A 218,999-nucleotide genomic window follows, 5' to 3' on the forward strand; every position below is an offset into this window, starting at 1 on the left:
CCTCGAGCAGGTAGTTCTCGGTGCGCTTCTCGGTCGGTGCGATGCCCGGCTCGCCCACCTGCGTGCGCGGCGTGGCCAGGTTCGACAGGAACGAGATGCCTTCGCCCTCGCCCTTCAGGTAGTCATAGCCCCATTTCCATTGCATGCCGGTGACCTTGATGGTCAGGTCCGGGTTGGAAGTGTCCTTCATCTGCACGACGGCGTGCGTGGCCGGCAGGGCCATGCCGATGACGATCAGGAACGGTATGACGGTCCAGGCGATCTCGACCGTGGTGGATTCGTGGAAGGTGGCCGGTTTGTGGCCGAGGGACTTGCGGTGCTTGAACACCGAATAGAACATGACGCCGAACACGCCGATGAAGATGACCAGGCAGACCACCATCATCCAGTTATGCAGGCTGTAGATATAGGCCGCAATGCCCGTCACGGGCGCCTGCATGTTGAGCTGATGTTCCACTGGACGACCGGTAATGACGGGCTCGGTAGCCGCCATCGCCGGGATGCTGGCCGCTACTGCGAGACCGAGCATCAACGCTTTGAATCGTTTTGCATATGTCATGTTGTCCCCAACCACCTTTAGAAGAGAAATTTCTAGAACGGAAGCGGCCCTCCTCTGGCTCGCCATGGAGGAACCACGGAAGACAACTTCCGTTCTGAAATCCTTTTTAAACTAAACGCAACCACTTCCCGTCGCGCCGGCGGGCGCTTCGGGACTCGACACCGTCCAGCCGGGAACCGTCTGGAACCCTCGTTGAACGATGCCTTCAAACCTTGCTTGCGGGGGATACCCGATACGCTGCCTTGTATCCCCGGGTGATGCTCCAACCCTCGACTTCACGCCTTTATGCTTAATTTTTTAGCGCTTTTTTGATCCAGTCGAAAAAAGTGTGTTTGATTATACTGAAAGCGGTAATTTTTATTCAAGGAAAATTACCGCGATCGTATACAGGATGCATGGGTCTTACCGCGGCTTGGGCGGCTGGAAGCGGACGATCGCCTCGCCCGCGGCCGTCGTCTTCGGTGCCGGCCGGAAAGCGTGGCCGTAGATGACCTCGAACGTCAGGCCCAGCTTGCCGTCCGCACGGCGGCCCGCTTCCAGCGCGTCGCGCATGCGCTGCCACGCCGCCCGGCCGACGAGGCCGCGGCGGCGCGTTGCCAGCGGGTTGCCGCCGAACGCGCGCACGTCGGCCAGCAGCTTGTCGGCCGAGTCGTACGTCACCGTGATCTGTTCCATGTCCATGACGGGCGTCGTGAACCCCGCTTCCACGAGCTGGTCGCCGAAGTCGTGCATGTCGACGAACGGCAGCGTGTGCGGGGTCTCGTCCATCGCCGCGAACGCGGCACGCAGTTCGCGGAACGTGTCCGGACCGAAATTCGAAAACATCAGCAAGCCATCCACGCGCAGCACGCGACGCCACTCGGCGAACACGCGGTCGGGCTGAGGATGCCAGTGCAATGCCAGGTTCGACCAGACCAGGTCGAGCGAGTTCGGGCCGAACGGCAGGTTGCCGAAGTCCGCGCAAACGAGATCGATGCCGGCTTTGGCGGGGAGCAAACGGCTCAACAGGGACCGGGGCGCCGACGTGGCGGCTCCGGCGGCCGCCAGCATGGCCGGCACGGCGTCCAGGCCGAGCACCTGCGCGGCCGGGTAGCGCTTCTGCAGCTCGGCGATGTCGACACCGGTGCCGCAGCCGGCGTCGAGCACCTGGCGCGGCGCGGTCTTGACGAGCGTCAGGCGGTCGAACATGCGGCTGGCGATCTCGCGCCGCAGGAAATCGGATGGCGCGACCCGGGCGGGGTCGGCGAACAGCTGGCGCACGCGGACCGGATCGATCGGGGCGCTCATCCTGGAGGGGGCTTGGGGTGAAACCATGATGGGGCTGCGGTGAATGGGATAATGGCGGGAGTGTACATGATGGGTGGAACTTACGATGACGGCCCGTTATTTGTCCCTGCGGCATTGGCTGCGCGTGCTGGTGCCGTCGATGTGCGCCCTGTGCGGGGGCGGGTGCGATGATGTCGTGTGCGCGGCGTGCCGGGAGGCATATGCGGGGGCGCGGCGGATGCGGTGCGGCCAATGCGCAAACCCGCTAGCCGAGATACCGTCGCTCCCGCGCAGGCGGGAGCCCAAGTTGGAGTTGCCGGGAACGCAAGCAAACTTGGATCCCCGCCTGCGCGGGGACGACGTCAGTGGCATTTGCGGCACCTGCCTGCGCGACCCACCCGCCTTCGACGCGACGGTCGCCGCCGTCGATTACGCGATTCCCCTCGACCAGCTCGTGCTTCAATTAAAATTCGGCGCCCGCCTCGCGCTCGCGCCGTGGTGCGCGCGCCAGATCCGCGATGCCGTGCTGGCCCGGCCCGGCCTGCCGCTGCCCGATCTGCTGTGCCCCGTCCCGCTGGGTCCGGGCCGGCTCGTCGAACGCGGCTTCAACCAGGCGCTGGAAATCGCGCGGCCCCTGGCGGCGGCGCTCGGGGTAGCATGTCATCCGGCGCTGGCGCTGCGCACGCTCGACACGCCGGCGCAGTCGGGCGTGGCCCCGAGCGTGCGGGCGCAAAACGTGCGCGGCGCGTTCGCCGTGGAGGCCCCGGACCTCGTGGAAGGCCGCCACGTCGGCCTCGTCGACGACGTCATGACGAGCGGCCACACGCTGGGCGAACTGGCCGCCACTTTTAAACGGTTCGGCGCGGTGCGCGTGACGAATTTTGTGTTCGCGCGCACGCCGCCCCACCCGTAACCCAAGGAGATTGATTTTGTTTCACGTCGTACTGGTCGAACCCGAAATCCCGCCCAACACGGGCAACATCATCCGCCTGTGCGCGAACACGGGGGCGCAACTGCACCTGGTCGAGCCGCTCGGCTTCCCGCTGGACGATGCCAAGATGCGCCGCGCCGGTCTCGACTACCACGATTACGCCACGATGAAGGTCCACAAGAACTGGGACGCCTTCCTGGCCGACACGCAGCCGGACCCCACCCGGATGTTCGCCATGACGACGCACGGCTCGTCGCCGTTCGCGGATGCCGCGTTCCGCCCAGGCGACGTGTTCGTATTCGGCGCCGAGTCGCGCGGCCTGGATCCGGCCTTGCGCGAATCGTTCCCGCCGGCCCAACGCATCCGCCTGCCGATGATGCCGGGCAACCGCAGCCTGAACCTGTCGAATACGGTGGCCGTCGTCGTCTACGAGGCGTGGCGCCAGAACGGGTACGCGGGCGGGGGCTGAGGCGGCTGACCCGTCTTTACCCCACACTCTCCCACACGCGTGATTTATGGTGTTCCCGAGGTTAAGGCGGAAGAGATAAGGCTTGCACCGTAGGACGTTCTGTGGCCGTGAAAGGCAACCGGAACCCCGCCGATCAACACGGACGGGTCACCCTCGATGATCACGCATATTGAATGCCCGGGGATGGGACAGACACATGCGTCACCTTGCCGTGCAACGGCAAGGCCATTGACCGAAGAGGTGGCGGAAGCGATGACAACCTTGCCACCGTGGCTCGTCAGATCGCCCAATCGAATCACGCCTTTCATGGACGTTCTCCTGTGCCGTTTCGTAGGTCTTGGTCGTAGATACCTTTACATCTGATTCTCGTCCCATTGCCAGAATGTAACGCCGTAATCCGTGCCGAAAGCTGGCATGATTTCACCGTCCTTGAAGTAACGACGCGATCCTGCTTTCGCTGGCCACTTCATCTGCGCGATAGATTGTGCAGCTGGTCGCAACAACCCAGCGCATCCGCCTGCAGATGATGCCCATCAGTGACACATCTGCTGCATCATTTGCAGATGCCGTTCGCGCGATTCCCTAGACATGTCCGGCATCGCCTGCTCCATGATCGCCTGGCGTGCTTCTGGCGTGCGCGCACTCATCATTTGCTGATGCAGCCGGCACATATCGTCTTGGCCGTGCATGCCCATGTGCTCCACCCCCGCGCCGCGGCGAGGCGGCGGCTGTTCCGGCGCGTGCGCCTGCCACGACTGGCAAGCGGTCAATAGCGTTGCTACGAGCACGAGCCTGGATTTCATGAGTATCTCCTGTCGGAATACTCATCGTTCGACCAGGCCGCGGACCGGCAGTTCCCGATCAGCCGAACTGCCGGATCTTCGCAACGAGCTTCGTCGTCGAGCGGTCGTGCGCGAAATCGATCGCGACGGCCTTGCCGCCATAGGCAATCACTTCCTTCCCTTCCGGGATGGCGCTCATGACGTAGTCGCCGCCCTTGGCATAGATGTCGGGGCGGGCTTCCTGGACGACTTCCAGCGCGGTGTCCTCGTCGAATTCCACGACGAGGCTGACGGATTCCAGCGCGGCCAGCACGGCCATGCGGTCGGCCAGCGTGTTCAGCGGGCGGTCGTCGCCCTTGCCCAGGCGTTTCACGGACGCGTCCGTGTTGACGGCGACGACGAGCGACGCGCCCAGTTCGCGGGCCTGGGCAAGATACGTCACGTGGCCGCGGTGCAGGATGTCGAACACGCCGTTCGTCAGCACGACGGGTTTCGGCAGGTCGGCGATGCGTTGCGGCAAGGTGGCGCGGGTGCAGAGTTTTTGTTCGAAGGTAGCCATGGCGTGCATTTTAACTTGCGGCCGGCGGTTCCTCTTCCGGCTCGTCGATCAGCATCGACAGCTCGGCCGGCTTCGTGGCGCCGCCGCCCTCGCCCGGCGCTTTTCTCTCGCCCGACAGCTTGATCTGCAGGCGCAGGCCGTTCGCGGAATCGGCGTTGCGGATCGCTTCGTCGTAACTGATGTAGCCCTTGTTGTAGAGCTCGAACAACGCCTGGTCGAACGTGCACATGCCCAGCTCGCGCGACTTGTGCATGATCTCCTTGATGCTCTGGAAGCTGCCTTTCAGGATCATCTCGCCGATCGTCGGCGTGTTCAGCAGGATCTCGATGGCCGCCTTGCGCCCCTTGCCGTCTTCCGTGCGGACGAGGCGCTGCGAAACGATGGCACGCAGGTTCGACGACAAGTCCATCAGCAATTGATTCCTCCGCTCTTCCGGGAAGAAGTTGATGATGCGGTCCATCGTCTGGTTCGCATTGTTCGCGTGCAGCGTGCCGAGGCACAAATGACCTGTTTCGGCGAACGCAATCGCGTGTTCCATCGTTTCCGTGTCGCGGATCTCACCGATCAGGATCACGTCCGGCGCCTGGCGCAACGTGTTCTTCAGCGCGTTGTGCCACGACAGCGTGTCGACGCCCACCTCGCGGTGCGTGATCAGGCAGCTCTTGTTCTTGTGAACGTATTCGACGGGATCCTCGACCGTGATGATGTGGCCGGCCGAGTTGCTGTTGCGGTAATCGATCATCGCCGCCAGCGTCGTCGACTTGCCGGAACCCGTGCCGCCGACGACGAGGACGAGGCCCCGCTTCGTCATCACGACATCTTTCAAGACCTCGGGCAGGTCGAGTTTTTCGAAGTTCGGGATTTCCGATGCAATGGTCCGCACGACCATGCCTACGCTCTGCTGCTGCACGAACACGTTCACGCGGAACCGGCATACGCCGGGCAGGGAAATCGCGAAGTTGCACTCCATCTCGGCTTCGAACTCGGTCCGCTGCCGCTCGTTCATGAGGGAGAGGGACAGCGCGCGCGTGATTTCGCCCGTCAGGCGCTGCTGGCTCAGGGGTTTCATCGCGCCCTGGTGCTTCATGCTGGGCGGGAAGTCCGCCGAGATGAACAGGTCGGAGCCGCCCTGCTGGTGCATGACCGTGAGCAGCTTGTGCATATAGGCCTGGGCTTCCGCCGGGCCGAAGGTCGAGGACATGGATGTGTTCCTATTAACGCAAGGCAACATCGCCTGCCCGGCCATTATATCCATGGCTTTACCGGTAAAATAGTGACAGACTGCTTAAAAGGCAGGCAAACGTGTCTTCGAGAACACGGCCGTTCAATACACTCCGATCCCATGACACTGACCGAACTGAAATACATCGTCGCCGTCGCACGCGCCCGCCATTTCGGACATGCGGCCGAAGCCTGCTTCGTCGCCCAGCCCACGCTGTCCGTCGCCATCAAGAAACTCGAGGACGAACTCGGCGTCACGCTGTTCGAACGGGGCGGCTCGGAAGTGTCCGTGACGCCGCTGGGCGCGCAGATCGTCGCCCAGGCCGAGCGCGTGCTCGAGCAGACGGCCGCCATCAAGGAATTGGCCAAGCAGAACAAGGACCCGCTGTCCGGCCCGTTGCGCCTCGGTGTGATCTACACCATCGGCCCGTACCTGCTGCCGCCGCTCGTGAAAAATCTGATCGCGAACGTGCCGCAAATGCCGCTCGTGCTGCAGGAGAATTTCACGGTGAAACTGCTCGACCTGCTGCGCCAGGGCGAGCTGGACGCCGCGATCATGGCCCTGCCGCTGCCGGAACACGGCATGGCCGTGCAGGCGCTGTACGACGAACCGTTCGTCGTCGCGATGCCGAAGAACCACCCGTGGTCGACGCGCACCGAGATCGCGGCCGAGGACCTCAAGAGCGAGACGATGCTGCTGCTGGGCGCCGGCCACTGCTTCCGCGACCAGGTGCTCGAAGTCTGCCCGGAGATGGCGCGCTTCTCTTCGTCGCCGGGCAACGGCATGCAGCGCACCTTCGAGGGCTCGTCGCTGGAGACGATCCGGCACATGGTCGCGAGCGGCATCGGCCTGACCGTGCTGCCGCGCGCCTCCGTGCCGGACATGAAGGATCCGAACGGCATGCTGACCTTCGTCCGGTTCCAGGATCCGGTCCCGTCGCGCCGCGTCGTGATCGTATGGCGCAAGAGTTTTACGCGCCGCGCCGCCATCGATGCCGTCGTCAAGGCCGTGGCCGACTGCGGGCTGCCCGGCGTCGAGATGGTCACGCTCCAGGCCGCGGCCTGACGCGCGCGGGCAGGACCGGCGCGGCCGCAGTGGGTGCCGCGTCCGCATCGTCCGTCCGGATGCCGATACCGCCGCAAGGTCCCGCCTGCTTTCCGGACAGCGCGCCGACCAGTTCCGTGCCCCGCTGCGGCACCGACACCAGCGGCGCGCATCGCACCGCGTCCCACGTGCTGCCTTCCTGTTTGAATTCGACGGCGCGCACGGCATAGACGCGGCCGCCCTGCTCCAGCGCGACCAGCGCCGTGCCGCCGTTCACGACCCCGAGCACGAAGCGGCGCCGCGGCATGCTGTCGTCGCTGGCGTCGGTCTCGCTGAAATCGCCGCCCCGGTCGGCGATACCCGCGAGTCCGAGTCCCACGCCCAGCAGCGCCTGGATGCCGGCAGGGAGCTCGCGCAGCGACCGCGCCTCCGTCCACGCGCCCTGCTCCTGCCCGCCGGCCTGCGCGAGCAGGCAGCTTCCAAGTCCGATTCCGGCCACCACCATGGTTACGAACCGCATATGCATTCTCCTTGATCCGAAGCCGGCATCGTAGAGCGCGCGCGTACGCCATGCCTTGTGCATCGTCGACGTGCGCATGATCGCCGCGTATCGTCCTGCGCCGTACAGCCGGGCGCGCCCCGACAGGCTACAATCCTGACCTTGCAGATTTTCAATTCGAACGCACAATGAACAAGCTGGCGCTTTATTTCCGCCTGGTCCGGGGCCACAAGCCCATCGGCATCCTGCTGCTGCTGTGGCCCACGCTGTGGGCCTTGTGGATGGCATCGAACGGCCATCCCGATCCGATGATCCTCGCCATCTTCATCGTCGGCACGGCGCTGATGCGATCAGCCGGCTGCGCGATCAACGACTACGCCGACCGCGACTTCGACCGCCACGTCAAGCGTACGGTCGACCGCCCGCTGACGAGCGGCCGCATCAAGGGTTGGGAAGCGCTGATGGTGGCGGCGGTGCTCGCGATCGTCTCGTTCCTGCTGATCCTGCCGCTGAACACGCTGACGAAGCAGCTCTCTGTCGTGGCCGTGATCGTCGCGGGCAGCTATCCGTATTTCAAGCGTTTCTTCGCGCTGCCGCAGGCCTACCTTGGCATCGCGTTCGGCTTCGGCATCCCGATGGCGTTCGCGGCCGTGCAGGACCACGTCCCGGCCGTCGCGTGGTGGCTGCTGGTCGCCAACGTGTTCTGGTCGCTGGCCTACGACACCGAGTATGCGATGGTCGACCGCGACGACGACCTGATCATCGGTATCCGCACGTCCGCCATCACGTTCGGCCGCTACGACGTCGCCGCGATCATGCTGTGCTACGCGGCGACGCTGGGCATCGACCTCGTGTGCGGCTGGTCGCTGGGCCTGCGCTGGTGGTTCGTGGCGGGCATCGCCGTCGCGGCCGGGATGGCCGTCTACCACTACACCCTGATCCGCGGCCGCGACCGCACGAAATGTTTTGCCGCGTTCAACCACAACAATTGGTTGGGTGCGGCCGTGTTTGCTGGCGTCGCGCTAGACTATGCATTAGGATAATATTGTCCGCAACGCAATCCATAACGAGAGGTTCCCCCATGATGGAAAAAATCCCGACCCAGTCCGGCGCCCGCGACCAGCTGCTGTCCGACCTGAAGACCGTCATCCAGGACGCGGAAGCGTGGCTGCGCCACAGCGGCCACCTGACCGGCGAAGAATTCAAGGCCGCCAAGGTCAAGTTCGAGCGCACCCTGGTCAAGGCCAAGGAAGACATCGTCCGCCTGGAAGAAGCCGCGGTCGAAAAAGCCAAGGTCGCCGCCAAGGCCACCGACGAATACGTCAAGGAGAATCCGTGGAAGGCCGTCGGCCTGGGCACCGCCGTCGGTGTCGTGATCGGCATGCTGATCGCGCGTAAGTAATGGGAGTCGTCGCGACGGCAGGCCGGATCGGTGCGACGCTCGTCGCGATGGCGGGCACGCGGCTGGAGCTGGCCGCGGTCGAATTCCAGGAAGACGCACGCCGCCTGCTGGGCCACCTCGCGTGGACCCTGCTGGCCGTGTTCCTCGCGGCCGGCGCCCTCCTGCTGGCCGCGCTGTTCGTCATCGCCATCTTCTGGGACACGTACCGCCTGCAGGCCGTCGGCGGCATGGCCGTCCTGTTCGGCGTGCTGGCCGGCATCATCCTCATGAAAGTCCGCGCCAGCATGACCGCGGAAGCGCCGCTGCTCTCGGCCACGCTGGCCGAACTGCGCAACGACGTCGACTACCTGCGCCATGGCCTGGCCCAACATCATGCGGAGGCAACCGATGAACAAGCCTGATCTCGCCACCCGCCGCGCGGCCCTGATCGAACAATGCGCCGAACAGCGCGTGGGCCTCGCCTACGAGCTGAAGGCGCTGCGTCCGTCGAATGCACTGGCCGGGCATCCGGTCATGGGCTACGTCGCCGCCAACCGCAAGCTGGTGCTGGGTGCGGCCGGCGCCGCACTGGGGCTCGTCCTCATGCGCCGCAAGCGCCTGGCCGGGCTCGTCACATCGGCCCTGTCGGCGGTGAAGATGGCGCGCGGCGCGCTGGGCATCCTCGCGCAGCTGCGCCGCTAGTCGTTGAGGCCGAGCGCTTCCCAGCCATTCGGCGTCAGCTTGACGTACAGTTTTTCCTTCTGGGAGCGCTCGCCGTCGACGTTCCGTCCGACTTCGGGGAACGCTTCCTTGACCTGCGGCTTGCGGGCCCAGTCGGCCACGTTCGACAGCTGATAGGTGTAGATCACGCTGCTCTCCTCGTGGTCCCCCACCTTGGCCGGGTCCGCCCAGCGGAGCACCTTGCTCAGCGACTTGCGCCCCCAGCAGATGCGCGGCTGCTTCCCGGCGTTCGCGTGCAGGTAAGGCTTCGCGGCATCGGCCATCGTGTAGCGCTTGACCTTCACCCCGCTCGGCTTGCCATTGACGACGGCGCCGGGTAATTCCACGTCCTCGCTCCTGGCAAGGCCGACGGATTCCAGCGCCGACATCTGGCCGGCCACGCCGTCCGGGTACATCTTCTGCTGGCGGATGTCGGTTTCATACACGTCGACCGGCCATTTGATGGGATCCAGGCACAGGTCGCCCTTCTTGTCGAAATACTGGGAGACGGTGAGGCCGAAGTTCTTTTCGTTGGCCGACGTCTTGCTGCTGCAGGCGGACAGCGATGCGACCAGCGTCGCGCCCAGCATGAGGGAGATGGCAGTCTTGTTCATGGTGATGTGATTGTACCAAGGCTGGGCGCGGGTGGAATCTCTTCCATGGCCGCGTACACGCGCTTGCCCAGCTTCCGCGCCGTCGCCACCATCAGGTCGGCCCCTTCCGACGCGCCGCCGATGCGCAGGACGGCATCGCACCGCTCCAGCAGGCGCTGCGCATGCGGGTGGAACACGGCGTCGAACACCGCGTCCCCCGGCGCCTGCGATCCGGCCAGGCGCACCGTCGGCAACGCCAGCCATTCGCCCAGCACGGGTAGATGTCCGGCCTCGTACAGCGGCATCACGCACGCTTCCATGGCCGCGACGTTGGCCGCGACACGGTCCGGGTCCCCGTCCGTGCCGGACCGGTACGGGCCCGCGACCAGGATCATCATCCCGCGCGGCGCGAACAGGTGCAAGCGCGCGTACTGCAGCAGCATGATCGTCTTGCCGTCGACGATGCCCGTGCCGATCATGGCCAGCGCCGCGTCGATGTCCAGTTCCAGCACGTCCAGCCGCTCGCCCTCCGCCGCCACGCCGCCGCCGGGTTCCACGCGGTCGCGCGCCTCGTACTCGGCCACGAAGAAGTGCAGGCGCTCCGTCACGCTGCCGGGGCTCATGAACGCATCCCACAGGCGGGTGACCTTGCCGACGCGGTAGCCCGTCTCCTCTTCGACCTCGGCACGGATGCGTTCTTCCGGACTGGCGCCGTCGAGCAGGCCCGCCGCGGCCTCGACGAGGAAGCCGTCGTGGCCGTTCACATAGGCCGGCAGGCGGAACTGGCGCGTCAGCACGACGGTGCGGCGCGCGCGATTGGCCAGCAGCAGCGTCGCACCATTGCCGCGGTCATAGGTTTCCCGGGTCTGCACATCCCAGCCGCCTTCGGCCGTGCGCAGCGCGAACGTCGTCTTGTTCAGGATGCCCCAGTCGTCCGAGAGCAGCTCGACCTGCCTGATTTCCACATGATCCTGCACGATATTCTCCAGTCATTGAAGTTCGTGTAAACTATCGTGCAGTATCGTGCAATGTCAAGCACGACGAAAGGACGGCATGCTGACGAGCCAGCGAAAGCAGTATCTGATGGACGTGTTGCGGCGCGACGGCCAGATCGTCGCCACGAAGATGAGCGCGGAACTGGGCGTGTCGGAAGACACCGTCCGGCGCGACCTGCGCGAGCTCGCGAAGGAAGGCTTGCTGCAGCGGGTGCACGGCGGCGCCCTGCCCGCCAGCCCGGCGCTGGCGGACTTCGCGACGCGCCACGCTATCGCCACCGACGACAAGGCCGCCATCGGCCGCGCCGCCGCCGCGCTCGTGCAGCCGGGCCAGGTCGTGTTCGTCGACGGCGGCACGACGTGCGCGCAACTCGTGCGCGCGCTGCCGCGGCGCCTGGGAGCGACGGTCGTCACGCACAGCCCGTCCATCGCGATGGAGCTGATGGACCATCCGGACATCGACGTGATCATGCTCGGCGGCCGCCTGTTCCGCCACTCGGCCGTCGGCGTGGGCGCGGCGACCCTGGAAGCCATCGCCCGGATCCGCGCCGACACGTATTTCATGGGCGTGACGAGCGTGCATCCCGAGAGCGGGCTGTCGACCGGCGATTACGAGGAAGCGTGCATCAAGCGGGCGCTGTGCCATGCGGCGGCCGAGACCATCGTGCTGGCGTCGTCGGAAAAGCTGGCCACCGCATCCCCGTACCGGATCGTCGGGCTGGCCGAGATCAGCGGGATGGTGGTGCCGGCGGCGACCGGCGAGGAAGTGTTGCGGCCGTATCGGGAGATGGGGATTGCGCTGACGCTGGCGGCGCACTAGCGGCAGGTCGCACAAGCCGAATGCTCGGCTTGTGGCAGGCCTTAGTGAGGCGACCCAGCGTATCCGAGCCGGCTCAGAAAGGCGATTTCCTCAGCGGTCGAAGTACGGCCGAGTATGCTGTTGCGAAACGGGAATCGGCCGAACCGGGCAATGACATCGCGATACTTTCGCACCCATCCGAGCACTTCGTCAAAACCCGGGCAGTCGTCCGCCAGTGTCGTGAACAGCGCGACTGAAATGTCTTGCATGGCCAAGTCCTCTGCGTGCTCGAACGGCATATATGCGAACCAGCGCTCAAGCGGCCTCAGATATAGATGAGCACCACTGGTCCGCAGCTGCTGAGCCGCCTCGAGAGCAAGACCGTCCCCACTGAACGATTTCGCGTTGCCACGGAAAACGTTGCGCGTGAATTGGTCGAGAACGATGATGCGGGCAAGTGTTCCGGAGGGCCCGTTGGTATCCCAGTGGCGCAGCCCTCCCGCGAGAGCCTGGTCGATCGTCTCGCCAAAGCGGGTAGCGATCACCGTATCGAAATCGGGATCGGCGCTGAACCACGCGTCGCGCGGGGCGCCATAGCCCTGGCTTGACGGGGTACCGTACCAAAAATCGAGAACGTCTTGATAGTCCATGTCTGCTTTCCTTGTATAACCATGATGGATTCAGGGTACTGACGCGCGAACTCCGGCCAGCCGATGAATTCGGCTGACCGATGAGATCGCGGATCGAGGAAATCAGACAGTTACCATAGCGCGATTCTAGCGACTATTTTCGCCCAGCGCATTGCGCGCCACGCGCCGGGCAATCCATTTACCTCCGGCAGCTCAACCGCACCGACTCATTCTCGCGCGCAACGACGCGGACGGCCTCGCTGTCACCGCACCGGTACACGATGCGCAACCGCTTCGGCTCCCCGCGCGCCGGATCGCCGCACAGCTGGTTGTCGGCACGGACGGTGCCGCGATTGCGTTCGACCTGATAACGCACGGCGCGGCGTGCGTCGCAGGAAGCGAAGTGCGTGCCGTATTCCGCGTCTTCGACGAAGATGCGCGAGCCGCGGCCTTCACCGCGACCGCCGCCGGCTTCGCGCAGGCCGGCGGCATAGCCGTCGTCATAGCCGCGGCGGTATTCGGCGCTCTGCGCGAACGCGGACGTGGTGGCGGCGCTCAAGGCCAGGATCGCGGCGATGCGCAGGAGGGGGCGATTATTGAGTGTCATTTTGTTCTCCCGATTGAAGTGGATGACTTCATCGTAGCGCGCGCGCTCGAAACGCTCTGTGCGGTCGGTGTAAGAGACGTTTCAGTCTGTAAGGAAGCGGGCGCCCCGCCCCGCGCGGCCGTGCCAGAATAAGGCCATGACACCCGCAGCCGTCTGCACCATCGGGCATTCGAACCGTACGATCGAGGAGTTCATCGGGCTGCTCTGGCAGAACGGCATCGCCTGCCTGCTCGATATCCGGACCGTCCCCAAATCGCGCCACAATCCGCAATTCGGGCAGGATGAACTCGCGGCCTCGCTGCTTGATGCCGGCATCGAATACCGGTACATCAAAGGCCTCGGCGGCCTGCGCCGCCCGCTCAAGGATTCACCGAATGCCGCCTGGCGCAACACGTCGTTCCGCGGCTACGCGGACTACATGCAGACCGACGAATTCGCGGCCAACGTCGACGCGGTCATCGAACTCGCGCAGACCCGGCCCTGCGCGCTGATGTGCGCGGAAGCCGTGCCGTGGCGCTGCCACCGCTCGCTCGTCGCCGATGCGCTGCTGGTGCGCGGCGTGCCCGTCGACGACATCATCGATGCGCGCCAGCGCAAGCCGCACAAGCTGACGCCCTTCGCCCACGTCGAAGGCCTGCGCATCACGTATCCGCCGGAGCAATCGGAACTGGACCTGGGACCGCCGGGCTGAGCAACCGCCGCAACTGCGCCCGCTGGTAGGCGCCGAAGCCCTCGCTGAACAGGCAGCGGATCAGCGGATCCTCGACCACGTCGGCCTGCGCCACGTCGCGCTCCGTGTCCGCGTCGAACACCGCATCGTTGATGCGCATGTACAGCGACGTCAGCGACTCGCCCAGTTCCAGCGCCGCGTACAGTTTCACGGCGGGGATCCCGGTGGTCCAGCCCAGTGGCCCATCATCGTCGACCAGGTCCGCGCTGCCCGGCGACAGCCGGTAGCGGAAGCGCGTCACCTCGCCCGCATGATCGTGGATCGACAACTGCCAGAGGCGCGGGCTGTCGAAATATTCGCTTTCGTCATCCAGCGCGGCGTAGCGGTCCGCCAGGCCGGTGCGGCAAAAGTCAAGCACGCGCGTCCACTGGTCCGCCGTCAGCGCGGGGAAATGGCGGGCGATGTCGGCCGTGGGCGGCGCGTCGGCATTGCCCTCATAGATGTAGTCGACGTCCTGCGCGCCGACGGGAATGATCCAGTCCAGCGGCGGCGCCGGATGCAACCCGTCCGCATCGAGCTGCATCGAGACCGACGGATCCATGCGCACGACGCGCGCGTGCGGCAGCACCGCCTGCACCTCGTCGGTGAAGCGGGCATACGAGATCGGAAAGAACGCCCGGTTGTACCACGACCAGGGTTCGAGCCGGAACTGGCAGGAGCTCGGCACGACGAAGCGCGGGTCCAGGGCCTGCAACTGCTCCAGCCATTCCTCCGGCAGCGCCGGCGGCGCGGGTTCGGCGCGCGTCGGGGCCAGCACCTCGATCTCGCGCATCGTCTGGAACGGAAACAGCACGAGGTCCCACGGTTTCTCGGCGACGAGACGCGCGAGCGCCGCATCGTCGATCCACGAGTCGACCACGTTCAGGACGTTCAGCCCCGCGGCACGGACCTGGAACATCGAGTCGACCTCGGCATCCATCGCTTCGCGCGGCACGACCTGGAACGGGCCGACGTCCACGGGCACGTCCAGCTGCAGCGCGTGGACGCGCGTAAAACCCAGCGCGCGCACCATGTCGAACAGCTCATCGAAAAGGCAGTAGATGTACAGCGGCGTCGCGCGGTCCAGCAGGTCCAGGCTCTCGAGCGAGCAGTGGTCGTCGTGGAAGTGGGAGATGAAGACGGCATCGAAGCGCTGGCGCCGGATCAGCGCTTCGTCGAAACGCACGTCCGGGAACGCGTGGCAGTTGCGGCTGAACGGGTTTTCGAAGATGGTGTCGAAGGCGATGCGCGTACCCTCGCATGTGAACACGTAGCCCGCATGCAGGATCCGCGCGACCGTCAACGCGGCCATCAGTCCAACCGCTTCAAGCGCTGGCCCAGGATGCCCCAGCGGCAATCGACGCCGTCCAGCTGCGCGCACAGTGCCCAGCCGGTGCCGATCTTCTCGACCGTGACGGGCGTCTCGATTTCTTTGGCCAGCTTCTCGGCCCAGCCGCGCGCGGCGCCCTGGCCCTTGAACAGCTCCTTGCCTTCGTAGATGACGGTGGCGTCGAATACGGGCATGGCGAATATGGTCATGGCTTCCTCTGGATGGTGCGTAAAGCGCTATCCTATCATTCCACGGATTGGACACCACATGGACAACGACCACACGCCCGCGCGGCGCATCGACAAGGGGGAGCTCTACTGGGTAGCGCCGGACGGCACGCGCGGCTCGGTGCCCGGCTATCCCCATCCGCACCTCGTCGTGCAGGACGACCTGTTCAACCATTCGCGCATCGACACCGTGATCGTCTGCGCCCTGACGACGAACCTCAGGCGGGCAAGCGAGCCCGGTTGCGTGCCGCTGGAACCCGGCGAGGGCGGACTCGAGAAACGCAGCGTCGTCCTCCCTTCGCAGATCAGTGCGATCCCGAAAGCACGGCTGGGAGCACGCATCGGCCGGCTGTCCGGCGAACGCGTGGACCAGGTGCTCGCGGGCCTGCGCTTCCTGCAGGCATCGCACTTCCGCGGACGCTGAACGACGCTTCTATTCGCCCTGCTGCTGCATCGCCTTCGTCAGCCCGCTCGGTCCGGCCGGTTTCTTCGGCTTCCATACCCACATCAGGCCGCGCACGTAGCCGTCGCCTTTCACGGCCGTGTGATCGAGCCCTTCCATCGTCCACGTCTGCAGCGCCAGGCCCTGGTAGTTGCGGTTGCCCAGCTGCTTCTGGAACGCCACGATGGGCTGCTGGAATGCGGGATATTCGATGCTGCCGTGCGAGATGAACATGCGCGCGGGCAGCGCCTTGTGGTCGCGGGCGTAGGCGGCATCGAGCTTGCCGAGCGCGCCGTGGTCCCAGCCGGCCGCGGGGCTGATCGCGATGTGGCCCGCGAAGAAGCCGGGCGCCTTGTACGCGGCCGCGATGGCGAACAGGCCGCCCAGCGAGCTGCCGGAGATCACGCGGTCCGTCTTCTCGGCGCGGAAGCGGCTTTCGATCAGCGGCGCGACCTCCTTCGTGATGAAGCCGAGGAAGGCGTCGGCCCTGCCCGAATCCGCGTCCGTCGCGGTGATGGTGTAGTCGCGGCGGCGCTCGACGTCGTAGTTGGCGCCGGATGGATACGACAGGCCCACCATGATGAATTCGGGGACCTGGTTATCATAGATCAGGTTGCCATAGGTGGCGGTGAGGAGCGGCGTGTCCCAGTACGCGTCGAGGTAGTACAGGACGGGGTAGCGCTTTTCCGGATGCGCCGCGTAGCTGGACGGCAGCACGACGACCAGCTCGTGCGCCCTGCCCGTGGACTGCGACTGCACGGGGATGATCTGCGTGTTCTCCAGCACGAAATGGCGTTCGCCCGCCGGGGCGGCGGCCTGCTGCGCCGAGGCGGGGATGACGACGCCGAGCGCGACGGCGCATGCTGCCAACAGTGTCTTCATGAGGTCTCCTTTATTGTGATCACACGATGATAGCGCTATCTCGGCGCGCCGGGGTACGTACGCGGCCGTTGCGATATCGTTTTCGTTATCGATATCGTAAAAATTAGTATTATCGCCGAACAAATTATTCTGCTAACGTCCCGCGTTAATCCCAGCCATCCATCGACCAGGAATGTCATGAAACCACATACCGCGCTGCCGACGCTCACGCTGCTCGCAACTCTCGCCGCGAGCGCGCACGCGGCGCCGCTCGCCGGCCTCGACGCCAACGGCCACCTGCTGCCGGTCGCCGCCGCGACGGCGTCCTTCTCGTACGCGCCCATCGCGCACGGCGTGCAGGTCCGCGTCGGCGGCGTGACCAAGAACGTGATCTTCTACGGCCCGGCGACGGTGCGCGTGAACACGACGCTCGGCGAAAACTTCTGGCGCCATCCGAGCATCGTCGTGACGCACGCGCCCGCGGCCGTCGCCTTCACGACGCGCGACGGCGCCGACTCCCTCACGCTCGAGAGCAAGCTGCTGCGCATCGTCATCGACAAGTCGACCGGCGCCATCACGTTCCAGGATGCGCAGGGCAAGGTCTATACGCAGGAAAAACGCAGCGCACCGCAGACGCTGAAGAAAATCGAGCTGGCCGGCGCGCCGACCTATGAAGCGCGCAACACGTTCACCCTGAAGCCCGGCGAGGGCATCTACGGGTTCGGGTTCGTGGGCGAAGGCGACATCAACCGCCGCAACAAGGACCTGCTGCTGGTGCAGACGAATATCGGCATCATCATCCCCGTCATGATGTCGACGGAACGCTACGGCATCCTGTGGGACACGTATTCGAAGATGCGCTTCACGGATAACGCCGAGGGCGCGTCGCTGTGGGCGGAAAGCGCGCCGGGCGGCGTCGATTACTATTTCATGGCCGGCGCCACGCTGGACGACGTCGTCGCCGGCTACCGCGACCTCACCGGCGCGGCGCCGATGGTGCCGAAGCAGGCGTTCGGCCTGTTCATGAGCAAGGAGCGCTACCAGACGCAGGACCGCCTCGTCGAGGTGGCACGCACCTTCCGCAAGGAGCAGTTCCCGCTCGACTACATCGTGCAGGACTGGCAGTACTGGGGCAGCGACAAGGACGGCACCTGGAGCGGCATGACGTGGAACCGCGAGCGCTTCCCCGATCCGAAGGGCATGACGAAGGCCATCCACGACATGCACATGAAGCTGATGGTGTCGATCTGGCCCTCGATCGGCAACGACACCGCGCTGGCGCATGAACTCGACCAGCACAAGCTGCGCTTCGAACCGCTGCACTGGATTTCGAAGAAGGCGCGCATCTACGACGCGTACAGCCCCGAAGGCCGCAAGATCTACTTCAAGCATGTCAAGCAGGGCCTGCTCGACGTGGGCGTGGACGCGCTGTGGATGGACGGCACCGAAGTCGAAGTCGGCACGGCCGCGCACAACGCCGCCGACAACGAGCGCGACATCAAGGGACTCGGCAACAACGCCATGGGCGACTTCGCCCGCTACCTCAATCCGTACTCGCTGATGACGACGCTCGGCACGTACGAGGGACAACGCGCCACCAGCAACCAGCGCGTGTTCACCCTGACACGCTCGGCCTGGGCCGGCGCGCAACGGACGGCGGCGGCCTCGTGGTCGGGCGACACGCGGGCGAGCTGGAAAACCCTGCTCGAGCAGATCAACGGCGGCGTCAACGTCACCATCACCGGCAACCCGTACTGGACGCAGGACACCGCCGGCTTCTTCATCGGGGGTGGATTCCCGGGCGGCGAAAAGAATGCGTCGTACCGCGAACTGTACGCCCGCTGGCTGCAATACGCCGCCTTCAATCCGCTGATGCGCATCCACGGCACCGACATCGAGCGCGAGCCCTACCTCTTCAAGCAGTCGGATCCCGAGATGTACAAGGCGCTGTACGACGCCGTCCGCCTGCGCTACCGCCTGCTGCCTTATACCTACAGCCTGGCCGGCAAGGTCACCCGCGACGGCTATACGCTGATGCGCGCCCTGCCGATGGATTTCCCGGACGACCCGCGCGTGCGCGACATCAACGACGCGTTCCAGTTCGGCCCGTCCTTCCTCGTCCATCCGGTCACGCGCCAGATGTACCGCTTCCAGCCGCCGCCGCCCGCCACCATCCCGGCGACCGCGCTGCGCACGCCCGACGGCAGGCCCGGACTGGCTGGCCAGTACTTCGCGGGCACCAATTTCGAGACGCCGCACGGCAAGACCGTCGACGCCACCATCGACTTCCAGTGGCCCGGCCCGCCGCTGGCCGACATGCCTGCCGGCCTGGCGAGCCTCGACAACTTCTCCGCGCGCTGGACGGGCGCCGTCGTGGCGCCGGAAGACGGCGAATACGAGCTGGGCGCGGAAGGCGACGACGGCTACCGCCTGATCGTCGACGGCAAGCCCGCCGTCGAGGACTGGAAAAACGGCGGCAAGCGCTACGCCGGCACCAAGGTCGTCCTGAAAAAGGGCCAGAGCCTCCCCATCACCCTCGAGTATTACAACGCCACGTCGGAGCGGAGCCTGCGCCTGGCATGGCGCACGCCGTCGCAACTGGCCGCGCAGGCGCAAACGTCGGGCAAGCCGGACACGACGATGCAGACCTACCTGCCCGCCGGCACCGACTGGTACGACTTCTGGACGCACGAGCGCTTCAAAGGCGGCACCACGGTCGCCAGGGACGTGCCGCTCGACGTCTTCCCGCTGTACGTGCGCGCCGGCGCGATCGTGCCGATGGGCCCCGTCGTCCAGTACGCGACCGAGCGGCCGGATGCGCCGTACGAGATCCGCGTCTATCCGGGCGCCGACGGCAAGTTCACGGTCTATGAAGACGACAACGAAACGTACGACTACGAAAAGGGCAAGTACGCCACGTACGACCTGGCGTGGAACGACGCCGCGCGCACGCTGACCATCGGCGCCCGCAAGGGCACGTTCAAGGGCCTGGTCGGGACGCGCAAGCTGAATGTCGTCGTCGTCGGCCGGGACAACGCGACCGCCATCGAACCGGCGGGCGCGACGAAGTCGGTCACGTATGCCGGCAAACCGCTGTCGATCAAGTTCTGAGTCCAGGGAGACCCCATGAAATCGTTCCTCGCCACCCTGGCCCTGGTGCTGCCGCTGGCGGCCAGCGCGGCCGACGTCGCACCGAAACCGGTGTTCCGCGACCCCGTGTACGACGGCGCGGCGGATGTGTCGATCGTGTACGACCGCGCCGCCAAACTGTGGAAGATGTTTTATACCAATCGCCGGGCGACGATGAAGCTGCCCGACCCGAAGGACGTCGAATGGGTGCACGGCACGGCCATCGGCATCGCGACGTCCCCGGACGGCATGCACTGGCGCTACCAGGGCACGGCCGAGTTTCCCAAGGCGTGCACGGACGTGACGCTGTGGGCGCCCGAGATCTACTATGAAAACGGCACGTACCACATGTGGCTCACGATCGTGCCTGGCATCTTCCACCGGTGGGGCGGCCCCGGCGCGGATGGCCGCATCGAGCACCTGACCAGCACCGACCTGTCCACATGGAAGTGCGAAGGGACCGTGAAGCTGGACACGGGCCGCATGATCGACCCGACCGTCATCAAGCTCGGACAGGGTTACCGGATGTGGTACAAGGACGAGCGCGCCGGCAGCAAGATCCTGGCCGCCGACAGCCAGGACCTGCGCACGTGGAAGAAGGTGAGCGACGAGCCGGTCAATCCGACCACGGGCGAGGGACCGAAGGTGTTCCGCTTCAAGGGGTATTACTGGATGGTCGTCGACGTGTGGAAGGGCCTGATGGTGCTGCGGTCCGACGATGCGCGTACCTGGACGGAACAGAAAGGCTACATCCTCGGCGAACCGGGCCGCAAGGCCACCGACCGGGCCAAGGGACAGCACGCGGACGTCGTCGTCGATGGCGACCGCGCGTTCATCTACTACTTCGTCCACCAGGTGAACGAGGCGGAAGCGGCCACGGACGCGCGCTGGCACCAGCGTACGGTCATCCAGGTGGCGGAGCTGGTGTTCAAGGACGGCCGGCTCGAGGTCGACCGCGACCGGGATGTCTCGTTCCGGTTGAAGGCGCCATCGCCCTGACGTGACTTTGTGCGTATCTATGCGAGGTAAAACCGGCATACACTATGCCGGTTCATCAACGGGAACCTCATGGACATCCACACTCGCATTACCGCTGCACTTCACATCGTCATCGGCGTACTGGGCGCAGGCATGATGCTGATCTTCGCGCTCGGCACCAACTGGATCGGCCACTTCATCGCCGACTCGGCCGGCGGCGACGGCGCCGTGGCGAACTTCTTCTTCGGCTTCGGCGCGGTGGTGGCCGGATTCTTCGCGCTGCTGCTGGCAGCGGAAGCCATCGCCGGGATCGCGCTGCTGAAAGGATCACCGACGGGGCGCGTGTTCACGATCATATTCAGCGTGCTCGGGCTGCTCAACTTCCCGTTCGGTACCGCGATCGGCGTCTATTCGCTCTGGGCCCTGCTGGGCAACCGGCCGGCATCGGCCGGGGCGCCAGGCCGTTAGCCGGCGTCGCTCGCCTCGCAATACTGGGGCTGACCGAGCATCGCCGACACCGTGTGCGGGCCGCCGCTGGCGCGCGGGTGCGCCACGTCGCAACGGAGACGCACCGCGACGGATTCATTCTGCATCACGAACAGCACGGCCCCGATCAGCACACCCTTCGCGGGATGGCGGATGCACAGGGCCGTGAGCGCGCCGCTCACCGAAGGCGGATCGAGCAGCGATGTCGTGCTCCGGCGTTCGTCGGCCGCCGTCCATGAAAAACGGCCATCGGACGCCACGGGGATGACTTCGCCCACGTCGGTGCAGGGATGATTCTTGCCGGGGAATTTGGCCAGGAAGAGCTCGACGCCGGCAGCCGGTTTCCCCTCATCGAGGACGATCCCGTCGACGGCCGGCCGCAGATGGGCCACGTGCGGGACCGGCGTGCACGCCGCCAGGCCCGCGGCAAGCATCGACATGACGGACAGGCGCACGGTGGCGGACAGCATGTCAGGCGTCCTTGCCCAGTTCCGCGCCGAGCTCCCGCCCGCGCGCCGCCGCCGCCTTCATCGCGTCGACGATCGCCTGCTTCACGCCGGCCGCTTCCATGCTCGTGATGGCCGCATGCGTGGTGCCGCCCTTCGAGGTCACGCGCTGGCGCAGCACGTCGACGGGTTCCTCCGACTGCGCCGCCAGCTGGGCCGCGCCGGTGAACGTGGCCAGCGCGAGCGCCTTGCCCTGCTCCGCCGACAGGCCCATTTCCGCGGCCGCCTGCTGCATCGCTTCGAGGAAGTAGAACACGTACGCCGGGCCGCTGCCCGACACCGCCGTCACCGGATCGATCAGGCTTTCTTCATCCAGCCAGACGGTCTGGCCGACGGCGCGCATGATGGTGTCGGCGGCATCCTTTTGCGCGGCGCTGACGCCGGCCATCGCCACCATGCCCGTGATGCCCTGCCCGATCAGCGCGGGCGTGTTCGGCATCGTGCGCACGATGGCGCCGTAGCCGCCGAGCCAGCGCGACAGGTCCGCGCCGCGGATGCCCGCCGCGATCGACAGCAGCAGGGGCTTGTTCGCGAACTGCGATTGCAGGTGCACGGTCACGTCGCGCATCTGCTGCGGCTTCACCGCGAGCACGATGACGTCGCTGGCGGCGACGGCCGCGCCGATGTCGGGCGACGTCGTCACGCCGTATTGCGTGCGCAGGCGCTCGAGCGCGTCCCCGTTCGGGTCGACGACGTGGATGTCCGCCGCCTGCGCGACCTTGCCGGCCAGGCCGGCGATGAGGGCGGTGGCCATGTTGCCGCCGCCGATGAAACTGATTTTCATGAGAATCCCGGGGTTAGGCGCGCGTGATGCGCGCTTTTTCATTCACTCGTAATGGCGCGCGCCGAAGATGGCGCTGCCGATGCGTACGATGGTCGCGCCTTCCAGCACGGCCGATTGCAGGTCGCCGGACATGCCCATCGACAGCGTGTCGAGGTGGATGCCGGCTTTGATGAGGTCTTGCGCGAGTGCGCGCAGGCGTGCGAACGGCGCGCGTTGCAGGGCCGGGTCGGCCTGCGGTTCCGGGATCGCCATCAGCCCGCGCAGGCGCAGGTTCGGCAGCTGGACGACGGCCTTGGCCAGGCCTTCCAGCTCCTCCGGCTTGACGCCACTTTTGGTGGCCTCGCCGCTGATGTTCACTTGCAGGCAGATATCCAGCGGGCCCAGTTCGGCCGGGCGCTGTTCGGACAGGCGCTGCGCGATTTTCAATCGTTCGACCGTGTGCACCCATTGGAAGCTGGTTGCGATGGGCCGCGTCTTGTTGCTCTGGATCGGGCCGATGAAATGCCATTCGAGCATCAGGTCAGGTCGCGCTTTTGCCACAGCGGCGATCTTGTCGACGCCTTCCTGCACATAGTTTTCGCCGAACGCGCGCTGGCCCGCTTCGATCGCTTCCAGCACGGCTTCTGCCGGAAACGTCTTCGAAACGGCCAGCAACCGGACCGTGGAACGGGGCCGGTTCGCGGCCTCGCAAGCAGCCTGGATTGTCGCTTCGACAGCTTGCAAGTTGGCTGCGATTGTGGACATAATGGTTTTCTTCAGGAAATATTTTTCTAGCCTGGCGGTGCAATATCTCATCGTCATCCCCGCGCAGGCGGGGATCCAAGCTCAGCCTGCATGCCCGCAGCAATTGGGTTCCCGCCAAGGCGACCGGCCAGGTCGGGAACGACGGTTTTCTATCTCCGCGTCAAAGGATCATTATAAATGGACATCTCCGAACTGCTCGCTTTCTCGGTCAAGAACAAGGCCTCCGACCTGCACCTGTCGGCCGGCCTGCCGCCGATGATCCGCGTGCATGGCGACGTACGCCGCATCAACCTGCCGCCGCTGGAGCACAAGGACGTGCACGGCATGATCTATGACATCATGAACGACGGCCAGCGCAAGCAGTACGAAGAGATGCTGGAGTGCGACTTCTCGTTCGCGATTCCCGGCCTCGCGCGCTTCCGCGTCAACGCGTACAACCAGGAACGCGGTGCGTCCGCCGTGATGCGGACGATTCCGTCGAAGATCCTGTCGCTGGAAGAACTGAACGCGCCGAAGATCTTCGCCGACCTCGCGCTCAAGCCCCGCGGCCTCGTGCTCGTGACGGGTCCGACGGGCTCCGGCAAGTCGACGACCCTGGCCGCGATGGTCAACCACCTGAACGAGAACGAGTACGGCCACATCCTCACCATCGAGGATCCGATCGAGTTCGTGCACGACTCGAAGAAGTGCCTGATCAACCAGCGCGAAGTCGGTCCGCACACGCTGTCGTTCAACAACGCGCTGCGCTCGGCGCTGCGCGAAGACCCGGACGCGATCCTCGTCGGCGAGCTGCGCGACCTGGAGACGATCCGCCTCGCGCTGTCCGCCGCCGAGACGGGCCACCTCGTGTTCGGCACCCTGCACACGTCGTCGGCCGCGAAGACCATCGACCGTATCGTCGACGTGTTCCCGGCCGAGGAAAAGGAGATGGTGCGCGCGATGCTGTCGGAATCGCTGCAGGCCGTGATCTCGCAGACCCTGCTGAAAACGAAGGACGGCGCCGGCCGCGTGGCCGCGCACGAGATCATGATCGGCACGCCGGCCATCCGCAACCTGATCCGCGAAGCGAAGATCGCGCAGATGTATTCCGCGATCCAGACCGGCTCCAACGTCGGCATGCAGACTCTGGACCAGAACCTGACGGACCTCGTGCGCCGCAACGTGATCTCGTCCGCGGCCGCGCGCGCCGCCGCCAAGATTCCCGAAAACTTCCCGGGCTAAAGAAGGAACACGACGATGGAACGCGACCAGGCCTCCAAATTCATGTTCGACCTGCTGCGCCTGATGGTCAGCAAGGGCGGTTCCGACCTGTTCATCACGTCCGGCTTCCCGCCCGCGATGAAGATCGACGGCCGCATGACGCCCGTGTCCAGCCAGGCCCTCACGGCCTCGCACACGGCCGACCTGGCGCGCGCCATCATGAACGACAAGCAGGCCGCCGGCTTCGAGCTCTCGAAGGAAGCCAACTTCGCCATCAGCCCCGGCGACCTGGGACGCTTCCGCGTCTCCGCCTTCATGCAGATGGGCGCCGTGGGCATGGTGCTGCGCGTGATCACGACGACGATCCCGAAGTTCGAGGACCTCGACCTGCCTGAGGTGCTGAAGGACGTGATCATGACCAAGCGCGGCCTCGTGATCATGGTCGGCGCCACGGGCTCCGGTAAATCGACGACGCTGGCGACGATGGTCGGCTACCGCAACGAGAACAGCTACGGCCACATCATCACGATCGAGGATCCCGTCGAATTCGTCCACCCGCACAAGAACTGCGTGATCACGCAGCGCGAGGTCGGCGTCGACACGGACAGCTTCGAGGCCGCGCTGAAGAACTCCCTGCGCCAGGCGCCGGACGTGATCCAGATCGGAGAAATTCGCGACCGCGAGACGATGGAACACGCGATCGCGTTCGCCGAGACGGGCCACCTGTGCCTGGCCACCCTGCACGCGAACAGCTCGAACCAGGCGCTGGACCGCATCATCAACTTCTTCCCCGAAGAGCGCCGCCAGCAGCTGCTGATGGACCTGTCGCTGAACATGAAGGGCCTGATCTCGCAGCGCCTGATTCCGAAGAAGGAAGCGAAGGGACGCGTGGTCGCGATGGAGATCATGCTGAATTCGCCGCTGATCTCGGACCTGATCTTCAAGGGCGAGGTCCACGAGATCAAGGAGATCATGAAGAAGTCGCGCGAACTGGGCATGCAGACGTTCGACCAGGCCCTGTTCGACCTGTACGAGGCGGACAAGATCACCTACGAGGATGCGCTGCGCAACGCGGACTCCGTGAACGACCTGCGCCTGAACATCAAGCTCAACAGCAAGCACGCGAAGAACCGCGATTTCTCCGCGGGCACCGAGACGCTCGGTCTCCTCTGATCCGCGTCGGCTACAGCGCCGCCCAGCGCTGCACGAGGCCGACGAGGTGCACCACCCCGTAGCCGAAGCAGATCACCGAACTCCACACGACGAACGGCGTGATCGCGCCGCCCCTGGCGCGAACGAGCGGCGCGAACGCCACGCCACGCACGAGATAGACGGCCGTGATGGCGACCAGCGCCGCCTTCAGGAACGGCAGAGGGCCAATGACACCGGCGCCCGCCAGCGCATACGCGGACCAGGTGAACAGCACGGCGGCAATCCCCAGCGTGACGAGGGTCGGATACCAGCGCCCTTGCGCGGCCGCGCGCGCGAACCGTTCGCCCGCGCCGAAGAAGCGGTACCACGCGGGACCGCCCGCGACGATGCCCACGTGGAGCAGCGCGGCGACGGCGCTGAGCAGCGCGCCGGCGGCCAGGGGAATGTTCACGGTGGACTGCATCGATGTCTCCTTTGCCTTACACTGTTGCCTTCGAATCAATCAAGCTTACAGGAGCCCACGATGAACGTGTTCGACTTCCAGGCCACCTCCCTCGACGGCAAGCCGGTCGACCTGGCCCAGTACCGCGGCAAGGTCCTCCTCATCGTCAACACCGCCAGCAAATGCGGCTTCACGCCGCAATACCAGGGCCTCGAGACCGTGTACCGCGAACTGCACGCGCGCGGCCTGGAAGTGCTGGGCTTCCCCTGCAACCAGTTCGGCAGCCAGGAGCCGGGCACGGAATCCGAGATCGGCGCGTTCTGCGAAAAGAACTACGGCGTGTCGTTCCCGATGTTCGCCAAGGTCGACGTCAACGGCGACAGCGCCCACCCGCTGTGGAAATACCTGAAGAACGCGGCGCCGGGCGTGCTGGGCACCGAGGGCATCAAATGGAACTTCACCAAGTTCCTCGTCGGCCGCGACGGCACCGTGCTGCATCGCTACGCGCCGCAGACCAAGCCGGAAGAGATCGCGGGCGATATCGAGAAGGCGCTGCAGCCGTAAGCGCCAACGCTCAACGGCGGTCGAACCACGCCATGATGGCGTCGTATTCCTTCTGCACGTCCGCCATCGAGCCCCCTTCCGCCATCAGGTTGTGGCCGGCGCGCGGCAGGCGCCGGAACGTGACGTCGCGTCCGAGCGCGCGCAGGCGCGCGTACGCGACCTCGGTCGACAGGACCGGCACGCTGTCGTCGCGCATGCCGCTGGCCAGCCAGACCCGCGCCTTCGACTGGACCAGGTTCTCGCCGGGCGCCTGCGCGAAGAAGGAACTCCAGCGCAGATAGGTGTGGCCCCACGCGAATTTCACGCTGCTGCGCGGGTCCGCGTTGATCGCGTCGACGGTCGCGTCGATGTCGCGCAGGCGCGCGAGCGTGTCGTCGTCGCCGCTTCCCGCGCGATCTCCCGCTCGATAGGCGTTGGCAAAGAAGTCGAACAGCTGGCTCGTGCCGGTGCCGCCGATCAGCGCCACGTGCGTCACCTCGGGCAGCGCGCGCGCCAGGCCCGCGGCCATCACGGCGCCTTCCGACACGCCGAACACCAGCACGCGGCTGCCGTCGACCCACGGCAAGGCCAGCGCATGGCGCAGCGCGCCGCGCAGCGTGTCCAGCCAGGTGTCGTAGGAAAAGTTGGCGTTGAACGCGGCCGGACATCCCGTCGCCACGCCCGGCGGCGCTTGAGGCGGGGCGTCCGGCTGGTACGGCTTGTCGACCACCATCACGGCGTAGTCGCCCCGCTGCGCCAGCGGCACGAAATTGAAGACGGTGGAATAACGGTTCGGCGTGCCCAGGCCGACGAAGGGCGGCGTGCAACCCGACCCCTGCACGAACAGCACGAGCGGCGCCTTGTGCGCGGGTTGCGAGATGACGTAGCGGATGTCGGGCGCGCCGTCGCGCTGCAACGTGAAGCGCGTGGCGGCGGCCTTGCCGAGTTCCAGCGGTTCCTGCTGTGCGGCGGGCGCGGCGTGGACCGCCGAGGCGGCGAGCAGGATGCCGCCGACGAATGCAAGTAAGCGTTTGTTCATGGGCGCGATCATCCCACGAACGGCGCCCGCGAAGGCTATCGAAAAATCACCGCTTCGGCACGATCCGCACCGCCAGCCCGCCGCCCGGCGCCAGCCGCACGTCGAGTACGTCCTTCGCCGTCACGGTCTTCGTCTCCGTCACGAGATCGAACCGGTGCTCGTTGCGGTAATCGGCCTGCTCGCCGTCGCGGTAGATCTCGGCCACGTACTGCCTGCCCGGGTCGAGGAAGGCCAGCGGCACGGCCACCGTGCGCGCCGTGCCGTCGGTGACGGCGCCCACGTACCAGGCGTCCGAACGGCGGTCCTTGCGCGCGATGGTCGCGTACTCGCCGACGGCGCCGTTCAGCACGCGCGTGTCGGCCCAGTCGGTCGGCACGTCGCGGATGAACTTGAAGGCGGCCGGATACTTCGCGTAGTTCTCCGGCAGGTCGGCCGCCATCGCGAGCGGCGAATAGATCACGACGTAGTCGGCGAGCTGCTTGGCCTGCGTCGAATTGAACGTCTTGCCGCCCGCGCCGACGAGGCTGGGCACGCCCGGCGTGTAGTCCATCGGGCCGCTCAGCATGCGCGTGAACACGAGCTTCGCTTCGTGGTCGGCGGCGTTCGGCGGCTCGCCCCACGCGTTGTACTCGACGCCCCGTGCGCCCTCGCGCGCGAGCCAGTTCGGGTACGTCCTGCGCAGGCCCGTGTCCTTCACGGGTTCGTGCGTGTCGACGGCGATGCGGTAGCGCGCCGCCGCCGTCACAGCATTCACGAAGTGGCGCACGCCTTCCTGCGAATCGTAGTTCCCGTAGTGGACCTTGCCGTCCGGGCCGGGGAACTGCATCGTGCCCGCTTCGTGCACATAGCCCGACTTGACGCTGTCCACGCCCAGCTTCGCATACAGCTTATAGGCCGCATCCATCTGCTTTTCGTAGGCCGCGACGTTGCCGCCCGTCTCGTGGTGGCCGATCAGGCGCACGCCCTTCTGTTGCGCGTACGCGGCGAGCGCGGGCAGGTCGAAGTCGGGGTAAGGCTGCGTAAAACTGAAGTCCGCGCCGCCGTGGCCCCAGTCGCTTTCCCAGCCGCGGTTCCAGCCTTCCACCAGCACGCCGCGGAAGCCGTTGGCGGCCGCGAAGTCGATGTAGCGCTTGACGTTGGCCGTGTTCGCGGCATGCTTCGGCCCTGCGTTCCACGTCCCTTTGTTCAAGTGCATTTCCCACCACACGCCGACGAATTTCGACGGGTGGACCCACGACACGTCGCCCAGTTTATTCGGCTCGTTCAGGTTCAGCTCGAGGTCCGACATGTACAGGCCAGGCGCATCGTCCGCGATGCGCAGGGTGCGCCACGGGGTCGTGAACGCGCCATGGCGCACGACGGCCGCCCCGGTCGTCGACGGCGCCAGCTGCGCGCGCAGCTTCTGGCCCGCGACCTTGCGCACCCACATCGTCGCGTAGTCGACCAGTGCCGCTTCGTGGAGGGCGATGTGCGTACCGTCGTCCAGGCGCAGCGTCAGCGGCGTGTTGGCCGTGCCGATCTCGGCCAGCGGCGCCTTCTCGACGATCTGCTCCAGCCCGGACAACTCGCCGGCCGGGATCCACCACGCCGTCGCAGGCCGGGCGACGACGAATTCCGTCAGCTCGTCCGTGATGGCGACGTCGCGCAGCTGCGGCTGGTCGGGGAATTCGTAGCGGAAGCCGATGCCGTCGTCGTAGATGCGGAAGACGATGGCGAGCCGGCGGTTCGAGCGGTGCGTCTGCTCGACGTCGACGCGCAGCTCGCGGTAATGGTTGCGCACGTAGCGGCGCTCGCCCCACGGCTGTTCCCACGTGTCGTCATGCTCGCTGACGCGCTTGTCCTTCACCGTGAAACCGTCGTCCATCTTGGGCGCGTTGGCGAGGTTGAAGCCGAGATGCGACGGGGCGATGATCTCCTTGCCCTTGCGCTTGATGTCATAGGCCAGCTTGCCCATGCCGTCGAGCTGGACGTCGACCGTCAGCACGCCGCCCGGCGAGCTGGCCGTGGCCACGACGGTTTGGGCCCAGACGGCCGGCGCCGCCATGTAGCTTGTAAACATCGCGGCAAGCGCGAGGGGACGGAGACGCATCTTTACACTCCCGAAGGCCGGACGGCGCAGCGACCCGGCTGGATGATGGAGATGTAATATTACTACACGAACGCCGCCACGATGTCTGCAAGTTGTTGCCTGACCCAGACATGGGCGGGATCGCCGTGGCAGCGCTCATGCCAGATCATGGCCGGAGAGAAGGGGGCGACCTCCAGCGGCACATCCAGGAGCGCAATCGGGAGCTTGTCCGCCAGCCGGCGCGCGAGGCGGCCCGGCAGCGTGAGGATCATGTCGCTGTCCGCCACCAGCAGCGCAGCGGCGATGAAATGGGGGACGCGCAGTGCGACGCGGCGCGTGAGGCCCAGTGCCGAGAGCGCGGCGTCGACCGCGCTTTCACCCAGGCCGGAAATGGTCACGGTCACGTGGCGCAGCGCCACATACTGTTCCAGACCGAGTCCCCGCGCCGCGCCGGGGTGGCCGGACCGCACTACGCATACGAAGCGGTCGGTGTACAGCCCGCGTCGATAAAGACTGCCCGGCAGGCTCTCGAACGTGCCCAGGGCCAGATCCGCCATCCCCTGCTCGACGAGCCGCACATTGTCCCCGGCAGGTTGTGCGATATGCAGACTCAATCCGGGCGCCTGTCGTTCAAAACGGGCGATCAATTCACCCAGGACCACCAGGCTCAGGTGATCGTGCGCGGCAATCGTGATCCGCCCCGTCGCTGCGGCCGGATCGAAGACGGCAGGCGCGACGATGCCACGGGCGTCGTCCAGCAATCGGGTCACCCGGCCTGCCAGGGCCTCGCCGCGCGGCGTCAATTCGAGCCCGGACGCGCCGCGGACGACGAGGCGATCGCCCAGCATCGTGCGCAATCGTCCCAGTGCGCGGCTGGCGGCCGGTTGGCTCAGGCCCAGCCGGAGACCCGCCCGGGTGACGCTGCGCTCCCGGACGAGTGCTTCGAACAGTTTCAACAGGTTGAGGTCGGCCCCGGTCAAATCCACTTGGCGCATTTTCACTATGCCTTTCATGTCATTGATGCATGTCCCGCAATCATGCACGCTTCCGGTTCAACTTCACAGGAGATTTCCATGACTGCTGCCCCCTCTCTTCCTTACGCCGTGTCCGGCGTGACCGGCCGCACCGGTGCCGCCGCGGCCGATGCGTTGTTGCGCGCCGGCCAGTTTGTTCGCGTCGTCGTGCGCGACCCGGCCCAGGGTCGCCACTGGGCCGAACGTGGTGCGGAAGTCGCGATCGCCGACCTGACGGATCTGGTCTCGCTGACCAGGGCGCTCAGTGGCGTCCGCAGCGCCTACGTCGTCAGTCCTCAACAATACGGCCGCGACGACCTGTTCGAGCACGCCGACCTGATTGCCGCCACCACGGCGCGCGCGGCGGCGGCGGCGCGCGTGCCCAGGCTCGTGGCCCTGTCCTCGGTGGGCGCCGACCGCGAGAACGGCACGGGCTGGATCGGCATGAACCGGATGTTCGAGCAGCGCCTGGGCGAATCCGGCGTGCCGGCCGCCTTCCTGCGCGCGGCCTATTTCATGGAAAACTGGATGCCCATGGTGGGCCAGGCCGTGCGCAGCGGCACCCTGCCGACGTTCCTGGCACCGCCGCAGCGCGCCATCCCGATGGTGGCCACCGCGGACGTCGGCAACGCCGCGGCCGCCTTGCTGCAGGAAGCATGGACGGGGCACCGCATCGTCACGCTCGCGGGGCCCGCGGACTACGCCCCGAACGACGTCGCCGCCAGCGTTGCGGCCACGCTCGGGAAGCCGGTCGACGTGGTGGTCCTGCCGGACGCTCGGTGGCCCGACGCGCTGGCCGATGCGGGCTTTTCACCGGCAGCGCTCGCCGGTTTCACGGAAATGACGCGGGGCCTCAATGGCCCGCACATCGACATCGGGAGCGATCCCGCCGCCGTCGAATGGGCGGGGACCACGCCGCTGCAGCACGTCATCGCCGGACTGGCAACGCGCTAGAATAAGGCATGGACCAGCCCTACATCCCGATCAATTGCGAGCGCCATGACGAACTCCTGGCGCTGGCCACCTTGCGCCGCCCGTGCACGCTGGACGTGGAGCGTCCCGATGGCACGCTCGACAACCTGGCGGGCGTGATCGAGGATGTCTACGCCGACACCGGCGTCGAATACCTGCGGCTGCGTGGCGGCCCGACCTTGCGGCTCGACTGGATTCGTACACTGAACGGCCGCCCCTTTCCATGATCAGGGACTATCCCTCCGCAGCAAGCGATCTATTTTCGAGATGGCGCGCCAGCAGTCCGGATTTTCAGGACCACTTCGTCGAGGACGGTATCATCGATCCAGCCCGGTGGGTCCAGGCCGGCACGAAGATTCTTTTCGTACTCCGAGAAACCAACGGCTACCGCGGCAACATCGCAGCGCTGATTCATAAAGCGTGCACGACACATCCATCCAGCAAGCTATGGGATCGCCCCACCTTCCACAATGTCGGGCGTTGGGCACATGGACTTCTCCACGCCGGGGACGCGAATTTTCCAACCTTCGAGGACGCGCACAAGAGCAGGAAGACTGCACTGCTCGCATGCGCCTTCATCAACCTGAAAAAGACAACGGGAGGTGCCAGGGCGACCAACGCCGTGGAGCACGCCGCTGCACGCGACGCCATCTTCCTGCGCGAACAGATCGAATTGGTTGATCCCCGGATCGTGGTGTGCGGTGGGACCTATCGAGCGATCAAACAACACGTTTATCCTGCAATCCGACGCGTTGGCCCACGCGTGCACGAAGCAGGCGGACGGATCTTCATCAACGCCAATCATCCGTCGTACTTGAAGAAGACTGCGGAAATGTATGATGATGTGGCGGGAAACTACCACCGATATCAGGCTAGATCGAAGGCGATGATAGACTGAATGACGTACCGGTCGTCCTGGCTAAGCCACGTTCAACCCCAACCCCCGTACCAGCTCCGCCGCCTGCCGCGTCGAAATCGTCGCGCCGGCAAACTGCTTCGCATTCGACAGCTTCAGGCCGCCGAGATCCGCCTCGCGCAGGTCGGCCGCATCGAAGCGCGTGTCCTTGATGTGGGCCTCGCGCAGGCTGCAGCCTTCTTCGAACACGGCCTCGCGGAAGTCGCAGCCCGACAGGTCCGCATCGGCGAAATCCAGCCCGCGCAGCACCGCCTTGCGGAACGACATCCGGCGCAGGTCGGCGCCGACGAGCAGGCAGTCTTCGAACGAGAGCCCCAGCTGGCTCACCTCTTCGAAGCGCGCGCCCGTCAGCTTGCAGCCGCGGAACGCGACGGAGGCGAGCTTCGTGCGGCGCCAGCCCGCGTTGTTCAGGTCGCAGGCGTCGAACCGGGCATCGACCAGGTCGGCCGATTCGAAATCCGCATGGCCGCCGCGGCAGCGCTGCCAGCGCGTGCGCGCCAGGTTCGCGGCATAGAACGACGTCTCGGATACGGCACAGCGGATGAATGCGCAGTCCTGCAAGTTCAGGCGCGACAGGTCCGCGCCGGCGAGGTCGCAGTCTTCGAGGACGAGCAGCGTGTCTTCCGCCAGCAGCGCGTCGATGCGTGCGCGGTCGACTTGCTCGCCGCTCAGGGTAACGGTGGTCCGGGACATGGAATCAGCGCGTCTCGACACGCGCCGACGCGTGGATCGTGCAGCCGCGGTGCACGTTTTCCAGGAAGCGCAGCGCGTCCTCCTGGCGGCACGAGGACGGCAGCATGCGGCCCAGCGATTCGTCGGCGGCGATGCGGTCGATGCCGTACGCGATCGCGCGCGAGATGTCGCGGGCCTCGCGGCCGTCGCTGTTGTACAGGGCGTCGTACACGCCGACCTCTTCCCACAGCGGCACGTAGCCGGGACTGATGCTGTCCTGGAAGGCGACGGACGGCGCCGCATCCTCGTCCTGGGATATCAGCCGAAACACGAAACTCACCGGGTCCTCCATCGATCGCTGAAACAGGGCGCCGATGCTACCACGGCCCGCGTTTTTCAGCCGGCCGCCGTCCCGGTCGCGTGGAGAAACGCGTCGGCCAGCGTCGCTTTCGTGACGACGCCGGCGAGGTCCACGCCGAGATGCACGATGGTCTGGGCGATCTGCGGCCGGATGCCGCTGAGGATGCAGTCGGCGCCCATCAGGCGGGCCGCCGCGATGGTCTTCATCAGGTGTTGCGCGACCATCGTGTCCACGGTGGGGACGCCCGTGATGTCGATGATGGCCGTATGGACGTGGGTCGCGGCGATCCGGTCGAGCAGGCTTTCCATCACGACTTGCGCGCGGACGCTGTCGAGCGTGCCGATCAGGGGCAGGGCCAGCACGCCTTCCCACAGGCTGATGACCGGCGTCGACAGCTCCAGCAATTCCCGTTGCTGGCGCGCGATGATCTGTTCGCGGCTGCGCTGGAAGGCGTCGAGCGCATACATGCCCATCTGGTCCACCCACGTGTCGACGGCCCGCAGCGCCGCGGGCGCGGCGGCGTGGTGCGTGCGCAGCAGGTCGGCCAGCGGCTGCTTGACCGCGAACACGAAGGCCACGGTCGCAGCCGCCGTCGAGCCGCGGCCGGCCCGGGCCGTGGTGATGTCGTCGAGCGTGTCGCGCATGGCGCGCCAGGCGCGGCCTTCGATGTTGCCGGCCTGCGGATCGTCGGCCGCCTCGGCGAAGGCCTGCAGGACGCGTTCGCAGTGCGCAGGGACGGACGGCGCGCCGGCGCGTTCCAGCCATGCGGCGCACAACGCCGCATGGTGGTCGCGCACGAACTGGCCGAGCGGGACGGCATGGGATGGGGGAATCATCGGTGGCTCCTGGTCGGGTCGGGCTATGAAAGTCTTGCGCCGACCGAGAGGCATCGGAGGTTAACTGCGTGGTCGATGGACTATACCACCGATTGCGCTAGCCCAGGTTGGCCACGCGGGCGACGGCCGCGCCCAGCTCCGCGAGCTGGAACGGCTTGCGCAGCACGGCGTCGCTGCCGATCGCGTGTTCGATCGCACCCATGTCCGCGTACCCCGTCGCCACCAGCACGGGCAGGCTCGGGAACAGCGCGCGGGCGCGCACCGCCAGGTCGACGCCCGTCATGTCCGGCATCAGGTAGTCCGTCAGCAGCAGGCCGGGCCGGTCTCCCTCCAGTGCCGCCAACCCTTCCCCGCCGTCGCCCGCCTGCGACACGTGGCAGCCGAGGGCCAGCAGGGCATCGACGATCCCCGCGCGTACGGATTCGTCGTCCTCGACGACGAGCACGCGCAGGCCGGCCAGCTTGCGGCGATCGACCGCGGCGGGCCGTTCCGACGCCGTGGCGTCATGCGCGGCGGGCATCCAGATCTCGATCGTCGCGCCCTCGCCCGGGACGCTGTGCACGAACGCCGCGCCGCCCGATTGCTGGGCCATGCCATACACCTGGCTGAGGCCCAGGCCCGTGCCCTTGCCCACGGCCTTGGTCGTGAAGAACGGCTCGAAGACTTTCGCCGCCACTTCGGACGACATGCCGGGACCGGTGTCGGTCACCGCGAGGCGGACATAGTCGCCGCCCGCCAGCGTCCCGGCGGGCGGCTGGGCGCGCGATGCCTGCAGGTGGATGTGCCCGCGCCCGCTCATCGCATCGCGCGCGTTGATCATCAGGTTGAGCAAGGCCATCTCGACCTGGCTGGCGTCGGCGAGCACGCTGTCCACGTCGGCGTCGATCGACAGCACGAGCTCGACGCCCGCGCCCAGCACCGGCCGCGCGAGCTCCTCGACGCTCTCGAACAGGGTCCGCACCGGCAACGGGCGCAGGTCGAGCGACTGGTCGCGCGCGAACGTCAGCAGCTGGCCCGTGAGCTTGGCGCCGCGCCGGCACGCGGCCTGCGCCTTGTCCACGCGGCCCTGCGTCGATTCCTCGCGCGTGAACATGCCGATGAGTTCCAGGTTGCCCTGGATGACGTTCAGCAGGTTGTTGAAGTCGTGCGCCACGCCGCCCGTGAAGCGCCCGAGGAATTCGAGTTTCTGCGCCTGCGCCACCGCCTGCTGCGCGCGTTCGCGTTCCATCACTTCGGCCGTGAGCCGGTCGTTGGCCTGCGCCAGTGCCCGCGTGCGCTCCTCGACGCGCGCCTCGAGGTTCGCATTCAGCGCCGCGAGCTGCGCCAGCACCTCGCGCGCCTCGTACTGGCGCCGGCGCGCGCGCAGCGCGGACCCTGCCGCCGTGGCCAGCGTGTCCGCGCTCAACGGCCGTTCGAGGAGGAGGACGTTGCCGAGGGCGGCGAACGTCGCCTTCAGTTGCGCCGGCGCGGCGCCGTAGCGCTTGGCCAGCAGGACGACGAACGGGAAATCCGACCACGGTTCCTGGTCCGCCAGCCACGCCGCGATGCGCGCCAGGGTAAGCGCCGACAGCGCCTCTTCCGCCACGATGGCCGCCGCCGCGCCCTGCCCGATCGCCTCGATGAGCGCGTCGGCACCGGCGACGACTTCGCACCCGACGCCGTCGCGCGTCACGACGCCGGCGATCACGTCGGCGTCGCGCCCGTGCGGAGCGAGCACCAGGACGCGCTCTTCCCGCTGGTCAGGCATCGGCATCGGATTCGATCATCATGGGCGTCGATCCGCGGTAGGTCGGCAAGCCCGTCAACACGCCTTCGAAGCCTTCGAGCGCGGCGCCCACTTCGACACCGCCGGCACCGAGCTGGAGCTCGTGGATCGTCAGCGCATGGTGCGCCGTCCGGCTCTTGGACACGGTGATCGCGCGGCGCAGCTTGCCGCCGGACTCGAAGTAACGCAGCAGCATCGTCGAATCGCTCAGGTAGCTGAGGTCGACGTCCCGGACGGCCTCGCCGACAACCCCGTGCTCGCCGAGGATCAGCGCCGTCGTGATGCCCTTCTGGTTGAGGTAGGCGAGCAGCTCGTGCATCTGCAGCAGCAGGAATTGTTCACCGGGCATTGCTTGCAGATAGGCATTGAGGCTGTCGATGGCGACGAAGACGGCGCCGTCGGTTTCCACGGCGTCGCGCAGCATCTGGGCGAACTGGCCGGGCGCCAGTTCGGCCGGGTCGATATGGCGCACCGTCAGCAGTCCGGACTCCAGGTGCGGCGACAGGTCCAGCCCGAGGGCGGCGGCGCGTGCGAAAAACGTCCCCATGCCTTCGTCGAACAGGTAATACGACGACCTCTCGCCCCGTTCCAGCGCCGCCAGCATGCAGCGCACCACGACGGTCGTCTTGCCGACGCCGGAAGGCCCGACGAACAGCGTATTGGTCCCGGCGACGAGGCCGCCGCCGAGCAGCATATCGAGTCCGTCGGATCCCGTGGAGCGCGTCACCGGGATGAACTTCGTGAGGTGTTCCGCCGCGACGAGCCGGGGGAAGATCCGGATGCCCCCGGTGTCGAGGATGTAGTCGTGGTAACCGCCCCGAAACTTGATGCCGCGCATCTTCATGATATTGACGCGGCGGCGCTCCTTGCCGAATTCCTTGGCGAGCTGTTCGAGGCTGATGACGCCGTGCGCGATGCTGTGCAGATGCTGGTCCGACTGGTTGGTCTTGTCGTCCAGCATCAGCACCGTGCAGGCGCGCGATGCAAAAAATTGTTTGAGTGCAAGGATCTGGCGGCGGTAGCGCAGCGGATTCTGGGCCAGCAGCCGCATTTCCGACAGGCTGTCGAAGACGACACGCGCCGGATTGATGCGGTCGACCTCTTCCATCACGCCCCGCGCCGTCTCGCCCAGCTCGATCTCGGCCGGATGCAGGATCGACTGCTGCGCCTCCGGATCGAGCGCCTCGTCGCTGGCCAGCTCGAAGATGGCCAGCCCGTCGAGCGACCAGCCATGGCTCTCCGCGACGGCATCGAGCTCATCGGCAGTTTCCGACAGGGTGATGTACAACCCGGTTTCCCCCTTGGCCACGCCGTCGAGCAGGAATTGCATGCCGAGGGTCGTCTTGCCCGTGCCGGGCGTTCCCTCGACGAGGTACACCCGCTCCGCGGTCAGGCCACCGCCGAGGATGTCGTCCAGCCCGGGTACCCCGGTCGAGATGCGATACGCGGGTTTGCGTGAAGTGCGGCGGGAGGCAAGCGGTTCGGCCATGCGGGAAACGTCCTGTAAAGATGGGCGCCATGCGCTGTGGGTGAACGCGACGGCAAGACCATTATAGGACGAATCAGCCGCTCGTCAGCGCGCGGTCGACGAGCTCGATCCAGTGCGTCACCGGCGTCGCCGTCCCCGACTGCAGGTGCGACATGCAGCCGACGTTGGCCGAGACGTATTCCTGCGCCCCCGTCGCTTCCAGGTTGGCCAGCTTGCGGTCGCGCAGCGCGTGCGCGAGCTCGGGATGCAGCACGGAATACGTGCCGGCCGAGCCGCAGCACAGATGGCTTTCCGCGCACAGCACGACGTCGACGCCGGCCGCGCGCAGCACGCCCTCGACCTTGCCGCGGATCTGCTGGCCGTGCTGCAGGGTGCACGGCGGGTGGAACGCGACGCGCTCATGGATACGGCCCGACAGGAGACGGGCAATCTCGCCCTCGAAGTCGCACATGATCTCGGACAGGTCCTTCGTCAGCGCGGCGATGCGCGCCGCCCTCGACGCATACGCCGCGTCGTGGGCGAGCAGGTGGCCGTAGTCCTTGACCGTCACGCCGCAGCCGGATGCCGTCATCACGATGGCGTCGACGCCGTCCTGCTCCACGTACGGCCACCACGCGTCGACGTTGCGGCGCATGTCGGCCAGGCCGCCGTCCTGGTCGTTCAGGTGGAAGCGCACGGCGCCGCAGCAGCCGGCTTGCGGCGCTTCGATGAGCTGGATGCCGAGCACGTCGAGCACGCGCGCCGTCGCGGCATTGACGTTCGGCGCCATCGCCGGCTGCACGCAGCCCGCCAGCACGAGCATCTTGCGCGCGTGGCCGCGCACGGGCCAGCGGCCGGGCGCGCGCGCCGGCTGCAGCTTGTCCTGCAACGCGGACGGCAAGAGCGGGCGCACCATCTGCCCCGCCCTGAACGCGGGCTTGAACAGGTTCGAACGCGGCAGGAATTCCTTCAAGGTCGTGCGTTTGACCCTGTCCGCGAACGGACGCGGCACGCGTTCCTCGACCACCTTGCGGCCGATGTCGACGAGGCGCCCGTACTTCACGCCGGACGGGCACGTGGTCTCGCAGTTGCGGCACGTGAGGCAGCGATCGAGGTGCAGCTGCGTCTTGCGCGTGGGCGTCTCACCTTCCAGCACCTGCTTGATCAGGTAGATGCGGCCGCGCGGGCCATCCAGCTCGTCGCCCAGCAGCTGATAGGTCGGACACGTGGCGGTGCAGAAGCCGCAGTGCACGCACGCGCGCAGGATCGCGTCGGCCTCGATGCCCTCGGGCGTGTCCTTGATGAAATCGGCGAGATTCGTTTGCATGGTCCCTCAATACATCCGGCCGGGATTGAAGATGCCGGCCGGGTCGAACCCGGCTTTCAGGCGTTCGTGGATGCGGGCGATGGCCGGCGCCAACGGCTGGAACACGCCGACGCTCTTGTCGCCGCCGCGGAACAGGGTCGCGTGGCCGCCGCACGCTGCCACGACCGCACGGATGCGTTCCGCCGTCGCCGCGTCACCCGGCGCACGCAGCCAGCGCTGCGCCCCGCCCCACTCGATCAGTTGCGGGCTGCCCGGCACGATTGCGCCGACCGTCGGCGGCACGGACAGGCGCCACAGCGGCATGCCCCCTGCGAAGAACGGATGCTGCTGTTCGCGCACGCTGGCCCAGAAGCGGGCGCAGTCCGGCATCACGTCGCCGCCGAGCGTGCGGATCGCGTTGTCGACGGCTGCATTCGCGCCGGACAGCCGCAGCGCCAGCACGCCGTCGTGCCAGCAGCTGGCGGAGACGGGCAGCGGCTGGCCGCCCCATTCGTTCAGGTTGCGGATCGCATCGACCTCGTTCACGCCCTCGAACACGAGCGTCGCTTCGCGCGGCGCACGCGGCAACACTTTTATCGAGACTTCCAGCAGCAGGCCCAGGGTGCCGAGCGAACCCGCCAGCAGGCGCGACACGTCGTAGCCGGCCACGTTCTTCATCACCTGGCCGCCGAACGACAGCACGTCGCCCTTGCCGTCCAGGAGCCTGCAGCCGAGGACGAAGTCGCGCACGGCGCCCGCGTTTGCACGACGTGGTCCGGACAGGCCGGAGGCGATGGCGCCACCGAGCGTCGCGCCGGGTCCGACATGCGGCGGCTCGAACGCCAGCATCTGCCCCTGCTGCGCGAGCGCCGCTTCGATGTCGGCCAGCGGCGTGCCGCAGCGCGCCGTGATCACGAGTTCCGTGGGCTCGTAATCGACGATGCCCGTGTAGTCGCGCGTATCGAGGATGTCGCCTTCGAGCCGCTGCCCGTACCAGTCCTTGGTGCCGCCGCCGCGGATGCGCAAGGGGCGCCCGTTGCGCACAAGTTCCTGGAAGTGGTCGACGAGATTCTGCATGGTCAGAAGCGCGGCAGATGAGAAAACGGCAGCACGCCGCCGCTGACGCGCATGCGGCCCAGTTCCGCGCAACGCCGGAGTGTCGGAATGGCCTTGTTGGGATTGAGGAGCATGCCAGGATCGAAAGCGCGCTTTACCGTGAAGAACGCGTCGAGCTCCCTGGCGCCGAACTGCACGCACATCGAATCGATCTTCTCGACGCCGACACCGTGTTCGCCCGTGATGGTGCCGCCCACTTCCACGCACAGCGCGAGGATCGCGGCGCCGAAGGCTTCCGCGCGATCCAGTTCGCCCGGCTGGTTGGCGTCGAACAGGATCAGCGGGTGCATGTTGCCGTCGCCCGCATGAAAGACGTTCGCGCAGCGCAGGCCGAACGTCGTCTCCATCTCCTCGATGCGCGCCAGCACGCGCGCGAGCTGCTTGCGCGGGATCGTCCCGTCCATGCAATAGTAGTCGGGCGAGATGCGGCCGGCGGCCGGGAACGCGTTCTTGCGGCCGGACCAGAAGCGCAGGCGTTCGGCCTCGGTCTGCGACACCGTGATCGCGCTGGCGCCGGCCTCGCGCAAGACCTCCGTCATGCGCGCGATCTCTTCCGCCACTTCGAGCGCCGTGCCATCCGCCTCGCACAGCAGGATGGCGGCCGCGTCGAGGTCGTAGCCCGCCTTCACGAACGGTTCGACCATGCGCGAGGACGTCCGGTCCATCATCTCCAGGCCGGCCGGGATGATGCCGGCGGCGATCACGCTGGCGACCGCGTTGCCGCCCGTCGCCACGTCGTCGAACGAGGCCATGATCACCTGCGCCTGCGCCGGCTTCGGCACGAGTTTCACGGTCACTTCCGTGACGATGCCCAGCATGCCTTCCGAACCGATGAACACGGCCAGCAGGTCGAGGCCGGGCGCATCCAGCGATTCGCCACCGAGCTCGATGACGTCGCCTTCGATCGTACAGACGCGCACGCGCAGCACGTTGTGCACGGTGAGGCCGTATTTGAGGCAGTGCACGCCGCCCGAGTTCTCGGCCACGTTGCCGCCGATGGTGCAGGCGATCTGCGACGACGGGTCGGGCGCGTAATACAGGTTGAACGGCGCGGCCGCTTCCGAGATGGCGAGATTGCGCACGCCCGGCTGCACGACGGCCGTGCGCGCATACGGTTCCACGCGCAGGATGCGGTTGAGCCGCGCCGTCGAGATCACGACGCCGTCCGCCAGCGGCTGCGCGCCGCCGGACAGGCCCGTGCCCGCGCCGCGCGGCACGATGGGCACGTCCAGGTCGCGGCAGACTTTCAATATCGCGAGCACCTGCGCCTCGTCGTCCGGCAGGGTCACGACCATCGGCAGCTGGCGGTAGGCGGCCAGGCCATCGCATTCGTATGGACGGGTGTCTTCGGGATCGGCGAGGACGGCGCGCGCGGGAAGGACGGCGCGCAGGGCGGCGGCCACCTGCCGCCTGCGCTCGGGGTCGACTGGAATCGAGGGAATCGAGGGAATCATGGAACGATTGTAAGCACAATCCCAAGGATTTGGCGTATGCTCCGGCTATCTTTTTTCGTGGGCAGGATATAAGCATGGGCAATCGACTTTCGAAGATCGCGACCCGCACGGGCGACGACGGCAGCACCGGCCTCGGCGACGGCAGCCGCACCGGTAAAGACAGCGCGCGCATCGCGGCGCTGGGCGACGTCGACGAGCTGAATTCCTTCGTCGGCCTGCTGCTGTGCGAAGACATGCCCGGCGACCTGCGCGAGGAGCTCGTCACGATCCAGCACGACCTGTTCGACCTGGGCGGCGAGCTGTGCATCCCCGGCTACCAGTTGATCAAGGACGAGCAGGTGGCGCGCCTGGACGCGCTGCTGGAGAAGTACAACGCCGACCTGCCGGTGCTGAAGGAATTCATCCTGCCGGCCGGCTCGCGCGCCGCGTCGCTCGCGCACGTGTGCCGCACCGTGTGCCGCCGCGCCGAGCGCGCCATCGTGACGCTGTCGAAGCTCGAAACGATCAACGCGCAGCCGCGCCAGTACGTGAACCGCCTGTCGGACCTGATGTTCGTGCTGGCGCGCGTGCTGAACCGCCATGCGGGCGGCAGCGACGTACTGTGGCAGCACGAACGCAAGCGCACCTGACGGAGTGCGGATGACGGCAACCTTCGACGTCCGCTTCCACGCCGGCCGCGCCAACTGGCCGGCCAATCCGTTCCACTTCCAGGGCAAGGGCCAGGTCGTCGTCGAACCCGACTTCGTCGTCGTGCGCGGCAGCACCCACCGCTCGTTCCGTTTTCCGGCGCGCGCGGAACACCGGCTGCGCATGGTCGACATCGTCAACGCATACAGCGAAGGCGAGGACGTGTATTTCCACGTGCTGGGCGTGCGCGAGAACCTGGCCGTCGGCTTTTCCGCGCCGGACGCGGCGACGGCGCAACGGCTCCTCGCGCTGCTGCCCGCGCGCCAGACCGAAGCCTTCGCGGTGGCCCACGCGGAACGCAACGCCTTCCACGACCGGATCGATTACTGGAGCCCGTCGACGCCCGTGATCTGGACCCTGCTGGCTCTGAACATCGGCATCTACTTCCTCATGTGGCTCGTACGCCGCAGCCTGCCCGGCGGTGCGATGGGATCGATGCTGGGCTGGGGCTGGAACTCTGCCTACGACGCGATGCTGCGCTCGGCGCAACTCGTCATCTGGGGGTCGAACGTGGGCGACCGGACGCTGCACGGGGAATGGTGGCGTCTCTTCACGTCGCTGTTCCTGCACGGGAGCCTGCTGCACCTGGCATTCAACATGATCGCGCTGTGGCAGGTGGGCCAGCTGGTCGAGCGCCTGTTCGGCAGCCTGCGCTTCAGCGCGCTGTACCTGGTCGCCGGCCTGTGCGGCGGCATCGCCAGCGTGACGTGGAATCCGCACGTGAACAGCGTGGGCGCGTCCGGCGCCATCTTCGGCATCGTCGGCGGCCTGTTCGCGTTCATGCGGCGCGAGAACAGCGGCATCCCGCCCACCGTCGTCAACGACCTGCGCGGCACGCTGCTGCCGTTCCTGGCGTTCAACCTGGCGGCGGGCTTTTTGTATCCGCACACGGACAACGCGGCCCACATCGGGGGCCTCATCGGCGGCTGGCTGGCCGGCCACCTGCTGGCGCGCTCGCTGCACGTGCCGGCGGAGAGGACGACATGAGCGACGATTTCATCGGCATCTACGACGGCGCCCTCACGCCCGAGCAATGCGCCCACATCCTCGAACGCTTCGAGGCCAGCGACAAGCACCAGCGCGGCCGCACGGGCATGGGCGTGGACGTGGCGAAGAAGGACAGCTGGGACATCACCATCAGCCAGCACAAGGAATGGCACGACGTGTGCAACCTGATGGCGACGGCCGTGCGGCGCCACCTGGCCGAGTACATGGACCGCTACCGCGCCCTGCTGCTGGGCGCCCTCGCGCCCACGGTGGCGCATCCGGCGACGGGCCAGCCGGTGGCGCTCTCGCTGGACAACTTCGACGAATGCGGCCGCCCGCACCTCGATGCGCTGGTCCAGGCGCTGTACCGTCTCGGCGCCATCAACCTGCAGAAGTACCTGCGCGGCAGCGGCGGCTACCACCACTGGCATTCCGAGATCTATCCGCAGAACGCGAGCTGCGAGACCCTGCACCGCGTGCTGCTGTTCCAGTTCTACCTGAACGACGTGGCGGACGGCGGCGCGACGGAATTCCTGTACCAGGGCCGCAAGGTCGAGGCGCGCCAGGGCCGGCTGGTCATCGCCCCGGCCGGCTTTACCCACACGCACAAGGGCCACGTCGCGACGAGCGGCGACAAGTACGTGGCCACGTCGTGGATCCTGTACCGCCGCGCCGAGGACCTGTTCAAGTAGTGCGGGACGCGCCAGCCAGCGCGTCCCGCAGCGTATCGAGATCGATCGGCTTGACGAGGTGCCTGTCGAAGCCTGCCTCCGCGGCGAGCCGGCGGTCGCTGTCCTGGCCGTAGCCCGTGATGGCGACAAGGAACGCGTGCGCGGTGGAAGGTTGCGCGCGCAGGCGCCGCGCCAGTTCGTAGCCGTCCATGCCCGGCAGGCCGATGTCGAGCAGGCACACCTGCGGCGCCTCCGTGCGCGACCGCTCCAGCGCGCGCAGCGGATCGTGCTCGACGCTCACGCGGTGCCCGGACGCTTCCAGCAGCAGGCCCAGCGTCTCCGCCGCGTCGACGTTGTCGTCCACCACCATGATCGACATGCTGCTTTCCTGCGCCGCCGCATGCGCGCCGTCGCGCCGTCCGGCCGGCTCGGCGCCTGCCGCGATGAGCGGCAGGGTCACGGTGAAACGGCTGCCCCGGCCCGGCCCCGCACTCTCGCACGCGACGGTGCCGCCGTGCAGCTCGACGAGGCTCCTCACGAGCGCCAGGCCCAGTCCCAGTCCGCCGGAGGCGCGGTCCGACGTGCGCTCGGCCTGGGCGAACAGGTCGAATGCGCGCGCCACCAGTTCCGGCGCCATGCCGATGCCGTTGTCGACGACATCGACAGCCACCTCGTTGCCCCGCACCCTGGCCGCGAGCCGCAGCCGGCCGCCTTCCTGCGTGTACTTGGCGGCGTTGTTGAGCAGGTTGGCGAGGACCTGCACGAGGCGCTTCGCGTCGCCCATCACGGGCATGGGTTGCGCAGGGACGTCCACGTCCAGCTGCTGGTGCCGGGCACGGACGAGCGGCATGACCTGCTCCACCGCGTCGGCCACGATGGCGTGCATGTCCAGCGCCGCCTCGTCCAGCTCGACCTGCCCGCGGGTGACGCGCGAGACGTCCAGCAGGTCGTCGATGAGCTCCGTCATGTGGGCGACCTGGCGGCCGATGATCTCGCTCGTCTTGCGCACGAGGCCTTCGTCCAGCCGCGCGCGCTGCAGCAGCGCGGCCGCCGCGCCGATGGGCGCCAGCGGGTTCCTGAGCTCGTGCGCCAGCATCGCGAGGAACTCGTCCTTGCGGCGGTCGGATTCCCTCAGCTTTTCCTCGGCCAGCTTGCGTTCCGTGATGTCGCTGGCGGCGCCGATCCATTCCTCGATCTCGCCGCGCGCGTCGAGCATCGGCACGGCGCGCGAATAGGTCCAGCCCACGCTGCCGTCCAGGCGGCGCACGCGGTGTTCCAGCTGGAACGTCGACTTGGCGTGGATCGCCGCCGCAATCGCACGGTGGATGAGGGCCTGGTCTTCCACCGGGATGTAGTCGTCGATCCAGTAGCGGCTCGCGTCGGCCGTGTCCTTCAGATAGCCGCGCCCGTCGAGCTGGCGCAGCTGGCTCCAGTCGGGGCTCATGCGGTACAGGACGTCCGCCGTCGCATTCGCCAGGGCGCGGTAGCGCGACTCGCTCTCGGCCATCGCGGCGGTGGAACGCACCTGGTCGGTCACGTCGCTGGTCGTATGCGAGATGCACAGGAGGGTACCGTCGGCACCGAAGATCGGCGTGTTGACGGCGCTCCAGAACCGCTCCTCGAAGCCCGTCTCGCCGTTCGGCAGGACGACGGCAATCGGATAGCGCTGGGCCACCAGCCGATCCGGCCGGCCCGTCGCGATGACGCGCGCGAGGGAGCGGCGCAGGACCGTTTCACCCGTATCGGCGGGGTCGTCGGGGTTGCGCGGGAACGCCGCGAACAGGCTGACACCCACCAGCTCCTCGCGCGTGCGCCCCGACGCTTGCAGGAACGCGTCGTTGACGGCGAGGATGGTGGCTTCCGGCGTGGGCGACAAGAGGTAATGCCCGCTCGGGGAGCGAGTGAAGACGGCTTCGAACAGGGCGGGGGAAAGCATGAACGGTGCTTTCGATAGTCGATGAGCGGCATTATAGGGCTGTCGCGACAGACGCGTCGGCCGATTCGCCATAGCAAAAAACGCCACCGCCGGACGGGCCGGGATGGCGTTCTTCAAAGGGGCAAACTGCGCAGGGTCAGGTGTTGTTGACCACCAGGCGCGGTTCGCCGATGCCGAAGCGTTCGCGGATGGACTTCCCGATACCGTGCGCATCCAGGCCGACGGACGCCAGCAGCAGCGCCGGGTCGCCGTGGTCGATGAAACGGTCGGGCAGGCCCAGGATCAGCAGCGGTTTGGCGATGCCCGCCTCCGCCAGCGCCTCGGCCACGGCGGAACCGGCGCCGCCCATCGTGCAGCCCTCTTCCACCGTCACCAGGTAGTCGTGGTTCTGCGCCAGCTGTTTCACCAGTTCCACGTCCAGCGGCTTCACGAAGCGCATGTCGGCGACGGTCGCGTTCAGGCCGTCGGCCGCTTTGATGCTCGGCGCCACCATCGAACCGAAGGCCAGGATCGCGACGCCCTTGCCTTCGCGCCGCACGACGCCCTTGCCGATCTCGATGACGTCCAGCGCCGGCTCGATGGCCGCGCCCACGCCCGCGCCGCGCGGGTAGCGCACGGCGGCGGGGCCGTCGAAACGGTAGGCCGTCGTCAGCATCTTGCGGCACTCGTTCTCGTCCGACGGCGCCATCACGACCATGTTCGGGATGCAGCGCAGGTAGGCGATGTCGTAGTTGCCCGCGTGCGTGGCGCCGTCCGCGCCGACGAGGCCCGCGCGGTCCAGCGCGAACGTCACGTCCAGGTTCTGCAGCGCCACGTCGTGGATCAGCTGGTCGTAGGCGCGCTGCAGGAACGTCGAGTAGATCGCGACGACGGGCTTCATGCCTTCCGTTGCCAGGCCGCCCGCGAACGTCACCGAATGCTGCTCGGCGATGCCGACGTCGAAGTAGCGGTCCGGGTATTCCTGGTTGAAGCGGACCATGCCCGAGCCTTCGCGCATCGCCGGCGTGATGCCGACCAGGCGCTTGTCGACATGCGCCATGTCGCACAGCCAGTTGCCGAACACCTCGGTGTACGTGATCTTGGTCGCCTTGGCGGGCTTGATGCCTTCGCTCGGATTGAATTTACCCGTGCCGTGGTACAGGATCGGCTCGGCCTCGGCCAGCTTGTAGCCCTGCCCCTTCTTCGTCACGACGTGCAGGAATTGCGGGCCTTTGAGCTTCTTGATGTTTTCCAGCGTCGGGATCAGGGAATCGAGGTCATGGCCGTCGATCGGGCCGATGTAATTGAAACCGAATTCCTCGAACATCGTGGCCGGGACGACCATGCCCTTCGCGTGTTCTTCCAGCTTCTTCGCCAGTTCCAGCATCGGCGCGGGCAGCATCGTCTTGCCGACGTTTTTCGCGGCCGCGTAGAACTGGCCCGACATCAGGCGCGCCAGGTAGCGGTTCAATGCGCCGACCGGCGGCGAGATCGACATGTCGTTGTCGTTCAGGACGACGAGCAGGTCGACGTCGTCCTCGACGCCCGCGTTGTTCAGCGCCTCGAACGCCATGCCGGCGGTCATGGAGCCGTCGCCGATGACGGCGATCGCCTTGCGTTTCTCGCCCTTGATCTTCGCGGCCGTCGCCATGCCCAGGGCCGCCGAGATCGACGTCGACGAGTGCGCGGTGCCGAACGTGTCGTACTCGCTTTCGTCGCGCTTGGGGAAGCCGGACAGGCCGTTCAGCTGGCGCAGGCTCGGCATGCGCTCGCGCCGGCCCGTGAGGATCTTGTGCGAATAGGTCTGGTGGCCGACGTCCCACACGATGCGGTCTTCCGGCGTGTTGAACACGTAGTGCAGCGCGATCGTCAGCTCGACGGTGCCGAGGTTGGACGACAGGTGGCCGCCCGTCTTCGACACGGAATCGAGCAGGAACTGGCGCAGTTCATGGGCCAGCGGCGTGAGCTGGGTGCGCGGCAGCTTGCGCAGGTCGGCCGGGTCGTTGATGGTATCTAGCAGTTTCATTTATGCCTTCCGCTGCACGATCAGGTCCGCGATCTCGCGCAGCCGCAGTGCTTGTTCTCCGAACGGCGCGAGCGCGTCGTGCGCCTGCTGCCGCAATTGTTCCGCCAGCGCCTTCGACGGCTCCAGCCCAAGGATCGACACATAGGTCGGCTTGTTGTCGGCGGCGTCCTTGCCGGCCGTCTTGCCCAGCGTGGCCGAGTCGGCGGTCGCGTCGAGGATGTCGTCCACGACCTGGAACGCGAGGCCGATGGCGCGCGAGTACGCGCCCAGGGCTTCCTGCTCGTGCGATGCGAGGTCGCGGCCGGCCAGCGCGCCCAGCAGCACGGACACGCGCAGCATGGCACCGGTCTTGAGCTGGTGCATGCGTTCCAGCTGTTCGAGCGTGAGGCTGATGCCGACGCTGTCCAGGTCGATCGCCTGGCCGCCGCACATGCCCTTGCTGCCGGCCGCTTCGGCCAGCAGGCGCAGCATCGTGACGGTGCGCGCGGCCGGGACGGTCGTCGTACCGGCCAGCACCTCGAAGGCTTGCGCCTGCAGCGCATCGCCCACGAGCAGCGCCGTCGCTTCGTCGTACGCCACGTGCACCGTCGGCTTGCCGCGGCGCAGGGCGTCGTCGTCCATGCACGGCATGTCGTCGTGCACGAGGGAATACACATGGATCATCTCGACGGCGCTGGCGGCGCGCGCGAGCGCATCCGCATCCGCGCCGAACAGGGCGCCGCTCGCATGCACGAGCAGCGGTCGCACGCGCTTGCCGCCGCCCAGCGCCGTGTAGCGCATCGCTTCGTGCAGCCTGGCCGGCGCCTGGCTCCCAGCCGGCAGGAAGCGGTCGAGGGCAGACTCCGCGTCGGCCTGCACGGCCTTCATCCAGGCCGGGAACGCCTGCGGCGCGCTCATACGTCGTCCTCGCCGTCGGCGCTGAACGGCCTGAGCATCTCGCCTTCCAGGACTTTCACCTGGGACTCGACTTTTTCCAGCTGGGCCGCGCAATAGCGCACGAGCTCGGAACCGCGTGCATACGCGGCGACCGAGGCTTCCAGGGGCAATTGCCCACTTTCCATTTGCGTCACGAGTTGGGCCAGTTCGGCCATCGCCTGCTCGAAGGATTCGGGCGGTGCGGACGCCGCTGCGCTCGCGGCGGCCGGTGGTGCGGCGCTCTCCGCGTTTGTTTTATTTGGCATAATGAGTTTGATCGATTCGGGGCCGGGCGACGCCACGCGCAACCCGTGCGCGGCATGCCAGTCTAATCGCTTATTCTAAACAATCCTGTTTCGACATGAACGGTGCGCCTGTCGCCGCCAACTTGCAAGCAAGGATACATTTTATCGCAAAGCGCCCCGGGATTCATGAAAACGATGCTGTTTAGGCAATTTTTGAACACCCGCGTACCACAATCCCGTGCGGGTCCGGGACTGGAGGGGCTGTTACAGGCTATAATCTCCGGTTCTGTCTCCGAAATACCGTATTCCGCTCTTTAAAGGAGCGAGAACTCCAAATAAGCGGCAGCATTGTATTGGTCGGGATGCCACGCCTCGGCGTGGCATCCCGACCGGGCTTTGCTGCGCGCCGGATGTCTCGATGCTCCCCTAAAAATACTGGTTCTCGGATTCTTTCTCTTCTTTTGGCTGAAATTCTGTAAAGGGGGGTTGGGATGTCCGATCTGGCTACCCACGCCAAGCTGGCGCGTTCGCTCGCCCAGCTTCCGGTAAATGTCTACTTCGACGACGCGCTGTTGCAGCGTGAATTGCAGCAATTGTTTCTCAAGGGCCCCCGCTACGTCGGGCACGAGTTGATGGTTCCCGAGAAGGGCGATTTCGCGACCCTGAAATCGGAGAACGAGGGTCGCATGCTGGTGCGCAACGCACAGGGCATCGAGTTGATGTCGAACGTTTGCCGCCACCGCCAGGCGCTGATGTTCAATGGCCGGGGGAACGCCAAGAACATCGTCTGCCCGCTGCACCGCTGGACCTATGACCTCAAGGGCGAGCTGATCGGCGCACCGCATTTCGCGGACACGCCCTGCCTGAACCTGTCCAGGACGCCGCTGCAGAACTGGAACGGCCTGCTGTTCGAACAGAACGGCTACGACGTGATGGACAAGCTGAAGCACATGTCCGTCACGAAGGACCTGGATTTCTCGGGCTATATGTTCGACCACGTCGAGGTGCACGACTGCGACTACAACTGGAAGACCTTCATCGAGGTCTACCTGGAGGATTACCACGTCGAGCCCTTCCACCCTGGCCTGGGCAACTTCGTCAGCTGCGACGACCTGCGCTGGGAATTCGGTCCGGACTACAGCGTCCAGACCGTGGGCGTGCATCGCGGCCTGCAGAAGTCCGGCTCGCCGGCCTACAAGGCATGGCAGGAACAGGTCCTGAAGTTCAACAACGGCCAGGCACCGAAATACGGCGCGATCTGGCTGACCCTGTATCCGAACATCATGGTCGAGTGGTATCCGAACGTGCTGGTCGTGTCGACCCTGTGGCCGCTGGGTCCGCAGAGGACGCGCAACGTCGTCGAGTTCTACTACCCGGAAGAATTCGTCCTGTTCGAGCGCGGCTTCGTCGACGCGGAACGCGCCGCCTACATGGAGACGTGCGTCGAGGACGACGAGATCGCCCTGCGCATGGACGCCGGCCGCAAGGCGCTGATGGCGCGCGGCGTGACCGAGGCGGGGCCGTACCAGTCGCCGATGGAAGACGGCATGCAGCACTTCCACGAGTGGTATCGCGGCAAACTCGACGATATTCCTCCGGGGATGTGATGGTTAGTCGCTGATGGCCCCACTCTGGATGTTGTTCGCCAGCTTCCTGTTCGCCGCCATGGGCGCGGCAGTGAAGCTGGCTTCCTCGCTCTACTCGACCTCGGAAATCGTGATGTACCGGGGTGTCATCGGCGCCCTGCTGTTGCTCCCGATGATCCGCCTGCAGGGCGGCTCCTTCAAGACCCCCTTCCCGAAAGAACACCTGTGGCGCAGCGTCGTCGGCGTGGTCTCGCTGTGGATGTGGTTCTACGCGATCGCCAAACTGCCGCTGGCGACCGCCGTGACCCTCAACTACATGGCGCCGATCTGGCTCGCCGCCTACATGTTCGTCACCGGCTGGTGGCGCGGCAAGGGCTTGCCCGAATGGCCGCTGGCCCTCGCCATCGCCATGAGCTTCGTCGGCGTGACGCTCGTGCTGCGGCCGGCCGTCGAGACGCATGAATGGGTCGGCGGCCTCGTCGCCATCGGCTCGTCCGTGATCGCCGCGATGGCCTATATGCAGGTGCGCCGCCTGGGCCAGATGGGCGAGCCGGAATACCGCGTCGTGTTCTATTTTTCCGTCACGATGGGCCTGGCGGGCCTCGTCGGCTCGCTGCTCGGCAACGGCATGAATACGTTCCGCCCGCAATCGTGGCACGGCATGGGCCTGCTGCTGGCGATCGCCGCCAGCGGCCTGGGCGCCCAGATCGCGATGACGCGCGCCTACCGCATCGGCAAGGTGCTCGTCGTCGCCAACCTGCAGTACACGGGCATCGTCTTTTCCAGTCTGTGGGGCATGATGCTGTGGGGCGACGTGTTCGACTGGCACGTCTGGCTGGGCATGGGCGTGATCCTGGCCTCCGGGATCGCCGCGACGTTCTACAATACGACGCGCACGGCGCGCGGCGCCGTCGTCAAGGAAACCGATCCCATCGCCAGCGAATAAAGGAGTGCCATGTCCAGCTTCACGACCCTGATCGAACCCGCCGCACTGGCCGCACACGTGAACGACCCCAAATGGCTCGTCGTCGACTGCCGCCACGACTTGATGAACCTCGCCGCCGGCCGGGACGCCTATGCGGCCGGCCACATCCCGGGCGCCGTCTTCGCCGACATGGAGACGGAACTGTCGGGCGCCAAGCGCGACGCCGCGGGCAACTTCCGCGGCCGCCATCCGCTGCCGGAGCAGGACGCGTTCATCGAGCTGCTGCGCGGCTGGGGCGTGGACGACGACACGCAAATCGTCGCCTATGATGCGCACGGCGGCATGTACGCCGCGCGCCTGTGGTGGATGCTGCGCTGGGTCGGCCACGGCGCCGTCGCCGTGCTGGATGGCGGCCTGCCCGCCTGGCAGGCGGCGGGCCAGCCCGTCGTCACCGATACGCCGGCCCCGCGCGCACGCGGCACCATCGCTTCGCACCCGGCCCTCGTGACGACGGTCGACGTAAACGCGATCCTGCACAACGTGGAACACGGCGGCAAGACCATCGTCGACGCGCGCGCGCCGGACCGCTTCCGCGGCGAGAACGAGACGATCGACCCGGTCGGCGGCCACATCCCGGGCGCGAAGAACCGCTTCTTCAAGGATAACCTGCAGGCCGACGGCCGCTTCAAGGCGCCGGATCAACTGAAGGCGGAACTGGGGGTGGCGGTGGGCGATCCGCAGGACGCCATCATGCAATGCGGTTCCGGCGTGACCGCGTGCCACAACCTGCTGGCGCTGGAAGTGGCCGGGATGCCGGGTGCGGCGCTGTATCCGGGATCGTGGAGCGAGTGGACGGCGGATCCGCAGCGGGCGGTGGCGACGGGGACGGCCTGAATGTTCAGCTAAGCCGTCGTTCCCGCGGAGGCGCACTGCTGTCCGGAATAATTTTTACCGTCGAAAATAGGCCCGCCATAGGGAAAAACCGTCGTTCCCGCGAAAGCGGGAACCCATGCTGACTGCTCGAAGTCGACTCTTTGTAGCCAACGAGGTGGAAATGAAGAACGTAGTTAGCATACTCAGTATGGATTCCCGCTTGCGCGGGAATGACGATGCTATTTCTGACGGTTTTTGAAAACAATATTCCGGACACTAGTGCGCGAAGGCGGGAACCCAAGTTTCACGCGCAGTGGCAGCGCTTGCAAAATCGGGCCCCTGCCTTCGCAGGGGCGACGTTCATGGGCCGCGTCGATTAATGACTGAAGTCGTACGGCGCCGGCAAAAAGTCCGCCAGCGTGAACAACACGACCGACAGCACGAGGGCCACGACCACGTAGGCGAAGCGCGACGGCTTGTCGCGCAATGCTGCAATCCATTCACTCAAGAGCTTCGCCATGCCGGCCTCCGTTCAGCTAACGGCCCAGCATAGGTCGCGAGGAATCGCCCTGTCAACCGCAGGGCGCAGCGTTTAGTATCTTAATGGCCGTGCGTCAGGACCAGCACGATGACGACGCCCAGGCCGATCAGCAGGACCTGCGGAATCGATTCGCGCACGGTGGCCCGGCGCTGCATCTGCGGCATCAGGTCGCTCACGGCGATGTAGATGAAGCCGGACGACGCGAACACCAGCACATAGGGAATCAGGTCGCTGGCGCGGTCTAGGGTCGCATACCCGAGTATCCCGCCCAGCACGGCCAGCAGGCTGCACAACAGGTTGAACACGTAGGCGCGCACGCGCGAGAAGCCGGCGTTCAGCAGCACGATGAAGTCGCCGATCTCCTGCGGGATCTCGTGGGCGATGATCGCCACGCCGGTGACGATGCCCAGTTGCGGATTGGCGAGGAAGGCGGCCGCGATCAGGATGCCGTCCGTGAAGTTGTGCATGCCGTCGCCGATCAGGATCATCCAGCCGGCGCGCCCGGCCTGGCGCGCGTCGTGGCCGTGCGCGTGATGGTGCCCGTCGCCCTCGTGATGGTGCGAATGGCGCAGCAGAGCCACCTTCTCCAGCAGGAAGAACGCGAGCAGGCCGCCCAGCAGGGTGGCGAACAGCGCATGCGTGTCGGCCTTCGACTCGAACGCTTCCGGCAACGCATGCAGCAGCGACGTCGACAGCATGATGCCGACCGACAGGCTGACCATGCGTTCGACGACCTTCGACAGCAGCGTAAAGGAAAACACCGCGGCGGCCGTGATGCTGACCACGCCCGCCAGGCCGGTGGCCAGCAGGATGGAGATGAGAATCGGGTCGATCTGGAAGCCTCTTCTTTTTCTGGGGGCGTGCGGATGCACACGCCCCGGGCGCAAACCGTTGATTGTAACCCGACGGGCGTGCTGCCGTCAGCCGGCGCCGTGTTCGCGGAACCAGGCCAGCGCGCGCGCGAAGCCGTCGCGGGCATCCTTCGCGTTGTAACTCGGGCGGTAGTCGGCGTAGAACGCGTGGCCGGCGTCGGGGTAGACGACGATCGCGGAATCGCTGGTCCCCTGGCCCAGCGCGGCCGTCATCCGTTCGACCGTGGCGACCGGGATGCCGGTGTCCTTCGCGCCGTACAGGCCGAGCACGGGCACGGTGAGCGTGGACGCGACGTGGATCGGGTGCGCCGGCTGGCCCGGCGGATTCGGATCGGCCACCAGCTTGCCGTACCACGCCACGGCCGCCGTCACGCGCGGGTTGTGCGCCGCGTACAGCCACGTGATGCGGCCGCCCCAGCAAAAGCCGTTGACGCCGAGCCGGTCGATATCGCCGCCGTTCTCGCCGGCCCAGGCCACGCAGGCGTCGATGTCGCCCATCACCTGGGCGTCCGGCGCCTTGCGGACGATCTGCGCCATCAGCGTCGGGATGTCGGGGATCGTGGACGGGTCGCCCTGGCGGATGAAGAAATCGGGGGCCAGCGCGAGGTAGCCCTGTCTGGCGAAGCGGCGCGCCACGTCGGCGATGTGTTCGTGCAGGCCGAAGATCTCGGACACGACGATCATCACCGGGAGCTGGTCCTGCCCCGCCGGGCGGGCGACATACACTGGCACTTCCTGGCCGTCGATGGCCAGGCGGATGGTGCCGGCGGCCAGGCCGTCGGACTCGGTGTGGATCACGGACTGCGCCGCGATGGGTAGCGCGGCCGCCGCGAAGCCGCTTGCGTTGTCGTTCATCGCCTTCCTTCGTTGGGTCTTGAAAGGCTTGCTATCTTAGCAGCGAGGCATAGATCCCGTGTGACGCCACGCTTTTAGATATGTTTGACAACATAATATGGCTGAGTATTCTGCATGGCACTCACCCACTTGCGAGGACCATCATGACTACTTCCATCACCGTCAACGGCATGCAGATCCACGTCGAAGAACACGGCACCGGCAAGCCGCTCGTGCTGCTGCACGGCGGGATCATGGCCAGCGAAGCGTTCGGCCCGAACATCGCCACGCTGGCGGAACACCGCCGCGTGATCGCCATCCACCTGCAAGGCCACGGCCACACGCCGGACGTGGACCGCCCGCTGCGCTTCGAAACGCTGGCGGACGATGTCGCGGGCGTGATCCGGGAACTCGGCCTGGGCAAGGCCGACCTGCTGGGGTATTCGTTCGGCGGCGGCGTCGCGCTGCAGACGGCGATCCGGCATCCGGACGTCGTCGACCGGCTGATCGTCGTGTCGGCGGCGGCCAGCTGGAACGGTTGTTATCCGGAAGTGCGCACGGCCTTCGACCACATGGACACGCAGGCCGCGCAGATCGGCGCGCACGTCGCGCAGTCGCCGCTGGGCAAGCTGTATCCGGCCGTGAACTGGGAAACGGCTTTCCGCAAGATGGGAGAATTACAGAGCCGCGACTACGACTGGATGCCGCAGGTGAGTGGCATCCAGGCGCCGACGATGCTGGTGTTCGCGGATGCGGATGCGATCACGCTGGACCACATCGCCGGGTTCTACAAGGCGCTCGGGGGCGGCCAGCGCGACGCGGGGCTGGATGGGTCATTGCGCGCCGCCGCCCGGCTGGCCATCGTGCCGGGGACGACGCATTACAACTTGCTGGCGACGACGGAAGTCGCGCGCTTGGCGGGGGCGTTTTTACAGGCTCAGTGAGCCTCCTCCCAGTTCGTTCCAACACCGGTTTCGGCCACCAGCGGCACCTTCAGCGTGGCCACGCCGCCCATCAGTTCCGGCAGCTTCTGCTTGACGAGTTCCAGTTCGTCCTGCGGCACTTCCAGCACCAGTTCGTCGTGCACCTGCATCACCATGCGGGTGCGCAGGGCATCCTTCTCGATCCAGTCCTGCACGGCGATCATCGCCAGCTTGATCAGGTCCGCCGCGGTGCCCTGCATCGGCGCATTGATCGCGGCCCGTTCGGCGCCGGCGCGGCGCGGGCCGTTCGGCGAGTTGATCTCCGGGAGCCACAGGCGGCGGCCGAATACCGTTTCGACATAGCCGCGCTCCTTCGCGAGCAAACGGGTCTCGTCCATGTAGCGCTTGACGCCCGCGAAGCGCTGGAAATAGCGCTCGATGTAGTTGCTCGCGGCGCCCCGTTCGATGCCCAGGTTCTGCGCGAGGCCGAACGCGCTCATGCCGTAGATGAGGCCGAAGTTGATGACCTTCGCGTAGCGCCGCTGCTCGCTCTGCACTTCTTCCGGCGGCAGGCCGAAGATCTCGGCGGCGGTGGCGCGGTGGATGTCCTCGCCGGCCGCGAACGCGCGCAGCATCGCCTCGTCTTCCGAGATATGGGCCATGATGCGCAGCTCGATCTGCGAATAGTCGGCCGACACGATCACGCTGCCCGCCGGCGCCACGAACGCTTCGCGGATGCGCCGGCCTTCGCTCGTGCGCACGGGGATGTTCTGCAGGTTCGGATCGTTCGACGCCAGGCGGCCCGTGATGGCGACGGCCTGCGCGTAGTTCGTGTGCACGCGGCCCGTCTTCGGGTTCACCATCTTCGGCAGCTTGTCGGTGTACGTCGACTTCAGCTTGGAGAGGCCGCGGTGCTCCAGCAGGATCTTCGGCAGCGGATAGTCTTCCGCCAGCTTTTGCAGGACCTCTTCATCGGTGGACGGCGCGCCGGTCGCCGTCTTCTTGATGACGGGGAGCTGCAGCTTGCCGAAGAAGATCTCGCCGATCTGCTTGGGCGAGCCGAGGTTGAACGGGCCGCCGGCCAGTTCATACGCCTGCTGCTCAAGTTCCATGATGCGCGCGGCCAGCTCGTTCGACTGCGCCGCCAGCTTGTCCGCGTCGACCAGCACGCCGTTGCGCTCGATCTTCTGCAGCACGACGGACGTCGGCAGCTCGATGCTGCGGTAGATATAGTCCAGGCCCTTGTCGCTTTCCACGTGGCCGATCATCGCGTGGTGCAGGCGCAGGGTGATGTCGGAGTCCTCGGCCGCGTACTCGGTCGCGCGGCCCAGTTCCACCTGGTCGAAGCAGATCTGGTTCACGCCCTTGCCGCACACGTCGACGAAGGGAATGGTCGTATAGCCCAGGTGGCGCAGCGCCATCGTGTCCATGTCGTGCGGCTTGTGCGATTCGAACACGTACGACTGCAGCAGGGTGTCGTGCACGATGCCGCGCAATTTCACCCCGTGGTTTTCGAAGATGTGGCTGTCGTATTTCAGGTTCTGGCCCAACTTCGGCTTGTCCGGATTTTCCAGCCACGGCTTCATGCGCGCGAGGACGTCCTCGCGGTTCAGCTGCTCCGGCACGCCGGCGTAGCGGTGCGCGAGCGGGATGTACGCGCCCTTGCCCGCCTCCACCGACAGCGAGATACCGACCATTTCCGCCGTCATCGGGTCGAGCGACGTCGTCTCCGTGTCGACGGAAGTCAGTGCCGCCTGGTCGATCAGCGCGAGCCAGCGCTCCAATTGCTCCTGCGTGGTGACGGTCTCGTACTCGCCCTTGATGATCGGCATGCCCGGTTGCGTACCCGCCGCGCCTTCCGGCGAATTCAGCGCCGGCGCACCGGGCGCGCCAGGCATGCCGTACTTGCCCGCGTTGCCGGGGCCGATCTCGCGCAGCATCGTTTTAAAGCCGTAGCGCTGGAAGAAATCGCGCAGCGCGTCCTTGTCCTCGGGGCGCCCGATGAGCGTCTCCTCGATCGACACGACGTGGCCCACGAGGTCGCAGTCCGTCTTCACGGTGATCAGTTCGCGGCCCTTCGGCAACCATTCCAGCGCGGCGCGCAGGTTCTCGCCGACGGCGCCCGTGATGCTGTGGGCGTTCTCGATCACGCCGTCCAGCGAGCCGTGCAGGGTCAGCCACTTGAGGGCCGTCTTCGGGCCGCACTTGGTGACGCCGGGGACGTTGTCGACGGTGTCGCCGATGAGGGTCAGGTAGTCGATGATGCGGTTCGGCGGCACGCCGAACTTGGCCAGCACGCCCGCTTCGTCGAGCTTTTCGTTGCTCATCGTGTTGATCAGCATGACCTTGTCGTTCACGAGCTGGGCGAGGTCCTTGTCGCCCGTCGAGACGACCGTGTTCAGGCCGCGCGCCGTCGCCTGCGCCGCGAGCGTGCCGATGACGTCGTCCGCTTCGACGCCCTCCACCATCAGGACCGGCCAGCCCATGTGGCGCACGACTTCGTGGATCGGCTCGATCTGCCTGGCCAGGTCTTCCGGCATCGAGGCGCGCGTCGCCTTGTATTCGGGATACAGGTCGTCGCGGAAGGTCTTGCCCTTCGCGTCGAACACGCAGGCGATGTACGCGGCCGGGAAGTCCGCGCGCAGGCGGCGCAGCATGTTGACCATGCCGTGCATCGCGCCGGTCGGGTAGCCGTCCGGGCTGCGCAGGTCGGGCAGCGCATGGAAAGCGCGGTAGAGATAGCTGGAACCGTCGACGAGAAGCAGGGTGTTGTCCATAGGGCAGAGTAAAAAGTGGGCCGCGGCGGCACGGCAAAACGTGCGCCATTATCGCAGAATCGGAAATGGAGAAAAGCTGGGCAGGCGATGTCATCCAGATGGGGACGAAGCCACACTTTTCACAGAGAAGTGGCGCCCTTTGTTACAATGGACTAAACGACAAAGGTGATCATCATGCCGCGTACCCCTATCCGCCTCGCCACTTTCGCGCTGTTCCTGACTTGCCAGGCAGGATTGGCCGCGGCCCAGCAGCAGACCACGCAGCCGACCCCGAGCCCGGCACCGCCGAAACTCGAGCGTATCGAGCCGGGCAGCGACGTTCCCGCGACCACGATTCCGCCGAAGCGCGGCACCCAGATCAAGGAAACGCGCGACGGCGGCCAGGTCACCGAAGTCGAAGTCACCACGCCCGGTGGCAGCCATTACTACATGAAACCGAACACCCAGCCCGGCAACGCGCAGACGAATTCGATCCGCGCGCCGCAGTGGAAGGTGGGTGAGTTCGATCTGTCGGGCAAGCGGAAAGCCACGAGCGAATCCGGCACCAACGCCCCGACGACGGCCGACGTGCCGCCTCCTCCTCCCATGCCGGCTACCGCCGAGCCAGAGAAGAAGTAACAAGCCCGGTCGCCCGAGGCGACCGCTACCGCGACTTTTCTTTCCTATACAATGGCAGTCTTCACCCCGGTCACGCTGGATGACCTCTCCCAGTGGATCAAGCAATTTCCTCTTGGCAAAGCACTCGCGCTCAAGGGCATCGCGAGCGGTATCGAAAACAGTAATTTCTTTCTGACGACGGAACGCGGCGAGTACGTCCTCACCATCTTCGAAAACCTCAGCTTCGAGCAACTGCCCTTCTACGTGCAGCTGATGCGCCACCTGGCCGAGCGCGGCATTCCCGTGCCGGCGCCGGTGGCGAACGACGCCGGCGAGCTCGTCGTGGCATTGCACGGCAAGCCGGCCGCCATCGTCAGCAAGCTCGACGGCAGTTCGCAGATGGATCCGCAACCGGTCCACTGCGCCGAAGTAGGCACGATCCTCGCGAAGATGCACCTGGCCGGGCGCGACTTCCCGCTGCAGCAGCCGAATCTGCGCGGGCTGGACTGGTGGGTCGAGACGGTGCCGAAGGTCTTGCCGTTCCTCGATGCCGAGACGGCCGCGCTGCTGCAATCCGAACTGGCATTCCAGCGCGAGTTCGCGGCCGGTCCGACGTACGCCGAACTGGAACGCGGCCCCGTCCACGCCGACCTGTTCCGCAACAACGTGATGTTCGTCGGCGAACGCCTGTCCGGCTGCTTCGACTTTTATTTTGCCGGCTGGGACACGTGGCTGTTCGACCTGGCCGTCACCGTCAACGACTGGTGCATCGACCTGGACACCGGCCGCCTCGACGAGGCACGCGTCGTGGCGCTGACGCGCGCCTACCACGCGGTGCGTCAGTTTACGGCGGCCGACCAGGCGGCATGGCTGCCCATGCTGCGCGCAGCGGCGCTGCGCTTCTGGCTGTCGCGCCTGTATGATTATCACCGTCCGCGCGAAGCCGAAATGCTCACGCCGCACGATCCGACTCACTTCGAAAGAGTCCTGCGCGAGCGCATCGCACGGGGCGCCCCCAACTTGACAGCATGAACGATTTACCCGCACGTACCGGATGGGAGTGGCTGAAACAAGGCATGGGCCTGTTCCGCAAACAGCCTGCCGCCCTGACGACGCTCCTCTTCGCCAATATCCTGTTCAGCATCGGCCTGTCGGCCGTGCCGATCCTGGGTTCGGTACTTGCGGTCGTATTGATTCCGTCGTTCACGATGGCCTTCATGCAGGCGTGCCTGATGATCGAGAACGGCGACCGGGTCACCCCGGCCGTGCTGCTGACGGGCTTCCGCCAGCCGGCGCTGGTCGCGCTGTGCAAGCTGGGACTCGTCTACCTGGCCGTGTCGCTGCTGATGATGGTGATCACCCGGCTGGCGATTCCGCCCGAGGTGATCATGCAGATGATGCCGCGGCCGGACGCCAAGACGCCGCCCAACGTGCAGACGTCGCACATGCTGGCCCTGTTCGGCGTCTTCCTGCTGGACGTGGCCGTGCTGGTGACGCTGTGCTTCGCCGCCCCGCTCACCTACTGGAAGCACATGGGACCGGGCAAGGCCACGTTCTACAGCTTCTTCGCCGTCATCCGCACGGCGCGCCCGTTCCTCGTGCTGCTGGCGGCGTGGTTCGGCATCTTCTTCGGCGTATGCATCGTGGCCGCACTGGTGTTCGGCGACGCGGCGCTGGGCCGCGTCGTGCTGATGTGGCTGATCTTCCTGTTCATGCTGCTGCTGCAGTGCGCGATGTATGCGGGGTACCGCACCATCTTCGGCAAGCCGATGGAGAAGGCAGCGCAGCCGGTATGACGTCGGCGTCATGGTGGGCACAGGGCCCCACCATGACGCGTACATGCTCAGCGGCCGATCCGCTCCAGCTTGGCCACCGACAGGTCGAGCACCTTCATGCCCGCCGCGCCAAAATTGATCTGCGCGCGCGCGTTGCTGCCGCCGCCTTCGATGTTGACGATCACGCCCTCGCCGAAGCGCGCGTGACTCACCGATTCCCCGATGCGCCAGCCGGTGCCGTTGCCGCTGGTCGACTTTTGCGCGATCTGCTTGGCGATGTGGTTGTCGGTGCCGCCTTCGCGGAACGTAGCGTCGTCCCATGCCGTCGTCGACTTGCGGCCCGCGAACCAGTTCGTCTGCACGCGCGGCGTCAGCCATTTCAGCGCGTGCTCCGGCAGCTCGTCGAAGAAGCGCGACTTCATGTTGAAGCGCGTCTGGCCGTGCAGCATGCGCTGTTGCGTAAAGCTCATGTACAGGCGCCGGCGCGCGCGCGTGATCGCCACGTACATCAGGCGGCGTTCCTCGTCCACGCCGTCCATCTCGCGCGCGCTGCTCTCGTGCGGGAACAGGCCCTCTTCCAGGCCCGTGATGAACACGGCGTCGAATTCCAGGCCCTTCGCAGAGTGCACGGTCATCAACTGGATCGCTTCCTGGCCGGCCTGCGCCTGGGCGTCGCCCGCTTCCAGCGATGCGTGCGCGAGGAAGGCGGACAGCGGCGACATCACGGCCGCCAGCGGCGCGTCGCCATCGAGCACCTCGACGCCGTCGCCGTCGACGATCGCCGTGCCGCTCGCCGCGGCCGCCTGCGGGCCGAGGTGGGCCGGAGCATGCGTACCAAAACCTTCTTCCTGCACGAACTGGGTGGCCGCACCGACCATCTGCTGCAAGTTCTCGATGCGTTCCTGGCCCTCTTTCTCGTTGCCGTAGTGCGCGAGCAGCGTGCTGCGCTCGAGCACGACGCGCACCATTTCCGGCAGCGGCAATTGCTGGGTCTCGAAGCGCGCGCTCTCGATCAGTTTCACGAAGTTGCCCAGCGCCGTGCCCGCCTTGCCCGTCATGTAGGGCACGGCCGCGTACAGCGACACGCGGTACGACTCCGCCGCCATCTGCAGCTGCTCGATCGAGCGGGCGCCGATGCCGCGCGTCGGGAAATTCACGACGCGCAGGAATGCCGAGTCGTTGTGCGGGTTGTCCATCAACTGCAGGTAGGCGATGGCGTGCTTGACCTCGGCGCGCTGGAAGTAGCGCAGGCCGCCGTACACGGTGTACGGCAGGCCGGCCGCGAACAGCGCGTGCTCGATCACGCGGCTCTGCGCGTTGGAGCGGTACAGCACGGCGATCTCGCTTTTCGACACGCCTTCGGCCATCAGGCTCTTCGCTTCGTCGATGATCCACTGCGCCTCTTCCAGGTCGGACGACGCTTCGTAGATGCGCACCGGCTCGCCCAGCCCCGCGTCCGTGCGCAGGTTCTTGCCGAGGCGTTTCGCGTTGTTCGAGATGAGGTGGTTGGCGCTGTCGAGGATATTGCCGTGCGAGCGGTAGTTCTGCTCCAGCTTGATCAGGTTCTTCACCTCGAAGTCGCGTTCGAACGCCTGCATATTGCCCACGTTCGCACCGCGGAACGCGTAGATGCTCTGGTCGTCGTCGCCGACGGCGAACAGGGCGCCGCCGCGCTGCTCGCCGTGGCCCGCCAGCAGCTTCAGCAGGTTGTATTGCAGGTCGTTGGTGTCCTGGAACTCGTCGACGAGGATGTGGCGGAAGCGCATCTGGTAATGCTGGCGCAGCGGGTGATTACGCTGCAGCAGTTCGTAGGCGCGCAGCAGCAGCTCGGCGAAGTCGACGACGCCTTCGCGCTGGCATTGCTGGTCGTACAGGTCGTACAGCTCGGCCATGCGTTTCTGCACGTGGTCGTACGCCTCGACCTCGTGCGCGCGCTGGCCCCGGTCCTTGGCATTGTTGATGAAGTACATCAGGTCCTTGGCCGGGTACTTCTCGTCGTCCACGTTCAGCGCTTTCAGCATGCGCTTGATCATCGACAGCTGGTCTTGCGAATCGAGGATCTGGAACGTCTGCGGCAGCGCGGCGTCGCGGTGGTGCGTGCGCAGCAGGCGGTTGCACAGGCCGTGGAACGTGCCGATCCACATGCCGCGGGTATTCACCGGCAGCATCGCCGAGAGGCGCGTGAGCATCTCCTTCGCGGCCTTGTTCGTAAACGTCACGGCCATGATGCCGGCCGGGGACACCTGCCCGGTCTGGATCAGCCAGGCGATGCGGGTGGTCAGCACCCGCGTCTTGCCGGACCCGGCGCCCGCGAGAATGAGGGCGCTCTGGGACGGCAGCGTGACGGCCGCCAGTTGTTCGGGGTTCAGATTGTCGAGGAGATTCATGAGGGCATTATAAAACGTCGGGGCGCCCTCGGCATCGCCGCGGCAGGATTTTTACTGATGATATATACAGTATCACAACATTCGGACACGCCTTTGCAAATGTTTCCGCAAGGCTCGCGGGCGCCGGGTTGATCGCTTTTGACGTACTTTTGACGACAGATGCGGTCCAGCTCCTGATGCGGGCATGGACCGGTTTTGTGTAACGCAAGCGAACGCAATAGCATAAGGAGGTAACAAATGCTGAACCGTGTAGTGACGGTCGCCGCGCTGGCCGTGGGCGGCATGATGCTGTCCAAAAAACTCAAAGGCAATAAATCGGGCATGGACTCGTCGATCATCGAAACCATCGAGGTCAACGTCCCCGTGCGTACCGCCTATAACCAGTGGACCCAGTTCGAGGACTTCCCGCAGTTCATGGGCAGCGTCCATGAAATCCGCCAGCTGGACGACAAGCACCTGCACTGGAAGGCCAACGTGGCCGGCGAAGAGAAGGAATGGGATGCCGAGATCACGGAACAGATCCCGGACAAGCGCATCGCCTGGCGCAGCACGAGCGGCGTGCCGAACGGCGGCGTGGTGTCCTTCCACAAGATCTCGGACGACGTCACCCGCATCACCCTGCAGATGGATTACCAGCCGGAAGGTGCGATCGAGAAGATCGGCGACGCCCTCGGCGCCGTCCGCCTGGAAGCCCGCGGTAACCTGCAGAAGTTCAAGGACCTGCTCGAGAAGCGCGGCAAGGAAACGGGCGCATGGCGCGGCAGCATCTCGCAGCACTGAGCACGACGCCTCTCATGAGCGCCGCCCGCCGGGCGGCGTTTTTTTTTTGGCAGGCGGACGTTGCGGACACGACCGACGGTGCGTTACCTAACACGGTACATGGGCGACCGGGGAGTAGGATGAAACCCTGACGGCATATCGGAATATGCCGGGCAACCGTTGAGGAGAAACCCATGGCAACGACAGACGACTCCGTACGGTCGAGGACGCAGGACGCGTTCCCCGTCGACAATCCCGTCCAGGCCCTACAGCGCGACCACGACCTGGTGCGCAAGCTCGCCGACGCGTACCGGAACACGCAAAGCGCCGACGTCCGGAAGCAGGCGGCGACCCAGCTGATCCAGGCGATCCACATGCACTCGCGCCTCGAGGAAGGCGTGTTCTATCCCGGCGTGCGCCGGGTGGACCCGAACCTGATCGCCCGCTTCGAGGAAGACCACCTCGCCGTCGACGACCTGCTGGCCACGCTGCAAGGCATGTCGCTGGACGAAGCCCGCACCGAGCCGCTGGTACGCGAACTCATCGATGCCGTCCTGAGCCATATCCGCCAGGAAGAAGAACAGCTATTCCCCGAACTCAAGCAGGCGGCGCTCGACCTGACGTCGATCGGGATGGAGATGCAGGCCTTCGAGGCCAATCTCGTGCATATGCAGGCGCAGCTGAGCGATCAGGCCACGCGGCGCTGAACGCGCCCTCTATTCACCGTCGTTCCCGCGCAGGCGGGAACCCATGCTGAGCATCCCCTGTCAGCTCAGTGTGGATCCCCGCTTCCGCGGGGATGACGGTCAAAATACCGTTACCATACGCGACACCGCTTTTCCTTCACCATCGACTGCCCCGCCTTGCACTGGAACGCCTGCTGGAACTGCGGCATATTGACCATCAGTCCATTGACGCGATAACGCCCCGGCGAGTGCGGGTCCGTCATCGCGCTCACGCGCAGGTTTTCCGGACGATTGTTTTCGCACGCCCATTGCGCGTAGCCGACAAAGAACCGCTGCTCCGGCGTGAGGCCGTCGCGCAACGGCTGCGGTTGCGCCTTCTGCGGCATCGCCGCCATCTCCGTTTGCCACGCCATCCAGCCAAGGATCAGCCCGCCCAGGTCGGCGACATCCTCGCCCAGCGTGAGCTTGCTGTTGATCTTGATATCGTCGACGACCGTGTACTGCGCGTACTGGTCGACGATGCACTGGGCCCGCTCCTCGAACGCCTTGGCATCCTTCTTCGTCCACCAATCCTTCAGGTTGCCGTCGGCGTCGAACTGGCGGCCTTCGTCGTCGAAGGCGTGCGTCAGTTCATGGCCGATGGTGCCGCCCGTGTTGCCGTAGTTCGGCGCGTCGTCCATCTTCGGATCGAACAGCGGCGGCTGCAGCACGCCCGCCGGAAAATTGATGTCGTTCATCTGCGGATCGAAGTACGCATTCACCGTCGGCGGCGTCATGCCCCACTCGGTGCGGTCGAGCGGCTGGCCGATCTTGGCCAGCTGGCGCCGTGCCTCGAACCGGTTGCCGCGTTCGACGTTGCCGGCGAAATCGCCCGCCTTCACGACGTAGGCGCTGTAGTCGCGCCACTTGTCCGGGTAGCCGATCTTGTTGACGATGGCGGCCAGCTTCGTTTGGGCCTGCTGCTTCGTCTCCGCGCTCATCCAGTCGAGTTCGTCGATGTCCTTCTTCATCGCGTCTTCGATCTGGCGCGTCATGTGCAGCGCCTTGTCCTTCAACTCGGGCGAGAATGCGCGGCCGACGAATTCCTGGCCCAGCGCTTCGCCGAGTTGATGGTCGACGAGCGCCACGCAGCGCTTCCAGCGCGGTTGCTGCTGCTGCACGCCGCGCAGCGTCTTGCTGAAGAAATCGAAGTGCTCGTTGTCGAAGTTCGACGCCAGCACCGGCGACATATTGCGCGCCACGTGCCAGCGCAGGTACGTGCGCGTGGCATCGAGGCCGTTCGTCGTCCACATCTTGCCGAGCGCCTTGAAGAACGCGGGTTCGGTGACGTTGAACGTGCCCAGGCCGCCCTCGCCCAGCTCGTCGAGGTAGGCGTGCCAGTCGAAGCCCGGCGTCAATGCCTGCAGGCCTTGCGCGTCGACCTTGTGGAACAGTTTATGCGGGTCGCGCTTGTCGACGGCCGACAGCGATGCCTTCGCCAGCGTCGTCTCTATCTGCATCACGCGTGCCGCGTTGCGCTGCGCGACCGCGGGCGTATCGCCCAGCAGCTTGAACGTGTTCGCAATGTGGGCGACGTATTTGGCGCGGATTTCCTTCGACCTGGCGTCGGTCTTGAGGTAAGCGTCGCGGTCCGGCAGGCCCAGGCCGCCCGCGACGGCGAACGCGATCACGCGCGAGGAATCCGCGAAATCCTGGCTCGACGAGAAGCCGAAGAACAGGCCCGGATCCGCGAGCGCCAGTTGCAGGCGCGCGAGCACGCGCGGCAGGTCGCGGTTCGAATGGATGGTTGCGATCTCGTCGAAGTACGGCGTCAGCGGCGCGGCGCCGCGCGCTTCGATGGCCTTTTCGTCCATGCAGGCGCCGAAGTAATCGCCGATCTTTTGCTGGTTCGCGTTGCGCCCGTCCTGGCGCTGCGCCAGGTCTTCGAGGATGCCCCACAGGTAGCGGCGGTTGTCCAACGCCAGCTTGCCGTACACGGACCAGCGCGCCTGGTCGGCGGGGATCGGATTGTTCTTGATCCAGCCGCCGCACGCGTACTGGTAAAAATCGACGCAGGGATCGGCGCTGCGGTCCATCGAGTTCACGTCCAGGCCCGGAGTGTACGGGAACGATGTGGCGGGACGCTCGGCCGGGGCCTGGGCGGTGGCGATGGAGGCGCATCCCGCCAGGACGGCGGAGACGGCAAGACGAAGAGACAATCGCATGAATATTCCTGGTAAGAATGGCAGAAAACGGGCCGCGTCGTGCGCGGCCCGTCATGCTGCCATGCTGTGGTCATTCATGCAATGCGATATCGCGGATCGCGTAACCCTCCGGCAAGGCGAACGTGGACGCCGGCACGTCGCCGAACTTGAGGTTGTCGACATGCGAGACGATGTCGCCGAACTCCGGCATGTTCAACTGGAGGTACACGACGGTCGCCAGATCGGTCGAAAACCACGTTTCCACCTTGTGCACGAGGGGCTTCTCGTTGCCCTGGGCGCCGGCGGGCACTGTGAATTCCGAACGGCTGCCGTTCGCCTTGACGCCGGCGATCACCTTCTCGCCCAGGTCGGTCGTCGCGCCCTGCGCGACGGGCGGCTGTACGGGCATCGGTTCGTCCAGCGCGGCGCCCTTCAGGCGCAGGACTTCCTTGCGCTCCGGGCAGACGAGGTAGACCGCATGTTGCGTCGGATCGGCGATGACGATGCGCTCCAGCCCGGACGACGACGACACCGTACGCGCGCGGCCGTCCTTATCGTAAGCATACGACACCTTCGTTTGCGACTTGACCGCGTTCCCGCCGGCGAGCGCGATGCTCGTGTCCGTCACGAAATCGTAGGTGTACGCCAGCGGCTTGTGGGCGCCGGTAAGCTGGTTGAGCCTGGCGACGGCAGCGTTGTACTCGACGCGAAGGCGTTGGGGGCTGAATTGATCGGCATGATGCGCCTGCATGATGCCCGTGATGTCGGGCCGCGTCATGTCTCCGGTCTGGGCGGCGGCGGGCAGGATCTGGCACGCGACCAGCAGGCTGAACAGGATTGCGGAAACTTTCATGGTCTTCCCTTTCATTCGTAAGCAATCAGCGGCGCACGATTTCGCGCACCGTATAGTCGGCAGGCACGGCAAACAGGGCCGTCGGCGGTTCGAGTCGGGAGAGGTTCCGCAGGTGCATCACGCTGTCCCCCATGAACGGGTTGGACATCCTCATCTCGAGGGGAATCCACAGGTCGCGCGCCATCCACATTTCAGTCGTGCTGATCATCGGCTTGACGTTGCCGGCCGCTCCCGCCGGCACGGTCACGGTCGTGTGCGTGCCGCTGGCCGTCAACCCCTCGATCTGCTTCGTGCCGAGCGAACGCGACTGGGCTACGGTGCCCGCAGCGTCGACGTTCAGCGCCGGCGCCAGTTGCTCGGCCACCTTCGCGGTGCCAGGCGCGGATGGCGCCGGACCGGTGGGCGCCGCGATGGCCATCCGGTAGCCCGTCTTCGTGTCCGGATACAGGCGATAGCTCATGCCCCCGACCGGATCCTGGATCTGCACGAGCGCCTTGCCATTCCATTCCGATTCCACCCGGGTGCGTCCATCGCTGTCGCGGTACAGCTTTTCCGTGTTGCGCTGGACGATGCGGTTGCCGTCGGCCAGCACCTTGACCGTTTCCGTCACGCGCTCGGCGGAATACGGCAGGCTGCGCACCGTGCAATCGTCGGTGCAGCGGGTCGACGCGCTGGTCCGTAACAGCATCACTTCCAGCGCTTCATTCGCCGCCCCGCCCTGCTGTGCATGGGCCAGCGGCGCCAGCGCAAGCAAAGCGAGGCCGGCGGACAGGAAAGTCCGTTTCATCACTCCTCCTTGGAAAAAACTTCAGTTCACGGCCAGCCGTATCGCCAGCGGTTCGCCCGTCCCCGCCACCAGCAGTTCGGCGTGGACCAGTTCGTGCGGTGCGTCCGCCACGATCGGAATCCCCATCTGCACAAGAGCCGCGCGCGGCAGGTTCGCCTGCTTCAATTGCGGATTCGGCGCGGCCGCCATGCGCTCCGGCGGCACGAGCGGCACGAACCCGACGTCGGCCGCCGCCAGCACGCGCACCACGCGGGGCGATGGCGCTGCCGTGGGCAGCAAACTCATGCCGGCAATGGCCAGCGCACACGCCGCCGCGCCGATGCCGGCCCAGGACGCGACCGCATCGGCGCTCCAACGGCGATACCACGGCCGCGGCGCGCGGCGTTGCCTGAAAGCGCGCAGCAAGGCCTCTTCCACGCGGTCCGGCGGCGCCGCCTGCACGAGCGTGCGGCGCGCGGCCTGCCATTCCGGCGAGGGGGCGTCGTCTTCGAATTCAAACCTGTTCATGCGATGTCCTTTGCGATGCTCCGGTACGGCGCGAGCGCCTGCGCCAGGGCGGTGCGGCCACGCGCCAGGCGCGACCGTACGGTGCCGATCTCCAGCTGGCAGATCTGGGCAATTTCCTGATACGACTTTTCGTGCAGCTCGAACAAGATCACCACGTCGCGGTAATGCGGCGCCAGCACAGCCAGCCCGCGGCGCAGATGCTCGACCGCTTCGTCATCGAGCAGCCGGGCCAGCGGCCCCGCCGCCGGATCGGCCGCTTCCCAGCCATCCTCGTCGTCGTCGCCCGCCGCCTGCACCCAGCGGCTGTTCTGGCGCGCATGGCTCAGGACGAGATTGCGGGCCACGCCGTACAGGAAATTGGCGAGCATGCCTTTCAACGGATCGAAGCCATAACTGTCGTTCAGCAAGCCCATGAACACGTCCTGGACGACGTCCGCCGCCACGTCCGGCGCGCCGCTGTGCAGCAGTGCGAAGCTGTACAAGCCGCTGCGGTGGCGCCGGTACAGGGTCTGGAATGCGGCCTCGTCGCCCTGTCGGATCGCGCGCAGCAGTTGTAAGTCGTCGGTCTCGTTCACGTCGGGTTCGTTCGTTCTTTACTTTTATTTGAACAGGATCGCCGAAAAGTTCCCGAATATTTACAAAAGATGAAAATGTAGTATTGCTACTGTTTACCTTGCGATAATTTTGTAGTTCAATAACAAAAACAACACCAAGGAAGCCCATGCACATCGCCCGTGACGCCGACCCCGCCCTGCTCCCTGCTCTCGCCGCCGGCGGCGTGCGCTTCGTCTTCGATGGCCCGGCAAACTTGCGCACCGTCGCGCTGGCCGGCACCTTCAACAGCTGGGTGGGCGACGCCTGCATGCTCGAACGCGTGACGCCGACCCGCTGGACCTGCACCCTGCCGCTGCCGCCCGGCCGCCACCTGTACAAATTCGTCCTCGACGACACGCACTGGATCGCCGATCCCGCCAACCCGTGGATGTCGGAAGATGGCCAGGGCAATTCCTGTGTCACCGTCTGCCTGGACGGCACCGTGTTCCTGCGCCGGCGCGGCCTGCGTGCGGAAGCGCCGGGCGTGCTGTACCGGAATCATCAAGCGTTGACGAGCCCCGCGTGGCTGCCCGACGCCGTGGTCTACCAGCTGTCGGTACGCGCGTTCGGCGGCGACTTCGACGGCGTGCGTGCGCGCCTCGGCCACCTTGCCGACCTGGGCGTGAACACGATCTGGATGATGCCGATCCACCCGATCGGCGTGGCCGGCCGGCGCGGCAGCCTGGGCGACCCGTATGCGGTGCGCGACTTCGAGGCCATCGACCCGGCGCTCGGCGACGAAGACGGCCTGCGGCGGCTGGTGGACGCGATCCACGCGCGCGGCATGCGCATCGTGTTCGACTGGACGCTGAACCGCAGCAGCGTCGACCATCCGCTGACGGTGACGAACCCCGACTGGTTCCAGCGCGACCGCGCAGGCAACGTGATGTACGCCGTGCCGCGCCGCGCGTATTTCGCCGGCTTCGATTTCAGCAATCCCGATCTGCGCCGCTACCTGGTCGATACGATGTGCCACTGGGTCGAACGCTTCGGCCTGGACGGCATGCGCTTCGACGATTCCGACATCACGCCGACGGATTTCCTGGACGAGATCCGCGCGGCGCTGGCCGCGGTGCGGCCCGACATCGCGCTGATCTCGCAGGCCTACGACGAATTCCACCATGTCGCGGCCTGCGACCTCACCTACGAAGGCGGCACGCGCGAGATGCTGCGCCGCGTGGCGCACGGGGAAGCGGCCGCGCGCGAGTTCGCGCAATACTGGAACGAATCGATCTACAGCTTCCCGCGCGGCGCGCTGCGCCTGCGCTGGCTGGAAGAGAAGGAACAGCCGCGCGCCGACGCGGTGTTCGGCCACGACGCGCACCTGGCCGCGGCAAGCGTGCTGCTGACGATGGACGGCGTGCCGCACATCCTGATGGGCCAGGAATTCGGCGAGTCCGGCTGGCGCGACTGGACGGTGTTGTTCGACGACTGGCGCCTCGACTGGTCGAAGTTCGACCACGCCGCATTCGCCCACTTCAGCGCCCTGGTCAATCTGCGCCGGCGCCACCCTGCCCTGCGCCGCGGCGCAACCGTCTTCATCGACGGCTTGCCGGACGGCGTCATCGGCATGGTGCGCAGCCTGGACGGCGAGCGCATTGGAGTCTATGCGAACCTGGCGTCGACGACGGCCGCCCTGCCGGATGGCATGGGCGTGCCGCTGTACGCCCGCGGCTGGGACCAGGACGCCGGCAGCCTGGATGCCCACGGCTGCCTCATCGCGCCGCTGCGCTGACGTTTCAAACCTGCGGCGCCGGCTGCGCCAGGCCCTTGTCCACAGCTTCGCGGATCAGGGCGCGCACGGTCTTGTCGGCCGTGCGGCTTTCCGCATCCATGCGCTTGCCGAGGGCGTCCATCTGCTTGCCCAGCGCATCCATCGGCTTGCCGGCATCGTTCATGCGGCGCTCGAGCGCGTGCATCTTCGCCTCGTCCGGCTTCGTACCTGCGGCAGCGCGTTCCATGTCCTTGCCGAGGGCGTCCATCACCTTGCCGTGCTTGTCCATTTCGCGGCCGCGGACGTCCATCTCCTTGCCGAGCTTGTCGACGGGTTCCCACGCCTTGCGTGCCCGCGCCAGCACGCCGGCATCCTGCACGATGTAAGGCTTGCCGCCGTCGCGGAACCATAAAAAGTCGCCGCTGATCCGCTTGCGCAGGGTCTTGATGGTCGACCAGTCGGCGCTGTCGCCCGTCATGCTGGTGCCGCGCTCGCCGTCGCGCACGAGTGCATAGGGCTCGCCGCGGTCGGCGGCGTGGGTGGGGATGACGGTCGCCAGGGCCAGCCCGGCGACAACGACGACATGCTTGATACGAGACATGGTTTTCCTCCGTGTGGACGCGCGTTGCGATGACAGCACGATAGCGGTGCGCGCGCTGTACCGCGACGCGCGTGCGACAGGCCGCAGGAAACGCGGAACAGACGGAGGAAATACGAGAAGGCGGCGCGGCCGGCGCCGCCGGGCCGGTCAAAACACCACGACCGAACGGATCGACTCGCCCTTCTTCATCAGGTCGAAGCCGTCGTTGATCTGGTCGAGCGTCAGATGGTGGGTGATGAGATCATCGATATTGATCTTGTTTTCCATGTACCAGTCGACGATCTTCGGCACGTCCGTACGGCCGCGCGCGCCGCCGAACGCGGAACCCTTCCACACGCGGCCCGTGACGAGCTGGAACGGACGCGTCGCGATTTCCTTGCCCGCTTCCGCCACGCCGATGATAATCGACTGGCCCCAGCCCTTGTGGCAGCACTCCAGCGCCTGGCGCATCGTCGTGACGTTGCCGATGCATTCGAACGAGTAATCCGCGCCGCCGTCCGTCAGCTGGACGATGGTGTCGACGACGTTCTCGACTTCCTTCGGATTGACGAAGTGCGTCATGCCGAACTTGCGCGCCATCTCTTCGCGGCCGGGGTTGAGGTCCACGCCGATGATTTTATCGGCGCCGACCATCCTGGCCGCCTGGATCACGTTCAGGCCGATGCCGCCCAGGCCGAACACGACGACGTTCGCGCCCGCCTCGACCTTCGCCGTGAAGATCACGGCGCCGATGCCCGTCGTGACGCCGCAGCCGATGTAGCAGATCTTGTCGAACGGCGCGTCCGAACGGACTTTCGCCAGCGCGATTTCCGGCACCACGATGTAGTTCGAGAAGGTGGACGTGCCCATGTAGTGGTAGATCGGCTTGCCGTCCAGCGAGAAGCGCGACGTCGCATCCGGCATCAGGCCGCGGCCCTGCGTCGAACGGATGGCCTGGCACAGGTTCGTCTTTTGCGACAGGCAGAATTTGCACTGGCGGCATTCCGGCGTGTACAGCGGGATGACGTGGTCGTCTTTACGGAGGCTCGTCACGCCCGGGCCGACGTCGACGACGACGCCGGCGCCCTCATGGCCCAGGATGGCCGGGAAGATGCCTTCCGGGTCGGCGCCGGACAGCGTGTAGTAGTCGGTATGGCAGATGCCCGTCGCCTTGACTTCGACGAGCACCTCGCCCGCCTTCGGGCCCTCGAGCTCGACCTCTTCGATCGTCAGCGGTTTCCCTGCCTGCCATGCAATCGCGGCCCTGGTTTTCATGTTGTCGGTCCCTGGAAGATGATGAAAGAAAGTTCGGCATGATACCAAGCCGGCGCAAAACCTACTTTGCCTTCAACCGTCCCGCGAACGCCCCGTGCAGGCTGTTGAGCAGTTCTTCCGCCGCCACGAGCTGCTCGGCCACTTCGTTGACCTTGCGCCGGCTCGAGCGCGCATGGTCGCGCAGCACCTCGAAGGCCGTGTTGCGGTCCGTCTGGTAGCGCGCCATCAGCAGCCCCACGGCCAGGCTCGTCTCGCGGCCCGCCGCCAGCGCCGCGTTCAGGTTCGCTTCGGTGCGGCGCAAGCGGCGGATCTCGTCGGCGCGGGCGAGCGCGGATTCGAACGCGGGCAACAGCCGCGCGGCGTCGACCGGCTTGACGACGAAGCCGACGGCGCCGTGGCTGGCGGCCTGGCGCGCCGTCTCGGCATCGTCGACCGACGACAGGAACATGAATGCGACCGACGTGTGCTCCTTGAGGCGGCGCGCCAGGTCGAGGCCGGACATGCCGGGCATGCTGATGTCGAGCAGGGCCAGCGCGATGTCGGCTTCGCGCTCGGCCACGCGCTGCAGCGCTTCGGCGGCGGATTCGGCCGTCATCGTCTCGTAACCGGAATGGTCCAGTACGGTTTTCAGGTAATCGAGCAGGAGGGGATCGTCGTCGACCAGCAGGATCAGCCGGCGGGGAGGCAGGTACGCGCTCATTGTGATGGTTCTCGCAGCGAAAGGTTGCACGCGACCGTTGCGGCGCGCAGTCGCATGGGCGCCTGCGGCGCGCCAAAAATATAACACGCTGACAAGCCGTCTCGTCAAAGAAATTCACAACCTCTGCGCTTACGCAACAACTGTTGCGCACGATTGAAATGCGATTGCATATGTATAACTTCTCAAAATAAACTGATTTCCGCTGCCCAAAGCGGGTAGCGAAGATGTATCGGTAGTTAGAGGAGTACGACCAATAAGCGGCGGCCCATAAGGCCAGCTGCGATAACGATATTTTCTTAGACGGAGAAAACACCGATGAATCAGAAATACACTCGCGCATCGAAGATAGTCCCGGCCCTCGGGCTGTGCGTGGCGGCCCTGGCCGTCGCGTTCTCGGGCAGTGTGTCGGCCGCGCCCGACACGACCCGCGTGATCGTCGCCTTCAAACCCGGCTCGGCTGCCAACATCAAGTCTGCCGTCGCGGCCGCCCGGGGCGCGGTCAAGCAGGAAATCTTCAACATGAACGCGATGGCCATCGAAGTGCCGACGGCCGCGCTGCAGGGCCTGCAGCACAATCCGAACGTCGAGTACGTCGAGGAAGACGTGATCCGCAAACCGTTCGCGCTGACGACGCCGTCGACCGGCGTACCGTACACGGCCGGCCAGCTGGTCCCGTACGGCATCAAGCAGGTGCAGGCCGACCAGTTGTCCGATGCGAACACGAGCAACCGCAAGATCTGCATCATCGACTCGGGCGTCGATTTCAGCCATGAAGACCTGAAGGACAACGGCGCCAACGTCACCGGCGAATACGATGCCGGCACCGGCTGGTGGTACACCGACGAAACCCACCACGGCACCCACGTGTTCGGCACCATCGCGGGCGTGAACAACGGCCTGGGTGTCGTCGGCGTGAACCCGAACAAGCAGCTCAAGCTGCACATCGTGAAAGTGTTCGGCAAGGACGGCGCGTGGACCTACTCGTCGACCCTGGCCAACGCCGCCAACAAGTGCGGCGCGGCGGGCGCGAACGTCATCACGATGTCGCTGGGCGGCGGCGCCAAGAGCATGACCGAACAGCGCGCGTTCGACAGCCTGCAGACCAAGGGCGTCCTCTCGATCGCGGCGGCGGGCAACGACGGCAATTCGACGACGTCGTACCCGGCCGGCTACGCCAGCGTGATGTCGGTGGCGGCCGTGGACGAAAACAAGGTCGTCGCCTCGTTCTCACAATACAACAAGGACGTCGAGATCGCCGGTCCGGGCGTGGCCGTGCTGTCGACCGTCCCGATGGGCACCGGCGTCGACACCGCCCTGACGGTCGGCTCGACGAACTACGCCTCGTCGGCGATGGAAGGCTCGCCCGTCAAGACCGCGACGGCGCCGCTGGCCGACTTCGGCATCGGCGACACCGTCAACTCGTCCGTTTCCGGCAAGGTCTGCCTGATCCAGCGCGGCACCGTCGACTTCGCGACCAAGGTCGCCAACTGCCAGAACAGCGGCGGCGTCGGCGCGATCGTCTACAACAACGTGGCGGGCGCATTCGGCGGTACGCTGGGCACGACCGTCACGACGATCCCGTCACTGACCGCCTCCGACACGGACGGCGCCGCGATGAAGGCGCAGCTGGGCCAGAGCGCGACGGTGGCCGTGAAGGCATCGAACTACGCCTACTTCGACGGCACCTCGATGGCCACGCCGCACGTGTCGGCCGTCGCCGCACTGGTGTGGAGCTACTTCCCGACCTGCACGGGCGCCCAGATCCGCACGTCGCTGGACAACAGCGCGCTCGACCTGGGCACGGCCGGCCGCGACACCAAGTACGGCTACGGTCTGGTGCAGGCCAAGGCGGCGTACGATCGCATCAAGTCGCTGGGCTGCGGTAAATAATCCGTCGTTTTGCGGCACGAGGAAGGGGCGCCACGAGCGCCCCTTTTCATTTACAGCCGCGTAAAGCATCTATAATGGTCGTTTTCGCATTTTCAGCCCATACAGCCTATACAGCCACATCATGGAATTAGCCAAGTCTTTCGAGCCAGTCGACATCGAACAATTCTGGCGCACGGAATGGGAACAGCGCGGTTACTTCGCCGCGTCGATGGACGACGGCAAGCCGTCGTTCAGCATCCAGCTGCCGCCGCCGAACGTGACGGGCACCCTGCACATGGGCCACGCCTTCAACCAGACCGTCATGGATGGCCTGACCCGCTACTACCGCATGCGTGGCTTCAACACGGCATGGATCCCGGGCACCGACCACGCCGGCATCGCCACCCAGATCGTCGTGGAGCGCCAGCTTGACGCGCAAAAGATCTCGCGCCATGACCTGGGCCGCGAAGCCTTCGTCGAGAAGGTCTGGGAGTGGAAGGAAAAGTCGGGCAGCACGATCACGGGCCAGATGCGCCGCCTGGGCGCCTCGGCCGACTGGAACCGCGAATACTTCACGATGGACGAGCCGCGCTCGAAGACCGTCACCGAAGTGTTCGTGCGCCTGTTCGAACAGGGCCTGATCTACCGCGGCAAGCGCCTCGTCAACTGGGACCCGGTGCTGGGCACTGCGGTCTCCGACCTCGAAGTGGTATCGGAAGAAGAAGACGGCTCGATGTGGTACATCCAGTACCCGCTGGCGGACGGCAGCGGCCACCTGACGGTCGCGACGACGCGTCCGGAGACGATGCTGGGCGACGTCGCCGTCGCCGTCGACCCGACCGACGAACGCTACACGCACCTGCACGGCAAAATGCTCAAGCTGCCGCTCGTCGGCCGCGAGATCCCCGTCATCGCCGACAGCTACGTGGATAAAGCGTTCGGCACCGGCTGCGTGAAGATCACGCCGGCGCACGACTTCAACGACTACGCGGTCGGCCAGCGCCATAACCTGCCGATGCCGTCGATCATGACGCTCATTGCTACGATCACGGACGACGCGCCGGAAGCCTACCGCGGCCTGGACCGCTTCGAAGCGCGCAAGAAGATCGTCGCCGACCTCGAAGCGCAAGGCCTGCTGGAACAGGTCAAGCCGCACAAGCTGCAGGTGCCGCGCGGCGACCGCACGGGCGTCGTCATCGAGCCGATGCTGACGGACCAGTGGTTCGTCGCGATGAGCAAGCCGGCGCCGGAAGGCACGCACAATCCGGGCAAGTCGATCACCGACGTGGCGCTGGAAAAGGTCGCGAGCGGCGAGATCAGGTTCGTCCCGGAGAACTGGACGACCACGTACAACCAGTGGCTGAACAACATCCAGGACTGGTGCATCTCGCGCCAGCTGTGGTGGGGCCACCGCATCCCGGCCTGGTACGGTCCGAACGGCGAAGTCGTCGTCGCCCGCAACGAGGAAGAAGCGCAGCAGAAGGCGGCGGCGGCCGGCGTCCAGGGTGAACTGAAACGCGACGACGACGTGCTGGACACGTGGTTCTCGTCCGCGCTCGTCCCGTTCTCGACGGTCGGCTGGCCGGAGCAGACGAAGGACATGGAGATGTTCCTGCCCTCCTCCGTGCTCGTCACCGGCTTCGACATCATCTTCTTCTGGGTCGCGCGCATGGTCATGATGACGGCGCACTTCACCGGCAAGGTCCCGTTCAAGACCGTGTACGTGCACGGCCTCGTGCGCGATTCGTCGGGCCAGAAGATGTCGAAATCGAAGGGCAACACGCTCGACCCGATCGACCTGATCGACGGCATCGACGTGGAATCGCTCGTCGCCAAGCGCACGACGGGCCTGATGAATCCGAAAGCCGCCGAGAAGATCGCCAAGGCGACGCGCAAGGAATTCCCGGACGGGATCCCTGCATTCGGCACGGACGCCGTGCGCTTCACGATGGCGAGCTACGCGTCCCTCGGCCGCAACATCAACTTCGACCTGGGCCGCTGCGAAGGCTACCGCAACTTCTGCAACAAGCTGTGGAACGCCACCCGCTTCGTGCTGATGAACACCGAGGGTAAAGACTGCGGCAAGCCGGACGCCGCCGACTACTCGCAGGCCGACCGCTGGATCATCTCGCGCCTGAACCGCGTCGAGCTGGACGTGGCGAAGGGCTTCGAGGATTACCGCTTCGACAACATCGCCAATTCGATTTACAGCTTCGTCTGGGACGAGTACTGCGACTGGTACCTGGAGCTGGCCAAGGTGCAGGTCCAGCAGGGCACGGAAGCGCAGCAGCGCGCCACCCGCCACACCCTGCTGCGCGTGCTGGAAGTCGTGCTGCGCCTCGCGCATCCGATCATCCCGTTCGTCACCGAAGCGCTGTGGCAGGCCGTCGCGCCGCTGGCCGGCAAAACCGGCGACACGATCATGCTGCAGCCGTACCCGATCGCCGACGAGTCGTTGATCGACGCGGATGCGGAAAGCTGGATGGACCAGTTCAAGAAGGTCACCGACGCGACCCGCAACCTGCGCGGCGAAATGAAGCTGTCGCCGTCCGTGCGCGTGCCGCTGATCGTCGAGCCGGCGAACGATGCCGACCGCGCGGCCGCACAAGGCTTCGCGCCTTACGTCGCGCTGCTGGCCAAGCTGTCGGAAGTGCAGATCGTCGATGCGCTGCCGGATTCGCCGGCCGCCGTCGCCATCGTCGGCACGACCAAGCTGATGCTGAAGGTGGAGATCGACGTCGCCGCCGAACGCGAGCGCCTGAAAAAGGAGATCGTGCGCATCGAAGGCGAGATCGCCAAGGCGAATGGCAAGCTGTCCAGCGAAAGCTTCGTCGCCCGCGCACCGGCGGCCGTCGTCGCGCAGGAACGCGAGCGCCTGGACAACTTCAGCGCCACGCTGGCCAAGCTGAACGAGCAGTTCGCCAAGCTGCCGCCGGCCTGATGCCGTAGACGCCCCAATGAACGACGCGCCGGCTCGACACCGGCGCGTTTTTTTATCGGATCACGCCCATGACGACTGCCCACTTCGCACAACTGGCCGCCTACAACGAATGGATGAACCGGAAGCTGTACGGCGCGGCCGCCGCGCTGCCGGCGGAGCGCCTGCATGAAGACCGGGGCGCGTTCTTCGGGTCGGTCTTCGGCACGCTGAACCACCTCGTGATCGCGGACCTCATCTGGTTCAAGCGCATCGCGGCCGGCGTGCCGGGCCTGGCATCGCTGCAGTGCCTGGACGAGCTGCCCCGTCCCACCTCGCTGGACCACCGGCTGTGCGCGACGCTGCCCGAGCTGGACGCGCTGCGCGTGCAGCTGGACGCGGCCATCAGCGCCTTCTGCGCGGAGGTGCGGGACGCGCGCCTGGACGGCGCGCTCACGTGGACCTCCATGAAAGGGATCGCCAGCACCAAGCGCCTGGGCGACTTGCTGCTGCACGTGTTCAACCACCAGACGCATCACCGGGGCCAGGCCACGACGCTGTTCTCGCAGATGGGCGTCGACGTCGGTCCGACGGACATCCTCCTGCTGTTGCCGGACGTGGCTTGACGCGGATGGCCCTTACGCGGCGGCCTATCGATGCTCGCCGCATGACCCGCGCTGGCCTACGCCATCAAAACGTTTCCCACGCCTCGTCCTCCACCGCGGTTGTCCGCTTCGCGGCGGATGGCGCACCCGCGCTCGCCGCGCCGGTCGCTCGCCGCGCGGGCGCGGACAGTGCGCGCACCGGGGCGTCCGGCTTCGTTCCCGGGCTCGTGACGGACGCACGATGACGTTGACGCTGGCCCGGCACCTCGTCCAGCACGAACACGTCCACGACGCCGCTCAGCGCACCGACCTGGTCCAGCAGCGACGTGGCGGCGGCAGTGGCTTCCTCGACCAGGGCCACGTTCTGCTGCGTGATCGAATCCATCTGTCCGATCGCCTCGTTGATCTGGTCGAGCCCGGAAGTCTGTTCCTGGCTCGCCTGGGTGATTTCGCCCATGATGTCCGTCACGCGCTGGATGCCGCTGACGATCTCTTTCATCGTGACACCGGCCTCGTCGACCAGGCGCGCGCCGCTGTCGACCTTGCTCACGGAATCGCCGATCAGTTGTTTGATTTCCTTCGCGGCGCCGGCCGAGCGCTGGGCCAGGTTGCGCACCTCGGACGCGACGACCGCGAAGCCACGGCCCTGCTCGCCGGCCCGGGCCGCCTCCACCGCCGCGTTCAGCGCGAGGATATTGGTCTGGAACGCGATCCCGTCGATGACGCCGATGATGTCCACGATCTTGCGCGAGGACTCGTTGATCGAACCCATCGTGTCCACCACTTGCGCCACGAGGCCGCCGCCGCGCACCGCCACCTCCGACGCCGATACCGCCAACTGATTGGCCTGGCGCGCGTTGTCGGCGTTCTGGCGTACCGTGCCGGTCAGCTCTTCCATCGACGCGGCGGTCTGTTCCAGCGAACTGGCCTGGCCGCAAGTACGTTCCGACAGGTCCATGTTGCCGGCCGCGATCTGGGTGGAGGCGCTGGAAATGGTGTGGGTACTGGTGCGCACTTCCGCCACGATACCGGCCAGGTTGGCTTTCATTTGGGACAGGGCCGCCAGCAGGGTGCCGATTTCGTTGTTGCCACGCGCCTCGATCCGTCCGGTCAGGTCGCCCGCGGCAACGCGGGACGCGATGGCGGTTGCTTCGCCAAGCGGCGCCGAGATCCCACGGATCATCGCCGCGCCCACGGCGACGCCGACCAGCGCGGCCAGCAACAGCACGCCGCCCGCCAGATACGCGGTGTGGCGCAGGCTGTCGGCGACGTCCGCCTCGTTGGTGGCCGCGCGCGCCTCGGACGCGTGCGTGAGCGCCGCCATGGCTTCGTCACCGATCCGGTACGACGGATTGATCTTCTTGATCAGGATTGTTTCCGCACCGTCCCAGTCACCCGCCCGGATCGCGTCGGACGCCGCCTTGATATGCGCCACGCCCAGATTATCGCTCTTGGCGAACCATTCCTCGGCCAGGCGCTTTTCCTCGCCATTGCGGATTGACCCACTGTACTTCGTCCACTTGTCGGTCGTGGCGTTCGCCAGGGCATCGATCTGGGTGAAATGCACGGTCAGCGGGTGGTCATGCAGCTGCGACCAGGACAGCGTCGGGTTATGCTGCAAGGCCTGGAGGATCTGGCTGCGCGCCAGCTCCATGTCGAGGCGGATCGACTTTTGGTCGTAAGCGCTTTTCTGGTCCGCCAGGATCACGTGGCGGATCAGGCCGACCGACCGGTCCGCGCCGTACAAGCCCATGACGCCAATCACCAGCATCAGCGCGACGAGCAAGCTCAATGCCGTCACGACGAGCGTCTTAATCTTCATATTATTTAACATTTTCATTCCTCGGCGTTCTCAATCGTTTAGCGCGCGGCACGATACGCCATCGAAGCGGCGGCTGTTGAAAAACTGGTGGATGGACGAGCGCAGCTCCTCCACCTCGTCAAATTCGACGTACGTCACGTCGACCAGGTCCTCGAGTTCGCGGATCAGGGTCGTCTTGATCGGTGCGCCTTTCCACACAAGGAACAGCACCGGGGTGCGCCGTCCCTTGAAGATGTGGTAACTCAGTTCGAAGGCACTGCTTTCGCTCATGCCGACGCGGATGTTGATCATCACGTCTGCGTGGTCCAGCAATCCCAGGCGGTGGTTGCGGAAGTTCCGGGGCGTGAACGGCATGTGCTGCTCGCGTTCGAAGGAGTGCTTGAACGTGAGGGCGCTTTCGGCCTGCGTGCCGGTCAGGTAATCGAACGCATACGGTGCCCCGTTGGCGCTGTCGATCAGGTGCATGATGTCGCTGATCATGCGCTGCTGCCGCGCGTCCGATTCGGTGAACGGCTGGCGGATGAACACCTTCAGCGGCTCGGCACCCGTCACGCGCTTGCGCTCGTGCCGGCGGCGCTCGGGAATCGTGGCCGCCGCGGCCGCCAGGTCGGCCTCGGTCGGCGCCGGGCGGCCGCGCGCGGACGGCGTCGCGGGGGTCTCGCCGTGCAGCGTATGCAAGGAATACAGGCCATAGTTGTCGATGTGGCGGATTCCCTCCAGCGCCGCTTCGGCGCCGGCGATGGTCGTATAGCACGGTGCACCGCATGCCAGCGCGGCCACGCGCAGCGCGCTCGACGCGTAGATGGCGGCGCGCTTCTCGTCCACGGTCAACACGACCAGCGCGATCTCGCGGGCGTGCATCAGATCGATCGCCTCGGCGTCGTCCACGGTCACGACTGGAATGTCGGCCGCCGCGATCACGGTCGCGGTGACGTGGCTGGCGCACAGCGTGAAACCGGCCGCGTGCAACTGACGGGCCAGCGCCGCGGCGCGCGCCTGGTCGCCGCGCTTGACGCGCATGAAGACGCGGCCTGCGCGCGGCAGGCGTACGTTGGCCGCCAGTTGCGCCTTGTAGAACGCTTCGCCGAACGTGGCGCCCACGCCCATCACTTCGCCGGTCGATTTCATTTCCGGGCCGAGGATGGTATCGACGCCGGGGAATTTCGCGAACGGGAACACGGATTCCTTGACGCAGAAGCGGGACGGGACGGCTTCCGCCGTCACGCCCTGGCTCGCCAGCGACTGCCCCGCCATGCAGCGCGCGGCGATCTTGGCCAGCTGCAGTCCCGTCGCCTTCGACACGAACGGCACCGTGCGCGAGGCGCGCGGGTTGACTTCCAGGACGTAGACATGGTCGCGCAGCCTGCCGTCCACCTTGACCTGCTGGATCGCGAACTGCACGTTCATCAAGCCGACGACGTTCAGGCCGCGCGCCATGCGGGAGGTCTGGCGCTTGAGTTCCGCGATCGTCTCCGGCGCCAGCGAATACGGCGGCAGCGAACAGGCCGAGTCGCCGGAATGGATGCCCGCCTGCTCGATATGTTCCATCACGCCGCCGATCACGACGTCAGTGCCGTCCGCGACGCAGTCGACGTCGCACTCGATGGCGTCGTTCAGGAAGCGGTCCAGCAACACCGGCGAATCATGCGACACCTTGACGGCTTCGCGCATGTAGCGTTCGAGGTCGGCCTGCTCATGCACGATCTCCATCGCCCGCCCGCCCAACACGTACGATGGGCGCACCACCAGCGGATAGCCGATTTCCTCCGCCATGCGCACGGCCTCGAGCTCGGTACGCGCGGTCCGGTTCAGCGGCTGGCGCAGCTCCAGCCTGTTCAGCAGCTGCTGGAAGCGCTCGCGGTCTTCGGCCGCGTCGATCATGTCGGGCGACGTGCCGATGATCGGCACGCCGTTGGCCTCCAGCGCCAGTGCCAGCTTCAGCGGCGTCTGCCCGCCGTACTGGACGATCACGCCTTCCGGCTTTTCCAGGGCAACGATTTCCAGCACGTCTTCCAGGGTAAGCGATTCGAAGTACAGGCGATCCGACGTATCGTAGTCGGTCGAGACGGTCTCCGGATTGCAGTTGACCATGATGGTCTCGTAACCGTCTTCGCGCAGCGCCATGGCGGCATGGACGCAGCAGTAGTCGAATTCGATACCCTGGCCGATGCGGTTCGGGCCGCCGCCCAGCACCACGATCTTGCGCTTGTCGCTGGGTTCCGCTTCGCACTCGTCGTCGTAGGTCGAATACAGGTACGCGGTGCGGGTGGCGAATTCGGCGGCGCAGGTATCGACGCGCTTGTACACGGGGCGCACGCCCAACTGGTGGCGGCGCGCCCGGACCTCGTCCTCGTGGGTCTTCAGCAGCGCCGCCAGGCGGCGATCCGAGAAACCCTGTTGCTTCAGCCTGCGCAGGATGGGTTCGTCCAGGGCGCCGAGACGCCGGGTCTCCAGCCACAGTTCGACCTCGACCAGGTCCTGGATCTGCGCCAGGAACCACGGATCGATGCGCGACAGACGATGCACGTCGTCCAGCGAATACCCCTGGGCGAACGCGTCGCCCACGAACCAGATTCGCTCCGGACCGGGCGCCGCGAGTTCCGCCTCGATCACCTCGGGGTACGATCGCCTGCGCCGCAGCCCATCGACGCCGATATCCAGGCCGCGCAACGCCTTCTGGAACGACTCCTGGAAGGTACGGCCCATCGCCATCACTTCGCCCACGGATTTCATCTGTGTGGTCAGGCTTGTGTCGGCACCGGGGAATTTTTCGAAAGCGAAGCGCGGAATCTTGGTGACGACGTAATCGATTGCCGGCTCGAACGAGGCCGGGGTCGCGCCGCCGGTGATCTCGTTGCGCAGTTCATCGAGCGTGAAGCCGACGGCCAGCTTGGCCGCCACGCGGGCGATCGGAAAGCCGGTGGCCTTGGAAGCGAGCGCCGACGAACGCGACACGCGCGGATTCATCTCGATGACGATCATGCGGCCATCGGCCGGGTTGACCGCGAACTGCACGTTCGAGCCGCCCGTGTCGACGCCGATCTCGCGCAGCACGGCGAGCGACGCGTTGCGCATGATCTGGTATTCCTTGTCCGTCAAGGTCTGCGCCGGCGCGACGGTGATCGAGTCGCCCGTGTGCACGCCCATCGGGTCCAGGTTCTCGATCGAGCAGACGATGATGCAGTTGTCCTTCTTGTCGCGGACGACCTCCATCTCGTATTCCTTCCAGCCGACGAGCGATTCCTCGATCAGCAGTTCGGAGGTGGGCGACAGTTCCAGGCCGCGCGCGCAGATAGCGTTGAATTCGCGCGCGTCGTGCGCGATGCCGCCGCCGCTTCCTCCCATCGTGAACGACGGGCGAATGATGACGGGGAAGCCCAGCTTGGTCTGCTCGGCCCAGGCCTCGGCCATGTCGTGGGCCACGCCCGAACGGGCCGAGCCCAGGCCGATCTTCGTCATCGCCTCCTTGAACCGGGAGCGATCCTCGGCCTTGTCGATGGCGTCCGGCGTCGCGCCGATCAGTTCCACGCCGTGCTCGGCCAGCACGCCGTGGCGATGCAGGTCGAGCGCGCAGTTGAGCGCCGTCTGGCCGCCCATCGTGGGCAGGACGGCATCCGGTCTTTCGGTGGCGATGATGCGCGCCACGACTTCCCACTGGATCGGCTCGATGTACGTGACGTCGGCCATGTCCGGGTCGGTCATGATCGTGGCGGGATTGCTGTTGACCAGGATGACCTTGTAGCCCTCCTCGCGCAAGGCCTTGCAGGCCTGGGCGCCCGAGTAGTCGAATTCGCACGCCTGGCCGATCACGATCGGACCGGCGCCGATGATCAGGATGCTTTTGATATCGGTGCGCTTAGGCATGGGATGCCTCCATCAGCGAGATGAAACGATCGAAAAGGGTGCCCAGGTCGTGCGGACCGGGCGAGGCCTCGGGGTGGCCCTGGAAACAGAAGGCCGGCCTGTCGGTACGCTCGAAGCCCTGCAGCGAACCGTCGAACAGCGACACGTGGGTCACGCGGCAATTGGCCGGCAAGGTCGCCGCGTCGACCGCAAAACCGTGGTTCTGCGACGTGATCATGACCCGGCCGCTGGCCAGGTCCTGCACGGGGTGATTGGCGCCGTGGTGGCCGAACTTCATCTTGACGGTCTGCGCGCCCGAAGCGAGCGCCATGATCTGGTGGCCGAGGCAGATGCCGAAGGTCGGCACGCCCCGCTCGATGATGTCGCGCGACGCGGCGATCGCATAGTCACACGGGGCCGGATCGCCGGGGCCGTTCGACAGGAACACGCCGTCCGGAGCGAGCGCCAATACCTCCGCGGCACCGGTTTGCGCCGGCACCACCGTCACGCGGCAGCCGCGTTGGGCCAGCATGCGCAGGATGTTGGCCTTGATGCCGAAGTCGTACGCGACCACGTGGAAACGCGGCGCATCCTGGACACCATGACCCGCGCCAAGGCGCCATTCCGTGGCGCGCCACTCGTAGCGCTCACGGACACTGGCGACCTTGGCCAGGTCCATGCCACCCAGGCCTTCGAAGCCGCGAGCCAGCGCGACCGTGTCCTCGGCGGACAAGCCGACGGCGATGGCGCCGTTCTGCGCTCCCTTGCTGCGCAGGATGCGCGTGAGCTTGCGGGTATCGATGCCGGCGATGGCGACCACGCCCTGGGCCTTCAGGTAATCCGAGAGTGCCTGGGTTGCGCGAAAATTCGATGCCAGCAGCGGCAGATCCTTGATGACCAGGCCCGCGGCATGAACCCGCGCCGCGGGACCATTGGACGATTCACCGTCTTCCGGATTGACGCCGGTGTTGCCGATGTGCGGATAGGTCAGCGTGACGATCTGGCGCATGTAGCTGGGATCGGTCAAGATTTCCTGGTAGCCAGTCATCGCGGTGTTGAAGACGACCTCGCCAGTGGTGTGACCGGTTGCGCCGATGCCATATCCGGGAAAGATGCTGCCGTCCGCGAGGGCGAGTATCGCCCGGGTTTCCGTACCCGGCGCTCGGTCGAGAGGGTGTTTCATGGAGACTCCTCGCAATACGATGTAGTGAAGCGCGCGATGGAAAACCCGCGGCGCATGTGTAGCCTGATGCCAGTTTCCTGCTTTGCAGAAACGACGAGAATCGGAACATTAGCGCACTTTTTTTAGTGCCGCACGGAAATTTTTTTGTTAAACGAAAAAAACGACACTTCGCCTATCGATTTACAAGTGTCATTACGGAACCGTCCGTGCCCGATGTGACAATGTGAGTCAATGCAGCGCACGCGCTTCGCTATACTCGTCCGGACTTCGTCCATCGAGAGGTCCCATGAAACGCCTGATTCCGCTGTTGTTCGCCTTTGCATGGCATGTGTCCGCCCATGCGGCCGATCCCCTGCCAGCCCACGTCGCCGGCAGCTGGGGCTCCGCGCAAACCCTCATGTACCTGCAGGCCGACGGCGATGGCCTGATGGCTGGCGCCGCACCGCCGGCCACGGGGGCAGACAACGCGCGCCCCATCATTGGCTTCCCGGTTCGCGCGGCGCTGGACGGCGACACGCTGCGGCTGCGGCCCTACCTGCCGAAAGGCGCGCCGGCGACGGACGTCGCGATGACCTGCCGCTACGACGCGTCCGCGCCCTCCTTCACGTGCACGGGCCCGGACAAGACGCCATTCGTCCTGCACCGCCTCGGCGCGACACTGCCGCCCGAAGCCACCTCGACGATCGCCGGCCTGAAAGCCCGGCAAAACGGCTCCTGAGGCCAGGCTGTCGTTTACCGAACGACCGTGCAGTTTGTTACACTGGCAGAGCACGCAACCAATATTCCAACAGGAGACACAATGCGCCCTCTCGCCCACGCCGCCATCCTTACGTTTGCCGCCGCTCTTGCCGCCCCGCTCGCCTGGGCCCAGGACGCCTCGCCCGTCGGGCTGTGGAAGACCATCGACGATGCCTCCGGCAAGCCGACCGCCCTGATCCGCATCACGGAAACCCAGGGCGAACTGCAGGGCAAGATCGAAAAGCTGTTCCGCACGCCGGAAGAGGACCAGAACCCGAAATGCACGCTGTGCCAGGGCGCGCGCAAGGACCAGCCGATCGTCGGCATGACCATCGTGTCGGGCCTGCGCAAGAACGGCGACGAGTACACGGGCGGCGAGATCCTCGACCCGAAGAACGGCAAGGTCTACAAGAGCAAGCTGAGCATCCACGAAGGCGGCAAGAAGCTCGAAGTGCGGGGCTATGTGGGCGTGCCGATGTTCGGGCGGTCGCAGGTCTGGCTGCGCCAGGAATAACGACATTTGTATTTACAACGGTGCGTGTTCTGCGCGCCACGGCCGATGCCGGTATGCTAATCTGGTGAATGTTTCGTTCAACCAATTGGCATTCACATGATCTTCCTGCGGCTCCTGTCGTTCCTGATCGGCATTGTCATCCCCATGGCGCTGCCGCTCGTGCTCTCCGATGTCGGCACCCGCGGCATGCCCGGCTGGCCCGTGCTGGGCGGCCTGTTCGGCATGAGCCTCGTCTCCGGCAGCTTCCTGTACATCGCCCTGCTGGGGTCGCGCATGCGCCGGTCCATCATCCTGCGCATCCTGGGCGGCCTGCTGCTGCTGCTGCCGATGGCCGCCAGCGTTGCCGTCCTGCTGACGCGTACCCAGGAACAGATGCTGGTGGCCGGCGGCGCGCTGCTCGCGGCCTCCGTGCTGATGTTCATCAGCTTCGTCTTTCCGGGCTTCCCGGAAAGCCAGCGTCCCATGCGCAAGCGCGACCGCCAGGAGCCGGCGCTGCCTTGACGTGAACTAGGCAGGCGGGAGGTTGTCCCACAGGTCGCCGGTCGGGCTGATGCGCGGCGCGGCGACGCCGAAATGCCGGTAGGCCAGCGGCGTGGCGATGCGCCCGCGCGGTGTGCGCTGCAGATAACCCTGCTGGATCAGGAACGGTTCCAGCACGTCCTCGATGGTATCCGCCGCTTCGCCGATGGCGGCCGCCAGGTTGCCGATGCCCACCGGGCCGCCGGCGAACTTGAACAGCACCGCTTCCAGCAGCTTCCGGTCCATCACGTCGAAGCCGACCGTGTCCACGTCAAGCATGCGCAGCGCGCGGTCGGCCATCTCGCGCGTGATCTCGCCATTACCCTTCACTTCCGCATAATCGCGCACGCGGCGCAGCAGGCGGTTGGCGATACGGGGCGTGCCGCGGGCGCGCTTGGCGACTTCGCGCGCGCCCTCCTCGTCGGTCGGCGCTTCCAGCAGCGCGGCGCTGCGGGCGACGATCTTCGTCAATTCCTCGACGTTGTAGAACTCCAGCCGGGCGACGATGCCGAAACGGTCGCGCAGCGGATTCGTCAGCATGCCCGCGCGCGTCGTGGCGCCGACGAGCGTGAACGGCTGCAGGTCGAGCTTCACGGAACGCGCGGCCGGGCCTTCGCCGATCATGATGTCGATCTGGTAGTCTTCCAGCGCCGGGTACAGGATCTCCTCGACCACGGGCGACAGGCGGTGGATCTCGTCGATGAACAGGACGTCGTTCGCTTCCAGGTTCGTCAGCAGCGCGGCCAGGTCGCCGGGGCGCTCCAGCACGGGGCCGGACGTCTGGCGCAGGTTGACGCCCATCTCGCGCGCGATGATGTGCGCCAGCGTCGTCTTGCCGAGGCCCGGCGGGCCGAACAGCAGCGTGTGGTCGAGCGCCTCGCGGCGCTTGCGGGCCGCGTGGATGAAGATTTCAAGCTGGTCGCGGATCTTTTCCTGGCCGACATATTCGTCCAGATGCTTGGGGCGCAACGCGCGCTCGATCGCCTCCTCGTTGGGCGAGGCCGGCGCCGCGTCGATGATGCGCTGCTCGGTGAAATTGTCGGTCTGGATGCTCATCGTTGACTTCTAAAATTACGCCTTGGACAACGCCTTCAGCGCCAGCTTGATGCCGTCGGAGACGCTGGTCCCGGCCGGCATGTTCTTGATGGCGATGAGGGCTTCCTTGTCAGAATACCCCAAAGCCAGCAGCGCATTGAGCACGTCTGCCTGCGCATCGTCGTGCGGCGTGCCGGCCGCGACGCCGATGTCGGCGCCCAGCTTGCCCTTCAGTTCCAGCAGCAGGCGCTCGGCCGTCTTCTTGCCGATGCCCGGCACCTTGACCAGGCGCCCCGCTTCCTGCAACGTCACGGCCTGGGCGAGATCGTTCACAGTCATGCCGGACAGGATGGACAGTGCCGTGCGCGCGCCGACGCCGGTGATCTTGATCAGCTGGCGGAACACGGCGCGCTCGTTCGCCGACCCGAAGCCGAACAGCAGGTGCGCATCCTCGCGCACGACGTAGTGCGTGAACAGCGTGACCTTCTCGCCCGTGTGCGGCAGGTTGTAGAACGTGCTCATCGGTACGTCGACTTCATAACCGACGCCCTGGCAATCGACGAGCACTTGCGGCGGGTTCTTTTCCAGCAGGACTCCGGAGAGACGACCGATCATGGTGACCTTTCAATAATTAGACGAGGCGGCCGCGCTTCATGTGCAGCGTCGGCTTTTTCGGATTGGCCGGCGCAAGCGTGCCGATCAATGCCAGCGCATCCTGGCTGTTGGCATGGCAGATGGCGATGCCGAGCGCGTCGGCCGCATCCGTGCCCGGCAGCCCCGGCAGCTTGAGCAGGCGCGCGACCATGTCCTGCACCTGCGCCTTGACGGCCTTGCCGGTCCCGACAACAGCTTGCTTGACCTGCGTGGGCGTGTACTCCGCCACGTCGAGGTCGGCGCCGACGAGGGCCGTGATCGCGGCGCCACGCGCCTGGCCGAGCAGCAGGGTCGACTGCGGATTGACGTTGACGAAGACTTTTTCGATGGCCGCGCAGGCCGGCTGGTAGGTGGCGACGATTTCGCTGACGCCCGTCAGGATGACTTTCAGCCGCGGCGGCAGCGCGCCTTCGGAGCCCGTCTTGATGGTGCCGGACGCGATGTAGCGCAACCGGCTGCCTTGCTTTTCAATGACGCCGAACCCTGTCGTACGCAGGCCCGGGTCGATGCCGAGAATAATCATTATCGAATGTTATACCGGCGCGGGTGTTTCGTGGGAAAAATACTGTGCAAAAACACAGGTCGAGGCAACAAGGTCGCCTCGACCATTCGCCAATTAATGGCGGAAGTGACGCGTACCAGTATAGAGCATGACCACGCCGCGTTCATCCGCCGCGTCGATCACTTCCTGGTCGCGCATCGAGCCGCCCGGGTGGATCACGCAGGTCGCGCCCGCATCGACGACGACGTCCAGGCCGTCGCGGAACGGGAAGAACGCATCCGACGCCACGGCCGAGCCCACCAGCGACAGGCCGGCGTTCTGCGCCTTGATCGAGGCGATGCGTGCGGAGTCGATGCGGCTCATCTGGCCGGCGCCCACGCCGAGGGTCATGCCGCCGGCGCAGAACACGATCGCATTCGATTTCACGTACTTGGCCACGCGCCAGGCGAACATCAGGTCCTGCATCTGTTGCGGGGTCGGCTGCTTTTTCGACACGACGCGCAGGTCGCCCATGCCGACGTTCTTCGCGTCCGGCGACTGCACGAGCAGGCCGCCGCCCACGCGCTTGACGTCGTACACGTTCTGGCCGTCACCGAGGGCGATTTCCAGCAGGCGCACATTCTGCTTCGCGGACATGATCTGCAGCGCTTCCGCGGTGAATGCCGGGGCGATCAGGACTTCCACGAACAGCTTGGCGATGGCTTCCGCCGCCGGGCCGTCGACCGGCACGTTGAAGGCGATGATGCCGCCGAAGGCCGAGGTCGGGTCGGTCTTGAGGGCGCGCTGGTAGGCGTCCAGCGCGTCGGCGCCGATCGCGACGCCGCACGGGTTCGCGTGCTTGATGATCACGCAGCCGGCCGGCATGTTGAAGCCGCCCAGCGACTTGACGCATTCCCATGCGGCATCCGCGTCGGCGATATTGTTGTACGACAGCTCCTTGCCCTGCAGCTGGCGGTAGTTGGCCAGACTGCCGGCGGCCGGCACGAGGTCGCGGTAGAACGCGGCCGTCTGGTGCGGGTTTTCGCCGTAGCGCATGTCCTGGACTTTTTCGAAGTGCAGGTTCAGCGTCTGCGGGTAGGCGGCGCGGTTCGTGTGTTCCTTGTCCGGGCCGAGGCTCGTCAGGTAGTTCGTGATGGCGGCATCGTATTGCGCCGTGTGCGCGAAGACTTTCTTGGCGAGGCGGAATTTCGTCTCGTAGCCGACGCTGCCGGCCGCTTCGCCGGTACCTTTCATCTCGGCCAGCACCGGACCGTAGTCGGCCGGGTCGACGATCACGACCACGTCGCGGTGGTTCTTGGCCGCCGAGCGCAGCATGGTCGGGCCGCCGATGTCGATGTTCTCGATCGCGTCTTCCAGCGAGCATTGCTCCTTGGCGACCGTGGCCTGGAACGGGTACAGGTTGACCACCACCATGTCGATCTGCGGGATGCCGTGCTCTTCCAGCTTGGCGACGTGTTCCGGGAAGTCGCGGCGGGCCAGGATGCCGCCGTGGACCTTCGGATGCAGCGTCTTCACGCGGCCATCGAGCATTTCCGGGAAGCCGGTGTAGTCGGCGACTTCGGTGACCGGCACACCATTGTCCTGCAGCAGTTTGGCGGTACCGCCAGTGGACAGGATGTTCACGCCGAGGGCGGACAGCGCACGCGCGAAATCGAGGACGCCGGTTTTGTCGGAAACGGAGATGAGTGCTTGTTTGATCATGGGAGTGGCCTGTTGAAAAAAATCTGGACGGGCTCGCGCACGCCGGACAAAGGGCGGACGCACGCCTGCACGCCCCGGCCCCTCCGCCGCCGCTTACAGCAGCCCGTGCTCCTGCAACTTCTTGCGTAATGTATTGCGATTAATGCCCAGCATCTGGGCGGCATGCGACTGATTGCCCTCCGCCCGCGTCATCACCACTTGCAGGATCGGTTTTTCGACGGTCAGGAGCATCATGTCGTAGATATTCGTCGGTTTCTGCTCGCCCAGGTCGTTGAAATAGTCTTCGAGGCTTTTTTGAACGACTTCCTGGATACTTTCTTTGCTCATGGTTTACAGCTTCATCCTGGTTAAATGCTGCTTTTGGCAGCGTTTGTCTCCGACGTTCTTCTAATTGTTGTTTAAAGGAGTCTCGGAAACCGTCGCGAGCGGCAGAAATTTTGTTCGAGAAGCACAGCTGTACGCTAGTACAGCGAGCATCGCAGGACAAAATTGCAACGCGCAGCAGGTTTACGGGCCTCCTTTTAGGCGGCAATCGCGTCATCGTCAGGATGCGCGGGCCGGTATTGTAACCGGTCGCCATACCGGTGTTGCGATTTAAAAAACTCATCGACGGCAGATAATTGTTCAGCGGTCGACTCCAGACGGTTCATGCGCTGACGGAATTCTTCGCCGCCGGGCAGGTCTTCGACATACCAGCCGATGTGCTTGCGCGCCGTGCGCACGCCCAGGTATTCGCCGTAAAAGGCGTAGTGGGCCGGCAGGTGTTCGTGCATCAGCTCGCGCACCTCGTCCACCAGCGGCGGCGGCATGTACTCGCCCGTGCGCAGGAAGTAATCGATTTCGCGACAGATCCAGGGACGGCCCTGGGCGGCGCGGCCGATCATGACCGCATCGGCGCCCGTGTAATCCAGCACGAACTTCGCCTTGTCCGGCGTCGTGATGTCGCCGTTGGCCACGACGGGAATGCCGACGGCGGCCTTGACGGCGGCGATGGTGTCGTACTCCGCGTCGCCCTTGTAGCCATCGGCGCGGGTGCGGCCGTGCAGGGTCAGCATCGCGATGCCGGCTTCCTCGGCCATGCGGGCGATCGTCAGCGCGTTCTTGTTTTGGCGATCCCAGCCGGTGCGGAATTTCAGGCTGACGGGCACGTCGACGGCGTTCACGACGGCGTCCAGGATGCGCTGCACGAGGTCTTCGTGCTGCAGCAGCGCCGAACCGCACCAGTTGTTGCACACCTTCTTGACCGGGCACCCCATATTGATGTCGATGATCTGGGCGCCGCGCTCGACGTTGAATTTGGCGCATTCGGCCAGGTCGTGCGGGTCGGCGCCGGCGATTTGCACGGCCTTCGGCTCCATCTCGCCCGCATGGTCCGTGCGCCGCGACGATTTCTCGCTGGCCCACAGGCGCGGATTCGACGCGGCCATCTCGGACACCGCGTAGCCCGCGCCCAGCGTCTTGCACAGCTGGCGGAACGGACGATCGGTCACCCCGGCCATCGGGGCGACGAAGACATTGTTACGCAGCGTATAAGGACCAATTTGCACGGCAGAAAATTTACGGGAAGCGACGGGAACTCGCTATTTTACCCGAAGCGCTGCTCAATTTATCAGCACATTTTTTTTACGGGATTGTTGCGCACGCGCCAGAAATCGCTTGCCAATCCCGCCAGCATGACTTTTACGGAAGCTCGTCGAGCACGGCCGGACGCAGGTGATCGACCTCGCCCCAGCTGTCCAGGACGAGGCTGCGATCGGCCGGATCGAAGCGGAAACGGTTGATGCTGGCGTTGTAGACCTTGAAGTCGCGTGGCGTCTCCAGCGGCAGCCCGCGCGCGAGCCGGTAGGCGCATTCCAGCACGCCGCCATGCGCGACCAGCGCGATCGTCTTGCCCGGGTTGTCCGCCGCGAGCGCGAGGATGGCGCCGGTGGCGCGGTCGAAAAACGACCGGAAGCTCTCGCCCACGTTGCGGCCCGGCGGCAGTTGCGCATCGACGTCGCGCGCCTGCCAGGCGGCGAATTCACGTGGGAAACGTTCTTCGATTTCGCTGTACAGCAAGCCTTCGAAGCCACCGTAGCCGCGCTCGCGCAGTGCCGGATCGATGGCCACCGTCAGTCCGCGGCGGTCGGCCATGGCCTGGGCGGTCTGGTGGGCCCGGCGCAAGTCGCTCGCGATGATGAGGTCGAGGGGCTCGCCCGCGAGCGCGCCCGCCAGCAGCGCGGCCTGGCGCTCGCCTTCGTCGTTCAGTGGAATGTCCAGGTGGCCTTGCAGGCGGCGTTCGGCGTTCCAGGCCGTTTCACCGTGGCGGATCAGGAGGAGCTCGGTGGGTGCTGCGGATGCGTTGGTTGTCGTCATGCGGATGCATCGCCCCGCACCGCGGAGCGATCGTGTCGGCTTATAAAAATATCAGGAAGGCTGGCCGATCAGGTTGCCCGTCACGTCCGGATTGAGCGAGTAGACGCCGAAGATCTTCGCCTCGTCCAGGATGTGCCCCGTGATGGCCAGGCGCACTTCCTTGCCGGTGAACCGGCCCGCCAGCGGCAAACGTGGAATGTCGAGGGCGTACAGCGTAAAGACATAGGTGTGCACGCGTTCGTCGTTCCACGGCGGGCATGGGCCGTCGTAGCCATAGTATTCGCCGGCCATGTCGGGATCGTTCGCGAACCAGCCCGTGTAATCGTTGATGCCGTGGCGGAGCTGGTGTTCCGTGCCGTTCTTGATCGTGAACGGCACCAGCGGCCCGCTCTTGCCGCCCGGCGTGACCATGTCCGAGAACTTGCCCTCGGCGAAGGATTTCAGGCACACGGGAATGTCGACGAGGGACCAGTGATAGAAATCCGTGCGCGGCAGCGCATCGGGCACGGTCCGGCCCTCCTTGTTCACGTCGGTGCCGTCCGTCGGCACGTCGATGTCGTGCACGAGCAGGACCAGCGACTGCGTACCGGCCGGCACGTCGTCCCAGGCGATGTGCGGGCTGCGGTTGGTCGACAGCTTGATGTGGTTGCCGGGGTCCATCTCGGCGAACGCACATCTGGGCGGAATCATGTCGCCCTCGGTAAAGGAATCGCTCCAGATCTTCATGTTCTCTCTCCCTGCATCCTTAGCCTCAGACTCTCGCCGCGGCGCGCGGTTTCCGAATTCAGTTCGCGACACGGGGTGGATCAATGCGCAGCCAGAACGTCACCGGTCCGTCATTGATCAGCGCCACCTTCATGTCGGCGCCGAAACGACCCGTTTCGACGATACCGTGACGCTCGCGCGCCTGGCGCACGACATGGTCGAACAGCCGGCGTCCGTCCTCGGGCGCGGCGGCAGGAGAAAACGACGGGCGGGTGCCGGAGCGGGTGTCGGCCGCCAGCGTGAACTGCGGCACGAGCAGCAGGCCGCCCGCCACGTCCGTCACGCTGCGGTTCATCTTGCCGGCGTCGTCGGCGAACACGCGGTAGGTCAGCAGCTTCGCGAGCAGCGCGTCGGCTTCCCGCTCGGTGTCGCCCTTTTCCGCGCACACGAGCACCATCAGGCCGCGCCCGATCGCACCCGTGACCTCGCCGTCGACCGTGACGCTGGCCTCGCTGACCCGTTGCAGCAGGCCGATCATGCCGTGAGCGTCACGCGGGCGAACTTGCGCTTGCCGACCTGCAGCACGAACGTGCCGGCCTGCACCTGCAAGGCCTTGTCGGAGACGACCGTGCCGTCGATGCGCACGCCGCCCTGGTCGATCATGCGCATCGCTTCCGAGCTGGAGGCGCACAAGGCCGTCTGGCGCAGCAGTTGCGGCAGGCCCAGGGGCGCGCCGGCGATGGCCACTTCCGGCACGTCGTCCGGAATGCCGCCCTTGGAGCGGTTGACGAAGTCGGCCAGCGCATCCTCGGCCGCCTGCTGCGAGTGGAAGCGGGCCACGATTTCCTGGGCCAGCGCCACCTTCGCATCGCGCGGGTTGCGGCCGCCCTCGACTTCCGCCTTCAACGCCGCCAGGTCCTGGAGCGAACGGAACGACAGCAGCTCGTAGTACTTCCACATCATCACGTCCGAGATGCTCATCAGCTTGCCGAACATCGTGTTGGCCGGTTCCGTGATGCCGATGTAGTTGTTCTTGGACTTGGACATCTTTTCGACGCCGTCCAGGCCTTCCAGCAGCGGCATCGTCAGGATGCACTGCGGTTCCTGGCCATAATCTTTCTGCAGTTCACGGCCGACCAGCAGATTAAATTTCTGGTCCGTTCCACCCAGCTCAAGGTCCGATTTCAAAGCGACGGAATCATAGCCCTGCATCAAAGGATAGAGGAACTCATGGACGGAAATGGGAGTCCCACTCTTGTAGCGCTTGGTAAAGTCGTCGCGCTCCATCATGCGGGCCACGGTGTAGCGCGAGGCCAACTGGATCATGCCGCGCGCGCCGAGGGCGTCGCACCATTCGGAGTTGTAGCGGATTTCCGTGCGCGCCGGGTCGAGCACGAGCGACGCCTGCCTGAAATAGGTGGTGGCGTTCGCTTCGATCTGCTCGCGGGTCAGCGGCGGACGGGTCGCGTTGCGGCCCGACGGGTCGCCGATCATCGACGTGAAATCGCCGATCAGGAAGATCACCTGGTGGCCCAGGTCCTGCAGTTGGCGCAGCTTGTTCAGCACCACCGTGTGGCCCAGGTGCAGGTCGGGCGCCGTCGGGTCCAGGCCCAGCTTGATGCGCAGCGGCGTGCCGCTCTGTTCCGAACGGGCCAGTTTCTGGGCAAATTCGCTCTCGATCAGCAGTTCGTCCACACCGCGCTTGGTGATGGCGAGGGCTTCCTGGACGGCGTCGCTCAGGGGCAGAGGAGCCGGACCGGCTGCTGGCGTTGCAATTTTTGCATTACCAGAAATTTCTGGAGAAGTCATAAAAAATTTGTAGGAAAAGGACTAAAGCGGTTGTAAGACCCGGTATTTTGATATAATTCGCGATCCCATCAATCTTGCCGCACGAAAAGTTTCAACGACAACACTAATAACAACGACAAAAAATCACGGTGTCTTGGGCTGTTCAAGCGGTAAATTTTAACTGATTGCATGAACCCATTACAGAAAATCGCCGGCAAGCGCTGGTTTGGCCTGGCTGAAACGAGCCGCAAAACCCGCATCGTAGCCGGGGGTACTGCAGCCCTGGCACTGTGCGCCTTCGGCGCCACCGCAGTCGCCCCGATCGCTCCGGACGCGTCGGACATGCCGGTCAAATCAGTCGCGCAAGACCTGCAACTGCCGAACCTGGCAGACCAGATCGCCGCCCTCCAGCAAGACCAGCAACAATTCATCCACGAAGAACGCATCCGTGCCGGCGACTCGCTCGGCACCGTGTTCAATCGCCTCGGCATCGAAGACCAGCAAGCGCAAGCCTTCGTCCGCAGCGACAAGACTGCCCGCTCCATCCTCTCGCTCAAGACCGGCAAGCGCATCCAGGCCGAGACCGACGAGAACGGGCTGCTGCTGACCCTGCACGCGACGATCGCCGACAAGGACCAGTTCAAGACCGTCACCATCACGCGCAAGGGCGACAAATTCGTATCGAATGCCGCGCCCGCACAGCTCGAGCGCCGCGTTGAGATGCGTTCGCGCAACATCAACAGCTCGCTGTACGCTGCCACCGACGATGCCGTCGACGGCAGCCAGATCCCCGATTCCGTCGTCAACCAGATCATCGAGATGTTCTCGACGAGCATCGACTTCCGCTCGGACCTGAAGCGCGGCGACCGTTTCAACGTCGTCTACGAAACCTTCTGGCTGGATGGCGAGATGGTGCGCACGGGCCGCATCCTGGCCGGCGAGTTCGTCAACCGCGGCGTCGCCTACCAGTCCGTCTGGTACGAAGACCCCGTCACCCACCAGGGCGGTTACTACAGCCTGGACGGCAAGTCGCTGAAGAAGGCATTCCTGAAGTCGCCGGTGGCGTTCAACCGCATCTCGTCGGGCTTCTCGATGCGCGTGCACCCGGTGTTCGGCACCTGGAAGAAGCACGAAGGCGTCGACATGGCCGCGCCGATGGGCACCCCGATCAAGGCATCGGGCGACGGCGTCGTCGAATTCGTCGGCACCCAGAACGGCTACGGCAACTTCGTCGTGCTCAAGCACTGGTCCAACTACAGCACCGCGTACGGCCACATGAGCCGCTTCGCCAGCGGCCTGCACCGCGGCCAGAAGGTGTCGCAGGGCGACGTGATCGGCTACGTGGGCACGACGGGCTGGGCAACGGGTCCGCACCTGCACTACGAATTCCGCATCGGCGGCCGCGCCACCGACCCGATGGCAATGAAGAACCTGCAGCAGCAGCCGCTGACGCCGGGCGAAATGACCCGCTTCAAGATGGCCGCGGCCGAGATGTCGCACCGCTTCTCGCTGCTGTCGCCGGCCGGTAACGCGATGGCTGCGCGCTGATCCTTCAGCGTTGCACATATGGACGCCTTGCACGGCTTGCCTGCAAGGCGTTTTGCTTTTAGGAATCGATCATGGCATCCACTCTCTACATCGGGCTGATGTCCGGCACCAGCCTGGATGGCGTCGACGGCGTGCTGGCCGATTTTTCCGGCCGCGGCATCCGCACCCTGGACGCCGCGTTCACGCCCTTCCCGGCCGACCTGCGCGCCGAACTGATGGCCTTGCAGGCCGCCGGCGCCAACGAACTGGAGCGCGAAGCGCTGGCCGCCAACGCGCTGGCGCGCTGTTACGCCGAGTGCGTCAAGACGCTGGCTGCCGCGGCGCCGGGCCCGGTCCGCGCCGTCGCCGTGCACGGCCAGACGATCCGCCACCGCCCCGAACTGGGTTTTACCCGCCAGACGAATAATCCGGCGCTGCTGGCGGAACTGGCCGGCATCGACGTCATCGCCGACTTCCGCAGCCGCGACGTCGCCGCCGGCGGCCAGGGCGCCCCGCTCGTCCCCGCGTTCCACGAAGCCCGTTTCGGCAAGCGCAACCAGGTGCGCGTCGTCGTCAACATCGGCGGCATCGGCAACATCAGCGTGCTGCACGGCGACGGCCGCGTGACCGGCTACGACACCGGCCCCGGCAACGTGCTGATGGACCTGTGGATCGCGCGCCACCAGGGCAAGGCCTACGACCAGGACGGCGCCTGGGCCGCGACGGGCACCGTCGACGCGCCCCTGCTCGACCTGCTGCTCGATGAACCCTATTTCCGCCAGCCGCCGCCCAAGAGCACGGGCCGGGACCTGTTCCACGCCGACTGGCTCGATGCGAAACTGGCGCAGCGGCCGGGCGTGTCTCCGGCCGACGTGCAGGCCACCCTGACGCGCCTGACGGCCGTGACGATCGCCCGCGCCATCCAGGCGGAGGCCGACGCGCAAGCCGTCTACGTGTGCGGCGGCGGCGCCTATAACGGCGTGCTGCTGCGCGACCTCGCCGACGCGCTCGGCGGTACTATCCCGGTCGCGTCGACGGGCACGCTGGGCGTCGCGCCGAACCGCGTGGAAGCCCTCGCCTTCGCATGGCTCGGCTACCGCTTCCTGCGGCGCCAGCCGGGCAACCTGCCGGCCGTGACGGGGGCCGCGGGGCCACGCATCCTCGGCGCGCTGTATCCGGCCTGATTCCTCAAGCCATCCCGGCGCGGCCGGCCACCAGCATGTCGATCAGCGCGCGCGAGGCGGCCGACAGGCTGCGGTGGGCCGGATAGATCAGGGAGAATGTCCGCGTGCGCCCGCCCAGGCCGGGCAACACCTCGGTCAGGCGGCCCGCGGCCAGGCTGTCCTCGGCAAAGATGCGCGGGCACAGCGCGATGCCCATCCCCTGCTCCGCGAACCACACGACGCCCATGACGTCCGTCGCCACCGTGACGGCGGCCGGCGGCATCCAGTCGATGTCGCGCCCGTCGTCGCGCAAATGCCAGGGGATCACGCGGCCGGTGCTGGGACGGATGAAGGCGATGCAGCGCTGGCGCGCCAGGTCGGCGAGGCCGCACAACGGTCCTGCCGCCTCCAGGTAGTCCGGCGCGGCGACCAGGCACAGCGGCGACACTTCAAGCGGACGCGCCACCATGCTGCTGCTCGGGAGCGGACCGGAACGGATGGCCAGGTCGAACCCTTCCGCCACCAGGTCGACGTTGCGGTTGCTGATGTCGACCTCCAGTTCGACCAGCGGATAGGCGCGCGCATAGGCGGCGAGCAGCGCGGGCAGGCGTTGCTTGCCGTAGCTGGTGGGCACGCTCATGCGCACCTTGCCGCTCAGCTGCACCGTCGTGCTGCGGATCGTGCGTTCCGCCTGCTCGATCTGCGCGAACGCGCCGCGCACCTCCTCGGCGTAGCGGCGTCCGGCATCGGTGAGGCTCAGGCTGCGCGTGCTGCGCCGCAACAACTGCGCGCCCAGGCGGGTTTCCAGCCGCGAGACGGCGCGGCTCAGCACCGACGCCGTGGTCGACAGCACCACGGCCGCCGCGCTGAACGACCCGTGCTCGATCACGCTGAGCAACACCTCCACATCCGACAAGTGATCGAACTTGCGGGCCATCTTCACCTTTCACGAACAAATCATTTGCTGATCGCCTAGTTTATTGCACGGTGAGGAGAAAATACAATGTCACCACTCACCATTCATAAGGTCACCCATGGAATTACTGAATAAACTGCAATGGCGCTACGCCACCAAGGCAATGGATCCGACCCGCCCGGTCGCCCAGGACAAGATCGACCGCATCATCGAGGCGGCCCGCCTGGCGCCGACGTCGTCCGGCCTGCAGCCGTACGAGATCCTGGTCATCAAGAATCCGGCACTGCGCGCGCAGATCCGTGAAGTGGCGTGGAACCAGGCACAGGTCACGGATGCGTCGCACCTGCTGGTGTTCGCCGCCTGGGACGACTACACGCCGGAACGCATCAACCACATGTTCGACCTGACCAATGAAGTGCGCGGCTTCCGCAACGAAGGCTGGGAAGCGTACCGCCAGCAACTGCTGTCGACCTATCCGGGCCGCGGCGCGCAGGTGAACTTCGAGCATGCCGCACGCCAGGCCTACATCGGCTTCGGCGCGGCCGTCATCGCGGCCGCGTTCGAGGAAGTCGACGCGACGCCGATGGAAGGCTTCGACCCGGCGGCCGTCGACGCCATCCTGAAACTGCGCGAACAACACCTGCGCAGCGTCGTGATGCTGCCGCTGGGCTACCGCCAGGCCGAGCAGGACTGGCTGGTCAACCTGCCGAAGGTGCGCCGCCCGCTCGACCAGTTCGTCACCGAAGTCGACTGATCCCGCGGCGGCGGATCGTTTGTAACAAAACCACGTTCGCCTTCTCAGCGGCACACGGCACTTGTACCATTGCGCTATCCAATGTGCTTAAGAAAGATTTCGCAATGACCTACACGAATTTCACCCGCGCGCTCGCCCTGGCGCTGGCCGCCGCCGCCGTGGTGTCCGTACCCGCTCAAGCCGACAGCTTCGCGTCGTCCGCCTCCAGCGCGGGTTCCGCATCGTCGGGCAGCATTTCCGATTCGATCGGCGGCTCCAGCAACAGCTCGAGCGGCGACAACAAGCGCGCGGAGACCGGCCCGTACCGCGTGATCGACGTCGCCGTGGCGCCGGCCAAGGCGGGCAAGGAAGCAAAAACGCGCATCACGCTGCGCGCCGTCGCGGGCGATGCCGCCACCCAGTTCTGGGTCGACGTGCCCGACCGCGCGCTGGCCGACCGCCGCGTCGGCAAGGGCGAAGTCGTGCAAGTGAACGAGCGCGTGTACGGCTACGAATTCGCGTACGGCGACACGAAGCAGCCGTTCTTCCTCGCGCTGCAGGACGACTGGTACCGCGACCTCGCGTCGCGCAAAGTGACGATCTGATGTTCCGGCGGTTCCTCGCGGCCGCGCTGCTGCTGTGCGCGAGCGCGGGGGCATCGGCCGGCATCCCGACCTTCTGCGACCGCGCCGACAAGGTCACGGCCGCGGACCAGGACCGCGTGCTGCGCTTCGCCGCCGCGGTGAAGGATGAACTGGCGCGCTCCGGCAGCAATCTCGCCCTCGTCGCGCGCGCGGGCCTGGACCTCTCCCGTTTCGGCCTGCTGTATTCGCACGCGGGCATCGCGCTGAAGAACAATCCCGGTGGGCCGTGGGCCGTGCGCCAGTTGTATTACGCGTGCGACGAATCGCGTCCGCGCCTGTTCGACCAGGGCATGTCCGGCTTCGTGCTCGGCGCCGACGCGCCCACGCATGGCCACGTCGCCCTGCTGTTCCCACCCGAGCAGGACAGCGCGCTGCTGGAGAAGGCCGCGCTCGACAAGCCGCTGGCCCTCGCCCTGCTGGGCACGAGCTACAGCGCCAATGCGTACGCGTTCGGCACGCGCTACCAGAACTGCAACCAGTGGGTGGCGGAGCTGATCGCGTTCGCGTGGGGCCGGCTCGACCCGGCCGATCCCGCGCGTGCGCGTGCGCAGGCCTGGCTGCGCGCGCAAGACTACGCGGCCTCGCCCGTCCGCATCCCGTCGCACTGGCTGATGTTCGCCGGCCAGTTCGTGCCCCTCGTGCACGTGGGCGACCATCCGCTCGACGACATCCACGCGCTCGCGCTGCACATCAGCGTGCCGACCGCGATCGAGGACTTCGTCAGGAAAGAAGCCCCGCGGACGCGCCGCGTGGAACTGTGCCACGACGAGCGCCACATCGTCGTGCACCGCGGCTGGGAACCACTGGGACCGGGCTGCGAGCCGCTGCCCGGTGACGACGTGATCGCCCTTGCGCCCTGATGTAAGATGACGCCTCCGTCAACTTATCCAACCGTCCATGTCCAGCCAACTGCTCCGCCACGTCGTCCTGTTCTCGTTCAAGGATGACGCTTCGTACGACGACGTCGACGCCATCGTGACCGGCTTCGCCGCCCTGCCCGCGGCCATCCCCGGCATCACCGCCTACGAGTGGGGCACGAACGTGAGCCCGGAAGGCCTGAACGACGGTTTCACGCACTGTTTTACCCTGACGTTCGCGCAAGCCGAAGACCGCGACGCCTACCTCGTGCACCCGGCGCACCGGCGCTTCGTCGAGACGCTCAAGCCTTCTCTCGCCAAATCGCTGGTGCTGGACTACTGGGCGAAATAACGCCCCGGCTTACTCTTTGTGGACGGCGCTCCAGACCATGTCCGGCAGCGTCACGTCCACGGACATGGGCAGGTCGTCCGCCGCCTGCCCGAACAGCACGCGGTACGTGCCGGCGCGGACGCGCCAGCTGTTGTCCGCGACCTCGTACGTCGCCAGCAGGCGCGGATCGACGGCCTGCGTGAACGTGTTCGCGCCGCCTGCCTGCAGATCGAGCTTGTGGAACGCGACGAGACGCTTCGGCGCTTCCCAGCCCGACGCCTTCAGGTCCGCCGGTGCCACGTACACCTGCACGACACCCTTGCCCGCGAGCTTGCCCGTGTTGCGCAGCGCGGCGCCGACCGTCAGCGCGCCATTGGCGACGTTCGCCTTCGGCTCCGCGACGGCGAAGTTCGTATAGCTCAGGCCATGGCCGAACGCGAATAACGGTTTATACCCTTTCGCGTCGTACCACTTGTAGCCGATCGCCGCGCCTTCGTGATACGTGATGTGGACGGGGATGCCGTCCGGCTTGCCGAAGCCCGGGATCTCGGCATGCGCCAGCTGCGCGTTCGATGCGGGGAAGCTGATCGGCAGGTGCCCGGACGGATTCACTTTACCGGTCAGGATGCGCGCGATCGCCTGGCCGCCGCGGATGCCGGGATAGAACGCTTCCAGCACGGCCGGCACCTGCGGCAGCCACGGCATCAGGATCGCACCGCCGGATTCCACGACGACGATCGTCTTCGGATTCGCGCGCGCGACGGCGGCGACCAGCGCATCCTGGTTGCCGTCCAGTTCCAGTTTGCCGTCGAAGCCCTCGCCCATCCACTGCGTCACGAACACGACGGCGACCTCGGACTGCTTCGCCAGTGCGACGGCGGCGTCGATGTCCTTGCCGCTCGCGTACGCAACCTTCGCCTTCGGCAGTTCGGCTTTCAACGCGGCCAGCGGCGCCGACGGCATGTAGATCACGGGGCCCGGCCACTTCGTCGGTTCCAGGTTCGGCACGGCATTGCCGCCGACGGGCGTCACGCCGGACGACCCGCCGCCCGCCAGCACGCCCTTGTCCGCATGGCCGCCGATGACGGCCACCGACTTCACGTTCGTCAGCGGCAGCAGGTTGCCCTCGTTCTTCAGCAGCACGAGCGATTCCTCGGCGGCGCGCTGCGCGACGTTCGCATGCGCGGCGAAATCGATCTTGCCGGGCTTGGCCGGATCGTCGAACACGCCGGTCTGGAACAGCGGCCACAGGATGCGCTGCGCCATGTCGTCGAGGCGCCGCATCGACACCTCACCCTTGTTCATCGCCTCCTTGAAATTCTTCGCCGAGTAGAACGGGCCGTGATGATTGCAGCACGGGTAGCCGGTGAACTGGTCGAGGCCATAGTTGGCGGCGTCCGCCGTCGAGTGGACGGCGCCCCAGTCGGCCATCACATAGCCCTTGAACTTCCAGTCCTGCTTCAGCGTCTTGTTCAACAGGTATTCGTTCTCGCACGCCCAGCGGCCGTTCACGAGGTTGTACGAGCACATGACGGAGCCCGGCTTCGACAGCTCGTCGACGAACTCGAACGCGAGCAGGTCCGACTGGCGCATCGCCTCGGGCGAGATCGTGACGTCGACCGTCGTGCGCTGGCTTTCGTGGTCGTTGACGGCGAAGTGCTTCATCGTCGACACCACGTGGCGCGCCTGGATGCCGTTGATGAGACCTGCTGCCATGCGGCCGGCCAGCAGCGGATCCTCGCCCACGTATTCGAAGTTGCGGCCATTGCGCGGCTCGCGCGCCAGGTTCGCGCCGCCGGCCAGGAACGTGTTGAAGCCGGAGGCGCGCGCCTCGTCCGCGATCATGCGGCCGCCCGCTTCGGAGACGGCCGGGTCGAAGCTGGCCGCCGTCGCCAGCGAGGACGGCAGCGCGGTGCGCTCCATGCCGCCCACGCGCACGCCGATCGACGCGTCGGTCTGCCACTGCGGCGGGATGCCGAGGCGCGCGATGCCCGGCACGTAGCCGGCCGAGCCCTCGATATGGTGCGCCGCGACGTCGGCCTTGATTGCCGGCGGCACGATATCGTCCGGCTGCTTCGCCAGGTCTTTTTTGTCCGTGTAGCTGACGATCAGCAGCAGCTTTTCGTCGAGCGTCATCGCGGCGACGGCGGCGCGGGCGCGTTCGTCGGCGGATTTCGATTTGTCGAGCCACGCGCGGTCCTGCGCCTGCGCGCCCATCGCCGCGCAGGCGAGAAGAACGGCGACGGTCGTCTGTTTCATCATGGTTGTCTCCTTGTTATTTGTTGTTTGCATCGATCACGCGGAATTCGCCGCCGACGTGCATCATGCTCATCAGGTACAGCATCCCGTCGAAATAGCGCTGCTCGCCGCTGGGCACGGGCGTGTCCCACAGCGCGCGCAGGAAGTCGTCGGACACCTGTCCCGGCGTGGCCGCCAGGCTGCCGACGGCGGCCGCCGCCAGCATGCCGGTCGAGTGGCGGTCGGACTGGGGCTTGCCGTCCAGCGTGTAACGGTCGGCGAAGCGGTCTATCCCTTGCGAAGACAGGAAGCGCTGGACGCGGTCGCTCAAAGCCTGCTGGCGCGGGTCCTTGTTCCACCAGGTGCTGTCGACGGACCAGTTGCTGATCGTGCGCCAGCTGTCGTAGCTGAACGAACCCGGGCTGCCGTCCCAGTTCTTCAGCGGCGTGCCGTCGAAATCGGCGCGGTCGGGACCGAGGCCCGTCCCGGGGTCGGCCGTCTTCACGAAGAAGTCGCGGCTGACGCTCGCCGCGCGGGCCCAGAACGCGCGGTCTTCGCGCGGGCCCCAGCGCGCCCACAGCTCGTAGAACGCGGGCAGGTGGTACGACGGATCGGTGCCGGGGATGAACGTCTCGGGCACGAAGCGGACCATCGCGTGGGCCTCGTCGACCATGGGCCCGACGGTGACGGCGCGCGGCGCGCGGTGCGGGCGCTGCGGCGGCCACGGCTTGCCGGCTTTCTGCGCCTGTTCCTGTGCGTGGCGGTTGTTAGGGCTGGGCCAGGGCGTGGCCGGCTCGACGAAGGGTTGATCGCCGGGGTGGATGCGGAACGGCGGCGTGGCCGTCACGACCGGATGGTGCCGCATGCCGCGCAGGATGGTATCGGCTTCCTTCTGGTAGTCGTAGATCCCCTTCCCGTTACCCCAGCGCCGCGCCGCGAAATACAGCGCCATCGCATAGTATTCCTCGCCGTCCGGCGCGGCCCCGGTGGCGCGCGGCGTGCCGTCCGTGCCCATCGACCACGCGAAATAGCCGCGCGACGGGTTGGCGGGATCGGTCGTGAGCATGGTCGTCTTCGACCAGTTCCACAGCGCGTCGAACTCGCGCTTCTTGCCGAGTTGGACGGCGATCATCATGCCGTAGCTCATGCCTTCCGTGCGGGCGTCGTTGTTGGCCCAGTCCGTGATGTACGCGAGCGTGCCGTTGGCGTTGGCGCCCGTTTCGAAATAGACGCGCTCCTCCTGGCCATCGCCATGGAACAACCGCTGGAAGGCTTGCTCGATCTTCGCGTGCGTCTCTTGCGGGCTGCGTCCCAGGCGTTCGGCGAACAGGTTGCGGTAGCGCTGCGTGCGGTAGGCGCCGGCGCCGTCATCGGTTGCCGCCGTGGTGGTGGTGGCAGCTTGATGAGTGGGTGATACTTGCGCGTGGGCGGCACCCGCCCAGGCGAGGATGATAGCGGTAACACCGCAAAGTAAAGTTGGTGCCCTCGACATTGTTTTTCTCTCGTTATGGGGGTTGTGTGTCTCCTTGCCGCCACGTTCGTGGAGCGTGGTCAGTGTACTACGCGCGTGACTGTTAGCAATTGTTAATGACTTGTCATTACGGCGGCATCCAACACTTTGGACGGACGAAAAAAAACCGCCCCGGCAATGCCGAGGCGGCTTTCGATGTGGAGGCTTTATCGATTACATCGAGAACGAGGAACCGCAACCGCAGGTCGACTGGGCGTTCGGGTTCTTGATGACGAACTGGGCGCCTTCGAGGTCGTCCTTGTAGTCGATCTCGGCGCCGACCAGGTACTGGTAGCTCATCGAGTCGATCAACAGCTGAACGCCGTTCTTTTCCATCGTCGTGTCGTCTTCGTTCACGATTTCGTCGAAGGTAAAGCCGTACTGGAAGCCCGAGCAACCGCCGCCCTGCACGAACACACGGAGTTTCAGGTCGGGATTGCCTTCTTCCTCGATCAGTTGAGCAACCTTCTGGGCAGCGCTGTCGGTGAAATTGATGGGCGTAGGGATCGTGTCTTGTGCGTTTTGCACTTCGGCGACTGCATTCATGGATAAACTCCTGATTGGATTCGGATTTCGTCCATTATAGACCGTTGGCGCCAGTCATGCTGAAGCCCCTTCGGCCGCTACGCCGAGGTGGAAGACGGGTTCGGCGGCCGCCACCGACTCGGCGTGATGGGTCAGCTTGCCGGTGACGAGGGCGCCGCCGTGCATTTCCAGCAGGCGGTAATGAACATCTCCATGTATGCGGCCTTTCGGCTGCAATTCAAGGAGTTCGGACGAATACACCGTGCCCGCGATATACCCGTTGACGACGAGGTTGGAACAGCGCACCTCGCCTTCGATGCGCGCGTGTTCGGAGACGATCAGCACGCTGTCGTTGCCGTCCGCGGCCACCACGTTGCCGTGCACCTCGCCGTCGATGCGCAGGCCGCCGGTGAATACGAGATCCCCTTCGATGCGTGCGGAAATGCCGATCAGGCTATCGATTTCGCTTTTTGCGTTACGACCGAACATGATTGTCCCCTGTGCTTGGCGTTGGTTCTGTCCAACAGTCAATGTACCGTTGCCAACACAGGTCGCCTTGATCTGTGTCTGCAGATCAAGGCTTGCCAGGAGACGCGATTACGGCAGCAGCGCGATCTGCTTCAGGCCGGTACTTTCCGGCAGGCCGAACATCAGATTCATGCACTGCACGGCTTGGCCGGACGCGCCCTTGACCAGGTTGTCCTGTACGACGAGGATGACGACGGTGTTGCCGTTGTCCGGACGGTGCAGCGCGATGCGCAGCATGTTCGAACCGCGCGTCGAGCGGGTTTCCGGGTGCGAGCCGAACGGCATGACGTCGACGAATTCCGCGTCCTTGTACTGCTCTTCGAACAGGGCTTGCAGGGCGTCGTTCGTGATGTCCTGGGTGAGGCGCGCGTACAGCGTCGAATGCATGCCGCGGATCATCGGTACGAGATGCGGCGTGAAGATCAGGCCGACCTTCTGGTCCGTGTAGCGCTGCAGCTGAGCCGACGTCTCCGGCGTGTGGCGGTGGCCATGCACGCCATAGGCCTTGAAGTTGTCGCTCGCTTCCGAGAACAGCGTGCCGATCTCGGCCTTGCGGCCGGCGCCGGACACGCCCGACTTGGCATCGGCGATCAGGTTGCCGGCGTCGATGATGCCCGCCTTCAGCAGCGGATAAAAGCCCAGCTGCATCGTGGTCGGATAGCAGCCCGGGTTGGCGATCAGGCGGGCCTTGCTGATATCTTCACGGTTCAGTTCCGGCAGGCCATACACGGCCTCTTCCAGCAGGTCCGGCGCGCTGTGCGGGATCTTGTACCACTTCTCGAACGTGGCCTGGTCCTTCAGGCGGAAGTCGGCCGCGAGGTCGATCACTTTCACGCCGGCGGCGATCAACTCGGGCGCCTGGGCCATGGCGACGCCGTGCGGGGTCGCGAAGAACACGACGTCGCACTGCTTCAGGTCGGCCTTGTCCGGGCTCGAGAACGCGATGTCGACGTGGCCGCGCAGCGAGGGAAACATGTCGGCGACGGGCAGGCCGTCTTCCTTGCGCGAAGTGATGGCGGTCAGCTGCGCCTCGGGGTGGGCAGCGAGCAGGCGCAGCAATTCCACGCCCGTATAGCCGGTGCCGCCAACGATGCCAACTTTGATCATGTCTGTTTCCCCTTGGTAAATAGGTAAGTTCTCGTAAGAACCCACAATTTTAGCAGGGTGCCCAATCACGTGCTGCATTGCCACATGGAATTGGCTCAAATTCGGGGTCAGAGCCCATTTTTGGGCAATTACCCAGTGTTCATTGCCAAAAACCGGGCTCTGACCCCGGTTTTTGGAAACAAAAAAGCCGCCGGCTTTGCAGCGGGCGGCTTTTCGGTCCGGCAGCAGCGCAAAAGCGCTGCGGATCCGATTAACGCTTCGAGAATTGCTTTGCGCGACGTGCTTTGCGCAGACCAACTTTCTTACGCTCGACTTCACGGGCGTCACGGGTGACGAAACCGGCACGTGCCAGGTCGCCCTTCAGGCCTGCGTCGTAGTCGATCAGTGCACGGGTGATGCCGTGGCGCACTGCACCTGCCTGGCCGGACTCGCCGCCGCCATGCACGTTGACCTTGATGTCGAAACGCTCGACGTTGCCGGTCAGTTCCAGCGGTTGACGGATGACCATCAGGCCGGTTTCGCGCGAGAAGTATTCGGCGGCCGGTTTGCCGTTCACGATGATCTGGCCGGTGCCAGCTTTGATGAACACACGGGCCACTGCACTCTTGCGACGGCCAGTGCCGTAGTTGTAGTTACCGATCATGTCAGTTCCTTACTTAGATTTCGAGTGCTTTGGGTTGCTGGGCAGCGTGCGGGTGCGTAGCTTCCGCATACACTTTCAGCTTCTTGATCATTGCGTAGCCCAGCGGGCCCTTCGGCAACATGCCTTTGACGGCTTTTTCCAGGGCGCGGCCCGGGAAACGCTGTTGCATTTTCAGGAAGTTGGTTTCGTAGATACCGCCCGGGTAGCCCGAGTGACGGTAGTACTTCTTGTCGTTGGCTTTGGTGCCGGTCACGCGCAGTTTGCCTGCGTTGACGACGACGATGAAATCACCGGTATCGACGTGCGGAGTAAATTCCGGCTTGTGCTTGCCGCGCAGTCGGAGTGCCACTTCGCTGGCAACACGTCCGAGGACTTTGTCCGTCGCGTCAATCACGTACCAATCGCGCTGGACTTCATGGCCCTTAGCGGAAAAAGTTTTCATGTTGACTTCCTATGTATAGGGAATTAATGCTCGAATGGTGGTTCCGCGGGCGATGCTACATCGCGGACTCTGCCTTATTGTCTTTTCCCGAGCAAATGGAAAGCCCACGACTATAGCCGATTCCTCACCCGACAGTCAAGCCGCACCAGACTGGAGCCAACGCAAAGACCTCCACGCCGAATCATGCAATTTTGCAACTCTTATTTGCAAGAAATATTTGACCACGAAATCGATGTCAAATTAGTATGACCCGCATCGAAGAGGAGACTATTTGTTGAAATCCATCCTGCTCCTGGGCGCGCTGCTGGCGGCCGCGGTGCCGGCGGTACAGGCTGCGCCCGCCACGCCGGCGCAAACGCGCAGCTGCCACCTGCCCGGCGTCGAGGAAGCCCTGCGCTGCCTGACCTTGCCCGTCCCGCTCGAACCCGGCAAGCCGGCCACCCTGGACCTGCATGTGACGATCGCCCCCGCCCTGCGCCAGGGTGCGCGGCCGGATCCGCTGTTCGTGCTGGCAGGCGGTCCCGGTGAAGCGGGCAGCGACGTGCTCCCCCTGTTGTCCACCGCCTTCAAGCGCGTACGCGCCACGCGCGACATCGTGTTCGTCGACCAGCGCGGCACGGGGCTGTCCGGCAAGCTGGAATGCCCGTCCGACGCCGACGCGGATGCGCAGCTGAGCGATGCCGATGCCGACGCCGCCCTGCGCCGCTGCATCGCGGCCAGCAAGGCGCCGTTCGCCGCGTACACGACGGCCGCCGCGGCGCGCGACATCGAATCCGTGCGCCGCGCGCTGGGCTATGACAAGATCAACCTGTGGGGCGGCTCGTACGGGACGCGCCTCGCGCAGGCGTATGCGCGCGCCTACCCCGCGGGCACGCGCGCCCTGCTGCTCGACGCCGTCGCCGCGCCCGACCAGGTGATCCCGGCCGGGGGCCACGACAGCCAGGCCGCGCTCGACCAGTTGTTTGCCCAGTGCGCCAGGGATGCCGCCTGCGCCCGCGCCTATCCGAACCTGCGCGGCGAATTCGACGCCCTCGTCGGCAAGCTCGATGCCGCGCCGTTGACACTCAACCTGCCCGACCCGCGCACGGCGCGCCAGGTCGACGTCACGATGACGAGCGCGCGCCTGCTCGACACCGTGCGCAACATGCTGTACGCGCCGGCCGACGCGCGCCGCCTGCCGTTCCTCGTGCACAGTGCCAGCGCGGGCCGCTGGCAGCCGTTCGTCGCGCGCCGCAACCTGGCCGCCGACTTTTCCCCCGACGGCTCGCCGGCCACGCTGCTGCACCTGGCCGTCGTCTGCGCCGAGGACATGCCGCGCTTTACGCCCGCGCTGGCCGCGAGCGATGCGAGCCCGCTGACGCGCACCTTGGCCGACCGCCTGCGCGGCCTGTGCCGCGCCATGAACGTGCCGGCCGTGCCGGAGACGCCCCCCACGCGTATCGCCGCACCCGTGCTGCTGCTGTCCGGCGCCCTGGACCCGGTCACGCCGCCGCGCCGCGCCCAGGACGCCGCCCGCTTCATGGACCATGCGCAGCTGCTGACGGCGCCGAACGCCGGCCACGGCGTGTCGCAACTGGGCTGCGCCCCGCGCCTGTTGCGCACCTTCCTCGACCGGCCCGACGCGAAAGTCGACGGCGCCTGCCTGAACGAGATCCCGGCCCCGACCTTCCAGCTCGGCAGCGCCGGACCGCAACCCTGAACACAGGCCTCTCCTTATGATCGAAGCACAAGAAGTCCGCAAGCACTTCGGCGCCGTGCAGGCGCTGGGAGGCGTCAGCTTCACGGCGCGCGACGGCCACATCACCGCGCTGCTGGGGCCCAACGGCGCCGGCAAGACGACCCTGCTGCGCACCCTCGTCGGGATGCTCAAGCGCGACCACGGGACCATCGCCATCGACGGCATCGACCCGGAACGCGACCCGCTCGCCGTGCGCGCCAACATCGGCTTCCTGACCGACCAGTTCGGGCTGTACGAGCGCCTGTCCACGCGCGAATACCTCACCTATTTCGGCGAGTTGAACGGCATGGACGGACGCGCACTCGCCGCGCGCATCGACGAGGTCTCGGAAATGCTCGCGATGGACGACATCCTGGAACGCCGCAGCAAAGGATTTTCTCAGGGCCAGCGCATCAAGGTGGCCCTCGCGCGCGCACTGCTGCACCGCCCGCGCCACCTGCTGCTGGACGAGCCCACGCGCGGCCTGGACGTGATGAGCACGCGCGCCGTGCGCCATGCGCTGTCCACGCTGCGCAAGGAAGGATGCTGCGTCGTGATGGCCACGCACGTGATGCAGGAGGTGAGTCATCTGTGCGACGACGTGATCGTCATCGCCAAGGGCCATACGGTGGCCCAGGGCACGCCGGACGACCTGTGCCGCCGCACCGGCATCGCCAACCTGGAAGACGCGTTCGTCCGCCTGGTCGGCACCGACGAAGGGATCGTCTCATGACCTCGAAATTCCTCGTCGTCTTCAAAAAGGAGTTCCGCGAATCGCTGCGCGACAAGCGCTCGCTCGGCCTCCTCGCCCTGTTCACGCTGATGTACCCGGTGCTGCTGGGCGTCCTGCTGCACCAGTGGATCGACCGCGCGACGAAGCCCGAGCGCGAAGGCATCGTGCTGGCCGTGATCGGCGGCGCGCAGGCGCCCACGTTGATGGCCCAGCTGAAGCAGAAGAACGTCACCGTGCGCGACACGCCGCCCATGGACGAAGCCGCGATCGGCGACCTGCTGCGCGCCCACAAGGCGGCGGCCGTGCTGCGCCTGCCCGGCAAGTACGCGAGCGACTACGCCGCGATGCGGCCCGCGCGCATCGAGCTGTGGTTCGACTCGTCGACGGAGCAGGATGGCCGGCGCGACGTCGAGGACGTGCTGAACGCCTACGGCGCCAACATCGCCAGCGCCCGGCTGCTGGCGCACGGCGTGTCGCCGGCCGCGCTGTCGCCCGTGCAGGTGCAGCGCTACGACACGGGCACGACGGCCGCGCGTTCGGCCGGCGTCATCGGCGGCATCCTCGGCTTCCTGTTCTTCCCCGCGTTCATCTGCGGCCTGTCCGCGGCGGTGGATTCCACGGCGGGCGAACGGGAACGGCGCTCGCTCGAAGTGCTGATGGCGCAACCCGTGCGCACGTGGGAACTCGTCGCCGGCAAGTGGCTCGCGGCCGCGGCGCTGGCCGTCATCGGCATCACGCTGGAGCTGATGCTGGCGCATGCGATCCTGTCGTGGATGCCGCTGGAAGAAATCGGCATGAGCTGGCGCGTGGGCTGGGGACGGCTGCTGCTCGTCTGCCTCGCGTCCGTGCCGCTGTCGCTGTTCGCGGCGGCCATGCAGATCGCGGTGGCGATGAACGCGCGCTCGTTCAAGGAGGCGCAGAGCGTGCTGTCGATCGTGATGCTGGTGCCGATGCTGCCGGGGCTCGCCGTGTCGATGCTGGAACTCAAAACGGCGTCGTGGATGTACCTCGTGCCGATGCTGTCGAACCAGACCCTGCTCCGCGAGACGGCGAAGGGCGGCGACATCGGCTTCCTGCCGTTCGTGCTGACGTTCCTGTGCTCCGCCCTCGCGGCGTTGGCGGCCGTCGCATTCGCCGCGTGGCGCATGAAGAGCGAGCGTTACGTGCTGGCCGTCTGAGGCGTTATCGGCACGGTGCGTCGCGCTGGCTTAGAATGAACGTCTTTACCTGTCAACAAAGCGGAGAAATCGATGGAAGTCAAAGTCAGCTGGAACGGACCCTCCGGGATGAGCTTCCGGGCCGAAACCGGCTCCGGCCACCTGGTGAACATGGATGGCGCCCCCGAGGGCGGCGGCCACAACCTGGCACCGCGCCCGATGGAAATGGTGCTGCTGGGTACCGGCGGCTGCACCGCCTACGACGTCGTGCTGATCCTCAAGCGCAGCCGGGAAGACGTGCGCGGTTGCGACGTCACGCTGAAGGCCGAGCGCGCCGAGACGGATCCGAAGGTGTTCACGAAGATCCACTTCCACTTCACCGTCACGGGCCGCAACCTCAAGGAGGCGACCGTCGAACGCGCGGTCAACCTGTCGCACGACAAATACTGCTCGGCGTCGATCATGCTGGCCAAGACGGCCGAGATCACGCACTCGTTCGAGATCGTCGAAGGCTGAGCCTCGGGCTCAGATGTAGTACGCCGTCGTGGTCATCACCTTGGCCATGGCGCGCATCGCGGCCTTGACCGGCAACGGCATCTCGGCCGCGCCCATTTCCTGCGCCTTCGCACCGTGTTCGATCTCGTCGTCGCGCATCTGCGTGACGATCGCGCGCGACTTCGCGTCCTGCGGCGGCAACTGGTCGAGGTGGCTGTTCAGGTGCGCCTCGACCTGGCGCTCCGTCTCCACGACGAAGCCGAGGCTGACGGCGTCGCCCAGGCGCGACGCGACTGTCCCCAGCGCATAGGCGCCGGCATACCACAGCGGATTCAACAGGCTCGGCTGCGAACCCAGTTCGGCCAGGCGTTCGGCCGTCCAGGCCAGGTGGTCTTCTTCCTCGCGTCCGGATTTGGCGAACTGCGTGCGCATGGCCTGCGTCGACGCACGGCGGCCCTGGGCATCGTACAGCGCCTGGGCGCACACTTCGCCCACGTGGTTCACGCGCATCAGGCCGGCGCTGTGACGCTGTTCCTGGGTATTCAATTCGCAGTCCGGGGCAGAAACGCCCGGATTCGGCCGTGCGGCCTTCGCCACGCCGCCCACGACGCGCAAGGCCTTGTCGAAGCCGACGATCAGGTGGTCAAGAGGGTTGATGGTGCGGGTTGTCATGAGGGACCTTCTTCCAGCTTGTTGTTCGATAACCCGAATTATATGCCCTCGCCCGCCGTCCCTTCCTCACGTGTCTCTCGGGCACGCTTCTGCGCCTCCAGCCAGTCGTGCACGGGCCCTTCCACCTCCAGCTTCGAGATGTTTTTCGCGACGCCCAGGTTCAGCTCCAGCAGGAACGGAATCGAATCCGGCGGCACGTCGGTGCACGTGCTCGTGAACGCGGTCATGAAGCGCTCGGATTGCACGACCGGCAACACGTCCTTGCCGCTCATGAATTGCAGGACGCTCGTGATCGTGTGCCCGCCGCCGATCGTGTGGTAGATGAACCGGTTGAACTCGCGGTCCACGGTCTTGAAATCGATGGTTTCCTTCGTCATCAGGTTGGCCAGGTAGTAAAGGCCGACGGCGACACGGAACCAGTCCGTCGACTCGGCACGGGTGCGGCCCTGGCGCATAACGGCCAGGATGTTGTCCTTGTTGATGAGAGTATCCATAAGGCCATTATGCATCTTCTTGCCGGGCCAGGATATCACCGGCAATGTTGCCAGAATAGACATGAGTCGTTCCACGCTGTATGCTGGCCTGCATCCTGCTCCCGCTTTTCTGCACTCTGGACTTGTGAAAATGCCGTGTGTCGCACCGCCGCTGCCGGGTCGGCTCCTTTTTAATACAATGCAACAGTCATGAAATACGTGCATTGTCACGAGCAATGGAGTCTCCATGGAATTACAAATCCGCAACTTGTCCAAGACCTATGCCAATGGCGTGGTCGCGCTGGACAGGGTCTCGCTGAGCATCCCGCCGGGGATGTTCGGCCTGCTCGGCCCCAACGGCGCCGGCAAGTCGACCCTGATGCGGATCCTCGCCACCCTGCAGGAATGCGACAGCGGCTCCGTCTTCCTGGACGACATCGACGTACTGGACGAAAAGGATGAAGTGCGCCGCCTGCTGGGCTATCTGCCGCAGGATTTCGGCGTGTACCCGAAAGTGACTGCCTACGAACTGCTCGACCATTTCGCGCAACTGAAAGGCTTGGCGCAGCGCCACCGCCGGCGCGAAGTCGTCGACGCGCTGCTGCAGCAGACCAATCTGTTCGAGGTGCGCAACCAGAAGATGGGCACCTTCTCCGGCGGCATGCGCCAGCGCTTCGGCATCGCCCAGGCGCTGCTCGGCGACCCGCAACTGATCATCGTCGACGAGCCGACGGCCGGCCTCGACCCGCAGGAACGGGTGCGCTTCCACAACCTGCTGTCCGACATCGGCGAGGACAAGACCGTGATCCTGTCCACGCACATCGTGTCCGACGTGGCCGACCTGTGCGCCAACATGGCGATCATCAACAAGGGCCACGTGCTGCTGTGCGGCGAGCCGGTGCGCCTCATCGAAGGCATCGAGGGCAAGATCTGGGCGCGGGTCGTCGGCAAGGCCGACCTGCCCGCGTTCCAGAAGCGCCACACCGTCATCTCCACGCGCCTGCTGTCGGGCCGCACCCTGATCCACGTGTACGCGGACCGCTATCCCGGCGACGACTTCGAGCCGATCCACCCGACCCTGGAAGACGTCTACTTCGCCACCATCGCCGGCCGCCACAACGACATGGCCGGGAACTGCTGATTCATGGGTGCGCTCCTCGCCATCGCCGGCTTCGAGGCCCGGCAGCGCCTGAAGCTGCTGTCGACCTGGGTGTATTTCCTTGCCTTTTTCGCGCTGGCCCTGCTGTGGATGGCCGCCGCGGGCGGCGTCTTCAAGGAAGCCTTCGTCTCGTTCGGCGGCCGCGTGCTGATCAACGCGCCGCGCCAGATCGCGCTGAGTGCGGCGTTCCTCGGCTCCCTCGGCGTCATCGTCGTCGCCGCGATGATGGGCCGCTCGGTGCAGCAGGACTTCGAATACGAGATGCACCACTTCTTCTTCAGCGCCCCGATCCCGAAGTACGCGTACGTGTTCGGACGCTTCCTCGGCGCGCTGGCGACGCTCGCCGTCGTGTTCTCGGCCATCCTGTTCGGCACCCTGCTGGGGGCCGCGCTGCCCGGCATCGATCCCGCCCGCCTGGGGCCGTATTCCGTCGCGGGCTACCTGCTGCCCTACTTCCTCACCCTGCTGCCGAACCTGTTCATCTTCGGCGCCATCTTCTTCGTGCTCGCGGCGCTCACGCGGCGCATGCTGCCCGTGTACGTCGCCAGCGTCGTCATGCTGATCGGGTACATCGTCGCGCCGTCGCTGGCGCGCGACCTCGATTACAAGACGCTCGCCGCGCTGATCGATCCGTTCGGCACGACGGCGCTGATCCGCCTCACCGAGTACTGGAACCTCACGGAGCGCAACACGCTGCAGGTCCCGTTTGCAGGCGTCTATCTGCTCAATCGCGCCATCTGGTCGCTGTTCTCGCTCGTCGTCCTGCTGCTCGGCTACTGGCGCTTCAGCTTCGTGTCCACGCCGGCCGGCCGGCGCGGCCAGGCGCGGCCCGAACCGGAAAGCGCGCCGCAAGCGCCGGCCGGCATGGCCGACCTGCACGAGCCGCCCGATTTCGCCGCGCGCAACCTCGCCGTGCTGCTGGCCAGGTCGAGCTGGATGAATCTGCGCGAGGCCGTCAAGAACGTCTACTTCGCCGTGATCGTCCTGGCCGGCATGCTGACCCTCATCGTCAGCTCGCTGGACCTGGGCGCGATCTACGGCACGAAAACGTACCCGGTCACCTACATGGTGCTGGAACTCATACGCGACGTGTTCGCGCTGTTCGTCCTCATCGTCACGACGTTCTATGCGGGCGAGATGGTGTGGCGCGAGCGCGAGGCGCGCATGGCGCAGATGATGGACGCGCTGCCCGTCCCGAGCTGGCTGCCGCTGGCCGCCAAGACCATCGCCCTCGTCGGCCTGCAGGTCCTGCTGCTGCTGGCCGCGATGGTGTGCGGGATGGGCATCCAGCTGGCGCACGGCTACCTGACCCTGGAACCGGGCCTGTACCTGGCGACGCTGTTCGGCATCCTGCTGCCCCGCTACGTGCTGCTGGCCGTGCTGGCGATCGCCGCGCAGGCCATCCTGAACCATAAATACCTCGCGTACTTCGCGCTGGTCACGTATTACGTCATCACGCTGTTCCTCGGCGGCTTCGGCCTCGACCACCCGATGCTCGTGTACGGCGCGCTGCCGGACATCACCTATTCCGCGATGAACGGCTTCGGCCACTACCTGCCGCTGCAGCGCACCCTGCAAATCTACTGGGGCGGCGCGGCGATCATCCTGTTCACCGCCGCGCTCGTGCTGTGGCCGCGCGGCGTGAGCGACAGCTTCGCCGAACGCCTGCAGCTGGCCCGCCGGCGCCTGACGCCGGGCGTGCTCGCCGGCTTCGCGGCCGGCATCCTCGTGTTCGCGGCCAGCGGCGGCCTGCTGTGGTACAACCTCGTCCACCTCGGCACCTACCAGACGGCGTGGCACAAGGAACAGGTGCGCGCCGACTACGAGCTGCGCTACAAGCGTTTCGCCAAATTGCCGCAGCCGCGCATCACCGACGTCGGCCTGCAGGTCGACATCCATCCCGATACCCGCATGCTGAAGGTCCACGGCTTCTATCAACTGGAAAACCGGACGGCTTCTCCGATCCGCGACGTCATCCTGTTCCAGAAGCCCGGCCCCGACTTCCGTCCGCGCTTCGCGCAGGCGGCGCGGCTGCTGCGCGCCGATCCGCAGCACGGCTTTTATCACTACCTGCTGGCGTCTCCCCTGCAGCCGGGCGCGCGCACGGCGCTGGAATTCGACCTGCTGGACGCGCCGGGCGGCGTGCTGGGCCTGGGCCGCGACACGGCCGTCGTCGGCAACGGCACCTTCTTCAGCAATGAGGTGCTGCCGCACGTGGGCTACCAGCGCACGGTCGAGCTGGAGGACGACCGCGACCGCAAGCGCCACGGCCTCGCGCCGCGCGAACGCATGGCCGCGCACGAGAACGAAGCGGCGCGCGCGAACAGCTACATCGCCAACGACGCCGACTGGATCCGCTTCGACGCCGTCGTCAGCACGAGCCCGGACCAGACCGTGGTCGCGCCGGGCATGCTGGAGCAGGAATGGATGAGCGGCGGCCGGCGCTGGTTCCATTACAAGGCCGACAAACCCGTCCTGAATTTTTATACGTTCCAGTCGGCCCGCTACGAAGTGCGCCACGACCGCTGGCAGGACGTGACGATCGACGTCTACTACCACCCCGGCCACGAATTCAATGTCGACCGCATGATCCGCGGCGCCAAGGCGGCCCTGGAATACGGCACGAAGCACTTCAGCCCCTACCAGAACCGCGAACTGCGCATCGCGGAATTCCCCCGCTACGCGTCGTACGCGCAGGCGGCGCCGGGCACGATCCCGTTCTCGGAAAGCGTCGGCTTCATCGCCAAGGTCGATCCGGACTCGCGCAAGGATATCGACTACCCGTACTACGTCAGCGCGCATGAGGTGGGCCACCAGTGGTGGGCGCACCAGATCGTCGGCGCCGACATGCGCGGCGCGACCGTGCTGTCGGAAAGCCTGGCCGAATACACGGCGCTGATGTCGATGAAGAACACGCTGGGCTCCGGCAAGATGCGGCGCTTCCTGCGCTACGACCTCGAGGAATACCTGATGGGCCGCGCGCGCGAGAACAAGAAGGAGCTGCCGCTCGCGCAGAACGAGAACCAGAGCTACATCCACTACCACAAGGGCAGCCTCGCGATGTATCTGCTGCAGGACCTGGTCGGCGAGGATGCCGTCAACGGCGTGCTGCACGGCCTGCTGCTGGAGTATGCGTACAAGGGGCCGCCGTATCCGACCGTCGCGACGCTCGTCGAGCGCCTGCGCGGCGTCACGCCACCGGACAAGGCCTACCTGATCGACGACCTGTTCGAATCCATTGTCCTGTACGAAAACCACGTCGACGGCGCGACGGCGCATCGCCGCCCGGACGGCAAATACGAGGTCGAGATCCGCGCCACCGCGGGCAAGGTGCGCGCCGGCGACCAGGGCGAGGAACAGCCGCAACAGCTGCGCGACTACATCGAATTCGGCGTGGATGACGAGGCGGGCAACCCGCTCGCGCGCGAGCGCAGGCTCGTGACGCAGGCCGACCAGCGGGTCGTCCTGGTGGTCGCCGGCCGCCCCGCACGGGCCGGTATCGACCCCGACAACAAGCTGATTGACAGGAAACCGACAGACAACATGCAGCCTGTCGACATGCACTGAACTTCACGTTATGATCTGGTCACAATATCCTGCTAGGAGACCTTCATGCCTATCGTCGCCGAACTGGCCGCCCAGATCCAGCAATTGTCCGCCCAGGACAGGCACGAGCTGTTACGGCTGCTGATGGTGGACAGCGACGACGGCGACCAGGATGCCGACGAAGCCTGGCGCAACGAGATCGTGCGCCGCGTGAAGGCGATCCGCAACGGCGAAGCGGCCATCCGCGCACTGCAGGACGACTGGCGCGAATAACGCCGGCGCTGAAGATAAAAAAACCGCGATGCCGGATGGGTCGCGGTTTTTTTATCGTCATTCCCGCGAAGGCGGGAATCCATACTGAGTTCCGGAACTCGATGCATGCGCAATAAAGCAGATGCTTCGAATTCTGTACGTCAGCATGGGTCCCCGCCTTCGCGGGGACGACGTGATGTGTTTATTCGCCCGCGACCGCCTTCTTGGACGCCGTCGCGCGCTTCGCCGGTGCCTTGCGGGCCGCGGCCGTCTTGGCCGGGGCCTTGGTCGCAGCAGCCTTGGCCGCCGGCTTTGCCGCAGCCTTGCGCGCGGCCGGTTTGGCGGCCGCCGCCTCCGCGCCGCTGTCGGCACCGTCACCCTCGTCCTTCGCCTTCGCGCCCGGCTTGGCCTTGCGCTCCTCGAACTCGAAGCTGATCTTGCCGTCCTTGCCACGCACGAGGAAGGCCTTGAACGAACGGCGGGTACGCTGCGACACGAAGCCCGGCAGCAGATCGGTCTTGCCGTCGTTCAGCAGCTTGGCCATCTGCTCCGGCAGGATTTCCTGCTGGAGGATGATGCGGCTGCTGCGGAAGTCGCAGGTCTTCGGCTTGGCCACCGTGTGCTCGCAGACGTACGCGAGGCCCATCTCGTAGACGTTGCCGGTGCATTTCGGGCACGGGCCGAGCGGGGTCTGGCCGGTGAAGTCGACGCCCTCGCCGTCCTCGCCTTCGTCCTGGTCCTGGCCGAAGTCGAACTCCAGCTTGTAGTTGTGGATGTCCTCGTCGCGCACGATGCGCAGGATCGCGGCGAACGGGCGGCCCATCTTCGAGCGGAAGCCCTGCAGCGGGCCGATCGTGCGGTTGGCCAGCAACTCCTCGACTTCCTCGATCTCGAACTGGCGGCCGCCCGGCACCTTGCTCATCGAGAAATCGCACTTGGTGCACGCGAAGCGGCGGTAGTTTTCCTTGACGACGCCGCCGCAGTTCGGGCACGGCGTGCGCAACGTCGCGTACTCGCCCGGGATCGTGTCGTTGTTGTATTCCTTGGCGCGCTTGACGATGATCTCGGTCATCTCGGCGATCTCGCGCATGAATTCTTCGCGCGAAATCTGGCCCTTTTCCATCTGCGACAGCTTGTGTTCCCACTCGCCCGTCAGTTCCGGCGCCGTCAATTCGTTCACGCCCAGGCCGCGCAGCAGGGTCATCAGCTGGAACGCCTTGGCCGTCGGGATCAGCTCGCGCCCTTCGCGCAGCAGGTATTTTTCCGTCAGCAGGCCTTCGATGATCGCCGCGCGCGTGGCCGGCGTGCCGAGGCCCTTGCCGGCCATCGCGTCGCGCAGTTCGTCGGAATCGACCAGCTTGCCGGCACCTTCCATCGCCGACAGCAGCGTTGCTTCGTTGTAGCGCGCGGGCGGTTTGGTGACGAGGCCGTTGGCGTTAACCTTTTCGGTGAGCACCTTCTCGCCCTTCGCCACCGGCACGAGGCTGGCGCCGTCCTTGTCGTCGCCCGTCGTGTCCTTGCCGTACACGGCCAGCCAGCCGGGGTTCGTCATGACCTTGCCTTCGGTCTTGAACTGGTGCCCTTCCACTTCCGTGTAGCGGGTCGTGACGAGGAATTCCGCGGCCGGGAAGAACACGGCCATGAAGCGGCGGGTGACGAGGTCGTACAGTTTCTGTTCCGGCTCGGACAGGTTCTTCGGCACGACGCCGGTCGGGATGATCGCGAAGTGGTCCGAGATCTTGCTGTTGTCGAAGATGCGCTTGTTCGGCTTGACCCAGCCCTTGTCCAGGATCTGCTTGGCGAACTGGTGGTAGTTCGAATTGCCTTTCAACACTTCCAAGGTCGACTTGACGGTGTCCAGGTAGTCTTCCGGCAGCGCGCGCGCATCGGTACGGGGATAGGTCAGCACCTTGTGCTTTTCGTACAGCGCCTGGGCCAGGCCCAGCGTGTTCTTGGCCGAGAAGCCAAAGCGGCCGTTGGCCTCGCGCTGCAGCGACGTCAGGTCGAACAGCGCGGGCGCCATCGACGTCGTCGGTTTCGATTCCTCGGTGACGTTACCTTGCTTGCCCATGCAAGCGGCGACGATCGCTTCCGCGTCGACCTTAGACCACAGGCGCTCGGCGCGTTTTTCCGGGTCGGCGTCGTCCTTCTTGAACTTCGTGTCGAGCCAGCGGCCCTCGTACATGCCGGCCCCGGCGCGGAATTCCGCGCGCACTTCCCAGTAATCGCGCGGAACGAATTTCTTGATCTTCTCTTCGCGCTCGACGACGATCGACAGCGTCGGCGTCTGCACGCGGCCCACGGTCGTCAGGTAGAAGCCGCCCTCTTTCGAGTTAAACGCGGTCATCGCACGGGTGCCGTTGATGCCGATCAGCCAGTCCGCTTCCGAGCGGCAACGTGCGGCATCGGCGAGCGGCAGCATTTCCTTGTCGCTGCGCAGGTGGGCGAAGCCGTCGCGGATCGCGGTCGGCGTCATCGACTGCAGCCACAGGCGCTTGACAGTCTGCTTGGCCTTGGCGTTCTGGGCGATCAGGCGGAAGATCAGTTCACCTTCGCGGCCCGCGTCGCATGCGTTGATCAGGGTGTCGACATCCTTGCGCTTGATCAGCTTGTTCAGCACTTTGAGGCGCGACTCGGTCTTCGCGATGGGATTCAGCGCGAAGTACGGCGGAATCATCGGCAGGTGCGTAAAACTCCATTTGCCGCGCTTGACGTCGTATTCCTCGGGCACCGCGATCTCGAGCAGGTGGCCGACGGCGGACGACAGGACGTATTCGTCGGATTCGAAATACTCATCGTGCTTGGTAAAGCCGCCGAGCGCCTTGGCGATGTCGTTCGCCACGGAGGGTTTTTCGGCAATGATGAGGGCTTTGGTCATATATAGGTTTCTCGTACTTGTTCTTGGCTGGCTCGCGCATCATACATGAGCCGCAAGCATGGACGGCTCGGTAAGCAGGCCGCTTGTTGTCTTATTGTTGGCTTATTGGTAACAGTTGACAGTTAGCGGCCAATGATAAGCGGGTTGCCGCGCACTCCGCAAGTAGACTGTGCCCGCGTGCGCCTTGCGCCAACCCGGCTAGCCTGCTCCACAAAATACGCTTGATATTGCTTTGACGCAAGAAAACCGGTCCTTTGCCTGATACTGGTGATGCTAGTGACATAAGGGACCTCGAGAAACCAGCACGAGCGGCCGCGATGTTGCACGAGAAGTGATCTGTACAAAAGTATAGTGAGTATCGCGTGCGGCAGCGCAACGCGTAACTGATATTCGGCGTTCTTTTCAGGCATAGACGTGCTGCCGACAGGAACGAAAGGCTATGTTCGCACTAGTTATGTGAACTGCCGTTCGCTGTAGAGGCCCCACGCATCATCGACTTAACTCATGAGGAGTGGCGATGCGCAGCTAGACGTTCGACGAACTGTTCGTCATGCTGTCGGCGGTTGCCTTGTCCGCAGCCGACCGGGTCCGGGAGCATCGCCCATCCGGCCGCGTGCGCTGCGTTGATCGAGCAGGCGGCGGCAGGACGGCCGTGTCCGCACTGGGGCTGCGCGAAGAGACATCGCTGCGGTTAGGCGAGCAGCCTGCAGCGCTTCCGCTGTCTCGATTGCGGCTGAAGTCATAACGCGCTATATGGACGCCGCTGGCAAGGTTGCGCAAGAAAGAGCGTTGGTTACCTTACCTGCAACGCGTGCTCGAATCGCGTACAGTCCGCGACGCCGCGCACGTGGTCGGGGTACATGCATGACCAGTTTTCGTTGGCATCATCGCTTCTTGCCCAGCGCCATACGTGACCGGTCGCGGACGCTGGCGGCAATCGTCGAGGCGGTTGAGATGTACAGGCTGGAATCGCAAAAGGACTCGCACAAGCTGGTGCGCCGGCCGGGGAAACGTAGTGGCGTGGCGAAGAAGCGGGGAATCAACAGGGAGCATGACTACCTGCTCATCGCGCGCGACCACAGCGGCAGCACGCTCGACTTCCTCACAGGGCCGGGACAGATGACGGTGGTGCAATTGCACGCCTCAAGCCGGTGCTGCCGGCCGACGTGCTGCTCATCAAGTTCAGGATATAAAAGCCTGACACAGCCGCTTCAAAAGCTGGCTGATACGGCTTCGCGGGGTGCGAGTCGTTACCTGATGGAGGTGTCAGGAATTTTGTGTGCTGAGGTCGGTTTAAAAAATCTCAGTACAGTGCATTCGTGAACCGTTCGCCAAACAAGACGGCGAATTGGTTTGCCGCCTGCTTCCACGTGATGGGTGGCATCTTCCAGTCTTTCTCGATGTTGTGCAAGGCCAGGTAGAGCAGCTTGCTGGCTGCCTCGTCGGTCGGAAAGTGCCCGCGATTTTTGACGATCTTCCGAAGTTGCATGTGCATGCGTTCGATGGCATTGGTCGTATAGATGATTTTTCGTACGGCTGGTGGGTAGGCAAAGAAAGGAATCATCTGTTCCCATTGACGCTGCCACATGGCTGTCACCGTCGGGAACTTCTGGCCCCACTCGCCTTGCGCAAATTCCTGCAGGGCCGCTGCGGCCGCGTCTGCTGTAACAGCTTGATAGACCGGCTTAAGCGCGGCAGCCAGAGACTTGCGATCCTTCCAACTGGCCAGGCTGAGCGAATTGCGGATCAGGTGCACGATGCAGTTCTGGATCTGGGCCTGAGGATAAACGGCTTCGATCGCCTCCGGGAAGCCGCGCAGGCCATCCACGACAGCAATCAGCACATCGTCCAAACCACGATTCTTCAGCTCGTTAAAAACCTTGAGCCAGAACTTGGCGCCTTCGGTCTGTTCGATCCAAAGGCCCAGCACTTCCTTCTTGCCGTCGGCCTTGATGCCCAACGCCAGGTACACCGCCTTGTTCTTGACGGTGCCTTCGTCACGGATTTTCAGCCGACTCGGCGTCCTTGTTCTGAACTTGGGCCAGCAGTTGATCGATCAGTTCATCCGGAAACAGCTTGGGCGCTTTCGGTTTCTTGGGCTTCTTGGTAGGGCTCATTACTTCGGTCATCGTGAATCCTTATCGGTATCATCTCATGACCTCATGCCACACAGAAAATCTGACAGGCTCTACCTGATCCATTATTCGGGAAGGCAGCGCATCCTTGAAACACATTACCTGACGACGCCCGCGCATCTGCTCTGCGCCGAGGCCCTGCTTGGCGAGACGGTCAGGCTACGTACTCAACGCGAACACAGCCTTTAATTAGGTTCTTCACGGCTTTCCGGGAAATGCGGCTTTGACCTTCAGGAAGAAGGCGCTGTCCCGGCAGCCGCTGACCATCCGTCTCGTCACCTTGATGCGATTATTAATGCCTCCGAACTGACCGATATGCATGGGCCAACGCAATCTGGGCACGATACTGCACCAAATCGGCCAATTCCTGAGGCTCTTGGGCGACCCCCATCTTTTATCTGCATGTCAAAGCGCCGCGCACTGGCACAACGTGGAGAGATCGAACCGGAATCCCAAGAAATTAAGCAGATATGCAAGTAAAGGCCACATTACGCAATAATTTCCATAATGCAACCCATCGATGTCAAAGGCGTAATTACGCACGTTCACAACACAATATTAAATTTCGTTGTCGTGAAAATTGGATAGAAAATTCACACATTTGACGTTGTATAGTAGCCGCATCATGAAGATCTGTAAAATTTTTTTGAATTTGAATAACCCGCTATCTATACAAAGGAGATTTAGAATAATTTCACATTCAATAATTTCCAAACATAGGACTATTGATTAAATTCAGCAAATATGAAATATAACTTGGGCAACACTCAAGCAAAATACCTTAAATATATTCTTCCACTAGTCCTAACTGCCTGTGCAATTGACCCCGCAGCTTCCGATAATTATGTAGGACTTGGCACAAGCCCGATAGGAAAACGCCTTAGGTTCTCACTTTTTCTAGGTGAGTCTATGGTTGATGAGTCAATCAGCAATATGGTCAATATTCCTCAAGTACTGAGTCAAACTGATAAGCGCCCACCTTTGGAGAAGCTAGGTTTTAAATGCGACCAGGAAAGAACAGTTATTTGCACATATGATGGCAGTGCAACTTCTGTCATCACTGACCGGAACAGGACCGAAAGTTTTAAGACCAGTGTCCATATTGAAGCTTTCATAGAAAAAAATGTTGTGAAAGTCAGAAGCAAAATCATAAAAACCAACTTCTAAATGGAGAGAGAATGCAAATTATTGAGGCAGTAAATTCGGTTGCCGCAGTTGGAGCCCACGAGTTTTTTATCCTTATGGACGACAACGGAAATATTGTCGGCCAGCTTAATGGTTTCGCAGTTGGCTCAGATGGCATCCCGAAAGTCACAAATATATCGGGACAACTTCAAGTGCGTTCAGATTACGGATCTATCATTGACAGCAGCACAATAATGAAGTCTGTCGTCTCTGGCACTCAAGAGCAGATGATGCAAATCTGGAATACTGGAAAAGCGTGTGGCGATGCGATAAATCAGCAACAGATGAGCTACAATCTTCTAGATATCGGAGGCAAAAACAGTAATGCGGCCTTCTCGACATTAGCGACTTGCATGAAGCTTCCAGATCTTGATCTTACGGGCGCATTCACCGCAGTCCCCGGACTTCACGATATCATTTTACCTGCCAATACTATTAAAGCGATTCAAGACCAACACGGTCTTAACGGCACTACTGCGCCATCTGCCGGTGGTGGGGAACACTCTGGCGGTCCAGGCGGAGTGCCCGGAGGCGTTTCAGGCTCAGGGTCTGCTGGCGGGGGGAGCAGTGGCGGTGGTGGCGGCGGGCATTGGCAATATCCTATTGCCGAACATTCGATCAAGCCTTCCCCCTCTGACACCACGATCCCTGGGGGTGATTCGCATGTAACTATAGTTGGCTTGTCAACCCATGTTGCAGATGTACATGCCTTCGCTTAAACGCATTGTCTAGTTACATCGTAACTCGTGCTACAGGAAATAAGGGCATGCGCATCGCTTACGATGTGCTGCGTCATGAGGCCGCTTGGATAGTCTGCAAAACGTGAAGTGCCACTACTGCATTTGATGTTCAATTAATTGCGCTGACTATCATAGTTGCCGGGTATGATTGCCATGCAGTCTCGTAGGGCTCGTCCCAAGCGCCTCGCCTAGCTTCATGACGAGGCGCATTCCTATCTGCAGTCAGAACGACGAATTCGCTCTTCCCGACAATTCGTCAAGGCACCAAAAGCTTGCTACAAAATAAAAATGCTAGTCAGCCTAACTGACTAGCATCAGGCTGTAGCCCGTTCATGCCTGACCGATCCCTATTGAAATCAATGCAGCAGGCGTGGCGCCGCATCTTCCTCGTCCGACCCGAACAGGTCGTCGAACATCAGCGCGTCCGGCTCCTTGCCCTGGCTCCACAGGAGCATCAGGACGATGATCTTCAGCTTGCCCAGCGTGACAGGCGATTCGTCCAGCGCCAGCGCGCGTTCGATGACGATCTCGCGCTGCGACGCGGTCAACAGGCCGGCCAATTCCAGGAACTGGATGAAGCCGACGGCGGCACTGCCGAGCGTATCGACTTCCTGGGCGATATAAAAGCGCGTGCCGCTCGATTCGAGGGCCGGATTGGTAGTCCCGGCCATTTCCGTCAGGCCATTCAGCCAGTCCAATGCCTCGGAAATTTCGACATCGTCGAAACCGACGGCAGACAGCTTGCGTGCCAGGGCAGCCGGCTCGGGGCAGGCATCGGGACGATAATACGTCTCGTAAAGATAGACTAGGATGTCGAACATGGTGACGCTACTGTAGCAGCTAAGCTCCGTGCGGCACAAGTGCGTCACGTGCTCCACTGCCGTGCGGAAACATCAGCGTTGTTTATCGGCCTTATCGCCTTCGCCACCCTATTTTCCGCTCATTATCCCTTCCATATCCTCTGGATGAGGCCTCCCGGCAGCCGTTCGAGACGCCCTGACAACTCCAGCACGAGCAGGCGCGCGGCCAGTTCTCCGGGGCTACAGCCGAGGCGCGCCAGCAATATGTCGGGTTCGACGGGGTCGTGGCCGAGGGCGTCCAGCAGCGCGGCGTCCGCCGGCATGCTGGAGTGCCTGGCGGCACTGTTATCGATCTTGGTATCTGTTAACGACATATCTGGCGGGGGTAGCCGGGCCGCTTGCTGCGCCACCAGCGGCGACAGCGCGAGCGCTTCCAGCACGTCCCGCGCCGTGTCGACGAGCTTCGCGCCTTCGCGGATCAGCATGTGGCAACCCTTGGCCAGCGCGGCGTGGATGGAGCCGGGAATCGCGAACACGTCGCGTCCCTGCTCGGCCGCCTGGCGCGCCGTGATCAGCGAGCCGGACCGCACCGCCGCCTCCACGACGAGCACGCCGGCCGCAAGGCCGCTGATGATCCTATTCCGCTTCGGGAAATTGCCCGGCAGGGGCGGCGTGCCGATCGGATATTCGCTGACGATGCAGCCTTCCAGCGCGATGCGCTCGCACAGGTCGCGGTTGCGGGCGGGATAGGCGAGGTCCGCTCCGGTGCCGACGACGGCGACCGTCCCGCCGCAACGGCGCAGCGCGCCCTCGTGCGCGGCCGCGTCGATGCCGAGCGCGAGACCGGACACGATGCACAGGCCGGCACCGGATAACGCTTCCGCGAACGCCAGCGCATTCGCCCTGCCTTGCGCGCTGGCATTGCGGCTGCCGACGACGGCCAGGCACGGTCCCTCCAGCACATGGGGCAGTCCTCTAATATAAAGAAGCAAAGGCGGATCGGGGATCCGGGCCAGCAGGTCGGGATAGCCGGGCTCGCCCAGCGCGACGACGTGGTGGCCGGGCAGCGCAAGCCAGTCCAGCGTGGCATCGAGCAGTTTGCGGGTGGCATCGGACGGCGGTTGCAGTAGCGCGTGCGCCTGGGCCGGGTGCACGTGGGCGGCCAGCGCCGAATAGTCGGCGGCGAACACGGCGTCCGGGCTGCCGAACGCGTCCAGCAGTGCGGCGGCCGTGCGCGGTCCGATGCCGGCGGTGCGCTCCAGGCGGAGCCAGGCTGCCAGGGAAGAGGATCGTGCAGGCGCTGCGGAAAGGTCCGTGTCCTGCACGGTGGATTCACTCCGGTGATCGTGCGACGTCGCCGACCTGCACCGGCTGCGTCACCTGCATGACCAGTCCGTAAGAGACGTGGTCGAAAACCCGGAAGATGAACAGGTCGCCGTATTGCTCGTCCGGGAGCCTCAGTTTCGCCTTGCCGAACCCGAGGAAACCTTTGCTTTCCGGGTCCGTCACGGTCTGCCCGAGATGATAAAGCTGCAGCACGGCGCCGACATCGAGTCCGTCAAGCGTGCCCCGGTTGACAGTCACCACCTGGTTCTGCGACGCGAAATTCGATTCGGACGCGAGCGCCATCACGCGCGCCGCCACCGGCCGCGCGGGCGCGTGCGGGACATAGTTGCGCACGGGCGTGGGCGGCGTCGGCAACAGACGGTCGCCGACGCCCATTTCCTTCACGGAGCGGGTGACCGCGAACGTGTGGACGTCCGTGCCCGGCCCCGCTTCCTTCACGAGGCGGGCCGTGCCGACATACGCCGCTTCGTGGGCAACGACCTTGCCGGACTCCGGATCGACCAGTTCCTTGCCCGGCCGGAAGACCTGAAAACTGGTTGCGCCGTCGAGCGCGCCGCGCACATAGATGCGGTCGCCCTCGCCCAGGTACAGCCGGTCTTCCTGCGCGGCGACGATGCGCGCGGCATTCGCCAGTGCCTGCGCCTCGACGACGAGCGGCTGGGTCAGGAACGGTTCGATCACGCCGGCCGGAATCGCGGGCACGGCATTGTCCCGGCCGATATTTTCCGTGCGCAATTGCGGAGCGAGACGCACGAGGGGCGGCTCGCCGGCATCCGTGTCGCTGCCCGGCTTGTTCAGCGTCAGGCGGCCGCGGGCGCGATCGAAATAGACGACCTGGCCCGGATAGATCCAGTGCGGATTGCGGATCTCGTCGCGGTTCATGCCCCACACCTGGGGCCAGCACCACGGGTGCTCGAGGAAGGCGCCGGAAATGTCCCACAAGGTATCGCCCTTGACGACGACGTGCTGGTCGGGGGCATTCGGGCGGAAGGCGCAGTTCGTGGCGGCCTGGGCGGAAACGGCGGCGCAGGAGGCGAAAAGGGCCGCGGCGGCGGCGCGGATCGCGAGCGACCGGGCAACGCCTGTGCTAAAATTTTTCATTGGAGAGTCCGTAAAGTGCCGTATCGACACGGGTGCTACGCCACCTCGGCCGGCAACAACGCAGGAACCAGACGACTCTTCGACCGCGCAGCGGATCATGAAGGGTCGCAATAGTTGCCTTACTGAATCAAATTCTGCCGAGAAATCCCTGAACTAGCAAGACAAACCGCACCCGGGAGCGGGGGCGGCGTGTTGCGTTTATGCCCGCGCGGCCCAATATACCGATTACTGATTGATTTCGAATACACAGCCATGGCCTTACTGAACATTCTCCGCTACCCCGACCCGCGCCTGCACAAGGTTGCCAAGCCGGTCACCGAATTCGGCGACCGCCTCCACACGCTGGTGGCGGACATGGCCGAGACCATGTACGACGCCCCGGGCGTGGGCCTGGCCGCCACGCAGGTGGACGTGCACGAGCGCATCGTCGTCATCGACGTGACCGAGACCAAGGACAACCTGCTGGTCTTCGTCAACCCGGAAATCGTCTGGTCCAGCCCGGACAAGCAGGTCTATGACGAAGGCTGCCTGTCCGTGCCGGGCATCTATGACGGCGTCGAGCGTCCTTCGCGCGTGAAAGTGCGCGCCGTCGACCAGTTCAACAAGCCGTTCGAGATCGAGGCCGACGGCCTGCTGGCCGTGTGCATCCAGCACGAGCTGGACCACTTGATGGGCAAGGTTTTCGTGGAATACCTGTCGCCGCTGAAGCGCAACCGCATCAAGACGAAGCTGCAGAAGGAAGAACGCGACATGCAGCGCTCGTCCGCCCGCCGCGCATGAGCAGGGAGAAAATGCGGGTCGTCTTCGCCGGCACGCCGGAATTCGCCGCCGTCGCCCTGCGCGCCCTGCTCGACGCGGGTTTCATTGTCCCGCTCGTGCTGACCCAGCCGGACCGCCCGGCCGGCCGCGGCATGCAGTTGCAGGCGTCCGCCGTGAAGCAGGTCGCCGTCGCGCATGGCATCGAGGTGCTGCAGCCGCTGTCGCTGCGCATGGATGCGAAGGATCCGCAGCGCGCGGCCGAGGCGAAGGCCGCGCACGAGCGCCTGCTGGCGACGGCGTACGACGTGATGGTCGTGGCGGCCTACGGCCTGATCCTGCCTCGCTCCACGCTGGACATCAAGCCGTGTATCAATATCCACGGCTCCATCCTGCCGCGCTGGCGCGGCGCCGCCCCGATCCACCGCGCGATCGAAGCGGGCGACGCCGAGACGGGCGTCACGATCATGGAAATGGAAGAAGGCCTGGACACGGGCCCGATGCTGCTGATCGAGCGCATCGCCATCGGCGGCACGGACACGACCGGGAGCCTGCACGACAAGCTGGCTGCGCTCGGTGGCCGCATGATCGTCGAGGCTCTGCAAAAAATGGCGCAGGGACAACTGGAAGCCGTACCCCAGCCGGAAGACGGCGTGACCTATGCGGCCAAGATCGGCAAGGAAGAAGCGAAGCTGGACTGGACGCTGCCTGCCGTCGAGCTGGCGCGCAAGGTGCGTGCGTTCAACCCGTTCCCGGGTGCGCATGGCCAGGCGGGCGCGACCACGATCAAGATCTGGAACGCCCAACCGGCGGACGGTCACGGCCAGCCGGGCCAGGTGCTGCAGGCGGATGCGCAGGGGATCGTCGTCGCGTGCGGCACGGGCGCGCTCCGTGTGACGGAACTGCAAAAGCCGGGTAGCAAGCGCCTGGCGGCAGGCGAGTTCCTGAAAGGCTTTTCGTTCGACGGGCTCGCGTTCGTGTAACTACCTGCAGCAATAATGAAGAAGGGCATCAACCGGTTCGCGCCGGTGATGCCCTTTTTGCATTCTGTCGGATGGCATGCCGTTCCGGCATCAGGTCTGCAAATCAGCGGGGCGCTGTGCCCCGACCATCAGGACACGAAAGGAATCAGTGCTGCTCGCCTTGAGCACGCACGCGATTCGCTTCCATGTATTCACGCAGGACCTGGTTGATGCGGGTCTGGTAGCCGGGGCCAGCCGACTTGAACCATTCCAGCATGTCCACATCCAGGCGGATGGTGACGATTTGTTTCACGCCAGCGACAGCGTGGGCCTTGGTCGGGGTGTTGTCTTCGTTGCGGACTGCCGGCTGGTCCCACTCAGGCTCGTACTCTTTATTCATTTGCAATTCTTCCCATTTTGGCGGCGGAGCGACGGTCCGCACTTTCCGTTGATTGGACTGATACAGATCAATGAAACCGCGCCAGCGGCGGTCTCAATGGGATTTATTGTCACCTCTGTATGTATCCGGGAAATTGCTAATATGGGGCAATTTGTATCCCAATGTAACAATACGACAGTTGAAACAATACGTTACAAACGTCTTTACACTCGCGTCCGATTTCGAGCGAACCGTGGCCCTTGGGCCGCATCGGGAACAAACTCGGCCAGTAACGGTATAATCACAGACCCGCCTCATATTTATCCAGCCGCTCTCAGGAAAGCCCTACGATGAACACCGCCGCCCACGCCATGTCCCCCGTCGAAGCCCAGCTGCGCGAAGCGCTCGCCCGCCGCATCATGATACTGGACGGCGCGATGGGCACGATCATCCAGCAATACAAGCTCGACGAGCAGGCCTACCGCGGCGGCCCGAACGGCCGCTTCATCGATTTCACGGCTCCTGCCGACAGCGGAGCACGTGAACTGTTCGTCAAGGGCAACAACGAATTGCTGAACCTGACGCAGCCGCAGATCATCCAGGAAATCCACGAACGCTACCTGGCCGCCGGCGCCGACATCATCGAGACGAACACGTTCGGCGCCACCGGCGTCGCCCAGGACGACTACCACATGGCGCATCTCGTACGCGAGATGAACGTGGCAGCCGCGCAGCTCGCCCGTGCCGCCTGCGTGAAATACTCGACGCCGGACAAGCCCCGCTACGCCGCCGGCGCCCTCGGCCCGACGCCGAAGACGGCTTCCATTTCGCCGGACGTGAACGACCCGGCCGCCCGCAACGTGACGTTCGACCAGCTCGTGACGGCGTATTACGAACAGGTCGATGCGCTCGTCGAGGGCGGCGTCGACCTGCTGCTCGTCGAGACCATCTTCGACACGCTGAACTGCAAGGCCGCGCTGTTCGCCATCGACCAGTACTTCACCGAGCATCCGGAAACGCCGCGCGTGCCGCTGATGATCTCCGGCACCGTCACCGACGCGTCGGGCCGCATCCTGTCCGGCCAGACCGTGTCCGCGTTCTGGAATTCCGTGCGCCACGCGAAGCCGCTGACGATCGGCCTGAACTGCGCACTCGGCGCCGCCCTGATGCGCCCGTACGCCGAAGAACTCTCGCAAATCGCCGATACGTTCGTCTGCATCTACCCGAACGCCGGCCTGCCCAACCCGATGAGCGACACGGGCTTCGACGAACTGCCGTCCGACACCTCGGCCCTGCTGCGCGAATTCGCCGACGCCGGCTTCGTCAACATCGCCGGCGGCTGCTGCGGCACCACGCCGGAACACATCCAGGCCATTGGCGAGCTGCTGAAAGACTGCCCGCCGCGCACCGTGCCCGAGATCCCCGTCGCGCTGCGCCTGTCCGGCCTGGAGCCGTTCGTCGTCGACGCCACCTCGCTGTTCGTCAACGTCGGCGAGCGCACCAACGTCACGGGCTCGAAGGCGTTCGCGCGCATGATCCTGAACGAACAGTTCGACGAGGCGCTGTCCGTCGCGCGCCAGCAGGTCGAGAACGGCGCCCAGGTCATCGACATCAACATGGACGAGGCGATGCTCGATTCGCAGGCCGCGATGACGCGCTTCCTGAACCTGATCGCGTCCGAACCGGACATCTCGCGCGTGCCGATCATGATCGACTCGTCGAAGTGGTCCGTGATCGAGGCCGGCCTGAAGTGCGTGCAGGGCAAGGCCATCGTCAACTCGATCTCGATGAAGGAAGGCGAAGAGGAATTCCTGCGCCAGGCCTCGCTGTGCCGCCGCTACGGCGCCGCCGTGATCGTGATGGCCTTCGACGAAAAGGGCCAGGCCGACACGTTCGAGCGCAAGATCGAGATCTGCAAGCGCGCCTACGACACCCTCGTGCAGAAGGTCGGCTTCCCGCCCGAAGACATCATCTTCGACCCGAACATCTTCGCGATCGCCACCGGCATCGAGGAGCACGACAACTACGCCGTCGACTTCATCAACGCCACGCGCTGGATCCGCGAGCACCTGCCGTACGCGAAGGTGTCGGGCGGCGTCTCCAACGTGTCGTTCTCGTTCCGCGGCAACGACCCGGCCCGTGAAGCGATCCACACCGTGTTCCTGTACCACGCCATCAAGGCCGGCATGACGATGGGTATCGTCAACGCGGGCATGGTCGGCGTGTACGACGACCTCGATCCGGAACTGCGCGAGCGCGTGGAAGACGTGGTGCTGAACCGCCGCGCCGACGCCACCGAGCGCATGATCGAATTCGCCGGCACCCTGAAGGCCGGCGGCGCGAAGCAGGAACAGAACCTCGAGTGGCGCAACGCGCCCGTCGGCAAGCGCCTGGCGCACGCGCTCGTGCACGGCATCACGCAGTGGATCGTCGAGGACACGGAAGAAGCGCGCCAGCAGATCGCCAATGAAGGCGGCCGCCCGATCCAGGTGATCGAAGGCCCGCTGATGGACGGCATGAACGTCGTCGGCGACCTGTTCGGCCAGGGCAAGATGTTCCTGCCGCAGGTCGTGAAATCGGCGCGCGTGATGAAGCAGGCCGTGGCCCACCTGATCCCGTTCATCGAGGAAGAAAAGGCGGCGGAAGAAGCGCGCACGGGCATCGTCGCGAAACCGAAGGGCAAGATGGTGATCGCCACGGTGAAGGGCGACGTGCACGACATCGGCAAGAACATCGTCTCCGTCGTCCTGCAATGTAATAACTTCGAGATCGTCAACATGGGCGTGATGGTGCCCGCATCCGAGATCCTCGCGAAAGCGAAGGCGGAGAACGCGGACATCATCGGCCTGTCCGGCCTGATCACGCCGTCGCTCGAAGAGATGGCCCACGTCGCGCGCGAGATGCAGCGCGACCCGTGGTTCCGCGACCGCCGCATTCCGCTCTTGATCGGCGGCGCAACGACGAGCCGCGCGCACACCGCGGTCAAGATCGCACCCCATTACGAAGGCCCGGTCGTGTACGTGCCGGACGCGTCGCGCTCCGTCTCCGTCGGCCAGTCGCTCGTGACGGCGGAAACGCGCGACGGCTACGTCGCCGAGATCGCGGAAGACTACGTGCGCATCCGCGAACAGCACGCGAACAAGAAGGCGCTGCCGATGGTGAGCCTGGAGCGGGCGCGCGCGAACAAGGCGCAGCTGGCGTTCTCGCCTTTGAAACCGAAGTTCATCGGCCGCCGCGTCTTCAAGAACGTCGATCTCGGCACCCTCGCCCGCTACATCGACTGGGGCCCGTTCTTCCAGACCTGGGACCTGGCCGGCCCGTATCCCGCGATCCTGACCGATGAAGTCGTGGGCGAAGCGGCGGCGAAGGTGTTCGAGGAAGGCCAGGCGATGCTGAAGAAGATCATCGATGGGCGCTGGCTGACCGCCAACGGCGCCATCGCGCTGCTGCCCGCGAACAGCGTCAACGACGACGACATCGAGATCTACACGGACGACACCCGCAGCGAAGTCGCCTTCACGTACTACGGCCTGCGCCAGCAGGGCGTCAAGCCCGTCGTCGACGGCGTGCAGCGCCCGAACCAGTGCCTGGCCGACTTCATCGCGCCGAAATCGTCCGGCATCGCCGACTACATCGGCATGTTCGCCGTGACCGCGGGCATCGGCGCCGAGAAGATCGAGAAGCGCTTCGAGGCCGCGGGCGACGATTACTCGTCGATCATGGTCAAGGCCCTGGCCGACCGCCTGGCCGAAGCCTTCGCCGAATACATGCACGAGCGCGTCCGCACGGACCTGTGGGGTTACGTCGCGGACGAGAAGCTGTCGAACGAGGCCCTGATCAAGGAAGAATACGTCGGCATCCGTCCGGCGCCGGGCTATCCGGCGTGCCCGGAGCACACCGTCAAGGCGGACCTGTTCAAGACCCTGCAGGCCGACGAGATCGGGATGCAGCTGACGGAGTCGTTCGCGATGTATCCAGGGGCCGCCGTGTCGGGCTTCTACTTCTCGCATCCGGAGTCGAAGTATTTCGTGGTCGGCAAGATCGGGCCGGACCAGCTCGAGGACATGGCCAAACGCCGCGGCATGGCCAAGGACGAGCTGGAACGCTATCTCGCGCCGAATCTCTGATCAGTCGGGGTCGGAGCACACCCGGGAACACCATGCTCCGACCCCGAAAGAATGAATGAACCGGGTTTGTCCCGCGCACGCTTGAAACACTTGGCGATTCGCCAAGGTTGTTCCGGTATGATCGGCTGAATTCGTCAATTCTGACGATTCAGCGCGCGCGGGAGGGGTGGGAATGTCCATACAAGCAAGGCGGCATGAGGACGTCGGCATTTTTGACGGATTCCCGGTACAACCGCCTAACGAGCTCGACACGCTGCGCCAGGCGATCGAGCACCGCCTCGGCCACTGGCTGAACCCTGACGCCGCGCGCGCCGACCTCCTGAATGCCGACCTTCTAAACGCAGCCATGCGCGCGGCCGCCCTCGGCGCCGGCAAGCGCATGCGCCCCCTCCTCGTCATGCTCGTCGCACGCGACCTCGGTTGCACATCGCCCGCGCTCGTCGACGTCGCGTGCGCCGTCGAGCTGGTGCACGCCGCCTCGCTGATCCTGGACGACATGCCGTGCATGGACAATGCGCTGCTGCGCCGCGGCCGGCCCACGGTCCACGTGCAGTTCGGCGAGGACGTGACGATCCTCGCCGCCATCGCCCTGCTCAGCCGCGCATTCGGCATCCTCGCCGCCGCCCAGGACGTCCCGCCGGCCGTGCGCGCCCGCCTCGTTGCGCGGCTGGCCGAGACGGTCGGCACGCAGGGCCTCGTGCAGGGCCAGTACCTCGACCTGCGCGGCAACCGCGGCACGGAAAACGACATCGCCGTCACCAACGAACTCAAGACGGGCGTGCTGCTGGGCGTCGCCGTCGACATGGCCGCCATCGTCGCCCAGGCCGAGGATACCGTCGCCGCGTCGCTGCGCGCCTTCGCCCTCGCGGCCGGCCACGCGTTCCAGCTGCGCGACGACTTCCTCGACGTGGCGGGCAACGACAGCGCCGTCACCGGCAAGGACACCGGCAAGGATGCGCACAAGGCAACGCTCATCAACGCCGTCGGCCAGGACGAGGCGCGGCGCCGCCTCGCGCTGCACCTGCACGACGCCGAGCGCCACCTGGCCGACGCCCTCGGCCCCCGTCCCGACACGCGCCGCTTCGTCGACGGCCTGTTCGGCCGCGTGGCGGCGGGCGCGCCCAACTGACGTGGCCCACTTCGGCGTCGTCGCGCCTGCCTTCCTCAGCCACTTCACGACCCTGAGTGCGCTGGCGGGCGCGCTCGTCGACCGCGGCCACAAGGTGACGTTCATCCACCGGCCGGACGCGGCCATGTTCGTGCGCGACCCGCGCATCGGCTTCCACGCCGTCGGCACGGCCACGCATCCCCCGGGATCGCTGGCGGCGTCCATGCGCCTTGCGGCGAATCCCGGCGGCCCGCTGGGCGTCGCGCGCGTGATCCGCGACATGGCCCGCTCGACGACGATGCTGTGCGAGACGCTGCCGGCCGCCGTCGAGCGGCTCCGCATCGACGCCCTCCTCGCCGACCAGATGGAAGCGGCGGGTGGCCTCGTGGCGGAGGCGCTGGGCCTGCCCTTCATCTCCATCGCGTGCGCGCTGCCGGTGAACCGCGAGCCCGGCATCCCGCTGCCCGTCATGCCATTCGGTCCCGGCACCGATGCGAAGTCGTTGAAGATCGTCGAAGAGAGCACGCGCGTGTACGACTGGATGATGCGGCCGCACCGGCGCGCCGTCGAAGCGCAGGCGCGCCGCCTCGGCGTGCCGGTGCGCGGGATGCTGCACGAGTTCCTGTCGCCGCGCGCGCAGATCAGCCAGACGGTGGAGGCCTTCGAATTCCCGCGCCGCGCGCTGCCGCCGCATTTCCACCACGTGGGGCCGCTGCGGCCGGTGGCGGACCGTCCGGATACGCGCACGCTGCCCGCCATCGCCGCCGATCGTCCGTTCGTGTTCGCCTCGCTGGGCACGATGCAGGGCGGGCGCTTCGGCCTGTTCCTGCGCATCGCGAAGGCCTGCCGCGAAGCCGGCGTGCAGCTGCTGCTCGCCCATTGCGGGGGCCTCGGCAAGCGCCACGAAACGGCATTGCTGAAGGCCGGCGCGACGTGGGTCACGGACTTCGCGCCGCAACAAGCCGCGCTCGCGCGGGCGGACGCCGTCATCTCGCACGCGGGCTGGAACACGGTGATGGACGCCGTCGCCGCAAAGACCCCGATGCTCGCGCTGCCCATCGCGTTCGACCACCCTGGCGGCGCCGCGCGCATGCGCCATGCGGGCGTGGGCATCCAGGCGTCGGCCCGTTTTACCGGCGCCGGCCAGCTCGCGCGCCACCTCGTCCGCCTGCTGGACGACCCGACGTTCACGCAGCGCCTGGAACCGCTGGCCGCCAACGTGGCGCTGGCCGGCGGCACCGCGCGCGCGGCCGACATCGTCGAAGCGGCGCTGTCATGAGCGCCTACGACCTGATCCTCGCGGGCGGCGGCCTCGCCAACGGGCTGATCGCGTGGCGCCTGCGCACGCACCGCCCCGACCTGCGGATCCTGCTGCTGGAGCAGGACGCGCACATCGGCGGCAACCACACGTGGTCGTTCCATGCGAGCGACCTCGATGCGGAAGAACTGGACTGGATCGCGCCGCTGGTCACGCAACGCTGGCCGCGCTACGACGTGGTCTTTCCGGACCATGCGCGCACGCTGGACGGAGGCTACTGCAGCATCGCGTCGCACGATTTCGCGCGCGTCATCGAAGCCGCGCTGGGCCCCGCGCTGCGCACGCAGGCGCGCATCGCGGCGCTGACGCCGACGCACGTGGAGCTGGACGACGGCACGTTCCTGCACGCGCACGCCGTGATCGACGGCCGCGGCCCGCTGCCGGATGCCGGCCTCGCGCTGGGCTGGCAGACGTTCCTCGGCCAGGAAGTGCGCCTCGCGGCGCCGCACGGGCTGGCGGCGCCCATCATCATGGACGCCAGTGTCGCGCAGCAGGGCGGCTACCGCTTCGTCTACGTGCTGCCGTTCGGGCCGGACCGGCTGCTGATCGAGGACACGCACTACGTCGACGCCGCCGCGCGCGACGCGGACCGCCTGCGCGCCAACATCGCTGCCTATGCATCGCAACGCGGCTGGCGCATCACGCAGGTCCTGCGCGAAGAACACGGCGCGCTGCCGATCGTGCTGGCGGGCGACGTCGAGCGCTACTGGCACCGCCTGCGCGGCCAGCCGTGCGCCGGCCTGCGCGCCGGGCTGTTCCACTTCACGACGGGCTACTCGCTGCCGCATGCGCTGCGGCTGGCACGGCGTCTCGCCGGACTGTCCGTCATGGACGCCCCCGCGCTGTTCGGTGCAATCCGCGCCGACGCGCGTGCCGCGTGGCGCGGGCAAGGCTTTTATCGCCTGCTGAACCGCATGCTGTTTTTGGCCGGCAGCCCGGACGCGCGCTGGCGCGTGATGCAGCGCTTCTATCGCCTGCCCGCGCCCCTGATCGCCCGCTTCTACGCGGGCCGCACCACCCTGCCTGACAAGGCGCGCATCCTGTCCGGCAAGCCGCCCGTCCCCGTGCTGCAGGCACTGGACGCGGCGCGCCGCATCCACCCTCACCAGATCGGGACATCCGCATGAACGCATCGAACACCGCCGTCGTCGTGGGCGCCGGCTTTGGCGGCCTGGCACTGGCCATCCGCCTGCAGGCGCAGGGCGTGCAGACCACCTTGCTGGAAAAGCGCGACAAGCCGGGCGGCCGCGCCTACGTGTACGAGGACGAAGGCTTCGTGTTCGACGCGGGCCCCACCGTCATCACGGATCCGTCCGCGCTCGAAGAACTGTTCACGGCGGGCGGCCGGCGCATGGCCGACTACGTGGAGCTCCTGCCCGTCTCTCCGTTCTACCGCCTGTGCTGGGAAGACGGCAGTCATTTCGATTACGCGAACGACCAGGAGGCGCTGGACCGCCAGATCCACGCGCGCAACCCCGCCGACGTCGCCGGCTACCGGCGCTTCCTCGCCTATTCGCAGGCCGTGTTCGCGGAGGGTTACCTGAAACTGGGCGCGGTACCGTTCCTGTCGTTCCGTGACATGATCTCGGCCGGGCCGCAGCTCGCGCGCCTGCAGGCGTGGCGCAGCGTGTACGGCATCGTGTCCCGCTTCATCCAGGACGAACAACTGCGACAAGCATTCTCGTTCCACTCGCTGCTCGTGGGCGGCAATCCGTTCGCCACGTCGTCGATCTATACGCTGATCCACGCGCTGGAACGCCAGTGGGGCGTATGGTTCCCGCGCGGCGGCACCGGCGCGCTGGTACGCGGGCTCGTCGAATTGTTCGAGGATCTGGGCGGGCGCATCGAACTCAATGCGCCCGTCGCCGCGATCGAGACGCAAGGCACGCGCGTGACCGGCGTGCGGCTGGACGACGGCCGCCTGTTCAAGGCGGATGCCGTCGCATCGAATGCGGACGTCGTGCACACGTACGCGCATCTCCTCGGCGCACACCCGCGCGGCGCGGCGCAGGCCGATGCGCTCCGTAAAAAGCGCTTTTCGAATTCGCTGTTCGTGCTGTACTTCGGCCTCGACCACCACCACGACCAGCTGCGCCACCATACCGTGTGCTTCGGCCCGCGCTACCGCGAGCTGATCACGGAGATCTTCGGCGGCAACGCCCTCGCCGACGACTTTTCGCTGTACCTGCACGCGCCCTGCATCACGGACGCGTCGCTGGCGCCGCCGGGCTGCGGCAGCCATTACGTGCTGGCACCGGTGCCGCACCTGGGCAATGCGCCGATCGACTGGACGGTCGAGGGACCGCGCTACCGCGACCGCATCTTCGACTATCTGGAGCAGCGCTACATGCCGGGCCTGCGCAGCCAGCTCGTCACGAGCCGCATCTTCACGCCGCTCGACTTCCGCGACGAACTCAACGCCCATCTCGGCTCCGCGTTCTCGCTCGAACCGATCCTCACGCAAAGCGCGTGGTTCCGGCCGCACAACCGCGATGCCGATTTGTCGAATCTGTACCTCGTGGGCGCGGGCACGCATCCGGGTGCGGGCGTGCCCGGCGTGATCGGGTCCGCGAAGGCGACGGCCGGCCTGATGCTGGAGGCACAGGCATGAGCGAAGCGTTATTGGATCACGCGACGGAGACCATCCGCGTCGGCTCGAAGAGCTTCGCGGCGGCCGCGAAACTGTTCGACAGGGACACCCGCCGCAGCGTGCTGATGCTGTACGCGTGGTGCCGCCATTGCGACGACGTCGTCGACGGCCAGGCGCTGGGCCACAACACGACTGCGCCGGCCGACGCCGCGGCCCAGGTCGAGCGCCTGCGCAACCAGACGCTCAGCGCCTACGCGGGCGAACCGCAATCCGCCCCGGCATTCGCGGCGTTCCAGGACGTCGCGCTGCGCCACGCGATCTCGCCGCACCACGCGTTCGACCACCTGGCCGGCTTCGCGATGGATGCGGCCGATGCGCGCTACGAGACGATCGACGACACCCTGCGCTATTGCTACCACGTGGCCGGCGTCGTCGGGCTGATGATGGCCTCGATCATGGGTGCGCGCGACGCGGCGGTACTGGACCGCGCGTGCGACCTCGGTCTCGCGTTCCAGCTGACGAACATCGCGCGCGACATCGTCGAGGATGCGCGCGTCGGCCGCGTCTACGTGCCCGCCGGGTGGCTGCGCGAGGCCGGCATCCCCACCGCCGACGTCGCGCACGAGCGGCACCGCGCGGCGCTCGCGCGCGTGGCCGCGCGCCTCGTCGACCATGCGGAGCCCTACTACGATTCGGCCATGGACGGCGTCGCCGCGCTGCCGCTGCGGTCGGCCTGGGCCATCGCGACGGCGCGCCGGGTGTATCGCGAGATCGGCATCGAAGTGAAGCGGCGCGGCGCGCGCGCCTGGGACACGCGCGCGGGCACGTCGCGCGCGACGAAACTGCGCCTGCTGGCGCTGGGCGGGGTCGACGCGCTCGCGTCGCGGTTCAGGAAGCCGGGTGCTCGTCCGACTGGACTCTGGCACGCGGCGCGCCACCGTGCAACGCATGCAGTTGGCGCTTGAGGGCGGCAATGGGCGGCGCGTACAGGAAGCCGAACGACACGGCGCCCTCCTTGCCCGCCACCGCGTGATGCATCCGGTGCGCCTGATAGAGCCGCTTCAGATAGCCCTGGCGCGGCACGTACCGGAACGGCCAGCGCTGGTGCACGAGGCCGTCGTGCGCGATGAAGTACAGCGCACCGTAGGCCGTCATGCCGGCGCCGATCCATTCGAGCGGATGCCTTCCTTGCGTGCCCGCATGGATGAGCGCGATGGCGACACCCGCGAACACGACGGCGTACAGGTCGTTCTTCTCGAACCACCCCGTGCGGGGTTCGTGGTGCGAGCGGTGCCATCCCCAGCCGAAGCCGTGCATCACGTACTTGTGGGCGACGATAGCAAACACTTCCATCGCGATGACGGTCAGTACGACGATGACGGTATTCCACAGCATGGCGCGCACCTCATTGAAGATGCGCCGAGCCTAACATACTTCCCATGAGGTCCTCATGACGTTTCGTTTCACGATTTTTCTTAACTTCGCCCTGCTCTTCTCCCTGCCCACGATCGCCGGCGCCGCGACGATAGCCGTCCACGTCACCGACACGGTCGGCGGCAAGGGCAACGTCAACGTGGCCGTGTGCGACCGTGAGCGCTTCCTCAAGCAGTGCGCGTACACGGGCAGCGTGCCCGCGCGCGACGGCGAGACGGTCGTGACGATCGAAGGTGTGCCGCCGGGGACGTGGGCCGTGCTGGCCTACCAGGACGAGAACGCGAACGGAGAGCTGGACCGCAACCTGATCGGCATCCCGAGCGAGAACTATGGGTTCAGCCGCGACGCGCGCGGGCGCTTCGGCCCACCGTCGTTCGACGATGCCGCCATGCCCATCCGCGCCGAGGCCGCGGCGGCGACGGTGCGGCTGCATTAAGCCGGTTCAGATGGCGTAACGAACCACGGAATCACTCCACTGGAATGCCGACATCTCCAGCTCGATCATGTCGTCGCCCGAGATCTGCAGCTCCTTCAAGGTGGGCAGCACGAGTTCCGTGTTCTCGTCGGCCTGCTCGATGCTCTCGGCGAGCTTGAGCAGCTCGCCGAAGAAGCCGGCGCGGCCCACGAGGGCTTGCCGCACTTCGTCGCTGACGGGGATTTGTTCGACGATGTCGGTCATCGGGATGCCGAACAGGACGTCCATCAGCGACATGATGCCGACCGTGAACGCGATGTCCGCGACGGCGCGCTGGCCGGGGCGCAGGCGCTGGGCCAGCAGCTCCATCAGGCGGCCGCGCGTCGTGGCCAGCATCAGCAACGGCGTCTGGTTGTGGCCGCGCGTGGCCGGCTCCGCATACAACATGATCTGCAGCCAGCGCTGCAGCTGGCGCCGGCCCAGCACGAGCAGGGCCTGGCTGACGGAATCGATGCGCTGCGTCGCGCCCACGGCCGGCGTGTTCACGAGGCGCAGCAGGTTCAGCGCGAGCGTCACGTCGCGCTTGACGGCCTTTTCGATGTCGGCATTGTCCGCGTCCGACATCACGAGATTCATCAGGTCGACGACGGCCAGCTGCGACGGCGACAGCTTGCGGCCGCCCAGCACGGACGGACGCGCGAAATAATAGCCCTGGAAGTAGTCGAAGCCGAGGTTCATCGCGGCCTGGTAGGTGTCGCGCGTCTCGACCTTTTCCGCGACCACCGTCTTTTCCATGCCGTGCAGGCGGCGCACGAGGTTCGGCAATGCGCTTGGCGGCACGCTGCGCAGGTCCAGCTTGACGAAGGCGGCCAGCGGCAGCAGGCGTTGCAGGCGCAGGCTGTCGCCGTCGACGCCGTCCAGCGCGAAGCGGAAGCCGTGGCCCTCGAGCGCGCGCATGCGCGCCAGCAGGCCGTCGTCCGGCACGACGTCGGACACGATCTCGAGGATCGTCCGGTCGCGCGGCAGGAAGGCGAAGATGTCGCTCGCGAGGACTTCGGCGTCCACGTTCAGGAAGCAGGTGGCGTCTCCGATCGCGCGCGCGAGGCCCAGTTGCGCCGCATGGGCGATCACGGCGGCCGTCGCGGACAGGCCGGTCTCGTCGGCCTCGCCCTGGCGCGCGCTGCGGAACAGCAGCTCATAGCCATACAGGGCCTGGTTGCGGTCGAGCACCGGCTGGCGCCCCAGGTAGAAGTCACGCACGCGCAGAGGGTAGTTCGCGTGGTCCAGGCTCGCGGCGGTATCGGTCATCATGGACTCTTGTAGCAAGGGAACGTAGCTACTTTAACGCATTCCGCCGCCCGGTGACTATGTGAAAATGATTTCCTGTAAAAAACTTTGTCAGGATTGCGGCAGGCCGTCCACGAATACCTTCAATTCACCCGGCGCGAATTCCGTCCACGTCTCGTTGGTCGTGAGCGGCGTCGTGACGATGATGGCGACGCGGTCGTTCGGCGTCGTCACCTGGGAAAAATCGACGGACAGGTCTTCGTCGGCAAGGCACGCGGCCGTGAACGGATACTTGCGCACGACGTAGCACAGCTTCGTCGAGCAGTGCGCGAACAGCGCCGTGCCGTCGGACAGCATCATGTTGAACGTGCCGTGGCGCGCGATGATGGCGACGAGGTCGGCGATGGCGGCGCGCAGCACGGGCATGGCGGGGGGCGTGTCGCCGAAGCGGTCGCGCAATTGCTGCAGCAGGAAGCAGAAAGCCCGCTCGCTGTCGGTATTGCCCACCGGGCGGTACGGTCCGTCGAGGACGGGCTCGAAGCCCTTGAGGTCGCCGTTGTGGGCGAACACCCAGTAGCGGCCCCACATCTCGCGCACGAACGGATGGCAGTTTTCCAGCGCCACCTGGCCTTGCGTGGCCTTGCGGATGTGGGCGATGACGTTCAGCGACTTGATCGGGTAATGCTTGATCAGTTCCGCGATCGGCGACGCGATGGCGGCCTGGTGATCGACGAAATGGCGCACGCCGGATCCCTCGAAGAACGCGATGCCCCAGCCGTCGTGGTGCGTGTCCGTGCGTCCGCCGCGATGGGCGAAGCCGGTGAAACTAAACACGATGTCCGTCGGGACATTGCAATTCATGGCGAGTAGCTGACACATGGGTCAAGCTTACCATGCGCGAACGCAAAGCCGTACGGGGAAAATGGGATTGGAAATGCGGTTGGTGCCCTGCGTCGCCGGCCCGAACGAGGCTGCGTAACGCAGGTGCGGCAGAGCAGTGCCGGACGTCCTGTCCGGCCCGGGGGGAGACTCAGTGCAGGACGACGGGCTGGCTCATGAGGGTATCGTACGAGCCCAGGAAATCGTCGATTTCCTCCATGGTCGGCTCGCTCGCGATCAGGTTGTTGACATCACGCCGGAACGCTTGCGCCAGTTTGCCGCCGATGAACGCTTCGCGCCGGCCGGACTTGTCGACGATCTCATAGCCGCCGAAGCGCAGGGCTTCGAGATTGTGATCGACGCCAAATTCGACAACGCTGTACTGTTCGCTGTTATAGATCATGTTCATGATGACTCCTTCACTCGATCAGATGGGTGCAAGGACCGCCCGGCGGCGGACGGCGCTTTGCTGGCCTTTCCACTTTCTTTCCACTTCAACTACGAGGTGGGGCCACGACGAACCGAATTCAAGAACCTCTACAACTTGTTACGAATGCCATCAACACGCTGCGGAAGATTCAGGCCTTCAGGTCGGAAGTCAGCCGTAACAGCTGATCGTATGGCTCGGACTGGAGCCACGATCGCAACTGATCAAGATGCCCGCTGTCCGCGACACCGATGAAGATACGGCGGGGTCGCTGGCGCAGCAGTCGATTCAATGTTACACGCAAAACGAGATTGCCGGTGCAGCACAGGCAACCGGGCGCGATCCGCGCAAGCGTCTGCCCGGGAGGAAGGTCGTCGAGGGGGGAGATGCCGGACGCGAGGCCTTCAAGGATGATGGCCTGCATGATGGGCGCCGGGCGGTCTTCATGCAGATCGGAAAGGTGGGCGGCGATGGCCGCTTCGCGCGCGGCGGCGCCCGGACCGGTGACGAGCGTCAGGACGGTGCGCGCATCGTCCCGGCCGCCGGGATTACTGTGCACTCTTCTTGCCCAGCTTGCCCGGTTCGACGCCGAGCTGCTTGAGCTTGCGGTACAGGTGGGTCCGTTCCAGGCCCGTCTTTTCGGCCACGCGCGTCATGGAGCCGCCTTCGCGGCCCAGGTGGTGTTCGAAGTACATACGTTCGAACGCGTCGCGCGCCTCGCGCAGCGGCAGGTCGAACGACAGCGTGTAGCCGTGCGCGTGCGCCTCGCCATTGCTGACGGGACGCACCATGCCCATCGACGCGCCCATCGAGCCGCCTTGCGGCTGCGGCGCATACATCGGCTGCGCGACGGCGCTCGGCTCCGGCGCGGGCGCGGAGACGGAGGCGACGGTCGCCATCGGACGCGGCGCGATCGCCGGGGCGCGCGCCACTTCCTGGCCGCGCTGCAGGCCCTGCTGCACCGCTTTCAACAGTTTTTGCAGGGCGATCGGCTTTTCCAGGAAATTCAGGGCGCCGATCCGGGTCGCTTCCACAGCGGTGTCGATGGTCGCGTGGCCGGACATCATGATGACCGGCATCGTCAACAGGCCGTCGCGCTGCCACTCCTTGAGCAGGGTGACGCCGTCGGTATCGGGCATCCAGATGTCGAGCAGCACCAGGTCGGGGGTGCCCTGCTGGCGCGCCTGGCGGGCCTGCTGCGCGTTTTCCGCCAGCTGGACCGCGTGTCCCTCGTCGCCAAGGATTTCCGAGAGCAGTTCGCGGATGCCCATTTCATCGTCAACTACGAGTATGTTCGCCATCTTGTTATGCCTTTTATGATCTGACTCTCTCCGGGCACGTCGAAAAACCTGCTGCGCGTTGCACTGCGGTCCTGCGATGCTCGCTGTACTTTCGTACAGCTGCGCTTCTCGAACCGCATTGCGGCCGCTCGCGACGGTTTTTCGAGGCGCCCGTTCCAGCCAAGATTTTATGCGCGATTCACGCTTCGGCCAAGTTCGCCTCTGGCGCTAACTTTAACAGCAAAATCGATACCGAAGCGCCACTTCCGTCGGCGCGGTTGGCGACGTCGATCCGGCCGCCATGTTCGTCGACGATCTTCTTGACCATCGGCAGGCCCAGGCCGGTGCCGCGCGCTTTCGACGTGACGTACGGTTCGAACGCCCGCGACAGGATCCTGGGCGCGAAGCCGGGCCCGTTGTCGACGATCGCCAGGCGCACCGCGGTGCCCGTGCCGCCGTCGGCGCCGACATAGTGGATGGCCTCCGTCACGATGTCGATACGGGGCGGGTCGTCCTGCGGCGGGCGGTCGGCCAGCGCGTCCTGCGCGTTCTGCAGCAGGTTGTGGATCACCTGGCGCAACTGGGTCGCGTCGCCCATCACGCGCGGCAGGCCGGGGGCGAGCGACGGGTGGATCACGTCCGAGCCATCCTCGGACAGGTACAGGTTCAGGATCTCGTCGATCAGGTCGTTCAGGTCCAGCGGGTGCAGCACGGCCGGCGGCGTGCGCGCGTAGTCGCGGAAGTCGTCGACCATGCGCTTCATCGCGGCCACCTGGCTCACGATGGTGTCGGTGGCCTTGTTGAGGAGTGCCGCCGCATCCGGGTCGACGCGGTCGGCCAGCTTCATCTGCAGGCGTTCGGCCGACAGCTGGATCGGCGTGAGCGGGTTCTTGATCTCGTGCGCGAGGCGGCGCGCGACCTCGCCCCAGGCGACCGAGCGCTGGGCCGAGATCACGTCGGAGATGTCGTCGAACACGACGATGAAGCCGCTGCCCGCCCCCACCGGCAGGCGCGAGCCGCGTGCGAGCAGGGTGAGGTCATGGTCGTCGTCGGTGCCGGGGCGGCGCGGGATCTCGATCTGCTGCTGCCAGTGCGCCCGTCCGCGCCCGCGGCCCGCGGCCGATTGCGCGCTCTGCGCCGAGAAGGCGCGCGTGACGGCGCCCGCGAACACTTCCAGCCCCTCGATCGCGTCGAGCGGACGGCCGGCCAGCGACGCGACGTCGACCGCCAGGATGCGGTGCACGGCATCGTTCGAGTTGACGACGACGCCATCGGCATCCATCACGATCACGCCGGCCGACATGTTGGCGAGCACGGATTCCAGGTGGGCCTTGGCGCTTTCCAGCGCGGCGCGGTTGCGTTCGACGGCGGAGCGCGCTTCGAACAGCTGGCCCGTCATCGCATTGAACGATTGCGTGAGCGTGCCCAGTTCGTCGTTGGTCTCGACGATCGGGCGCGGCGACAGGTCGCCTTCCGCGACGGCGCGCGTGCCCTCGGCCAGCACGAGCAGCGGCTGCGCCAGGTTGCCGGCGATGAGGAACGAGGCGCCGATGGCGGAAAAGATCGCGAGCAGCAGGGTCAGCGTGAGTTCGCCGATGTACATCTTGTTCAGGCCCCGGCGCGCCGCGAAGCGTTCCTGGTATTCGCGGTAGGCGGTGCGCAGCACGGCGGCGTTCGATGCCAGGTTGACGGGCACGGACTGCGTCAATTGCAGGTAGCGCGCTTCCATCCCGGGCGGCTCGGGCACGGCCACGACCACGCGCAGGCGCAGGTCGGTGGCGGCGTCGAGGGCGCTGGGCGGCTCGTCGTGCGGCCCGCGGAAGTCGTCGTCGATACCGCCTTCGGGCCGGGCGTAACCGCCGGGCATCTTGGCCTGCTTGAGCATCTGCGGCGTGGGCAGGTCGGCGGACTCGACGGCACGGCGGTCCCCGGTGGCGCTGGCGACCGGCTTGCCGGCCGCATTCAAGAGCAGCGCGCTCTGCATGCCGTCGCTGTCGTCGAGCGCACGCATGAGGATCGTCTGGGCATCCTGTTCGCCCTGCCCCGCCAGCGTGGCGGCAACGGTGCCCGCGTTGGCGCTCAGGTCGGCCAGCGCCTCGTCGAGGGCGGCGCGGGACAGGTTCAGGCCGGAGTCGAGCGCGGCCTCGATCTTGACGTCGAACCACGATTCGATCGAGTGCGAAACGAACTGCACCGACACCATGAACACGACGACCCCGGGCAGGATGCCGATCCCCCCGAACAGCACCATCAGGCGCACCATCAGCCGCGAGCCGAACTTGCCGGCCCTGTAGCGCGAATAGAGGCGCCAGAACGCGACCAGCACGAGCACGAACAGCGCGCCGGCGACGACGATGATCAGGCCGAACAGCCAGGCGAAATTGCGGGCGAAGAAGCCCGTGTTGCTGGATGCGGAGGCGAGGAGGAAAACGAGGATCGACGCGATCGCGCTGCCGATCACGAGGGCATAGCGCAAGGCCCGGATCACGGCTTACTCCGCACGGTAGGTGAAGGTCTTCTTGTGCGAGGCCAGGCGCCAGTCGGAATTGTTCAGGGCGTCGACCTGGAGCGGTTTCAACAGGTATTCGCGGTCCATGAACATGCGCACGGTAACGTTGTAGGTCTCGCCCGGCTTCAGCGACCCCGGCTTGGCGATCAGCCAGCGGGTCGGCCGGCGAATCGCGAGCAGCGCCTCGTCGAGCGTGTCGAAATTCTGCTGGATGCTGCCGGGGACGGATACGTGATAGACCCGGAACAGCACGTCGTAGTTCAGCTTGACCGTACGGCGCGAGGACACGGCGTGGTCGTCGGTCCACCACCAGCGCGGCCGCGTCAGCTCGATCTCGGTGGTGAAGGACAGCGGCACGCCGTGCTGGATGGCCTGCTCGAGGCCGGGGGTCAGGTCGAACGAATAGGCGGCGGACAGCCGGTAGCCGTCGTCGGAAGCCTCGATACTGGCGCGGGTGATTTCGATCCCGTCGGCCGCCTGCGCCGTTGCGCATGCGAATGCCAGCAAGAACTGGCAGGCGAGGAGGCGGAAAAATCGTACAGTCACTAGGGCCAGAGCCTTAAAAAGCGTTGTCGGGATTACTCACGCTCCGGCCTTCTGGAACAGGGCGTAGAACAGACCGTCATGATCCTGCCCGGCGCCACTTCGAGGAAGCAGTTGGCCCGGCGCGTCGAGACGGACCGCACCGTGGCGCGCCGCGAAGGCGGCGGCCTGCGCTTCCGATTCCTGCGGCCAGAGCGAACATGTCACGAACAGCAATTTACCATCGGGCCGCAGCATCTGCCAAAGATTGTCGAGTATTTTGCCGGAAAGTGTTGCAAGTTGGTGGGTGTCACTCTTGCGTCGTAACCAGCGAATATCCGGGTGGCGGCGGACGATGCCGGACGCCGTGCACGGCACGTCGGCGAGGATACGATCGTATTGACGACCATCCCACCAATCCACCGCTTCCGCCGCCCCCGCCTTGACGGTCGCGGACAGCCCCAGGCGCTGCAGGTTCTGGTCCACGCGCACGAGGCGGCGCGCGTCGGCATCCAGCGCCGTCAGGTCGACGTCGGCCGACTCCAGGATGTGTCCGCTCTTGCCGCCCGGCGCCGCGCAGGCGTCCAGCACGCGCATGCCGTCGTGCACGTCGAGCAGCGGCGCGGCCAGCTGGGCACCGGCATCCTGCACGGACACGAGGCCGTCGGCAAACCCGGGGATCTGCGCCACGTTCACGGCCTGCGCCAGGCGCACGGCGCTCGGCCCCACCTGCTCCGCGCGCATGCCGGCCGCAGCCAGCGTCTTCAGATACGTGTCGACGTCCGTCCTGCGGCGGTTGACGCGCAGGGTCAGCGGCGGCTGGCGGTTGCCCGCCTGGAGGATCGCCTGCCAGTCGTCCGGGTACGCCGTACGCACCGAGTCGATCCACCATTGCGGGTAATTCCACTGGGCGACCTGGTCGCGCAGCGCGGCGCCGAGCAGCTTCTCGCGCTCGCGCAGGAAGCGGCGCAGCACGGCGTTCACCATCGCCCTCGCGTGCGCGAAATCCGGGTGGGCGGAGCTGGCGAAGACGGCCTGGTCGACGACCGTGAAGGCTTCATAAGGCGGCTCGCTGCCTTCGGGCGGGTCGAGCAGCGCCAGCGCACATTCCAGCAGGCCGGCCAGCATGGCGGGCTCGGGCGCCTTGCTCGTCATCAGGCCAAGCAGGATCTCGCTGCGCCCCAGCTGGCGCATGGCGCGGTAGGCGATGTCCTGGATGGCGCCGCGCGCCTGCGGCGGGGCGTCATACGCCTGGAACACCTCGGCCAGCGCCTGGGGGAGCGCCGTGCCGGCGCGCACGCGCGCGAGGCTGCTCGCCGCGCCCAGCAGGGCGAACGCGAGGGAATCCGTGCGCAGGTCGGGACTGTAATCGAGCTGGACGTGGGCCTTGACCTCATGGCTGTGACGCAGGCGCGCGCCCTCGTCCTTGGGGCGGGACGGCGCGTAGCCGGCGTCGCGCGGGGCCGGCTCGACCTGTTGCGTGCCGCGCGGCGGCGTGCCGCCGGGGCCGCGCGGGGCGGTCTGCCCTTTGCCGGATGCGCCACCCGGCCGGGCCGGGCCGGCCTTCTTGCCGCCGTTGCGGCCGCCGGCCTTGGGTTTGAGAGTGAGCGTCGGGCGCTTTTCGGTCATGGCAAATCGATCAATGCATAAAGACGCTCATTGTAACGGTTACGCGTTGCGCAGGCTTAAGCGAGGCTTGTGCCCGTGCCCCGGATGGTTTGCGCGTTGCGGCAAACCAGTATAATGATCGCTTAGCCTGCCAGTGGCATCGCCACCGCGCCGCACCGACCAACGCTGCACCGACCATTACATTTTCGACCACAGTTCATGTTAGCCCAACAAAAACAAGAGATCGTTGCCCTGTTCCAGGCCGCATTGGCTCCCATTGTCGCCGGCAGCGACCTCAGCCCTAACGTCGTCCTGGAGCGCCCGCGCGATCCGTCGCACGGCGACATCGCCTGCAACATCGCCATGCAGCTGGCCAAGCCGCTGAAAACGAACCCGCGCGAACTGGCCACCCGCCTCGTCGCCGCGCTGCTGGCCGATCCGAAGGCAGCGGGTCTCGTGGAATCGGCCGACGTGGCCGGCCCGGGCTTCATCAACCTGCGCGTGGCGGCAAGCGCCAAGCAGTCGGTCGTGAAGACCGTCCTGCAGCAGGGCGACGCCTTCGGCCGCGGCGACTCGGGCGACGGCCACCACGTGATCATCGAATTCGTGTCGGCCAACCCGACCGGGCCCCTGCACGTGGGCCACGGCCGCCAGGCGGCACTGGGTGACGCGCTGTCGTCGCTGTTCGCATCGCAGGGCCACCAGGTCACGCGCGAGTTCTATTACAACGACGCCGGCGTGCAGATCCTGACGCTGGCCAATTCGGTCCAGGCGCGCGCCCGCGGCTTCCGTCCGGGCGACATCGAATGGCCGGAATCGGCCTACAACGGCGACTACATCCAGGACATCGCCGACGACTTCCTCGCGAAGAAGACCGTGGCGGCGAGCGACGGCCAGCCGGCCACCGCCAGCGGTGACACGAACGACATCGAATCGATCCGCCGTTTCGCCGTCACCTACCTGCGCAACGAGCAGGACCAGGACCTGCAAGCGTTCGGGGTCAGGTTCGACAATTACTATCTCGAATCCTCGCTGTACACCGACGGCAAGGTCGAAGCGGCCGTGCAGGCCCTGGTCGACGCCGGCGTGACCTACGAACAGGACGGCGCGCTGTGGCTCAAGACGACGGACTACGGCGACGACAAGGACCGCGTGATGCGCAAGTCCGACGGCACCTACACGTATTTCGTGCCGGACGTGGCGTACCACATCCAGAAATTCAAGCGCGGCTTCGACCAGGCCATCAACATCCAGGGCAGCGACCACCACGGCACCATCGCCCGCGTGCGCGCCGGCCTGCAGGCCGTGAACATCGGCATCCCGCAGGGCTATCCCGACTACGTGCTGCACAAGATGGTCACCGTCATGAAGAACGGCGAGGAGGTCAAGATCTCCAAGCGCGCCGGTTCGTACGTGACGGTGCGCGACCTGATCGAATGGTCGGGCAACGGCGACGTGACCCGCGGCCGCGACGCCGTGCGCTTCTTCCTCATCTCGCGCAAGGCCGACACGGAATTCGTGTTCGACGTCGACGTCGCCCTCGCCACCAACGACGAGAACCCCGTCTACTACGTGCAGTACGCCCACGCGCGCATCTGCTCGGCCCTCGCGAACTGGGGCGGCGACGTGGCGCAACTGGCCGACGTCGATCTCTCTCCGCTGACGAATGCGCACGAATCCGGCCTGCTGGCCAAGCTGTCCGCGTACCCGGAGATGCTGCAGCGCGCGCTCGTCGAGCTGGGCCCGCACCAGGTCGCGTTCTACCTGCGCGACCTGGCCGGCGAACTGCACAGCTACTACTTCGCGCACAAGTGGCTGCTCGACGACGACGAGCCGACCAAGCTCGCGCGCCTCGCGCTGGCGGCCGCCATCCGCCAGGTGCTGCGCAACGGCCTGGCCCTGATCGGCGTTTCGGCGCCGGAGAAAATGTAAGCGTTTTAACCACACCGTACTACATGACCGCTTTCCGTAATCGCTCGCAATCCTCCTTCACGCGCCAGCGGGGCAGCACGCTCACTGGCCTTATCATCGGCCTGATCGTCGGTCTGGGCATCGCGGTCGCGGTCGCGCTGACGATCACCAAGGGCGCCTCGCCGTTCACCGACAAGACGGTCAAGGCGGGCCGCCCGGCCGATCCCGCGCCGGGCCAGGCCCAGGACCCGAACAAGCCGATGTACGCCAACCGCGACGCCGCGCGCGTGGCCAACAAGGAGATCACGGACAAGGCGGCCGCGCGTTCCGGCGGCAGCGATGCCGCACCGGCACCGAGCACCAGGCCGGCCGACGCCGATCCGCTGGGCCAGGCGATCGCCGCGATGAAGGAGCCGGCACCGGCACCGGCCAGGGTCGAGCCGAAGCCGGAGACGCGCGTCGCGTCGGCGGCCCCCGCGGCACCGGCCGCCGTCCCTGCCGCTGCCGCCGCCGGCGGCGAGTACATCTACTATCTGCAGGCGGGCGCGTTCCGCGACCTGTCGGATGCGGAAGCGACCCGCGCCAAGCTCGCGCTGCTCGGCTTCGAAGCCGCGATCAGCGACCGCACGAGCGACAGCGGTGTGCTGCACCGCGTGCGCCTCGGCCCGTACAACCAGGTCGAAGCAATGAACAAGGCGCGTGCCAAGCTGCTCGACAGCGGCGTCGACGTCGCCATCGTGCGTAACCAACGATAAGGGGTCGCGATGTCTCTGACGCGCCGTCTGTTCTGCACCGCCCTCCTCGGCCTCGCGGCCGGATCCGCCACGCTGTCCGCATCGGCCGCCGATCCGCAGGCGGGCGCGCAATACCTCGTGCTGCCTTCCGTGCAGCCGACCGACGCGGGCAACAAGGTCGAAGTCATCGAGTTCTTCGCCTACTACTGCCCGCACTGCTACGCATTCGAGCCCGCGCTCGAAGCGTGGGTCAAAAAGCAGGGCGACAACATCGTGTTCAAGCGCGTCCACATCCAGGGCGGCGCCAGCGTGCTGCCGCAGCAGCGCCTGTTCTACACGCTCGACGCGATGGGCCTGCTGAACCAGTACCACCAGAAGGTGTTCGACGCCATGCACCAGCAGCACCTGCGCCTGTCCAGCGACGAGCAGGTGTTCGACTGGGTGGCGCAGAACGGTATCGACCGCGCGAAATTCGTCGACACGTACCGCTCGTTCGGCATCCAGGCGAAGCTGCGCCGCGCTGGCGCGATGATGGATTCGTACGGCGTGGACCGCTGGCCGCTCGTCGTCGTCGACGGCCGCTTTGTCACGTCGCCGTCGCACGCGGGCGCCGGCGCGCCCGAGGGCACGACGGAAGCGCAGCAACAGCAGACGGCCCTGCAAGTGATGGACTTCCTCGTCGCGAAAGCGAAAGCGGACAGGAAATGACCGCGGCGCGGCGCCGCCGGCTGCGCGTATTCATCACGGGCGCGTCCAGCGGCATCGGCGCCGCCCTGGCGCGCGAGTATGCGGCGCGCGGCGCCATCCTCGGCCTGCTGGGCCGCCGCGCGGATGCCCTGCACGCGCTGCCCTTCTCCGCCGCTCACCACATCTACGCCGTCGACGTGACGGACCATGCGGCACTGGCTGCGGCCGCCGCCGACTTCATCGCGCGTGAAGGCGGCGCCGACATCGTCATCGCCAGCGCCGGGGTCTCGGCCGGGACGCTGACCGAACGGCCCGACGATTTGTCCCGGTTCGCCGAGATCTTCGCCATCAACGTGACGGCCACCGTCGCCACGTTCGCGCCGTTCGTCGAAACGATGAAACGCAGGGAAGTCAACGACCGCGGCCCGCGCCGCCTCGTCGCCATCGGCAGCGTGGCCGGCATCCGCGGCATGAAGGGCGCCGGCGCCTACTGCGCGTCGAAGTCCGCCGTGCACACCTATGCGGAATCGCTCCGCCTCGAATTGCAACCCCACGGTATCCGGGTCGTGACCATCGCGCCCGGCTACATCGACACACCGATGACCCGCCAGAACCGTTTTCCCATGCCCTTCCTGATGCCCGTGGACCGCTTCGCGGCCGCGGCCGCCCGCGCCATCGACGTCGGCACGAGCTACCGCGTGATCCCGTGGCCGATGGGCGTCGTCGCCAAGGTCCTGCGCCTGCTGCCCAACGTCCTGTTCGACGCGCTGTTCGCGCACGCGCCGACCAAATCCGGCAAGGTGGCGCCATGAACGCCGACCGCATCATGGCGCTGTCGCGCGCCGGCGTCGCCGTCGAAGTGGTGGAGGAGACGGGATCGACGAATGCCGACCTGCTGGCGCGCGCGCCCCGGTTGACGGCACCCGTGCTGCTCGTCGCCGAACACCAGACGGCGGGACGCGGTCGCGCGGGACGCAGCTGGCTGTCCGAACCGGGTCACTCGCTGACGTTCTCGCTGGCCTGGCGCTTCGCCGGCGGGCTGCGCGGCCTGGCCGGCCTGCCGCTCGCGATCGGTGTCGCGCTGGCGGAAACGCTCGGCCGACTCGGCCAGAGCGTGCAGCTGAAATGGCCGAACGACGTGCTCAAGGACGGCGACAAGCTGGCCGGCATCCTCGTCGAGACGCAGGTGGCGGCGGACGGCGCCGCGTGGACCATCGTCGGCATCGGCGTGAACCTCGTGATGCCGGACGCACTCGAAGACAGGATCGGCCGCAGCGCCGCCGCGATGCCGTGGCTCGCGCGCATGGGCCGCGACGAGCTGATGGCCACGCTGCTCGACGGCCTGGCCGAGGCGCTGGCGCTGTTCGCGCGCGACGGGTTCGCCGCCTTCGTCGCGCGCTGGAACACGCTGCACGCGTGGCAGGGCCGGCCGGTCGTCCTGCTCGACCGCGGCGAGGTGCAGCACGAGGGCCTCGCTGCCGGCGTGGACGACACGGGGCGGCTGCTGCTCGACACCGCGGCCGGTCGTGTGACGATCGTGGCCGGCGACGTATCGCTGCGCACGAAGGATTGATGTCCGGGAGGTCAAATGCTGCTGCTCGTCGATGCTGGTAACACAAGGATCAAATGGGCCATCGCGGCCCCTGACGCCGCGCCGGGCGACTGGACCGCGCACGGCGCCGTGCCGCATGCGGAACTGGAGCGCCTGCAGGCCGCGTGGGCGGGCCAGGGGCTTGCGCGCGCGATCGTCTCGAACGTGGCGGGCCACGCGATGGAGGCCCAGCTGACGGCCCTGCTCGCCCCGCTGCTGCCGGCGCCGCCCACATGGTTCACGTCGCGCGCGGAATTGAAAGGCCTGCGCAACCGCTACCGCAATCCCACGCAACTGGGCAGCGACCGCTTCGCCGCCGCCCTCGGCGCACGCTGCGTCGCCCCCGGCAAGAACCTCGTCGTGGCCACGTGCGGCACGGCGACGACGGTGGATGCCGTCAGCGCCGCCGGCGACTTCCTCGGCGGGATGATCCTCCCGGGCCTGGGCCTGATGCTGGGCGCGCTGGCGCGCGGCACGGCCCAGTTGCCGCAGGTGGTGCCGGGCGCGACGCCGGCGACCTTTGCGGACCACACGAGCGACGCCATCCTGTCCGGCTGCCTGGCCGCGCAGGCGGGCGCGATCGAACGCGCCTGCGCGGCCCTGCCGGCCGACCTGTGCATCGTCTCCGGCGGCGCGGCGGCCAGCGTGGCCCCTCTCCTGTCCGTCCCGCACTGGATGCTGGATAATATTGTGCTGGTGGGCCTGCATGCGGCCGCACCCTTCCTTGCTTCCGACTCTGCTCCCGCTTGAGGACATGCTCGTGCTACGACTCGCCTTCTGGTCCCTGCTATTCCTGAACGCCGCCCTGTTCGCGTATGCCCAAGGCCTGCTCGGCACCGCCAGGAGCAACGAGCACGAACCGGCACGCCTGAAGCGCCAGTTCAACACGGCCAGGATGACCCTGCTGACGCGCGACCAGGCCGAGGCCGCCGCGAAGGCTGCCGCCCCGCCGGCGGGTGGCGATGCGGCGGACGTCACCGCGTCGGCAAGCGCTGCGGCAAGCGCGCCTGCACCTGCCAGCGCGCCGTCGGCCCCCGCTCCGGCCCCTGCCTATGCGTGCACGGAAATCGGCCCGTTCAATTCCACCGACGCCCGCCGCTTCGAAGCGCGCCTCGCCGCGCTGGACCTCGGCGACCGCCAGTCGCGCCAGACCATCCAGGCCCAGGACGTCAGCAGCTGGCTCGTGCACATCCCGACGCAAGGCAGCAAGGAAGCGGCCGACCGCAAGGCCGCCGAACTACGCAACCTGGGCGTGACCAATTTTTACGTCTTGCAGGGCGACTCTCCTTTAAAGTACGCGATCTCGCTGGGCGTGTTCAAGACCGAGAACGGCGCCCAGGCGATGCTCGCGCAACTGGGCAAGCAGGGCGTCCACTCGGCGCGCATCGCGCCGCGCGGGCCGCAGACGACGCACTACGTCTACCGCGTGCGCGGACTCGATGCGGCGACCCGCAAGCGCATCGAAGGCTTTGCCGAACGTTATGACGGGGCGGACGTCAAGAGCTGCGGGTAAGCGCGGACGCATCGCGGGATGACTGTCCCGTCTGCTCGCCACCCAGCACCTTTACCGCCCGCTCGAGCACCTTGATTTTCTCCCGCATCGCCGACAGGTTGCGCAGCAGCGCCGCGTTGCGTTCCCACTCCGCATTCGGCGCCATCGGATAAAACCCCGTGTAGCGCCCCGGTGCCGTGATCGAGTTCGGCACCAGCGTACCGGCCGTGACGTGGACGTTGTCGACGATGTCGATATGGCCGTTGATCATCGCGGCGCCGCCGAACGTGCAGTGCCGGCCGATGTTGGCGCTGCCCGCCACGCCCACGCAGCCGGCCATCGCCGTGTGCGCGCCGATGCGGCAGTTGTGGCCGATCTGGATCAGGTTGTCGAGTTTTACCCCGTCCTCGATCACCGTGTCGTCCAGCGCGCCGCGGTCGACCGCCGTGTTCGAGCCGATGTCGACGTCGTCGCCGATGACGACGCGGCCCGTCTGCGGGATCTTGATGTAGACGCCGCCGTCCACCGCGAAGCCGAAGCCGTCGCCCCCGATCACGGCGCCGGAGTGGACGATGCCGCGCGCGCCGATGACGCAGCGCGCATGGAAGGTCACGTTGGCGAAAAAATGCGTGCGCTCGCCCACGCTGGCGTCGCGGCCGATGTAGCAGCCCGCGTCGATCACGGCGCCGGGCCCGATGGCCGCGCCCTCCTCGACCGTGACGTGCGGACCGAGGAAGGCGGTCGGGTCCACGCGTGCCCCCGGGTGCACGGCGGCTGTCGGGTGGATGCCCGGCGCGGGCGTATGTCCGGGCGCGCACAGGTATTGCGCCGTGCGCGCGAAATACGCGTACGGGTTGTTCGTGACGATGCGCGCGCCCGCGTACGTGGCCGCGACTTCAGGCTCGTCGAGCGGCGCCAGGATCAGGGCCGCCGCGCGGCTGTGCGCGGCCACGGCGCGCAGCCGGCTGTTACTGAGAAAGCTGATGTCCGTGGCGCCCGCGCGGTCCAGCGGGGCGATGCGCGCCACTTCGATGTCCGGGTCGCCTTCCAGCCGGCCGCCGAAGCGCGTGACCAGCTCCACGAGTCGTGCCCCCATCCCAGCCTCCTGTCGCGTCGTTGCGTCGATATGCGGTTCGACAGGGACGCCAGGCCGGCAGTTCCGGATCCCCGGGGGAAAACGGAAGCGGTGTGAGCTACCGCAAAAGAAAAAGCCCCGCTCGCAACCGGCGCGTTGCATGCCGGTCGAAAGCGGGGACAGGGGACGTAAAAGGTACTGCTAAGCGATCAGAACTTGCCGCGCACGCCCAGCTGGAAGGTGCGGCCCGGATCGAACGACGTGAACTGTGCGTTCGGGAACTGGAAGTAGCCTTCGCGCTTGGCCTTGTTCAGGTTGACGATGTCGAACGTGATCGTCGGCCAGTTGTCGCGGTTCAGCACTTCTTCCAGGTCCACGCTGGACGAGAAGTCGGCCTGCTTGTACGAGCGGCCGTACAGTGCCGCCAGCGTCACGCCGCTCTGGTTCGCGTTGGCGCTCTGGCTGCCCTGCTGGTACTGGTGCGAGATGCGCGCCATGTAGCCGTGGTTCTCGTAGTAGAAGCCGAAGTTGTTGCTCTTCTTCGGCACGTTCAGCGCCACGAAGCCGTTGGTGCCCTCGCCGCTCGCGCTCTGGTTGATCAGGGTCGCGGTCTCGCTGAAGCCGAAGCCCTTGATTGGCAGCAGCTTGTCGAGCGGCTGGACCCAGCCGATCTCGAGGCCGCGCACGGTCAGGATGCCGCCGGCGTTGCGTTCCTGGCTCATCACGACGGTGGCCACGTCCGGACCGCCGCGCGAGTTGATCGCCACCTGCTGCGTCGGGATCAGGTTGTTGTACGTGATGCCGTAGGCGGCCAGGGCGGAGAACGGCATCGTCAGGTTGTCGATGACGGTGAACCCCTTCACCTTCTTCTGGAACACGGTCAGGCTCACATAGCCTTCGCGGCCGGTGTACCAGTCGATGCCCAGGTCGATGTTGTTCGACAGGTAGGGCTTCAGTTCCGGGCTGCCGATCGTGCCGACGTCGGCCGACGTGCCGCTGAAGTTGATGCCCGGACGCAGCGAGTTCGGATTCGCACGGGTCATCGTCTTCGACGCCGCGATGCGGGCCACGATGTCGCTGCGCAGCGTGATGGCCGCGGTGGCCGACGGCAGCGTGTTGTTGTAGGTCGTGTCCTGGTAGACCCACTCGGTCTGGTTCGGGTACTTCGAACCGTTCAGCGTCAGGCTGGCGTTGCGCGGATCGCTGAACGAGTTCAGGGAGCCCACTTCCTGCTTGGTGCGGACATAGCGTACGCCGGCGTTGTAGCGGACCGGGAAGCTGAACAGCTTGGTTTCGCCGTTGAGCTCGGTGTAGAAGCCGGTGGTACGCTCACGCACATAGCCCGAGCTGGCGCCCGTCGACGAGCTCGTGGAATCCGGCGCGCTCGAGTTGTACGCGTCGTAGTTCGAATCCTTGCGGAAGCGGTCCCAGTCGACGACGAGGCGGTCGTGCGGGCCCTGCACCAGGTAGGAGGCCAGCTTGTTCAGCGGAATCAGCGAACCCTGGTAGGTGAGCGGTGCCGTCTGGCCGGCCGTGTAGCCGGTGCCGTAGCCCGGGTACAGGGCGCTAGCGCTGGCGCCCGGCGTGCTGGCGCCGTCGCACGGCGGCGCGCCATTCGGCCCCTGGATGAAGACGCTCGGGTTGTTGCCGCAGACGGCGGCCTGCCAGGCGGCCGAGTTGTCCTGGCCGCGGATGCGGCGGTCGATGTCGTCGTAGGCGAGACCGGCCTTGACGTTCAGCTTGGCATCGCCCCAGGTCAGGTCGGTGTGGAAGCCTTTCGTGCTCGTTTCGCGCAGCTCGTTCTGGATGTTGACGCGGCCGCCGGCCCAGACGAAGTTCGCCGGGTCGTTGACGTCCTTGTTGAACGAAATGCTCGGCACGCCGCCGTTGTTCTGGAACGTGGTGACGAGGCCGCTGCCCGCTGCCGTGATCGGCATGATGGTCGGCGCTTCGTGCGAGAACGTCGACTTGGTGGCGTTGGCCTGGGCTTCCAGTTTCAGGGTCGGGGTGATCTTCCACTCCATGCCCGGGTTGATGCCCTTCAGGTCGGTACGGTCGCGGCGCGGGCCGAATTCGATGAAGTAGGTCGAGTTGGCGTACGTGCCCGACGTGACCGTGCAACCCGTGGTGCAGTCGCTCTTGTCGACCTGCATGTTCAGCGGGATCGCTGCATTGTTGCGGACCGCCCAGGTGTAGGCGATGCGCTGCATGTCGTCGTCCTTCTTGCTGTACAGCGTGTCGACGTAGAAGTGCAGGTTTTCCAGCGGACGCCATTCGGCGCTGAGGATGGCCGAGCCCTTGTCGCGCGTGCCGAAGTAATCCATGAAGCGGCCCAGGCGCGGCACGAGGGCGTTGTCGATCTGGTCGATCGTCAGGCCCGGGTTGTGCGCGAGCAGGAACGCCTGGTCGATCGGCGTGCCCGCCGCAAGGCCGGCGCCGGCGCCGGCCGGAACGGTGGACGGGATCGTCCAGTTGCCGCCGCCGGTGCTGTTGCGGGTCGGCGAGGAGCTCTGGGCTGCCGTCAGGTTCGGGTTCGTCAGGCCGACGGTCTCGTAACCGGTCGTGCGCGACTTCTGGCGGTTGACGGCGATGCCGGCCAGGATACCGAACGTGTCGCCCCAGGTCTTGCTGGCCACGATGGAGCCGCGGCCGCCGACGCCGTCGGCGATCTGCTGTTTCTGCGCCGTGCCGCTGTACGACACGTGGGTGCCCGGGTTGTCGAACGGGCGCGCGCTGCGCATGTTGACGACGCCGGCGGCGCCGCCTTCGATCAGGCCGGCCGTCGGGCTCTTGCTGACGGTCAGCTTGGTGAACAGGTCGGTCGGCAGCAGGTCGAGGTCGACTTCGCGATTGGTGCTCGCGCCGTCGATCGGGCCGGACGACGCCACGGCGATCTGCGCATTGTTCAGCAGGATCTTGGTAAAGCTCGACCCCAGGCCGCGGATCTGGATGTTCATGCCCTCGCCCGTCACGTCGCGGGCGATTTGCACGCCCGGCACACGGCTCAGCGATTCAGCGATATTCTTGTCGGGGAATTTACCGATGTCTTCGGCGCTGATAGTGTCCTGGAAACCGACGGACTCCTTCTTATCCTTCGCCGACGAAAGCAGACTGGCGCGGTAGCCGGTCACCTTGACGACGTTGGTATCGGCCTGGACGACCGGCGCGGGCTGGGCCGGCGCTGCGGTATCTTGCGCATATGCTTGCTGGATAAGGCCTGCGAGCACGCTCAGGCCAAGCACGACTTGCCGGCGCTGGCGGCGCCGTTGTATGGACTTCTCGATCATTGCTGTCTCCTGTGTTTTTCTATGCCTGGGACGTCCCGACGGGTCGTCTTTATGGCTGGCAAAATCAGTGTAGGAGCACAATGTTAACGGTGTCAATCCCGCAAACATAAATGTTATGCGCAAACATCGACGGTAACCTTGCATTTATCAGGCTGTTTTCGACGAAGTCCCTTTTTATGTTTGGAAGAATGGAAAATTTCTTGCGCAAAAAATGGTAGCGTATAGCAAATTCAAAAACGTTGTAGATGTCTGACATCTGATGATAAAACATGCAGAACGCATCGTTTTAGGACATTCCCGCACGAAAATACAGCATGTGACATGGGAAATTGTCGGGATTACGGGAAGAACTGCCATGAACATTGATCAGACGTCTGATGTCTATGGAAGCTGGGCAGTAGACGCGCAGGCCTGCCCGGCCGCTCAGCGCCGTACGACGATGGGTTTCAGGCCGAGTCCGGCCGGCAACGCACGCGCTGCTTCCTGCGCGAGTGCGCGGGATTCGAAGGGGCCGCCGTACAGGCGGTTGACGCTGCCTGAACGGACGACTTCGACCGCCAGGTCGACGCCGGCCTGCTTGAGCTTTTCGCCCAGTTCCTCGGCCTTGCCGTCGCGTCCGTAAGCGCCCAGTTGCAGATAGAAACCCGGCGCCAACACAGCCTTGTCGGCGGCGGCCGAAGCGGATGTCGAGGCGACGGGCGCCTGTGCGCGCGCGACGGCGGCGCTGTCCATGTCGACACGGTCTTCCAGCATGAGGGCGGCGATGGCGGGCGGTGCCGGCAGGGCCTGCGCCTCGGAGGCGGCGGCGCGGCGCGCGGACGCGAGCTGCATCACGTCGCCCGGGAACAGGCGCTCGACCTGGACCTGGTGGCTGCCCTTCCCCAGCAGCCCCAGCTTGAGGGCGGCCGTGTACGAGACGTCGATCACGCGGTCGGAGTGGAACGGTCCGCGGTCGTTGATGCGCACGACGACGGACTTGCCGCTCTCCAGGCTCGTGACGCGCGCGTACGAGGGAATCGGCAGGGTCGGGTGCGCGGCCGTCATCTTGTACATGTCGTAGGCTTCGCCCGACGACGTGCGCTGGCCGTGGAACTTGACGCCATACCAGCTGGCCACGCCGCGCTGGCTGAACGGTTCGTCGTTGATGAGCGGCGTGTATGTCTGGCCGAACACGGCGTACGGCTTGTTGGCGAACTTGGCGTAGGGCTCGTACTTGACGACGGCGTCGGGGGTGTCCAGCAGGCCCGGCGGCGGATTCGCGCCGGGGCCGTCGTCCTGGTAGTAGCCGCCGCGGCCGGAACCGGCCGGCGGCAAATTCGGAAGCTTCGGATCCACGCGGGTGACCTTGTGCTTCCACGGCAGGGGGATCAGGCTTTTGTGTTCGCCGTTCTGGTCCGTGGTACTGCACCCCGCCATCATTGCCAACATCGCAATGACCGCTGGGAGCGACCTCGGAACGGCCTTCGCGTTCTCTTGCATATCAGGTCTGCACCAGTTTGCGGTGTCGTTGAATACTCATCAATATACCACTGCAGAGGCCCAAAGTAATCAGCGCGGTTCCGCCATAGCTCATGAAAGGAAGCGGAACTCCGACCACGGGCAGGATGCCGCTGACCATGCCCATGTTGACAAAGGCATACACAAAAAACATCATTGCGACCGATCCGCCCAACAGGCGCGTGAACAGGTTCGGTGCATTGGCCGCGATCATCATCGCGCGCCCGATCAGCAGCAGGTACAGGAACAGCAACACGAGATTGCCGACCAGACCAAACTCTTCGGAATATACCGAAAAAATGAAGTCGGTGGTACGTTCCGGAATGAATTCCAGATACGCCTGTGTCCCTTTCATATAGCCTTTGCCGGTCACGCCGCCCGAGCCGATCGCGATGGTCGACTGGATGATGTGGAAGCCCTTGCCGAGCGGATCGGACGTGGGATCGATCAGCGTCATCACGCGTTCGCGCTGGTAGTCGTGCATCATCGACCACGCCACCGGCAGGCCCGCGCAGCCGGCCGCGAACAGCGCGCCGAGCGCCTTCCACGACAGGCCGGCCAGGAAGATCACGAAGAAGCCGGAGCCGCCCACGAGCAGCGCCGTGCCGAGGTCGGGCTGCTTGGCGATGAGGCCGAAGGGTATCAGGAGCAGCAGGGCCGCCACCGCGAATGACTTCCAGTTGAGGATGCCCGCCCGGGTCTGGAAATACCAGGCCAGCATCAGCGGCGTGGCGATCTTCATGATTTCGGAGGGCTGGATGTCCACGCCCACGTGCAGCCAGCGCCGCGCGCCCTTCTTGATGATGCCGACGGTCGCCACCGCGAGCAGCAGCGCGACGCCGAACGTATAGATCGGCACGGCGAGCCGCAGCAGGGTCTGCGGGGGGACGATGGCGGCCGCCCACATGAACACGAAGGCGGCGATGATGTTGCGGATCTGGCCTTCCAGGCGGCCGGGGAAGTCGTGGCCGGCAGAGGACAGCGTGACGAGGCCCGTGCACAGCAGCAGGAACAGGATCAGCGACAGCGCCGGATCGAAGACGGTGAAATACGGTTTGAGGCGCCGGCTGAGCGAGCGGCGTTCGGGAAAATGCGCCATGGTTCAGTCCTTGTTGCCGGGGGTCTCGCCGCCCGGCCTGAATTCGGCGCCGGCCGTGGGCGCCACCTGGTCTTCGTCGGCCGGGACCGGGTCGACGGGTTTCGGCGCCGGCTTGTCCGCGTCGCCCGGACGCTTGCCGAGCAGGTAGTAATCGAGTGCCTTGCGTGCGATCGGTGCCGCCACCGCCGCGCCGAAGCCGGCGTTCTCCACGACCAGCGCGATCGCGATGCGCGGATGGTCGGCCGGCGCGTAGGCGATGAACAGCGCGTTGTCGCGCAGGCGTTCCGGGGTCGCGGCGGCATTGTACTTCTGGCCCTTCAGGCCCACGACTTGCGCGGTACCCGTCTTGCCGGCCACGGTGTACTGCACGTTGCGGAACGGGATGAAGGCGGTGCCGCTCTGGTCGGCCGTCACGCCGACCATGGCGCGCTTGACGACGTCGATGTTCTGCTGCTTGAGCGGGATGCGGCCGGATTCCTTCGCCACCGTCGGCGTGCGCGCATGGTTGCCGCCGTCCTCGAGCAGCTTGACGAGGTGCGGGCGCATGATGACGCCGTCGTTGGCGAGCGTCGCCACCGCGTGCGCCATCTGCAGCGGCGTATAGCTGTTGAAGCCGTTGCCGATCGAGATCGAGATCGTGTCGCCGCCGACCCACTTCTGCGCCGCGCGGTTGCGCTTGAAGCGCTCGCGCTTCCATTGCTGCGACGGCAGCACGCCCGTCTTCTCGTGTTCGAGGTCGATGCCGGTCTTTTCGCCGAAGCCGAACGGCTGCATGAAGTCGTGCAGGCGGTCGATGCCCATCTCGTTGCCGAGCTGGTAGTAGTAGGTGTCGCACGACATCACGATCGACCGGTACATGTCGATGTAGCCGTGGCCGCCGCGCTTGTCGTCGTTGAAGCGGTGCCCGCCCAGCATGAAGAAACCGGGGTCGTTGATGCCGTACTCGGGGCGGCGCAGGCCCAGCTCCAGCGCGGCCAGCGCCATGTACGGCTTGAACGTGGAGCCGGGCGGGTACGTGCCCGACAGCGGACGGTTCATCAGCGGCTTGTCGAGCGACGTGTTCAGCTCCGTCCAGCTCTGGGTGTCGATGCCGTCGACGAACAGGTTCGGGTCGAAGCCGGGCCGCGACACGTACGCGAGCACATCGCCCGTCGCCGGCTCGATGGCGACCAGCGCACCGCGGTAGTCGCCGAACGCCTGCTCGACGACCTTCTGCAGCTCGATGTCGATCGACAGGATCAGGTTGTTGCCCGGCGTCGGCGGCGTGCGCGACAGGGTGCGGATCGCACGGCCGCCGGCCGAACGCTCCACTTCCTCGTAGCCCGTCTGGCCGTGCAGCTGGCGCTCGTAGCTCTTTTCCAGGCCTTCCTTGCCGATATGGTCCGTGCCGTTGTAGTTGGCGGCATCGTCGCTGGCGTCGATGACCTTGGCCTCGGCCTGGTTGATGCGGCCGATGTAGCCCAGCACGTGCGAAGCGACTTCGCCCAGCGGATACTGGCGGAACAGGCGCGCCTGCACTTCGACGCCGGGGAAGCGGAAGCGCTGCGCGGTGAAGCGCGCCACCTCGTCGTCGGTCAGGCGGGTGCGGATCGGGACGCTGGAAAAATTCTTCGACTCTTCCATCAATCGTTTAAAGCGTTTCCGGTCTTTCGGTTCGATCGCGACGAGCTTCGCGAGTTCGTCGATGACGGAATCGAGGTTCGCTTCCAGCTTCGACGGCGTGATCTCGAGCGTGTAGGCGGAATAGTTGCTGGCCAGGACGACGCCGTTGCGGTCGACGATCAGGCCGCGGTTCGGCACGATCGGGACCAGTGCGATGCGGTTGTCCTCGGCCTGCGCCATGTACTGGCTGTGCTTGACGACCTGCAGCCAGACGAAGCGTGCGACGAGCAGGCCGAAGCAGATGAAGACGAACAGCACCATCGCCGTCAGGCGCATGCGGAACAGGTGGATCTCGCGATCGCTGTCTTTAATCTCGGTCATTCGGGGAGGCGATGAATAAATGCTTCAGATCGGACGCGTATGGTCCTTGTCGACCGCGCGGCGCTGCGGCGCCAGCAGCAGCCACGTGATCACGGGCCACAGCGCGACGGCGATCACGCTTTCGATGAACACGAGCGCGCCGGGGAATCGGCCCGTGACAAAGAAGCGCACCATCACCTGGATCGCCTGCGTGAGCAGCAGCAGCGGGAACACGTGCATCGCCTGCGTGACGAGCGGGAACCACAGCACGCGGCGGTGGATCATGATCGCCAGGTACGACAGCAAGGTGTACGCGAGGGCGTTCTCGCCCAGCAGCGTGGCGTCGTGCACGTCCATCAGGAGGCCCATGCAGAACGCGATGCCGATGCCGACCTTGCGCGGCTGGTGGATGCCCCAGAACACGAGCACCAGCGCGACGAAGTCCGGCGCGCCGACCCAGCGGCCCCACGGCAGCAGGTTGAGCATGAACGCGCAGACCAGGCTGAACGCGATGAACAGCGGGCTGACCGGCAGCAGGATGTAGTGCGGACGGTTCGTCGTCGGCATCAGGTGCCCTCCTTCGGCCGGGCCGCGGGGTTGGCTGCGGCCGGCGCTCCGGCGGCCGGCGCTCCGGCGGTCGGCGCGGCGGTGGCCGGCGCCCGGGTGGCCGCCGGTGCGGTCGCAGCCGGGCTGCGCGCGGCAGCAGCGGGATTCGCACGCGCGGATGCGGGGTTCTGGTTCGCAGGCGCCGCGGCCGGACGCGCACCGGTGGCGGTACCGGCGGCCGCGGGATTCGCACGCGCGGGCGCGGGGTTCTGGTTCGCGGGCGCCGCGGCCGGACGCGCACCGGCGGCGGTACCGGCGGCCGCGGGCGGCGCGACGGCAGGCGCCAGCGGTTGCGGCGGCAGCGGCAGCGGCGGCACGGGTTCCATGCGCGGCAGATTCTTGCGGGACGTGGTGTTGGCGTTGGCCTTCGGCGCTTCCGCGGCCGGGCGCGGCGGCAGCGGCTGGTCGGACATCACGATCAGCAGCTGGCGGTGGCGGTCGATGCCGGCCAGCGGCTGGCACACGACGCGGCCGAAGGCGCCCTGCGCCACGTTCTCGACCTGGATGACTTTCGCGACCGCGAGACCGGCCGGGTAGACGCCGTCCAGGCCGGACGTCACGAGCACGTCGCCGACCTGGATGTCGGCATTCGGCGCGACGAAGCGCAGGTCGAGCAGGCCCGACTGGCCGCGGCCGTAGGCCACGCTGCGCAGGCCGTTGCGCAGCACCTGCACGGGGATCGCCTGTTCCTTGTCGGTGAGGAGCGTGACTTCGGACGTGAACGGGAACACGCGCGTGACCTGGCCGACGACGCCGGCGTTGTCGATCACGGGCAGGCCGAGCTTGACGCCGCTGCGGGTGCCGCGGTCGAGCACCACGCGGCGCGTGGACGGGTCGCGCGCGTCGTACAGGATCTCGCTCATCTGGGAGCGTACGGGCAGGTGCTCGCGCGCGTCCATCAGGCGGCGCAGTTGCGCGTTCTCGGCCATCTGGAGCTGCGCCTGCTGCATGGCCTGGGCCATCGCGACCTGCTGGCTCTTCAGGTCGCGCACTTCCTTCTGCAGCGCGGAGATCGAGGAAAAATACGTCCCCATATTGACCAGCGCGTCGCGCGGCGCGAGGGCAGCCATCTGGAACGGGTACAGGACCGTTGCCGCCACCTGGCGCACGGCGGTGAGCGCGTGCAGGCGGGCGTCGACCACAAGCAGCGCGATCGACAGGAGAGCGAACACGGTCACCTTGACCCTTGCGGGGGCGCCTTGCTTGAACAGCGGCGGAGGACTGTATTCCATGACTTCCAATAATGCGGGGCCTGCGGCGCCCGCGTCAATCCAGACGCCCGGCGCGGGTACGCGTCAGACGGGCACCAACAAACGCGGACGGCGCGTGCCGCCCCCGGATCGCCGGAACGGTCACACGCCCTGTCCGCGCAGCCACGGCCGGGTTACTCGTACGAGAAGATCGAGCCCAGCTTGTCCATGCGCTCGAGCGCCATGCCCGAACCGCGCACGACGCACGTCAGCGGATCCTCGGCCACCAGCACCGGCAGGCCGGTCTCTTCCATCAGCAGGCGGTCCAGGTCGCGCAGCAGTGCGCCGCCGCCGGTCAGCATCATGCCCTTCTCGGCGATGTCCGCGCCCAGTTCCGGCGGGGTCTGCTCGAGGGCGTTCTTGACGGCCGAGACGATGTTGTTCAATGGATCGGTCAGCGCTTCCAGGATTTCGTTGGACGAGATCGTGAACGAACGCGGGATGCCTTCCGACAAATTGCGGCCCTTGACTTCCATCTCCTTGACTTCGGAGCCCGGGAAGGCCGAACCTATTGCTTTCTTGATCGACTCGGCGGTCTGTTCGCCGATCAGCATGCCGTAGTTGCGGCGGATGTAGTTGACGATGGCTTCGTCGAACTTGTCGCCGCCCACGCGCACGGAACCTTTATAGACCATGCCGCCCAGCGAGATGATGCCGACTTCCGTCGTGCCGCCGCCGATGTCGACGACCATCGAGCCGGTCGCCTCGGACACCGGCAGGCCCGCGCCGATCGCGGCCGCCATCGGCTCTTCGATCAGGTAGACCTGCGACGCACCGGCGCCCAGCGCCGATTCGCGGATCGCGCGGCGCTCGACCTGGGTCGAACCGCACGGCACGCAGATGATGATGCGCGGCGACGGACGGAAGAACTTCGAATCGTGCACCATGCGGATGAACTGCTTGAGCATCTGCTCGGTGACGGTGAAGTCGGCGATCACGCCATCCTTCATCGGACGGATCGCTTCGATGTTGCCGGGAACCTTGCCGAGCATTTGCTTGGCTTCCTTGCCGACCGCCTGGATCGTCTTCTTGCCGTTGGGACCGCCTTCCTGGCGGATCGCGACGACCGAAGGCTCGTCCAGCACGATGCCCAGGCCGCGCACGTAGATCAGCGTGTTGGCGGTACCCAGGTCGATGGCCAGGTCGTTCGAGAAATAGCTACGTAAAAAACCAAACATGTGTGTCCTGATATGCGCAATAGGGTGCGCCTAACATTAATCGGGGAATCCTCGCCGCGACTGCCGAGCGCCTCGCGGGCTTTTCATGCGTGGATGCGGGGCAGGTTTCGCCCGGAGAACGCATTAGCCCGCCATTCTACCTTATAATTTACCGATTAAACGCTGAAAAACGGGTGGTTTCGTGCCCATATCAGCCTGTGAGATCGACGGTATTAGAAAGCTTTTATCAGCTTTAGCGCGCCGTTGTCCAAATTTCATTATCTACACACTCATCTTTGAACGCGGTGCCGAACCGCGCCTTTTGCCATGTCCCTGACACTTTCAGACGTAAAACGGATCGCCAACCTGGCCCAGCTCGATATGGACGAGGCCCATGCCGAAATCGCCTTGAACGAGCTGAACGGGATCTTCGCCCTGGCCGACCAGTTGCAGGCTGTCGACACCACGGGTGTTGCGCCGTTGTCGCAACCGCTGGCCAGCGTGCTCGCCCTGCCCTTGCGCCTGCGCGAGGACGTGGTGACGGAAGAAAACCACCGCGACGATTACCAGGCCCCGGCCCCGAAGACCCAGGACGGCCTGTACCTGGTGCCGAAAGTCATCGCCACCGAATAACCCGCAGCGAACGTCGACCATCATGATGCATCAAAAAACCATCAAGGAGCTGTCCGCGCTCCTGCACTCGAAACAAGTCTCGGCGACGGAGCTGACCCGGCACTTCCTCGACCGCATCGCCGCCAGCCAGCATAACGCGTTCCTGGACGTGAATCCGGACCTGTCGCTCGCGCAGGCGCAGGCGGCCGACGCCCGCATCGCGGCGGGCAACGCCGGCCCGCTGACCGGCATTCCCATCGCCCACAAGGATATCTTCGTCACGCAAGGCTGGCGCTCGACTGCCGCGTCCAAGATGCTGGGCAATTATGTCAGCCCGTTCGACGCCACCGTCGTCACGAAATTCGCCGACGCCGGCATGGTCACGCTGGGCAAGCTCAACTGCGACGAATTCGCGATGGGCTCGTCGAACGAGAACTCGGCGTTCGGCGCCGTGAAAAACCCGTGGGACGCGCTGGCCGTGCCGGGCGGCTCGTCGGGCGGCTCGGCCGCCGCGATCGCCGCGCGCCTCGCACCGGCCGCGACCGGTACCGACACCGGCGGCTCGATCCGCCAGCCGGCCGCATTCTGCGGCATCACCGGCATCAAGCCGACGTACGGCCGCGTGTCGCGCTTCGGCATGATCGCGTTCGCCTCGTCGCTCGACCAGGGCGGCCCGATGGCCCGCACGGCGGAAGACTGCGCCCTGCTGCTGAACGAGATGGTCGGCTTCGACGAGCGCGATTCGACCTGCCTCACGGCCGAGCAAGGCAATGCGCGCGAAGACTTTACGCGCGACCTGAACGCACCCTTGACCGGGCTGCGCATCGGCGTGCCTGCGGAATACTTCGGCGAAGGCCTCGCCACGGACGTTGAACAGGCCGTGCGCGCCGCGCTGGACGAATTCGTGAAGCTGGGCGCGACGCTGGTCGAGATCTCGCTGCCGAAGACGTCGCTGTCGATCCCCGTGTACTACATCATCGCGCCGGCGGAAGCGTCGTCCAACCTGTCGCGCTTCGACGGCGTGCGCTACGGCTACCGCGCCCCGGAATACACCGACCTGCAGGACATGTACAAGAAGACGCGTGCGCAAGGCTTCGGCAAGGAAGTCCAGCGCCGCATCATGGTCGGCACGTACGTGCTGTGCCACGGCTACTACGACGCCTACTACGTGCAGGCGCAGAAGATCCGCCGCCTGATCGCCGACGACTTCCAGGCCGCGTTCCGCGACAAATGCGACGTGATCATGGGCCCGGTGGCCCCGAGCGTCGCGTGGGACCTGGGTTCCAAGGCGAACGACCCGGTGGCCAACTACCTGGCCGACATCTTCACCCTGTCGACGAGCCTCGCCGGCCTGCCCGGCATGTCGATCCCTTGCGGTTTCGGCCAGGGCAAGGAGGGAGCAATGCGGAATGCGAAGCGCCCGGTGGGCCTGCAAATCATCGGCAATTATTTCGCCGAGGCGAAGCTGCTGAACATCGCCCACCAGTACCAGCAAGCCACGGATTGGCATACCCGCGCGCCCGAAGGCGTTTGACGCACTGACATACAAGAGAGAACACCATGCAATGGGAAGTCGTCATCGGTCTTGAGAACCACGTCCAGCTCACGACCAACTCCAAAATCTTCAGCGGCAGCTCGATCAAGTTCGGCGCCGAGCCGAACACGCAGGCGAGCCCTGTCGACCTGGCGCTGCCGGGCGTGCTGCCCGTGATGAACAAGGGCGCGGTCGAACGCGCCATCTGCTTCGGCCTCGCGGTCGGTGCGAAGATCGCGCCGCAGTCCGTCTTCGCGCGCAAGAACTACTTTTATCCCGACCTGCCGAAGGGTTACCAGATCAGCCAGTTCGAAGACCCGGTCGTGCAGGGCGGCAGCCTCACGTTCGCGTTCGAAAAGGACGGCAAGCTGGAGACGAAGACCGTCAACCTGACCCGCGCCCACCTCGAGGAAGACGCCGGCAAGTCGCTGCACGAGGACTACCACGGCATGAGCGGCATCGACCTGAACCGCGCCGGCACGCCGCTGCTGGAGATCGTCTCCGAGCCGGAAATCCGCAGCGCCGCCGAAGCCGTCGCCTATGCGAAGGCGCTGCACGGCCTGGTGATGTGGCTGGGCGTCTGCGACGGCAACATGCAGGAAGGTTCGTTCCGCTGCGACGTCAACGTGTCCGTGCGCCCCGTCGGCCAGAAGGAATTCGGCACCCGCTGCGAGATCAAGAACCTGAACTCCTTCCGCTTCATGGAAGAAGCGATCCACTACGAAGTGCGCCGCCAGATCGAGCTGATCGAGGACGGCGGCAAGGTGGTGCAGGCCACGCGCCTGTGGGATCCGGACCGCAAGGAAACGCGCGAGATGCGCACCAAGGAAGACGCGCAGGATTACCGCTACTTCCCCGACCCCGACCTGCCGCCGCTGGCGATCTCGCAGGACTGGATCGACCGCGTGAAGGCCAGCATGCCGGAACTGCCGGCCGCGATGCGCGAACGCTTCATCGGCGACTACGGCCTGCCGGAATACGACGCGCTGATCCTGACGTCGTCGCAGGCGATGGCCACGTATTACGAAGCCGTCGTCGCCAAGGCCGGCAAGGAAAGCGCCAAGGCGGCCGCGAACTGGCTGATGGGCGACGTGTCGTCCGCGCTGAACCGCGCCGACGTCGCCATCGAGAACTCGCCGGTCGAAGCATCGCAACTGGCCCTGCTGCTGAAGCGCATCGCCGACGGCACGATCTCGAACAACGCGGGCAAGAAGGTCTTCAGCCTGATGTGGGAAGCGCAGTCGGAAGACGAGCACTTGGCCGACACGATCATCGAACGCGAAGGCCTGAAGCAGATTTCCGACACGGGCGCGCTGGAAGCGATCGTCGACGAGGTCCTGGCCAACAATGCGAAGTCGGTCGAGCAGTACAAGGCCGGCAAGGAAGCCGCCATCAACGCGCTGATCGGCCAATGCATGAAAGCGTCGAAGGGCAAGGCGAATCCGGCGCAGGTGACCGAGCTGCTGAAGAAGAAGCTCGCGGCCTGATCCCTGTCAATTGCCTAAAACCGGGGTCAGAGCCCGGTTTTAGGCAATGTTCGCCGGGATATTGCCAAAAAAAGGGCTCTGACCCCGGTTCTTATTCGTAGCGGAGCGCGTCGATCGGGTCCAGGCGCGCAGCCTGGCTGGCCGGGACGACGCCGAACACGACACCCACGCCGCCCGAGAACAGCACCGACAGCGCCACCGCCCACCACGGCACGACGGCCGGCGGGAAGTCGGGGATCATCGCGGCAATGCCGACGCCCAGCGCGTAGCCGATCACGAGGCCCAGCAGGCCGCCCAGCAGCGACAGGGTGACGGCCTCGATCAGGAACTGCAGCAGGATGTCGCGGCTGCGCGCGCCGATCGCCTTACAGATGCCGATCTCGCGCGTGCGCTCCTTCACCGACACCAGCATGATGTTCATGATGCCGATGCCGCCCACCAGCAGCGCGATGCCGACGACGCCGCCCATCACGAGCGTCACGGTGCCGCTCAGCTTTTCGAACGATTTCGCGATCTGGTCGGCCGATTCGATCTCGAAATCGTCCGTGTCCTCGGGCTTGAGGCGGTGCGCCTGGCGCATGACCATGCGGATGTGGCTGCGGGTCGCGTCCAGCCGGCCCAGGTCGCGCACGGCGACCGTGATCTGCAGCTGCGGACGCGTGTTGTTGCCGATGATGCTCTGCCCCGTCTTGAACGGGATGATCATGTAGTTGTCCTGCGACATACCGAAGATCTCACCCCGCTTTTCCATCACGCCGACGATCTTGAACCACTCGTTCGCGTACAGGACGAATTGCCCGACCGGGTTCGGCGGCAGGTGCAGGTCCTCGATCAGCTTCTCGCCGATGACGGCCACGCGGCGCGCGCCGGCGTCGTCGGACTCGCTGAGGAACCGCCCCAGCCGCGCGTAGCGGCCATTCACTTCCTGGTAGCTGGCCGTCGTGGCGAACACCTGCGCCGTCGCGGACATGCCCGTGAAGCGCACCTCGGAAAAGCCGGGCGTGAACACGGGGCTGAGGTTGCGGATGCCGTCCACGCGCAGGCGCAGCTGCTCCACGTCGTCGAAACGCAGGTAGTTCACCTTGCCGCGCATGACCTCCTTGAACTCGTTGTGCGGCCGGACCGTCAGGCCGTTGCCGCCCAGTCCTTCGAACTGGTCGGTGACGCTTTTCGACAGGCCCTGGATCAGCGAGATCACCGTGATCACCGACGCCACCCCGATGATAATGCCCAGCGACGTGAGGAAGCTGCGCAGCCGGTGCGCGCGGATCGATGCCAGCGCCGAGCGCAGGCTTTCGAGGAACAGGTTCATGCCGCGTTCTCCGCATCATTCCTCGTGTCCGACACGATGCGCCCGTCGCGCAACCGCACGACGCGCCGGCACTGCGCCGCGATCTCGGGCTCGTGCGTCACCATGACGACCGTCTGCCCGCCCGCATGCAGTTCGCGGATCAGGGCCAGGATCTCTTCGCTGGTGGCGGAATCGAGGTTCCCCGTCGGTTCGTCGGCCAGCAGGATGGAAGGTTTGCCCACGAGCGCACGGGCGATCGCGACGCGCTGGCGCTGGCCGCCCGACAATTCGTTGGGCCGGTGATGCAGCCGTCCGCCGAGGCCCACGCGCTGCAAGGCCTGTTCGGCCAGCGCGAGGCGTTCGCGCAACGGGATGCCGCGGTAGATCAGCGGCTGCGCCACGTTGTCGAGCGCACTCGCGCGCGGCAGCAGGTGAAAGCTCTGGAAGATGAAGCCGATCTCCTGGTTGCGCACGCGCGCCAGCTCGTCGCCGGACATCGTCGCGACCTCGCGCCCGTTGAGCCAGTACGCGCCGGCGCTGGGGCGATCGAGACAACCCACGATGTTCATCATGGTCGACTTGCCGGAGCCGGACGCGCCGATGAACGCGACGAATTCATTGGCCCGGATGTGCAGGTCGACGCCCTGCAGCGCATGTACGGTCTGGTCGCCCATCGTGTACTGCCGCGTCACGCCTTCCAGCCGGATCACGGATGCTCTCCTTCCGCGACCTTCACGTCGGCCTTCTTCGCGACCACGGCATCGCCGTCGTGCAGCTCGCGCAGCAGGCGCGCGGGGCCCACGGCGATCGTCTGGCCCGCCACCACGCCCTTCGTCACTTCCTGGTTGGCGTCGTCCGACAGGCCCAGTTCCACCGTCGTCTTCTTGACCTTCCCGTCCTGCACGACGAACAGGTAGCTGGTGTTCTTCACCTTGTCCTTCGCACCCGGGATTTCCTCGCTCAGCACGGCCTGGATCGGCACCGCGGCGCGCGCCGCGCCGTTGCCGACCACGATCTCGACGCGGCACGTCATGCCGGAGCGCAGCGCGAGCTTCGCGTCGTCGAGGCGCAGCTTGACGACGTAGCTGCGGCCCTGCGTCTGCGCGCCGAGGACGGTCTTCGGCGCCATCGCCACGCTTTCCACGCGGCCCGTCACGGGCTGGTCGGGGAACGCGGCCGGGAACACCTTGGCCTGCTGGCCGACGCCCACGCGCGCGATGTCCGCCTCGTCCACGTTCACCTCGGCCATGATCGAACCGACGTCGGCGATCGTCATCAGCGACGATCCCGCGATGCCGGTGGCGCTGGCGACGGCCGTCTCGCCGATCTTGATCGGCACGGCCGTCACGGTGCCGTCGATGGGCGCGCGCACTTCCGTCTTGGCCAGGTGCTCGCGCGCCTGCGACAGCAGCGCGCTGGCCTGCTCGAGCGTCTCGCGGCTGGCGCGCAGCTCGACCTTGGCGAGATCGACCTGGTGCACGGCGTCGTCGTACTTGGAGATGTCGATGTACTTCGCCTTGTACAGCTGGCCCGTGCGGTCCAGGTTGCGCTGCTGGTTCGCGAGGTTGATCTGGGCGCGCTCGATCGCGATGGCGGCGTTGCGGCGGTTCGCCTCCTGCTGCGCCACCTCGGCCAGGTACACGGTCGGATCGAGCCGCAGCAGGATCGTCCCGCGCTCGACGTGGTCGCCCTCCTTCACCAGCACGCCGGCCACCTTGCCGATGACCTCCGCCGACAGCTGCACCTCCTGGCGGAACACGAGGTTGCCGGTCGCGAGGATGGCCGGGTGGATGGCGAGCTTCTGCACAGTCGCCAGCTCGGCCTCGCGGCGCGTCTGCTTGCCCGCGAACTTCACCGCCACGGGGACGATGAAGAACGCCGCGACGACGGCCGCGCCTATCAGTTTCTTCTTCATGCGCTTATCCGAGGAAGGCGATCTTCGCGGCCCAGATGCCGTAGACGACCGCGTACGGCAATACGGCGACCGTCACGCAGGCGGCGGTCGAGCGTCCCGTCCACGCCTTCAGGCCAAGCACGGCCAGCGCGATGGACCACACGGACGAGAGGTCGAGATTGGTGGCGAAGCCGAACCAGGGGCTGGACATGGGCACGTGCAGCAGCAGGTAGTTGAGCGACACCATGTTCATGTCTTCCGGCGCCAGGCGGCCGCCCGACGTCAGGATCTGCAGCGCCGACAGGGGCACCGTCAGCAGGCGCGGGATGCTGGTCCAGACGGCGAAGCCGAACCACTTGCCGTAGCCGATGCCGGTGCCCATCACCTTGCCCGCCAACAGGTAGTACAGCGCCACGATGGCGCAGATGAGCGGCGTGCCCAGGACGGCGCCGGCGCCGGAACTCCACATCATCGTCTTCGGCGTCAGGAACTGCGCCATCGCGGCCCGCGCTTCCGGCTTCATGGGCCCCTGCGCCGCCAGCATGTGCTCGCGGAACCAGGCGAAATCGAGCGACGAGACGTACCAGCAGCTGACGGCCAGCGTCAGCAGGATCAGGACGAGCAGCGGGATGAAAGGGCGAGGCTTCTCCTTCAGCCGTGCGAAGGTGGGCGAAGGCGCGAGAATGACGTTTCCGATGTCGAAGAGCGGCTGCGTGGCCATGTGGACTCCCTGGTTATTGTGACCAGGTAGCACCCGCCACCCGGTGCCAAGCAGTCTAGGGTGTTTACGCCACGAAAAACTCACCAATTGTCATGACAACGGGGAGACGCCCCAATTTATACGCGGCGTTTACATCGCTTCCAGCAGGGCCAGGGCCTGCGTCCTTGCGGCCGCCCGCAGCGAGCGGCGCAGCGCCGCATCGTCCGTCGTCCGCGCCAGCACCATCCCGCCCACGCACAGCGCGACGATGGCCTGCGCGCGCTGCTCGCCGTCCGCTTCGTGCGCGAGCGCGCCCGCGTACACGTGCACGAGATTGCGGATCAGCTGCGTGTACGCCTTCTGCGGCGACAGCCCCGCGCGCGCGACGTCGCCCGGCAATGCATACAACGGACAATGCGCCTCGATGTTATCGAACACTTCGTCGCTCAGGTAGATGTCGACCAGCATGCGCGCCAGTTCGCGCGGCGCGGGCGGCGGCGAGTCCTTGAAATCGGGCTTGAACGGGTTGCACGTGCTGAAGCTGGCGACGGCCGCCGCGTACAGATCGTCCTTGCTGTCGAAGTGATGATAAAAGCCGCCGCGCGTGAGGCCTGCCTCGGACATCACGCGGTCGATCGACACCTGTTCGAAGCCATGGCGGTTGAACAGCCGGCGCGCCGCATGCACGATGCGTTCGCGGGTCTGGGCCTTGTGTTCGCTACTGTAGGGCATTCGCGTCTCCTTTCGAGAACGGCATTATGCGCGTATTCACATTATGTTCTTGAACATATTATGTGGCCGCGTATTCTGGTTTCCATTCACCACAAGGAGACGACACATGTACACGCTGACCACCTTCCGTTCGGTTCCCTCGTTTGCCGTGGGCCACGTGCGCGACCTGCGCGTGCGCTGGGCCCTCGAGGAAGCGGGCCAGTCCTACGACCTGCGCCTGATCGGCTTCGAGGACAAGGAATCGCCCGCCTACCGCCGCGAGCAGCCGTTCGCCCAGGTGCCCGTGCTGCACGACGGCGACCTGGCGCTGTTCGAAACCGGGGCGATCCTGCTGCACCTGGGCGAGCGCCATCCCGTCCTGCTGCCGCGCGATCCGGCCGCGCGTGCGCAGGCCACGATGTGGATGTTCGCCGCGCTGAATTCGGTCGAGCCCTACGTGGGCAACCTCGCCAACCTCGTCGCGTTTTCCATGGACCAGCCTTGGGCCGAGGCGCAGCGCCCCGTGCTCGAAGAGATCGCGCTCAAGCGCCTGGGCCAGGTGGACGACTGGCTGGAAGGCCGCACGTATCTCGCCGGCGAATTCGGCGCGGCCGACATCCTCATGACGACCGTCGTGCGCCTGCTCGACGGCATGGGTTATGTCGAGCGCTTCGCCCGCCTGACGGCCTGGCGCGACCGGTGCACGGCCCGTCCCGCCTATCGCAAGGCGCTGGCGGCCCAGGTGGCGCAGTACGTCGTCGAGCCCGCGGTCGCCTGATTCAATCGGTCACGGGTACCAGCGGTATCGTGGCCGCCCCGCGCCGGCGCGCGAAGTCCGACGCGATGCCGGCGCGGATCGCTTCGAGCCGGCGGCCGTCGCGGTACAGCAGGTTGTAGCTTTCGAACGGGACGAGGCGGCCGTCCGGCAGCGCGAAGTGGATGCACGATTTCTTCAGCGCGCGCACGTCCAGCGAATACGCGTCCATGAACTGCACGATCAGCACGCGGAACACGTTGTCGTAGCGGAGCGCGGATGGCGCCCTGACGAGCGGCAGGCAGCACATCAGCTCCGACAGGCAGTTGGCCTGCGATTCCGGCGAGTGGTTCGTCGAGAACAGTTCAAAGATGCGGTCCTTCACGGCGCCGTGCAGCGCGGGGTCGCGTTCGAACACGATCGTGTTGCCGCTGCCTTCGACGAGCGTCTGCGGATCCAGCCAGCGCGTCAGCGGCACGGTGCCCTCTTCCGTCTTGATCGCGTAGGCCATCGCCAGCGTGTCCGGATTGCACGGCACGGGCACCACGTCCTCCAGCGTGAACAAGCCGCTTTGCTCGGCGATGCGGCGGCGGATCTCCGACACCGTCAGGCGGTGCAGGCGCGGATCGTAGTCTTCGACGCGGCCGGCATCCTGGATCGGCTGCAAGGTCACGCCGCGCACGCAGGGCTGTTGCAGCGCGAAGTCGATGATGTCTCCGATCTCGCCGTCGTTCAGGCCCTTCTTGAGCGTGACGACGAGCGTCGTCGACAGGCCGGCTTCGTTGAGGTTGTCGAGCGCCTGGCGGCGGATGCGCGTGAGGTCGGCGCCGCGCAATTCGCGATGCACCTCGGCGCGCAGCGAATCGAATTGCAGGTAGACCTCGACGCCGGGCGCATAGGTCGCGAGGCGCCGCACGAATGCCTTGTCCTGCGCGAGCACGATGCCGTTCGTGTTGATCATCACGTGCCTGATGGGGCGCGCTTTCGCGGCGTCGAGGATGGCCCAGAACTGCGGATGCAGGGTGGGCTCGCCGCCGGACAGCTGCATCACGTCCGCCTCGCCTTCGTTGGCGACGACGGCGTCGAGCATGCGGATGACCTCTTCCAGCGGACGATGGCGTTCGCGGTGCGTGCCGCTCTCCGCATAGCACACGGGGCAGTTCAGGTTGCAGTTGTCCGTGATCTCGACGACGGACAGGCACGAGTGCTGCATGTGGTCCGGGCACAGGCCGCAGTCGTACGGGCAGCCGTACTCCATCTTCGTGTTGAACTGCTGCGGCATCTCGGGGTGCTTGACGAAGACTTCGCGGCACAGGCGGTAATATGCGACGTCGTCGCTGACGAGCACGCGTTCAAGGCCGTGCGCGCCGCACCATTTGTCCATGTAGACCTTGTCGTCCTTGAACACGATCTTCGCTTCGACCGGATGCAGGCAGGTCGAGCAGACGGACGTCGTCGTGTCGTAGAACAGATAGGGGCGGGTCTTGCGGGTCATGGGAGCTCCTTGCGCGGCGGCGCGGGATAGTCGCGTTCGGACGCCGCGACCTGGCGGCGCAGGTCGTCGGCCAGGCGGTCGGCGGCGGCGACCATATCTGCAGGAAGCATGGCTTTGGCGCCTGCGACGGCCGCGGCGTTGCCGGTCAACGTCAGCAGCGCCAGCGCATCGATGCGCTCCACGGGGGAAGCGCGATCTGCTTTCGCCTCCCACGACAGATAGTTCACGTCTCCGCCGCCGCAATGCAGGATGTTGCGCGCCCGCCAGAGCCGGGACTCGTCGGCGCGGCCGGCACGGGCCAGCAGCTGCGCGGCCCGCAGCGCGGGCTCGACGCGAAACATGTCCGGTCCGGGCTGGACCACGCAAATTTTGGTGGCGGCACACTGCAGCAGGACGATGCCGCGCGCTCGATCCCGTGGGTTGGCGCCGAAAGGTTCGTAGCCGCCCCACGACCTCATACCGCCCAACATCTCGCCCAACAGCGCCTGGGCCGGGGCGTAGTCCTGCGCGCTCGCCTGCTCCAGCAGATCCAGCGCACGCGGCACGTCCGCCTGTTTCCGGTCCCGCGTCGACACCAGGGTATACGCGAGCGAGGTGCGCGCTGCCGGGTTGCCCGCCGCGGCAGCGCCCGCCAGCTCGGCGATGCGGCGCTGGCGGGCTGCTTCGGCGTCGCGCTGCTGACGCTCATCGCGGTTCTTGTTGACCGCATCGATCGCGACGCAGCCGGTGCCGCCGATGAAAGCGAGAGCCAAAATCAGCATCCCGCCACGTGCGCGGGAATCAGCGAAAAGAGTCATGTACGGGCAAGCTCCCGTGACTGGAGGAACACGAACGGCAGGTAGCACACCAGTGCCGCGATGCACACCCACTGGATGCCCGACAGCCCGAACGCATACGCATACGGCACCGGCTTGACGCCATCCACGACGAGGCGCCAGGCCAGGTAGGACGCGAGATACAGCTTGAACGCGAGCCCCGGACTGCGCGCGAGCGGCGCGCGCCAGCGCCACAGCAAGCCGCCCACACCCAGCACGAACAGCATGTCGTAGACCTGCGTGGGATGGCGCGCGATGCCGTCGCCGAAGTCGACACCCCACGGCAGCGCGGTCGGCACGCCGTACGTGCCGTCATGCAGGCCCGCGAGGAAGCAGCCGATGCGGCCGACGACCGTACCGGCGACGAGAGGCAGGATGAACTGGTCGCCCGTCGAGCGGCGGATGCCCGTGAGCTTCTTGGCGATCTCCACGCCGAGCAGGCCGCCCAGCAGCCCGCCCACGATCGACTGGCCCGACGCGATCAGGCGCCAGTCCGGCACGGTGCCCTGCCACAGGTGCGGCATCTCGATCCAGAACACGAGCTTGTTGCCGATGGCGGCGCCGAGGATGCAGCCGACGACGACGGCGAAGGAGCCCGGCTGCAGCAGCGCGGGTTGACGGGCGCGCCGGCGCTGCCAGCGGTACAGTTGCACGCCGCCGGCGAGGGCCAGCCATTCGAATACGAGATGGACCGGTTGCGCGGTCGCGGCGGAAAGCGCGGGACCGTTCATGCGCCGCCGGGCGGACGCTTGCGCCACAACCTGACGACAATCCAGCCGCACACGAAGGCGATGCCGAGCCCGATCAGGCCGAAGACGAGCGCGACCGACGAGAAGTTCTCGGGCCCGGGCGAGGACAGGCCGGCCAGCCCGCCGAAAGTGCCAGCGGCGCCGCACAGGCCGAAGCCCGCGAGCGCCAACGAGAGAATGGCAGTCAGAAAACCGCGCGCGACATTGTTCATGGCAGCTCCCAAATAGTTGCCGCCATTACATCACAGTCCGCGGGTTCAGGCCACGCCGTATTGCTGGCGGTACGCCGCCACGGCGTCCTTGTGCCGGGCCAGCGACGGATCGGCTTCCAGGTAGCCGAACAGGTCGGCCAGGCTGGCGATCGGGATCACGGGGATGCCGTAGGCCTGGCTGACTTCCTGCACGGCCGACAGCGGCGACAGCACGCCGTCCTTGCCGCCCCGTTCCATGCGGTCGAGCGCGATCAGCACGGCGGCCGGTTCGGCGCCGGCGGCACGGATCATCGCCACCGATTCGCGCACCGAGGTGCCGGCCGAGATCACGTCGTCGATGATGACGACCTTGCCCGCCAATTTGGCGCCGACGATCGTGCCGCCTTCGCCGTGGTCCTTGGCTTCCTTGCGGTTGTAGGCGAACGACGTGTTGCGGCCTTTCGCGGCCAGCGCCACGGCGGTCGCGGAGGCGAGCGTGATGCCTTTATAGGCCGGGCCGAACAGCATGTCGAATTCGAGGCCGGAATCGAGCAGGGTCTGGGCGTAGAAATCGGCCAGCTTGCCGAGCGTGGCGCCGTCGTGGAACAGGCCCGCGTTGAAGAAGTACGGCGACTGGCGGCCCGCCTTGGTGATGAACTGGCCGAACTTCAAGACTTCGGCTTCGACTGAAAACGCAATGAACTGTTGGCGCAGATTGTCCACGACACGACCCTCGAACTGTGAAAACCGGTATTGTAATCCGCCCCGCCCCCGCCCGCGAAGCCGGTATTCCACCACCCGCGCGAGACGGCGCAGGCGCCGTTCCGTGCGCGGCGCCCGCAGCGCCCGGCCGACCATGGCGAGGAATGCGTCCTCGGCGCGGCGGACGTCCTCCAGTTCGGCCTGGATGCGCACATGTTCGGTCGTGTCGCGCACGAAGCAGCGGGTGTAGCGCAGGCGGCCGTCCTCGAAACAGGCGTTCGAGCGGATGAGCACGTGCCGGATCGAACCGTCCTTGCAGCGCAGGCGCGCCGGCTGGTCCAGCACCGTTTCGCCGGCCGCCAGCCGCGCCAGCATGTCGGCGGCGACGGCCGGATCGGCGTGGAACCGGGCGGCGTTGTGCCCGACGTATTCTTCCCAGCGGTAGCCGAGCATTTGCAGCTCGGCCTTGTTGGCCCACAGGATCGTGCCGTCGGCGCCGACCTGGTGCAGTCCTTCGGCCGCGTTCTCGACCATGTCGGCGAACTCGCGTTCGCGCCGCAGCAGGTCGCGCTCCGCCTGGCGCCGCCGCGCCGCCTCCGCGTGCAGCGCATGCACTTTCTGCTCGAGCCGGACCAGGTTGATGTCGACGGGTTGCCCGGACGGCAGCGGCGCCGCCACGTCGGCGCAAGCGTGGTCGTGCCCCGCGCAGACCTGGCGGAACACGTGCGCCGCGTCGGGCGACGGAAACAGGGTCCAGGGATAAGCGCAGAACAGCGAGAAATCGAGCTTGCGCGCCAGCTCGTTCCACAGCCGCTCCAGGTGCAGGGCCGCGTCGTAGCGGCCGCGCGCGCACAGCAGCGCCACCATCTCGCCGAACGCGTGGACGGGCGCGCCGCCGGCACAGGCTTCGGCGACCACGCGACCGACCTCGTACTCGAAACGGGCGCGGTCGGGCCAGCCGTCGACCATCAGGCGCGCCAGGGTCGTTTCGGCGTCGAACCACGTGACGTCGCGCGACGGCGGCGCGGAGCGCCCTTCCGCCCGCGCCAGTTCGTCCAGGCGCCGGCGCAGCGCATCGGTGTGCGCGCCGGTGGCGATGACGATGGCCCGTCCCCGCGTCCGCAAGGCCCGCTCGATGAAGGAGGCGACCTCGTCGAGCAGCATGTCGCTGTCGTCGTAGAAACGCACGAAATGCCCCGTCTTGCCGTGTTTGCCGGACAACAGGTCATCGGTCTTGATCAGCATGGGGGTTTCTGATGGATGAAAGATGTCATTCTATCCATGTCAAGGGCGGTCAAGACGGCGGCGGCCGTTCAGGTCGCCGCTGTATTGACATAAATCAAAACGTCAGACGTTCAGTCGGTGCCCGCAGCCAGCCGCACGACGACATCGGGATTGACCGGTTTGACGAGGTGCGCGTCGAACCCCGCCCGGGCACTTTGCTCGCGGTCGGCCGGCAGGCCGTAGCCGGTCAGGGCGACGAGGCGGCAAGGGTGGTCGTGCAACAGCGCGCGCAGGCGGCGCGCCACCTCGTAGCCGTCGAGGACCGGCAGCCCGATGTCCAGCACGGCCAGGTCGGGCAGGAAGTCCGGCACGGCGGTCAGGGCAGCCACCGGTTCGTGGAAGACCCGCACGTCATGGCCGTGCGCGGCCAGCAGGCGCGCGAGCGTGTCGGCGCCGTCGACGTTGTCGTCCACGACCATGATCCGGCGCCGGACGGCCGCCGCCGCGTTCGCAGCCGGCGCCACGTCCGGCACGGCGCAGGCGGCCGGGGTACGCCGGGGCAGCAGCGCGACGAACTCGCTACCTTTGCCCGGCCCGGCGCTGTGCGCTTCCACCTGGCCGCCATGCTGTCCGACGATGTTCCTGACGAGCGCGAGCCCGATGCCCAGGCCGCCCTCGGCGCGGTCGATGGCGCGCTTCCCCTGGAAGAACAGATCGAACACCTGGGCGCGCAGTTCCGGGCTCATGCCGATGCCGGTGTCGCTGACCGCGAGGCGCACCCGTTCGCCGTCCACGCCATGCGCGCGCAGCACGACCTTGCCGCCGGGCGGCGTGTAGCGCGCCGCGTTCGTCAGCAGGTTCGACACCACCTGGGCCAGGCGCATCGGATCGCCCTCCCAGGCCAGGTCCGGTTCGATGTCGACGTCGAGCCGGTGGCGGCGCTGTTCCAGCAGCGGCCGGGCCATCTCGATGGCCTTGCCCAGGGGCTGCGCGAGGTCGACCCGTTCGCACTGCAGCTCCACCTTGCCGCGGGTGACGCGCGAAATGTCCAGCAGGTCGTCCACCAGCCGCACCAGGTGCTGCACCTGGCGTTCGATGATCTCGCGCTCGCGCGCGAAGCCGGTCTCGCCGCGCATGCGGATCAGTTTCAGCGCGCTGACGATCGGCGACAGCGGATTGCGCAGCTCGTGGCCGAGCATGGCGAGGAATTCGTCCTTGGCGCGGCTGGCGGCCGTCAGTTCGGCCAGCAGTTCGGCGCGTTCGGCGTGGGCGTGCTCGATTTCCTGGCGGGTGCGCACGTGCTCGGTGACGTCGACGGCCACCACGATCATGCCGCGCTCCTCCCCTTCTTCCACCGCCAGCGGCTCGACGCTGAACTTGAGATAGCGCCCGTGCACGTGCAACTCTTCCACGCGGGCCGCGCGGCCGGTGGCGTGGACGTGTTCGAGCAGGTGGTGGATCTCGCCGCCGCGCAGTTCGGGAAAGGCGCGCAGCAGCGGCAGCCCTTCGATGCCGTCGCGGCCCACCAGGTCGCGGTAGCAGCGGTTGGCCAGGCGGAACACGAAGTCCGGCCCCATCAGCAGGGCCGCCGCCACCGGGGCGTCGAGCAGCATGCGGTCGCGCTGCTTGAGCGCGATGTCGCGCTCGCGCCTCTCGGTCGCGTCGCGCGTGAAGCAGCGCGTGTAGCGCAGCTGGCCGTCCTCGAAGCTGCCGTTCGAGTGGATCAGCACATGCCGGATCGAGCCGTCCTTGCAGCGCAGCCGGGCCGGATAGTCGTACAGCGTGTCGCCGCACGCGAGGCGGGTGACGATGTCGTCGATGACCGGGCGGTCGACGTGGAACTCGGCGATGTTGTGGCCGACGTATTCCTCCCAGCCGTAGCCGAGCATCTGCAGCTCCGCGCGGTTGGCCCACAGGATGGTGCCGTCGGCGCCGACGCGGTGCAGGCCTTCGACCGCGTTCTCGACGAAGTCCGCGAGTTCGCGCTCGCTCCGGCGCAGCACCCGTTCATTGTCCTTGTACCGGCGCACCTCCGCGCGCAGCGCCCGCACCTCCTGCTCGAGCCGGATGCGGCCGATGTCGGCGTCGCCCTCGGCCGGCAGGGCCAGCGCCGTGTCGGCGCAGGCATGATCGTGCTCGGCGCAGACGCGGCGGAACGCCTGCGCCAGCTCGGGCGTGGGGAACGCATCCCAGGGATAGGCGCAGAACAGCGAAAAGACCAGGCGCCGGGCCAGGTCGTTCCAGAGTTCCTCGAGCCGCAGCGCCGCATCGTGGCGGCCGCGCGCGCACAGGAGCGCCACCATTTCGCCGAACGCATGGACGGTCGTGCCGCCGGCGCAGGCCGCGGCCACCGCGCTGCCCACCGCGGCCTCGAAACGCGCCGGGTCGGGCCACCCGTCGACCATGAACTGCGCGAGCACGGCGTCGGCGTCCATCCACGCGACCCGCACGGCCGCCGCCGGACCGAGGCGCCGGCGCAGCACGTCGATGTGGTCCGGCATGGCGATCACGATGCCCTTGCCGCCCATAGGCACGGCCTGCGCGAGGAACGTCGCGACTTCGTCCAGCATGACGTCGCCCTCGTCGTAGAACCGTACGAAATGTCCACTCCTGCCGTATTTCCCCGACAGCAGATCATCCGATCTGATCAGCACGTCAACTCCTTGTGCGGGGTGAAAGTGCCCGGACCCCGGGCACAATGGACCAGTTTAACATACCGGACCGGACATTTAACGTTTGTTTATCCGCCATGGATGTGTTGATGGAAGTCAAAACGAGCTACACTATCGCCCTTGGCCCACCGCACTTTTGTCCAGATCCATGCCACGAATTATCTCCGCCAACCTGAACGGCATCCGTTCCGCCCACAAGAAGGGTTTCTTCAACTGGATGGCCAGCCAGGACGCCGATTTCATCTGCGTCCAGGAGCTGAAAGCCCAGCAGGCCGACATGACCGAGGAATTCCTCGCGCCGCACGGCTACCACGGCCATTTCCATTATGCCGAGAAAAAGGGTTACTCGGGCACGGGCGTCTACAGCCGCACGAAGCCGGATGCCGTCAGGACGGGCTTCGGCTGCGTCGAATTCGACAACGAAGGCCGCTACACCCGCGCCGACGTGGGCAACCTGACCGTCATTTCCGTCTACTGCCCGTCCGGCTCGTCGTCGCCGGAGCGCCAGGAAGCCAAGTTCCGCTTCATGGAAGTGTTCCTGCCACACCTGCAGGCGCTCAAGGCCGAGGGCCGCGAAATCGTGATCTGCGGCGACTGGAACATCGCGCACAAGGAAATCGACCTCAAGAACTGGAAGGGCAATAAGAAGAATTCCGGCTTCCTGCCGGAAGAACGCGCCTGGATGACCCGGATCTTCGACGAACTGGGCCTCGTGGACGTGCACCGCGGCATCGACCAGCGTCCCGAGCAATATACGTGGTGGAGCAACCGCGGCCAGGCGTGGGCGAAGAACGTCGGGTGGCGCATCGATTACCACGTCGCCACGCCGGGCATCGCCGCCAAGGCGCACACCGTCTCCATCTACAAGGACGAACGGTTTTCGGACCATGCGCCGTTGATCATCGATTACCACCTCTGATAATTCCCCCCGGCAAGGGGGAAATCCGCTCATATATGTCGTAAAAACATCAACTTACCCACTTCGGCAGTGGGTTTGTTGATATGATCGTTCACTAAGTTTTCCTTGTGGAATCTTTTTCCACGACGTCAAACACTGTCCGCGAACGATCATGCCCACCCAGACCCCTCTTTCCTTCGTGCCGAAGTTACTGGCGCCCCCTACGCCGATCTTCACGCCGGGCCACACGAGTATTACCCTGGATTTCAGCACCGACATGGCGGCTGGGAGCGGGTCGGTCATCATCACGGACGGTGCCATACAGACCGTGATCGACCGCGTAACGGGCGAGCCAACGCTGCGGGTGGTCGGCGCGACCGACACGCACACGATATCGGCATCCAGCCTCGTCATCGAGGGCACCCAGGTCAAGCTGGACGTGGCCGGCCTGCTGCCCGACCACACCTACAGCCTGGTCATGGGCGCGGATGCGCTGCAGTCGACAGCGCATGTGGCATTCGGCGGCGTACGCTCGACTTCGCAGGTGCCGATCGTCACGCCGGACGCCCCGGACACGCTCGGCCCGCAGTTACTCAAGATCGACACCGACAGCAGCGTCCTGAAAGCGGGGGGCAGCATCGTCGTCACGTTGACGTTCTCCGAAGCCGTCGACGACCTGCCGGCGGATGCGTTGAGCGCGCAGCACGCGGAGATCACCAGCCTGACCAGGAGCGACGGCGGTCTCACGTGGACAGTGCTTCTGGCCGCGCCGAAAGACGCCACCACGGCACTCGGCAACGTCCTGAGCCTGGACATGACCAAGGTGCTCGACGCGGCCGGCAACCACGGCAGCGGCACGAGCAACCTCGCCAGCTACACGGTCGACACGCAGGCCCCCACGGCTACCGTCACGCTGGACAACGCCCTGCTCGGCGGCGGCCACGATGCCGTCGCGACCATCACGTTTTCCGAAGCCGTCACGGGCCTCACGTCCGCCGCGCTGAACGCAGGCCACGCGACCGTCTCGAACCTGCACACGACGGACGGCGGCACGACCTGGACCGCCACGCTGAGCGGCACCGCGGCCACCAGCGCGGGCGGCAACGTCCTCGCCGTCGACCTGGGCCAGGTGAAGGACCTGGCCGGCAACGCGGGCAGCGGCAGCGCGGTGTCGGCGGCCTACACGGTCGATACGCAGGGACCGAACGCCGTCGCCATCGCCCTCGACAGCGCCACGCTCGCCGCCGGCAAGCCCGTCCATGCGACGTTCACGTTCGCGGAACGCGTGCAGAACCTGGCGCCGGACGCGATCACGGCACCGCATGCGACGGTGTCCGATCTCGCCAGCAGCGACGGCGGCAAGACCTGGACCGCGACGCTCTCCGCGGACGGCACCGGCACCTGGACCGGCAATGCCGTCAGCGTCGACCTGGGCAAGGTGGCCGACCTCGCCGGCAACGCGGGCAAGGGCACGAGCGCGAGCCCGGCCTACACCGTCGACACGCAGGGGCCGACCGCCACCCTGGCACTGGACGGAACGGCCGTGCACACGGGCGGCACCCTGGGCCTGACGCTGCATTTCAGCGAGGCCGTGAAAGACCTGACGGCGGCCGCGCTGCAGGCGCCCAATGCGGCGCTCGCCAACCTGCAGCACTCCGGCGACTACCTGACGTGGACGGCCACGCTCACCCCGCAGGGCGGCGTCACCGACGCGACCAATGCCGTCATCCTCGATCTCGCGAAGGTGCACGATGTCGCGGGCAATGCCGGCAGCGGCAGCACGGCCTCCGGCAACTACGCCATCGACACGCACGGCCCCGGCGCCGTCGCCATCGCGCTGGACGGCGCCACGCTCGCCGGCGGCAACAGCATCCACGCCACGTTCACGTTCGACGAAGCCGTGCAGGACCTGCCGCTCGCCGCGATCGGCGCGCCGCACGCGCACGTGACCGGCCTCGCGACTAGCGACGGCAGCAAGACCTGGACCGCGACCCTGACCGCGGACGGCAGCGGCACCTGGACCGACAATACCGTCTCCGTCGACCTGGCCCGGGTGAAGGACCTGGCCGGCAACGCGGGCAGCGGCACCTTCACCGGCGCGGCCTACGCCGTCGACACGGAAGGCCCGACCGCCACGCTGGCGCTGGACAGCACGACCCTGCACGGCGGGAGCAGCGCCACGCTGACGATCCGGTTCAGCGAAGCGGTGACGGACCTGACCGCGGCCGCGCTGCAGGCCCCGAACGCGACGCTCACGAACCTGCAGCATTCGGGCGACGGGCTGACGTGGACGGCCACGCTGACGCCGGCGAGCGGCATCGAGGATGCGGTCAATACCGTCACCCTCGACCTCGCGCAGGTGCACGACGCGCTCGGCAACGCGGGCAGCGACAAGGCGACCTCCGGCAACTACGCCGTCGACACGCAGGGCCCGACCGCTACGCTGGCGCTGGACAGGACCGTGCTGCACGGCGGCGGCGGCGCCACCCTGACGATCCGGTTCAGCGAAGCCGTGACGGACCTGACGGCGGGCGCGCTGCAAACACCCAACGCGACGCTCGCGAACCTGCAGCATTCGAGCGACGGATCGACGTGGACGGCCACGCTCACGCCGCAGGGCGGCCTCACCGCGGCGGGCAATACGGTCACCCTCGACCTCACGAAGGTGCACGATGCGCTCGGCAACGCCGGCCGCGCCAGCGCCGTCTCGACCGCCTACGACGTCGACACGGTGGCGCCGACCGTGACCAGCATCGCGCTCGACAACACGAAGCTGGACGCCACCCACGGCGCCACGCTGACCATCCGCTTCAGCGAAGCCGTGGCCGACCTGGGCGCGGGCGCCATCACCGCCCCGCACGCGGCCGTCAGCGGCCTGCACACGGCGGACGGCGGCCTGACGTGGACCGGCACGCTGGCCAGCAACGACCTGGCGCCCAGCAGCGGCAACGTGCTGTCCGTCGACCTGGCCAAGGTGCACGACCTGGCCGGCAACGCGGGCAGCGGCAGCGCCCAGTCGGAGGGCTATGCGGTCGCGGGCATCGCCAACACGCTCGCCATCGCCCTCGACGGGGCGAGCCTCGACGCGACCCACGCGATCCAGGCCACGTTCACGTTCACGCAGACCGTGCCGAACCTGCCGCTGGCCGCGATCTCGGCGCCGCACGCGAGCGTCTCGAATCTGGTGGGCAGCGCGGACGGCAAGACCTGGACCGCGCTGCTGTCGGCCAGCGGCAGCGGCGACTGGACCGGCAACGTCGTCGGCGTGGACATGACCAAGGTGCTGGACGCGAACGGCCATCCCGGCACCGGCAGCGCGTGGAGCGCCCCGTACGCGGTCGACACGATCGGCCCCGCGGGCGCGACGATCCTGCTTGCCGCCGGTACGCTGAACGCGGGCGGCACGATGGACGTGACCTTCGCGTTCGCCGAAAGCGTGAGCACGCTGCCGGCAACCGCGATCAGCGCGCCCGGCGCCACCGTGAGCGGCGTGCACACGGCCGACGGCGGCAAGACGTGGATGGCGACGCTGACGGCCCAACCCGGCGTGGACACGGGCGGCCTGCACGTCGTGCTCGACCTGGCCCAGGTCGTCGACGCCCACGGCAACCGGGGCGGCGGCTTCGCGGCCAGCACGGCCGCGTACGCGATCGACAGCAAGCCGCCCGTCGTGGCGGACATCCTGTTCGACGACACGACGATCGGCCCGTCGCACGGCATCGGCTTTTCGATCACGTTCTCGGAAAGCGTGAGCGGCCTGACCGCCGCCGCGCTGCAGGCCCCGCACGCGACCGCGAGCGGCCTGGCGACGGCGGACGGCGGCAAGACGTGGACCGGCACCCTGAACGCCGAGGCCGGCGCCGGCAGCAGCACGGGCAACCAGCTGCGCGTGGACCTGACCCAGGTGCACGACGCGGCCGGCAACGCGGGCAGCGGCAGCGCGGCGTCGCTGTCGCACTACAGCGTGAACACGGATGCGCTCACCGCCACCGTCTCCCTGGACGGCGGCGCGCTGGTCAGCGGCGGCAGCGTCGGTCTCACGGTGCGCTTCTCGGCGGCGGTGACGGCGCTCGACGCCTCGGCCCTCGACGCGCCGCACGCCGCGCTCACGAACCTGCACCACTCGGACGACTACCGGACGTGGTACGCGACCCTGTCCGCGGCCGACGCGGGCATCGTCGACAACACCAACACCGTCGGCGTCGACCTGACGAAAGTGCACGACACGCTCGGCAACGCGGGCAACGGCACGGCCAGCTCCGGCAACTACACGTACGACACGACGGTGGCGGCCTACATCTCCGGACTCTTCGTCAGCGACGAAGGTCCGTATGCCGACGATGGCATCACGAACAGCGGCGGCGAATACGCCTACGGCTATTTCATCGGCACCCTGGCCGACAACCAGCAGCTGAAGGTGATGATCGACGAGCAGGAAGTGGACCCGTACGGCCTGCACGTGTACTCGGCGGAAGGCGGCAGCACGTACTGGTATTACGCGAGCGAGGCGTACCTGACCCCGGGCGTGCACACGTACACCGCGAGCATCGTCGACGATGCCGGCCACGCCAGCGCCACGGTGTCGAAGCAGATCACGATCGACACGACGAATCCGCACGTCACCGGTTCGCCCGACGGCAGCACGGCGTTCGACGTCGCGGGCAATCTCGTCCTCACGTTCGACAAACCCGTGTACTGGACGAGCGGGGAAAGCAGCTACGACGGCCTGCAGCTGTACGACTTCGACGGCGCCAGCAGCTACATCCCCCTGACGGAAGCGAACTTCTCGGCCGACCACAAGACCATCACGCTCACGGCCGACGAGCTGCACCTCGGCTCGGGCAACGACTATTCCCTCTACCTGCCCTACGCGCTGACCGACCTGGCCGGCAACCAGGTCGCGGAGCACAGCATCGTCTTCCACACGGCCGGCACCTACGTCGACGTGACGGCGCCGCGCGCGACGAACCTGCGCGCCGACGTCGGCGGCGGCGACTACGGCGTCGGCGCAACCATCGGGATCCGCGTGACGTTCAGCGAACCGGTCGACGTACGCGGCGCCCCCGGCCTCGAACTCAACAACGGCGCCGAGGCCCACTTCAAGGGCCTGAGCGACGACCATCGCAGCGCGCTGTTCGAGTACACGGTGGCCGCCGGCGACAACGACGTGTCCGGCCTGGACTTCGCCACCAGGGGCGACCTGACGGACCATTTCGCGGACGGCGCCGGCAACGTGCTCGACCTCGCGCACATCACGTACGGCTACCTCGGGGACTCGGACGGCTACGGCGGCACGATCCGGATCGACACGCACGCCCCGGACGCCCCGTCCGCGCCGACGCTCGCCGCCGCATCCGATACCGGCACCGCCGGCGACAACGTCACGAGCGTCGTGGCGCCCACCTTCACGGGCAGCGGCGCCGATGGCTGGGCCCAGATCGAACTGTACGTGGGCGACCGCCTGGTCGGCAGCGGCTGGGCCGACGGCGGCGGCAAGTGGAGCATCGACGACGTCCTGCTGGGCACCAACGGCACCTACACGGTCAAGGCCGTCCAGTACGACGCCGCGCACAATGCGAGCGCACCGTCGCAGCCGCTGACGGTCACCGTCGCCGGCTCGACCGCCGCGGGGGCGACGTTCGTGCCGGGCGCCGACAACGGCCTGTCCTCCAGCGACACCATCACGAGCTTCACCGCGCCGGCACTGACGGGCACCGTGGCCGCCGGCACCGAGGTGACCGTGTGGGACGGCGGCACGATCCTGGGTTCCACCACCGCCGGCGACAACGGCGTATGGCATTTCTCGCCCCTGTGGGACCTCGCGAACGGCCAGCACACGATCACGCTGGAACTGCAGGATACCGGGGGCAACGTGACGCCGCGCGACCTGTCGGTCCCGTTCACGTTCACGGTCGACGCCATCGAACCGGACGCCCCGGGACAGCCGGTGCTGGCGGCGGCGAGCGACACGGGCGTCTCGTCCTCCGACGGCATCACGAACGACACGATGCCCACGCTGACCGGCACGGCGGCCGAAAGCGGCGGCCGGATCCTGGTCTACGACGGCGCGTCCCTGGTGGGCGGGGCCGACGTCGGCAATAACCGGAGCTGGACGGTCACGCTCGGCGGCGGCGGGCCGCTCACGGACGGCGTGCACACGTTCACCGTGGTCCAGGAAGATGCGGCCGGCAACCAGGGCGCCGCATCCGCGCCGTTGTCGGTCACGATCGACACGACGGCACCGACGGTGGCATCGACCCAGTCGACCAGCAAGGCGGGGGCGAACTGGCACAGCCTGACGTTCAGCGAAAAGATCGTGTTCGCGCAGAACGGCACGATCGACGTGCTCGACAGCGGCAACGTGGGGCGCTCGCACCATGCGTGGGACGTGCTGACCAACTGGGACATCGCGACCGACACGCGCACGCTGGAGCTCAACCTGGGCACGCTGAACGGCGCCTACCACCTCACGGTGAACGGTAACGCGATCGAGGACGTGGCGGGCAACGTCGCCATCATCGGCAGCGACACCTTCGGCGTCGGACTGACGGCCTGACGTCTCGACCCAAAGTCGTTCCCGCGAAGGCGGGATGCCGCTCTGCGTCATCCCTCCAAGTCTTGCTTGCGTCGCCGCAGCTTGACGAACCTGGGCCCCTGCCTTCACGGGGGCGACGGTTTCAAGCCGGCCACGCCAGCGCGCGGCGGCTGTCGAAGCGGCGTGCTTCTCCCGTGAGCGGATCGTCGAACGCGATGGACCGCGCCAGCAGTTGCAGCGGCGCGGAGAAATCGTCGCCCTTGCACGGCAGCGCGACGGGATAGAAGGCGTCGTTCAGGATCGGCACGCCCAGCGACGCCATGTGCAGGCGCAGCTGGTGCTTGCGGCCCGTGTGCGGATGCAGGCGGTAGCGCGCCACGTCGCCGCGCGTTTCCAGCAGCTCGACGAACGTCTCGGAATTCGGCTCGCCCTCTTCTTCGCGCATCACGAAGAACTTGTCGCCGTCGACCATGCGGCTGCGGTAGGTGAACGGGAAGTCGCGCCCGTGCAGCACGGGCGCCAGCGCCTCGTACACCTTGCGGATGCTGCGCTTCTGGAACATCGACTGGTACGTGCCGCGCGTGGCGAGGTTGTGCGAGAAGATGACGACGCCGGCCGTCTCGCGGTCGAGGCGGTGGATCGGCGTCAGGTGCGGCAGGTCGAACTTCTGTTTCAGCCGCACGAGCAGGGTCTCGCGCAGGAAGCGCCCCGTCGGGATCATCGGCAGGAAATGCGGCTTGTCGACGACGAGCAGGTGCTCGTCCTGGAAGATGATGCCCTCCTCGAACGGAATCGGCGTCTCGTGTTCCAGCTCGCGGTAGTACCAGATGCGCATGCCCTGGCGTACGTGGCTGTCGGCCTGCAACGGCGTACCGTGCGCATCGACGACGTCGCCGCGCGCGAGGCGTTCGGCCCAGGACGGGCCGGCGATGGCGGGAAAACGCTCCTCGAGGAAGGCCAGCATGCCGCCGGTCCGGGTTGCCGTGATCCACAGATAGCTGGGCGCCACGCCGTCCCGCACCGGCAGCGGCACGATGGCGTTGGCCGCGGCCTGGTGGCCCTTCCTGACGAAACGAACCATCGATCCCTTATTTATCAGCGTTGCGCGACGTTGGAGCGGTAAGGCGGCAACCGGTCGACGGACGTGCCCTTGCTGCGCGCATACAGCGGCAGCAGCACGTTCATGTGGCTGTCGATCTGCTCGATGCGATCGCTGCCGCCCGGGTGCGTGGACAGCAGCTCGATCGGCGCGCCGCTCTGGTTCAGCGCCGCCATCTTGTTCCACAGCGCGATGCCCGCGCGCGGGTCGTAGCCGGAGCGCGCGGCGATGTCGAGGCCCACGAGGTCGGCTTCGCGTTCCTCGTCGCGCGAGAATTTCAGCACGAGGAGCTGGCCGGCCGCGTTGGTCGCGCCGCGCACGTCCACGCCGAGCCAGGCCGACAGCGCGGCGCCGCCCAGCTGGCTCGCGAGGCCCGTCGCCGCCGCCTTGCTCTGGCGGTCGCGCCCGTGCTCGCGCAGCGCGTGCGCGATCTCGTGGCCCATCACGGCCGCGATCTCGTCGTCCGTGAGGCGCAGCTTGTCGATGATGCCCGTGTAGAACGCGATGCGCCCGCCCGGCATGCAGAACGCGTTCACCTCGCCGGACTGCAGCAGGTTGACCTGCCACTTCCACTGCTGGGCATCGGGGTTCCAGCGCGCCGTATTCGGGATGATGCGTTTCGCGATGGCGCGCAGGCGCTGCACGCGCGGGTCGGATTCCGGCACGAGCGCGCCTTCCTGCTTCGCCTTGCTCATCAGCGCCAGGTATTGCTGGGCCGACTGCTGGTTGATGGCGTCCTCGGGTGCGGCGATGTCGCGCCACACGCCGCCGATCGAATTGCGCTTGAGCGGCTTGACGGCGATGCCGTCCTGCACGACCTGGTCCTGGTTCGGGCGGTCGTCCTGCGCGCGCGCGGCGTACGCGCCGGGCGTGGCGACGCTCAGGGCGAGCAGCACGGCCGCGCCGTGCTTGAAGAGTCGATTCATGGTGTTCTCCTGCTGGGTTCTGGACACATGATGCCCAAGTCGCGCTCGTAAGTACAACACGATACGCCTACCCGGGCAGCGACGCAGGCGGGGAAACGTCAGACCTTGCTCACGAGATCGCGCTTGCGCAGGCGGAATACCGCCAGGCTGCCGCGCAAATTCGGCAGGAACGACACCGGCTTGCCCTCGGCCAGCGCGACGTATTCCAGCACTTCCAGGCCGCATTTCTCGGCCAGGTCCTTGAAGTCGTAGATGGTCGCGTAGCGCAGGTTCGGCGTGTCGAACCACTGGTAAGGCAGGGTGCGCGACACCGGCATGCGCCCTTTCAGCAGCGCGGCGCGGTGCGGCCAGTAGGCGAAGTTCGGGAACGACACGATCGCTTCCTTGCCGACGCGGACGATGTCGCGCAGGCGCGCCTCCACGTGCTGCATCATCTGCAGCGACGACAGGCACAGGACCACGTCGAACGCGTCGTCCGCGAACAGGCCGAGGCCCTGCTCCATGTCGTGCTGGATCACGCTGATGCCGCGCTGCGTGCTTTCCAGGACCTTGTCGTCGGCGATCTCCACGCCGTAGCCCGTGCAGCGCTTGGCCTGCTCCAGGTAGCGCAGCATGGCGCCGTCGCCGCAGCCGACATCCAGCACGTGGGCGCCGTCGCCGACCCAGTGGGCGATGAACGCGAGGTCGGACCGCAGGGTCAGGTCTTCGTATTTCATGCGGCCTCCTTCTGCTCTGCCGCGATGCGCTGGAAGTAGGCACGGACGATGTTCATGTAGCGCACGTCCTCGAGCAGGAAGGCGTCGTGGCCGTGCGGCGCATCGATCTCGGCATAGGTCACCTTGCGGCGGTTGGCCAGCAGCGCTTCCACGATCTCGCGGCTGCGCTCCGGCGAGAAGCGCCAGTCCGTCGAGAACGACGCGACGAGATATTGAGCCTGCGTGTTTTCCAGCGCCTTGGCGAGGTTGCCGCCATGCTCGCGCGCGGGATCGAAATAGTCGAGCGCCTTGGTGATCAGGAGGTACGTGTTGGCGTCGAAGTATTCCGAGAATTTATCGCCCTGGTAGCGCAGGTAGGATTCGATCTCGAAGTCGATGCCGAAGTCGAATTTGTAGTCGTTCCTCTCGGCCGCGTTGCGCAGCTTGCGGCCGAATTTCTCCGCCATGTCGTCGTTCGACAGGTACGTGATGTGGCCGACCATGCGCGCCACCTTCAGGCCGTTCTTCGGCACCACGCCGTGTTCGTAGAAGTCGCCGCCGCGGTAGTCCGGATCGGTGAGGATCGCCTGGCGCGCCACGTCGTTGAACGCGATGTTCTGCGCCGAGAGTTTCGGCGTGGACGCGATCACGATGCAGTGACGCAGGCGCTCGGGGAACATGATGCTCCACGCGAGGGCCTGCATGCCGCCCAGCGATCCGCCCATCACGGCGGCAAAACACGCGATGCCGAGGCGGTCGGCCAGCAGCGCCTGAGCGGCGACCCAGTCTTCCACCGTCACGACGGGGAACGTGGCGCCGTACGGTTTTCCCGTGGCCGGATTCGTGTGCATCGGGCCCGTGGAACCGAAGCAGGAGCCGAGGTTGTTGACGCCGATGACGAAGAAGCGGTCGGTGTCGACCGGCTTGCCCGGCCCCACCATGTTGTCCCACCAGCCCGCGCTCTTCGGCTGGTCGGCGTAGTGGCCGGCGACGTGGTGCGACGCGTTCAGCGCGTGGCAGATCAGCACCGCGTTCGATTTGTCGGCATTCAGCGTGCCGTACGTTTCATACATCAGCGTGTAGTCGCCGATCGCCGCGCCGCTTTGCAGGCGCAACGGTTCGGCGAAGTGCATCGCCTGGGGGGAGACAATTCCGATCGATCCCATGAAGACTCTTAAGTTGTAACTAGACGGACTGCAGCTGCTCCACGGCTTCGGCGATGGCCGCCGGTTCCATCGCGCGCAGGATGCGCCTGGTGCGCGGCACGAGCCGCGTCAGGTCGCTGGACAGGATTTCCTGCTTGACGGCCAGGAGCTGGGCGGGATGCATCGAGAACTCGCGCAGGCCCATGCCCAGCAGCAGGCGGGTGAGCTTGACGTCGCCCGCCATCTCGCCGCACACGGCGACGTCGATGCCGGCCTTGTGCCCGGCCTCGATCGTCATCGCGATCAGGTTCAATACCGCCGGGTGCAGCGGATTGTACAGGTGCGCCACCTCGTAGTCGACGCGGTCGATCGCCAGCGTGTATTGAATCAGGTCGTTGGTGCCGATGGACAGGAAGTCCAGGCGCTTGACGAACATCGGCAGCGCCAGCGCGGCAGCCGGGATCTCGATCATGGCGCCGACTTCCACCGCCGCGTCGTACTTGATGTTCTGCTCGCGCAGCTGGGCCTTGGCCTGCTCGATCATGCCGAGCGTCTGGTCGATCTCGAACGCATGCGCCAGCATCGGGATCAGGATGCGCACCTTGCCGAATGCCGACGCGCGCAGGATCGCGCGCAGCTGCGTGAGGAACAACTGCGGCTCGGCGAGACAGTAGCGGATCGCGCGCAGGCCCAGCGCCGGGTTCAGCGCCGTGTGTTCCGTCTGGTCGAGCGGCTTGTCGGCGCCCACGTCGAGCGTGCGGATCGTGACCGGGCGGCCCTTCATCGCCAGCACGGCCTTGCGGTACTGCTCGAACTGCTCGTCCTCGCCCGGCACTTTCAAACCCTGTGCGCCACGGCCCATGAACAGGAATTCGGAACGGAACAGGCCCACGCCGACGGCGCCCGCTTCCAGCGCCGGACCGCAATCGTCCGGCAGCTCGATGTTCGCGAGCAGCGTGATCGGCGTGCCGTCCTTCGTGACGGCCGGCGTCTTCTTGAGCTTGAGGAGGCGTTTGCGCGCCTTCATCAGGTTGGCCTGGCGCGCGCGGTACTGCTCCATCACGAGCGCGCTCGGATTGCAGATCACGACGCCGGCATCGCCGTCGACGATCACCCAGTCGTCCTGCTCGATCAGGCGCGACGCCTGGCTCATGCCGACGGCGGCCGGGATGTCCAGGCTGCGCGCGACGATCGCCGTGTGCGAGTTCTGGCCGCCCACGTCGGTGACGAAGCCGACGAACGAGCGGTCGCGGAACGCGAGCATGTCGGCCGGCGAGATGTCGTGCGCGACGACGATCATCTGCGGCTGGAAGTGGTCTTCCTCGGGCACCGGCGGGGCCGACAGCGCGGTCCCCATCAGCACCTTCAGCACGCGCTCGGCCACCTGCTGGATGTCCTGCTTGCGCTCGCGCAGGTACTCGTCCTCGATCTCGTCGAACTGCGCGGACAGCTCGTCGATCTGCGTGACGAGCGCCCATTCCGCGTTGTAGTGGCGGCTGCGGATGATGTCGAGGGGCGCCTCCGAGATCATCGGATCGGACAGGATCAGCACGTGCACGTCGATGAACGCGCCCAGTTCCGTCGGGGCTTCCTTCGGCAGCTCGGTCCACAGCTCCTGCAGGTTGCGGTGCACCTCGGCGATCGCGTCCTGCAGGCGCTTCACTTCCGCCTCGACCTGCTCTTCCGGCACGAGGTAGTGCTTGACGTCGAGCGCGGCCGGCGTGAGCAGGTGCGCGCGCCCGATCGAGATCCCGCGCGAGACCGGAATGCCGTGCAGTGTGAACGATGCCATGGAGGGTCCCGGGTGACGGCCAGCTCGGCTGCTGTCCGGCATTACTCGCCTTCGCCGAATTTATCGTTGATGAGGCCGGTGAGCGCGGCGATGCATTCCTGTTCGTCGGGGCCGTCCGCTTCCAGGGTCACCTTGGCGCCCTTGCCGGCGGCCAGCATCATGACGCCCATGATCGACTTGGCGTTGATGCGGCGGCCGTTGCGGGTGAGCCAGACGTCGCTCTGGAACTTGGCGGCCAGCTGGGTGAATTTGGCGGATGCGCGGGCGTGAAGGCCCAGCTTGTTGATGATCTCGAGTTCCTGTTGAATCATATTTTAATTGTCGTTTCTCTCGTTCATCTGTCCGGTCAGGTGCCGACCCGGATGCGGTTGTCGACCCGGACGGCGCCGTTCTGCGCGCCGGTCAGGGCCATCTCGACCACGACGTCCAGCGTGTCGCGCCGGTACGTAATCGCGCGCAGCAGCATCGGCAGGCTGATGCCCGCGATGACTTCCACGCGACCGGCCTCGGCCAGCGTGTTGCAGCAATTGGACGGCGTGCCGCCCTTGATGTCGGTGATGACCAGCACGCCATCGCCTTCGTCCAGGCGCTGGATTGCACTCTTCGCCAGGGCGTGGATCTCGTTCGTGTCCTGGTCCGCCGTCACGTCGATCGCCTCGAAGCGCTCGGTGGGGCCGCGGAACACGTGCGCGACCGCGGCGATGAATGCCTGGCCCAGCGGTGCGTGGGTCATCAGCAGGATGCCTACCATGTCTTTAATTTCCCGTTACCCGGCGCTCGACGGCGTCGATGAACATCGCCGCGACGTCGAAACCGGTCTGGTCGGTGATCTCCTGGAAACACGTGGGGCTGGTGACATTCACCTCGGTCAGGAAATCGCCGATCACGTCCAATCCTACCAGCAACAGGCCACGCGCCGCCAGAATCGGGCCGAGACTTTCCGCGATCTCGCGGTCGCGCTCCGTCAGCGGCTGCGCGACGCCGGTGCCGCCGGCCGCCAGGTTGCCGCGCACTTCCCCGGCCTGCGGAATGCGCGCCAGCGAAAACGGGACCGGCTTGCCGTCGATGACGAGCACGCGCTTGTCGCCCTTGACGATGGCGGGAATATATTTCTGCGCCATGATCGTGCGCGCGCCGTTGTCCGTCAGCGTCTCGATGATGGAACCAAGGTTCAGGCCATCGTCCTTGACGCGGAAGATGCCGGCGCCGCCCATGCCGTCCAGCGGCTTGAAAATCACGTCGCCGTGTTCGGCGTGGAAGGCGCGCAGGCGCGTGCCGGACGACGACACGAGCGTGGGCGACGTGAACTGGCTGAACTGGGCGATGGTCAGCTTTTCGTTGTGGTCGCGGATCGCCGAGGGTTTGTTGAACACGCGTGCGCCCTGGCGCTCGGCCAGTTCCAGCAGATACGTGCCGTACACGTATTCCATGTCGAACGGCGGGTCCTTGCGCTCGATGACGGCGTCGAACGCGGAAAGGGGCACGGTATCGGTGTCGCCTTCACGGTACCAGTCGTCCGGATCGCCGGTCAGCTGGATCTCGGTGGCCTCGGCCGTCACGACGCCCTCTTCCAGCACCAGGTGGCGCTGTTCGAAGGCATAGATCCGATGGCCGCGCCGCGCCGCTTCGCGCATCATCGCGAACGTCGAGTCCTTGTAGATTTTGAAGCCGGACAGCGGATCTGCGAGAAAAGCGATTTTCATGATGGTCCCAATGGAGGCAATACCACGATTTTAGCCGGAAACGCGGATGTTCGCGGAAAGGCGGCCGCGTCCGGCGGACGAGTTACCGGAGCATCTTCCTGTTGGCAAAACGTCATCTATTCAATCTGCATTTGCGAACCGTCAAACGTGCCGCCGGACCACTTGGGAAGATGCGTCCCAGGAGGACACGATGAGCGACCAAGCCGAGCAGGAACGCATCAACCAGGTCTATCGCCAATGGCATGGCGGCGCCGGGCTGGCGAAACACGCCTGGCACCGGCCCGACATCGTCCGCCAGGCGGCGGCGCGGGCGCGCGTGCTGGCCGACCTGCTGCCGCTGACGGTGGGCCGCGACCTGTCCGCCGTGCGCGCGCTGGACGTCGGCTGCGGCGGCGGCGGCTTCCTGCGCCAGCTGATCGACTGGGGCGCCACGCCGTCCCACCTCGCCGGCACGGAGCTGCAGCCCGACCGCCTGGAACAGGCCCGGGCCCGCACGGCGCCCGGCGTGCGCTGGCACCTGGGCCAGATCGACGTCTTTCCCGACGCGAGCATGGACCTCGTGAGCGCGCACACGGTGTTTTCCGCGCTCCTGGACGAAGACCTGCGGCGCGGCCTGGCCGCCGAGATGTGGCGCGTGCTGCGTCCGGGCGGCTGGACGATGATTTTCGATGTCCGCTACGGCAGCCCGCGCAATGCCCACGTGCGCAAGGTGACGGACGTCGAACTGCTGCGCTTCTGGCCTGCCGCCAGCCGCCACTACCGCACGCTGGTGCTGACGCCGCCCGTGGGGCGCACGCTGGCCGCCCTGCCCTGGCTGATTCCGGAAGCGCTGGCGATGTTGCTGCCGCCGCTGCGCTCCCACTTCATCTACATGGCGCGCAAGCCGGAGACGGACCGTATGGTCTGAATCAATAGATTTCCGGGTCCGGATCGGTCCGTTCCAACTCCAGCGAAGCAGCCAGCAACGCAAGACGCGCCACCACGCCGTACACGTAGAAGCGGTTCGGCGCGGCCGTCCCCGGCTTCGCCTTCAGGTCGGGCACCGCGTGCTGCTGCGCGAACGCGAGCGGCACGTATTGCGAGCCCGGCGCGTTCAGGTTCTGGTCCACGCCGCGCTCGGCGTGCACGCGGTAGAAGCCGCCGACGACGTAGCGGTCGATCATGTACACGACCGGCTCCGCCACCGCGTCGTTGATCGACTCGAACGTGGGCACGCCTTCCTGGATCATCACGTCGGTGACGGTGACGCCATCCTTGATGACCGACATCTTGTTGCGCTGCTTGCGGTTCAGGTCCTTGACCTCGCTCGCATCCTTGACGGTCATGATGCCCATGCCGTACGTGCCGGCATCCGGCTTGACGATGACGAAGGGTTTCTGGTCCTTCATCCCGTATTCCTTGTACTTCTTCTTGATCTTCGACAGCAGCGCCGACACGTTATCGGCCAGGCATTCCATGCCCACGTCTTCCTGGAAATTGACCTCGCCGCATTTGCTGTGCAGCGGGTTCACGAGCCACGGGTCGATGTCGATCAGCTTGCCGAACTTCTTGGCGACCTCGTCGAACGCCTTGAAGTGATTGCTCTTGCGGCGCACGGCCCAGCCGGCGTGCAGCGGCGGCAGCAGCGATTGCTCGTGGACGTTTTCGAGGATGCTCGGGATGCCGGCGGACAGGTCGTTGTTCAGCAGGATCGTGCACGGGTCGAAGTCGGCCAGGCCCACGCGGCGGCCGTTGGGCGAGCGCACGAGCGGTTCCACGACCAGCATGTTCCCGTCCGGGAGCGCGAGCGGCGTCGGCTCCGTCACCTCGGGCGACAGCGAGCCCAGGCGCACGTGCAGGCCCGTCTGGCGGAAGATCTGCATCAGGCGCTGCACGTTCTGCAGGTAGTACGGGTTGCGCGTATGGCTTTCCGGGATCAGCAGCAGGTTGCGGGCGTCCGGGCAGTATTTGTCGATCGCGGCCATGGCGGCCTGCACCGTCAGCGGCAGCATTTCCGTCGACAGGTTGTTGAAGCCGCCCGGGAAGAGGTTCGTATCCACCGGCGCCAGCTTGTAGCCGGCATTGCGCAGGTCCACCGAGCAGTAGAACGGCGGCGTGTGCTCCTGCCACTCGAGGCGGAACCAGCGTTCGATGGCGGGCGTGGCTTCGAGGATCTTCTTTTCCAGGTCCAGCAGGGGACCGGTCACGGCGGTGGCGAGGTGGGGAACCATAAAAATGACGTCCTTCGGGCTTCTTGGCGATATGGTAAGCCGAGATTGGGGTGTTCGAACGTTTTTTAAAGACCTTTATGCAATTTAGAAATAAAAAAAGCGCCCCGGAGGGCGCTTTCGCATATTGCATTCCTGATAATCAGGAGTGGTAAGCCTGCTCGCCGTGGCTCGTGATGTCCAGGCCTTCGCGTTCCTCTTCCTCCGGGACACGCAGGCCGACGACGACGTCGACGATCTTGTAGGCGATGAACGAGACGACGGCCGACCACACGATGGTGGTGCCGACGGCTTCCGCCTGCACGAGGACCTGGTGGCCGATCGAGTACGGGTCGGCGGACATCTTGTTGGTGACGTAGTCGAAGATGCCCTGGCCGCCCAGTTGCGGTGCCGCGAACACGCCGGTCAGCAGCGCGCCCAGGATACCGCCCACGCCGTGGACGCCGAACACGTCCAGCGAGTCGTCGGCGCCGATCATGCGCTTCAGGCCGTTCACGCCCCACAGGCAGACGATGCCGGCGACGAGACCGATGACCAGGCCGCCCATCGGACCGACGAAGCCGCAGGCCGGGGTGATAGCGACGAGGCCGGCGACGGCACCCGAGGCGCCACCCAGCATCGACGGCTTGCCCTTGGTGATCCACTCGCCGAAGACCCACGACACGGTGGCGGCGGCGGTGGCCAGCAGGGTGTTGACGAAGGCCAGCGCGGCGACGTCGCCCGCTTCCAGTGCCGAACCGGCGTTGAAACCGAACCAGCCCACCCACAGCAGCGAGGCGCCGATCATGGTCATGGTCAGCGAGTGCGGGGCCATCGATTCACGGCCGTAGCCGACGCGCTTGCCGATCAGGATCGCACCGACGAGGCCGGCGATAGCGGCATTGATGTGCACCACGGTGCCGCCCGCGAAGTCGAGGGCGCCCTTCTGCCACAGCCAGCCGGCCTTGGCGGTCTCGGCATCGATGGTCGCGGCGGTGAACGCATCCGGACCGGTCCAGAACCAGACCATGTGCGCGACCGGCAGGTAACCGAACGTGAACCACAGCACGACGAACAGCAACACGGCGGAGAAGCGGACGCGCTCGGCGAACGCGCCGACGATCAGGCCGCAGGTGATGGCCGCGAACGTGCCCTGGAACGCCACGAAGACGAACTCGGGGATGACGACGCCCTTGCTGAAGGTGGCCGCGGTCGAGAACGCTCCCTTGACCGGATCCCAGATCCCGTTCAGGAACAGGCGGTCGAAGCCGCCGATGAACGCGGTCTTCTCGGTGAACGCCAGCGAGTAGCCGTACAGGCACCACAGGACGATGATGACCGCGAAGATCATGAACACCTGCAGCAGCACGGACAGCATGTTCTTGGAACGGACCAGGCCGCCGTAGAACAGGGCCAGGCCCGGGATCGTCATCATGATCACCAGCAGCGTGGCGACCATCATCCAGGCGGTGTCGCCCTTCTGCGGGGTCGGTGCGGCAGCCGGCGCGGCCGGTGCGGCCGGTGCGGCGGCAGCTTCCGGTGCTGCTGCGGCAGCTGCGGCCGGCGCGGCGGCGACCGGTGCGCTGGCGGCCGGTGCGGCCGCGGGTGCTGCGGCTTCCGCGGCGGCTGCCGGTTTGGCGGCATCCTGGGCCATGACCGGGGCGGCGGCTGCCAGCGCCACGGCGACGGATACGCCTGCGATCAGTTTCGTGATGGTGTGGATCATCGGATTCCCCTTACAGCGCTTCGTTGCCGGTCTCGCCGGTACGGATACGGACTACCTGCTCCAGGTTGGAGACGAAAATTTTGCCGTCGCCGATCTTGCCGGTGCGCGCGGCACTCTGGATGGTGTCGATCACCTGGTCGACGATGGCATCGTCGACCGCTGCCTCGATCTTGGTCTTCGGCAGGAAATCGACGACGTATTCCGCGCCACGGTAGAGCTCGGTATGGCCCTTCTGGCGACCGAAACCCTTCACTTCCGTCACGGTGATACCCTGGACGTTGATTTCCGAGAGGGCTTCACGCACCTCGTCGAGCTTGAAGGGTTTGATGATGGCGGTGATCATTTTCATGTGATTGCCTCTTCAGAAAGTTTTTGAAACAGTGAGCAGGGCCGCGGACTTGCCCAGGTTTTCCGCGGACGGGCTCACGTACGCGCTGGTGTCGGCCTTGATCCAGGACAGGGCCACGGAGCAGATGCCCAGGTCCTTGGTGACGCCGAGCTTGTAGTCGGTGTACGACAGCGAACCGTTGTGGCGCACGTTCTGGCGGCCGGCGTGCAGGTTCAGCGTGAAGCCGCTGCCGACGTCGACGTTGGCGCCGATGTCCAGGTAGCCGCTGCCCTTGCTGTCGGCCGTGCCGAACAGGTTCGTCAGCGAATGCGAGTACTTGACGTAGGCCGGGCCGAAACCGAGCTGGCCGTACAGTTCGAACGTGTTGGCATTCGGATGCAGGCCATTGCTCGGGTAAAAGTAGTACAGGCCGCCGACGTCATAGGTGATGTCGCTCGTGAGGTTGCCGCGCTTGCCGCCGTACAGGTCCCACTCGACGTCGCCGCTGCCGCCCAGGTCCTTGGTCCACTTGATGGTGGACAGCCAGGTGCCCGCGTACAGGCCGGTCGGGTTGTGCGTGTAGTCGGCGCCGCCTTGCAGTGCGGGGTCGAGACGGGACTGGGAAATGCCGCGGTAGCGATAATCGCTCGTGACCGCCGCGTTGAAACTCACTTCATTGTCCGGCTTCTGCTCTTCGGCGCCGGCCAGCCCGATGTGAAGGCTCCACAGGCTTGCTGCGAGTACTGCGGCGTGGGACCAGTTGCTGTTACGACGCTTCATACGACACTCCCTTTAGTTGAACATATTCTTGGGTTGCGGTTTACAATCCGGGATTGCGACCTCTTATGGTTAATGGTTGATTAGCAGGATGCGTGCCACCCCCATGCCGGGCGGGTTCCCGCTTGTTTTTCACCCCTTCCGCCCCCAGTTTTTTAATTTCAAAATACAAACGGGACCAGGACGCGTGCGCCGTCACGGTGCACGCACCAAATCAGGTATGTACGCACCTTCTTGGTGCGGGGTGCCGACTCAAGGACTAGTGTGAAATGAACAATTTTTTCAATGATTTGCAGGGCAAGATCAACCAGGCGTTCGAAAACTCGCCCGCCAAGGACATCGAGCGCAACGTCAAGGCGATGATGACCCAGGGCTTTTCGAAGCTGGACCTGGTGACGCGCGAAGAGTTCGACATCCAGGCCCAGGTGCTGGCCAAGACGCGCGCCAAGCTGGAGGCGCTGGAACTGCGCGTCGCCGAACTGGAAGCGAAGCTGGCCACGGCCGACGCCAAGGCCTGAGCCGCCCTTGTAAACGACGCGGCCGCGCCGCGCCGGTGGAAACCGGTGCGGCGCGGCCGCGTTGCCGTTTACCTGATCAATGTCCCGAAGGCGCGTCCGGCGTACTGGCGGTGCGGAACACGGCCGGATTCGGGTCGCCCGTCACGTACAGGAAGCCCGCCAGCCCCTTTTCCATCCGCGACAGGGCGTGGTCGACGAGGACATAGCGTCCGGGTACGTCGACCTTGAATTCCACCACCGTGGCGCCGCCCGGTGCCACGGTCGTCGTCTGCACGTTGCGCAGCGGCGGCGAGACCAGGTCGCCCAGATTGTAGACGCGTTCGAAGATCTCGCCGATGACGTGGAAACTGGAGGTGAAATTCGGTCCGCCCACGCCAAAATAGATGCGCACCGTTTCGCCGACCTTCGCTTCCATCCGGTGGGTCTTCGTCAGGGCGTTGTGGTTACCGTTGAACATCAGGTGCTCGGGCTGCTCGTTCAGCAGTTTTTCCAGCGAAAACTCGTTCTCGCCCGTCGAGCCATGGCGTTGCGCCGTGTACAGCTCGCCCTGCATCACATAGAACTCGCGGTCCACCTTCGGCAAGCCGCCTTCCGGCTCGACGAGGATCAGGCCGTACATGCCGTTCGAGATGTGCTGGGCGACCATCGGCGTGGCGCAGTGGTACACGTACAGGCCCGGATTCAGCGCCTTGAAGGTGAAGCCCTTGGTGCTGCCCGGCGCGGCCTGCGTGACGGCCGCACCGCCGCCGGGGCCCGTGACCGCATGAAAATCGACCGAGTGGATCATGTGGCTGTCCTTCGCGTTGGACAGGTCGACGTCCACGGTATCGCCGACCCGGACCCGGATGAACGGGCCCGGCACCTTGCCGTTGAAAGTCCAGTATTTGTAGGTGGCGCCGTCCGTCAACTGGCCCGTCACCTCCGTGGTCTCGAGGGAGACCTTGAGATGCTGCGGCGCGCGTTTGCCGATCGGCGGTGGCAGGTCGTGCGGATCGCGCGAGAGGTCCGCGGCCTTCGGCGAGGTGTCGGCGGCACCCTCGCCCACGACGATCTTGCCGATCATGCCGGCCTGCACGTGCCCCGGCAATGTACAGATGTAATCAAACGTCCCCTTCTTCGTGGCCCGGAAGACGATGGCCGTACTGGCGCCCTTGTCGTTGAGCTGGTTCGACTTGACGCCGAACTCGGCCACACTCAGGTCGTGCGTGGCACCGTCGCCATTGACGAGATTGATCTGCACGACGGCCCCGACGGGCACATTCAACGTGGGATTGGTCTTGCCCGCGATCTTGCCGGCATCGCCCATGAAGACCAGCTTGCCGTCGGCGATATCGGTACGCAGGGTGAACGTGACATCCGCGACGGTCTGTACGGCCGTGGGATGGAGATGCTCATGCTGGGCATGGGCGGGCGCCAGGAAGGTCATGCCGAGCATGAGGGCTGCGATCAGCACGGGCATCGTCTTGCGTTTCATTTTTTCACCTCGATCGTTGTTTTGGACTTGCTGCGAAAAAATCTTACGTGGCGCGGTTCCAATCCCTGGATGAACCAGATCAAGCATTTCGTAAACAACACGGAAATGTACTCGCCATAAGCAATCGATATGTTTGTAGCTGAACCTTGATCTGGTTCATACGAAATCGATGTCGACCGCACCTATGCTGTTCTCCAGCACAAGACGATTCGACATTGATGAGGAAAAAAATGAAGATCTGCCATCTGGCCGCCGCCCTCGCCGCCCTGTTTCCCGCCCTCGCCTCCGCCAGCTGCGGAGCCGCCTTCTGCACCGTGAACACGAACTGGACCACGCAGAGCGCGCTCCTCGCGCCCGGCCCGGCATTCGACGTGCACTACGAATACATCGACCAGGACCAGCCGATGGCGGGCGGCGACAAGGTCGCGGTCGGGCAGGTTCCGCATCACCACGACGAAGTCGCTACCGTGAACCGCAATCTCGTCGCCACCTGGAGCCGCGGCTTCGGCAACGGTTGGGGCGTGACCGTGAGCGCACCGCTCGGCGACCGCGATCACCGGCACGTCCACAACCACCATGGCGAACAGATCGGCGAAAGCTGGTCGTTCACGGAACCGGGCGATGTCCGCGTCGTCGGCCGCTATCAGGTCGCGTCCGGCGGCGACCTGCTGAATCCCAGCGACAGCGGCGTGACGTTCGGATTGAAACTGCCCACTGGACGCTTCACGGTCGCGAACGGCGACAACGAGCGGGCCGAGCGCAGCCTCCAGCCCGGCACCGGAACGACCGACCTGATCCTCGGCGCCTACCGCCACCAGCGCCGCAACGCCAGCGATGGCGCGTGGTTCGTGCAGGCCCAGTACCAACACGCGGTCGACAGCCGCGCCGGCTACAAGCCCGGCGCCCAGTTCAGTGCCGACGCCGGTGTGCGCAAGGGCTTCGGCCCGGGCTTCGGCGCCCTGCTGCAGCTGAACTTCGTGCACAAGCGCGCGGACAGCGGGAGCGCGGCGGAACCGGCCGACAGCGGCGGCCGTTACCTGTTCCTGAGTCCCGGATTGTCCTATGCCATCAACGGCAGGCTGCAGGTCTACGGCTTCGTCCAGCAACCGCTCGTGCGCCATGTGAACGGCGTCCAGTTGACGGCGGACCGCGCCTTCCTGGCCGGGGTGTCCGGCCAGCTGTGGTGAACCTCAATGCGCGGCGGCCCGCGTTAACAGACGCCAGAGGCCGTACAGCGCGGCCCCGCCCAGGCTGACCGCAAACACGAGCGCCACCATCCACCCCATCGGATTGGCCAGCCCGAGACTGTCCGCGCCGAAGACGAGCGCGGACGCCAGCGCCACCTGCGCGATCCACATGACCCGCAGCGGCCGGAACGCTTCGAGATCCCCGCGCTTCCACAGGCGCAGCGCAACCCACGTGACGGGTCCGCACAGCAGGCAGAACAGCACCGCGAGGGCGAGCAGGGTCAGTATCAGTCGGGGCATGCGTGGTTTGGCGAGGACGGAGCCCGCTACATTACCAGACACCTCGCAGACCCGACGCGAAAAAAGTTCGGCATGCAGGCCTGTCCCCTCTCAACAGGCATCGTCTCCGCTTCCCTAAGATGAGGCCTCGCCCACCGTCGAAGGAGTCCGATGAGCCTCGCCGTCCTCAGAAGCCGCGCCCTGGCCGGCATGGAAGCACCGGCCGTCAGCGTCGAAGTTCACCTGGCCAATGGGCTACCGGCGATGAATATCGTGGGGTTGGCGGACGCCGAGGTGCGCGAATCGAAAGACCGCGTACGCGCCGCGCTGCAGAACTCGGGCTTCGAGGTTCCCAGCCGGCGCATCACCATCAATCTCGCGCCGGCCGAGCTGCCGAAAGAATCGGGACGGTTCGACCTGCCGATCGCGCTGGGCATCCTCGCGGCGTCGGACCAGATCCCGGCCGCCGCGCTGGACGGCTACGAGTTCGCGGGCGAGCTGTCGCTGTCGGGAGAATTGCGCCCCGTGCGCGGTGCGCTGGCGATGAGCTTTGCCATGCTGCGCCAGCACGCCGACGAGGACACGTCCGCGCGCGCCTTCGTGCTGCCGTGGGCGAACGCGGACGAGGCGGCGCTTGTGACGGACGCCGTCATCTACCCTGCCCGCTCGCTGCTGGACGTGTGCGCGCACTTCGCCGCGAAGTCGGACGAGGCGCGGCTCGTGCGCTACCGCCCCGTGCCGTCCGCCGGTCCGCCCGTGTACCCGGACTTCGCCGACGTCAAGGGACAGCAGCAGGTCAAGCGCGCGCTCGAGGTAGCGGCCGCGGGCCTGCACTCCGTGCTGCTGATCGGACCGCCGGGCGCCGGCAAGAGCATGCTCGCGTCGCGCTTCCCCGGCCTGCTGCCGCCGCTGCGCCAGGAGGAAGCGCTGGAGACGGCCGCGCTCCAGTCGCTCGCGGGCAGCTTCGCCATCGCGCGCTGGCGCAAGCGGCCGTTCCGCAGTCCGCACCACACGAGTTCCGGCGTGGCCCTCGTCGGCGGCGGCCAGTTGCCCCGTCCCGGAGAAATCTCGCTCGCCCACCACGGCGTATTGTTCCTCGACGAGTTGCCGGAGTTCGACCGGAAAGTCCTCGAAGTGCTGCGCGAGCCGCTGGAAACGGGCGCCATCACGATCTCGCGCGCCGCGCGCCAGGCCGACTTCCCCGCCAGTTTCCAGTTGATCGCGGCGATGAATCCATGTCCGTGCGGCTGGCTCGGCCACCCGTCGGGCAAGTGCCGCTGCACGCCGGACGCCGTACAGCGCTACCAGGACCGCATCTCCGGCCCCCTCCTCGACCGCATCGACATCCAGGTGCCCGTGGCCGCGATGACGCCGGACACGATGGCGCAACTGGCCGACGGCGAGCCCAGCGCCGCCATTGCCGAGCGCGTCACGCAGGCGCACGCGCGCCAGTTGTCGCGCCAGGGCAAGGCCAACCGGAAGCTGACGACGCGCGAGATCGACCACCACTGCCACCTCGACACCGCCGCCGCGCGCCTGCTGGGCGACGCCATGCAGCACCTGCACTGGTCCGCGCGCGCCTATCACCGGGTGTTGAAGGTGGCGCGCACGATCGCCGATCTCGCCGGCGCCGATACGGTGAATGCCCAGCATGTGGCCGAGGCGATCCAGTACCGGCGCGGCTTATGTGAGCATTAAGCGGTGACCATTAAGCGGCGAGCCGCCTGGCGCCGTTCGACGACAAGCACGAGCAGCAAGGCCAGCACCTCGAAACTGCCGCCCACCCAACCCACGACGCCGGGCGACGCGTGCGCCACGGTGAACCCGCCCGCCAGCGCGCCCAGCGAAAAGCCGGCGTACTGGAACGATGCGTTCAGCGACAGCACGACGGGCGCCAGCGCCACGCCGCTGCGGTTGACGAGGCTGTTCTGCTGGGCCGGATAAAAGCCCCACGTGGCGAGGCCCCACAGCACGACACCCGGTAACAGCAGGCCGAGCGGCCAATGGCCGAAGCCGGCCATCGCCGCGAGGTAGTAGAACGACGCGGCCAGCAACAGCAGCGCGGGCACGACCACGTTGAGGGACCCGAAGCGGTCCGTCGCCCGTCCGCCCAGCGCCAGGCCGACGGCGGCTGCGACGCCCCACAGCAGCAGCACGCCGCTCATCCCTTCGGCCGGCATGTCCGCCACGAGTTTCAGGTACGGCGCCAGGTAGGTCAGCACGGCATACGTGCCGGTGCCCCACAGCAGGGTCACGACGAGCGTCGGCAGCACGCCCGGCCGGCGGGCGGCGTCGAGTCTCGCCTTCAGGCTGACGGGCGGCGCGCCGGCACCGAGGGACTCCGGCAGGCCCACGGCCAGCGCCACGGCGGCGAATGCGGACAACAGCGCGACGGCGCCGAACGTGGCGCGCCAGCCGAGGTGGGTGCCGAGCAGGGTGCCGAGGGGCACGCCGGCGACGATCGCGATGGTCAGGCCGCCGCTGACGATGGCCAGCGCGCGGCCCCGCTGCGCCGGCGGCGCGATGGCGCTGGCGAGGGCATTGGCGCTGGGGGTGTACAGGCCGGCCGTCAGCGCCAGCAGCACGCGGGCGATCAGCAGGCCGAGGTAGTCATGACTGGCGAATGCGAGCGCATTGCCGAGGGCGAAGGCGGCCATGCCGCCGACCAGCACGGTGCGGCGCGGCCAGCCGCTCGTGAAGATGGCGAGCAGCGGTCCGCCGATCGCATACGTCAATGCGAAGACCGTCACGAGCAGGCCGGCCTGCGTCACGGTCACGGCAAGGTCGGACGCGATGCGCGGCAGCAGGCCCGCGATCATGAAGCTTTCGGTGCCGATGGCGAAGGTGCCCAGCGCCAGCGTGTATAAAAGGCCTCTGGGCAGGGAGGTGGGCTCGGTGGACATCGTCGACTCCGTTCTGTTTGCCTGATGCAGGCATCTTTTCAGAACGGAGCACGACGCGTGAGACCAATCGGCCTCGATTCAGGCCATCGCTCCCCTGTCGAAGGATCAGGCGAGGCCCGTGGTCTGCTGTTCGCGCGCCGCGCGCTTGATGGCCTGGGGCGGTTGGCCGAAGGCGCGCAGGAAGGCTCGGCGCATGCGCTCGGGATCGGAAAAGCCGGTCTCGCGCGCGACGACGTCGATCGAGTGGTTGCTGCCCTCGATCAAGGCGCGCGCCGCTTCCACGCGCAGCACCTCGATCGCGCGGGCCGGGGACTGGCCCGTCTCGATGCGGAACGTGCGGCTGAACTGGCGCGTGCTCAGGTTGGCCGCCTCGGCCAGCTCGTCCACGGACAGCGGCTTGCGCAGGTGGCGCTTGGCGTACGACAGCGCTTGCTGGATACGGTCGGATTTCGGTTCGAGTTCCAGCAGCGCGGAGAACTGCGACTGGCCGCCGCTGCGGCGGTGGTAGACGACCAGCTTGCGTGCGATGTTGCGCGACAGCTCGATGCCGTAGTCGCTCTCGACGAGGGCCAGGCACAGGTCGACGCAAGCCGTCATGCCGGCCGACGACCACACCTTGCCCTCGTTGATGAAGATGCGGTCTTCCTCGACGCGCACCTTCGGGTACATGCGCTGCAGGTCGCGCGCCAGCGACCAGTGGGTGGTGGCACGCTTGCCGTCCAGCAGGCCCGCCTCGGCCAGCAGGAAGGCGCCCGTGCAGATGCTGCCCACGCGGCGCGACTGCACGCCGGCCTGGCGCAGGATCTCAATGAAGCCCGGCGACGACGGACGCCGCGGCGCCATCTGCCCCGCCACCAGCAAGGTGTCGTAGTCGTAGCGCGCGACGGCTTCCGTGAGCACGCTGATGCCCGAGGAACTGGTCATCGCGCCCCCATGCTCCGACAGCATCGTGACTTCGTAGCTGGCTTCTTCCAGCAAGGTATTGGCCAGTTCATAGACCGTCGTCGCCATGAGATCCAGGACCTGGAAGCCGGGTGGCAGCAAGAGTCCGATTCTGCGTTTCATGTTGTCCTCAGTGATGATCAGGTTCGCCGGAGATTCCGGCGCCACAGCGTCTGCTGCAGTGCATGATGGTAATCATACGACAACCGCTCCGGTCCAACCAAAAACAACTGACAAAGTAGATAGGCATCCGAATATATGTGCATACGCACACTTTGTCCTGATTCGAGGGTTCTTTGTCATTCAGGGCAAACATGTTTGCGCCAACATTGATCCCAGAAGGCAACATCTTCCAAATCCCTGATAACCGAAACGGAGAATCACCATGCAACTCACGCACAATACCATCTTCATCACCGGCGGTACCTCGGGCATCGGCCGCGGCCTGGCGGAAGCGTTTCATAAACTGGGCAACCAGGTCATCATCGGCGGCCGCCGCAAGGCCCTGCTGGACGAGGTGACGCGCGCCAACCCTGGCATGCGCGCCGTCGAGCTGGACATCGCCGATCCGGCCAGCATCGAACGCGCCGCCGCGGCCCTGATCGCCGAATATCCCGCGCTGAACGTCCTGATCAACAATGCCGGCATCATGCCGTTCGACGATCCGTCCGGCACGATCGACGACGCCACGGCCGTGTCGACCATCGAGACGAATCTGCTCGGCCCGGTCCGCATGACGTCCGCCCTCGTCGGCCACCTCAAGAAGCAGCCGCGCGCGACGATCATCAACAACACGTCCGTGCTGGCCTATGTGCCGATCGCCACGAACGCCGTGTACTCGGCCACCAAGGCCGCGCTGCACTCGTACACGCTGTCGCTGCGCTTCATGCTGCGCGCTACCGGCGTGACGGTGCAGGAAATCGCGCCGCCGTGGGTCAACACCGACCTGATCCACAAAGGCGACGACCCGCGCGCCATGCCGCTGGACGCCTTCATCGCCCAGACCATGCAGGCCCTGGCCACGGACCGCGAAGAAGCGCTGGTCGACATCGCCGTCCCGCTGCGCAACAACGCGGGACCGGACGAGCACAAGCTGGTCAACGAGTTCAATGCGCACATCGCGGAGAACCCGATCCCGGTCGCCTGAACCGTCCGGCCCTGTTACCATGTCGTCATGACAAGACGACGCTTCGCGGCCCTCGTGGCCGCGCTCAGCCTGCTTCTAGCGGGCTGTTCCCCCAAGTACAACTGGCGCGACTATGCAAGTCCGGACGCGCCCTACCGCGTCATGTTCCCGGCGAAACCGGCGACGTTCACGCGCACCATCGACCTCGACGGCATGCAGGTCGCGATGACGATGACGGCGGCCGAGGTCGATGGCGCGACGTTCGCCGTCGGCGCGGCCGAAGCGCCGGACGCGGCGCGCGCCCAGGCCGCGCTGGAAGCGATGCAGCTCGCGCTGGTGCGCAACATCGGCGCCACCATCACCAGCCAGAAGGCGACGGCGGACACGGACCGCGCCACGCGCGACGTCGACGCCAGCGGCACCCGCAACGGCGAGACCATGCACCTCGTCGGCCACTTCGAGTCACGCGGCAAGCGCTTCTACCAGGTGATCGCGATCGGCAAGAAGGATGCGCTGCCCGCCGAACAGGTAGAACAATTCATCACGTCTTTCAAACTGCCCTGAGATGAATAGCGAGTCCCCTGCCCTGCGCCTGTCCGGCCTGCGCAAATCCTTTGGCCGTCCCGCCGTCGACGGCCTCGACCTGACCGTGCGGCGCGGCGAACTGTACGCGCTGCTGGGCCCCAACGGCGCCGGCAAGACAACGACCTTGCGCATGGTGACCGGCCTGCTGGCCCCCGATGCCGGCGACGTGCAAGTGCTCGGCATCGACCTCGCGCGCGATCCCGCGGGCGCGAAGCGCGGCATGGCCTATCTGCCGGACGACCCGCTGCTGTACGGCAAACTGCGGCCGACGGAATACCTGGAATTCGTCGCCGGCCTGTGGGGCATCCGCGCGCAGGACGCCGAACCGCGCGCGCGCCGCCTGCTCGACTGGCTCGACCTCACGAAACACGCGCACGAGCTGACGGAAGGGTTTTCGCGCGGGATGAAGCAGAAGCTGGCGCTGGCCGGTGCGCTGATCCACGAGCCCGAGCTCCTGATCCTGGACGAACCGCTGACCGGCCTCGATGCGGCCGCCGCGCGCCAGGTGAAGGACCTGCTCGTGTCGCACGTCGAGCAGGGCGGCACCGTGATCCTGACGACGCACATCCTCGAGGTGGCGGAGCGCCTCGCGCAGCGCATCGGCATCATCCGCCAGGGCCGCCTGATCGCCGAGGGCACGCTGGCCGAACTGCGCGAACGCACGCAGGGCGGCAGCCTGGAAGACGTGTTCCTGCACCTGACCGAAGGACAGCCAGGGTGAGTGCCGCGCCGGGAAGCATCCTCTGGCTGCTGGGCCACGAGCTGCGCCTGGCCTGGTATGGCGCGACCATCAACAAGGGCGGCAAGCGGCGTCCGGGCTGGCCCGCCATCGCCGTGTTCGTGGTCGGGTTCATCGGCTTGCACCTGATCGCGTTCGCGCTGCTGCGCGCACTGGGCCGCGACGGCATCGGCGATGCCATGCTGGCCATCCCCATCAGCCTGCTGGTGGTCGTTTGCTCGACCTTCATGCTGTCGAGCAGCCTGCGCGCCTGCGTGCTGGCGCTGTTCGAGCGCGGCGACCTCGATCTGCTGCTGTCGTCGCCCCTGCCCTCGCGCAGCATCTTCGCCGTGCGCCTGCTCGGCATCGCGGCCGCCACAGCCCTGCCTTACGTGTACCTGGCCGGTCCGTTCGCCAACGTCGCGCTGGTGCTGGGTCATCCCGGCTGGCTCGGCCTGTACGTGACGATATTCTCCTGCGCGACGCTGACGGCCTGCGCCGGCATGCTGCTCACGCTTGCCCTCGTGCGCGTGCTGGGCGCGCGCCGCACGCGCGTGGTGGCGCAGGTGCTGGGTGCCATCGCGGGCGCGCTGATCTTCCTGCTGTCGCAGGCGTATAACTTCACGCGCCATGACGGGAGCGTGGGACCGCGCATCATGGAGATGATGACGCACCAGTCCCTGTTCGGACCGGACAGCGTGGTGTGGCTGCCCGGCCGCGCCGTCCTCGGTGCGCCGTTGCCGCTGCTGGGCGCCGTCCTGCTGGCGGGGCTCGCCTTCATGCTGACCCTGGCCCGCACGCACCGCTTCTTCGTCCATGGCCTGCAGCAGGCCGCAGGCATGGGGCGCGTGCGTGTCCGCCCGGCCGGCGCGCTGCGCTTCCGTTTCCGCGCCAGCCTGTTCGACACTGTCGTCAGCAAGGAATGGCGCCTGATCGCGCGCGACCCGCACCTGATCGCCCAGGTACTGCTGCAGTTAGTCTATCTCGTGCCGATGCTGTTCCTGATCCTGCGCGGCGACTCGGCCGGCCCCGCGCTGGGCGCAGGCCTCACGCTGCTGTGCAGTTCGTTGACGGGCAGTCTCGCCTGGATCGTGATCTCGGCCGAGGATGCGCCCGACCTGCTGCTGTCGGCGCCGGCGCAGCGCCGCACGCTGCAACTGGCCAAGCTGGCGGCGGCGACGATGCCGGCCCTGCTGCTCGTCGCGCTGCCGCTGCTGTGGCTCGTCGTGCGCACGCCGCTGACGGGCCTGCTCGTCGCGTTCCCGGTCAGCGCGGCCGTGCTGAGCGCCGGCCTGATCGTGCAGTGGACGGGACGGCCCGCACCGCGCAGCGATTTCAAGACGCGCGGCAAGGAAAATTTCCTGTGCACGATGCTGGAACTGATCAGCAGCCTGTGCTGGGGCGGGCTCGGCTGGCTGCTGGTCGCGCTGGCGGCCGGTGGACCGGCCTGGATGCTGCCCGCCGCGGCGGGGGTGCTGACGGCGGGGTTGCTGGTGCTGCTGCTGGCCCGCGCAATGCGGCGGCGCCCGGTGTGAGAGGTAGCCCACTGACCTCCAGGCGCGACTCGTGATATCGTTGGGCTACTCACAATAGAATGAGACAACTATGTTAATCACCTTTAAATCCAAGGCTTACCCGAACGTCATGATGTACCAGGACCACGCCAAGCGGATCCTGGACCTCCTGCACAAGGACAGTGAACGCGGTGTCATCACCGCCGAAGAAGCGACGCAAGCCGTCAGACTGCTGGAAAACGAGATCGAAGAAAGCCGGAAGCACCAGGCCACCGACGAGATGGAACAGGACGTCAAGGCCCATCAAGGCGAAGAGGACGCGGAACACCAGCCCATCGAAACCGTGACGTTCTCGACCCGAGCCTTCCCGCTGCTGGAAATGCTGCGCGCATCGCGCGACCTGCAGACCGACGTGCTCTGGGGCGTCTGACCCCGTCCGATCGGGACGTTTTCCGCTCGAGCGCTTCCGCCACCGGCGCAACACGGCCCGTGCCCTCGCGCCTGGCTGCATACAGCGCCTGGTCGGCGCGTGCCAACAGGTTGGCAAGGTCCTGCAGTTCATGCAGCAACTGCAGGGCCACGCTGATGCTGGCTCCCACCCGCACGCTCCCGCTCGCCAGTTTGTACGGCCGTACCAGCTGGTCGAGCAGGACATCCGCCCTGTCTTCGGCATCCGGCGCATCGTTCTTTGGTGGTAGAAAAGCAAAAAGCCCGCTCAGAGCGAGGATTGGCAGTGCCAATCCGAGCGAGCGGGCTTCGTTTTTCCAAAACAAAAAACCCCGTCGAGATCACTCGACGGGGTTTTCTTAATAACTAGCCTGACGATAACCTACTTTCACACTGGTTGCAGCACTATCATCGGCGCAGAGTCTTTTCACGGTCCTGTTCGGGATGGGAAGGGGTGGTACAGACTTGCTATGGTCATCAGGCATAACTTGTACGAGTGCCGCAGCTGTTGCGTGCGTCACTCTGAATCCGGAAGAAGTAGTTTCTTAATCTGTTGTCTCAACAAACAGCTGAACCCTTGCATTGGCATGACTGCCAAGGTTATAGGGACAAGCCGTACGGGCAATTAGTATCAGTTAGCTTAATGCATTACTGCACTTCCACA

General features: G+C 66.1%; 203 protein-coding genes, 1 rRNA gene and 5 pseudogenes (1 of these 209 running past the window's edge). 85 read left to right on the top strand and 124 right to left on the bottom strand.

Going from position 1 to position 218,999, the window contains the following annotated elements; all coding sequences use genetic code 11:
• Together coxB and QPK29_RS09535 are read right to left on the bottom strand one after the other, a co-directional pair.
• On the bottom strand, window positions 1-559 hold the 5' portion of the coding sequence (gene coxB, locus QPK29_RS09530) for a cytochrome c oxidase subunit II (RefSeq protein WP_056122610.1). The gene continues 635 nt to the left of window position 1, outside the view; 559 of the gene's 1,194 nt are visible here — the first part of the coding sequence; its start codon is at window positions 557-559; its stop codon lies beyond the left edge, outside the window.
• A 402-nt stretch (window positions 560-961) separates the two neighbouring features.
• A complete protein-coding gene (locus QPK29_RS09535) occupies window positions 962-1,846 on the bottom strand; it encodes a methyltransferase domain-containing protein (RefSeq protein WP_056122607.1) in 885 nt (294 codons plus the stop codon).
• 313 nt (window positions 1,847-2,159) lie between these two features.
• Between QPK29_RS09535 and QPK29_RS09540 the strand changes: the two genes are divergently transcribed.
• Together QPK29_RS09540 and trmL are read left to right on the top strand one after the other, a co-directional pair.
• Complete coding sequence (locus tag QPK29_RS09540) at window positions 2,160-2,738, top strand: ComF family protein (RefSeq protein WP_307166707.1); 579 nt, start codon at window positions 2,160-2,162, stop codon at window positions 2,736-2,738.
• 16 nt (window positions 2,739-2,754) lie between these two features.
• A complete protein-coding gene (gene trmL, locus QPK29_RS09545) occupies window positions 2,755-3,225 on the top strand; it encodes a tRNA (uridine(34)/cytosine(34)/5-carboxymethylaminomethyluridine(34)-2'-O)-methyltransferase TrmL (RefSeq protein WP_056122601.1) in 471 nt (156 codons plus the stop codon).
• Between the two features lie 44 nt (window positions 3,226-3,269).
• Here trmL and QPK29_RS09550 read toward each other — a convergent pair whose 3' ends face one another.
• From QPK29_RS09550 to QPK29_RS09565, 4 genes are all read right to left on the bottom strand, one after another.
• The gene (locus QPK29_RS09550; RefSeq protein WP_371768735.1) at window positions 3,270-3,533 is read right to left on the bottom strand and encodes a PAAR domain-containing protein; all 264 of its coding nucleotides are present in this window, start codon (window positions 3,531-3,533) and stop codon (window positions 3,270-3,272) included.
• A 225-nt stretch (window positions 3,534-3,758) separates the two neighbouring features.
• Window positions 3,759-4,028 (bottom strand): hypothetical protein, encoded by a 270-nt coding sequence (locus QPK29_RS09555; protein WP_371768736.1) that lies wholly within the window; start codon window positions 4,026-4,028, stop codon window positions 3,759-3,761.
• Window positions 4,029-4,086: 58 nt separating this feature from the next.
• A complete protein-coding gene (gene rfaE2, locus QPK29_RS09560) occupies window positions 4,087-4,566 on the bottom strand; it encodes a D-glycero-beta-D-manno-heptose 1-phosphate adenylyltransferase (protein WP_056123581.1) in 480 nt (159 codons plus the stop codon).
• Window positions 4,567-4,576: 10 nt separating this feature from the next.
• Window positions 4,577-5,767, bottom strand: coding sequence for a PilT/PilU family type 4a pilus ATPase (locus tag QPK29_RS09565; RefSeq protein WP_371768737.1), 1,191 nt, complete (start codon window positions 5,765-5,767; stop codon window positions 4,577-4,579).
• A 141-nt stretch (window positions 5,768-5,908) separates the two neighbouring features.
• Here QPK29_RS09565 and QPK29_RS09570 point away from each other — a divergent pair, with 141 nt between their 5' ends.
• A complete protein-coding gene (locus tag QPK29_RS09570; protein WP_056122596.1) occupies window positions 5,909-6,853 on the top strand; it encodes a hydrogen peroxide-inducible genes activator in 945 nt (314 codons plus the stop codon).
• Here QPK29_RS09570 and QPK29_RS09575 read toward each other — a convergent pair.
• Window positions 6,831-7,352 carry a hypothetical protein gene (locus QPK29_RS09575; RefSeq protein ID WP_156403650.1) on the bottom strand — a complete coding sequence of 174 codons (522 nt, stop codon included), beginning with the start codon at window positions 7,350-7,352 and terminating at the stop codon, window positions 6,831-6,833. The two genes, QPK29_RS09570 and QPK29_RS09575, sit on opposite strands and share 23 nt — an antisense overlap.
• A gap of 167 nt (window positions 7,353-7,519) precedes the next feature.
• Here QPK29_RS09575 and ubiA point away from each other — a divergent pair, with 167 nt between their 5' ends.
• From ubiA to QPK29_RS09595, 4 genes are read left to right on the top strand one after another with little or no spacing between them, the layout of a single operon-like run.
• A complete protein-coding gene (ubiA, locus tag QPK29_RS09580) occupies window positions 7,520-8,374 on the top strand; it encodes a 4-hydroxybenzoate octaprenyltransferase (RefSeq protein WP_371768738.1) in 855 nt (284 codons plus the stop codon).
• 38 nt (window positions 8,375-8,412) lie between these two features.
• Window positions 8,413-8,733 (top strand): DUF883 family protein, encoded by a 321-nt coding sequence (locus QPK29_RS09585; protein WP_056122587.1) that lies wholly within the window; start codon window positions 8,413-8,415, stop codon window positions 8,731-8,733.
• Window positions 8,733-9,134, top strand: a complete 402-nt coding sequence (locus QPK29_RS09590; RefSeq protein WP_056122584.1) for a phage holin family protein — start codon at window positions 8,733-8,735, stop codon at window positions 9,132-9,134. The genes QPK29_RS09585 and QPK29_RS09590 overlap by 1 nt, the downstream gene beginning before the upstream one ends.
• On the top strand, window positions 9,121-9,414 hold the full coding sequence (locus QPK29_RS09595) for a hypothetical protein (RefSeq protein WP_160409660.1): 294 nt from the start codon (window positions 9,121-9,123) through the stop codon (window positions 9,412-9,414). The genes QPK29_RS09590 and QPK29_RS09595 overlap by 14 nt, the downstream gene beginning before the upstream one ends.
• On the opposite strand, the gene QPK29_RS09600 is transcribed toward QPK29_RS09595, so the two are convergent.
• Both QPK29_RS09600 and QPK29_RS09605 read right to left on the bottom strand, forming a co-directional pair.
• Window positions 9,411-10,046: a hypothetical protein gene (locus QPK29_RS09600; RefSeq protein WP_082577018.1), complete on the bottom strand. Its 636-nt coding sequence runs from the start codon at window positions 10,044-10,046 to the stop codon at window positions 9,411-9,413. The genes QPK29_RS09595 and QPK29_RS09600 overlap by 4 nt on opposite strands.
• Window positions 10,047-10,435: 389 nt before the next feature.
• Window positions 10,436-11,005 (bottom strand): annotated as a pseudogene (locus QPK29_RS09605) (NUDIX domain-containing protein); the annotation flags it as partial.
• Between the two features lie 73 nt (window positions 11,006-11,078).
• Here QPK29_RS09605 and QPK29_RS09610 point away from each other — a divergent pair.
• The gene (locus tag QPK29_RS09610) at window positions 11,079-11,840 is read left to right on the top strand and encodes a DeoR/GlpR family DNA-binding transcription regulator (RefSeq protein ID WP_056122571.1); all 762 of its coding nucleotides are present in this window, start codon (window positions 11,079-11,081) and stop codon (window positions 11,838-11,840) included.
• 41 nt (window positions 11,841-11,881) lie between these two features.
• Here QPK29_RS09610 and QPK29_RS09615 read toward each other — a convergent pair whose 3' ends face one another.
• Both QPK29_RS09615 and QPK29_RS09620 read right to left on the bottom strand, forming a co-directional pair.
• Window positions 11,882-12,469: a DUF924 family protein gene (locus QPK29_RS09615; protein ID WP_371768739.1), complete on the bottom strand. Its 588-nt coding sequence runs from the start codon at window positions 12,467-12,469 to the stop codon at window positions 11,882-11,884.
• A 178-nt stretch (window positions 12,470-12,647) separates the two neighbouring features.
• On the bottom strand, window positions 12,648-13,055 hold the full coding sequence (locus QPK29_RS09620) for a DnaJ-like protein C-terminal domain-containing protein (protein WP_371768740.1): 408 nt from the start codon (window positions 13,053-13,055) through the stop codon (window positions 12,648-12,650).
• A gap of 136 nt (window positions 13,056-13,191) precedes the next feature.
• Between QPK29_RS09620 and QPK29_RS09625 the strand changes: the two genes are divergently transcribed.
• Window positions 13,192-13,746: a DUF488 domain-containing protein gene (locus QPK29_RS09625; protein ID WP_371768741.1), complete on the top strand. Its 555-nt coding sequence runs from the start codon at window positions 13,192-13,194 to the stop codon at window positions 13,744-13,746.
• Here the strand turns inward: QPK29_RS09625 and QPK29_RS09630 are convergent.
• On the bottom strand, window positions 13,697-15,076 hold the full coding sequence (locus QPK29_RS09630) for an MBL fold metallo-hydrolase (RefSeq protein WP_371768742.1): 1,380 nt from the start codon (window positions 15,074-15,076) through the stop codon (window positions 13,697-13,699). The two genes, QPK29_RS09625 and QPK29_RS09630, sit on opposite strands and share 50 nt — an antisense overlap.
• Complete coding sequence (locus tag QPK29_RS09635; RefSeq protein ID WP_036230067.1) at window positions 15,076-15,303, bottom strand: hypothetical protein; 228 nt, start codon at window positions 15,301-15,303, stop codon at window positions 15,076-15,078. Before QPK29_RS09635 ends, QPK29_RS09630 begins: the two co-directional genes overlap by 1 nt.
• 58 nt (window positions 15,304-15,361) lie before the next feature.
• On the opposite strand from QPK29_RS09635, the gene QPK29_RS09640 reads away from it, so the two are divergent.
• Window positions 15,362-15,745 carry a type II toxin-antitoxin system PemK/MazF family toxin gene (locus tag QPK29_RS09640; protein ID WP_056122556.1) on the top strand — a complete coding sequence of 128 codons (384 nt, stop codon included), beginning with the start codon at window positions 15,362-15,364 and terminating at the stop codon, window positions 15,743-15,745.
• Window positions 15,746-15,754: 9 nt separating this feature from the next.
• On the opposite strand, the gene QPK29_RS09645 is transcribed toward QPK29_RS09640, so the two are convergent.
• The gene (locus QPK29_RS09645) at window positions 15,755-16,645 is read right to left on the bottom strand and encodes an alpha/beta hydrolase (protein ID WP_056122552.1); all 891 of its coding nucleotides are present in this window, start codon (window positions 16,643-16,645) and stop codon (window positions 15,755-15,757) included.
• A 177-nt stretch (window positions 16,646-16,822) separates the two neighbouring features.
• On the opposite strand from QPK29_RS09645, the gene QPK29_RS09650 reads away from it, so the two are divergent.
• From QPK29_RS09650 to QPK29_RS09660, 3 genes are all read left to right on the top strand, one after another.
• Window positions 16,823-19,735, top strand: coding sequence for a TIM-barrel domain-containing protein (locus tag QPK29_RS09650; RefSeq protein ID WP_371768743.1), 2,913 nt, complete (start codon window positions 16,823-16,825; stop codon window positions 19,733-19,735).
• Window positions 19,736-19,750: 15 nt separating this feature from the next.
• Window positions 19,751-20,752: a family 43 glycosylhydrolase gene (locus QPK29_RS09655; RefSeq protein WP_371768744.1), complete on the top strand. Its 1,002-nt coding sequence runs from the start codon at window positions 19,751-19,753 to the stop codon at window positions 20,750-20,752.
• Window positions 20,753-20,821: 69 nt separating this feature from the next.
• Window positions 20,822-21,199: a hypothetical protein gene (locus tag QPK29_RS09660; protein ID WP_056122543.1), complete on the top strand. Its 378-nt coding sequence runs from the start codon at window positions 20,822-20,824 to the stop codon at window positions 21,197-21,199.
• Here QPK29_RS09660 and QPK29_RS09665 read toward each other — a convergent pair.
• From QPK29_RS09665 to QPK29_RS09675, 3 genes are read right to left on the bottom strand one after another with little or no spacing between them, the layout of a single operon-like run.
• A complete protein-coding gene (locus QPK29_RS09665) occupies window positions 21,196-21,687 on the bottom strand; it encodes a hypothetical protein (protein WP_056122540.1) in 492 nt (163 codons plus the stop codon). The two genes, QPK29_RS09660 and QPK29_RS09665, sit on opposite strands and share 4 nt — an antisense overlap.
• A 1-nt stretch (window position 21,688) precedes the next feature.
• Window positions 21,689-22,507 (bottom strand): pyrroline-5-carboxylate reductase, encoded by an 819-nt coding sequence (gene proC / locus QPK29_RS09670; protein ID WP_371768745.1) that lies wholly within the window; start codon window positions 22,505-22,507, stop codon window positions 21,689-21,691.
• Between the two features lie 42 nt (window positions 22,508-22,549).
• The gene (locus QPK29_RS09675; protein WP_371768746.1) at window positions 22,550-23,251 is read right to left on the bottom strand and encodes a YggS family pyridoxal phosphate-dependent enzyme; all 702 of its coding nucleotides are present in this window, start codon (window positions 23,249-23,251) and stop codon (window positions 22,550-22,552) included.
• Between the two features lie 177 nt (window positions 23,252-23,428).
• Here QPK29_RS09675 and QPK29_RS09680 point away from each other — a divergent pair, with 177 nt between their 5' ends.
• A complete protein-coding gene (locus tag QPK29_RS09680) occupies window positions 23,429-24,472 on the top strand; it encodes a type IV pilus twitching motility protein PilT (protein ID WP_160409673.1) in 1,044 nt (347 codons plus the stop codon).
• A 15-nt stretch (window positions 24,473-24,487) separates the two neighbouring features.
• On the top strand, window positions 24,488-25,624 hold the full coding sequence (locus QPK29_RS09685) for a PilT/PilU family type 4a pilus ATPase (protein WP_056122526.1): 1,137 nt from the start codon (window positions 24,488-24,490) through the stop codon (window positions 25,622-25,624).
• 10 nt (window positions 25,625-25,634) lie between these two features.
• Here the strand turns inward: QPK29_RS09685 and QPK29_RS09690 are convergent, their stop codons facing one another.
• The gene (locus QPK29_RS09690; RefSeq protein WP_371768747.1) at window positions 25,635-26,066 is read right to left on the bottom strand and encodes a hypothetical protein; all 432 of its coding nucleotides are present in this window, start codon (window positions 26,064-26,066) and stop codon (window positions 25,635-25,637) included.
• 60 nt (window positions 26,067-26,126) lie between these two features.
• Between QPK29_RS09690 and QPK29_RS09695 the strand changes: the two genes are divergently transcribed.
• A complete protein-coding gene (locus tag QPK29_RS09695; protein ID WP_371768748.1) occupies window positions 26,127-26,609 on the top strand; it encodes a glutathione peroxidase in 483 nt (160 codons plus the stop codon).
• Window positions 26,610-26,619: 10 nt separating this feature from the next.
• Here the strand turns inward: QPK29_RS09695 and QPK29_RS09700 are convergent, their stop codons facing one another.
• From QPK29_RS09700 to QPK29_RS09710, 3 genes are all read right to left on the bottom strand, one after another.
• A complete protein-coding gene (locus QPK29_RS09700; protein ID WP_371768749.1) occupies window positions 26,620-27,627 on the bottom strand; it encodes an alpha/beta hydrolase family protein in 1,008 nt (335 codons plus the stop codon).
• Between the two features lie 46 nt (window positions 27,628-27,673).
• A complete protein-coding gene (locus tag QPK29_RS09705) occupies window positions 27,674-29,716 on the bottom strand; it encodes a glycoside hydrolase family 97 protein (protein WP_371768750.1) in 2,043 nt (680 codons plus the stop codon).
• A gap of 62 nt (window positions 29,717-29,778) precedes the next feature.
• Window positions 29,779-30,708 carry a LysR family transcriptional regulator gene (locus QPK29_RS09710; RefSeq protein ID WP_229412370.1) on the bottom strand — a complete coding sequence of 310 codons (930 nt, stop codon included), beginning with the start codon at window positions 30,706-30,708 and terminating at the stop codon, window positions 29,779-29,781.
• A gap of 60 nt (window positions 30,709-30,768) precedes the next feature.
• On the opposite strand from QPK29_RS09710, the gene QPK29_RS09715 reads away from it, so the two are divergent.
• From QPK29_RS09715 to QPK29_RS09725, 3 genes are read left to right on the top strand one after another with little or no spacing between them, the layout of a single operon-like run.
• A complete protein-coding gene (locus tag QPK29_RS09715) occupies window positions 30,769-31,662 on the top strand; it encodes an NmrA family NAD(P)-binding protein (protein WP_371768751.1) in 894 nt (297 codons plus the stop codon).
• 8 nt (window positions 31,663-31,670) lie between these two features.
• Entirely contained in the window at window positions 31,671-31,907 is a 237-nt protein-coding gene (locus tag QPK29_RS09720) for a hypothetical protein (protein ID WP_371768752.1), read from the top strand.
• Entirely contained in the window at window positions 31,904-32,578 is a 675-nt protein-coding gene (locus QPK29_RS09725) for a hypothetical protein (RefSeq protein WP_371768753.1), read from the top strand. The genes QPK29_RS09720 and QPK29_RS09725 overlap by 4 nt, the downstream gene beginning before the upstream one ends.
• A gap of 21 nt (window positions 32,579-32,599) precedes the next feature.
• On the opposite strand, the gene QPK29_RS09730 is transcribed toward QPK29_RS09725, so the two are convergent.
• From QPK29_RS09730 to QPK29_RS09765, 8 genes are all read right to left on the bottom strand, one after another.
• Entirely contained in the window at window positions 32,600-33,289 is a 690-nt protein-coding gene (locus QPK29_RS09730; RefSeq protein WP_056122500.1) for a pentapeptide repeat-containing protein, read from the bottom strand.
• Window positions 33,290-33,293: 4 nt separating this feature from the next.
• Entirely contained in the window at window positions 33,294-33,608 is a 315-nt protein-coding gene (locus QPK29_RS09735; RefSeq protein WP_229411912.1) for a hypothetical protein, read from the bottom strand.
• Window positions 33,609-33,664: 56 nt separating this feature from the next.
• Window positions 33,665-34,465 (bottom strand): STAS domain-containing protein, encoded by an 801-nt coding sequence (locus QPK29_RS09740; RefSeq protein WP_371768754.1) that lies wholly within the window; start codon window positions 34,463-34,465, stop codon window positions 33,665-33,667.
• 97 nt (window positions 34,466-34,562) lie between these two features.
• Window positions 34,563-36,218, bottom strand: a complete 1,656-nt coding sequence (locus QPK29_RS09745) for an ATP-binding protein (RefSeq protein ID WP_056122491.1) — start codon at window positions 36,216-36,218, stop codon at window positions 34,563-34,565.
• On the bottom strand, window positions 36,205-37,719 hold the full coding sequence (locus QPK29_RS09750) for an ATPase domain-containing protein (protein ID WP_056122488.1): 1,515 nt from the start codon (window positions 37,717-37,719) through the stop codon (window positions 36,205-36,207). The genes QPK29_RS09745 and QPK29_RS09750 overlap by 14 nt, the downstream gene beginning before the upstream one ends.
• A gap of 73 nt (window positions 37,720-37,792) precedes the next feature.
• Entirely contained in the window at window positions 37,793-39,025 is a 1,233-nt protein-coding gene (gene glcF / locus QPK29_RS09755; protein WP_056122485.1) for a glycolate oxidase subunit GlcF, read from the bottom strand.
• Window positions 39,026-39,031: 6 nt separating this feature from the next.
• Window positions 39,032-40,081, bottom strand: coding sequence for a glycolate oxidase subunit GlcE (glcE, locus tag QPK29_RS09760; RefSeq protein ID WP_371768755.1), 1,050 nt, complete (start codon window positions 40,079-40,081; stop codon window positions 39,032-39,034).
• A gap of 2 nt (window positions 40,082-40,083) precedes the next feature.
• On the bottom strand, window positions 40,084-41,574 hold the full coding sequence (locus tag QPK29_RS09765) for an FAD-linked oxidase C-terminal domain-containing protein (RefSeq protein ID WP_371768756.1): 1,491 nt from the start codon (window positions 41,572-41,574) through the stop codon (window positions 40,084-40,086).
• A 74-nt stretch (window positions 41,575-41,648) separates the two neighbouring features.
• On the opposite strand from QPK29_RS09765, the gene QPK29_RS09770 reads away from it, so the two are divergent.
• From QPK29_RS09770 to QPK29_RS09780, 3 genes are read left to right on the top strand one after another with little or no spacing between them, the layout of a single operon-like run.
• Entirely contained in the window at window positions 41,649-42,203 is a 555-nt protein-coding gene (locus tag QPK29_RS09770; RefSeq protein WP_160409681.1) for a cob(I)yrinic acid a,c-diamide adenosyltransferase, read from the top strand.
• Window positions 42,204-42,213: 10 nt separating this feature from the next.
• Complete coding sequence (locus QPK29_RS09775) at window positions 42,214-43,248, top strand: rhomboid family intramembrane serine protease (RefSeq protein WP_056328086.1); 1,035 nt, start codon at window positions 42,214-42,216, stop codon at window positions 43,246-43,248.
• A complete protein-coding gene (locus QPK29_RS09780) occupies window positions 43,245-43,940 on the top strand; it encodes a 2OG-Fe(II) oxygenase (protein ID WP_371768757.1) in 696 nt (231 codons plus the stop codon). Before QPK29_RS09775 ends, QPK29_RS09780 begins: the two co-directional genes overlap by 4 nt.
• On the opposite strand, the gene QPK29_RS09785 is transcribed toward QPK29_RS09780, so the two are convergent.
• The 4 genes from QPK29_RS09785 to QPK29_RS09800 form a co-directional block, all read right to left on the bottom strand.
• Window positions 43,933-45,855 (bottom strand): PAS domain-containing hybrid sensor histidine kinase/response regulator, encoded by a 1,923-nt coding sequence (locus QPK29_RS09785; protein WP_371768758.1) that lies wholly within the window; start codon window positions 45,853-45,855, stop codon window positions 43,933-43,935. The two genes, QPK29_RS09780 and QPK29_RS09785, sit on opposite strands and share 8 nt — an antisense overlap.
• Window positions 45,856-45,991: 136 nt before the next feature.
• Window positions 45,992-47,860 carry a 1-deoxy-D-xylulose-5-phosphate synthase gene (gene dxs / locus QPK29_RS09790; RefSeq protein WP_056328094.1) on the bottom strand — a complete coding sequence of 623 codons (1,869 nt, stop codon included), beginning with the start codon at window positions 47,858-47,860 and terminating at the stop codon, window positions 45,992-45,994.
• A complete protein-coding gene (locus QPK29_RS09795) occupies window positions 47,861-48,757 on the bottom strand; it encodes a polyprenyl synthetase family protein (RefSeq protein WP_056122459.1) in 897 nt (298 codons plus the stop codon). It lies immediately after the preceding gene.
• A complete protein-coding gene (locus QPK29_RS09800) occupies window positions 48,754-49,041 on the bottom strand; it encodes an exodeoxyribonuclease VII small subunit (protein ID WP_371768759.1) in 288 nt (95 codons plus the stop codon). The genes QPK29_RS09795 and QPK29_RS09800 overlap by 4 nt, the downstream gene beginning before the upstream one ends.
• Window positions 49,042-49,511: 470 nt before the next feature.
• On the opposite strand from QPK29_RS09800, the gene QPK29_RS09805 reads away from it, so the two are divergent.
• The 3 genes from QPK29_RS09805 to QPK29_RS09815 are packed head-to-tail and all read left to right on the top strand — an operon-like array spanning window position 49,512 to window position 52,425.
• Complete coding sequence (locus QPK29_RS09805; RefSeq protein ID WP_371768760.1) at window positions 49,512-50,627, top strand: aromatic ring-hydroxylating oxygenase subunit alpha; 1,116 nt, start codon at window positions 49,512-49,514, stop codon at window positions 50,625-50,627.
• A gap of 13 nt (window positions 50,628-50,640) precedes the next feature.
• Window positions 50,641-51,552: a DMT family transporter gene (locus QPK29_RS09810; protein WP_371768761.1), complete on the top strand. Its 912-nt coding sequence runs from the start codon at window positions 50,641-50,643 to the stop codon at window positions 51,550-51,552.
• A gap of 9 nt (window positions 51,553-51,561) precedes the next feature.
• A complete protein-coding gene (locus tag QPK29_RS09815) occupies window positions 51,562-52,425 on the top strand; it encodes a sulfurtransferase (protein ID WP_371768762.1) in 864 nt (287 codons plus the stop codon).
• Window positions 52,426-52,780: 355 nt separating this feature from the next.
• On the opposite strand, the gene QPK29_RS09820 is transcribed toward QPK29_RS09815, so the two are convergent.
• From QPK29_RS09820 to QPK29_RS09830, 3 genes are all read right to left on the bottom strand, one after another.
• Window positions 52,781-52,924, bottom strand: a complete 144-nt coding sequence (locus QPK29_RS09820; protein WP_156403652.1) for a hypothetical protein — start codon at window positions 52,922-52,924, stop codon at window positions 52,781-52,783.
• 80 nt (window positions 52,925-53,004) lie between these two features.
• Complete coding sequence (locus QPK29_RS09825; RefSeq protein WP_229411932.1) at window positions 53,005-53,706, bottom strand: ZIP family metal transporter; 702 nt, start codon at window positions 53,704-53,706, stop codon at window positions 53,005-53,007.
• A gap of 159 nt (window positions 53,707-53,865) precedes the next feature.
• Window positions 53,866-54,672 carry a dienelactone hydrolase family protein gene (locus QPK29_RS09830; RefSeq protein ID WP_371768763.1) on the bottom strand — a complete coding sequence of 269 codons (807 nt, stop codon included), beginning with the start codon at window positions 54,670-54,672 and terminating at the stop codon, window positions 53,866-53,868.
• 143 nt (window positions 54,673-54,815) lie between these two features.
• Here QPK29_RS09830 and QPK29_RS09835 point away from each other — a divergent pair, with 143 nt between their 5' ends.
• Complete coding sequence (locus QPK29_RS09835) at window positions 54,816-55,595, top strand: alpha/beta fold hydrolase (protein ID WP_371768764.1); 780 nt, start codon at window positions 54,816-54,818, stop codon at window positions 55,593-55,595.
• On the opposite strand, the gene polA is transcribed toward QPK29_RS09835, so the two are convergent.
• Window positions 55,589-58,351, bottom strand: coding sequence for a DNA polymerase I (polA, locus tag QPK29_RS09840; protein ID WP_371768765.1), 2,763 nt, complete (start codon window positions 58,349-58,351; stop codon window positions 55,589-55,591). The two genes, QPK29_RS09835 and polA, sit on opposite strands and share 7 nt — an antisense overlap.
• Before the next feature lie 174 nt (window positions 58,352-58,525).
• Here polA and QPK29_RS09845 point away from each other — a divergent pair, with 174 nt between their 5' ends.
• From QPK29_RS09845 to QPK29_RS09855, 3 genes are read left to right on the top strand one after another with little or no spacing between them, the layout of a single operon-like run.
• On the top strand, window positions 58,526-58,969 hold the full coding sequence (locus tag QPK29_RS09845; RefSeq protein WP_082577038.1) for a DUF2782 domain-containing protein: 444 nt from the start codon (window positions 58,526-58,528) through the stop codon (window positions 58,967-58,969).
• A gap of 51 nt (window positions 58,970-59,020) precedes the next feature.
• Complete coding sequence (locus QPK29_RS09850; RefSeq protein ID WP_371768766.1) at window positions 59,021-59,980, top strand: homoserine kinase; 960 nt, start codon at window positions 59,021-59,023, stop codon at window positions 59,978-59,980.
• Window positions 59,977-60,744, top strand: coding sequence for a BPSS1780 family membrane protein (locus QPK29_RS09855; protein ID WP_056122427.1), 768 nt, complete (start codon window positions 59,977-59,979; stop codon window positions 60,742-60,744). Before QPK29_RS09850 ends, QPK29_RS09855 begins: the two co-directional genes overlap by 4 nt.
• A 47-nt stretch (window positions 60,745-60,791) precedes the next feature.
• Here QPK29_RS09855 and QPK29_RS09860 read toward each other — a convergent pair whose 3' ends face one another.
• Window positions 60,792-63,110, bottom strand: coding sequence for a UvrD-helicase domain-containing protein (locus tag QPK29_RS09860; RefSeq protein WP_056122416.1), 2,319 nt, complete (start codon window positions 63,108-63,110; stop codon window positions 60,792-60,794).
• A 237-nt stretch (window positions 63,111-63,347) separates the two neighbouring features.
• On the opposite strand from QPK29_RS09860, the gene QPK29_RS09865 reads away from it, so the two are divergent.
• Window positions 63,348-63,890, top strand: a complete 543-nt coding sequence (locus QPK29_RS09865) for an SRPBCC family protein (RefSeq protein ID WP_082577021.1) — start codon at window positions 63,348-63,350, stop codon at window positions 63,888-63,890.
• Window positions 63,891-64,063: 173 nt separating this feature from the next.
• Window positions 64,064-64,576, top strand: a complete 513-nt coding sequence (locus tag QPK29_RS09870) for a hemerythrin domain-containing protein (RefSeq protein WP_371768767.1) — start codon at window positions 64,064-64,066, stop codon at window positions 64,574-64,576.
• A 110-nt stretch (window positions 64,577-64,686) separates the two neighbouring features.
• On the opposite strand, the gene QPK29_RS09875 is transcribed toward QPK29_RS09870, so the two are convergent.
• From QPK29_RS09875 to QPK29_RS09895, 5 genes are all read right to left on the bottom strand, one after another.
• A complete protein-coding gene (locus QPK29_RS09875; protein ID WP_371768768.1) occupies window positions 64,687-66,759 on the bottom strand; it encodes a M13 family metallopeptidase in 2,073 nt (690 codons plus the stop codon).
• A gap of 70 nt (window positions 66,760-66,829) precedes the next feature.
• Window positions 66,830-67,591 carry a hypothetical protein gene (locus QPK29_RS09880; protein WP_160409690.1) on the bottom strand — a complete coding sequence of 254 codons (762 nt, stop codon included), beginning with the start codon at window positions 67,589-67,591 and terminating at the stop codon, window positions 66,830-66,832.
• Window positions 67,592-67,616: 25 nt separating this feature from the next.
• Entirely contained in the window at window positions 67,617-68,378 is a 762-nt protein-coding gene (locus tag QPK29_RS09885) for a hypothetical protein (RefSeq protein ID WP_160409691.1), read from the bottom strand.
• Between the two features lie 21 nt (window positions 68,379-68,399).
• Window positions 68,400-68,885 carry a hypothetical protein gene (locus tag QPK29_RS09890; RefSeq protein ID WP_160409692.1) on the bottom strand — a complete coding sequence of 162 codons (486 nt, stop codon included), beginning with the start codon at window positions 68,883-68,885 and terminating at the stop codon, window positions 68,400-68,402.
• Complete coding sequence (locus tag QPK29_RS09895) at window positions 68,882-69,460, bottom strand: RNA polymerase sigma factor (RefSeq protein WP_160409693.1); 579 nt, start codon at window positions 69,458-69,460, stop codon at window positions 68,882-68,884. The genes QPK29_RS09890 and QPK29_RS09895 overlap by 4 nt, the downstream gene beginning before the upstream one ends.
• A gap of 146 nt (window positions 69,461-69,606) precedes the next feature.
• Between QPK29_RS09895 and QPK29_RS09900 the strand changes: the two genes are divergently transcribed.
• Window positions 69,607-71,214: an alpha-amylase family glycosyl hydrolase gene (locus QPK29_RS09900; protein WP_371768769.1), complete on the top strand. Its 1,608-nt coding sequence runs from the start codon at window positions 69,607-69,609 to the stop codon at window positions 71,212-71,214.
• A 4-nt stretch (window positions 71,215-71,218) separates the two neighbouring features.
• On the opposite strand, the gene QPK29_RS09905 is transcribed toward QPK29_RS09900, so the two are convergent.
• The 3 genes from QPK29_RS09905 to QPK29_RS09915 form a co-directional block, all read right to left on the bottom strand.
• Window positions 71,219-71,794 carry a hypothetical protein gene (locus tag QPK29_RS09905; RefSeq protein ID WP_371768770.1) on the bottom strand — a complete coding sequence of 192 codons (576 nt, stop codon included), beginning with the start codon at window positions 71,792-71,794 and terminating at the stop codon, window positions 71,219-71,221.
• A gap of 147 nt (window positions 71,795-71,941) precedes the next feature.
• Entirely contained in the window at window positions 71,942-73,048 is a 1,107-nt protein-coding gene (locus tag QPK29_RS09910; RefSeq protein ID WP_056122403.1) for an S-(hydroxymethyl)glutathione dehydrogenase/class III alcohol dehydrogenase, read from the bottom strand.
• 61 nt (window positions 73,049-73,109) lie between these two features.
• The gene (locus QPK29_RS09915; RefSeq protein WP_056122401.1) at window positions 73,110-73,748 is read right to left on the bottom strand and encodes an ANTAR domain-containing response regulator; all 639 of its coding nucleotides are present in this window, start codon (window positions 73,746-73,748) and stop codon (window positions 73,110-73,112) included.
• Window positions 73,749-74,063: 315 nt separating this feature from the next.
• Here QPK29_RS09915 and QPK29_RS09920 point away from each other — a divergent pair, with 315 nt between their 5' ends.
• From QPK29_RS09920 to QPK29_RS09930, 3 genes are all read left to right on the top strand, one after another.
• Window positions 74,064-75,638 (top strand): S8 family serine peptidase, encoded by a 1,575-nt coding sequence (locus tag QPK29_RS09920; protein WP_056122398.1) that lies wholly within the window; start codon window positions 74,064-74,066, stop codon window positions 75,636-75,638.
• Window positions 75,639-75,759: 121 nt separating this feature from the next.
• Entirely contained in the window at window positions 75,760-78,558 is a 2,799-nt protein-coding gene (locus tag QPK29_RS09925) for a valine--tRNA ligase (RefSeq protein WP_371768771.1), read from the top strand.
• A 68-nt stretch (window positions 78,559-78,626) separates the two neighbouring features.
• Window positions 78,627-79,160, top strand: coding sequence for a DinB family protein (locus QPK29_RS09930; protein WP_371768772.1), 534 nt, complete (start codon window positions 78,627-78,629; stop codon window positions 79,158-79,160).
• Between the two features lie 64 nt (window positions 79,161-79,224).
• Here the strand turns inward: QPK29_RS09930 and QPK29_RS09935 are convergent, their stop codons facing one another.
• From QPK29_RS09935 to carA, 3 genes are read right to left on the bottom strand one after another with little or no spacing between them, the layout of a single operon-like run.
• A complete protein-coding gene (locus QPK29_RS09935; RefSeq protein ID WP_371768773.1) occupies window positions 79,225-80,961 on the bottom strand; it encodes a methyl-accepting chemotaxis protein in 1,737 nt (578 codons plus the stop codon).
• 30 nt (window positions 80,962-80,991) lie between these two features.
• On the bottom strand, window positions 80,992-84,825 hold the full coding sequence (carB, locus tag QPK29_RS09940; RefSeq protein ID WP_371768774.1) for a carbamoyl-phosphate synthase large subunit: 3,834 nt from the start codon (window positions 84,823-84,825) through the stop codon (window positions 80,992-80,994).
• A complete protein-coding gene (gene carA, locus QPK29_RS09945; protein WP_371768775.1) occupies window positions 84,818-85,987 on the bottom strand; it encodes a glutamine-hydrolyzing carbamoyl-phosphate synthase small subunit in 1,170 nt (389 codons plus the stop codon). Before carA ends, carB begins: the two co-directional genes overlap by 8 nt.
• Before the next feature lie 286 nt (window positions 85,988-86,273).
• Between carA and QPK29_RS09950 the strand changes: the two genes are divergently transcribed.
• The 3 genes from QPK29_RS09950 to QPK29_RS09960 all read left to right on the top strand — a co-directional run bounded on the left by QPK29_RS09950 (window position 86,274) and on the right by QPK29_RS09960 (window position 87,740).
• On the top strand, window positions 86,274-86,705 hold the full coding sequence (locus QPK29_RS09950; protein ID WP_371768776.1) for a hypothetical protein: 432 nt from the start codon (window positions 86,274-86,276) through the stop codon (window positions 86,703-86,705).
• Between the two features lie 81 nt (window positions 86,706-86,786).
• Window positions 86,787-87,239 carry a DUF2147 domain-containing protein gene (locus QPK29_RS09955; protein WP_056122381.1) on the top strand — a complete coding sequence of 151 codons (453 nt, stop codon included), beginning with the start codon at window positions 86,787-86,789 and terminating at the stop codon, window positions 87,237-87,239.
• A 96-nt stretch (window positions 87,240-87,335) separates the two neighbouring features.
• The gene (locus QPK29_RS09960) at window positions 87,336-87,740 is read left to right on the top strand and encodes a hypothetical protein (RefSeq protein WP_371768777.1); all 405 of its coding nucleotides are present in this window, start codon (window positions 87,336-87,338) and stop codon (window positions 87,738-87,740) included.
• Between the two features lie 6 nt (window positions 87,741-87,746).
• Here QPK29_RS09960 and ruvB read toward each other — a convergent pair whose 3' ends face one another.
• The 10 genes from ruvB to tyrS form a co-directional block, all read right to left on the bottom strand.
• Entirely contained in the window at window positions 87,747-88,814 is a 1,068-nt protein-coding gene (gene ruvB / locus QPK29_RS09965; RefSeq protein ID WP_056122374.1) for a Holliday junction branch migration DNA helicase RuvB, read from the bottom strand.
• 15 nt (window positions 88,815-88,829) lie between these two features.
• Window positions 88,830-89,408 carry a Holliday junction branch migration protein RuvA gene (ruvA, locus tag QPK29_RS09970; RefSeq protein WP_036235449.1) on the bottom strand — a complete coding sequence of 193 codons (579 nt, stop codon included), beginning with the start codon at window positions 89,406-89,408 and terminating at the stop codon, window positions 88,830-88,832.
• Between the two features lie 16 nt (window positions 89,409-89,424).
• Window positions 89,425-89,970, bottom strand: coding sequence for a crossover junction endodeoxyribonuclease RuvC (gene ruvC, locus QPK29_RS09975; protein ID WP_056122372.1), 546 nt, complete (start codon window positions 89,968-89,970; stop codon window positions 89,425-89,427).
• 93 nt (window positions 89,971-90,063) lie between these two features.
• On the bottom strand, window positions 90,064-91,650 hold the full coding sequence (purH, locus tag QPK29_RS09980; RefSeq protein ID WP_371765885.1) for a bifunctional phosphoribosylaminoimidazolecarboxamide formyltransferase/IMP cyclohydrolase: 1,587 nt from the start codon (window positions 91,648-91,650) through the stop codon (window positions 90,064-90,066).
• A 93-nt stretch (window positions 91,651-91,743) separates the two neighbouring features.
• Window positions 91,744-91,977, bottom strand: coding sequence for a helix-turn-helix domain-containing protein (locus QPK29_RS09985; protein WP_036235444.1), 234 nt, complete (start codon window positions 91,975-91,977; stop codon window positions 91,744-91,746).
• A gap of 194 nt (window positions 91,978-92,171) precedes the next feature.
• The gene (gene dusB, locus QPK29_RS09990) at window positions 92,172-93,197 is read right to left on the bottom strand and encodes a tRNA dihydrouridine synthase DusB (protein ID WP_371768778.1); all 1,026 of its coding nucleotides are present in this window, start codon (window positions 93,195-93,197) and stop codon (window positions 92,172-92,174) included.
• 133 nt (window positions 93,198-93,330) lie between these two features.
• Window positions 93,331-94,005 carry a histidine phosphatase family protein gene (locus tag QPK29_RS09995; protein WP_371768779.1) on the bottom strand — a complete coding sequence of 225 codons (675 nt, stop codon included), beginning with the start codon at window positions 94,003-94,005 and terminating at the stop codon, window positions 93,331-93,333.
• A 51-nt stretch (window positions 94,006-94,056) separates the two neighbouring features.
• Window positions 94,057-94,731 (bottom strand): YbhB/YbcL family Raf kinase inhibitor-like protein, encoded by a 675-nt coding sequence (locus tag QPK29_RS10000; RefSeq protein ID WP_056122360.1) that lies wholly within the window; start codon window positions 94,729-94,731, stop codon window positions 94,057-94,059.
• A 58-nt stretch (window positions 94,732-94,789) separates the two neighbouring features.
• Window positions 94,790-95,248 carry a D-aminoacyl-tRNA deacylase gene (dtd, locus tag QPK29_RS10005; protein WP_160409700.1) on the bottom strand — a complete coding sequence of 153 codons (459 nt, stop codon included), beginning with the start codon at window positions 95,246-95,248 and terminating at the stop codon, window positions 94,790-94,792.
• Window positions 95,245-96,519 (bottom strand): tyrosine--tRNA ligase, encoded by a 1,275-nt coding sequence (gene tyrS, locus QPK29_RS10010; RefSeq protein WP_371768780.1) that lies wholly within the window; start codon window positions 96,517-96,519, stop codon window positions 95,245-95,247. The genes dtd and tyrS overlap by 4 nt, the downstream gene beginning before the upstream one ends.
• Window positions 96,520-96,687: 168 nt before the next feature.
• On the opposite strand from tyrS, the gene QPK29_RS10015 reads away from it, so the two are divergent.
• A complete protein-coding gene (locus QPK29_RS10015; RefSeq protein ID WP_160409702.1) occupies window positions 96,688-98,046 on the top strand; it encodes a M23 family metallopeptidase in 1,359 nt (452 codons plus the stop codon).
• 71 nt (window positions 98,047-98,117) lie between these two features.
• On the top strand, window positions 98,118-99,209 hold the full coding sequence (locus QPK29_RS10020; RefSeq protein WP_371768781.1) for an anhydro-N-acetylmuramic acid kinase: 1,092 nt from the start codon (window positions 98,118-98,120) through the stop codon (window positions 99,207-99,209).
• A 4-nt stretch (window positions 99,210-99,213) separates the two neighbouring features.
• On the opposite strand, the gene QPK29_RS10025 is transcribed toward QPK29_RS10020, so the two are convergent.
• A complete protein-coding gene (locus QPK29_RS10025; protein WP_371768782.1) occupies window positions 99,214-100,125 on the bottom strand; it encodes a LysR family transcriptional regulator in 912 nt (303 codons plus the stop codon).
• 97 nt (window positions 100,126-100,222) lie between these two features.
• On the opposite strand from QPK29_RS10025, the gene QPK29_RS10030 reads away from it, so the two are divergent.
• From QPK29_RS10030 to QPK29_RS10045, 4 genes are all read left to right on the top strand, one after another.
• The gene (locus QPK29_RS10030; protein WP_371768783.1) at window positions 100,223-100,858 is read left to right on the top strand and encodes an NAD(P)H-dependent oxidoreductase; all 636 of its coding nucleotides are present in this window, start codon (window positions 100,223-100,225) and stop codon (window positions 100,856-100,858) included.
• A 104-nt stretch (window positions 100,859-100,962) separates the two neighbouring features.
• On the top strand, window positions 100,963-101,442 hold the full coding sequence (locus tag QPK29_RS10035) for a hypothetical protein (protein ID WP_056122340.1): 480 nt from the start codon (window positions 100,963-100,965) through the stop codon (window positions 101,440-101,442).
• A complete protein-coding gene (locus QPK29_RS10040) occupies window positions 101,442-102,341 on the top strand; it encodes a DUF2145 domain-containing protein (RefSeq protein ID WP_371768784.1) in 900 nt (299 codons plus the stop codon). Before QPK29_RS10035 ends, QPK29_RS10040 begins: the two co-directional genes overlap by 1 nt.
• A 37-nt stretch (window positions 102,342-102,378) precedes the next feature.
• On the top strand, window positions 102,379-102,690 hold the full coding sequence (locus QPK29_RS10045) for a Dabb family protein (RefSeq protein WP_056122332.1): 312 nt from the start codon (window positions 102,379-102,381) through the stop codon (window positions 102,688-102,690).
• A 9-nt stretch (window positions 102,691-102,699) separates the two neighbouring features.
• On the opposite strand, the gene QPK29_RS10050 is transcribed toward QPK29_RS10045, so the two are convergent.
• The 7 genes from QPK29_RS10050 to rplM all read right to left on the bottom strand — a co-directional run bounded on the left by QPK29_RS10050 (window position 102,700) and on the right by rplM (window position 109,662).
• Entirely contained in the window at window positions 102,700-104,931 is a 2,232-nt protein-coding gene (locus tag QPK29_RS10050) for a beta-glucosidase family protein (protein ID WP_371768785.1), read from the bottom strand.
• A 13-nt stretch (window positions 104,932-104,944) separates the two neighbouring features.
• Window positions 104,945-106,399, bottom strand: coding sequence for a glycosyl hydrolase family 8 (locus tag QPK29_RS10055; RefSeq protein WP_371768786.1), 1,455 nt, complete (start codon window positions 106,397-106,399; stop codon window positions 104,945-104,947).
• Window positions 106,400-106,591: 192 nt separating this feature from the next.
• The gene (erpA, locus tag QPK29_RS10060; protein ID WP_056122323.1) at window positions 106,592-106,963 is read right to left on the bottom strand and encodes an iron-sulfur cluster insertion protein ErpA; all 372 of its coding nucleotides are present in this window, start codon (window positions 106,961-106,963) and stop codon (window positions 106,592-106,594) included.
• 54 nt (window positions 106,964-107,017) lie between these two features.
• On the bottom strand, window positions 107,018-107,431 hold the full coding sequence (locus tag QPK29_RS10065; protein WP_056122320.1) for a bactofilin family protein: 414 nt from the start codon (window positions 107,429-107,431) through the stop codon (window positions 107,018-107,020).
• A 108-nt stretch (window positions 107,432-107,539) separates the two neighbouring features.
• Window positions 107,540-108,577 (bottom strand): N-acetyl-gamma-glutamyl-phosphate reductase, encoded by a 1,038-nt coding sequence (gene argC / locus QPK29_RS10070; protein ID WP_371768787.1) that lies wholly within the window; start codon window positions 108,575-108,577, stop codon window positions 107,540-107,542.
• A 250-nt stretch (window positions 108,578-108,827) separates the two neighbouring features.
• Window positions 108,828-109,220 (bottom strand): 30S ribosomal protein S9, encoded by a 393-nt coding sequence (rpsI, locus tag QPK29_RS10075; RefSeq protein WP_028102305.1) that lies wholly within the window; start codon window positions 109,218-109,220, stop codon window positions 108,828-108,830.
• 13 nt (window positions 109,221-109,233) lie between these two features.
• Window positions 109,234-109,662, bottom strand: a complete 429-nt coding sequence (gene rplM / locus QPK29_RS10080; protein WP_036235400.1) for a 50S ribosomal protein L13 — start codon at window positions 109,660-109,662, stop codon at window positions 109,234-109,236.
• A gap of 271 nt (window positions 109,663-109,933) precedes the next feature.
• Here rplM and QPK29_RS10085 point away from each other — a divergent pair, with 271 nt between their 5' ends.
• From QPK29_RS10085 to QPK29_RS10100, 4 genes are all read left to right on the top strand, one after another.
• The gene (locus tag QPK29_RS10085; RefSeq protein WP_371768788.1) at window positions 109,934-111,361 is read left to right on the top strand and encodes an alpha/beta hydrolase; all 1,428 of its coding nucleotides are present in this window, start codon (window positions 109,934-109,936) and stop codon (window positions 111,359-111,361) included.
• 16 nt (window positions 111,362-111,377) lie between these two features.
• Window positions 111,378-112,112 carry an ABC transporter ATP-binding protein gene (locus QPK29_RS10090; protein WP_056122311.1) on the top strand — a complete coding sequence of 245 codons (735 nt, stop codon included), beginning with the start codon at window positions 111,378-111,380 and terminating at the stop codon, window positions 112,110-112,112.
• Complete coding sequence (locus tag QPK29_RS10095) at window positions 112,109-113,290, top strand: ABC transporter permease (protein ID WP_371768789.1); 1,182 nt, start codon at window positions 112,109-112,111, stop codon at window positions 113,288-113,290. Before QPK29_RS10090 ends, QPK29_RS10095 begins: the two co-directional genes overlap by 4 nt.
• A gap of 72 nt (window positions 113,291-113,362) precedes the next feature.
• Complete coding sequence (locus QPK29_RS10100; protein WP_036235392.1) at window positions 113,363-113,785, top strand: OsmC family protein; 423 nt, start codon at window positions 113,363-113,365, stop codon at window positions 113,783-113,785.
• A 9-nt stretch (window positions 113,786-113,794) separates the two neighbouring features.
• Here the strand turns inward: QPK29_RS10100 and coq7 are convergent, their stop codons facing one another.
• Complete coding sequence (coq7, locus tag QPK29_RS10105; RefSeq protein WP_056122305.1) at window positions 113,795-114,436, bottom strand: 2-polyprenyl-3-methyl-6-methoxy-1,4-benzoquinone monooxygenase; 642 nt, start codon at window positions 114,434-114,436, stop codon at window positions 113,795-113,797.
• A 38-nt stretch (window positions 114,437-114,474) separates the two neighbouring features.
• Window positions 114,475-114,930 carry a hypothetical protein gene (locus tag QPK29_RS10110; RefSeq protein ID WP_371768790.1) on the bottom strand — a complete coding sequence of 152 codons (456 nt, stop codon included), beginning with the start codon at window positions 114,928-114,930 and terminating at the stop codon, window positions 114,475-114,477.
• A 226-nt stretch (window positions 114,931-115,156) separates the two neighbouring features.
• Between QPK29_RS10110 and QPK29_RS10115 the strand changes: the two genes are divergently transcribed.
• Genes QPK29_RS10115 through QPK29_RS10125 form a run of 3 tightly spaced genes read left to right on the top strand, consistent with a single transcriptional unit; the run spans window position 115,157 to window position 119,887 of the window.
• The gene (locus tag QPK29_RS10115) at window positions 115,157-116,050 is read left to right on the top strand and encodes an ABC transporter ATP-binding protein (protein ID WP_056122299.1); all 894 of its coding nucleotides are present in this window, start codon (window positions 115,157-115,159) and stop codon (window positions 116,048-116,050) included.
• Between the two features lie 3 nt (window positions 116,051-116,053).
• Window positions 116,054-119,635 carry an ABC transporter permease/M1 family aminopeptidase gene (locus QPK29_RS10120; protein ID WP_371768791.1) on the top strand — a complete coding sequence of 1,194 codons (3,582 nt, stop codon included), beginning with the start codon at window positions 116,054-116,056 and terminating at the stop codon, window positions 119,633-119,635.
• 45 nt (window positions 119,636-119,680) lie between these two features.
• Window positions 119,681-119,887 carry an addiction module protein gene (locus QPK29_RS10125; protein WP_056122293.1) on the top strand — a complete coding sequence of 69 codons (207 nt, stop codon included), beginning with the start codon at window positions 119,681-119,683 and terminating at the stop codon, window positions 119,885-119,887.
• 181 nt (window positions 119,888-120,068) lie between these two features.
• On the opposite strand, the gene QPK29_RS10130 is transcribed toward QPK29_RS10125, so the two are convergent.
• Window positions 120,069-122,744, bottom strand: coding sequence for a DNA topoisomerase III (locus QPK29_RS10130; protein WP_371768792.1), 2,676 nt, complete (start codon window positions 122,742-122,744; stop codon window positions 120,069-120,071).
• Window positions 122,745-123,608: 864 nt separating this feature from the next.
• Here QPK29_RS10130 and QPK29_RS10135 point away from each other — a divergent pair.
• Window positions 123,609-124,067 carry a hypothetical protein gene (locus tag QPK29_RS10135; RefSeq protein ID WP_371768793.1) on the top strand — a complete coding sequence of 153 codons (459 nt, stop codon included), beginning with the start codon at window positions 123,609-123,611 and terminating at the stop codon, window positions 124,065-124,067.
• On the opposite strand, the pseudogene QPK29_RS10140 reads toward QPK29_RS10135, so the two are convergent.
• The 3 genes and pseudogenes from QPK29_RS10140 to QPK29_RS10150 all read right to left on the bottom strand — a co-directional run.
• Window positions 124,048-124,758: pseudogene (locus QPK29_RS10140) on the bottom strand (IS256 family transposase); the annotation flags it as partial. The gene QPK29_RS10135 and the pseudogene QPK29_RS10140 sit on opposite strands and share 20 nt — an antisense overlap.
• Window positions 124,742-124,873: a hypothetical protein gene (locus QPK29_RS10145; protein WP_371768794.1), complete on the bottom strand. Its 132-nt coding sequence runs from the start codon at window positions 124,871-124,873 to the stop codon at window positions 124,742-124,744. The pseudogene QPK29_RS10140 and the gene QPK29_RS10145, both read right to left, overlap by 17 nt.
• A gap of 204 nt (window positions 124,874-125,077) precedes the next feature.
• A pseudogene (locus tag QPK29_RS10150) lies at window positions 125,078-125,206 on the bottom strand (ISL3 family transposase); the annotation flags it as partial.
• A gap of 417 nt (window positions 125,207-125,623) precedes the next feature.
• On the opposite strand from QPK29_RS10150, the gene QPK29_RS10155 reads away from it, so the two are divergent.
• Together QPK29_RS10155 and QPK29_RS10160 are read left to right on the top strand one after the other, a co-directional pair.
• The gene (locus QPK29_RS10155; RefSeq protein WP_371768795.1) at window positions 125,624-126,046 is read left to right on the top strand and encodes a hypothetical protein; all 423 of its coding nucleotides are present in this window, start codon (window positions 125,624-125,626) and stop codon (window positions 126,044-126,046) included.
• Window positions 126,047-126,057: 11 nt separating this feature from the next.
• Window positions 126,058-126,783 carry a hypothetical protein gene (locus tag QPK29_RS10160; protein ID WP_371768796.1) on the top strand — a complete coding sequence of 242 codons (726 nt, stop codon included), beginning with the start codon at window positions 126,058-126,060 and terminating at the stop codon, window positions 126,781-126,783.
• A 377-nt stretch (window positions 126,784-127,160) separates the two neighbouring features.
• On the opposite strand, the gene QPK29_RS10165 is transcribed toward QPK29_RS10160, so the two are convergent.
• The 3 genes from QPK29_RS10165 to QPK29_RS10175 form a co-directional block, all read right to left on the bottom strand.
• The gene (locus tag QPK29_RS10165; protein WP_036235377.1) at window positions 127,161-127,625 is read right to left on the bottom strand and encodes a DUF494 family protein; all 465 of its coding nucleotides are present in this window, start codon (window positions 127,623-127,625) and stop codon (window positions 127,161-127,163) included.
• A 122-nt stretch (window positions 127,626-127,747) separates the two neighbouring features.
• Complete coding sequence (gene dprA / locus QPK29_RS10170; RefSeq protein ID WP_371768797.1) at window positions 127,748-128,929, bottom strand: DNA-processing protein DprA; 1,182 nt, start codon at window positions 128,927-128,929, stop codon at window positions 127,748-127,750.
• A gap of 7 nt (window positions 128,930-128,936) precedes the next feature.
• Window positions 128,937-130,052, bottom strand: coding sequence for a LysM peptidoglycan-binding domain-containing protein (locus QPK29_RS10175; protein ID WP_371768798.1), 1,116 nt, complete (start codon window positions 130,050-130,052; stop codon window positions 128,937-128,939).
• A 252-nt stretch (window positions 130,053-130,304) separates the two neighbouring features.
• Between QPK29_RS10175 and def the strand changes: the two genes are divergently transcribed.
• Window positions 130,305-130,832, top strand: a complete 528-nt coding sequence (gene def, locus QPK29_RS10180) for a peptide deformylase (RefSeq protein ID WP_056122281.1) — start codon at window positions 130,305-130,307, stop codon at window positions 130,830-130,832.
• An 11-nt stretch (window positions 130,833-130,843) separates the two neighbouring features.
• Entirely contained in the window at window positions 130,844-131,791 is a 948-nt protein-coding gene (gene fmt / locus QPK29_RS10185; RefSeq protein WP_371768799.1) for a methionyl-tRNA formyltransferase, read from the top strand.
• Window positions 131,792-131,936: 145 nt separating this feature from the next.
• On the opposite strand, the gene QPK29_RS10190 is transcribed toward fmt, so the two are convergent.
• The gene (locus tag QPK29_RS10190; protein ID WP_056122273.1) at window positions 131,937-132,170 is read right to left on the bottom strand and encodes a BrnA antitoxin family protein; all 234 of its coding nucleotides are present in this window, start codon (window positions 132,168-132,170) and stop codon (window positions 131,937-131,939) included.
• Window positions 132,171-132,520: 350 nt separating this feature from the next.
• On the opposite strand from QPK29_RS10190, the gene metH reads away from it, so the two are divergent.
• The 6 genes from metH to crtB all read left to right on the top strand — a co-directional run bounded on the left by metH (window position 132,521) and on the right by crtB (window position 142,257).
• A complete protein-coding gene (gene metH, locus QPK29_RS10195; protein WP_371768849.1) occupies window positions 132,521-136,276 on the top strand; it encodes a methionine synthase in 3,756 nt (1,251 codons plus the stop codon).
• A 172-nt stretch (window positions 136,277-136,448) separates the two neighbouring features.
• The gene (locus QPK29_RS10200) at window positions 136,449-137,405 is read left to right on the top strand and encodes a polyprenyl synthetase family protein (RefSeq protein ID WP_160409706.1); all 957 of its coding nucleotides are present in this window, start codon (window positions 136,449-136,451) and stop codon (window positions 137,403-137,405) included.
• Between the two features lies 1 nt (window position 137,406).
• On the top strand, window positions 137,407-138,663 hold the full coding sequence (locus QPK29_RS10205; protein ID WP_371768800.1) for a glycosyltransferase: 1,257 nt from the start codon (window positions 137,407-137,409) through the stop codon (window positions 138,661-138,663).
• Entirely contained in the window at window positions 138,660-139,829 is a 1,170-nt protein-coding gene (gene crtY / locus QPK29_RS10210) for a lycopene beta-cyclase CrtY (protein WP_371768801.1), read from the top strand. The genes QPK29_RS10205 and crtY overlap by 4 nt, the downstream gene beginning before the upstream one ends.
• Window positions 139,826-141,313 (top strand): phytoene desaturase, encoded by a 1,488-nt coding sequence (locus QPK29_RS10215; RefSeq protein WP_371768802.1) that lies wholly within the window; start codon window positions 139,826-139,828, stop codon window positions 141,311-141,313. The genes crtY and QPK29_RS10215 overlap by 4 nt, the downstream gene beginning before the upstream one ends.
• The gene (gene crtB, locus QPK29_RS10220) at window positions 141,310-142,257 is read left to right on the top strand and encodes a 15-cis-phytoene synthase CrtB (protein ID WP_056122262.1); all 948 of its coding nucleotides are present in this window, start codon (window positions 141,310-141,312) and stop codon (window positions 142,255-142,257) included. The genes QPK29_RS10215 and crtB overlap by 4 nt, the downstream gene beginning before the upstream one ends.
• On the opposite strand, the gene QPK29_RS10225 is transcribed toward crtB, so the two are convergent.
• The gene (locus QPK29_RS10225) at window positions 142,181-142,687 is read right to left on the bottom strand and encodes a sterol desaturase family protein (RefSeq protein ID WP_056122259.1); all 507 of its coding nucleotides are present in this window, start codon (window positions 142,685-142,687) and stop codon (window positions 142,181-142,183) included. The genes crtB and QPK29_RS10225 overlap by 77 nt on opposite strands.
• 55 nt (window positions 142,688-142,742) lie before the next feature.
• Here QPK29_RS10225 and QPK29_RS10230 point away from each other — a divergent pair, with 55 nt between their 5' ends.
• On the top strand, window positions 142,743-143,162 hold the full coding sequence (locus tag QPK29_RS10230) for a DUF2141 domain-containing protein (protein WP_371768803.1): 420 nt from the start codon (window positions 142,743-142,745) through the stop codon (window positions 143,160-143,162).
• Between the two features lie 6 nt (window positions 143,163-143,168).
• Here QPK29_RS10230 and QPK29_RS10235 read toward each other — a convergent pair whose 3' ends face one another.
• From QPK29_RS10235 to rsmB, 8 genes are all read right to left on the bottom strand, one after another.
• Window positions 143,169-144,449 carry an EAL and HDOD domain-containing protein gene (locus QPK29_RS10235; RefSeq protein WP_160409764.1) on the bottom strand — a complete coding sequence of 427 codons (1,281 nt, stop codon included), beginning with the start codon at window positions 144,447-144,449 and terminating at the stop codon, window positions 143,169-143,171.
• Window positions 144,450-144,539: 90 nt separating this feature from the next.
• Window positions 144,540-145,307, bottom strand: a complete 768-nt coding sequence (locus QPK29_RS10240) for a class II glutamine amidotransferase (protein ID WP_056122253.1) — start codon at window positions 145,305-145,307, stop codon at window positions 144,540-144,542.
• A gap of 151 nt (window positions 145,308-145,458) precedes the next feature.
• Entirely contained in the window at window positions 145,459-145,716 is a 258-nt protein-coding gene (locus QPK29_RS10245; RefSeq protein WP_036235350.1) for a BTH_I0359 family protein, read from the bottom strand.
• A 169-nt stretch (window positions 145,717-145,885) separates the two neighbouring features.
• Window positions 145,886-146,293, bottom strand: coding sequence for a hypothetical protein (locus QPK29_RS10250; protein ID WP_056122249.1), 408 nt, complete (start codon window positions 146,291-146,293; stop codon window positions 145,886-145,888).
• The gene (locus tag QPK29_RS10255) at window positions 146,283-147,035 is read right to left on the bottom strand and encodes a response regulator (protein WP_371768804.1); all 753 of its coding nucleotides are present in this window, start codon (window positions 147,033-147,035) and stop codon (window positions 146,283-146,285) included. The genes QPK29_RS10250 and QPK29_RS10255 overlap by 11 nt, the downstream gene beginning before the upstream one ends.
• 178 nt (window positions 147,036-147,213) lie before the next feature.
• On the bottom strand, window positions 147,214-149,502 hold the full coding sequence (locus tag QPK29_RS10260) for a sensor histidine kinase (RefSeq protein ID WP_371768805.1): 2,289 nt from the start codon (window positions 149,500-149,502) through the stop codon (window positions 147,214-147,216).
• 3 nt (window positions 149,503-149,505) lie between these two features.
• Window positions 149,506-150,069 (bottom strand): DUF4390 domain-containing protein, encoded by a 564-nt coding sequence (locus QPK29_RS10265; protein ID WP_160409714.1) that lies wholly within the window; start codon window positions 150,067-150,069, stop codon window positions 149,506-149,508.
• Window positions 150,070-150,105: 36 nt separating this feature from the next.
• Window positions 150,106-151,674 carry a 16S rRNA (cytosine(967)-C(5))-methyltransferase RsmB gene (gene rsmB / locus QPK29_RS10270; RefSeq protein WP_371768806.1) on the bottom strand — a complete coding sequence of 523 codons (1,569 nt, stop codon included), beginning with the start codon at window positions 151,672-151,674 and terminating at the stop codon, window positions 150,106-150,108.
• Between the two features lie 198 nt (window positions 151,675-151,872).
• On the opposite strand from rsmB, the gene argS reads away from it, so the two are divergent.
• From argS to QPK29_RS10305, 7 genes are read left to right on the top strand one after another with little or no spacing between them, the layout of a single operon-like run.
• Window positions 151,873-153,585, top strand: a complete 1,713-nt coding sequence (gene argS, locus QPK29_RS10275) for an arginine--tRNA ligase (RefSeq protein ID WP_056122236.1) — start codon at window positions 151,873-151,875, stop codon at window positions 153,583-153,585.
• 23 nt (window positions 153,586-153,608) lie between these two features.
• Window positions 153,609-154,319 carry an SPOR domain-containing protein gene (locus QPK29_RS10280; protein WP_371768807.1) on the top strand — a complete coding sequence of 237 codons (711 nt, stop codon included), beginning with the start codon at window positions 153,609-153,611 and terminating at the stop codon, window positions 154,317-154,319.
• Window positions 154,320-154,328: 9 nt separating this feature from the next.
• Window positions 154,329-155,006 carry a thiol:disulfide interchange protein DsbA/DsbL gene (locus QPK29_RS10285; protein WP_056122230.1) on the top strand — a complete coding sequence of 226 codons (678 nt, stop codon included), beginning with the start codon at window positions 154,329-154,331 and terminating at the stop codon, window positions 155,004-155,006.
• Complete coding sequence (locus tag QPK29_RS10290) at window positions 155,003-155,797, top strand: SDR family oxidoreductase (protein ID WP_371768808.1); 795 nt, start codon at window positions 155,003-155,005, stop codon at window positions 155,795-155,797. The genes QPK29_RS10285 and QPK29_RS10290 overlap by 4 nt, the downstream gene beginning before the upstream one ends.
• Entirely contained in the window at window positions 155,794-156,558 is a 765-nt protein-coding gene (locus QPK29_RS10295; RefSeq protein ID WP_160409717.1) for a biotin--[acetyl-CoA-carboxylase] ligase, read from the top strand. The genes QPK29_RS10290 and QPK29_RS10295 overlap by 4 nt, the downstream gene beginning before the upstream one ends.
• Window positions 156,559-156,573: 15 nt before the next feature.
• Window positions 156,574-157,326 (top strand): type III pantothenate kinase, encoded by a 753-nt coding sequence (locus tag QPK29_RS10300; protein WP_056122221.1) that lies wholly within the window; start codon window positions 156,574-156,576, stop codon window positions 157,324-157,326.
• A gap of 10 nt (window positions 157,327-157,336) precedes the next feature.
• Window positions 157,337-158,089 carry an SPOR domain-containing protein gene (locus QPK29_RS10305; protein WP_056123553.1) on the top strand — a complete coding sequence of 251 codons (753 nt, stop codon included), beginning with the start codon at window positions 157,337-157,339 and terminating at the stop codon, window positions 158,087-158,089.
• Here the strand turns inward: QPK29_RS10305 and lpxD are convergent.
• The 8 genes from lpxD to QPK29_RS10345 form a co-directional block, all read right to left on the bottom strand.
• Window positions 158,073-159,164 (bottom strand): UDP-3-O-(3-hydroxymyristoyl)glucosamine N-acyltransferase, encoded by a 1,092-nt coding sequence (lpxD, locus tag QPK29_RS10310; protein WP_371768809.1) that lies wholly within the window; start codon window positions 159,162-159,164, stop codon window positions 158,073-158,075. The two genes, QPK29_RS10305 and lpxD, sit on opposite strands and share 17 nt — an antisense overlap.
• A 188-nt stretch (window positions 159,165-159,352) precedes the next feature.
• On the bottom strand, window positions 159,353-162,430 hold the full coding sequence (locus QPK29_RS10315; protein WP_371768810.1) for a TonB-dependent receptor: 3,078 nt from the start codon (window positions 162,428-162,430) through the stop codon (window positions 159,353-159,355).
• A gap of 423 nt (window positions 162,431-162,853) precedes the next feature.
• A complete protein-coding gene (locus QPK29_RS10320) occupies window positions 162,854-163,846 on the bottom strand; it encodes a septal ring lytic transglycosylase RlpA family protein (protein ID WP_400189754.1) in 993 nt (330 codons plus the stop codon).
• A gap of 64 nt (window positions 163,847-163,910) precedes the next feature.
• Window positions 163,911-165,026: a rod shape-determining protein RodA gene (gene rodA / locus QPK29_RS10325; RefSeq protein ID WP_056122207.1), complete on the bottom strand. Its 1,116-nt coding sequence runs from the start codon at window positions 165,024-165,026 to the stop codon at window positions 163,911-163,913.
• A 3-nt stretch (window positions 165,027-165,029) separates the two neighbouring features.
• A complete protein-coding gene (gene mrdA / locus QPK29_RS10330; protein ID WP_371768812.1) occupies window positions 165,030-167,009 on the bottom strand; it encodes a penicillin-binding protein 2 in 1,980 nt (659 codons plus the stop codon).
• Window positions 167,010-167,033: 24 nt separating this feature from the next.
• Window positions 167,034-167,555, bottom strand: coding sequence for a rod shape-determining protein MreD (mreD, locus tag QPK29_RS10335; RefSeq protein ID WP_025511654.1), 522 nt, complete (start codon window positions 167,553-167,555; stop codon window positions 167,034-167,036).
• Window positions 167,555-168,826 carry a rod shape-determining protein MreC gene (mreC, locus tag QPK29_RS10340; protein WP_371768813.1) on the bottom strand — a complete coding sequence of 424 codons (1,272 nt, stop codon included), beginning with the start codon at window positions 168,824-168,826 and terminating at the stop codon, window positions 167,555-167,557. The genes mreD and mreC overlap by 1 nt, the downstream gene beginning before the upstream one ends.
• Before the next feature lie 152 nt (window positions 168,827-168,978).
• Complete coding sequence (locus QPK29_RS10345; protein ID WP_025511657.1) at window positions 168,979-170,022, bottom strand: rod shape-determining protein; 1,044 nt, start codon at window positions 170,020-170,022, stop codon at window positions 168,979-168,981.
• 306 nt (window positions 170,023-170,328) lie between these two features.
• Between QPK29_RS10345 and gatC the strand changes: the two genes are divergently transcribed.
• From gatC to gatB, 3 genes are read left to right on the top strand one after another with little or no spacing between them, the layout of a single operon-like run.
• Entirely contained in the window at window positions 170,329-170,634 is a 306-nt protein-coding gene (gene gatC / locus QPK29_RS10350) for an Asp-tRNA(Asn)/Glu-tRNA(Gln) amidotransferase subunit GatC (protein ID WP_056122198.1), read from the top strand.
• Window positions 170,635-170,659: 25 nt separating this feature from the next.
• Entirely contained in the window at window positions 170,660-172,147 is a 1,488-nt protein-coding gene (gene gatA / locus QPK29_RS10355) for an Asp-tRNA(Asn)/Glu-tRNA(Gln) amidotransferase subunit GatA (RefSeq protein WP_371768850.1), read from the top strand.
• A gap of 26 nt (window positions 172,148-172,173) precedes the next feature.
• Window positions 172,174-173,634 (top strand): Asp-tRNA(Asn)/Glu-tRNA(Gln) amidotransferase subunit GatB, encoded by a 1,461-nt coding sequence (gene gatB / locus QPK29_RS10360; protein WP_371768814.1) that lies wholly within the window; start codon window positions 172,174-172,176, stop codon window positions 173,632-173,634.
• Between the two features lie 91 nt (window positions 173,635-173,725).
• Here gatB and QPK29_RS10365 read toward each other — a convergent pair whose 3' ends face one another.
• The 5 genes from QPK29_RS10365 to QPK29_RS10385 all read right to left on the bottom strand — a co-directional run bounded on the left by QPK29_RS10365 (window position 173,726) and on the right by QPK29_RS10385 (window position 178,251).
• On the bottom strand, window positions 173,726-174,946 hold the full coding sequence (locus QPK29_RS10365) for an ABC transporter permease (protein WP_371768815.1): 1,221 nt from the start codon (window positions 174,944-174,946) through the stop codon (window positions 173,726-173,728).
• Complete coding sequence (locus QPK29_RS10370; RefSeq protein WP_371768816.1) at window positions 174,943-175,635, bottom strand: ABC transporter ATP-binding protein; 693 nt, start codon at window positions 175,633-175,635, stop codon at window positions 174,943-174,945. The genes QPK29_RS10365 and QPK29_RS10370 overlap by 4 nt, the downstream gene beginning before the upstream one ends.
• A complete protein-coding gene (locus QPK29_RS10375; protein ID WP_371768817.1) occupies window positions 175,632-176,840 on the bottom strand; it encodes an efflux RND transporter periplasmic adaptor subunit in 1,209 nt (402 codons plus the stop codon). The genes QPK29_RS10370 and QPK29_RS10375 overlap by 4 nt, the downstream gene beginning before the upstream one ends.
• A 4-nt stretch (window positions 176,841-176,844) precedes the next feature.
• Window positions 176,845-177,540: a YIP1 family protein gene (locus QPK29_RS10380; protein ID WP_371768818.1), complete on the bottom strand. Its 696-nt coding sequence runs from the start codon at window positions 177,538-177,540 to the stop codon at window positions 176,845-176,847.
• Window positions 177,541-177,669: 129 nt separating this feature from the next.
• Entirely contained in the window at window positions 177,670-178,251 is a 582-nt protein-coding gene (locus tag QPK29_RS10385) for a TetR/AcrR family transcriptional regulator (RefSeq protein ID WP_056122182.1), read from the bottom strand.
• A gap of 106 nt (window positions 178,252-178,357) precedes the next feature.
• Here QPK29_RS10385 and QPK29_RS10390 point away from each other — a divergent pair, with 106 nt between their 5' ends.
• Window positions 178,358-179,008, top strand: a complete 651-nt coding sequence (locus QPK29_RS10390) for a glutathione S-transferase family protein (RefSeq protein ID WP_371768819.1) — start codon at window positions 178,358-178,360, stop codon at window positions 179,006-179,008.
• A 1-nt stretch (window position 179,009) separates the two neighbouring features.
• On the opposite strand, the gene QPK29_RS10395 is transcribed toward QPK29_RS10390, so the two are convergent.
• The 7 genes and pseudogenes from QPK29_RS10395 to QPK29_RS10425 all read right to left on the bottom strand — a co-directional run bounded on the left by QPK29_RS10395 (window position 179,010) and on the right by QPK29_RS10425 (window position 186,814).
• On the bottom strand, window positions 179,010-180,479 hold the full coding sequence (locus QPK29_RS10395) for a radical SAM protein (protein ID WP_371768820.1): 1,470 nt from the start codon (window positions 180,477-180,479) through the stop codon (window positions 179,010-179,012).
• Complete coding sequence (locus QPK29_RS10400) at window positions 180,476-181,276, bottom strand: hypothetical protein (protein ID WP_400189755.1); 801 nt, start codon at window positions 181,274-181,276, stop codon at window positions 180,476-180,478. The genes QPK29_RS10395 and QPK29_RS10400 overlap by 4 nt, the downstream gene beginning before the upstream one ends.
• Window positions 181,273-182,025, bottom strand: coding sequence for a prolipoprotein diacylglyceryl transferase (locus tag QPK29_RS10405; protein ID WP_371768822.1), 753 nt, complete (start codon window positions 182,023-182,025; stop codon window positions 181,273-181,275). The genes QPK29_RS10400 and QPK29_RS10405 overlap by 4 nt, the downstream gene beginning before the upstream one ends.
• On the bottom strand, window positions 182,022-182,255 hold the full coding sequence (locus QPK29_RS10410; protein WP_056122166.1) for a hypothetical protein: 234 nt from the start codon (window positions 182,253-182,255) through the stop codon (window positions 182,022-182,024). The genes QPK29_RS10405 and QPK29_RS10410 overlap by 4 nt, the downstream gene beginning before the upstream one ends.
• 45 nt (window positions 182,256-182,300) lie before the next feature.
• On the bottom strand, window positions 182,301-182,957 hold the full coding sequence (gene pyrE / locus QPK29_RS10415; protein WP_371768851.1) for an orotate phosphoribosyltransferase: 657 nt from the start codon (window positions 182,955-182,957) through the stop codon (window positions 182,301-182,303).
• A 183-nt stretch (window positions 182,958-183,140) separates the two neighbouring features.
• Window positions 183,141-184,181 (bottom strand): annotated as a pseudogene (locus QPK29_RS10420) (MEDS domain-containing protein); the annotation flags it as partial.
• A 110-nt stretch (window positions 184,182-184,291) separates the two neighbouring features.
• Entirely contained in the window at window positions 184,292-186,814 is a 2,523-nt protein-coding gene (locus QPK29_RS10425) for an ATP-binding protein (RefSeq protein ID WP_371768823.1), read from the bottom strand.
• Window positions 186,815-186,980: 166 nt separating this feature from the next.
• On the opposite strand from QPK29_RS10425, the gene QPK29_RS10430 reads away from it, so the two are divergent.
• The gene (locus tag QPK29_RS10430) at window positions 186,981-187,751 is read left to right on the top strand and encodes an exodeoxyribonuclease III (RefSeq protein ID WP_371768824.1); all 771 of its coding nucleotides are present in this window, start codon (window positions 186,981-186,983) and stop codon (window positions 187,749-187,751) included.
• A 151-nt stretch (window positions 187,752-187,902) separates the two neighbouring features.
• Window positions 187,903-194,286: an Ig-like domain-containing protein gene (locus tag QPK29_RS10435; protein WP_371768825.1), complete on the top strand. Its 6,384-nt coding sequence runs from the start codon at window positions 187,903-187,905 to the stop codon at window positions 194,284-194,286.
• Window positions 194,287-194,407: 121 nt separating this feature from the next.
• Here the strand turns inward: QPK29_RS10435 and QPK29_RS10440 are convergent, their stop codons facing one another.
• From QPK29_RS10440 to gshB, 8 genes are all read right to left on the bottom strand, one after another.
• Window positions 194,408-195,346: an RluA family pseudouridine synthase gene (locus QPK29_RS10440; protein WP_371768826.1), complete on the bottom strand. Its 939-nt coding sequence runs from the start codon at window positions 195,344-195,346 to the stop codon at window positions 194,408-194,410.
• 14 nt (window positions 195,347-195,360) lie between these two features.
• On the bottom strand, window positions 195,361-196,290 hold the full coding sequence (locus QPK29_RS10445; RefSeq protein ID WP_160409731.1) for a M48 family metallopeptidase: 930 nt from the start codon (window positions 196,288-196,290) through the stop codon (window positions 195,361-195,363).
• Between the two features lie 98 nt (window positions 196,291-196,388).
• Window positions 196,389-197,006 (bottom strand): methionine biosynthesis protein MetW, encoded by a 618-nt coding sequence (gene metW, locus QPK29_RS10450; RefSeq protein ID WP_056122150.1) that lies wholly within the window; start codon window positions 197,004-197,006, stop codon window positions 196,389-196,391.
• Window positions 197,003-198,151: a homoserine O-succinyltransferase MetX gene (metX, locus tag QPK29_RS10455; RefSeq protein ID WP_082577027.1), complete on the bottom strand. Its 1,149-nt coding sequence runs from the start codon at window positions 198,149-198,151 to the stop codon at window positions 197,003-197,005. The genes metW and metX overlap by 4 nt, the downstream gene beginning before the upstream one ends.
• A 19-nt stretch (window positions 198,152-198,170) precedes the next feature.
• Complete coding sequence (gene ptsP / locus QPK29_RS10460; RefSeq protein ID WP_371768827.1) at window positions 198,171-199,922, bottom strand: phosphoenolpyruvate--protein phosphotransferase; 1,752 nt, start codon at window positions 199,920-199,922, stop codon at window positions 198,171-198,173.
• A gap of 41 nt (window positions 199,923-199,963) precedes the next feature.
• On the bottom strand, window positions 199,964-200,233 hold the full coding sequence (locus tag QPK29_RS10465; protein WP_056122141.1) for an HPr family phosphocarrier protein: 270 nt from the start codon (window positions 200,231-200,233) through the stop codon (window positions 199,964-199,966).
• Between the two features lie 35 nt (window positions 200,234-200,268).
• Window positions 200,269-200,673: a PTS sugar transporter subunit IIA gene (locus tag QPK29_RS10470; protein ID WP_056122138.1), complete on the bottom strand. Its 405-nt coding sequence runs from the start codon at window positions 200,671-200,673 to the stop codon at window positions 200,269-200,271.
• Between the two features lie 4 nt (window positions 200,674-200,677).
• On the bottom strand, window positions 200,678-201,625 hold the full coding sequence (gshB, locus tag QPK29_RS10475) for a glutathione synthase (RefSeq protein ID WP_056122136.1): 948 nt from the start codon (window positions 201,623-201,625) through the stop codon (window positions 200,678-200,680).
• Between the two features lie 190 nt (window positions 201,626-201,815).
• On the opposite strand from gshB, the gene QPK29_RS10480 reads away from it, so the two are divergent.
• Window positions 201,816-202,532, top strand: a complete 717-nt coding sequence (locus tag QPK29_RS10480) for a class I SAM-dependent methyltransferase (RefSeq protein ID WP_056122134.1) — start codon at window positions 201,816-201,818, stop codon at window positions 202,530-202,532.
• Between the two features lies 1 nt (window position 202,533).
• Here QPK29_RS10480 and gshA read toward each other — a convergent pair whose 3' ends face one another.
• The 4 genes from gshA to QPK29_RS10500 form a co-directional block, all read right to left on the bottom strand.
• Window positions 202,534-203,835, bottom strand: a complete 1,302-nt coding sequence (gene gshA / locus QPK29_RS10485; RefSeq protein ID WP_025511598.1) for a glutamate--cysteine ligase — start codon at window positions 203,833-203,835, stop codon at window positions 202,534-202,536.
• 139 nt (window positions 203,836-203,974) lie between these two features.
• Window positions 203,975-205,537: an ammonium transporter gene (locus QPK29_RS10490; RefSeq protein WP_371768828.1), complete on the bottom strand. Its 1,563-nt coding sequence runs from the start codon at window positions 205,535-205,537 to the stop codon at window positions 203,975-203,977.
• A 10-nt stretch (window positions 205,538-205,547) separates the two neighbouring features.
• Window positions 205,548-205,886, bottom strand: coding sequence for a P-II family nitrogen regulator (locus QPK29_RS10495; protein WP_025511601.1), 339 nt, complete (start codon window positions 205,884-205,886; stop codon window positions 205,548-205,550).
• Window positions 205,887-205,898: 12 nt separating this feature from the next.
• A complete protein-coding gene (locus QPK29_RS10500; RefSeq protein ID WP_056122125.1) occupies window positions 205,899-206,645 on the bottom strand; it encodes a TorF family putative porin in 747 nt (248 codons plus the stop codon).
• 266 nt (window positions 206,646-206,911) lie between these two features.
• On the opposite strand from QPK29_RS10500, the gene QPK29_RS10505 reads away from it, so the two are divergent.
• The gene (locus tag QPK29_RS10505; RefSeq protein ID WP_056122122.1) at window positions 206,912-207,160 is read left to right on the top strand and encodes an accessory factor UbiK family protein; all 249 of its coding nucleotides are present in this window, start codon (window positions 206,912-206,914) and stop codon (window positions 207,158-207,160) included.
• A gap of 76 nt (window positions 207,161-207,236) precedes the next feature.
• Here QPK29_RS10505 and nirK read toward each other — a convergent pair whose 3' ends face one another.
• A complete protein-coding gene (gene nirK / locus QPK29_RS10510; protein WP_400189756.1) occupies window positions 207,237-208,634 on the bottom strand; it encodes a copper-containing nitrite reductase in 1,398 nt (465 codons plus the stop codon).
• Between the two features lie 230 nt (window positions 208,635-208,864).
• On the opposite strand from nirK, the gene QPK29_RS10515 reads away from it, so the two are divergent.
• Window positions 208,865-209,821 carry a transporter family protein gene (locus QPK29_RS10515; protein ID WP_371768830.1) on the top strand — a complete coding sequence of 319 codons (957 nt, stop codon included), beginning with the start codon at window positions 208,865-208,867 and terminating at the stop codon, window positions 209,819-209,821.
• A gap of 3 nt (window positions 209,822-209,824) precedes the next feature.
• Here the strand turns inward: QPK29_RS10515 and QPK29_RS10520 are convergent, their stop codons facing one another.
• The gene (locus tag QPK29_RS10520) at window positions 209,825-210,121 is read right to left on the bottom strand and encodes a hypothetical protein (protein WP_371768831.1); all 297 of its coding nucleotides are present in this window, start codon (window positions 210,119-210,121) and stop codon (window positions 209,825-209,827) included.
• A 150-nt stretch (window positions 210,122-210,271) separates the two neighbouring features.
• Here QPK29_RS10520 and QPK29_RS10525 point away from each other — a divergent pair, with 150 nt between their 5' ends.
• Entirely contained in the window at window positions 210,272-211,798 is a 1,527-nt protein-coding gene (locus QPK29_RS10525; RefSeq protein WP_371768832.1) for a YifB family Mg chelatase-like AAA ATPase, read from the top strand.
• Here the strand turns inward: QPK29_RS10525 and QPK29_RS10530 are convergent.
• On the bottom strand, window positions 211,795-213,003 hold the full coding sequence (locus QPK29_RS10530; protein ID WP_371768833.1) for an MFS transporter: 1,209 nt from the start codon (window positions 213,001-213,003) through the stop codon (window positions 211,795-211,797). The genes QPK29_RS10525 and QPK29_RS10530 overlap by 4 nt on opposite strands.
• 105 nt (window positions 213,004-213,108) lie before the next feature.
• Window positions 213,109-214,068 (bottom strand): GlxA family transcriptional regulator, encoded by a 960-nt coding sequence (locus tag QPK29_RS10535; RefSeq protein WP_371768834.1) that lies wholly within the window; start codon window positions 214,066-214,068, stop codon window positions 213,109-213,111.
• Window positions 214,069-214,330: 262 nt separating this feature from the next.
• On the opposite strand from QPK29_RS10535, the gene QPK29_RS10540 reads away from it, so the two are divergent.
• The 5 genes from QPK29_RS10540 (at window position 214,331) to QPK29_RS10560 (ending at window position 218,318) form a co-directional block, all read left to right on the top strand.
• Window positions 214,331-215,092: an SDR family oxidoreductase gene (locus QPK29_RS10540; protein ID WP_371768835.1), complete on the top strand. Its 762-nt coding sequence runs from the start codon at window positions 214,331-214,333 to the stop codon at window positions 215,090-215,092.
• A gap of 27 nt (window positions 215,093-215,119) precedes the next feature.
• The gene (locus tag QPK29_RS10545; protein WP_371768836.1) at window positions 215,120-215,635 is read left to right on the top strand and encodes a hypothetical protein; all 516 of its coding nucleotides are present in this window, start codon (window positions 215,120-215,122) and stop codon (window positions 215,633-215,635) included.
• Window position 215,636: 1 nt separating this feature from the next.
• Window positions 215,637-216,377: an ABC transporter ATP-binding protein gene (locus QPK29_RS10550; RefSeq protein ID WP_056122101.1), complete on the top strand. Its 741-nt coding sequence runs from the start codon at window positions 215,637-215,639 to the stop codon at window positions 216,375-216,377.
• Window positions 216,374-217,909, top strand: a complete 1,536-nt coding sequence (locus QPK29_RS10555; RefSeq protein WP_371768837.1) for a hypothetical protein — start codon at window positions 216,374-216,376, stop codon at window positions 217,907-217,909. The genes QPK29_RS10550 and QPK29_RS10555 overlap by 4 nt, the downstream gene beginning before the upstream one ends.
• Before the next feature lie 70 nt (window positions 217,910-217,979).
• Window positions 217,980-218,318, top strand: coding sequence for a DUF1840 domain-containing protein (locus QPK29_RS10560; RefSeq protein ID WP_056122095.1), 339 nt, complete (start codon window positions 217,980-217,982; stop codon window positions 218,316-218,318).
• Window positions 218,319-218,385: 67 nt separating this feature from the next.
• Here the strand turns inward: QPK29_RS10560 and QPK29_RS10565 are convergent.
• Both QPK29_RS10565 and rrf read right to left on the bottom strand, forming a co-directional pair.
• Window positions 218,386-218,661, bottom strand: a pseudogene (locus QPK29_RS10565) (hypothetical protein); the annotation flags it as partial.
• 43 nt (window positions 218,662-218,704) lie between these two features.
• A 5S ribosomal RNA gene (rrf, locus tag QPK29_RS10570) occupies window positions 218,705-218,817 on the bottom strand.
• Between the last annotated feature and the right edge of the window lie 182 nt (window positions 218,818-218,999).

Source organism: Massilia orientalis (assembly GCF_030411975.2).
Classification (GTDB): domain Bacteria; phylum Pseudomonadota; class Gammaproteobacteria; order Burkholderiales; family Burkholderiaceae_D; genus Telluria; species Telluria orientalis.

Bases quoted from the DNA above. Each gene is read 5' to 3' on its own strand.
- QPK29_RS09535 (WP_056122607.1), bottom strand. From the start codon at position 1,846: ATGAGCGCCCCGATCGATCCGGTCCGCGTGCGCCAGCTGTTCGCCGAC.
- QPK29_RS09550 (WP_371768735.1), bottom strand. From the start codon at position 3,533: ATGAAAGGCGTGATTCGATTGGGCGATCTGACGAGCCACGGTGGCAAG.
- QPK29_RS09555 (WP_371768736.1), bottom strand. From the start codon at position 4,028: ATGAAATCCAGGCTCGTGCTCGTAGCAACGCTATTGACCGCTTGCCAG.
- rfaE2 (WP_056123581.1), bottom strand. From the start codon at position 4,566: ATGGCTACCTTCGAACAAAAACTCTGCACCCGCGCCACCTTGCCGCAA.
- QPK29_RS09565 (WP_371768737.1), bottom strand. From the start codon at position 5,767: ATGTCCTCGACCTTCGGCCCGGCGGAAGCCCAGGCCTATATGCACAAG.
- QPK29_RS09570 (WP_056122596.1), top strand. From the start codon at position 5,909: ATGACACTGACCGAACTGAAATACATCGTCGCCGTCGCACGCGCCCGC.
- QPK29_RS09575 (WP_156403650.1), bottom strand. From the start codon at position 7,352: ATGCGGTTCGTAACCATGGTGGTGGCCGGAATCGGACTTGGAAGCTGC.
- ubiA (WP_371768738.1), top strand. From the start codon at position 7,520: ATGAACAAGCTGGCGCTTTATTTCCGCCTGGTCCGGGGCCACAAGCCC.
- QPK29_RS09585 (WP_056122587.1), top strand. From the start codon at position 8,413: ATGATGGAAAAAATCCCGACCCAGTCCGGCGCCCGCGACCAGCTGCTG.
- QPK29_RS09590 (WP_056122584.1), top strand. From the start codon at position 8,733: ATGGGAGTCGTCGCGACGGCAGGCCGGATCGGTGCGACGCTCGTCGCG.
- QPK29_RS09595 (WP_160409660.1), top strand. From the start codon at position 9,121: ATGAACAAGCCTGATCTCGCCACCCGCCGCGCGGCCCTGATCGAACAA.
- QPK29_RS09600 (WP_082577018.1), bottom strand. From the start codon at position 10,046: ATGAACAAGACTGCCATCTCCCTCATGCTGGGCGCGACGCTGGTCGCA.
- QPK29_RS09610 (WP_056122571.1), top strand. From the start codon at position 11,079: ATGCTGACGAGCCAGCGAAAGCAGTATCTGATGGACGTGTTGCGGCGC.
- QPK29_RS09615 (WP_371768739.1), bottom strand. From the start codon at position 12,469: ATGGACTATCAAGACGTTCTCGATTTTTGGTACGGTACCCCGTCAAGC.
- QPK29_RS09620 (WP_371768740.1), bottom strand. From the start codon at position 13,055: ATGACACTCAATAATCGCCCCCTCCTGCGCATCGCCGCGATCCTGGCC.
- QPK29_RS09625 (WP_371768741.1), top strand. From the start codon at position 13,192: ATGACACCCGCAGCCGTCTGCACCATCGGGCATTCGAACCGTACGATC.
- QPK29_RS09630 (WP_371768742.1), bottom strand. From the start codon at position 15,076: ATGGCCGCGTTGACGGTCGCGCGGATCCTGCATGCGGGCTACGTGTTC.
- QPK29_RS09635 (WP_036230067.1), bottom strand. From the start codon at position 15,303: ATGACCATATTCGCCATGCCCGTATTCGACGCCACCGTCATCTACGAA.
- QPK29_RS09640 (WP_056122556.1), top strand. From the start codon at position 15,362: ATGGACAACGACCACACGCCCGCGCGGCGCATCGACAAGGGGGAGCTC.
- QPK29_RS09645 (WP_056122552.1), bottom strand. From the start codon at position 16,645: ATGAAGACACTGTTGGCAGCATGCGCCGTCGCGCTCGGCGTCGTCATC.
- QPK29_RS09650 (WP_371768743.1), top strand. From the start codon at position 16,823: ATGAAACCACATACCGCGCTGCCGACGCTCACGCTGCTCGCAACTCTC.
- QPK29_RS09655 (WP_371768744.1), top strand. From the start codon at position 19,751: ATGAAATCGTTCCTCGCCACCCTGGCCCTGGTGCTGCCGCTGGCGGCC.
- QPK29_RS09660 (WP_056122543.1), top strand. From the start codon at position 20,822: ATGGACATCCACACTCGCATTACCGCTGCACTTCACATCGTCATCGGC.
- QPK29_RS09665 (WP_056122540.1), bottom strand. From the start codon at position 21,687: ATGCTGTCCGCCACCGTGCGCCTGTCCGTCATGTCGATGCTTGCCGCG.
- proC (WP_371768745.1), bottom strand. From the start codon at position 22,507: ATGAAAATCAGTTTCATCGGCGGCGGCAACATGGCCACCGCCCTCATC.
- QPK29_RS09675 (WP_371768746.1), bottom strand. From the start codon at position 23,251: ATGTCCACAATCGCAGCCAACTTGCAAGCTGTCGAAGCGACAATCCAG.
- QPK29_RS09680 (WP_160409673.1), top strand. From the start codon at position 23,429: ATGGACATCTCCGAACTGCTCGCTTTCTCGGTCAAGAACAAGGCCTCC.
- QPK29_RS09685 (WP_056122526.1), top strand. From the start codon at position 24,488: ATGGAACGCGACCAGGCCTCCAAATTCATGTTCGACCTGCTGCGCCTG.
- QPK29_RS09690 (WP_371768747.1), bottom strand. From the start codon at position 26,066: ATGCAGTCCACCGTGAACATTCCCCTGGCCGCCGGCGCGCTGCTCAGC.
- QPK29_RS09695 (WP_371768748.1), top strand. From the start codon at position 26,127: ATGAACGTGTTCGACTTCCAGGCCACCTCCCTCGACGGCAAGCCGGTC.
- QPK29_RS09700 (WP_371768749.1), bottom strand. From the start codon at position 27,627: ATGAACAAACGCTTACTTGCATTCGTCGGCGGCATCCTGCTCGCCGCC.
- QPK29_RS09705 (WP_371768750.1), bottom strand. From the start codon at position 29,716: ATGCGTCTCCGTCCCCTCGCGCTTGCCGCGATGTTTACAAGCTACATG.
- QPK29_RS09710 (WP_229412370.1), bottom strand. From the start codon at position 30,708: ATGAAAGGCATAGTGAAAATGCGCCAAGTGGATTTGACCGGGGCCGAC.
- QPK29_RS09715 (WP_371768751.1), top strand. From the start codon at position 30,769: ATGACTGCTGCCCCCTCTCTTCCTTACGCCGTGTCCGGCGTGACCGGC.
- QPK29_RS09720 (WP_371768752.1), top strand. From the start codon at position 31,671: ATGGACCAGCCCTACATCCCGATCAATTGCGAGCGCCATGACGAACTC.
- QPK29_RS09725 (WP_371768753.1), top strand. From the start codon at position 31,904: ATGATCAGGGACTATCCCTCCGCAGCAAGCGATCTATTTTCGAGATGG.
- QPK29_RS09730 (WP_056122500.1), bottom strand. From the start codon at position 33,289: ATGTCCCGGACCACCGTTACCCTGAGCGGCGAGCAAGTCGACCGCGCA.
- QPK29_RS09740 (WP_371768754.1), bottom strand. From the start codon at position 34,465: ATGATTCCCCCATCCCATGCCGTCCCGCTCGGCCAGTTCGTGCGCGAC.
- QPK29_RS09745 (WP_056122491.1), bottom strand. From the start codon at position 36,218: ATGCCGATGCCTGACCAGCGGGAAGAGCGCGTCCTGGTGCTCGCTCCG.
- QPK29_RS09750 (WP_056122488.1), bottom strand. From the start codon at position 37,719: ATGGCCGAACCGCTTGCCTCCCGCCGCACTTCACGCAAACCCGCGTAT.
- glcF (WP_056122485.1), bottom strand. From the start codon at position 39,025: ATGCAAACGAATCTCGCCGATTTCATCAAGGACACGCCCGAGGGCATC.
- glcE (WP_371768755.1), bottom strand. From the start codon at position 40,081: ATGCAGAATCTCGTCGACCACTTCCAGGAACTTGTGCGCAACGGGCGC.
- QPK29_RS09765 (WP_371768756.1), bottom strand. From the start codon at position 41,574: ATGATTCCCTCGATTCCCTCGATTCCAGTCGACCCCGAGCGCAGGCGG.
- QPK29_RS09770 (WP_160409681.1), top strand. From the start codon at position 41,649: ATGGGCAATCGACTTTCGAAGATCGCGACCCGCACGGGCGACGACGGC.
- QPK29_RS09775 (WP_056328086.1), top strand. From the start codon at position 42,214: ATGACGGCAACCTTCGACGTCCGCTTCCACGCCGGCCGCGCCAACTGG.
- QPK29_RS09780 (WP_371768757.1), top strand. From the start codon at position 43,245: ATGAGCGACGATTTCATCGGCATCTACGACGGCGCCCTCACGCCCGAG.
- QPK29_RS09785 (WP_371768758.1), bottom strand. From the start codon at position 45,855: ATGCTTTCCCCCGCCCTGTTCGAAGCCGTCTTCACTCGCTCCCCGAGC.
- dxs (WP_056328094.1), bottom strand. From the start codon at position 47,860: ATGAAACTGCTAGATACCATCAACGACCCGGCCGACCTGCGCAAGCTG.
- QPK29_RS09795 (WP_056122459.1), bottom strand. From the start codon at position 48,757: ATGAGCGCGCCGCAGGCGTTCCCGGCCTGGATGAAGGCCGTGCAGGCC.
- QPK29_RS09800 (WP_371768759.1), bottom strand. From the start codon at position 49,041: ATGCCAAATAAAACAAACGCGGAGAGCGCCGCACCACCGGCCGCCGCG.
- QPK29_RS09805 (WP_371768760.1), top strand. From the start codon at position 49,512: ATGTCCGATCTGGCTACCCACGCCAAGCTGGCGCGTTCGCTCGCCCAG.
- QPK29_RS09810 (WP_371768761.1), top strand. From the start codon at position 50,641: ATGGCCCCACTCTGGATGTTGTTCGCCAGCTTCCTGTTCGCCGCCATG.
- QPK29_RS09815 (WP_371768762.1), top strand. From the start codon at position 51,562: ATGTCCAGCTTCACGACCCTGATCGAACCCGCCGCACTGGCCGCACAC.
- QPK29_RS09820 (WP_156403652.1), bottom strand. From the start codon at position 52,924: ATGGCGAAGCTCTTGAGTGAATGGATTGCAGCATTGCGCGACAAGCCG.
- QPK29_RS09830 (WP_371768763.1), bottom strand. From the start codon at position 54,672: ATGAACGACAACGCAAGCGGCTTCGCGGCGGCCGCGCTACCCATCGCG.
- QPK29_RS09835 (WP_371768764.1), top strand. From the start codon at position 54,816: ATGACTACTTCCATCACCGTCAACGGCATGCAGATCCACGTCGAAGAA.
- polA (WP_371768765.1), bottom strand. From the start codon at position 58,351: ATGGACAACACCCTGCTTCTCGTCGACGGTTCCAGCTATCTCTACCGC.
- QPK29_RS09845 (WP_082577038.1), top strand. From the start codon at position 58,526: ATGCCGCGTACCCCTATCCGCCTCGCCACTTTCGCGCTGTTCCTGACT.
- QPK29_RS09850 (WP_371768766.1), top strand. From the start codon at position 59,021: ATGGCAGTCTTCACCCCGGTCACGCTGGATGACCTCTCCCAGTGGATC.
- QPK29_RS09855 (WP_056122427.1), top strand. From the start codon at position 59,977: ATGAACGATTTACCCGCACGTACCGGATGGGAGTGGCTGAAACAAGGC.
- QPK29_RS09860 (WP_056122416.1), bottom strand. From the start codon at position 63,110: ATGAATCTCCTCGACAATCTGAACCCCGAACAACTGGCGGCCGTCACG.
- QPK29_RS09865 (WP_082577021.1), top strand. From the start codon at position 63,348: ATGCTGAACCGTGTAGTGACGGTCGCCGCGCTGGCCGTGGGCGGCATG.
- QPK29_RS09870 (WP_371768767.1), top strand. From the start codon at position 64,064: ATGGCAACGACAGACGACTCCGTACGGTCGAGGACGCAGGACGCGTTC.
- QPK29_RS09875 (WP_371768768.1), bottom strand. From the start codon at position 66,759: ATGCGATTGTCTCTTCGTCTTGCCGTCTCCGCCGTCCTGGCGGGATGC.
- QPK29_RS09880 (WP_160409690.1), bottom strand. From the start codon at position 67,591: ATGAAAGTTTCCGCAATCCTGTTCAGCCTGCTGGTCGCGTGCCAGATC.
- QPK29_RS09885 (WP_160409691.1), bottom strand. From the start codon at position 68,378: ATGAAACGGACTTTCCTGTCCGCCGGCCTCGCTTTGCTTGCGCTGGCG.
- QPK29_RS09890 (WP_160409692.1), bottom strand. From the start codon at position 68,885: ATGAACAGGTTTGAATTCGAAGACGACGCCCCCTCGCCGGAATGGCAG.
- QPK29_RS09900 (WP_371768769.1), top strand. From the start codon at position 69,607: ATGCACATCGCCCGTGACGCCGACCCCGCCCTGCTCCCTGCTCTCGCC.
- QPK29_RS09905 (WP_371768770.1), bottom strand. From the start codon at position 71,794: ATGTCTCGTATCAAGCATGTCGTCGTTGTCGCCGGGCTGGCCCTGGCG.
- QPK29_RS09910 (WP_056122403.1), bottom strand. From the start codon at position 73,048: ATGAAAACCAGGGCCGCGATTGCATGGCAGGCAGGGAAACCGCTGACG.
- QPK29_RS09915 (WP_056122401.1), bottom strand. From the start codon at position 73,748: ATGAGCGCGTACCTGCCTCCCCGCCGGCTGATCCTGCTGGTCGACGAC.
- QPK29_RS09920 (WP_056122398.1), top strand. From the start codon at position 74,064: ATGAATCAGAAATACACTCGCGCATCGAAGATAGTCCCGGCCCTCGGG.
- QPK29_RS09925 (WP_371768771.1), top strand. From the start codon at position 75,760: ATGGAATTAGCCAAGTCTTTCGAGCCAGTCGACATCGAACAATTCTGG.
- QPK29_RS09930 (WP_371768772.1), top strand. From the start codon at position 78,627: ATGACGACTGCCCACTTCGCACAACTGGCCGCCTACAACGAATGGATG.
- QPK29_RS09935 (WP_371768773.1), bottom strand. From the start codon at position 80,961: ATGAAGATTAAGACGCTCGTCGTGACGGCATTGAGCTTGCTCGTCGCG.
- carB (WP_371768774.1), bottom strand. From the start codon at position 84,825: ATGCCTAAGCGCACCGATATCAAAAGCATCCTGATCATCGGCGCCGGT.
- carA (WP_371768775.1), bottom strand. From the start codon at position 85,987: ATGAAACACCCTCTCGACCGAGCGCCGGGTACGGAAACCCGGGCGATA.
- QPK29_RS09950 (WP_371768776.1), top strand. From the start codon at position 86,274: ATGAAACGCCTGATTCCGCTGTTGTTCGCCTTTGCATGGCATGTGTCC.
- QPK29_RS09955 (WP_056122381.1), top strand. From the start codon at position 86,787: ATGCGCCCTCTCGCCCACGCCGCCATCCTTACGTTTGCCGCCGCTCTT.
- QPK29_RS09960 (WP_371768777.1), top strand. From the start codon at position 87,336: ATGATCTTCCTGCGGCTCCTGTCGTTCCTGATCGGCATTGTCATCCCC.
- ruvB (WP_056122374.1), bottom strand. From the start codon at position 88,814: ATGAGCATCCAGACCGACAATTTCACCGAGCAGCGCATCATCGACGCG.
- ruvA (WP_036235449.1), bottom strand. From the start codon at position 89,408: ATGATCGGTCGTCTCTCCGGAGTCCTGCTGGAAAAGAACCCGCCGCAA.
- ruvC (WP_056122372.1), bottom strand. From the start codon at position 89,970: ATGATTATTCTCGGCATCGACCCGGGCCTGCGTACGACAGGGTTCGGC.
- purH (WP_371765885.1), bottom strand. From the start codon at position 91,650: ATGATCAAACAAGCACTCATCTCCGTTTCCGACAAAACCGGCGTCCTC.
- QPK29_RS09985 (WP_036235444.1), bottom strand. From the start codon at position 91,977: ATGAGCAAAGAAAGTATCCAGGAAGTCGTTCAAAAAAGCCTCGAAGAC.
- QPK29_RS09995 (WP_371768779.1), bottom strand. From the start codon at position 94,005: ATGACGACAACCAACGCATCCGCAGCACCCACCGAGCTCCTCCTGATC.
- QPK29_RS10000 (WP_056122360.1), bottom strand. From the start codon at position 94,731: ATGAAGATCTGGAGCGATTCCTTTACCGAGGGCGACATGATTCCGCCC.
- dtd (WP_160409700.1), bottom strand. From the start codon at position 95,248: ATGATCGGCCTGCTGCAACGGGTCAGCGAGGCCAGCGTCACGGTCGAC.
- tyrS (WP_371768780.1), bottom strand. From the start codon at position 96,519: ATGACTTCTCCAGAAATTTCTGGTAATGCAAAAATTGCAACGCCAGCA.
- QPK29_RS10015 (WP_160409702.1), top strand. From the start codon at position 96,688: ATGAACCCATTACAGAAAATCGCCGGCAAGCGCTGGTTTGGCCTGGCT.
- QPK29_RS10020 (WP_371768781.1), top strand. From the start codon at position 98,118: ATGGCATCCACTCTCTACATCGGGCTGATGTCCGGCACCAGCCTGGAT.
- QPK29_RS10025 (WP_371768782.1), bottom strand. From the start codon at position 100,125: ATGGCCCGCAAGTTCGATCACTTGTCGGATGTGGAGGTGTTGCTCAGC.
- QPK29_RS10030 (WP_371768783.1), top strand. From the start codon at position 100,223: ATGGAATTACTGAATAAACTGCAATGGCGCTACGCCACCAAGGCAATG.
- QPK29_RS10035 (WP_056122340.1), top strand. From the start codon at position 100,963: ATGACCTACACGAATTTCACCCGCGCGCTCGCCCTGGCGCTGGCCGCC.
- QPK29_RS10040 (WP_371768784.1), top strand. From the start codon at position 101,442: ATGTTCCGGCGGTTCCTCGCGGCCGCGCTGCTGCTGTGCGCGAGCGCG.
- QPK29_RS10045 (WP_056122332.1), top strand. From the start codon at position 102,379: ATGTCCAGCCAACTGCTCCGCCACGTCGTCCTGTTCTCGTTCAAGGAT.
- QPK29_RS10050 (WP_371768785.1), bottom strand. From the start codon at position 104,931: ATGATGAAACAGACGACCGTCGCCGTTCTTCTCGCCTGCGCGGCGATG.
- QPK29_RS10055 (WP_371768786.1), bottom strand. From the start codon at position 106,399: ATGTCGAGGGCACCAACTTTACTTTGCGGTGTTACCGCTATCATCCTC.
- erpA (WP_056122323.1), bottom strand. From the start codon at position 106,963: ATGAATGCAGTCGCCGAAGTGCAAAACGCACAAGACACGATCCCTACG.
- QPK29_RS10065 (WP_056122320.1), bottom strand. From the start codon at position 107,431: ATGTTCGGTCGTAACGCAAAAAGCGAAATCGATAGCCTGATCGGCATT.
- argC (WP_371768787.1), bottom strand. From the start codon at position 108,577: ATGATCAAAGTTGGCATCGTTGGCGGCACCGGCTATACGGGCGTGGAA.
- rpsI (WP_028102305.1), bottom strand. From the start codon at position 109,220: ATGATCGGTAACTACAACTACGGCACTGGCCGTCGCAAGAGTGCAGTG.
- rplM (WP_036235400.1), bottom strand. From the start codon at position 109,662: ATGAAAACTTTTTCCGCTAAGGGCCATGAAGTCCAGCGCGATTGGTAC.
- QPK29_RS10090 (WP_056122311.1), top strand. From the start codon at position 111,378: ATGATCGAAGCACAAGAAGTCCGCAAGCACTTCGGCGCCGTGCAGGCG.
- QPK29_RS10095 (WP_371768789.1), top strand. From the start codon at position 112,109: ATGACCTCGAAATTCCTCGTCGTCTTCAAAAAGGAGTTCCGCGAATCG.
- QPK29_RS10100 (WP_036235392.1), top strand. From the start codon at position 113,363: ATGGAAGTCAAAGTCAGCTGGAACGGACCCTCCGGGATGAGCTTCCGG.
- coq7 (WP_056122305.1), bottom strand. From the start codon at position 114,436: ATGACAACCCGCACCATCAACCCTCTTGACCACCTGATCGTCGGCTTC.
- QPK29_RS10110 (WP_371768790.1), bottom strand. From the start codon at position 114,930: ATGGATACTCTCATCAACAAGGACAACATCCTGGCCGTTATGCGCCAG.
- QPK29_RS10115 (WP_056122299.1), top strand. From the start codon at position 115,157: ATGGAATTACAAATCCGCAACTTGTCCAAGACCTATGCCAATGGCGTG.
- QPK29_RS10120 (WP_371768791.1), top strand. From the start codon at position 116,054: ATGGGTGCGCTCCTCGCCATCGCCGGCTTCGAGGCCCGGCAGCGCCTG.
- QPK29_RS10125 (WP_056122293.1), top strand. From the start codon at position 119,681: ATGCCTATCGTCGCCGAACTGGCCGCCCAGATCCAGCAATTGTCCGCC.
- QPK29_RS10130 (WP_371768792.1), bottom strand. From the start codon at position 122,744: ATGACCAAAGCCCTCATCATTGCCGAAAAACCCTCCGTGGCGAACGAC.
- QPK29_RS10135 (WP_371768793.1), top strand. From the start codon at position 123,609: ATGACCAGTTTTCGTTGGCATCATCGCTTCTTGCCCAGCGCCATACGT.
- QPK29_RS10145 (WP_371768794.1), bottom strand. From the start codon at position 124,873: ATGACCGAAGTAATGAGCCCTACCAAGAAGCCCAAGAAACCGAAAGCG.
- QPK29_RS10155 (WP_371768795.1), top strand. From the start codon at position 125,624: ATGAAATATAACTTGGGCAACACTCAAGCAAAATACCTTAAATATATT.
- QPK29_RS10160 (WP_371768796.1), top strand. From the start codon at position 126,058: ATGCAAATTATTGAGGCAGTAAATTCGGTTGCCGCAGTTGGAGCCCAC.
- QPK29_RS10165 (WP_036235377.1), bottom strand. From the start codon at position 127,625: ATGTTCGACATCCTAGTCTATCTTTACGAGACGTATTATCGTCCCGAT.
- QPK29_RS10175 (WP_371768798.1), bottom strand. From the start codon at position 130,052: ATGAAAAATTTTAGCACAGGCGTTGCCCGGTCGCTCGCGATCCGCGCC.
- def (WP_056122281.1), top strand. From the start codon at position 130,305: ATGGCCTTACTGAACATTCTCCGCTACCCCGACCCGCGCCTGCACAAG.
- fmt (WP_371768799.1), top strand. From the start codon at position 130,844: ATGCGGGTCGTCTTCGCCGGCACGCCGGAATTCGCCGCCGTCGCCCTG.
- QPK29_RS10190 (WP_056122273.1), bottom strand. From the start codon at position 132,170: ATGAATAAAGAGTACGAGCCTGAGTGGGACCAGCCGGCAGTCCGCAAC.
- metH (WP_371768849.1), top strand. From the start codon at position 132,521: ATGTCCCCCGTCGAAGCCCAGCTGCGCGAAGCGCTCGCCCGCCGCATC.
- QPK29_RS10200 (WP_160409706.1), top strand. From the start codon at position 136,449: ATGTCCATACAAGCAAGGCGGCATGAGGACGTCGGCATTTTTGACGGA.
- crtY (WP_371768801.1), top strand. From the start codon at position 138,660: ATGAGCGCCTACGACCTGATCCTCGCGGGCGGCGGCCTCGCCAACGGG.
- QPK29_RS10215 (WP_371768802.1), top strand. From the start codon at position 139,826: ATGAACGCATCGAACACCGCCGTCGTCGTGGGCGCCGGCTTTGGCGGC.
- crtB (WP_056122262.1), top strand. From the start codon at position 141,310: ATGAGCGAAGCGTTATTGGATCACGCGACGGAGACCATCCGCGTCGGC.
- QPK29_RS10225 (WP_056122259.1), bottom strand. From the start codon at position 142,687: ATGCTGTGGAATACCGTCATCGTCGTACTGACCGTCATCGCGATGGAA.
- QPK29_RS10230 (WP_371768803.1), top strand. From the start codon at position 142,743: ATGACGTTTCGTTTCACGATTTTTCTTAACTTCGCCCTGCTCTTCTCC.
- QPK29_RS10235 (WP_160409764.1), bottom strand. From the start codon at position 144,449: ATGACCGATACCGCCGCGAGCCTGGACCACGCGAACTACCCTCTGCGC.
- QPK29_RS10240 (WP_056122253.1), bottom strand. From the start codon at position 145,307: ATGTGTCAGCTACTCGCCATGAATTGCAATGTCCCGACGGACATCGTG.
- QPK29_RS10245 (WP_036235350.1), bottom strand. From the start codon at position 145,716: ATGAACATGATCTATAACAGCGAACAGTACAGCGTTGTCGAATTTGGC.
- QPK29_RS10255 (WP_371768804.1), bottom strand. From the start codon at position 147,035: ATGGCGAACATACTCGTAGTTGACGATGAAATGGGCATCCGCGAACTG.
- rsmB (WP_371768806.1), bottom strand. From the start codon at position 151,674: ATGACCGAAAAGCGCCCGACGCTCACTCTCAAACCCAAGGCCGGCGGC.
- argS (WP_056122236.1), top strand. From the start codon at position 151,873: ATGTTAGCCCAACAAAAACAAGAGATCGTTGCCCTGTTCCAGGCCGCA.
- QPK29_RS10280 (WP_371768807.1), top strand. From the start codon at position 153,609: ATGACCGCTTTCCGTAATCGCTCGCAATCCTCCTTCACGCGCCAGCGG.
- QPK29_RS10285 (WP_056122230.1), top strand. From the start codon at position 154,329: ATGTCTCTGACGCGCCGTCTGTTCTGCACCGCCCTCCTCGGCCTCGCG.
- QPK29_RS10290 (WP_371768808.1), top strand. From the start codon at position 155,003: ATGACCGCGGCGCGGCGCCGCCGGCTGCGCGTATTCATCACGGGCGCG.
- QPK29_RS10295 (WP_160409717.1), top strand. From the start codon at position 155,794: ATGAACGCCGACCGCATCATGGCGCTGTCGCGCGCCGGCGTCGCCGTC.
- QPK29_RS10300 (WP_056122221.1), top strand. From the start codon at position 156,574: ATGCTGCTGCTCGTCGATGCTGGTAACACAAGGATCAAATGGGCCATC.
- lpxD (WP_371768809.1), bottom strand. From the start codon at position 159,164: ATGGGGGCACGACTCGTGGAGCTGGTCACGCGCTTCGGCGGCCGGCTG.
- QPK29_RS10315 (WP_371768810.1), bottom strand. From the start codon at position 162,430: ATGATCGAGAAGTCCATACAACGGCGCCGCCAGCGCCGGCAAGTCGTG.
- QPK29_RS10320 (WP_400189754.1), bottom strand. From the start codon at position 163,846: ATGGCGGGGTGCAGTACCACGGACCAGAACGGCGAACACAAAAGCCTG.
- rodA (WP_056122207.1), bottom strand. From the start codon at position 165,026: ATGGCGCATTTTCCCGAACGCCGCTCGCTCAGCCGGCGCCTCAAACCG.
- mrdA (WP_371768812.1), bottom strand. From the start codon at position 167,009: ATGACCGAGATTAAAGACAGCGATCGCGAGATCCACCTGTTCCGCATG.
- mreD (WP_025511654.1), bottom strand. From the start codon at position 167,555: ATGCCGACGACGAACCGTCCGCACTACATCCTGCTGCCGGTCAGCCCG.
- mreC (WP_371768813.1), bottom strand. From the start codon at position 168,826: ATGGAATACAGTCCTCCGCCGCTGTTCAAGCAAGGCGCCCCCGCAAGG.
- QPK29_RS10345 (WP_025511657.1), bottom strand. From the start codon at position 170,022: ATGTTTGGTTTTTTACGTAGCTATTTCTCGAACGACCTGGCCATCGAC.
- gatC (WP_056122198.1), top strand. From the start codon at position 170,329: ATGTCCCTGACACTTTCAGACGTAAAACGGATCGCCAACCTGGCCCAG.
- gatA (WP_371768850.1), top strand. From the start codon at position 170,660: ATGCATCAAAAAACCATCAAGGAGCTGTCCGCGCTCCTGCACTCGAAA.
- gatB (WP_371768814.1), top strand. From the start codon at position 172,174: ATGCAATGGGAAGTCGTCATCGGTCTTGAGAACCACGTCCAGCTCACG.
- QPK29_RS10365 (WP_371768815.1), bottom strand. From the start codon at position 174,946: ATGAACCTGTTCCTCGAAAGCCTGCGCTCGGCGCTGGCATCGATCCGC.
- QPK29_RS10375 (WP_371768817.1), bottom strand. From the start codon at position 176,840: ATGAAGAAGAAACTGATAGGCGCGGCCGTCGTCGCGGCGTTCTTCATC.
- QPK29_RS10380 (WP_371768818.1), bottom strand. From the start codon at position 177,540: ATGGCCACGCAGCCGCTCTTCGACATCGGAAACGTCATTCTCGCGCCT.
- QPK29_RS10385 (WP_056122182.1), bottom strand. From the start codon at position 178,251: ATGCCCTACAGTAGCGAACACAAGGCCCAGACCCGCGAACGCATCGTG.
- QPK29_RS10390 (WP_371768819.1), top strand. From the start codon at position 178,358: ATGTACACGCTGACCACCTTCCGTTCGGTTCCCTCGTTTGCCGTGGGC.
- QPK29_RS10395 (WP_371768820.1), bottom strand. From the start codon at position 180,479: ATGACCCGCAAGACCCGCCCCTATCTGTTCTACGACACGACGACGTCC.
- QPK29_RS10400 (WP_400189755.1), bottom strand. From the start codon at position 181,276: ATGACTCTTTTCGCTGATTCCCGCGCACGTGGCGGGATGCTGATTTTG.
- QPK29_RS10405 (WP_371768822.1), bottom strand. From the start codon at position 182,025: ATGAACGGTCCCGCGCTTTCCGCCGCGACCGCGCAACCGGTCCATCTC.
- QPK29_RS10410 (WP_056122166.1), bottom strand. From the start codon at position 182,255: ATGAACAATGTCGCGCGCGGTTTTCTGACTGCCATTCTCTCGTTGGCG.
- QPK29_RS10430 (WP_371768824.1), top strand. From the start codon at position 186,981: ATGCCACGAATTATCTCCGCCAACCTGAACGGCATCCGTTCCGCCCAC.
- QPK29_RS10435 (WP_371768825.1), top strand. From the start codon at position 187,903: ATGCCCACCCAGACCCCTCTTTCCTTCGTGCCGAAGTTACTGGCGCCC.
- QPK29_RS10440 (WP_371768826.1), bottom strand. From the start codon at position 195,346: ATGGTTCGTTTCGTCAGGAAGGGCCACCAGGCCGCGGCCAACGCCATC.
- QPK29_RS10445 (WP_160409731.1), bottom strand. From the start codon at position 196,290: ATGAATCGACTCTTCAAGCACGGCGCGGCCGTGCTGCTCGCCCTGAGC.
- metW (WP_056122150.1), bottom strand. From the start codon at position 197,006: ATGAAATACGAAGACCTGACCCTGCGGTCCGACCTCGCGTTCATCGCC.
- metX (WP_082577027.1), bottom strand. From the start codon at position 198,151: ATGGGATCGATCGGAATTGTCTCCCCCCAGGCGATGCACTTCGCCGAA.
- ptsP (WP_371768827.1), bottom strand. From the start codon at position 199,922: ATGGCATCGTTCACACTGCACGGCATTCCGGTCTCGCGCGGGATCTCG.
- QPK29_RS10465 (WP_056122141.1), bottom strand. From the start codon at position 200,233: ATGATTCAACAGGAACTCGAGATCATCAACAAGCTGGGCCTTCACGCC.
- QPK29_RS10470 (WP_056122138.1), bottom strand. From the start codon at position 200,673: ATGGTAGGCATCCTGCTGATGACCCACGCACCGCTGGGCCAGGCATTC.
- gshB (WP_056122136.1), bottom strand. From the start codon at position 201,625: ATGAAAATCGCTTTTCTCGCAGATCCGCTGTCCGGCTTCAAAATCTAC.
- QPK29_RS10480 (WP_056122134.1), top strand. From the start codon at position 201,816: ATGAGCGACCAAGCCGAGCAGGAACGCATCAACCAGGTCTATCGCCAA.
- gshA (WP_025511598.1), bottom strand. From the start codon at position 203,835: ATGGTTCCCCACCTCGCCACCGCCGTGACCGGTCCCCTGCTGGACCTG.
- QPK29_RS10490 (WP_371768828.1), bottom strand. From the start codon at position 205,537: ATGATCCACACCATCACGAAACTGATCGCAGGCGTATCCGTCGCCGTG.
- QPK29_RS10495 (WP_025511601.1), bottom strand. From the start codon at position 205,886: ATGAAAATGATCACCGCCATCATCAAACCCTTCAAGCTCGACGAGGTG.
- QPK29_RS10500 (WP_056122125.1), bottom strand. From the start codon at position 206,645: ATGAAGCGTCGTAACAGCAACTGGTCCCACGCCGCAGTACTCGCAGCA.
- QPK29_RS10505 (WP_056122122.1), top strand. From the start codon at position 206,912: ATGAACAATTTTTTCAATGATTTGCAGGGCAAGATCAACCAGGCGTTC.
- nirK (WP_400189756.1), bottom strand. From the start codon at position 208,634: ATGAAACGCAAGACGATGCCCGTGCTGATCGCAGCCCTCATGCTCGGC.
- QPK29_RS10515 (WP_371768830.1), top strand. From the start codon at position 208,865: ATGAAGATCTGCCATCTGGCCGCCGCCCTCGCCGCCCTGTTTCCCGCC.
- QPK29_RS10520 (WP_371768831.1), bottom strand. From the start codon at position 210,121: ATGCCCCGACTGATACTGACCCTGCTCGCCCTCGCGGTGCTGTTCTGC.
- QPK29_RS10525 (WP_371768832.1), top strand. From the start codon at position 210,272: ATGAGCCTCGCCGTCCTCAGAAGCCGCGCCCTGGCCGGCATGGAAGCA.
- QPK29_RS10530 (WP_371768833.1), bottom strand. From the start codon at position 213,003: ATGTCCACCGAGCCCACCTCCCTGCCCAGAGGCCTTTTATACACGCTG.
- QPK29_RS10535 (WP_371768834.1), bottom strand. From the start codon at position 214,068: ATGAAACGCAGAATCGGACTCTTGCTGCCACCCGGCTTCCAGGTCCTG.
- QPK29_RS10540 (WP_371768835.1), top strand. From the start codon at position 214,331: ATGCAACTCACGCACAATACCATCTTCATCACCGGCGGTACCTCGGGC.
- QPK29_RS10545 (WP_371768836.1), top strand. From the start codon at position 215,120: ATGACAAGACGACGCTTCGCGGCCCTCGTGGCCGCGCTCAGCCTGCTT.
- QPK29_RS10550 (WP_056122101.1), top strand. From the start codon at position 215,637: ATGAATAGCGAGTCCCCTGCCCTGCGCCTGTCCGGCCTGCGCAAATCC.
- QPK29_RS10560 (WP_056122095.1), top strand. From the start codon at position 217,980: ATGTTAATCACCTTTAAATCCAAGGCTTACCCGAACGTCATGATGTAC.